The sequence below is a fragment of the Rhodoligotrophos defluvii genome (genome assembly GCF_005281615.1).
GTDB lineage: Bacteria > Pseudomonadota > Alphaproteobacteria > Rhizobiales > Im1 > Rhodoligotrophos > Rhodoligotrophos defluvii.
In genome coordinates, this window is sequence record NZ_SZZM01000001.1 from 1,533,376 (window position 1) to 1,759,489 (window position 226,114).

At 64.7% G+C, this 226,114-nt stretch carries 211 protein-coding genes, 1 tRNA gene and 1 pseudogene (1 of these 213 cut by a window edge); 94 read left to right on the forward strand and 119 right to left on the reverse strand.

Translation table 11 applies throughout. The annotated features are described in order from the left end of the window. Together dapE and dapD are read right to left on the reverse strand one after the other, a co-directional pair. On the reverse strand, positions 1-735 hold the 5' portion of the coding sequence (gene dapE, locus E4P09_RS07310) for a succinyl-diaminopimelate desuccinylase (protein WP_137388843.1). Its footprint begins 429 nt before the window's first position; the window shows 735 of its 1,164 coding nt (coding positions 1-735); the start codon lies at positions 733-735; its stop codon lies beyond the left edge, outside the window. After that, on the reverse strand, positions 735-1,577 hold the full coding sequence (dapD, locus tag E4P09_RS07315) for a 2,3,4,5-tetrahydropyridine-2,6-dicarboxylate N-succinyltransferase (protein WP_137388844.1): 843 nt from the start codon (positions 1,575-1,577) through the stop codon (positions 735-737). Before dapD ends, dapE begins: the two co-directional genes overlap by 1 nt. Before the next feature lie 336 nt (positions 1,578-1,913). Here dapD and E4P09_RS07320 point away from each other — a divergent pair, with 336 nt between their 5' ends. Beyond that, positions 1,914-2,558 (forward strand): calcium-binding protein, encoded by a 645-nt coding sequence (locus E4P09_RS07320; RefSeq protein ID WP_137388845.1) that lies wholly within the window; start codon positions 1,914-1,916, stop codon positions 2,556-2,558. Here E4P09_RS07320 and E4P09_RS07325 read toward each other — a convergent pair. The 7 genes from E4P09_RS07325 to E4P09_RS07355 form a co-directional block, all read right to left on the reverse strand. Then, positions 2,532-3,266 (reverse strand): pyrimidine 5'-nucleotidase, encoded by a 735-nt coding sequence (locus E4P09_RS07325; protein WP_137388846.1) that lies wholly within the window; start codon positions 3,264-3,266, stop codon positions 2,532-2,534. The genes E4P09_RS07320 and E4P09_RS07325 overlap by 27 nt on opposite strands. Positions 3,267-3,274: 8 nt before the next feature. Next, positions 3,275-4,189 carry an acetylglutamate kinase gene (argB, locus tag E4P09_RS07330; protein WP_137388847.1) on the reverse strand — a complete coding sequence of 305 codons (915 nt, stop codon included), beginning with the start codon at positions 4,187-4,189 and terminating at the stop codon, positions 3,275-3,277. A 52-nt stretch (positions 4,190-4,241) separates the two neighbouring features. After that, complete coding sequence (locus E4P09_RS07335) at positions 4,242-5,003, reverse strand: ABC transporter permease (RefSeq protein ID WP_137388848.1); 762 nt, start codon at positions 5,001-5,003, stop codon at positions 4,242-4,244. After that, positions 5,000-5,923, reverse strand: coding sequence for an ABC transporter ATP-binding protein (locus E4P09_RS07340; RefSeq protein ID WP_137388849.1), 924 nt, complete (start codon positions 5,921-5,923; stop codon positions 5,000-5,002). The genes E4P09_RS07335 and E4P09_RS07340 overlap by 4 nt, the downstream gene beginning before the upstream one ends. A gap of 139 nt (positions 5,924-6,062) precedes the next feature. Continuing rightward, positions 6,063-6,839, reverse strand: coding sequence for an SDR family NAD(P)-dependent oxidoreductase (locus E4P09_RS07345; RefSeq protein ID WP_137388850.1), 777 nt, complete (start codon positions 6,837-6,839; stop codon positions 6,063-6,065). 15 nt (positions 6,840-6,854) lie between these two features. Then, entirely contained in the window at positions 6,855-8,096 is a 1,242-nt protein-coding gene (locus tag E4P09_RS07350) for a thiolase family protein (RefSeq protein ID WP_137388851.1), read from the reverse strand. 4 nt (positions 8,097-8,100) lie between these two features. Continuing rightward, positions 8,101-9,225 (reverse strand): CaiB/BaiF CoA transferase family protein, encoded by a 1,125-nt coding sequence (locus E4P09_RS07355; RefSeq protein ID WP_137388852.1) that lies wholly within the window; start codon positions 9,223-9,225, stop codon positions 8,101-8,103. Positions 9,226-9,367: 142 nt separating this feature from the next. Between E4P09_RS07355 and E4P09_RS07360 the strand changes: the two genes are divergently transcribed. The 3 genes from E4P09_RS07360 (at position 9,368) to E4P09_RS07370 (ending at position 12,107) form a co-directional block, all read left to right on the forward strand. Then, on the forward strand, positions 9,368-10,174 hold the full coding sequence (locus E4P09_RS07360; protein WP_239025046.1) for an enoyl-CoA hydratase/isomerase family protein: 807 nt from the start codon (positions 9,368-9,370) through the stop codon (positions 10,172-10,174). 28 nt (positions 10,175-10,202) lie between these two features. After that, positions 10,203-11,369 (forward strand): acyl-CoA dehydrogenase family protein, encoded by a 1,167-nt coding sequence (locus tag E4P09_RS07365; RefSeq protein WP_137388853.1) that lies wholly within the window; start codon positions 10,203-10,205, stop codon positions 11,367-11,369. 108 nt (positions 11,370-11,477) lie between these two features. Continuing rightward, entirely contained in the window at positions 11,478-12,107 is a 630-nt protein-coding gene (locus tag E4P09_RS07370) for a TetR/AcrR family transcriptional regulator (protein WP_170984270.1), read from the forward strand. On the opposite strand, the gene E4P09_RS07375 is transcribed toward E4P09_RS07370, so the two are convergent. Further along, complete coding sequence (locus E4P09_RS07375) at positions 12,108-12,914, reverse strand: MBL fold metallo-hydrolase (protein ID WP_137388855.1); 807 nt, start codon at positions 12,912-12,914, stop codon at positions 12,108-12,110. It lies immediately after the preceding gene. 240 nt (positions 12,915-13,154) lie between these two features. Here E4P09_RS07375 and E4P09_RS07380 point away from each other — a divergent pair, with 240 nt between their 5' ends. The 7 genes from E4P09_RS07380 (at position 13,155) to E4P09_RS07410 (ending at position 21,383) form a co-directional block, all read left to right on the forward strand. Continuing rightward, positions 13,155-14,024, forward strand: coding sequence for an ABC transporter ATP-binding protein (locus tag E4P09_RS07380; RefSeq protein ID WP_137388856.1), 870 nt, complete (start codon positions 13,155-13,157; stop codon positions 14,022-14,024). Then, on the forward strand, positions 14,024-15,991 hold the full coding sequence (locus E4P09_RS07385) for an AMP-dependent synthetase/ligase (RefSeq protein ID WP_137388857.1): 1,968 nt from the start codon (positions 14,024-14,026) through the stop codon (positions 15,989-15,991). The genes E4P09_RS07380 and E4P09_RS07385 overlap by 1 nt, the downstream gene beginning before the upstream one ends. After that, complete coding sequence (locus tag E4P09_RS07390) at positions 15,988-16,875, forward strand: branched-chain amino acid ABC transporter permease (protein WP_205042033.1); 888 nt, start codon at positions 15,988-15,990, stop codon at positions 16,873-16,875. Before E4P09_RS07385 ends, E4P09_RS07390 begins: the two co-directional genes overlap by 4 nt. Before the next feature lie 4 nt (positions 16,876-16,879). Continuing rightward, positions 16,880-17,932, forward strand: coding sequence for a branched-chain amino acid ABC transporter permease (locus tag E4P09_RS07395; protein WP_137388858.1), 1,053 nt, complete (start codon positions 16,880-16,882; stop codon positions 17,930-17,932). Positions 17,933-17,984: 52 nt separating this feature from the next. Continuing rightward, a complete protein-coding gene (locus E4P09_RS07400; RefSeq protein WP_137388859.1) occupies positions 17,985-19,214 on the forward strand; it encodes an ABC transporter substrate-binding protein in 1,230 nt (409 codons plus the stop codon). A gap of 59 nt (positions 19,215-19,273) precedes the next feature. Beyond that, positions 19,274-20,065 carry an ABC transporter ATP-binding protein gene (locus tag E4P09_RS07405; RefSeq protein WP_338048990.1) on the forward strand — a complete coding sequence of 264 codons (792 nt, stop codon included), beginning with the start codon at positions 19,274-19,276 and terminating at the stop codon, positions 20,063-20,065. Between the two features lie 85 nt (positions 20,066-20,150). After that, positions 20,151-21,383, forward strand: a complete 1,233-nt coding sequence (locus E4P09_RS07410; protein WP_137388861.1) for an NAD(P)/FAD-dependent oxidoreductase — start codon at positions 20,151-20,153, stop codon at positions 21,381-21,383. On the opposite strand, the gene E4P09_RS07415 is transcribed toward E4P09_RS07410, so the two are convergent. From E4P09_RS07415 to E4P09_RS07500, 18 genes are all read right to left on the reverse strand, one after another. Continuing rightward, positions 21,346-23,058, reverse strand: a complete 1,713-nt coding sequence (locus E4P09_RS07415; RefSeq protein ID WP_170984271.1) for a monovalent cation:proton antiporter-2 (CPA2) family protein — start codon at positions 23,056-23,058, stop codon at positions 21,346-21,348. The two genes, E4P09_RS07410 and E4P09_RS07415, sit on opposite strands and share 38 nt — an antisense overlap. Positions 23,059-23,210: 152 nt before the next feature. Continuing rightward, entirely contained in the window at positions 23,211-23,846 is a 636-nt protein-coding gene (locus E4P09_RS07420; RefSeq protein WP_137388863.1) for a LysE family translocator, read from the reverse strand. 63 nt (positions 23,847-23,909) lie between these two features. After that, on the reverse strand, positions 23,910-24,737 hold the full coding sequence (locus E4P09_RS07425; RefSeq protein ID WP_137388864.1) for an ABC transporter ATP-binding protein: 828 nt from the start codon (positions 24,735-24,737) through the stop codon (positions 23,910-23,912). Positions 24,738-24,762: 25 nt separating this feature from the next. Continuing rightward, positions 24,763-26,037, reverse strand: a complete 1,275-nt coding sequence (locus E4P09_RS07430; RefSeq protein ID WP_137388865.1) for an ABC transporter substrate-binding protein — start codon at positions 26,035-26,037, stop codon at positions 24,763-24,765. Between the two features lie 36 nt (positions 26,038-26,073). Beyond that, positions 26,074-27,138, reverse strand: a complete 1,065-nt coding sequence (locus E4P09_RS07435; RefSeq protein ID WP_137388866.1) for a branched-chain amino acid ABC transporter permease — start codon at positions 27,136-27,138, stop codon at positions 26,074-26,076. Positions 27,139-27,146: 8 nt separating this feature from the next. Continuing rightward, the gene (locus tag E4P09_RS07440; RefSeq protein ID WP_137388867.1) at positions 27,147-28,040 is read right to left on the reverse strand and encodes a branched-chain amino acid ABC transporter permease; all 894 of its coding nucleotides are present in this window, start codon (positions 28,038-28,040) and stop codon (positions 27,147-27,149) included. Continuing rightward, positions 28,033-29,994 carry a long-chain fatty acid--CoA ligase gene (locus E4P09_RS07445; RefSeq protein ID WP_137388868.1) on the reverse strand — a complete coding sequence of 654 codons (1,962 nt, stop codon included), beginning with the start codon at positions 29,992-29,994 and terminating at the stop codon, positions 28,033-28,035. Before E4P09_RS07445 ends, E4P09_RS07440 begins: the two co-directional genes overlap by 8 nt. Continuing rightward, the gene (locus tag E4P09_RS07450) at positions 29,991-30,821 is read right to left on the reverse strand and encodes an ABC transporter ATP-binding protein (protein ID WP_137388869.1); all 831 of its coding nucleotides are present in this window, start codon (positions 30,819-30,821) and stop codon (positions 29,991-29,993) included. Before E4P09_RS07450 ends, E4P09_RS07445 begins: the two co-directional genes overlap by 4 nt. Before the next feature lie 129 nt (positions 30,822-30,950). After that, a complete protein-coding gene (locus E4P09_RS07455; protein WP_137388870.1) occupies positions 30,951-32,489 on the reverse strand; it encodes a 4-hydroxyphenylacetate 3-hydroxylase family protein in 1,539 nt (512 codons plus the stop codon). 33 nt (positions 32,490-32,522) lie between these two features. Next, positions 32,523-34,193, reverse strand: coding sequence for an acyl-CoA dehydrogenase family protein (locus E4P09_RS07460; protein ID WP_239025047.1), 1,671 nt, complete (start codon positions 34,191-34,193; stop codon positions 32,523-32,525). Positions 34,194-34,409: 216 nt separating this feature from the next. Beyond that, on the reverse strand, positions 34,410-35,078 hold the full coding sequence (locus tag E4P09_RS07465; RefSeq protein WP_137388871.1) for a TetR/AcrR family transcriptional regulator: 669 nt from the start codon (positions 35,076-35,078) through the stop codon (positions 34,410-34,412). Between the two features lie 38 nt (positions 35,079-35,116). Further along, positions 35,117-36,301: a M20 family metallopeptidase gene (locus E4P09_RS07470; protein ID WP_170984272.1), complete on the reverse strand. Its 1,185-nt coding sequence runs from the start codon at positions 36,299-36,301 to the stop codon at positions 35,117-35,119. Continuing rightward, entirely contained in the window at positions 36,291-37,046 is a 756-nt protein-coding gene (locus E4P09_RS07475) for an ABC transporter ATP-binding protein (protein ID WP_137388873.1), read from the reverse strand. Before E4P09_RS07475 ends, E4P09_RS07470 begins: the two co-directional genes overlap by 11 nt. Continuing rightward, positions 37,043-38,014: a branched-chain amino acid ABC transporter permease gene (locus tag E4P09_RS07480; RefSeq protein ID WP_137388874.1), complete on the reverse strand. Its 972-nt coding sequence runs from the start codon at positions 38,012-38,014 to the stop codon at positions 37,043-37,045. Before E4P09_RS07480 ends, E4P09_RS07475 begins: the two co-directional genes overlap by 4 nt. Continuing rightward, positions 38,011-38,889 carry a branched-chain amino acid ABC transporter permease gene (locus E4P09_RS07485; protein ID WP_137388875.1) on the reverse strand — a complete coding sequence of 293 codons (879 nt, stop codon included), beginning with the start codon at positions 38,887-38,889 and terminating at the stop codon, positions 38,011-38,013. Before E4P09_RS07485 ends, E4P09_RS07480 begins: the two co-directional genes overlap by 4 nt. 17 nt (positions 38,890-38,906) lie before the next feature. Next, positions 38,907-39,740 (reverse strand): polysaccharide deacetylase family protein, encoded by an 834-nt coding sequence (locus E4P09_RS07490; protein ID WP_137388876.1) that lies wholly within the window; start codon positions 39,738-39,740, stop codon positions 38,907-38,909. A gap of 140 nt (positions 39,741-39,880) precedes the next feature. After that, positions 39,881-41,104 (reverse strand): amino acid ABC transporter substrate-binding protein, encoded by a 1,224-nt coding sequence (locus tag E4P09_RS07495; protein WP_137388877.1) that lies wholly within the window; start codon positions 41,102-41,104, stop codon positions 39,881-39,883. 34 nt (positions 41,105-41,138) lie between these two features. After that, a complete protein-coding gene (locus E4P09_RS07500; protein WP_170984321.1) occupies positions 41,139-41,807 on the reverse strand; it encodes an ABC transporter ATP-binding protein in 669 nt (222 codons plus the stop codon). 288 nt (positions 41,808-42,095) lie between these two features. On the opposite strand from E4P09_RS07500, the gene E4P09_RS07505 reads away from it, so the two are divergent. After that, positions 42,096-43,247 (forward strand): M20/M25/M40 family metallo-hydrolase, encoded by a 1,152-nt coding sequence (locus E4P09_RS07505; RefSeq protein ID WP_137388879.1) that lies wholly within the window; start codon positions 42,096-42,098, stop codon positions 43,245-43,247. A gap of 60 nt (positions 43,248-43,307) precedes the next feature. After that, positions 43,308-44,906: a serine hydrolase gene (locus E4P09_RS07510; protein WP_137388880.1), complete on the forward strand. Its 1,599-nt coding sequence runs from the start codon at positions 43,308-43,310 to the stop codon at positions 44,904-44,906. A gap of 15 nt (positions 44,907-44,921) precedes the next feature. Here the strand turns inward: E4P09_RS07510 and E4P09_RS07515 are convergent, their stop codons facing one another. Beyond that, entirely contained in the window at positions 44,922-45,335 is a 414-nt protein-coding gene (locus E4P09_RS07515; RefSeq protein ID WP_170984273.1) for a cupin domain-containing protein, read from the reverse strand. 104 nt (positions 45,336-45,439) lie between these two features. Here E4P09_RS07515 and E4P09_RS07520 point away from each other — a divergent pair, with 104 nt between their 5' ends. Continuing rightward, positions 45,440-45,724 (forward strand): GNAT family N-acetyltransferase, encoded by a 285-nt coding sequence (locus E4P09_RS07520; protein WP_239025049.1) that lies wholly within the window; start codon positions 45,440-45,442, stop codon positions 45,722-45,724. A gap of 3 nt (positions 45,725-45,727) precedes the next feature. On the opposite strand, the gene E4P09_RS07525 is transcribed toward E4P09_RS07520, so the two are convergent. Then, positions 45,728-46,420: a glutathione S-transferase C-terminal domain-containing protein gene (locus tag E4P09_RS07525; RefSeq protein ID WP_137388883.1), complete on the reverse strand. Its 693-nt coding sequence runs from the start codon at positions 46,418-46,420 to the stop codon at positions 45,728-45,730. Positions 46,421-46,512: 92 nt separating this feature from the next. Between E4P09_RS07525 and E4P09_RS07530 the strand changes: the two genes are divergently transcribed. Beyond that, complete coding sequence (locus E4P09_RS07530) at positions 46,513-46,845, forward strand: DHCW motif cupin fold protein (RefSeq protein ID WP_137388884.1); 333 nt, start codon at positions 46,513-46,515, stop codon at positions 46,843-46,845. Positions 46,846-46,850: 5 nt separating this feature from the next. Here E4P09_RS07530 and speB (E4P09_RS07535) read toward each other — a convergent pair whose 3' ends face one another. The 8 genes from speB (E4P09_RS07535) to E4P09_RS07570 form a co-directional block, all read right to left on the reverse strand. Continuing rightward, the gene (gene speB, locus E4P09_RS07535; RefSeq protein WP_137388885.1) at positions 46,851-47,813 is read right to left on the reverse strand and encodes an agmatinase; all 963 of its coding nucleotides are present in this window, start codon (positions 47,811-47,813) and stop codon (positions 46,851-46,853) included. A 24-nt stretch (positions 47,814-47,837) separates the two neighbouring features. Continuing rightward, a complete protein-coding gene (locus tag E4P09_RS07540) occupies positions 47,838-48,533 on the reverse strand; it encodes an amino acid ABC transporter permease (RefSeq protein ID WP_137388886.1) in 696 nt (231 codons plus the stop codon). Next, complete coding sequence (locus tag E4P09_RS07545; protein WP_137388887.1) at positions 48,530-49,195, reverse strand: amino acid ABC transporter permease; 666 nt, start codon at positions 49,193-49,195, stop codon at positions 48,530-48,532. The genes E4P09_RS07540 and E4P09_RS07545 overlap by 4 nt, the downstream gene beginning before the upstream one ends. 55 nt (positions 49,196-49,250) lie before the next feature. Then, positions 49,251-50,099: a transporter substrate-binding domain-containing protein gene (locus E4P09_RS07550; RefSeq protein ID WP_137388888.1), complete on the reverse strand. Its 849-nt coding sequence runs from the start codon at positions 50,097-50,099 to the stop codon at positions 49,251-49,253. After that, positions 50,096-50,629, reverse strand: a complete 534-nt coding sequence (locus tag E4P09_RS07555; RefSeq protein ID WP_137388889.1) for an Lrp/AsnC family transcriptional regulator — start codon at positions 50,627-50,629, stop codon at positions 50,096-50,098. The genes E4P09_RS07550 and E4P09_RS07555 overlap by 4 nt, the downstream gene beginning before the upstream one ends. A 71-nt stretch (positions 50,630-50,700) precedes the next feature. Then, positions 50,701-51,936 (reverse strand): M20 family metallo-hydrolase, encoded by a 1,236-nt coding sequence (locus tag E4P09_RS07560; protein WP_137388890.1) that lies wholly within the window; start codon positions 51,934-51,936, stop codon positions 50,701-50,703. A 12-nt stretch (positions 51,937-51,948) separates the two neighbouring features. Then, the gene (locus tag E4P09_RS07565) at positions 51,949-52,941 is read right to left on the reverse strand and encodes a dimethylarginine dimethylaminohydrolase family protein (protein ID WP_137388891.1); all 993 of its coding nucleotides are present in this window, start codon (positions 52,939-52,941) and stop codon (positions 51,949-51,951) included. Between the two features lie 17 nt (positions 52,942-52,958). Further along, the gene (locus tag E4P09_RS07570) at positions 52,959-53,894 is read right to left on the reverse strand and encodes a LysR family transcriptional regulator (protein WP_137388892.1); all 936 of its coding nucleotides are present in this window, start codon (positions 53,892-53,894) and stop codon (positions 52,959-52,961) included. A gap of 104 nt (positions 53,895-53,998) precedes the next feature. On the opposite strand from E4P09_RS07570, the gene E4P09_RS07575 reads away from it, so the two are divergent. Next, the gene (locus E4P09_RS07575) at positions 53,999-54,604 is read left to right on the forward strand and encodes a DUF1989 domain-containing protein (RefSeq protein WP_137388893.1); all 606 of its coding nucleotides are present in this window, start codon (positions 53,999-54,001) and stop codon (positions 54,602-54,604) included. Between the two features lie 32 nt (positions 54,605-54,636). Here the strand turns inward: E4P09_RS07575 and E4P09_RS07580 are convergent, their stop codons facing one another. The 7 genes from E4P09_RS07580 to speB (E4P09_RS07610) are packed head-to-tail and all read right to left on the reverse strand — an operon-like array spanning position 54,637 to position 62,206. Continuing rightward, positions 54,637-55,623 (reverse strand): quinone oxidoreductase family protein, encoded by a 987-nt coding sequence (locus E4P09_RS07580; protein WP_170984274.1) that lies wholly within the window; start codon positions 55,621-55,623, stop codon positions 54,637-54,639. Between the two features lies 1 nt (position 55,624). Continuing rightward, positions 55,625-56,569 carry an ABC transporter permease gene (locus E4P09_RS07585; protein WP_205042034.1) on the reverse strand — a complete coding sequence of 315 codons (945 nt, stop codon included), beginning with the start codon at positions 56,567-56,569 and terminating at the stop codon, positions 55,625-55,627. 5 nt (positions 56,570-56,574) lie between these two features. Continuing rightward, entirely contained in the window at positions 56,575-57,666 is a 1,092-nt protein-coding gene (locus E4P09_RS07590) for an ABC transporter permease (protein WP_205042035.1), read from the reverse strand. After that, entirely contained in the window at positions 57,663-59,216 is a 1,554-nt protein-coding gene (locus E4P09_RS07595; protein ID WP_137388895.1) for an ABC transporter ATP-binding protein, read from the reverse strand. The genes E4P09_RS07590 and E4P09_RS07595 overlap by 4 nt, the downstream gene beginning before the upstream one ends. Positions 59,217-59,270: 54 nt before the next feature. Then, positions 59,271-60,221 carry a BMP family protein gene (locus tag E4P09_RS07600; RefSeq protein WP_170984275.1) on the reverse strand — a complete coding sequence of 317 codons (951 nt, stop codon included), beginning with the start codon at positions 60,219-60,221 and terminating at the stop codon, positions 59,271-59,273. 50 nt (positions 60,222-60,271) lie between these two features. Beyond that, a complete protein-coding gene (locus tag E4P09_RS07605; protein WP_137388897.1) occupies positions 60,272-61,168 on the reverse strand; it encodes a polysaccharide deacetylase family protein in 897 nt (298 codons plus the stop codon). Positions 61,169-61,210: 42 nt separating this feature from the next. Further along, positions 61,211-62,206, reverse strand: coding sequence for an agmatinase (gene speB / locus E4P09_RS07610; protein WP_170984276.1), 996 nt, complete (start codon positions 62,204-62,206; stop codon positions 61,211-61,213). Between the two features lie 294 nt (positions 62,207-62,500). Between speB (E4P09_RS07610) and E4P09_RS07615 the strand changes: the two genes are divergently transcribed. The 3 genes from E4P09_RS07615 to E4P09_RS07625 all read left to right on the forward strand — a co-directional run bounded on the left by E4P09_RS07615 (position 62,501) and on the right by E4P09_RS07625 (position 65,779). Further along, entirely contained in the window at positions 62,501-63,286 is a 786-nt protein-coding gene (locus E4P09_RS07615) for a creatininase (RefSeq protein WP_137388899.1), read from the forward strand. Between the two features lie 24 nt (positions 63,287-63,310). Next, on the forward strand, positions 63,311-64,270 hold the full coding sequence (gene speB / locus E4P09_RS07620; protein ID WP_137388900.1) for an agmatinase: 960 nt from the start codon (positions 63,311-63,313) through the stop codon (positions 64,268-64,270). 420 nt (positions 64,271-64,690) lie between these two features. Then, positions 64,691-65,779: an ABC transporter ATP-binding protein gene (locus E4P09_RS07625; protein WP_239025050.1), complete on the forward strand. Its 1,089-nt coding sequence runs from the start codon at positions 64,691-64,693 to the stop codon at positions 65,777-65,779. 8 nt (positions 65,780-65,787) lie between these two features. Here E4P09_RS07625 and E4P09_RS07630 read toward each other — a convergent pair whose 3' ends face one another. The 6 genes from E4P09_RS07630 to E4P09_RS07655 form a co-directional block, all read right to left on the reverse strand. Next, the gene (locus E4P09_RS07630; RefSeq protein WP_170984277.1) at positions 65,788-66,501 is read right to left on the reverse strand and encodes a GntR family transcriptional regulator; all 714 of its coding nucleotides are present in this window, start codon (positions 66,499-66,501) and stop codon (positions 65,788-65,790) included. A 59-nt stretch (positions 66,502-66,560) separates the two neighbouring features. Then, on the reverse strand, positions 66,561-67,385 hold the full coding sequence (locus E4P09_RS07635; protein ID WP_239025051.1) for an ABC transporter permease: 825 nt from the start codon (positions 67,383-67,385) through the stop codon (positions 66,561-66,563). Continuing rightward, entirely contained in the window at positions 67,382-68,566 is a 1,185-nt protein-coding gene (locus E4P09_RS07640; RefSeq protein ID WP_137388902.1) for an ABC transporter permease, read from the reverse strand. The genes E4P09_RS07635 and E4P09_RS07640 overlap by 4 nt, the downstream gene beginning before the upstream one ends. A 26-nt stretch (positions 68,567-68,592) precedes the next feature. Beyond that, a complete protein-coding gene (locus E4P09_RS07645; RefSeq protein ID WP_137388903.1) occupies positions 68,593-69,633 on the reverse strand; it encodes an ABC transporter substrate-binding protein in 1,041 nt (346 codons plus the stop codon). Positions 69,634-69,755: 122 nt separating this feature from the next. Continuing rightward, positions 69,756-71,135, reverse strand: coding sequence for an amidase (locus E4P09_RS07650; protein WP_137388904.1), 1,380 nt, complete (start codon positions 71,133-71,135; stop codon positions 69,756-69,758). Next, positions 71,135-71,341, reverse strand: coding sequence for a hypothetical protein (locus E4P09_RS07655; protein WP_137388905.1), 207 nt, complete (start codon positions 71,339-71,341; stop codon positions 71,135-71,137). The genes E4P09_RS07650 and E4P09_RS07655 overlap by 1 nt, the downstream gene beginning before the upstream one ends. Before the next feature lie 235 nt (positions 71,342-71,576). Between E4P09_RS07655 and E4P09_RS07660 the strand changes: the two genes are divergently transcribed. After that, positions 71,577-72,737 carry a M24 family metallopeptidase gene (locus E4P09_RS07660; RefSeq protein ID WP_137388906.1) on the forward strand — a complete coding sequence of 387 codons (1,161 nt, stop codon included), beginning with the start codon at positions 71,577-71,579 and terminating at the stop codon, positions 72,735-72,737. 38 nt (positions 72,738-72,775) lie between these two features. Here E4P09_RS07660 and E4P09_RS07665 read toward each other — a convergent pair whose 3' ends face one another. The 3 genes from E4P09_RS07665 to folE all read right to left on the reverse strand — a co-directional run bounded on the left by E4P09_RS07665 (position 72,776) and on the right by folE (position 75,040). Continuing rightward, positions 72,776-73,756: a patatin-like phospholipase family protein gene (locus tag E4P09_RS07665; protein WP_239025052.1), complete on the reverse strand. Its 981-nt coding sequence runs from the start codon at positions 73,754-73,756 to the stop codon at positions 72,776-72,778. A gap of 139 nt (positions 73,757-73,895) precedes the next feature. Then, positions 73,896-74,375: a phosphoribosyl-AMP cyclohydrolase gene (gene hisI, locus E4P09_RS07670; protein WP_137388907.1), complete on the reverse strand. Its 480-nt coding sequence runs from the start codon at positions 74,373-74,375 to the stop codon at positions 73,896-73,898. Between the two features lie 32 nt (positions 74,376-74,407). After that, complete coding sequence (gene folE / locus E4P09_RS07675; protein ID WP_137388908.1) at positions 74,408-75,040, reverse strand: GTP cyclohydrolase I FolE; 633 nt, start codon at positions 75,038-75,040, stop codon at positions 74,408-74,410. Positions 75,041-75,215: 175 nt separating this feature from the next. Between folE and E4P09_RS07680 the strand changes: the two genes are divergently transcribed. Beyond that, on the forward strand, positions 75,216-75,677 hold the full coding sequence (locus E4P09_RS07680) for an iron-sulfur cluster assembly scaffold protein (protein WP_137388909.1): 462 nt from the start codon (positions 75,216-75,218) through the stop codon (positions 75,675-75,677). Between the two features lies 1 nt (position 75,678). After that, on the forward strand, positions 75,679-76,020 hold the full coding sequence (gene yidD, locus E4P09_RS07685) for a membrane protein insertion efficiency factor YidD (RefSeq protein WP_205042036.1): 342 nt from the start codon (positions 75,679-75,681) through the stop codon (positions 76,018-76,020). 133 nt (positions 76,021-76,153) lie between these two features. Here yidD and E4P09_RS07690 read toward each other — a convergent pair whose 3' ends face one another. Continuing rightward, complete coding sequence (locus E4P09_RS07690; protein WP_170984278.1) at positions 76,154-76,801, reverse strand: outer membrane protein; 648 nt, start codon at positions 76,799-76,801, stop codon at positions 76,154-76,156. A gap of 443 nt (positions 76,802-77,244) precedes the next feature. Here E4P09_RS07690 and thrS point away from each other — a divergent pair, with 443 nt between their 5' ends. Continuing rightward, complete coding sequence (gene thrS, locus E4P09_RS07695) at positions 77,245-79,194, forward strand: threonine--tRNA ligase (protein WP_137388912.1); 1,950 nt, start codon at positions 77,245-77,247, stop codon at positions 79,192-79,194. A 58-nt stretch (positions 79,195-79,252) separates the two neighbouring features. Here thrS and E4P09_RS07700 read toward each other — a convergent pair whose 3' ends face one another. The 3 genes from E4P09_RS07700 to E4P09_RS07710 all read right to left on the reverse strand — a co-directional run bounded on the left by E4P09_RS07700 (position 79,253) and on the right by E4P09_RS07710 (position 82,710). Further along, on the reverse strand, positions 79,253-80,167 hold the full coding sequence (locus tag E4P09_RS07700; RefSeq protein WP_137388913.1) for an outer membrane protein: 915 nt from the start codon (positions 80,165-80,167) through the stop codon (positions 79,253-79,255). A gap of 356 nt (positions 80,168-80,523) precedes the next feature. After that, positions 80,524-81,372 carry an outer membrane protein gene (locus tag E4P09_RS07705; RefSeq protein WP_170984279.1) on the reverse strand — a complete coding sequence of 283 codons (849 nt, stop codon included), beginning with the start codon at positions 81,370-81,372 and terminating at the stop codon, positions 80,524-80,526. A gap of 342 nt (positions 81,373-81,714) precedes the next feature. Next, positions 81,715-82,710, reverse strand: coding sequence for an outer membrane protein (locus E4P09_RS07710; protein ID WP_170984280.1), 996 nt, complete (start codon positions 82,708-82,710; stop codon positions 81,715-81,717). Between the two features lie 241 nt (positions 82,711-82,951). Here E4P09_RS07710 and E4P09_RS07715 point away from each other — a divergent pair, with 241 nt between their 5' ends. From E4P09_RS07715 to E4P09_RS07730, 4 genes are all read left to right on the forward strand, one after another. After that, positions 82,952-85,120 (forward strand): mechanosensitive ion channel family protein, encoded by a 2,169-nt coding sequence (locus E4P09_RS07715; RefSeq protein ID WP_170984281.1) that lies wholly within the window; start codon positions 82,952-82,954, stop codon positions 85,118-85,120. A gap of 109 nt (positions 85,121-85,229) precedes the next feature. After that, a complete protein-coding gene (locus E4P09_RS07720; protein ID WP_137388917.1) occupies positions 85,230-85,844 on the forward strand; it encodes a nitroreductase family protein in 615 nt (204 codons plus the stop codon). Positions 85,845-85,852: 8 nt separating this feature from the next. After that, the gene (locus E4P09_RS07725; RefSeq protein WP_137388918.1) at positions 85,853-86,611 is read left to right on the forward strand and encodes an HAD family hydrolase; all 759 of its coding nucleotides are present in this window, start codon (positions 85,853-85,855) and stop codon (positions 86,609-86,611) included. Positions 86,612-86,623: 12 nt separating this feature from the next. Further along, entirely contained in the window at positions 86,624-87,271 is a 648-nt protein-coding gene (locus E4P09_RS07730; protein ID WP_137388919.1) for a flavin reductase family protein, read from the forward strand. A 120-nt stretch (positions 87,272-87,391) separates the two neighbouring features. Here the strand turns inward: E4P09_RS07730 and panC are convergent, their stop codons facing one another. Further along, positions 87,392-88,240, reverse strand: a complete 849-nt coding sequence (panC, locus tag E4P09_RS07735; RefSeq protein WP_137388920.1) for a pantoate--beta-alanine ligase — start codon at positions 88,238-88,240, stop codon at positions 87,392-87,394. Between the two features lie 161 nt (positions 88,241-88,401). Between panC and putA the strand changes: the two genes are divergently transcribed. Next, the gene (putA, locus tag E4P09_RS07740) at positions 88,402-91,566 is read left to right on the forward strand and encodes a bifunctional proline dehydrogenase/L-glutamate gamma-semialdehyde dehydrogenase PutA (protein WP_137389290.1); all 3,165 of its coding nucleotides are present in this window, start codon (positions 88,402-88,404) and stop codon (positions 91,564-91,566) included. A 27-nt stretch (positions 91,567-91,593) separates the two neighbouring features. After that, the gene (locus tag E4P09_RS07745; RefSeq protein WP_137388921.1) at positions 91,594-92,799 is read left to right on the forward strand and encodes an acyl-CoA dehydrogenase family protein; all 1,206 of its coding nucleotides are present in this window, start codon (positions 91,594-91,596) and stop codon (positions 92,797-92,799) included. A gap of 97 nt (positions 92,800-92,896) precedes the next feature. Here the strand turns inward: E4P09_RS07745 and E4P09_RS07750 are convergent, their stop codons facing one another. Then, on the reverse strand, positions 92,897-93,325 hold the full coding sequence (locus E4P09_RS07750) for a CBS domain-containing protein (RefSeq protein ID WP_137388922.1): 429 nt from the start codon (positions 93,323-93,325) through the stop codon (positions 92,897-92,899). A gap of 77 nt (positions 93,326-93,402) precedes the next feature. Then, on the reverse strand, positions 93,403-94,125 hold the full coding sequence (locus E4P09_RS07755; RefSeq protein WP_137388923.1) for a rhomboid family intramembrane serine protease: 723 nt from the start codon (positions 94,123-94,125) through the stop codon (positions 93,403-93,405). A 199-nt stretch (positions 94,126-94,324) separates the two neighbouring features. Between E4P09_RS07755 and E4P09_RS07760 the strand changes: the two genes are divergently transcribed. After that, entirely contained in the window at positions 94,325-95,065 is a 741-nt protein-coding gene (locus tag E4P09_RS07760; RefSeq protein WP_170984282.1) for a PAS domain-containing protein, read from the forward strand. Positions 95,066-95,238: 173 nt separating this feature from the next. Next, a complete protein-coding gene (locus E4P09_RS07765) occupies positions 95,239-95,874 on the forward strand; it encodes a transglutaminase-like cysteine peptidase (protein WP_170984283.1) in 636 nt (211 codons plus the stop codon). Between the two features lie 14 nt (positions 95,875-95,888). Here E4P09_RS07765 and E4P09_RS07770 read toward each other — a convergent pair whose 3' ends face one another. Further along, positions 95,889-96,422 carry a GNAT family N-acetyltransferase gene (locus E4P09_RS07770; protein ID WP_137388926.1) on the reverse strand — a complete coding sequence of 178 codons (534 nt, stop codon included), beginning with the start codon at positions 96,420-96,422 and terminating at the stop codon, positions 95,889-95,891. Further along, positions 96,409-96,657, reverse strand: coding sequence for a zinc-finger domain-containing protein (locus E4P09_RS07775; protein WP_137388927.1), 249 nt, complete (start codon positions 96,655-96,657; stop codon positions 96,409-96,411). Before E4P09_RS07775 ends, E4P09_RS07770 begins: the two co-directional genes overlap by 14 nt. A 184-nt stretch (positions 96,658-96,841) precedes the next feature. On the opposite strand from E4P09_RS07775, the gene E4P09_RS07780 reads away from it, so the two are divergent. Then, positions 96,842-97,588, forward strand: a complete 747-nt coding sequence (locus tag E4P09_RS07780) for an alpha/beta fold hydrolase (RefSeq protein ID WP_137388928.1) — start codon at positions 96,842-96,844, stop codon at positions 97,586-97,588. Between the two features lie 89 nt (positions 97,589-97,677). On the opposite strand, the gene E4P09_RS07785 is transcribed toward E4P09_RS07780, so the two are convergent. Continuing rightward, a complete protein-coding gene (locus E4P09_RS07785) occupies positions 97,678-98,427 on the reverse strand; it encodes a PRC-barrel domain-containing protein (protein WP_137388929.1) in 750 nt (249 codons plus the stop codon). 236 nt (positions 98,428-98,663) lie between these two features. Further along, complete coding sequence (locus E4P09_RS07790) at positions 98,664-99,485, reverse strand: enoyl-CoA hydratase (protein WP_239025053.1); 822 nt, start codon at positions 99,483-99,485, stop codon at positions 98,664-98,666. A 166-nt stretch (positions 99,486-99,651) separates the two neighbouring features. Here E4P09_RS07790 and cysE point away from each other — a divergent pair, with 166 nt between their 5' ends. Then, positions 99,652-100,488, forward strand: coding sequence for a serine O-acetyltransferase (gene cysE / locus E4P09_RS07795; protein WP_137388930.1), 837 nt, complete (start codon positions 99,652-99,654; stop codon positions 100,486-100,488). A gap of 117 nt (positions 100,489-100,605) precedes the next feature. Beyond that, complete coding sequence (locus E4P09_RS07800) at positions 100,606-100,818, forward strand: DUF3126 family protein (protein WP_137388931.1); 213 nt, start codon at positions 100,606-100,608, stop codon at positions 100,816-100,818. Here E4P09_RS07800 and E4P09_RS07805 read toward each other — a convergent pair whose 3' ends face one another. Continuing rightward, complete coding sequence (locus E4P09_RS07805) at positions 100,819-101,484, reverse strand: hypothetical protein (RefSeq protein WP_137388932.1); 666 nt, start codon at positions 101,482-101,484, stop codon at positions 100,819-100,821. 215 nt (positions 101,485-101,699) lie between these two features. Here E4P09_RS07805 and E4P09_RS07810 point away from each other — a divergent pair, with 215 nt between their 5' ends. Then, complete coding sequence (locus E4P09_RS07810; protein WP_137388933.1) at positions 101,700-102,227, forward strand: gamma carbonic anhydrase family protein; 528 nt, start codon at positions 101,700-101,702, stop codon at positions 102,225-102,227. Here the strand turns inward: E4P09_RS07810 and E4P09_RS07815 are convergent. Together E4P09_RS07815 and ehuR are read right to left on the reverse strand one after the other, a co-directional pair. After that, positions 102,224-102,550, reverse strand: coding sequence for an NIPSNAP family protein (locus tag E4P09_RS07815; protein ID WP_137388934.1), 327 nt, complete (start codon positions 102,548-102,550; stop codon positions 102,224-102,226). The genes E4P09_RS07810 and E4P09_RS07815 overlap by 4 nt on opposite strands. 24 nt (positions 102,551-102,574) lie before the next feature. After that, entirely contained in the window at positions 102,575-103,966 is a 1,392-nt protein-coding gene (gene ehuR, locus E4P09_RS07820; protein WP_137388935.1) for a MocR-like ectoine utilization transcription factor EhuR, read from the reverse strand. A gap of 129 nt (positions 103,967-104,095) precedes the next feature. Between ehuR and E4P09_RS07825 the strand changes: the two genes are divergently transcribed. From E4P09_RS07825 to E4P09_RS07850, 6 genes are all read left to right on the forward strand, one after another. Beyond that, a complete protein-coding gene (locus E4P09_RS07825; RefSeq protein ID WP_137388936.1) occupies positions 104,096-105,133 on the forward strand; it encodes an LLM class flavin-dependent oxidoreductase in 1,038 nt (345 codons plus the stop codon). Further along, positions 105,130-106,155: a dipeptidase gene (locus tag E4P09_RS07830; protein ID WP_137388937.1), complete on the forward strand. Its 1,026-nt coding sequence runs from the start codon at positions 105,130-105,132 to the stop codon at positions 106,153-106,155. Before E4P09_RS07825 ends, E4P09_RS07830 begins: the two co-directional genes overlap by 4 nt. A 133-nt stretch (positions 106,156-106,288) precedes the next feature. Next, entirely contained in the window at positions 106,289-107,338 is a 1,050-nt protein-coding gene (locus E4P09_RS07835; protein ID WP_137388938.1) for an ABC transporter substrate-binding protein, read from the forward strand. Between the two features lie 80 nt (positions 107,339-107,418). Next, positions 107,419-108,522: an ABC transporter ATP-binding protein gene (locus tag E4P09_RS07840; protein WP_137388939.1), complete on the forward strand. Its 1,104-nt coding sequence runs from the start codon at positions 107,419-107,421 to the stop codon at positions 108,520-108,522. Continuing rightward, complete coding sequence (locus E4P09_RS07845; protein WP_137388940.1) at positions 108,519-109,391, forward strand: ABC transporter permease; 873 nt, start codon at positions 108,519-108,521, stop codon at positions 109,389-109,391. Before E4P09_RS07840 ends, E4P09_RS07845 begins: the two co-directional genes overlap by 4 nt. Before the next feature lie 3 nt (positions 109,392-109,394). After that, positions 109,395-110,234 (forward strand): ABC transporter permease, encoded by an 840-nt coding sequence (locus tag E4P09_RS07850; RefSeq protein WP_137388941.1) that lies wholly within the window; start codon positions 109,395-109,397, stop codon positions 110,232-110,234. Between the two features lie 7 nt (positions 110,235-110,241). Here the strand turns inward: E4P09_RS07850 and E4P09_RS07855 are convergent, their stop codons facing one another. After that, positions 110,242-111,405: a M24 family metallopeptidase gene (locus tag E4P09_RS07855; RefSeq protein WP_137388942.1), complete on the reverse strand. Its 1,164-nt coding sequence runs from the start codon at positions 111,403-111,405 to the stop codon at positions 110,242-110,244. A gap of 262 nt (positions 111,406-111,667) precedes the next feature. Between E4P09_RS07855 and E4P09_RS07860 the strand changes: the two genes are divergently transcribed. After that, positions 111,668-112,618 carry a LysR family transcriptional regulator gene (locus tag E4P09_RS07860; RefSeq protein ID WP_170984284.1) on the forward strand — a complete coding sequence of 317 codons (951 nt, stop codon included), beginning with the start codon at positions 111,668-111,670 and terminating at the stop codon, positions 112,616-112,618. Between the two features lie 21 nt (positions 112,619-112,639). Here the strand turns inward: E4P09_RS07860 and E4P09_RS07865 are convergent, their stop codons facing one another. From E4P09_RS07865 to E4P09_RS07910, 10 genes are all read right to left on the reverse strand, one after another. Next, positions 112,640-114,067, reverse strand: a complete 1,428-nt coding sequence (locus E4P09_RS07865; RefSeq protein WP_137388944.1) for an aldehyde dehydrogenase family protein — start codon at positions 114,065-114,067, stop codon at positions 112,640-112,642. Positions 114,068-114,113: 46 nt separating this feature from the next. Further along, entirely contained in the window at positions 114,114-114,773 is a 660-nt protein-coding gene (locus tag E4P09_RS07870; protein ID WP_170984285.1) for a DUF3726 domain-containing protein, read from the reverse strand. Then, positions 114,757-116,442, reverse strand: a complete 1,686-nt coding sequence (locus E4P09_RS07875) for a hypothetical protein (protein WP_137388946.1) — start codon at positions 116,440-116,442, stop codon at positions 114,757-114,759. Before E4P09_RS07875 ends, E4P09_RS07870 begins: the two co-directional genes overlap by 17 nt. 11 nt (positions 116,443-116,453) lie before the next feature. Continuing rightward, positions 116,454-117,599 (reverse strand): ABC transporter ATP-binding protein, encoded by a 1,146-nt coding sequence (locus tag E4P09_RS07880; protein WP_239025054.1) that lies wholly within the window; start codon positions 117,597-117,599, stop codon positions 116,454-116,456. Then, a complete protein-coding gene (locus tag E4P09_RS07885; protein ID WP_137388947.1) occupies positions 117,596-118,390 on the reverse strand; it encodes an ABC transporter permease in 795 nt (264 codons plus the stop codon). The genes E4P09_RS07880 and E4P09_RS07885 overlap by 4 nt, the downstream gene beginning before the upstream one ends. Continuing rightward, complete coding sequence (locus tag E4P09_RS07890; protein WP_170984286.1) at positions 118,387-119,358, reverse strand: ABC transporter permease; 972 nt, start codon at positions 119,356-119,358, stop codon at positions 118,387-118,389. The genes E4P09_RS07885 and E4P09_RS07890 overlap by 4 nt, the downstream gene beginning before the upstream one ends. After that, a complete protein-coding gene (locus tag E4P09_RS07895) occupies positions 119,343-120,428 on the reverse strand; it encodes an ABC transporter substrate-binding protein (RefSeq protein WP_170984322.1) in 1,086 nt (361 codons plus the stop codon). Before E4P09_RS07895 ends, E4P09_RS07890 begins: the two co-directional genes overlap by 16 nt. 88 nt (positions 120,429-120,516) lie before the next feature. Further along, positions 120,517-121,521: a dipeptidase gene (locus tag E4P09_RS07900; protein WP_239025055.1), complete on the reverse strand. Its 1,005-nt coding sequence runs from the start codon at positions 121,519-121,521 to the stop codon at positions 120,517-120,519. 144 nt (positions 121,522-121,665) lie between these two features. Beyond that, positions 121,666-123,000: an NAD(P)/FAD-dependent oxidoreductase gene (locus E4P09_RS07905; protein WP_137388950.1), complete on the reverse strand. Its 1,335-nt coding sequence runs from the start codon at positions 122,998-123,000 to the stop codon at positions 121,666-121,668. A gap of 18 nt (positions 123,001-123,018) precedes the next feature. Then, entirely contained in the window at positions 123,019-124,200 is a 1,182-nt protein-coding gene (locus tag E4P09_RS07910; protein ID WP_137388951.1) for a M24 family metallopeptidase, read from the reverse strand. A gap of 253 nt (positions 124,201-124,453) precedes the next feature. Here E4P09_RS07910 and E4P09_RS07915 point away from each other — a divergent pair, with 253 nt between their 5' ends. Beyond that, entirely contained in the window at positions 124,454-125,146 is a 693-nt protein-coding gene (locus E4P09_RS07915) for a FadR/GntR family transcriptional regulator (protein WP_170984287.1), read from the forward strand. Positions 125,147-125,151: 5 nt separating this feature from the next. Here the strand turns inward: E4P09_RS07915 and E4P09_RS07920 are convergent, their stop codons facing one another. Genes E4P09_RS07920 through E4P09_RS07955 form a run of 8 tightly spaced genes read right to left on the reverse strand, consistent with a single transcriptional unit; the run spans position 125,152 to position 133,273 of the window. Next, positions 125,152-126,765, reverse strand: a complete 1,614-nt coding sequence (locus E4P09_RS07920) for a GMC family oxidoreductase (RefSeq protein ID WP_137388953.1) — start codon at positions 126,763-126,765, stop codon at positions 125,152-125,154. A gap of 18 nt (positions 126,766-126,783) precedes the next feature. After that, positions 126,784-127,545: an SDR family NAD(P)-dependent oxidoreductase gene (locus E4P09_RS07925; RefSeq protein WP_137388954.1), complete on the reverse strand. Its 762-nt coding sequence runs from the start codon at positions 127,543-127,545 to the stop codon at positions 126,784-126,786. A gap of 23 nt (positions 127,546-127,568) precedes the next feature. Further along, positions 127,569-128,351, reverse strand: coding sequence for a 3-oxoadipate enol-lactonase (pcaD, locus tag E4P09_RS07930; RefSeq protein WP_137388955.1), 783 nt, complete (start codon positions 128,349-128,351; stop codon positions 127,569-127,571). 19 nt (positions 128,352-128,370) lie between these two features. After that, on the reverse strand, positions 128,371-129,639 hold the full coding sequence (locus E4P09_RS07935) for a CaiB/BaiF CoA transferase family protein (RefSeq protein WP_205042037.1): 1,269 nt from the start codon (positions 129,637-129,639) through the stop codon (positions 128,371-128,373). Positions 129,640-129,644: 5 nt separating this feature from the next. Continuing rightward, positions 129,645-130,787 (reverse strand): thiolase family protein, encoded by a 1,143-nt coding sequence (locus E4P09_RS07940; protein WP_205042038.1) that lies wholly within the window; start codon positions 130,785-130,787, stop codon positions 129,645-129,647. After that, entirely contained in the window at positions 130,784-131,203 is a 420-nt protein-coding gene (locus tag E4P09_RS07945) for a Zn-ribbon domain-containing OB-fold protein (RefSeq protein ID WP_170984288.1), read from the reverse strand. Before E4P09_RS07945 ends, E4P09_RS07940 begins: the two co-directional genes overlap by 4 nt. A 16-nt stretch (positions 131,204-131,219) precedes the next feature. Further along, positions 131,220-131,993, reverse strand: a complete 774-nt coding sequence (locus E4P09_RS07950; RefSeq protein WP_137388957.1) for an SDR family oxidoreductase — start codon at positions 131,991-131,993, stop codon at positions 131,220-131,222. A 41-nt stretch (positions 131,994-132,034) separates the two neighbouring features. Beyond that, the gene (locus tag E4P09_RS07955) at positions 132,035-133,273 is read right to left on the reverse strand and encodes an ABC transporter substrate-binding protein (RefSeq protein WP_170984289.1); all 1,239 of its coding nucleotides are present in this window, start codon (positions 133,271-133,273) and stop codon (positions 132,035-132,037) included. Positions 133,274-133,545: 272 nt separating this feature from the next. Between E4P09_RS07955 and E4P09_RS07960 the strand changes: the two genes are divergently transcribed. The 12 genes from E4P09_RS07960 (at position 133,546) to E4P09_RS08015 (ending at position 147,479) form a co-directional block, all read left to right on the forward strand. Then, positions 133,546-134,325, forward strand: coding sequence for an ABC transporter ATP-binding protein (locus E4P09_RS07960; RefSeq protein ID WP_137388959.1), 780 nt, complete (start codon positions 133,546-133,548; stop codon positions 134,323-134,325). Then, positions 134,322-135,116 carry an ABC transporter ATP-binding protein gene (locus E4P09_RS07965; protein WP_137388960.1) on the forward strand — a complete coding sequence of 265 codons (795 nt, stop codon included), beginning with the start codon at positions 134,322-134,324 and terminating at the stop codon, positions 135,114-135,116. The genes E4P09_RS07960 and E4P09_RS07965 overlap by 4 nt, the downstream gene beginning before the upstream one ends. Before the next feature lie 2 nt (positions 135,117-135,118). Then, complete coding sequence (locus E4P09_RS07970) at positions 135,119-136,018, forward strand: branched-chain amino acid ABC transporter permease (protein ID WP_137388961.1); 900 nt, start codon at positions 135,119-135,121, stop codon at positions 136,016-136,018. After that, on the forward strand, positions 136,015-137,178 hold the full coding sequence (locus E4P09_RS07975; protein ID WP_137388962.1) for a branched-chain amino acid ABC transporter permease: 1,164 nt from the start codon (positions 136,015-136,017) through the stop codon (positions 137,176-137,178). The genes E4P09_RS07970 and E4P09_RS07975 overlap by 4 nt, the downstream gene beginning before the upstream one ends. Then, a complete protein-coding gene (locus E4P09_RS07980; RefSeq protein ID WP_137388963.1) occupies positions 137,175-137,912 on the forward strand; it encodes an SDR family NAD(P)-dependent oxidoreductase in 738 nt (245 codons plus the stop codon). Before E4P09_RS07975 ends, E4P09_RS07980 begins: the two co-directional genes overlap by 4 nt. 24 nt (positions 137,913-137,936) lie before the next feature. Then, positions 137,937-138,812, forward strand: coding sequence for an FAD binding domain-containing protein (locus E4P09_RS07985; protein WP_137388964.1), 876 nt, complete (start codon positions 137,937-137,939; stop codon positions 138,810-138,812). Positions 138,813-138,815: 3 nt separating this feature from the next. After that, positions 138,816-139,334: a (2Fe-2S)-binding protein gene (locus E4P09_RS07990; protein WP_137388965.1), complete on the forward strand. Its 519-nt coding sequence runs from the start codon at positions 138,816-138,818 to the stop codon at positions 139,332-139,334. Continuing rightward, positions 139,331-141,637 (forward strand): xanthine dehydrogenase family protein molybdopterin-binding subunit, encoded by a 2,307-nt coding sequence (locus E4P09_RS07995; protein ID WP_170984290.1) that lies wholly within the window; start codon positions 139,331-139,333, stop codon positions 141,635-141,637. The genes E4P09_RS07990 and E4P09_RS07995 overlap by 4 nt, the downstream gene beginning before the upstream one ends. Before the next feature lie 97 nt (positions 141,638-141,734). Beyond that, positions 141,735-142,526: an IclR family transcriptional regulator gene (locus tag E4P09_RS08000; protein WP_170984291.1), complete on the forward strand. Its 792-nt coding sequence runs from the start codon at positions 141,735-141,737 to the stop codon at positions 142,524-142,526. Positions 142,527-142,697: 171 nt separating this feature from the next. Continuing rightward, positions 142,698-145,103 (forward strand): transketolase, encoded by a 2,406-nt coding sequence (locus E4P09_RS08005; protein ID WP_137388968.1) that lies wholly within the window; start codon positions 142,698-142,700, stop codon positions 145,101-145,103. Between the two features lie 237 nt (positions 145,104-145,340). Continuing rightward, positions 145,341-146,372: an ATP-grasp domain-containing protein gene (locus E4P09_RS08010; protein WP_239025056.1), complete on the forward strand. Its 1,032-nt coding sequence runs from the start codon at positions 145,341-145,343 to the stop codon at positions 146,370-146,372. 99 nt (positions 146,373-146,471) lie between these two features. Then, positions 146,472-147,479, forward strand: coding sequence for an NAD-dependent epimerase/dehydratase family protein (locus tag E4P09_RS08015; protein WP_239025057.1), 1,008 nt, complete (start codon positions 146,472-146,474; stop codon positions 147,477-147,479). Here E4P09_RS08015 and E4P09_RS08020 read toward each other — a convergent pair. After that, on the reverse strand, positions 147,465-148,736 hold the full coding sequence (locus tag E4P09_RS08020) for an MATE family efflux transporter (RefSeq protein ID WP_137389296.1): 1,272 nt from the start codon (positions 148,734-148,736) through the stop codon (positions 147,465-147,467). The two genes, E4P09_RS08015 and E4P09_RS08020, sit on opposite strands and share 15 nt — an antisense overlap. Positions 148,737-148,932: 196 nt before the next feature. On the opposite strand from E4P09_RS08020, the gene E4P09_RS08025 reads away from it, so the two are divergent. The 8 genes from E4P09_RS08025 to E4P09_RS08060 all read left to right on the forward strand — a co-directional run bounded on the left by E4P09_RS08025 (position 148,933) and on the right by E4P09_RS08060 (position 157,280). Next, a complete protein-coding gene (locus E4P09_RS08025) occupies positions 148,933-149,754 on the forward strand; it encodes a MurR/RpiR family transcriptional regulator (protein WP_170984292.1) in 822 nt (273 codons plus the stop codon). A gap of 90 nt (positions 149,755-149,844) precedes the next feature. Beyond that, positions 149,845-151,035 (forward strand): ABC transporter ATP-binding protein, encoded by a 1,191-nt coding sequence (locus E4P09_RS08030; protein ID WP_137388972.1) that lies wholly within the window; start codon positions 149,845-149,847, stop codon positions 151,033-151,035. Continuing rightward, positions 151,035-151,967, forward strand: a complete 933-nt coding sequence (locus E4P09_RS08035; RefSeq protein WP_137388973.1) for a carbohydrate ABC transporter permease — start codon at positions 151,035-151,037, stop codon at positions 151,965-151,967. The genes E4P09_RS08030 and E4P09_RS08035 overlap by 1 nt, the downstream gene beginning before the upstream one ends. Further along, entirely contained in the window at positions 151,967-152,821 is an 855-nt protein-coding gene (locus E4P09_RS08040) for a carbohydrate ABC transporter permease (RefSeq protein ID WP_137388974.1), read from the forward strand. The genes E4P09_RS08035 and E4P09_RS08040 overlap by 1 nt, the downstream gene beginning before the upstream one ends. A gap of 32 nt (positions 152,822-152,853) precedes the next feature. Further along, the gene (locus E4P09_RS08045; protein ID WP_137388975.1) at positions 152,854-154,134 is read left to right on the forward strand and encodes an ABC transporter substrate-binding protein; all 1,281 of its coding nucleotides are present in this window, start codon (positions 152,854-152,856) and stop codon (positions 154,132-154,134) included. Positions 154,135-154,403: 269 nt separating this feature from the next. Further along, positions 154,404-155,090: an HAD family hydrolase gene (locus E4P09_RS08050; protein WP_239025058.1), complete on the forward strand. Its 687-nt coding sequence runs from the start codon at positions 154,404-154,406 to the stop codon at positions 155,088-155,090. A gap of 23 nt (positions 155,091-155,113) precedes the next feature. Next, positions 155,114-156,022, forward strand: coding sequence for a CehA/McbA family metallohydrolase (locus tag E4P09_RS08055; RefSeq protein ID WP_137388977.1), 909 nt, complete (start codon positions 155,114-155,116; stop codon positions 156,020-156,022). Positions 156,023-156,113: 91 nt separating this feature from the next. Then, the gene (locus E4P09_RS08060; RefSeq protein ID WP_137388978.1) at positions 156,114-157,280 is read left to right on the forward strand and encodes a M24 family metallopeptidase; all 1,167 of its coding nucleotides are present in this window, start codon (positions 156,114-156,116) and stop codon (positions 157,278-157,280) included. 14 nt (positions 157,281-157,294) lie between these two features. Here the strand turns inward: E4P09_RS08060 and E4P09_RS08065 are convergent, their stop codons facing one another. Further along, the gene (locus tag E4P09_RS08065; protein WP_137388979.1) at positions 157,295-158,902 is read right to left on the reverse strand and encodes a sulfatase-like hydrolase/transferase; all 1,608 of its coding nucleotides are present in this window, start codon (positions 158,900-158,902) and stop codon (positions 157,295-157,297) included. Beyond that, on the reverse strand, positions 158,902-159,645 hold the full coding sequence (locus E4P09_RS08070) for a CDP-alcohol phosphatidyltransferase family protein (protein ID WP_137388980.1): 744 nt from the start codon (positions 159,643-159,645) through the stop codon (positions 158,902-158,904). The genes E4P09_RS08065 and E4P09_RS08070 overlap by 1 nt, the downstream gene beginning before the upstream one ends. Positions 159,646-159,826: 181 nt before the next feature. Here E4P09_RS08070 and E4P09_RS08075 point away from each other — a divergent pair, with 181 nt between their 5' ends. Continuing rightward, positions 159,827-160,345, forward strand: a complete 519-nt coding sequence (locus E4P09_RS08075) for a ferritin-like domain-containing protein (RefSeq protein WP_239025059.1) — start codon at positions 159,827-159,829, stop codon at positions 160,343-160,345. Positions 160,346-160,450: 105 nt separating this feature from the next. On the opposite strand, the gene E4P09_RS08080 is transcribed toward E4P09_RS08075, so the two are convergent. Continuing rightward, on the reverse strand, positions 160,451-161,176 hold the full coding sequence (locus tag E4P09_RS08080; protein ID WP_170984293.1) for a GntR family transcriptional regulator: 726 nt from the start codon (positions 161,174-161,176) through the stop codon (positions 160,451-160,453). A gap of 262 nt (positions 161,177-161,438) precedes the next feature. On the opposite strand from E4P09_RS08080, the gene E4P09_RS08085 reads away from it, so the two are divergent. The 5 genes from E4P09_RS08085 to E4P09_RS08105 all read left to right on the forward strand — a co-directional run bounded on the left by E4P09_RS08085 (position 161,439) and on the right by E4P09_RS08105 (position 165,829). Then, complete coding sequence (locus E4P09_RS08085; RefSeq protein WP_205042072.1) at positions 161,439-161,936, forward strand: YciE/YciF ferroxidase family protein; 498 nt, start codon at positions 161,439-161,441, stop codon at positions 161,934-161,936. Positions 161,937-162,009: 73 nt separating this feature from the next. Next, a complete protein-coding gene (locus tag E4P09_RS08090) occupies positions 162,010-162,459 on the forward strand; it encodes a VOC family protein (protein WP_239025060.1) in 450 nt (149 codons plus the stop codon). Positions 162,460-162,534: 75 nt separating this feature from the next. Beyond that, positions 162,535-163,413: an SIR2 family NAD-dependent protein deacylase gene (locus E4P09_RS08095; protein WP_137389299.1), complete on the forward strand. Its 879-nt coding sequence runs from the start codon at positions 162,535-162,537 to the stop codon at positions 163,411-163,413. Between the two features lie 133 nt (positions 163,414-163,546). Further along, positions 163,547-164,647 (forward strand): YihY/virulence factor BrkB family protein, encoded by a 1,101-nt coding sequence (locus tag E4P09_RS08100; protein WP_137388983.1) that lies wholly within the window; start codon positions 163,547-163,549, stop codon positions 164,645-164,647. A gap of 78 nt (positions 164,648-164,725) precedes the next feature. Then, complete coding sequence (locus E4P09_RS08105; RefSeq protein ID WP_137388984.1) at positions 164,726-165,829, forward strand: mechanosensitive ion channel family protein; 1,104 nt, start codon at positions 164,726-164,728, stop codon at positions 165,827-165,829. A gap of 17 nt (positions 165,830-165,846) precedes the next feature. Here the strand turns inward: E4P09_RS08105 and E4P09_RS08110 are convergent, their stop codons facing one another. The 4 genes from E4P09_RS08110 to E4P09_RS08125 all read right to left on the reverse strand — a co-directional run bounded on the left by E4P09_RS08110 (position 165,847) and on the right by E4P09_RS08125 (position 169,150). Beyond that, positions 165,847-166,602: an ABC transporter permease gene (locus E4P09_RS08110; protein WP_239025099.1), complete on the reverse strand. Its 756-nt coding sequence runs from the start codon at positions 166,600-166,602 to the stop codon at positions 165,847-165,849. A 93-nt stretch (positions 166,603-166,695) separates the two neighbouring features. After that, the gene (locus E4P09_RS08115) at positions 166,696-167,406 is read right to left on the reverse strand and encodes an ABC transporter permease (RefSeq protein ID WP_137388986.1); all 711 of its coding nucleotides are present in this window, start codon (positions 167,404-167,406) and stop codon (positions 166,696-166,698) included. A gap of 110 nt (positions 167,407-167,516) precedes the next feature. Then, on the reverse strand, positions 167,517-168,299 hold the full coding sequence (locus E4P09_RS08120; RefSeq protein ID WP_137388987.1) for a transporter substrate-binding domain-containing protein: 783 nt from the start codon (positions 168,297-168,299) through the stop codon (positions 167,517-167,519). A 59-nt stretch (positions 168,300-168,358) separates the two neighbouring features. Further along, the gene (locus E4P09_RS08125) at positions 168,359-169,150 is read right to left on the reverse strand and encodes an ABC transporter ATP-binding protein (protein ID WP_137389300.1); all 792 of its coding nucleotides are present in this window, start codon (positions 169,148-169,150) and stop codon (positions 168,359-168,361) included. 192 nt (positions 169,151-169,342) lie between these two features. Here E4P09_RS08125 and E4P09_RS08130 point away from each other — a divergent pair, with 192 nt between their 5' ends. Then, the gene (locus tag E4P09_RS08130; protein WP_137388988.1) at positions 169,343-170,038 is read left to right on the forward strand and encodes a TetR family transcriptional regulator C-terminal domain-containing protein; all 696 of its coding nucleotides are present in this window, start codon (positions 169,343-169,345) and stop codon (positions 170,036-170,038) included. Positions 170,039-170,737: 699 nt separating this feature from the next. Here E4P09_RS08130 and E4P09_RS08135 read toward each other — a convergent pair. Further along, positions 170,738-170,956, reverse strand: coding sequence for a hypothetical protein (locus tag E4P09_RS08135; protein WP_137388989.1), 219 nt, complete (start codon positions 170,954-170,956; stop codon positions 170,738-170,740). Positions 170,957-171,331: 375 nt separating this feature from the next. Here E4P09_RS08135 and E4P09_RS08140 point away from each other — a divergent pair, with 375 nt between their 5' ends. Continuing rightward, positions 171,332-172,006 (forward strand): JAB domain-containing protein, encoded by a 675-nt coding sequence (locus E4P09_RS08140; protein WP_170984295.1) that lies wholly within the window; start codon positions 171,332-171,334, stop codon positions 172,004-172,006. A gap of 253 nt (positions 172,007-172,259) precedes the next feature. Next, the gene (locus E4P09_RS08145) at positions 172,260-173,474 is read left to right on the forward strand and encodes an ABC transporter substrate-binding protein (protein WP_137388991.1); all 1,215 of its coding nucleotides are present in this window, start codon (positions 172,260-172,262) and stop codon (positions 173,472-173,474) included. Positions 173,475-173,492: 18 nt separating this feature from the next. Here the strand turns inward: E4P09_RS08145 and E4P09_RS08150 are convergent, their stop codons facing one another. After that, positions 173,493-174,044 carry a MarR family winged helix-turn-helix transcriptional regulator gene (locus E4P09_RS08150; protein WP_137388992.1) on the reverse strand — a complete coding sequence of 184 codons (552 nt, stop codon included), beginning with the start codon at positions 174,042-174,044 and terminating at the stop codon, positions 173,493-173,495. Between the two features lie 142 nt (positions 174,045-174,186). Between E4P09_RS08150 and E4P09_RS08155 the strand changes: the two genes are divergently transcribed. The 4 genes from E4P09_RS08155 (at position 174,187) to E4P09_RS08170 (ending at position 183,080) form a co-directional block, all read left to right on the forward strand. Continuing rightward, on the forward strand, positions 174,187-177,540 hold the full coding sequence (locus E4P09_RS08155) for an acetyl-CoA carboxylase family protein (RefSeq protein ID WP_137388993.1): 3,354 nt from the start codon (positions 174,187-174,189) through the stop codon (positions 177,538-177,540). Positions 177,541-177,595: 55 nt separating this feature from the next. Further along, a complete protein-coding gene (locus E4P09_RS08160) occupies positions 177,596-179,326 on the forward strand; it encodes an AMP-binding protein (protein WP_137388994.1) in 1,731 nt (576 codons plus the stop codon). Next, a complete protein-coding gene (locus E4P09_RS08165) occupies positions 179,326-180,930 on the forward strand; it encodes an AMP-binding protein (protein ID WP_137388995.1) in 1,605 nt (534 codons plus the stop codon). The genes E4P09_RS08160 and E4P09_RS08165 overlap by 1 nt, the downstream gene beginning before the upstream one ends. Positions 180,931-181,034: 104 nt before the next feature. After that, entirely contained in the window at positions 181,035-183,080 is a 2,046-nt protein-coding gene (locus E4P09_RS08170) for an NAD(+) synthase (RefSeq protein WP_137388996.1), read from the forward strand. Positions 183,081-183,093: 13 nt separating this feature from the next. On the opposite strand, the gene E4P09_RS08175 is transcribed toward E4P09_RS08170, so the two are convergent. The 3 genes from E4P09_RS08175 to E4P09_RS08185 form a co-directional block, all read right to left on the reverse strand. Beyond that, positions 183,094-183,534, reverse strand: coding sequence for a DUF3775 domain-containing protein (locus E4P09_RS08175; protein ID WP_137388997.1), 441 nt, complete (start codon positions 183,532-183,534; stop codon positions 183,094-183,096). Between the two features lie 66 nt (positions 183,535-183,600). Then, positions 183,601-184,242 (reverse strand): phosphoribosyltransferase, encoded by a 642-nt coding sequence (locus E4P09_RS08180; protein ID WP_137388998.1) that lies wholly within the window; start codon positions 184,240-184,242, stop codon positions 183,601-183,603. A 56-nt stretch (positions 184,243-184,298) separates the two neighbouring features. Continuing rightward, positions 184,299-185,210, reverse strand: a complete 912-nt coding sequence (locus E4P09_RS08185; protein ID WP_137388999.1) for a LysR substrate-binding domain-containing protein — start codon at positions 185,208-185,210, stop codon at positions 184,299-184,301. Positions 185,211-185,303: 93 nt separating this feature from the next. On the opposite strand from E4P09_RS08185, the gene E4P09_RS08190 reads away from it, so the two are divergent. Then, the gene (locus tag E4P09_RS08190) at positions 185,304-186,293 is read left to right on the forward strand and encodes an ornithine cyclodeaminase family protein (RefSeq protein WP_137389000.1); all 990 of its coding nucleotides are present in this window, start codon (positions 185,304-185,306) and stop codon (positions 186,291-186,293) included. A 41-nt stretch (positions 186,294-186,334) separates the two neighbouring features. Here the strand turns inward: E4P09_RS08190 and E4P09_RS08195 are convergent, their stop codons facing one another. Further along, positions 186,335-188,473: a glycoside hydrolase family 3 N-terminal domain-containing protein gene (locus tag E4P09_RS08195; protein WP_137389001.1), complete on the reverse strand. Its 2,139-nt coding sequence runs from the start codon at positions 188,471-188,473 to the stop codon at positions 186,335-186,337. A 160-nt stretch (positions 188,474-188,633) separates the two neighbouring features. Between E4P09_RS08195 and E4P09_RS08200 the strand changes: the two genes are divergently transcribed. From E4P09_RS08200 to E4P09_RS08210, 3 genes are read left to right on the forward strand one after another with little or no spacing between them, the layout of a single operon-like run. Beyond that, positions 188,634-190,382 (forward strand): ABC transporter ATP-binding protein/permease, encoded by a 1,749-nt coding sequence (locus E4P09_RS08200; RefSeq protein ID WP_170984297.1) that lies wholly within the window; start codon positions 188,634-188,636, stop codon positions 190,380-190,382. Positions 190,383-190,400: 18 nt separating this feature from the next. Continuing rightward, positions 190,401-191,702: a glucoamylase family protein gene (locus tag E4P09_RS08205; protein ID WP_137389003.1), complete on the forward strand. Its 1,302-nt coding sequence runs from the start codon at positions 190,401-190,403 to the stop codon at positions 191,700-191,702. Continuing rightward, a complete protein-coding gene (locus tag E4P09_RS08210; RefSeq protein ID WP_205042039.1) occupies positions 191,703-193,151 on the forward strand; it encodes a glycoside hydrolase family 15 protein in 1,449 nt (482 codons plus the stop codon). Between the two features lie 35 nt (positions 193,152-193,186). On the opposite strand, the gene E4P09_RS08215 is transcribed toward E4P09_RS08210, so the two are convergent. From E4P09_RS08215 to E4P09_RS08225, 3 genes are all read right to left on the reverse strand, one after another. Further along, on the reverse strand, positions 193,187-193,849 hold the full coding sequence (locus E4P09_RS08215) for a TetR/AcrR family transcriptional regulator (RefSeq protein ID WP_170984298.1): 663 nt from the start codon (positions 193,847-193,849) through the stop codon (positions 193,187-193,189). Positions 193,850-193,933: 84 nt separating this feature from the next. After that, entirely contained in the window at positions 193,934-194,776 is an 843-nt protein-coding gene (locus E4P09_RS08220; protein ID WP_137389005.1) for an SDR family NAD(P)-dependent oxidoreductase, read from the reverse strand. 1 nt (position 194,777) lies between these two features. After that, a complete protein-coding gene (locus tag E4P09_RS08225) occupies positions 194,778-195,572 on the reverse strand; it encodes an enoyl-CoA hydratase/isomerase family protein (RefSeq protein ID WP_137389006.1) in 795 nt (264 codons plus the stop codon). 155 nt (positions 195,573-195,727) lie between these two features. Here E4P09_RS08225 and E4P09_RS08230 point away from each other — a divergent pair, with 155 nt between their 5' ends. Beyond that, a complete protein-coding gene (locus E4P09_RS08230) occupies positions 195,728-196,867 on the forward strand; it encodes an acyl-CoA dehydrogenase family protein (protein WP_275406451.1) in 1,140 nt (379 codons plus the stop codon). Positions 196,868-196,895: 28 nt separating this feature from the next. Here the strand turns inward: E4P09_RS08230 and E4P09_RS08235 are convergent, their stop codons facing one another. The 4 genes from E4P09_RS08235 to msrA form a co-directional block, all read right to left on the reverse strand. Further along, the gene (locus tag E4P09_RS08235) at positions 196,896-198,479 is read right to left on the reverse strand and encodes a class I adenylate-forming enzyme family protein (protein WP_137389007.1); all 1,584 of its coding nucleotides are present in this window, start codon (positions 198,477-198,479) and stop codon (positions 196,896-196,898) included. Positions 198,480-198,513: 34 nt separating this feature from the next. Next, positions 198,514-199,716 (reverse strand): ABC transporter substrate-binding protein, encoded by a 1,203-nt coding sequence (locus E4P09_RS08240; protein WP_137389008.1) that lies wholly within the window; start codon positions 199,714-199,716, stop codon positions 198,514-198,516. Between the two features lie 295 nt (positions 199,717-200,011). Beyond that, positions 200,012-200,491 (reverse strand): DUF3429 domain-containing protein, encoded by a 480-nt coding sequence (locus E4P09_RS08245; protein WP_170984299.1) that lies wholly within the window; start codon positions 200,489-200,491, stop codon positions 200,012-200,014. A 44-nt stretch (positions 200,492-200,535) separates the two neighbouring features. Beyond that, on the reverse strand, positions 200,536-201,180 hold the full coding sequence (gene msrA / locus E4P09_RS08250; RefSeq protein ID WP_137389303.1) for a peptide-methionine (S)-S-oxide reductase MsrA: 645 nt from the start codon (positions 201,178-201,180) through the stop codon (positions 200,536-200,538). Between the two features lie 147 nt (positions 201,181-201,327). On the opposite strand from msrA, the gene E4P09_RS08255 reads away from it, so the two are divergent. After that, a tRNA-Ser gene (locus tag E4P09_RS08255) sits at positions 201,328-201,417 on the forward strand. Positions 201,418-201,649: 232 nt separating this feature from the next. Here the strand turns inward: E4P09_RS08255 and E4P09_RS08260 are convergent. The 3 genes from E4P09_RS08260 to E4P09_RS08270 all read right to left on the reverse strand — a co-directional run bounded on the left by E4P09_RS08260 (position 201,650) and on the right by E4P09_RS08270 (position 203,198). Further along, positions 201,650-201,919, reverse strand: coding sequence for an Atu4866 domain-containing protein (locus tag E4P09_RS08260; RefSeq protein ID WP_239025061.1), 270 nt, complete (start codon positions 201,917-201,919; stop codon positions 201,650-201,652). A gap of 68 nt (positions 201,920-201,987) precedes the next feature. Continuing rightward, positions 201,988-202,467 carry a carboxymuconolactone decarboxylase family protein gene (locus tag E4P09_RS08265; protein WP_137389011.1) on the reverse strand — a complete coding sequence of 160 codons (480 nt, stop codon included), beginning with the start codon at positions 202,465-202,467 and terminating at the stop codon, positions 201,988-201,990. An 11-nt stretch (positions 202,468-202,478) separates the two neighbouring features. Then, the gene (locus tag E4P09_RS08270; RefSeq protein WP_137389012.1) at positions 202,479-203,198 is read right to left on the reverse strand and encodes an SDR family oxidoreductase; all 720 of its coding nucleotides are present in this window, start codon (positions 203,196-203,198) and stop codon (positions 202,479-202,481) included. Between the two features lie 111 nt (positions 203,199-203,309). Here E4P09_RS08270 and E4P09_RS08275 point away from each other — a divergent pair, with 111 nt between their 5' ends. After that, on the forward strand, positions 203,310-204,200 hold the full coding sequence (locus tag E4P09_RS08275) for a LysR family transcriptional regulator (RefSeq protein ID WP_137389013.1): 891 nt from the start codon (positions 203,310-203,312) through the stop codon (positions 204,198-204,200). A gap of 254 nt (positions 204,201-204,454) precedes the next feature. Here the strand turns inward: E4P09_RS08275 and E4P09_RS08280 are convergent, their stop codons facing one another. The 3 genes from E4P09_RS08280 to E4P09_RS08285 form a co-directional block, all read right to left on the reverse strand. Beyond that, the gene (locus tag E4P09_RS08280; protein ID WP_137389014.1) at positions 204,455-204,655 is read right to left on the reverse strand and encodes an ATP-binding cassette domain-containing protein; all 201 of its coding nucleotides are present in this window, start codon (positions 204,653-204,655) and stop codon (positions 204,455-204,457) included. A 1,040-nt stretch (positions 204,656-205,695) separates the two neighbouring features. Next, entirely contained in the window at positions 205,696-205,827 is a 132-nt protein-coding gene (locus tag E4P09_RS26685) for a hypothetical protein (protein ID WP_275406452.1), read from the reverse strand. Further along, positions 205,824-206,498: a phosphoribosyltransferase family protein gene (locus E4P09_RS08285; RefSeq protein ID WP_137389015.1), complete on the reverse strand. Its 675-nt coding sequence runs from the start codon at positions 206,496-206,498 to the stop codon at positions 205,824-205,826. Before E4P09_RS08285 ends, E4P09_RS26685 begins: the two co-directional genes overlap by 4 nt. Before the next feature lie 285 nt (positions 206,499-206,783). On the opposite strand from E4P09_RS08285, the gene E4P09_RS08290 reads away from it, so the two are divergent. From E4P09_RS08290 to E4P09_RS08300, 3 genes are read left to right on the forward strand one after another with little or no spacing between them, the layout of a single operon-like run. Continuing rightward, on the forward strand, positions 206,784-207,785 hold the full coding sequence (locus E4P09_RS08290) for a TRAP transporter substrate-binding protein (RefSeq protein WP_137389016.1): 1,002 nt from the start codon (positions 206,784-206,786) through the stop codon (positions 207,783-207,785). A gap of 6 nt (positions 207,786-207,791) precedes the next feature. Further along, on the forward strand, positions 207,792-208,319 hold the full coding sequence (locus E4P09_RS08295) for a TRAP transporter small permease subunit (protein ID WP_137389017.1): 528 nt from the start codon (positions 207,792-207,794) through the stop codon (positions 208,317-208,319). A gap of 10 nt (positions 208,320-208,329) precedes the next feature. Further along, entirely contained in the window at positions 208,330-209,637 is a 1,308-nt protein-coding gene (locus E4P09_RS08300) for a TRAP transporter large permease (RefSeq protein WP_205042040.1), read from the forward strand. A 21-nt stretch (positions 209,638-209,658) separates the two neighbouring features. Here the strand turns inward: E4P09_RS08300 and E4P09_RS08305 are convergent, their stop codons facing one another. Next, on the reverse strand, positions 209,659-210,582 hold the full coding sequence (locus E4P09_RS08305; RefSeq protein ID WP_137389019.1) for a LysR substrate-binding domain-containing protein: 924 nt from the start codon (positions 210,580-210,582) through the stop codon (positions 209,659-209,661). A gap of 181 nt (positions 210,583-210,763) precedes the next feature. On the opposite strand from E4P09_RS08305, the gene E4P09_RS08310 reads away from it, so the two are divergent. Genes E4P09_RS08310 through E4P09_RS08335 form a run of 6 tightly spaced genes read left to right on the forward strand, consistent with a single transcriptional unit; the run spans position 210,764 to position 216,963 of the window. Then, entirely contained in the window at positions 210,764-211,939 is a 1,176-nt protein-coding gene (locus E4P09_RS08310; RefSeq protein ID WP_137389020.1) for an aromatic ring-hydroxylating oxygenase subunit alpha, read from the forward strand. A 23-nt stretch (positions 211,940-211,962) separates the two neighbouring features. After that, entirely contained in the window at positions 211,963-212,940 is a 978-nt protein-coding gene (locus E4P09_RS08315) for a PDR/VanB family oxidoreductase (protein WP_137389021.1), read from the forward strand. 15 nt (positions 212,941-212,955) lie between these two features. After that, positions 212,956-213,852: an NAD-dependent epimerase/dehydratase family protein gene (locus E4P09_RS08320; protein ID WP_205042041.1), complete on the forward strand. Its 897-nt coding sequence runs from the start codon at positions 212,956-212,958 to the stop codon at positions 213,850-213,852. Continuing rightward, positions 213,849-214,454 carry an NAD-dependent dehydratase gene (locus E4P09_RS08325; RefSeq protein ID WP_137389022.1) on the forward strand — a complete coding sequence of 202 codons (606 nt, stop codon included), beginning with the start codon at positions 213,849-213,851 and terminating at the stop codon, positions 214,452-214,454. The genes E4P09_RS08320 and E4P09_RS08325 overlap by 4 nt, the downstream gene beginning before the upstream one ends. Before the next feature lie 35 nt (positions 214,455-214,489). Next, the gene (locus tag E4P09_RS08330) at positions 214,490-215,668 is read left to right on the forward strand and encodes an oxamate carbamoyltransferase subunit AllG family protein (protein ID WP_137389023.1); all 1,179 of its coding nucleotides are present in this window, start codon (positions 214,490-214,492) and stop codon (positions 215,666-215,668) included. Further along, positions 215,668-216,963, forward strand: a complete 1,296-nt coding sequence (locus tag E4P09_RS08335; RefSeq protein WP_137389024.1) for an amidase — start codon at positions 215,668-215,670, stop codon at positions 216,961-216,963. The genes E4P09_RS08330 and E4P09_RS08335 overlap by 1 nt, the downstream gene beginning before the upstream one ends. Here the strand turns inward: E4P09_RS08335 and E4P09_RS08340 are convergent. Next, a pseudogene (locus E4P09_RS08340) lies at positions 216,960-217,632 on the reverse strand (IS5 family transposase); the annotation flags it as partial. The gene E4P09_RS08335 and the pseudogene E4P09_RS08340 sit on opposite strands and share 4 nt — an antisense overlap. Positions 217,633-217,778: 146 nt before the next feature. Next, positions 217,779-218,243, reverse strand: a complete 465-nt coding sequence (locus E4P09_RS08345; RefSeq protein ID WP_137389025.1) for an L-2-amino-thiazoline-4-carboxylic acid hydrolase — start codon at positions 218,241-218,243, stop codon at positions 217,779-217,781. Positions 218,244-219,979: 1,736 nt separating this feature from the next. On the opposite strand from E4P09_RS08345, the gene E4P09_RS08355 reads away from it, so the two are divergent. Together E4P09_RS08355 and E4P09_RS08360 are read left to right on the forward strand one after the other, a co-directional pair. Next, complete coding sequence (locus E4P09_RS08355) at positions 219,980-220,198, forward strand: hypothetical protein (protein ID WP_137389026.1); 219 nt, start codon at positions 219,980-219,982, stop codon at positions 220,196-220,198. Next, positions 220,195-223,947, forward strand: a complete 3,753-nt coding sequence (locus E4P09_RS08360) for an autotransporter family protein (RefSeq protein WP_137389027.1) — start codon at positions 220,195-220,197, stop codon at positions 223,945-223,947. The genes E4P09_RS08355 and E4P09_RS08360 overlap by 4 nt, the downstream gene beginning before the upstream one ends. Before the next feature lie 209 nt (positions 223,948-224,156). Here E4P09_RS08360 and E4P09_RS08365 read toward each other — a convergent pair whose 3' ends face one another. Both E4P09_RS08365 and E4P09_RS08370 read right to left on the reverse strand, forming a co-directional pair. Next, on the reverse strand, positions 224,157-224,615 hold the full coding sequence (locus E4P09_RS08365; RefSeq protein ID WP_428977689.1) for an MgtC/SapB family protein: 459 nt from the start codon (positions 224,613-224,615) through the stop codon (positions 224,157-224,159). After that, positions 224,596-225,957: a DUF2254 domain-containing protein gene (locus E4P09_RS08370; RefSeq protein WP_137389028.1), complete on the reverse strand. Its 1,362-nt coding sequence runs from the start codon at positions 225,955-225,957 to the stop codon at positions 224,596-224,598. Before E4P09_RS08370 ends, E4P09_RS08365 begins: the two co-directional genes overlap by 20 nt. Positions 225,958-226,114 lie beyond the last annotated feature (157 nt).

Sequence of the window (226,114 nt, forward strand, 5' to 3'; positions counted from 1 at the left end):
GTCCACCGAGGTGATGGCCAGGGTCGACGGCTCGAAATAGGCGTTGCCGTCATCAAGGCGATGGCTGGCCAGCCGGTCCAGCATGCGCACGAGCTTGGGGATGGGGTTGTCGGCCTTGTGAGGGTAGGCGACATGGCCTTGCCGGCCGAATACCGTCAACCGCGCGTGGAGGCTGCCCCGGCGGCCGATCCGCAGCGTGTCGCCCAGTGCCTCGCTGCAACTCGGCTCCCCGACGAGGCAAGCATCGGGCCTGTGGCCATGAGCTGCCATCCATTCCAGCACTTTCACGGTGCCGTCGACGGCGGGCCCCTCCTCGTCGCCGGTGATCAACAGGCTGATCGAGCCGCCGAAATCGGCGCCCTGCTTGCCGATGAACGAGGATACCGCCGCGCAGAAGGCCGCGACCGAGCCCTTCATGTCCACAGCGCCGCGCCCATAGATCACGCCGTCATCGATCATCCCGGCGAAGGGCGGGTGGGTCCAGCGGCTTTCATCTCCTGGCGGCACCACGTCCACATGGCCGGCGAAGCAGAAATGGGGCGAGGCCTCGCCCAGCCGGGCGAACAGGTTGTCCACCTCAGCCATGTCTGGCGACTGGAACGGCAGCCGCCAGCAGCGGAAGCCGAGTGAACTCAAGACGTCCTCGACCCGGTCCAGGGCTCCCGCGCTGTCGGGCGTGACCGACCGCTCGCGGATCAGCGCCTGGAGCAAGGCAACCGGATCGAGCGCGGGCATCAGGTTCTCAGAAGCTCGTTGATGGAGGTCTTGGAGCGGGTGCGCTCGTCCACCCGCTTGACGATCACGGCGCAGTAGAGGCTCGGTCCCGGGCTGCCGTCGGGAAGCGACTTGCCGCCTGTGCTGCCGGGCACCACCACCGAATAGGGCGGCACCCTGCCCATGAAGACCTCACCCGTCTCCCGGTCGATGATCTTGGTGGAGGCGCCGAGATAGACGCCCATGGAAAGCACCGAGCCCTCGCCGACGACCACGCCTTCGGCGACTTCGGAACGGGCGCCGATGAAGCAGTTGTCTTCGATGATCACGGGTGCGGCCTGCAGCGGCTCGAGCACCCCGCCAATGCCCACGCCGCCCGAGATGTGGCAGTTCTTGCCGATCTGCGCACAGGAGCCGACGGTCGCCCAGGTGTCGATCATGGTGCCGCTATCCACATAGGCGCCCAAATTCACGAAGCAGGGCATCAGCACCACGTTCGGCGCGATGAAGGCCGACCGCCGGACCACGCAGTTCGGCACGGCGCGGAACCCGGCGGTGCGGAATTCCGCCTCGCTCCAGCCGTTGAACTTGGAGGGCACCTTGTCCCACCAGCTTGCCCCGCCCGGACCGCCCGCAATCGGGCTCATATCATAGAGGCGGAACGACAGGAGCACCGCCTTCTTGAGCCATTCATGCACGGTCCAGCCCCCCGGGCCGGGCGTTGCCACGCGCAGCACGCCCGCGTCCATGAGATCGAGGGCCGAGTCGACCGCGGCGCGAATGTCGCCGGTCGTGCCGGCATTCACCGTATCGCGCTGCTCGAAGGCGTCTTCAACGATGGTCTTGATGCGGTCGTGGTACATGACGGCTCTACGGAATCGAGGACGATGCGGGCGCACAGTACTAGGCCAAGGCGGAGTGTCAACTGGCAGCAAAGCTGCCGTGCCGGTGCAATCGGCTGCAATCCGATCGTGCAAGATGGTGGGGACGCCGGGTTTGCGGCCCCGGGAAGGCCACGATTATGCGCTCGAAGCGCCCGGCCCTGCCCAAGATGCGTGCACCCTTTTGCGCTACCGAGTGGGCGGCGCCCGCGCGGCGCCCCTATTTCATCAAAGCCATTCCAGGACATCCATATGTCAGAAGCAAGCTATTGCTACTACCACACTGGGCCTGAAGGGGGCCCCTCGCGGACGATGGCCGTGAGAAGCTCCGTCGATTTCGATCCGTGCGGGTCGGGGGAGCCTGCGCCCGACGCCACCTGGCGCGTCATGGCGCGGCCGCTGGACGGCCAAGCCGAGGTGAGGGCCCCCGAGATCGGCGGCAAGCTCGACCTGCAGCAGCTGGTGCTCGATCTGTCCGGTGCGCAAGGGGTCACGTCGGTCAACCTCTTCACCAGCGAGGTCCAGGTGGATCGGGCCGGCCTTAGCGTCACAGTGGCCATGCCGGTCGTGCCGAATGCCATCGGCAGCCCCGACACCAGGCATATGGTGGGCACCGAGGGCCGCAACATTCTTCATGCCGGCGAGCACGGAACCACCTTCGAGGGCAGGGGCGGCGCGGATGCCCTGGTGGGCGGCAGCAGCGCCGATATCTTCCGCTTCACCAGCCTTGCTCAATCAACCCTGGAGGATTACGCCTCCATATACCAGTTCGGATCCGAAGACCGTATCGAGATCACCAGAAGCGAGGCCATGCGCCAGCACAACTACACGATGCGGGCGGAAGACCGCGGCTGCGGCTGGTGGCAGCTCACGATCGATGAAGGCAAGGATGGTTCGCCCGAGTTCTTCGCCATGGTCGAGACGCAGCGGCTGGATCTAAACAGTGTCCATTTTGTCGACTGAGGAACGCCAGCGCACGATCTCGTCGATGAAGCCCGAGAGGTCATCGGTCACGTAATCGATATGCGGCGCATCCGAGCCGTGCCCGGAGCGGGAGGCGATCGCGGCGCTGTCTTCGTTGTCGGGCGAGGTGACCAGCACCGTTGTCATGCCGAGCTGATGGCACGGCCCTAGATTGCGCGAGATGTCCTCGAACATGGCGGCACGGGTCGGCTCTAGCCCGTGCCGCTTCAGCATCATGCGATAGCTCTCGATATTGGGCTTCGGCAGATATTCCGCGGCTTCGATGTCGAATATGTCGTCGAAGCAGCCGGCGATGCCGATGCGCGCCATCACCTTCTCCGCATGGGCGACCGTGCCGTTGGTGAAGATGTATTTGCGGCCGGGGAGGCCGGTGAGCGCCGCGCACAGCCGCTCGTCCGCGACCACGGCGGAATGGTCGATATCGTGCACGAAGGAGAGGAAGTCCTCCGGCTTCACCCCGTGCTCCAGCATCAGCCCGCGCAGGGTGGTGCCGTGCTCGTAGAAAAACCCCTTCTGGATGCGGCGCGCTTCCGCGTGGTCCACCTGCAGCAGGTCCATGATGAACGCCGCCATCTTGACGTCGATCTGGTCGAAAAGCCGGCAGCTCGCCGGATAGAGGGTGTTGTCCAGATCGAAGATCCAGGTACTCACATGGTGGAAACCGCGGCGTTGGCCTTGCCCGTTCATGGATCGGCTCATCCCTCGCCTGTGCGGCTGATGCGGGTGCCGACCCCGTAGGGCGTGAACAGCTCGAGCAGTACGATGTGCGGCACGCGGCCATCGAGAATGACGGCCCCCTCGACCCCCTTCTCGACCACCGCCACGCAAGTCTCGATCTTCGGGATCATGCCGCCGGAGGCGGTACCGTCCTGAACCAGCCGCTGCGCTTCCTCCAGCGTGAGCTCGCGGATCAGCGTCTTGTCCTTGTCGAGCACGCCTTCCACGTCGGTCAAGAGCAGCAGGCGCTTGGCTTGGGTGGCGACGGCGATGGCGCCGGCGAAGGTATCGGCGTTGATGTTGAACGTCCCGCCCGAGCGCGAGGTGCCGATCGGCGCGATAACCGGGATGGCGTCGCTCGCGGTGATGACATTCAGGATCTCGGGATTGACGGTCTCGGGCTCGCCGACAAAGCCCAGGTCCACGATCCGTTCGATATTGGAATCCGGGTCCCGCTTCGTACGGGTCAGGCGGCGTGCCATCATCAGGTTGCCGTCCTTGCCGGAAATACCGATCGCACGGCCGCCTTCCTGCTGGATGCTGGCCACCACCTGCTTGTTGATGGAGCCGGCCAGCACCATCTCGACGATCTCGACCGTAGCCTGATCGGTTATTCGCAAGCCGTCCTGAAAGGTCGACTTGATCTGCAGCCGGTCCAGCATCTTCCCGATCTGCGGCCCGCCGCCATGGACGACAATGGGGTGGATGCCGCTGAGCTTGAGCTGCACCATGTCGCGCGCGAACTGCCGCGCCAAGGTCTCGTCGCCCATGGCATGGCCGCCATATTTTACCACGACCGTCTGGCCATCATAGCGCTGCATGAAGGGCAGCGCCTCTGAAAGGATGTGGGCCTGGATTTCGCGGGAGACGTGCTCCGTGTCGGGTATGCTCATGGCGCTGCTTTCTCGGACATCTACGGCCGGTCGATCCAATCGCTTTAGCCCATCACGATCGCAACCGGTAGCCTGTCTTGAATATCCACCAGATGATCGCCAGGCATATGATGAGGAACAGCAGGGTCATGGCGAGGCTGATGCCGACCTGCACGTCGGCCACCTCGAAGAAGCTCCAGCGGAAGCCGCTGACCAGGTAGACCACGGGGTTCAACAGGGCCACCGTCCGCCAGCTCTCAGGCAGCATGTCGATGGAATAGAAGCTGCCGCCTAAAAAGGTGAGCGGGGTGATCACCAGCAGCGGGATGAGCTGAAGCTTCTCGAAATTGTCGGCCCAGATGCCGATGATAAAGCCGAACAGGCTGAAGGTCACGGCGGTCAGCACGAGGAAGGCGAGCATCCATACGGGATGAGCGATGTGGAGCGGCACGAACAGATTGGCCGTTGCGAGGATGATCAGCCCGATCATGATCGACTTGGTGGCCGCCGCGCCCACATAGCCGAGCACCGCCTCGAAATAGGAGACCGGCGCCGACAGCAGCTCGAAGATCGTGCCGGTGAACTTCGGGAAGTAGATGCCGAAGGAGGCGTTGGAGACGCTTTGGGTTAGAAGCGACAGCATGATCAGCCCGGGGACGATGAAGGCGCCGTAGGTCACGCCTTCAACCCGCGGAATATGCGAGCCGATGGCTGCGCCGAACACCACGAAATAGAGCGAGGTTGAGATCACCGGCGAGACGACGCTCTGGAGCAGAGTGCGGAAGGTCCGCGCCATCTCGAAACGGTAGATCGCTGCGACTGCGGTCAGGTTCATTTGGCCGAATGCACCAGGTTGACGAAGATCTCTTCGAGGGAGCTTTGCGTGGTTTCGAGGTCCTTGAAGGTGATGCCGGCTGCACTCAGCGCCTGCAGCAGTGTGGTGATGCCGGTGCGGGTGCCCTGGGAATCGTAGGTATAGACCAGGTCCCGTCCTTCGTTTGCCAGGTCGAGGTCGTAGCCTGCAAGCGCGGGAGGTATCGCATCGAGCGGCCCATTCAGGTGCAGGGTCAGCTGCTTGCGGCCCAGCTTGCGCATGAGCTCGGCCTTGTCCTCCACCAGGATGAGCTCGCCGCGGTTGATCACGCCGATGCGGTCGGCCATGTCCTCCGCTTCCTCGATATAATGGGTGGTGAGGATGATGGTGACGCCGCTCTGGCGCAGGTGCCGGATCAGCTGCCACATGTCCTGGCGCAGCTCCACGTCGACACCGGCGGTGGGCTCGTCGAGGAACAGGATCTTCGGCTCGTGCGACAGCGCCTTGGCAATCATCACCCGCCGCTTCATGCCGCCCGAGAGGGTGAGGATTTTGCTGTTGCGCTTCTCCCAGAGCGAAAGGTCCTTGAGGATCTGCTCGATGAGCGCGGGGTTGCGCTTGCGCCCGAACAAGGCGCGGCTGAAGCTGACGGTCGCCCATACCGTCTCGAACGCATCCGTGGTCAGCTCCTGGGGCACCAGGCCGATCATCGACCGGGTGATCCGATAGTTGGAGATGTCGTGGCCGCCCACGGTGACGGTGCCACCGCTTGGCTGCACCAGGCCGCAGATGATGCTGATCAGCGTGGTCTTGCCGGCGCCATTGGGCCCGAGCAGCGCGAAGATCTCCCCGCGGCGGATTTCCAGACTGATGTCCTTGAGCGCCTGGAACCCGCTGGCATAGGTCTTCGACAGGTGCGAAATCTCGATGATCGGCGACATGGGCTCGCGGCGTCAGGGCGTATCGATAGCGGACCGGGACAGGGCCCGGTCGAGGAAGGCGGTAGATCTACCCCATCCTTTACGGCACGTCATGCCCTTTGGATCACTCGCGACGTGCCCGCGCCGCACGCCCGCACATTCATCTTGGATGCATGCGCGCCCCCGCGTCGACATTGAGGGTCGTGGCGTTGATATAGCTGTTTTCAGCGATGTGGCGGACGAGGCTTGCGAACTCCTCCGGCCGCCCCATGCGGTCGGGGAACAGGATCATGCGGTCGATGATGGATTGGGAGACGGTGTCCGGCATGCCCGCCACCATGGCCGTATCGAACAGGCCGGGCGCGATGGACACGACCCGGATGCGGTGCTGGGCGAGGTCGCGGGCCACCGGCAGGGTCAGGCCCATGACGCCCGCCTTGCTGGCGCTGTAGGCGGCCTGCCCGATCTGCCCCTGCCAGGCCGCGCCCGAAGCGGTGTTGATGATGACGCCGCGCTCACCCTTTTCGCCACCGTCCGGCTCGTTGTGCGTCATGGCCAGCGCCGCCCAGCGAATCACGTTGAAGGTGCCGGTGAGGTTGATGCCGATCACCTTGCTCCAGGTGGCAAGCGGGAAAGGCTCGCCGCGCGAAACCGTCTTGGCGGCATCCGCCACGCCGGCACAGTTCACCGCCAGGTGAATGGCGCCGAACGCGTTCAGAGCCCCGTCGATACCGGCTTTGACGCTGCCATCGTCCGCCACGTCCACCACCGCCGTGTGGGCGGCGCTGCCCAGTTCGTCCTTGAGCGCATCGAGGCGCTCGCCGCTGAGATCGAAGGCGGCGATTCGGCAGCCGGCCTCCGCGAGCGTTCGTGCCGAAGCGCGGCCAAGACCGGAACCCGCGCCGGTAACCACCGCGACCTTGTCCTTGAGGTTCATCAGCGAGCCTTTCGTTCAGTTCCTGGCGAGAATGGTGATGCAGGCAACCGCCTCTTCGATGCCGTGCAGCCCGCCGCCGTTCTCGGCCAATGCGATACGGGCGCCCTCCACCTGGCGGGGACCCGCCACACCGCGCAGCTGGCCAACGAGTTCATAGATCTGGCCGATGCCGGTGGCGCCGACCGGATGGCCTTTCGATTCGAGACCACCCGATGGATTCACAGGAATGCGGCCGCCGATCCTCGTCTCGCCGCGCTCGGAGGTGGGGCCGCCCTCACCGAACGGGCAGAAGCCAAGATTCTCGATCTGGATGATCTCGCCCATGGCGGTGGCGTCGTGCACTTCCGCCACCGATACATCCTCGGGGCCGATGCCGGCCTTCTCATAGGCCCGCCGTGCGGCCAGAGCAGTGATGTGCCGGTCGACCTCCGAGGGGTCGCGGTCGCTGCCGGTCTGAAGCACCGAGGCCAGCACCTTCACGGCGCGCGACTTGTCCACGCCATGCCGATCCATGCCCTGTTCGGTCATGAGCACGGCGGCCGCGGCGCCATCCGAGATCGGCGAGCACATGGGCAAGGTGAGCGGATAGGTGATGGGCGGTGCCGCCAGCACATCGTCGACCGTATAGGGGTCGCGGAACTGGGAAAGCGGATTGTGCACGGAGTGCTGGTGGTTCTTGGCGGCGACCGCCGCGATCTGCCGCTGGGTGGTGCCGAAGGTCTTCATATGAAACCGGGCAAAGGCGGCATAGACGTCCATGAACACGCTGTAGGGCTTGTCTGACGTGGTGCCCGCGGGCGGCTCGATGCCTTCGCCCAGCTTCATGAGGCGAGCCTGGATGGCGCCCGTATCGCTCACGTCCCAGGCCCCATCAAAGGCGCCGAACATCAGCGCCCGGTCGTTCGAGAACAGCTTCTCGGCACCCACCGCCAGCACGACATCGTTCTCGCCGGCCTTGAGCTGGGTGACCGCCAGGTTCAGCGCGGTGGCGCCGCTGGCGCAGGCATTCTCCACATTCACCACCGGAATACCGCTCAGCCCCATGGCCCTGAGCGCTATCTCGCCCCGCACCATGTGCTGCTTCTCCATATGCCCCTGCGCCGCATTGGCAAAGAACGCCGCCTCGATGGCGTCCGCATTGACGCCGGCATCTTCCAGGGCGGCGGTGACGGCCTGGCGGGTCATGGTCTTGATGTCCACATCCAGCATGCGCCCGAACGGGGTCATGCCGACGCCGACGATATAGACGGGTTCCATTGAGTCAGCTCCTTGCTGAAATCGGCTTGTGCTGGGCGAGGCTGTCCAGCACCTCGCTCGTATGGGCACCGAGCGCCGGCACGCCGCGCGCAGGGCCCGGGTGGTGCGCATTGACGGTCAACGGCTGCGCTACATAACGACGCCGCGAGCCATCATCCTCCACCACCGTGGCGAACATGCCCCGTTCGATGAAATGCGGGTCGCGCACCACCTCGTCGAGGTCATGGACCGGGCTCCAGGCGATGCCAGCGCGGTCGAACGCCGCAGCCCATTCCTCGCGCGGCCGGGTCGCCAGCCGCTCGGCAATCGCACGGGCCAGCTCAACCCTTTCGGCCACCCGCTGCGGCCGCTTGTAGCCGACAGCGTGATCGAGCCCGACCAACCGGCAGAACGGCTGCCAGAACCAGTCCTCATGGGCGATGGACAGGGAGATGAGCTTGCCGTCGGCGCAGGTGAAGGTGCCGTAGGCGGGCTCCTCGCCGATCTCCTCGGCCTGGGCGCCGTTCAGCACAGGGGCGAGGAACACCGACATCCACGAGACCAGGCCATCGGTCATGGACACATCGATATAGGTGCCCTTTCCCGTGCTGGACCGGCTGACGATGCCGGCCAGCGCCGCCAGGGCAGCGAACATACCGGACGACAAGTCGCCGATGGCGATCTCGCCGCCTGCGGATGTGCGGCCCGCCCGCGCGTCGCGGAACATGAAGCCGCTGATCGCCTGGTAAGACAGGTCATGGGCCGGGCGTTCGCGGTAAGGGCCGGTCTGGCCGAAGCCCGAGATCGAGATATAGACTGTACGCGGATTGATCTTGGCCACCTCGTCCGGCCCGAAGCCCAGGCGCTGCATGGTGCCCGGGCGGAAGCCCTCGAGCAGCACATCCGCCGTGGTGATCAGGTCGCGCAGGGCCTGCTTGCCTGTTTCCGTCTTGAGGTCGAGACAGACGGAGCGTTTGCCGCGGTTGATGGCGGCGAAGAATTCGGGAAACTGCCGTGCCGGATCACCGCCTCCGGGCCGCTCGACCTGGATGACATCGGCGCCGAGATCGCCCAACAGCAGGGTGGCGTAGGGCCCGGGATATTGCTCCGCCAGGCTGACGACACGGATCCCGTCCAGAAGTGCCCGCATGGTTCCTCTCCTAGCAGCCGCGCAGTTGACCGCCTTGCGTATTTTATCATTGGGTCTACAGTGTAACCTAATAAACAGTGATTTGACCCGTTAGTCAATTTCTCGGAGGCGCTATGCGTTCCGAGCCAGGGAGGAGAGACTTATGTCGGAAGCGATGGTTGCGGCAGAGCCGGTCGTCGTCTCGGAAATCCGTGACGGCGCTCTATGGCTGAGGTTGAACAGGCCCGAAGCCATGAATTCGCTCATACCCGCGGTGTTGGACGGTATCGAGGAGGGCCTTGACCGTGTCGAGCATGATCCGGACGTCAAGGCGGTGGTCCTGACCGGAACCGGCCGCGCCTTCTGCGCCGGCGCCGACCTCAAGTTCGTGCGCAGCCAGGTGGGCGAAGACCCCGCGAACATGCGCGGCTTTCTCGACCAGGTGATCGGCACGCTGAACCGGCTGGAGGCGTTTCCACGGCCGGTGATCGCCGCCGTGAACGGCATGGCGCTGGCCGGCGGCTTGGAGCTGGTGCTGTGTTGTGACCTGGTGATTGCCGCACGCTCGGCCAAGCTGGGGGATGCGCATGCCAATTACGGCCTGCTGCCCGGCGGCGGCAGCTCCGTGCGGCTGCCGCGCAAGATCGGCCCGACCCGCGCCAAATACATGCTCTATACGGGCGAATTCATTCCGGCGGAGCAGCTGGTGGATTGCGGCCTGGTCAACGAGGTGGTGGACGACGACGACCTTATCCCGGCGGCCGAACGGCTGATCGCGAAGCTGGCGGTGAAGAGCTCGCTGGTGTTGCGGCGGATGAAAGCCCTTGTGGATGACGGGTTGGAGCAGCCGAGCGATACGGCCTTGCGGCTCGAGCTTCTCGCCAGCGAGCTTCACGCCACCAGTCATGACATGAGCGAGGGCCTCACGGCATTCCAGGAGAAGCGGAAGCCGCGGTTCATCGGGCGGTGAGGGCGTCGGCAGAACTGGGAGGGACCCTATGAATCTCCAATTGACAGCCGCGGGATCAGCCGACGATTTCGGCCTCACCGAACCACAGGTGCTCATTCGGCAATCGGCGCGACAGGTGGCGCAGGAGGTGATCGCGCCGACCGCCGCGGCCCGGGACAAATCCTCCGCCTGGCCGCATGCCGAGCTCAAGGCGGTGGCGGATCTCGGCTTCATGGGCATGCTGGTGCCCGAGGCCTATGGCGGGTCCGACATCGGCTTCGTCGGCTATTGCCTCGTCATCGAGGAACTGTCGCGCGCCGATGGCGGCCTGGGCACCATCGTGCATGTGCACAATCTCGGCGCGAGCTATCCGCTCGCCCAGAACGGCACCGAGGAGCAGAGGCAGCGCTTCCTTCCGCCGATGGCGCGCGGCGAGCATGTCGGCGCAGTGATGCTGACGGAGCCGCATGCGGGCTCGGACACCGCCTCCTTCCGTACCAGCGCCCGGCGCGAGGGCGGCCACTTCGTCCTCAACGGCACCAAGCAGTTCGTGTCCAACGGGTCGGAAGCGGGTATGACGCTGGTTCTCGCCGTCACCGACAGAGAGGCCGGAAAACAGGGCTTCACCACATTCATCGTGGACCCGAAGACACCGGGGGTCGAAGTGGCGCGGGTCGAGGACAAGCTGGGCCAGCACACGGCTCATACGGCCCAGATCGTGCTGCGCGACGTGCGTGTGCCGGTCGAGAATGTGCTCGGCGGCGTCGGCAACGGCTACAGGGTCGCCCTGGGCCTGCTGTCCGACGGACGGGTGGCGATCGCCGCCCAGGCGGTCGGTATTGCGCAGGCGGCGCTGGATGCGGCGGTGGCCTATGCACGCGAGCGCCAAGCTTATGGCGCACCGCTCACCAAACTGCAGGCTGTGAGCTTCCGCCTGGCGGAGATGGCAGCCCAGGTCGACATCGCCCGCCAATACTATCTCCACGCTGCCCGGTTGATCGAAGCGGGCATCCCTTGCGCCAAGCAGGCCGCTGCGGCCAAGCTGTTCGCGGGAGAAATGGCCGAGCGTGTCTGTTCAGACGCATTGCAGATTCATGGCGGTTATGGTTACACCTCAGATTTCCCGGTCGAGCGATTCTATCGGGACGTGCGCGTGTGCAAGATCTATGAGGGAACGAGCGATATCCAGAAGCTGATCATCTCGCGCAATCTTTAGGGGGATCGCGCCGGCAGCTTGCGGGCTTGGAGGTGAAATGCGACATAGTCTTGGCGCGGGATGACCACGAGAACAAAGATCGCTCGCCCCAGGGGAGGAGGCCAGCCGTTGTCGAGACGCGGCCGCCATAGCGGCGCCTGGAAGAACGTTGTGCTGAGCAGGGACGAGCAATTCGCCCTGAAGCGGACTGCCCTGCTCAGGGAAGCTGCCCGCGCCTTCAGCGCGCGCGGCTATCACCAGACCTCGCTGGTAGACGTGGCGCAGACCCTGGGGGTTACCAAGGCTGCCCTCTACTATTACGTCTCCAACAAGCAGGAAATCCTCTACGAATGCCACATGATGGCGCTTGACTTCGGTGAACAGGCGCTGGCGCATGCTCTGCAGCATGGTCGCAACGGGCGCGAAAAGGTGGTGCTGCTGACCCAGCGCTATCTCGAGCTTCTCACCAGCGAGATCGGCTCCTGCGCAGTGCTCGCCGAGGTCAACGCGCTCGAGCCGGAAAACCGCGACCGGGTTGTGAAGCGCCGCGACGATTTCGATCGGCGCTTTCGCCAGCTGATCAATGAGGGCATCGCCGATGGGAGCCTGCGGAACGTCGATCCCAAGCTCACTGTATTCTTCTTCATGGGCGCGGCCAACTGGCTGACGCGCTGGTTCACTCCGGATGGAGAGAAATCGGGTGCCGCCATTGCCGCGGCATTCTCCGATCTGCTGGATAGGGGCATCCGCGCCGGCTGATCAGTGGCCAGGCAGCACCAGCACGGTGGGCCGCTCCGGCAAGGTCGAGGCCGAGACCACCACATGGGGATCGGCACGGGTCTCCACCGCGAAGTCGGCTTGCATCTGATCCAGGAACCGGGCCAGGGTATCCGGGCCGAAATAGTGCATGGGGATGACCAGCTGGGCGCGCAGCTCCTTGAGCACCTCGACCATTGAGGCCTGATTCATGGTGAAGGAGCCGTCCACCGGCACCATCACGATGTCGAGCCTGCCGATCTGGCCGAGCCGGTCAGGTCCGAGGGTGTGATGGAGGTGGCCGAGATGGCCGATGCACAACCCGGCCACTTCGAAGATGAAGATGGAGTTGCCGTCCGGTATGCGCCCGCCCGACCAATCGCGTATGTCGGTGGTGACGTTGCGAACGGTCATGTCGCCCACGGTGAGATGGTGCCGGGCCGGCGTCCCCTCCGTGCCCCAGCCGCGCAGCACGTGCTGGATGAGCGGTGATGGATTGTCCGTATAGTGGGTCCGGTGGGCGCGGTTCATGGTGACCACCGTCGGGATCAGTCCGTCGGGAAGATAGCCGGCATAATCGGTGGCGACCGTGACGCCGCCCGCGCTCTCGATCAGGAAGGTGGCATGCCCGACGAAGGTGATGCTCACCTCGTTCTGGGCCAGCGCGACCGGTTGGAGAGCCGCCGTCTGCACGGGCGTGGATGTGTCGGCCACCGCCAGGCAACTGCTGACGGGCTGCGCATTTGCGGCCGCAACCGCACTCCCGAACCAGAACGCCGCGACCAGGGCAAGTGCACTCGATATCCGCATTACAGACCTCCGCTCGTCGCCACCTCTCCATTTTTGGCGCGGAACATGCCGGATGTAGCATCACGTTTCGTTCAATCGGGCTGGCCGCTCCATGCGCATTGACGTCGCGTCAATTTTTGCCAACAATGGATTTGACTACCGAGTAAAAATTGCATCTAATAGGTCAAACAACACACACCGACGCGATGGGCGACAAGAGAGCCTCGCGCCCGCGAAGGCTCCAGTCAGGTGGGAGGGTACATGGGAAGTGCTGCGATCAGCGGCCGCGAAGCCGTGGCCGATGCTGCTGTCGGTCATATCCCCGAACGGCTCGGCGGTTCCGCCCAGACGAGTGCCGGCCGCAGGCCTTTGCTGGAGGCCAGCGGCATTACGCTTCGGTTCGGCGGCATCGTAGCGCTCGACAATGTCTCCCTCACGATCCGCGATGATGAACTGGTAGCCGTAATCGGCCCGAACGGGGCGGGCAAGACGTCGCTAATGAATTGCCTGAGCGGCTTTTACCGGCCGCAGCAGGGCGCCATCAGCTTCGCCGGCGAATCATTCACCGGCAAGAGCGTGCATGCCATCGCCCGCTCCGGCGTCGCCCGCACCTTCCAGGGCACGCACATCTTCTCCGGCATGTCGGTGATCGACAACATCAAGGTCGGCCGGCACATCCACATGAAGACGTCGGTGCTGCAGGCTTTCCTGCATGTGGGCTGGGCCAAGGACGAGGAGATGCGCCACCGCGAGGTGGTGGAGGAGATCATCGAGTTCCTCGAGATCGAGCCCATCCGGCACCAGCCGGTGGGCAGCCTCGGCTATGGCCTGCGCAAGCGCGTCGACCTCGGGAGGGCTTTGGCGCAGGAGCCGAAGATCCTGCTGATGGATGAGCCCATGGCCGGCATGAATACGGAGGAGAAGGAAGACCTCGCCCGGTTCATCCTGGACGTTCGCGAAGCCCGCAAGATCCCCGTGGTGCTGGTCGAGCACGACATGGGGGTGGTGATGGATCTGGCCGACCGGATCGCGGTGCTCGATTTCGGCCGGAAGATCGCCGAGGGCACACCGGAGGAGGTGCAGCGCGACCCCGCGGTTCTCAAGGCCTATCTCGGCGAGGAGAGCCGCTGATGCTGCCCATGCGCACCTTGCCGCAGCTGTTGGTGGAGCGGGCGACCGCGGAGCCTGGCCGCCTCGTCGAGCGCCACAAGTACCGCGGCATCTGGCGCGAATACACCTTCGCCGATGTCCTGGGGCACGTGCGCAACGTCGCACTCGGGTTGCACGCGTTGGGGCTGCAGCGCGGCGACACGGTGGCCATTCTCGGGGAAAACGAGCCGGAGGCATTCTGGACCGAATATGCCGCCCATGCGGCGGGCGGCAAGGTGGTCTGCCTCTATCCCGACCTCACCGCCGACGAGATCGATTACCTGCTGAATGACAGCGAGGCGGTCTATCTGGTGGCGCAGGACCAGGAACAGGTGGACAAGGCCCTGGCGGTGAAGTCGCGGGCGCCCAAGCTGCGTCGGGTCATCTATTGGGATGACACGGGCATGTGGTCCTATCGCGACGACTGGCTGATGACCTTCGAGGCCCTGGAGGCGGAAGGCAAGGCGGCCCATGCGACGAGGCCCGATCTGTTCCGGTCGCTGGTGGATGCGGGCAAGCCCGACGACATCGCCGTGCTGTCCTATACATCGGGCACGACCGGCCGCCCAAAGGGCGTGATCCTCACCCACCGCTATCTCATCGACAATGCCTACCGGGTGATGAACGGCACAGGCATAAAGCCGGGTATGGAATATCTCACCTATATCGCGCCGGCCTGGGCGACCGAGCAGGTGTTCGGCATCGCCCTGGGGCTGGTGCTGCCCATGGTGGTGAATTTCCCGGAATCGCCCGAGGAGGTTTTGAACAACATCCGCGAGCTTGCGGTGGAGGCCCTGGTTTTCGCGCCCAGGCAGTGGGAGAGCCTGGCAGCGACGGTTCAGGCGCGCATGCTGGATGCGGGGCGGGTGCGCCGGAAGCTCTACGATTGGGGCGTCGACATCGGCCGGAAGGTCAACGTGGCGCGTCTCGAAGGAAGGCCCGTGGCGCTGGGGGCGCGTATGGCGTTCCCGCTGGCCGAGGCGCTGGTCCTGCGGCCCTTGCGCGACAAGCTGGGCCTGACCCGTGCCAAAGTCGCGCTCAGCGGCGGCTCCACCATGGCACCTGACGTGTTCCGGCTCTTCCATGCCATCGGCGTTCCCCTGCGCAATCTCTATGGCACGACCGAGATGGGCATCGTCACCATCCACCAGGGCGAGCGCTACAACCTCGAGACGGTCGGCCATTGGCTTGCCTCCCATCCGGAGGCCGGCGAGCCGCTGAGCTGGAAGGTGACGGAAAAGGGCGAGCTGCTGCTGCGCGGCGGATCGTTCTTCCAGGGCTATTACCGGCTGCCGGAGAAGTCGGCGGAACGGCTCACGGACGGCGGCTGGTATCAGACGGGAGACGCCGTCTCCCAGACCGACAGCGGCGAGCTGGTGTTCCTGGAGCGGGTGGATGATCTGCGCACCCTGCGCTCGGGCGTGCGGTTCCCGCCGCAATTCATCGAGACGCGGCTGCGCTTCAGCCCGTTCATCAAGGACATCATGACCTTGGGCGATGAGACCCGCGACTTCATCGCCGCGCTGATCAACATCGACATGGGCGTGGTCTCCCGCTGGGCGGAAGACCGCAACATCGGCTTTTCCACCTTCACCGACCTGTCGCAGAAGCCGGAGGTGGCGGCGCTCATCCGCGACGAAATTCAGCGGGTCAACAGCTTCCTGCCGGATACCTCGCGGGTCCGGCGCTTCGCCAATTTCCCGAAGGAGCTGGACCCGGACGAGGGAGAGCTGACCCGCACCCGCAAGCTGCGGCGCGAGTTCCTGGAGCAGCGCTATGGGATGCTGATCGATGCCATCTACAGCGGCGCGCCTTCGGTGCGCGTCGAAGTACCCGTGACCTATCAGGACGGACGGCGCAGCACTCTGGTGGCCAGCGTCGCCATTCACGAAGTCGACCCGGGCAAGTCGCCCGCCCGCGCGCCTCTAGCCACGGAAGCCGCCGAATGATGATCGATTTCCTCACCTATCTGATCACCGGCACCCTTGTCGGGCTGCTTTATGCGCTCATCGCCATGGGTTTCGTGGTGATCTACCGCGCGTCCAAGGTGTTCAACCTGGCCCAGGGCGAGCTGGTGGTGTTCGGCGGCTTCATCGTCTGGTGGATGGTGGTCAATACCGGCCTGCCGCTCTGGATCGGCATTCCACTGGCCTTCGCCGCCGCGGCCGTGTTCGGCTTCCTCATCGAGCGGATCTTCTTCTCCAAGCTGGTGGGCGAATCGGTCTTTGCCATGGTGATGGTCACCATCGGCCTGCTCATCCTCTTGCGCGGTCTGATCCTGGTGCTGTTCGGCCCGCAGGTGCGGCCGTTCCCGATCGTTTTCCCGCTGCAGCCCATCTTCATCGGCGACATCCTCATTCCGCGCGCCCTGCTCTATGGCGGGATCATCACCATCGTGGTCGGCCTCGCTCTCTCCTATTTCTTCAACAGGACGCGGCCGGGCCTGCGCATGACCGCGGTGGCGGAAGACCATCAAGTCGCTGTCTCCCTCGGCATCTCGGTGAAGCGCTCCATCGCCTTCGCCTGGGTCCTCGGCGCGCTGCTGTCCACCCTGGGCGCGATCATCTATCTCAGCGGGAAATCGCTGAACTTCCTTGCGTCCGAGATCGGCATGGCGGCGCTGCCTGTCGCGCTGCTCGCCGGCTTCGAGTCGATCGGCGGCGTGCTGCTGGCCGGGGTCATCGTCGGCATCATCCAAGGCCTCGTCACCGCCTATGTCGACCCGGCCGTAGGCGCCGCCTTCGGCACGGTGGTGCCGTTCGTCATCATGCTCGCCATCCTGTTCATCCGGCCGACCGGCATGTTCGGCTGGAAGACGATCGAGAGGGTTTGACCCCATGGATCCCGCTGGCGTCTTTGCCGTAAGTTTCGCGCGCGACGAGGCGCTGATCCGCACGCGCGGCCAGTGGATCGCGCTTGCCCTGTTCATCCTGCTGCTGTTCTTGCTGCCCTATCTGGTCGGCGCGCGGGTGATGGCCGTGGCCAATGTGATGCTGATCACCGCGGTGGTGGTGATCGGTCTGCAGATCAATACGGGCTATGCCGGCCAGATCAATCTCGGCCAGGCGGCGTTCATGGGGGTCGGCGCCTACACCACCGGCATTCTGGCGTCCAAGCTCGGCCTGCCGTTCTGGCTCACCATACCCCTGGGTGGCGCCGCATCGGCCCTGTTCGGCTTCATCTTCGGGCTCTCGGCCCTGCGCATCAAAGGCTTCTATCTGGCGCTCACCACCATTGCCGCGCAAAGCCTTTTCCATTTCCTCGTGCTGAACCTGCCGACGAGCTGGGTCGGCGGGTCGAACGGCATCTCGCTGGAGCCGGCGCAGCTGTTCGGCATCGTCTTCGATACGGACCGGTCGCTTTACTATCTCTGCCTGGTGGTGGCGATCATCATGACCTATGGCGCCTTCGGGATCGTGCGCGGTCGCCACGGCCGCGCCTTCATCGCGGTGCGCGATGACGACGTGGCCTCGGGCATGATGGGCATCAACGTGGTGAAGACCAAGGCGGTGGCCTTCCTGATCGGCGCCTTCTATGCGGGCGTCGGCGGCGCGCTATGGGCCTATTACGTGCGCTTCGTGGCGGTGGACCAGTTCACCCTGTTCCACTCCATCTGGTTCATCGCCATGATCATCGTGGGCGGCATGGGCTCGATCGTCGGGGCGCTGGTCGGCGTCGTCATCATCAAGGCGGCGCAGGAGACGCTGGTCACGCTCGGTCCCGGCCTGGTGCAGATGTTCCCGGCGCTCGGCGGCGAGCTGGTGTTCGCCACCATGAACATCTTCCTGGGCGGGGTGATCGCCGCCTTCCTGATCTTCGAACCGCGCGGGCTGATGCACCGCTGGTCGATCATCAAGCGCTCCTACCGGCTCTGGCCTTTCCCCTATTGAGACGGTTTCAACAACCACGATCCGCAACGGTGATACGGGAGGAAGAAATCTGATGAAGCACAGCATGCGCATGACGGTGGCGGGCGCCATTGCCGCGGCCGGCATTCTTGCCTCGGTATGGTCGGCCCAGGCGCAGACTACCTACAATGTCGCCGGAATGGCCGATTTCACCGGGCCCTATGCCGACATCATGAAGGACTGGACGGAAACGCGTCACGCGACCGTCCGCTGGTGGAACGAGGAGGTCGGCAAGGGCCTCGGCGTTCAGGTGAACCTGAAGGACTACGACAACCGCTACGACGTGGCCCAGGTGGCGAGCCTGTGGCCGGGCATCAAGGCGGAGATCAATCCGGTGGTGGTGCTCGGCGTGGGCGGCCCGGACGTGGCGGCGCTGCAGAACCGGCTGCCCAGCGACAAGGTGCCCATGGTCATGGCAACGGCGAGCTATGGCTATGTCTGGAAGCCGGACCCGTGGGTGTTCAACCCGCGGCCGACCTATAGCCACGAGTCGGCGGCGTTCTGCAACTGGCTGCGTGAGAAACGCGGCGGCGAGGGGCCGCTCAAGGTCGGCATCATCTCGTCGGAAGCCTCGCCCGCCTACGTGGATATCCACAACGGGCTGGTGAAATATGCCAAGGACAACCCGGACAAGGTGGAAGTGGTCGAGGTGGTGTTCACCGAGGTGCAGCCGACCGATCTGACCACCCAGGTCAACCGCCTGCTGCGCAACGGGGTCGAGGCCATCGTCATCCAGACCAACACGGCGGCGGTGGTGGCCACCAAGCGCGCCCTGCAGACACTCGGCAAGGACGTGCCGATCATGATGAGCTCGCATAACGGCATCCTGACCTCGGCCCGCGCCGCCGGGGACATGTCGCAGCTCAATGGCGACTACGAGGTCTATGGCATGGCGGTGCCAACCGACGCCGAGACCGAGCCGCACAAGTTCTTCAACATGCTCTCGGAGAAATATGGGCTGAAGGCCAACTGGAACGTGCCGTCGGTCATGGGCCTGGCGCAGATGCTGGTGGCGCTGCGCTCGATCGAGGCCGCGGCGAAAAAGGTCGGTCCCGACAAGGTCACCGGTGAGGCGGTGCGTGAGGCCATCCTCAGCACGCCGATCCCGTCGAGCGAAACCTTCGGCGTGCTGCCGGATCTCAAGTTCACCAATGAGGCGCCCTTCCCGCCCTCAGGCCTCACCGCCACCATCGCGACGGTCGAGGACGGCAAATATGTGATCGCTGCCGAGAACGTGCCGGTGCCTGATCTCAACAAGTGGTGATGCGTCACGGGGCTGGCTGCTCTGGCGGCCGCCCCGCTTGCTTCGGGTGGAGAACGCAAGTGCTCGAACTCACCAATGTCGAAGTCATCTACAGCGACGTCATCCTGGCGGTGAAAGGCATCTCCATGGTTGTCGGGAAGGGCCAGTGCGTGACGCTGCTCGGCGGCAATGGCGCCGGCAAGAGCACCACGCTGAAGGCCATTTCCCGGGTCATCACCATGGAAGATGGCGATGTCACGGGCGGCACCATCACCTTCGAGGGCGACCGCATCGATCGGGCGGACCCGGAGGAGATCGTCTCTCGCGGTCTCGTCCACATCATGGAGGGCCGGCGGGTGCTGCGCCACCTCACCACCGAGCAGAACCTGCTGGTGGGCGGCCATATGGAGCCCTCCGGCCGGGCGGTGCGGCAGCGGCTGGAAGAGGTATACGACCGTATCGGCCGGCTGGCGGCGCTGAAGAGCCGCACGGCGGGCTATCTCTCCGGCGGCGAGCAGCAGATGGTGGTGATCGGTCGGGCCATGATGGCCAACCCGAAGATGATCATGATCGACGAGCCGTCGCTGGGCCTGGCCCCACTGATGGTGGAGGAAGTTTTCGCTCTGCTCCACAGCCTGAAGCGGTCCGGCATCACCCTGCTCATCGTGGAGCAGAACACCCGTGTCGCCCTCGACATAGCGGACTATGGCTATGTGATGGAGAACGGACGCATCGTTCTCGAGGGGGCGGCGAGCGACCTCAAGTCGAACGAGGACGTACGCGAGTTCTATCTCGGCCTGACCATGGAGGGCGAGCGCAAGAGCTATCGGGACGTGAAGCACTACCGCCGCCGCAAGCGCTGGCTGGGCTAGGCATGGCGCGTGAATAGACTTCGGCAGCAATACCGCTCTGAATACACCAAGTCGGCGTTATGCTTGCGCCAAGGGAAGGCGCGTGATGGCACACAGAATTGCAGTTGTCGGCGGCGGCTTCGCGGGGCTCTGGGGCGCGGCCAGCGCAGCCCGGGCGCGCGCTCGCTTCGCGGTGCCGGAGGCCGAGCTGGAGATTGTGCTCGTTTCTCCGGGGCCGTTTCATGTTATTCGCGTACGGTGCTATGAGGCCGATCTCGAGCCCGTCCGCGTACCGCTCGACGACGTGCTCTCGCCCATCGGCGTGCGGCGAGTTCAGGCTCGCGTCACGGGGATAGACGCAACCGCCCGCTCCCTGACGCTGGAAGGCGGCGCCGGCGCCATCACCGGCCTCGAATATGATCGTCTTCTCCTCGCATCGGGAAGCGAGCTCGTGCGCCCGGCCATTCCTATGGGCCAGCAGACTTTCGACGTGGACAGCTACGAAGGTGCTCGGCGCCTCGCCGGCCACCTCGCGGCTCTCGCCGAGAAACCGCGGAATGAAGCAGCGTGCACGGCGGTGGTGATCGGCGGCGGCCTCGTGGGAATCGAGATCGCCTGCGAGCTGCCAGGCCGGCTTCGGTCCGCGCTTGGCGCCGATGCTGCGGTCCGGGTGGTGCTCGTCGACCGTGGCGACATCGGCGCGGATATGGGCGAGGGGCGCGGCATCATCCTCGACGCGCTCGCGGCGCTTCGCATCGAGTCACGGCCAAGCGCCCGCGTCACCGCCATTGACCAGACCGGCGTGGCCCTGGACAGCGGCGAGCACATCGCCACCGCGACCGTGGTCTTCGCCACGGGCATGAGAGCAAGCCCCCTGACGGAGGGCTTCGGCGTCACACGCGACCGGCTTGGCCGCCTGCCGGTCGACCGTTTCCTGATGGTGGAAGGCGTGGAGAGCGTCTATGCGGCTGGCGATTGCGCGCAGGTGCAAACCGACGACCTCGGCCACGTTTCTGTCATGTCCTGCCAGCACGCACGTCCCATGGGCCGGCTTGCCGGGCATAACATGGTATGCGACCTGACGGGCCGTCTCGCCGAGCGGGTGCCCTTCACCGCCCCCGACTATGTGACGGTGCTCGACCTCGGCCCTTACGGCGCCCTCTACACGTCCGGCTGGGAACGCGGCACAGTGGTCGCAAAGGGCGCCGAGGCCAAAGCCACGAAACAGACAATCAACGGCATGCGCATCTATCCGCCGCGGCCTGCAACGCGGGGTGCCATATTCGCTGCCGCAGCGCCCGTTATCCAGTCCCGCCCGTCTGTGAAGACTTCGGGTTAGCTCGTGCCCTCGCCGGGGCTTGCATGACTTGCCGCACGGCCTCTATCGCCTGCTGGATCTGAGCTTCCTCTTCTCCCAATGCGTCAAGGACTGCCTTGCCGAGAAGGAGACTGGATTCCGTGGTTTCCGGCAGAACACGCGTGGCGCCCTCGGCGAGCAGGGCTTGCATCTCGACGTGATCCCGCGCGCGGACGATGATCGGCGTGTCCGGTAAATTGCGGCGCAGATTTCGAAGCACGACACGCGCCGCAGCCGGGTCATCCAGGGTAATGACGACCGCGCGGGCCTCCTGAGCCCTCGCCGCCTTCGTTATCGCTTCCCGGCATGCATCTCCGAAGAAGACGTGCAGCCCCTTCGCACGCGAGGCCTCCACACGGGCAACGTCGAGATCGACCGCTATCCATCGATGCCCTCGTTCTCCGAGCAGCTGCGCAATGGTTTGGCCGACCCGTCCGAAGCCGGCGATCACGACGTGATCGAAATACGATTTCGCCTCCGCCTCCAGGGCGGCCCGGCCATCCAGGCCGCGACTGTCCAACCAGCGCTGCGCATGGCGGCCCGCCCAGGCCAGAGCCGGCGTCGCCGCCATGCTCAGAGCAACGACGGCCAGAAGGAACTGGCCCGTTTCGACTGGCAGCACCGCGGTGCCCATGGCAAGGGAAAATAGCACGAAGGCAAACTCACCACCCTGCGCAAGGTGCAGCCCCGCATTGACGGCGAGGCCCGGTGAAAGCCCAAACAGGCGCCCCAATCCTGCAATGAGCAATGCCTTCACGAAGAGGAGCGCGATCGTCGCAGCCAGGATGAGGTGAAATTGTGGGACGATCACGCGGAGGTCCACCAGCATGCCGACCGAGATAAAGAAAAGCCCGAGCAGGATCCCGCGCACTGGACGAATGTCGGCTTCGACTTGGTGGCGATATTCGGTTCCCGCCAGCATGAGCCCCGCGAGGAACGCGCCGAGCGACATCGAAAGCCCCGCCGCCGCTGTTCCCCAGGCGGTCGCCAGCACGACCAGCAGGGTTGCTGCCATGAACAGCTCGGGGCTGCGCGTCGATGCGATGAAGCGGTAGAGGGGCCGCAACACGAGCCGCCCCGCCGCCAGGAGCAGGGCCAGAGCGGCCGTTGCCTTTGCAGCGGCCAAGATGAGAGCCTGCCCGACCGCCTCGGGCTCCTGTCCCAGGGCGGTGACCACGGCCAGGCCGGGCACGACCGCCAGGTCCTGAAGCAGGAGAATGGATAGGACGACCCGACCGAGTTGGGTCGACAGTTCGCCCCGTTCCGCAAGCATCTGCAGGACGAAGGCGGTCGAGGACAAGGCAAGCGCGCCGCCGACGACTGCGGCCTGGCTCCAGCCCCGGTCAAGCAGCAGCGCACCGGCTCCGATCGCCAGTCCGGTCACGGCCACCTGCGCCAGACCGAGGCCGAACACATAACGCGCCATGACCTTCAGCCGATCGAGCGATAGCTCGAGGCCTATGGCGAAGAGCATGAAAACAACGCCGAGCTCGGCGAGGCGATGTGTGCCTTCGACTTCACCGATCAGAGCCAGCCCGTGAGGGCCTATGACGAGCCCGGCGATGAGATACCCGATGACCGCATGCACACCCACTCTTCGGACAAGGGGCACGACCAGCACCGATGCCAGCAGGAAGATGGTGGCGTCGCGGAGCATCGAGTAATCGTGGGAATGAATATCGGGCATCTCTGGTTTAGCTGGTTCGCCGCCGGAGCAGGCACAGGAGCCCGCAGCGGTGTGTCAGGCATACCACGCTTCGAAGCCCAGGATGCAACGGCGCATGGCACCGCCGCCCAGGCGAGGGATTTCTATCTCCCTTCGAGGGCAATGCGAATGCCGAACGCGACCAGCAGGCCTCCCATGAGCCCTTCGATCCAGCGCCGCACCGCGCTCCGGCGAAGGAAATCGCCGGCTGTCGCGACCAGAACGGCATAAAGGGTGAGCCAGCCGAAGGTCATTCCAGAGAATATGAGCCCCAGCAGGAGAAAGCTGAAGAAGCTCGCTTCCCCGGCCGGCACGAATTGCGGCAGCAAGCTTGCGAAGAATATCGCCATTTTGGGATTGCCGAGGTCGCTGACGAGGCCTTGCCGGAAGGCAGCGAGCGGCCGCAATCTCGAGGAAGGATTAATTGGTTGCGCTATGTGAGCTTTCACCCCGGAAGAACCGAACGCGTCCCGCAGCGCCTGAATGCCCAAGAAAACGAGGTAGGCCGCACCGGCATAGGTGAGAGCGAGAAAAAGCGGCTTGGAGGCGACGAGGATTGCGACTATTCCCGCGCTGGTGGCCAGCGCCCAGATGACTTGGCCGCTCGCCACGCCGAGCGCCGTCATGACCCCTCCCGGCCGGCTGCCGAGAAGCGTGTTTCTTATGGTGACCGCGGTATCGGGTCCGGGCGTGACGATGACGACGGCCGCGAGGCCCAGGAAGGCCAGAAACCCGGTCATAGGTCCTCTCCAGCGACAACATGCCGGGCGCGCAGGCCCTTGGTTCTGTGTGGCACGGATATCTTAAAGCCAGCGCTTGCGCCGGTGGAAGCTCTTGAGGTTCTTGAAGCTTTTGCGAGCCGCGCTGGTGCCGAGATAGAACTCTTTCACATCCTCGTTTTCGCGCAGCTCGGCCGCGGAGCCGTCCAGCACGATCTTGCCCTGCTCCATGATATAGCCGTAGGACGCAAGGCCGAGGGCCATCTTCGCATTCTGCTCGACGATCAGGATTGTCGTCTTCAGTTCGCGATTGATGCGCTTGATGATTTCAAACACCTCCTGCACCAGAAGCGGCGATAGGCCCATGGACGGCTCGTCCAGGAGGATGAGCTTCGGACGGGCCATGAGCGCCCGCCCGAGGGCGAGCATCTGCTGCTCGCCCCCGGACAGGTAGCCGGCCAGCCCCTTTCGTTCGCGCAGCCGCGGGAAATAGCTGAAGACCGTTTCCAGGTCGTTCTCGATCTCGCGGTCCCGCCTGACATAGGCGCCGAGACGCAGGTTCTCGACGCAAGTCATGTCACCGATGATGCGCCGGCCTTCCAGCACCTGAAAGACGCCGCGACGCACCACCGTGTCCGGCTCGAGCGTGCTGATCTCCTCGCCGCCGAAGGCGATGTTGCCCCGCGTGATCTTTCCGTTCTCGCTCTTGAGAAGCCCCGAGATCGCCTTCAGGGTGGTCGACTTGCCGGCGCCGTTGGCGCCGAGCAGCGCCACGATCTCGCCGGCATGCACCGCAAAGCTCAGGCCGCGCAGGACCAGGATGACCTCGTCATAGACGACCTCCACATTGCTGACATTGAGCATTGGAGGGCCGGTACGCTCCCGTCCGACTGCTCCTTCAAGCCTGATCATGGCGGTGTTCACCTTGTCGAATAGCCTACCAGCCGAGCCATTCGGGCCGGCGCTCGACCTCGATCGTCTCCAGCGGCTCGAATCGGATGGTGCCGGCCTTCACAAGCTCGGCCACGGGCGCATCGGTCGGCCCAGTGACATGGGCGCGCACGATGTTGACGCCCGCGGTTCCGCGATGGTCTTCCGGCGTCCAGGTCGAGGGGAAGCAAACGCCTTCCAGGCCGGCGGGCACCCAGTCGGCCTTCTGATAGAAGCCCTGTTTGATGTTTTCGCCGCTGATTCCGCCATTCGCCGCCGCCCATTCCATGGCTTCCTTCAGATAATAGACGGCGCAGACGGAGGCCATGTAATGGCCTAGCCGGAACGCCCGGCCCGACGGGTCGGAAATGGCCGAGATGGCGCGCAGAGTGGCCATGCCCGGGGCATCTCCATTCCACAGCACCGGCGTGCGCACCGCGAAGACCACCCCGTCCGCTCCCGCGCCGATCGCCTTGGCGGAGCTCTCGTCGAGCCCCCAGACATTGCCCAGGAACTGCGGCTTGGCGCCCACAGTGTGGCACGACTTCAGTAGCGAGATGGTGGAGCCGGCCGTGTTGCCGAGATAGGCGTAATCAGCACCGCTCTCTTTGAGGGTCAGGCATTGCGCGGTGTAGTCGCCGGGTGTCAGCGCATATTGGATGGCCGGCAGCACTTCGAAGCCCAGCTCGCGCGCCAGAGCTTCGCCCGCCTCCTTCGGTGCATTCGGATAGGGATGATTGGCGCCCATGTGCACGTATTTGGGCTTGTCGGTTCTCCCCTTCGCCTCGTAATCCTTCTTTGCCCAGATGAGCAGGCCCCGGAGCGCATCGGAATAGGTTGGTCCGTAGAAGAAGTTGTAGGGGGCCGGCTTGCTTCCCCGCGGGCCCTTGCCCTGGGGATCGCTGATCTGCGCGGCATAGGAGCCGGACACGTACGGAATCTGATCCTTGGCGACGAAACCGCTGAGCGCCTCGGTGTCAGCCGTTCCCCAGCCCAGGATCGCGGTCACCTTGTCGCTGCCCGTCCACTTCTTGTATTGGCTGATGGCGCGGGGCGCCTGGTAGGCATAGTCGAACATGTCGATCGAGATCTGCTGCCCCGCAATGCCACCGTTCTTGTTGATGTAGGCGATGGCGTCCTGCTGGCCCTGGCCGAAAGGCTGGCTGATGTCGGATGTGGGCCCGGTGTAATCGACGAGCTGCCCGATGCGGATCGTCTCCTGCGCCAGGGCCGGTCCGCATAATCCGATCAATGCTGCCCCAAGAACTGCGATTGCTTTCATTGTACTTGCTCCTCCCAGATGTTTTCTTTGGTTGGCTCAGTGCGAGAAGGGAAACAGCTTCCAATAGGCCTTGATCTGGCGCCATCGATGCGCAAGCCCGTCCGGCTCGAAGACGAGGAAGAGGATGATGGCGAGGCCGATGGTGATCTCGCGCAGATAGGCCAGCGAGTCGCGCAGCCCCAGTGCGCTGTCGATGGGTGTCCCCGCGAGCGCGTCGGTGAAGGCCTGCATCACCTCCGGCAGCAGGACCATGAACGCGGTGCCCAGCAGGGTGCCGAGCAGCGATCCCAGCCCGCCGATGATGATCATCCCGAGAAACTGGATCGAGAACAGAAGGGTGAAGCCCTCGACGGAAACGAACTGCAGGTAGTGCGCATAAAGCGCGCCGCCGATGCCGGCGTAGAACGCGGAGATGCCGAAAGAGAGCGTCCGGTACTTGGTGAGATTGATGCCCATCATCTCCGCCGAGAGGTAATGGTCGCGCACGGCGACGAGCGCGCGGCCGTCGCGGGTCCGCAACAGATTCGCGGCAAGAACAAAGGCCAGGATGACGGCGACGAGCACCACATAGGCATAGCGCTCGTCGGTGTCGAAGGTCATGCCGAGCAGGCTGAAGGGCGGCGCTATGGTCCCGGCGACGCCGCCGGTGAACCAGTCCGCCCGGTTGAGGAAGTCCTCGATGATGAATTGCGCGGCAAGGGTGGCAATGGCCAGGTAGAGCCCTTTCAGGCGTGCCGCCGGCAGGCCGAAGACCATTCCCACGGCTGTTGTGGCGAAACCTGCGAGCGGTATGGACAGCACCACCGGAATGCCGGCATTGGCGAAGTAGGCCGAGGCGAAGGCTCCGAAGCCGAAGAATGCGGCATGCCCGATCGAGATCTGGCCGGTGAAGCCCACGAGAATATTGAGACCGAGCGCCGCGATGCTGAGATAGCCGATCTGAATGAGCAGCGACAAAAGGTGCTTGTCCAGCACTGCCGGTGCAGCCGCGAGCACGGCGATGAAGACGATCACGCCCAGCCGGCTTCCCCTGGTCGGGAAAATGGTCGTGTCGGCTCGATAGGTTGTGCGGTAGTCGCCTGCCGGGAGAAGAAGGGTCATGGAGCACCTCACACCCGCTCGATGTCGCGCGTGCCGAAGAAGCCGTAGGGCCTGAGCATCAGAATGCCGACCAGCACGTAGAACGGGGCGACATGGTAGAGATTGCCCCAGTGCAGCCAGCGGCTATCCACGTAGTGCATGAGGTTTTCGAGCAGGCCGATGGCCACGCCGCCGAGGACGGCGCCGAACACGCTGTCGAGCCCGCCCAGGATCACCGCCGGGAACACCTTGATGCCGAAGCTCGACAGCGCCGAAGAGACACCGTTCACGATGCCGACCACCACGCCGGCGACGGCGGACACCACCGCGGAGATCGCCCAGCTTGCGGCGAACACGGACCGTACGGAAATGCCGAGGGACTGGGCGACCTGCTGGTCGAAGGCGGTGGCGCGCATGGCAAGGCCGTAACGGGAGAATTTGAAGAACCATGCGAAGCCGGCCATGATCACCAGGCATACGCCGAGGCTCATGACGTAAACGGTTTGAATCCGCAGCCCGAGAAACGCGATGCTCGGCACCGCAAACACCTGCGGAAACGGTTGCGCGGTGACGCCGAACATCCACTTCATCGCGGCATCGATCACGATCGACAGTCCGATCGTCACCATGATCACCGAGATGATCGGTTCCCCGATCAGCGGCCGGAGCAGCACCACCTGCAAGAGCAGGCCGAACGCCACCATGAAGGCGAGCGTCATGGGGAAGCCGAGCACGAAGGGCAGCTGCCATTTGGCCACCAGCCACCAGCACACCCAGGCGCCGACGAGTAGGAATTCGCCCTGCGCGAAATTGACGACGCGGCTGGCCTTGTAGATCAGCACGAAGGCCATGCCGACCACGCCATAGAGCGCGCCGATGACGATGCCGTTGACGATGAGCTGAATCAGCAGGGCATCAGGCACGATACCTCTCCCTGGCCGGTTTGAGCGGATAGACCGCCGCGGGTTCTGCAGCTTGCGGGTGCAGGTCGACGATACGCAGCCGGGTCCGCACCCGCTGGCGCGTGCCGTCCTGAAGCGCGATGGTGGTGTCGACGTCGATGGCCGGCTCGCCCCGATAGATCGCCTCAATGATCGATCCGTATTTGTCGGCGATCACGCCGCGGCGCACCTTGCGGGTGCGCGTGAGCTCGCCGTCATCGGCATCGAGCTCCTTGTAAAGAAGCAGAAATTTGCGGATCTGCTGGTGGGCCGGCAGCGAGCGGTTGACCTCTTCGACCTCGCGCCGGAGCAGGTCGTAGACTTCGGGCTTGGCCGACAGGTCCGCGTAAGTTGTGAAGCTGATGCGCCCCTTCTCGGCCCATTTGGACACGATCGAGCCGCGGATGCACAGCATGGCCGCGAGGTAGTCGCGCCCTGCGCCGACGATCACCGCTTCGGCGATATAGGGGCTGAACTTCAGTTTGTTTTCGATATATTGCGGGCTGAACCGATGGCCACCGGCGGTCTCCGCCATGTCCTGCAGCCGGTCGATCACGATGAGGTGGCCCTTGTCGTCGAAATAGCCGGCATCGCCCGTATGCATCCAGCCGCCGCGCACCGCCTCGCGTGTCGCGCCTTCATTGCGGAAATAGCTGGCGAACATGTGCGCATGCCGCGCGATGATCTCGCCCACCCCGTGCTGATCGGGGTTGACGATCTTCACCTCGACGCCCGGGAACGGCACACCCACCGTATCGAGATCGACAGCTTGGGGCGGATGAATGCAATAGGCGCCGAGCATCTCGGTCTGGCCGTAAAGCTGGCGGAGCGGCACGCCCATGGCCTGAAAGAACCGGAAGGTCTCCGGCCCCAGTGCAGCCCCGCCCGTGGCTGCCGATTTCAGGCGCGAAAAGCCGAGACGGTCCCTGAGCGCCCGGAACAGAAGAATGTCGGCGAGTTGTGAGCGGCCGCCTTGTGCCCGCGCGGCGAGGCCCAAGCGCAGGCCAGCCTCGTAGATCGCGCGCTTCTCGGGCGAGGTGTCCATGATGCGGGCGCGTATGTCGGCCGCGATCTGCTCCCAGATGCGCGGCGCAAACAGCACGAAATGGGGCGCGATCTCGCGAAAGTCGTGCATCGAGGTTTCCGGCTCCTCGACGAAATTCACCACCATTCGCGCGACCAGCCCCCAGCCCAGCGCATAGATCTGCTCCATGATCCATGGAAGCGGCAGTACCGAGACGTAGTCCTCGCCCGGTGCGCGCGGATCGACCTCGAGATACACCGCCGCATGGGCGAGAAGTGCCCGCGACTGCAGGACCGCCAGCTTCGGCTGCGAGGTTGTGCCCGACGTGGTGCACAGGATGGCGACGTCCTCGCCGCGGCCCGCGGCAACGTGTGTTTCATAAGCGGAGGGCTGTGCAGCACCATAGGCATCGCCCACCCTGACGAGGTCCGACATGAACATCAGGCGCGGATCGGAATATTTCCGCATGCCGCGCGGATCGCAGTAGATGATGTGGGTCAGGCGGGGCAGCCGCTCGCCCAAATTGAGGAGCTTGTCCACCTGCTCTTCGTCCTCGGCAACGACGGCCACGGCGCCCGCATGATCGATGAGATAGGCCATCTCCTCATCGAGTGCGTCGCGGTAGATGCCTATGCTCACGGCGCCGATCGCATGGGCGGCAATTTCGCTGCACACCCAGTCCGGCCGGTTGTCGCCCACGATGGCGACGACGTCGCCGCGGCTTATGCCGAGCGCGAGAAAGCCCAGCCCGATCGAACGGACACGGGCCTGATATTCGCGCCAGGTGATGGGACGCCAAATGCCCAGCTTCTTCTCGCGCAGCGCCACATCCTCCGGAAACGCCGCGGCGTTGTGGGCGAGAAGCTTCGGCAGCGTGTCGAGGTTCGACAGATCCGGGTGCAAAGTCGTCACGCTCTGCCCTCCAGGACCGGCGCCGCACTCCCGTCCTCAGCTTGGGAACTGCCCGGCTCGCCGAGATAGGCCTGGCGGACACGCTCGTCCTGCAGGACGGCAGCGGGAGGGCCCTCGGCGATCTTGCGGCCGAAGTCGAGCACCATCACCCGATGGGAAATGTCGGCAACCACGCCCATGTCATGCTCGATCATGACCACCGTCGTGCCGCGTTCCTCGTTGAGATCGACCACGTAGCGCGCCATGTCCTCCTTCTCTTCGAGATTCATGCCGGCCATCGGCTCGTCCAGCAGGATCAGCTTGGGTTCGATGGCGAGCGCCCGGGCAAGTTCGACGCGCTTGCGCATGCCGTAGGGGAGCGTTCCCGCGATGGCCTTGCGCACGGGTTCGAGCTCGAGAAAATCGATGATGTCCTCGACGATCTCCCGGTTCGCCAGCTCCTCCCGTTCGGCGCCGCCGATCCAATAGAGCGAGCCCCGCAGGAAACCGGCGCGCAGATGGGCGTGACGGCCCACCATGATGTTGTCCAGCACGCTCATGTGCCCGAACAGCGCGAGGTTCTGGAAGGTCCGGCCGATGCCGATCCGGGCCCGCCGGTGCGGCGGCAGGTGGGTGATGTCGCGCCCCTCGTAGAGGACGCGTCCGGACGTCGGCCGATATCGCCCGGAGATGCAGTTGACCATGGAGGTCTTGCCGGCGCCGTTCGGCCCGATGATCGAGAACACTTCGCCGGCGCGCACGGCAAAGCTCACATCGGAGAGCGCCGCGACGCCTCCGAACCGCAAGGACACCTGCTGTGCCTCGAACAGAGGCGCATAGGACCCCATTTCTTGCATCCTCCCCCGGCTTGTTCTCTTTGCCTCGGGCCGTCGCGCTTCCGGCCCGGAACTCAGCGGATGTGACGTTTTGTTGTTGTGTCCATCCGAGCGATACGTTCGGGACCGACCCTCTCCGGATCACACCCGGCTTGGCACGGCATCGGTCCCGATCACTTCCGGCACTTCGCACCCCGTCGCGCAGCAGCGGCCGGGCTGCTTCGATACCCGGCGGCCTTCGGCGAGCACCCCGCGATCGAGCAGGCGCTCCACCAGCGCGGTCTTGTCCGCGATGGGGTAGTTGCGCCAGATTTCCCGCTTCATCGCCTCGGGCGAGCCGCCGCCGTGCAGCGAGATCACGGAGTACCAGCCGGCCTGGTAGGACGCGGTCAGGTCCTCGATGAAACGGGAGACTTCCAGCCGCTGTGTGGCGGGGATGTCCTCGCGCCCCGCGAGCACGGCGGATAGCGAAGCCTCGGTATGGGGATTGTGGTCCTCGTCCGGGCCGGGAAGGCTGACCACCAGCCCGCCGGACACGTAATGGGCCAGCCGGTGCATGTCGTAGATCTGCGTGGCGAGCAGCAGCTTGCCTATGTTGGAGAACACCACGTCCGGCATGACCGACCCGGCCGGGTCCTTCAGGGCATAGACCGATGCGGCGACCCCGCAGGCATAGAAGCCTTCCACGATCTTGATCAGCTCGACCATGGCCTCGCGGATATGGGCATGGCGGCTGGGATCGAGACCGTTCGCCTCGATCATCAGCGCGCCGGCACCGATGAGCAGGTCACCGAAGCCGGCCCGCGCGCCGATGCACGAATGGCGGTGATGCGTGGCATAGGAGGTGGTGGCGACGCCAGCCTCCTCGTGTTCCCCGGCCAGGAAGACGCGCTCCCACGGCACGAACACGTCATCGAACAGCACCACCGCGGTCGATTGGCCATACTTGCCGGAGAACTTGGCCGCAGCCTCGCCGGGGCGCCCGGCCGGACGCGCCACCATGGTGATGCCGGGCGCATCCACGGGAACGGCGCAGCAGACGGCGAAATCTGCATCTTCCTTCGTCATCGTGCGGCACGGCATGACCAGGAACTCGTGCATGTAGGGCGCGCCGGTGACGATCGCCTTGGTGCCACGGATGACGATGCCGTCCCTGCGCCGCTCGCGGATATGGACATAGACGTCCCGCTGCGACTGTGCGCCCGGCCGCTTGGAGCGATCGCCTTTGGCATCGGTCATCGCGCCGCCGACCGCGAGGTCGTTGTCCTGCACGTGGTGCAGATACTCGACGAGGCGGCCGTGGTACTCGGTGCCGAAACGGTCATCCGCCAGCTTGGTGGCCTGATAGAGGCCGTTCAGCATGTCATGGGTCACGTAGCGCTGAGCGCAGCCGGATTCCTGGCAGACCAGCCGCACCGCTTCCAGCTTGTACAGGAGGTCGGTCGAGGACTCGTTGATGTGAAGCATCCGGTTGACGGTCTTGCCCGACGTGCCCTGGCGCGCGGTCATGAGCATCTGATGTTCCGGCCGGAGCGCGAAGTCGTAGGTGATCCCGACGGCATTCACGCCCGGGACGAATGCGGGGTCATCGGCCACGCTCTCGACCGCCCGGCCATCGACGAAGATGCGCGGCGAAAGGCGGCGCAACGACTCCCGGTATTCCTCCGAAGACATCAACATGGAATTGCTCCGCTGCTTTGTATCGTTCGGTGCTCAGCTCTCCAGCCTGGCCCGCTCGATGATCGGGCGAACGTCAACCCCGCGGGGCAGGGTGCCGAACATGCGTCCCCATTCCCTCGTCAGGCGGGTCGCGCAGAAGGCGTCGGCAACAGCCGGAATGGAATGCTGGACGAGCAGGGCGCCCTGGAACGCATAGACCATCATCTCGACGAGGTAGCGCCCGCGCAGTTCGAAGTCCGCGGTGTCGCCCAGCTCGTCCTCGAGCCGGTCCATATAGGTATCGAGCCGGCGGTCGGCACCGCGTGCCTTGCGGATCTCGGCCAGCAGTACCGGAATGGTGTCCGGTTCCCGCTGTATGGCGCGCATCACGTCGAGCACGATCACGTTGCCCGAGCCTTCCCAGATGCTGTTCAGCGGGGCCTCGCGATAGAGTCGCGGCATGATGTGTTCCTCGACGAAGCCGTTGCCGCCGTGGCACTCGAGCGCCTCGTGGATGAACGCGGAGGCGCGCTTGCAATTCCAGTATTTGGCGAAGGCTGCCGTGATGCGCTCCAAGGTGCGGGCGGTCGCATCGCCTCGCAGCGCGTCGTCGCACGCCCGGGCGACCCGGAACGCCATCACCGTGTTCGCCTCGCAGTCGATCGCCAGATCCGCGAGCACCCGGTTCATCAGGGGCTGATCGAGGAGCAGCTTCTGGAAGGCCCGCCGATAGGACGTATGGTGCAGCGCCTGGGTGAGCGCCTGCCGCATCATGCCGGCCGAGCCTATGGTGAAGTCGAGCCGCGTCAGGTGGATCATGCCGATCGCCGCGCGGATTCCTCTGCCTTCCTCGCTCAGGGCATAGGCAAGGGTCCCGCGGAATTCCACTTCGGATGACGCATTGGACCGGTTGCCGAGCTTCTCCTTGAGCCTCTGGATGAAGAAGTTGTTCCGCGAGCCGTCCGGCAGGATGCGCGGAATGATGAAGCAGGTCGGGCCGGCTTCCGTATAGGCAAGCGAATAGAACCCGTCGCACATGGGCGCCGAGCAGAACCACTTGTGCCCGTTCAGCTCGTAGAGTGTTCCGGGGCCGCCGCCCTCCAGGGCAATCGCCTGGGTGGTGTTGGCACGCAGATCCGAGCCGCCCTGCTTTTCCGTCAGGGTCATGCCGATCGTCGCGCCGGTTTTCTGCGATATGTGCAGCGGCCGCTCGTCGTATTTGGTGGAATTCAGGGCCGGCACCCAGGTCTCACCGATGCCCGGGGTTTTGGCGAGCACCGGCACAGCCGAATAGTTCATGCCGGTTGGGCAGGCCGTGCCGTTTTCCGCCTGGTTCCACAGATAGCTGAGCGCGGCCCTGGCCACGTGGGCGCCGGGCCGGTCGTTGATCCAGGCATAGGAATGCACCCCGGCACCGAAGGCGATGCGCATGAGCTCGTGGTAGGAGGGGTGGTACTCGACGAAGTCGATACGCTCGCCGATGCGGTTATGGGTCTTGAGCTCCGGCAGATACTTGTTCGCCTTGTGCGCCAGATCCTGCACGTGCCGGCTGCCGCAGACCGCGCCAAAGGCCCGCACGTCGCCCTCCGCCCAGGCGGCTCCCTCGCGCCGCAGCGTTTCGGCCAGCACCTTGTCGCCATCATAGAGGTTCTGATCTTCCGGGATCGGGACCTGGTTCAGCACCTCGTGGGTGGCCACGTCCTTCTTCATGATGGCAAGCGTCATTGGGCGTCTCCTGGTCTGCAGCCGCTGCGGGCCGTCGTTCTGCATAAAATGAACCAGATTCATTTCTTGAGTCAAGCAGAACGACGAAGGCCGCCGCCCGGTGCGGCCCAGCAAGAGCATTTTCGAGCGACGTGGATACCGGTTCGCGTGAAGAAAATGCGACCAAGCAAGAACTTGAGACGCGGTTTCGCGATTCTGAGAAGAGCGGAAACGCTTCTAGCGCGCGACGGCGGCGAGACAGAAGGTGGTCAATGAATCGACGAGGCTATCGAGACTGCGCTCCGGATCGGGCCCATCGGGCGAGAGCACGGCGATGAGGTTCTCGTTCATGGCGCCGACGACGGCCGCCGCAACGATCTCGGCGTCTTGCTCGCGGAACGTGCCGTCCGCGATCGCCTCCCGGATCAGGTCCGCCAATACGGCCGCCAGCGCGCGCCGGTAGCCGATCCTGGCCTGCCAAACCGTCGCATCGATCGGCTCGATGAGGAGCAGATAGGCAAGCCGGTAGCCGCGGATGGCCCGCGACAGGAAGGTCCGCATGGCCCGTTCGAAACGCTCGTCGGGCGCAGCCCGCGTGCGCGCGATGGCGATGATGACGTCGAGCTCGTGCTGCGATGTCTGGCGCACGACTTCGGCGAGAAGATCGGCCTTGGAGGGAAAGTAGCGATAGACGGTGCCGGTCGCCACGCCGGCGAGCTTCGCAACCGCCGCAATGGGCGCTTCGCCGAATCCCCCTTTCAAAATCAGCGCCCGGGCCGCGGCGACGATGCCTTCCCGTTTTCCTTCGAGCTGCTTCAGAACGCGCTCGCTCTTGCGATAGACCATCCCCTCCACCGTGACGCTGCCGTACTCAGCGGAGCCGCCGCTGCGCCGATTGCGGCGCACTTCTATGATGCGCGCCCGGTCTTGCCAATGCCTGCCGGCTATCCGTCGCTCAAGGCTTGCTCTTGGAATCGCCGCGACATCAGCATGCCGTGCAGCAGGGCGGCGCGCGGGGCGATGGTCGAGACCAGGATATGCTCGTGCTCCGCATGCGCGCCGGCACCGTTGCAGCCTAATCCGTCCAGCACCGGCAAGCCCAGGGCGGCGGCGAAATTGCCGTCGGAGACGCCGCCGCGCGAGGTCTCGGCCATGGGCAGGCCCAGCGCAAGCGCCGAGGTCGCCTCGTAGAGGCGGACCACCGCGGAGCTGCGCTCGAAGGGAGGCCGGTTCATCCCACCCTCGACGGTGAGGCGGATATCCGGATCATAGGCCTTACGCGAGAGCATCCGCTTGAGCATGCGCTCGGCGGTGGCCATGTCGTCCACCCGCATGTCGATCTCGATGGTCGCTTCCGCCGGCACCACGTTCACGCGGGTGCCCCCCTGAATCGTGCCCACATTGAACGTCGCCGCCGTCTCGCTGTCGTTCATCGCCTCGATGTCGAGAACCTGGCGAGCGATCTCCCGGATGGCGCTGCGGCCGTCGCGCAGATTGCCGCCGGCATGGGAGGAACGGCCATGCGCCGTCATCTTGAAGAAGCCCCAGCCCTTGCGCTTGGTGATGACCGTTCCCGGCGCCTCGAAGGCCGGCTCCGGCACCAGCACGAATGCGGCGCCCGAGGCGAGGTCCTCGATAAGCGCGCGCGAGGTGGGGCTGCCGATTTCCTCGTCGCTGTTGAGGAACACGGTGATCGGCCGCGGCGGCCGCAGCCCCGCTCTGGCGATCTGTCTCAGGGTTTCGGTGATGAGATAGGAGCCGGCCTTCATGTCGAAGATGCCCGGTCCGAACAGCTGGTCGCCCTCGCGCCGCACCGGGCGGGCGGCCAGCGTGCCCGCCGCCCAGACCGTATCGATATGCCCCATCAGCAGGGCAGGCCTGCCGCTCACGCCCTCGGGCGCGTAGGTCAGCACCAGCTGTCCGCCGCAACCATCGCGGCCCGGGATGCGCCGCACGGCCACAGCCAGCCCGGCGAAGGAGGCCTCGATATGGTCGAGAAGACGGTCAATCAGATCAGGCCGTTCCGACGGGGTTTCGAACGCGACCCACTCGATGATCCCTTGCGCCAGCGCTTCCGCATCGAACGAAGCGGGCCGCGGAAGGCCTTCGCCGGTCATTTCAATTTCCATGTCGAGCCTCCTCCGGCGCCGCATCTTCCGGCGTGCCGAGATAGGCGGCGATCACGGCCGGATCGCTCACCACCTCCTGCGGCGTGCCCTCGGCGATCTTGCGGCCGGCATCGATGACCAGAATGCGGTCGCAGATGCTGGTCACCGCCTTCATGTCGTGCTCCACCAGCCAGATGGTGGTGCCGCGCTCGCGCACATTGCGCAGGCAAGCAAGCATCTGTTCCGTTTCGGTCGGGTTGAGCCCGGCACAGGGCTCGTCCGCGAGCAGCAGGCTCGGCCGCGTGGCGAGCGCACGTGCGATTTCGAGCTTGCGCAGATTGCCCACGGTCAGCCCCTCCGCGGTGCGGTCGGCGAGGTCTTCTATGCCGGCCACCCGCAGCGCCTCCCGGGTCACCGCGTCCACATCCGCCCGGTCGGGCCTGCCGAACATGGCACCGACCGCCACATTCTCGCGAACCGTGAGCGCGGGGAACGGCTTGGCGATCTGAAAGGCCCGCGCGATGCCGCGCTGATTGAGCTTGTAGGTCGCCACGTTGACGATCGACTGGCCGCGGAACCGGATCTCTCCGGCGGTCAGCGGGTAATAGCCCGTGATCAGGTTGAACAGGGTCGACTTGCCGGCCCCGTTCGGTCCGATCAGCCCATAGATCACACCGGCCGGAATGTCGAAGTCGATGTTCTCTATGGCCGTCAGCCCGCGAAACTGCTTCGTCACGCCGCGTCCGGAGAGAATGGTCTCCGTCATGCCTGCGCCTCCGCCTTTCGCGCCAGCGCCGCGCGCCGCGAGCGGGTGAGCGCGCCGAGGATGCCGCCCGGCATCAGCAGAACGATGGCCACCACGATCAAGCCGGTGATCAGGAGGTGGATGTCCAGGAAGCGCGACAGCAGCACCTGGGTGATGAATAGCATCACCGCCGTCCCGATGATCGGGCCGAACAGCGTGCCGATCCCGCCGATCAGGCAGAACACGATCATGTTGAGGCTGAAGTCGAGGCGAAACACGGTGTAGGTGGTGAAATAGCCCACACTGTAGCCGTAAACCGCCCCGAGCAGCCCGACCAGGACCGCGGAGAGCACGAAGGCCAGAACCTTGTACTTCTCGGTGGCGACGCCGAGCATCATCGCCGTGTCCTCGTCTTCGCGGATGGCCAGCAGCGCATAGCCGAAGCGGGTGCGCTTTATCAGCAGCGTCAGGAGGAAGGCCAGGAGCAGCAGCGCGCCGAAGATGTAGTAGTAGAAGTCCTCCGGCGTGACGCCGCTCGGCACCGGCGGGCTGAGGAACACGCCGACCCCGCCCTGGAACCAGCCGATATTGTTGACGAGCTCGCTGACCACCTGGCTCACGCCCAGCATGACGATGGCGAAGTAGATGCCGCGCAGGCGCAGGATGGGATAGGCGATCAGTGCGGCAAACAGGCCGCAGACCAACCCCGCCACGAGCAGCGGTACGACCATCGACATGGGCCCGGTTCCGAAGGTGCCCACATGCATGCCGAACAGGGCGGCGCTGAAGGCTCCTATGCCGATGAACACCGTATGGCCGAAGCTCCAATAGCCGGCAAAGCCGCCCAGGATGTTCCAGGCGAGCGCCAGGGCTGCCGAGAAGAAGAAGAACTGGACCACACGGGTATAGAACGGCCCGAGCCAGAGCGGCAGCAGCGCCAGCACGACGACCGCGGCAAGTCCGGCAAAAATGGCGAGCGGCTGCTTCATCTGGACTCCCCGAAGCTGTGTCCCAGCAGCCCTTGCGGCCGCACCAGCAGCATGAGCACCAGCACCAGGAACATCATCGCCGTGGTCAGGGACGGCCCGATATATTGCGCCGTATAGGCGTTGATCAGGCCGAGCAGCAGTCCGCCGACCAGGGCGCCGGCGGGGCTGCCGATGCCGCCGAGCACCACCACGATGAACGCGTTCAAGGTCCACGCCACCTCGCTTGCCGCGGAAAACGGCTGGACGATGCCGATGATGGCGCCCGATGCACCCGCCATGGCCGCGCTGAGCCCGAAGGTGAGCCCGTGCAGGCGCCCGACGCTCAGGCCCGACAGCTCCGCCGCGAGTGGCTGCTGGGCGGTGGCGCGCACCGCCCGGCCGAACTGGGTGCGCGCCAGCACCAGCGCCAGGATGAGGAGCAGCACGAGGCTTGCGCCCAATGCAATCAGGCGGACGAGGTCGATCCGCAACGGGCCGAGGCCCACGCTGGTGAAGCTGTAGCTCGGCGTGATGGTCTGCACGTCCGGCCCGAAGGTCAGTTGCAGCAGGTTGCGCGCGATCATGGCGACACCAAAGGTGACCACCAGCGAGGCGACCAGTGATGCCCGCGAGATCGCCCAGTGAATGATCGTGCGCTGATAGGCATAGCCGACGGCGAACAGCACGAGGCCTATGGGGATGATCGCGAAGAAAGGATCGATGCCGAGATGCCTGAACAGAAGCAGAGCGCCATAGGCTCCGGCGACCACGAAGATGCCATGGGTCAGGTTCACGATCCCCATGACGCCGAAGACCAGGGAAAAGCCGACCGCCGCCAGCGAATACAATCCGCCCAGCACCAGGCCGTTCAGGGTCGTCTGCAGGAAGAGCAGCATCGCGTGCTACCGCCCGGTCACGCGGCTTCCGCCACCGCGGACCAGGCTTCGGCGATCTCGCGCCCGGTGGCGAACCACACGCCCGGCGCGCGCCTCATGAAGGCGATATAGTCCCGCAGCATGGCCAGCCTGGACGGCCTGCCGATGATCTGCGGATGGGTGACGATATTGACCAAGCCGCCCCAGCGATAGATTTCGGTGAACTCCTGCTTCCAGATGCTCAGGATGTGCTCGTTGGTCATGATGGCGCGCGGCAGCTTGATGGCGAACAGCGCATAAGGCGCATCATCGAGGCTCCAATGCCAGGGCAGCTCGATGGGGCCGCGCGAGCCATCCTGCAGCACATGGCGGTATGGGCTCACCTGGTCCATCAGCGAGCTGTCGTAGAGGAAACCGTATTCCTGCAGCAGCCCTATCATGTTGGTGGAGGTCTCGCCCGCGGGCGAGCGATACCCGAGGGGCCTCACGCCCACCGTCTTCTTCAGGGACTCGAGGCCCTTCTCCAGCGCCTCGCGCTCCTTGTCCGGATAATCCGGATCGATCCACTCGTGGAGATAGCCGTGATGCCCGACCTCGTGCCCACCGGCGACGATCGCTTCCATCCGGTCCAGATATTTCTCGGCCGTCCATCCCGGCACGAAGAAGGTGGCCTTCAGATCCTCCTCCTTCAGCAGCTCCAGGATCTTGGGAACGCCGGTCTTGCCGCCATAGGCGCCTTGCGAAAGCACCCCGGGCCTGCGCACATTGTCCGGATCACGCGAAAGCCACAGGGTCTCCGCGTCGAAATCGAAGGTCAGCATGACGGCGCAGCGCGCTCCGTTCGGCCAGGGTATCGGCGTCATGTCGTTCATGGTCGGCTCCTATCGCTGCATTGCTCATCGAGGTTCGGCCTAAAGCGGAAGCGGGCGAAATGGGTCCCGGCTTTTCGTGGATTGCCGCTTGAGCCTTGCGCCGTAATCCTGTGGTGCTCCCACCGCCGGTGCCGGGCGGACTATGCCCGCTCCGCCCAGGTCGGCGCGGGATAGATCGGCTTGGCCGATGCGCTCTCCGCCGGCGAGATCACCTCGATTTCGCCGTTCTGCCGCTGGATCAGCAGCGGTCCGAGCAGGTCGGCCTGACCATCGCCCTGGGGCGTGAACTTGATGTGCCCGTAGAAACACTCGAAGTCCAGGGCCGCGAGCGCGTCACGCACCGGGTCCAGCTCGAGCGTTCCCGCATTTCGCGCTGCCTGCAGGTAGCAGATGATGCAAGCGGCCCCGCTTGCCATGTGATAGGTCAGCTCGCGGTCGAAATTCGCCCTGTAATATTTCGCGAAGTTCTCGGCAGAACCGAAATATTCGCCCTTGAACGGCGCGCGCTCGGACCAGTATGCCTGCGTGACAACCGCGTTCGCGTAATTGCCGAGCGCTTCCTTGTAGGCCGCCGTTTGCGGCCCGAGCGTCTGGTACAGCATCTTGACGTTGGTGTTGGTCGAGATCATCTGCCGCGCGATCAGGATCGACGTCTCGTCATGAGTGGTGCAAACCAGCACGTCCGGCGTGTTCTGGCGTATCGAGGTCAGCACATTGGTCACGTCGCTGACCTGGGCCGGCAGGGCGATGAAGTCGAGCACTTGGATGCCGGCCTCCTCGATCAGCGCCCGCGCGCCGTCGGCTTGAAATTTGGAGAACGGATCGTTGGTGTAGATGATGCTGATCGTCTTCACCGCCGGCTCCAGTTCCTTGAACATGTTGACCGACGAGACGAACTGCCGGGAGGCCCGTGGGAACAGGCCGAAGACGCGGTTGCGGCCTTGGGTGAAGATCAGGTCGGAACCGCCCCCCGCCTGCACCATGATGCGGCCGGCTGCCTCGGTGATCGCGCAGGTGGGCAGGACGATGTTGCTGCCGAACGAGCCCAGGAAGAAGCCGATACCCTCATCCACCTGCCGCTGGATCAGGGTGGACGCGCGAGCAGGATCGCTCGCGTCGTCGAACAGGTTCAGCGCCAGCGTATATTTCTGGCCGCCGATGTCGACCCCGCCCATCTCCTCGTTGACGAATTTGACGGCGCATTCATAGCCGCGCATCACATTGAGCCCGGTCTCGGCCGCTGACCCCGTCATCGGCACCGAGCCGCCGAAGACGATCCTGTTTTCTTGCGCGACGGCGGCGTGCGGCATCACACCCGCTAAGGCGAGTGCACTGCCGGCTTTCAGGAAATCGCGTCTGTCCATCTCAAAGCCTCCCACTTGTCTCTTAGGCGTTCGCTCACGCCAGCCCCAGGTAAGCCTGCTTCACCTTAGGATCGTTCAGCAGCTCATTCCCCTCCCCGCTCTGCACCACGCGGCCCTTTTCGAGCACATAGGCGTAATCGGCGATGGCAAGCGTCTGATGCACGTTCTGCTCGACCAGAAGAACGCTGATGCCTTCTTCGTTCAGTTTCCGAACAAGCGAAAATATCGTCGAAACCAGGATCGGGCTGAGTCCGAGGGAAGGCTCGTCCAGGATGATGAGCCGCGGCATGGTCATCAGTCCGCGGCCGATGGCCAGCATCTGCTGCTCGCCGCCCGAGAGTGATCCCGCATTCTGGGATTTCCGTTCGCCAAGCCGCGGGAAGAGCGCAAACACGCGGTCGAGATTCGCCTGCATTCGGTCCCGCGCGCGCCCGACATGGCCGCTGACCAGCAGGTTCTCGTAAACCGTGAGGTGCTGAAAAACCAGGCGGCCTTCGGGGACCAGGCAAAGGCCGAGATCCACGACCCGATGGGCCGGCATCCCGGTGATGTCGTTGCCTTCGAACAGGATGGTGCCGCGCCGCGGCCGCAAGGCGCCGGCGATCATTTTCACGCTCGTGGTCTTGCCGGCACCATTCCCGCCGATCAATGCCACGATTTGGCCTTTCGGCACCTCCAGGCTGCAATCGGCCACGGCGCCCATTCCCGCATAATCATAGGCAAGGCGGGAAACCGTAAGGAGCGGATCTCGACGGGACCCCTTCGCAGCAGCTGTGGGTAACGACGTCATATGCCGCTCCGGCAAGTATTGCGGTGCGATACGATCAAACTGTAGCTTTGCATCGCCGTTTGGGCTTGTCAAGAAAGAGGGGAGTGGCTCCACGCGGCGCCCGAGTAGCGGGAGTGGGGCACGCCGCGCTGTTTGACGCTGCCGTTTGGCTTGCCCTATGATGATGCGATTTTATCATATTGCTTTACGATACGGAAAACGATGCCCAAGTCCAGCAGCCTTCCGGACTTCGCCAGCTTGCCATTCGACGCCCAGGCCATGGCGGCCGGCCTCGCGCCTTGGGTGGAACAGGAGAGTCCGACCTTCGACCGTGACGCGGTGAACCGGATGATGGACCTCGCCGCTCGCGAAATGAGCGTCATGGGCGCCGAGATCCAGCGCATTCCCGGCCACATGGGCTTCGGGGATTGCGTGAGGGGCCGCTTTGCGCATGGGGCCGATCCTGGTCCCGGTATTCTCATTTTGGGCCATCTCGACACGGTCCACCCGGTCGGCACGCTCGCAGCATTGCCTTGGCGGATGGACGGTGGTCGGTGCTACGGGCCCGGCGTGCTGGACATGAAATCCGGCAACTATCTCGCGCTCGAGGCCATTCGCCAGTTGCAGCGTGCAGGCTTCAGGCCACCCCTGCCGGTCACGGTCCTGTTCACCAGCGACGAGGAGGTGGGCAGTCCGAGCACGCGGCCACTGATCGAGGCCGAGGCGGCGCGCCACAAATATGTGCTGGTGCCGGAGCCGGCCCGCCGCAATGGCGGCGTGGTGACCGGCCGTTATGCCATTGCGCGCTTCACGGTGACGGTTCACGGCCGGCCGAGCCACGCGGGACTCAGGCTGAGCGAAGGCGCATCGGCCATCCGGGAAATGGCTCACCAGATCCTGGCTATAGAGGCCATGACGGACGAGGAGATCGGCTTCAACGTGGGCGTGATCCGCGGCGGCCAGTGGGCCAATTGCGTGGCGACCGCCTGCCATGCCGAGGTGCTGGCTTCCGCAACCACGAACGAGAAGCTGGACGAAGCCATTCGGCGGATCCACACGCTTTCGCCGGTCGGCACGGATGTGAGCGTCAGGGTCGAAACCGGCGTGATCCGGCCGGTGTGGACCCGGAATGATGCGTCATGGCAGCTTTACGAGCATGCCAGCGCCCTCGCCAGTAGCCTTGGCTTCGAGATTCCCTACCAGAATTCCGGCGGTGGTTCCGATGGAAACTTCACGGGTGCCATGGGCATTCCGACCCTCGACGGCTTGGGTGCGCGGGGAGACGGGCCCCACACCCTCGAAGAGCACATCATCACGGAAAGTCTGGCTGAACGCGGGCGCCTCATGGCCGCGCTGCTTGCCACATTGCGGTAGAGGCAAAATCGATGCATGGCCTAGCCGTGCTCCGGCCCACACCCAAATGGGAGAGATTGAATGTTGCGCGATTTCACGGGGCGCAGCACCAGGCCATCCTTGGCCCGGATCACGGCCATAGTGCTTTTCGGGCTCTCGCTCCCGTGGGCACCGACACCTGGACATGCAGACAGCTCGCCTGCCCAGACATCGGGCGTGGAAATCCCGCCTGGCCAGATTGAAAAGGCCATCGGTCGATTGGACGAGCTCGCCGCAGATATGATGAAGCGAAGCGGCGTGCCGGGCATGGCGGTCGCGGTCGTGCAGGGTGATAAAACCGTATATGCGAAAGGCTTCGGCGTCCGAAAAGCGGGCGAGGCCGCGCCCGTCGACGCTGACACCGTGTTCCAGATCGCCTCGCTGTCGAAGCCGCTCACCGGGAGCGTTGTCGCCCACCAGGTCGGCGCTGGCATCGTCAAATGGGACACGCCGGTCATCGCCCACTTGCCCTGGTTTCGGCTCAGCGATCCCTGGATCACAGACCACGTCACGATCGGCGATATGTTCAGCCATCGCTCCGGTCTTCCCGACCATGCGGGCGATGATCTGGAGGACTTGGGACATGGCCGGCGGCATGTGCTCGAGCAGCTCCGCCTGCTGCCTCTCCACGGCTTTCGCCAGATCTACAACTACACGAATTTCGGCATGACAGCCGCCGCGGAAGCGGTGGCGCAGGCATCGGGTAAGCCGTGGGAGATCCTGGCCGAAGAGGTTCTATACGAGCCGCTCGACATGGCCTCGACCAGCTCGCGCTTTGCCGATTTCGAAAAGCAGGCGAACAGGGCCATCGGGCACGTCAAGGTCGGGAACGATTACGAACCGAAATACCAGCGCTTGCCGGACGAACAGTCGCCGGCCGGCGGCGTGAGTTCCTCCGTACGCGATCTCGCCCGCTGGATGACGATGATCCTGCAAAACGGGCGCTTTGAAGGGCGAGAGATCGTCCCCGAAGCGGCACTGCTGCCGGCACTGACCGCCCAAATGATCGCCGCGCCCTCGGCCACGGTCGATGCCCGGCCCGGATTCTACGGATATGGCATGGGCGTTGGCGTTTCGCCCAGTGGACGCATGATCCTCAGCCATTCCGGCGCGTTCGCCCTTGGCGCGAGCACCTATGTCGCGATGATCCCCTCCGCAGATATCGCCATCGTGGTGCTGACGAATGCATCGCCGAGTGGAGCGGCCGAGGCGCTGGGTGCCTCATTCGCTGACCTCGTCGAGTTCGGCAAGATCACGCGTGACTGGTTTCCCGCCTATGCGGCTCGGCTGGCGAGCGTCACGGCGCCGGTGGGTACGCTGATCGGAAAGTCGCCGCCCGCCGATCAGAAGCCGGCTGCGCCCCTCGCTTCATATGCGGGCGCTTACGGCAACGACTATTTTGGCAACGCGGTCATTGCCGTGGTGGGGAACGAGCTGGAGCTGATGATCGGCAAGGCGCCCACCAAGTACAGGCTGACCCACTGGAACGGCGACGTCTTTGCTTTCCACCCATCTAGCGAAAATCAACCTGACGGTTCGGTGGCGGCGCTTACGTTCGAGCGGAATGCCGGCGGCACGGCCACGGCATTCACGATCGATTATCTCGACGAGAATGGCTTGGGCCAGTTCGTACGCCGCTAGGCAATCGTCCGTGTGTCACGTCGGCACGCGCCCGTCCAGATGCGGCAGCAGGACCACGCTTTCCTGCTCGTTGGGGTCGGTGCGGGCGATCACGGCGCTTGCCGGCTCGTCGCTGAGATTGGCCGGAAGGTGCGGCATGCCGGCGGGAATGTAGAAGAGGTCTCCAGCCTTGACGACCACGTGCTGCTCGAGCTCGTCGCCAAACCAAGTGTGGACCTCGCCGCTCAGCACATAGATCGCGGTCTCGTGATTCTCGTGGAGATGCGCCTTGGCGCGGCCGCCGGGCGGCATCGTGAGGAGATGCATGCAGATGCCCGAGGACCCGACCGTTTCCGCGGCGATCCCTTGGAAATAGCTGAGGCCCTGCTTGCCGTCATAGGTATGGGTCGGGCGAACGATGCGGCAGGTGGGTTTCGATGGAGTGGCCAAAAGGATCCTCCATATCCACATAGTGAATCGGAATAGAAGCCTAGAACGGGTCCGGTCTGGCCGCAATGCTGCCGGCCAGATCGCAGTGGAAGAGGAGATCGGTCGTGAGCGGCGAGGTGCGGGACAATCCGGACAGGAGCAGGTTCGAGCTCGAGGTCGATGGGCAGATCGTTCGCGCCGATTACCGCCGGCACGGCTCCAGTGTCATCATCACCCATGTGGAAGCACCGCCGTCGCTTCGTGGCACCGGAGCGGCCGACCGCCTCATGAGAGGTATCGTGGCCATGGCCGAGCAGGAGGACTGGCAGCTCGTGCCGGTCTGCGGCTATGCGGCCGCCTGGCTGCGGCATCACGCCCGCCGGCGCGAGCGCAGGGGCACAAGCCAGTAGGGGCTAATCCTGTACAGCGGCGTGAATGGACTGGCAGTGCTTCACGAGATGGGGCTGGGTGAGCAGGAAGCGCTTCAGCGGCGTGTCGATGTCATAGAAATACACGTTGGCGATGAAACCATAGAGCGCCGCATCGATGCTTCGGGCCTTCGGGCCGAAGAAGAAGCCGGTCTGCGGCAACAGTCGCGCCAGCACCTGCAGGTCCGCCAGGCCCTTTTCATAGACCGCCGGCGGGTCGTAGCGGCCGATGCCCTGATAGTGATAACGCTGAAAATTGTACTGCTGCGCCGCTTCGAGCGCTTCCGGGGTGATCTCCGCATGGGTCCGTAATAGGGCATCCCTGAACAGCGGCCAGAAGGCCGGGTCCTTCCAGCGGGAATAGGACATCACCCAATAGAGATTATCGAGCGTGCGATTAACCAGCAGCCCCATATCCCGTTGCTGCTGCGTAAGCCCGTGATCGATGTCCAGCCCATGGCGAGTGGTCAGATGGGCGATGATGGCGTCGCTGTCGCCGATGGTCTCGCCATCATCCACAATGAAGGGCAGCTGTCCGCGAGGCGCCTTGCGCGTGTCCATCACGTGCTCGTGCCGGAACGGCAGCCGGCACAGTTTCAGGAAGGCAAAGATCTTGAGCCCAAAAGGATTGTTGTCGGCGACCCCGAACAGGCCGGGATAGGAATAGAGGGTCAGCATCTCAGCCCCTTCGCACTGCCATGGACGACCATCCACCTCTGTGATAGCGCAAAATTGCCCGACCGTGTCGCCAGAACCTGGAGAGGTTCCCAATGAAAATACCGGAGACGCCGTTTACCATCGCGAACTGGGCCGAGCTGCCGGCAGCGGTCTATCCCGGCGAGACGGGGCAGGCCGAGTGGCGGGAGATCAATGTCGGTGACCTTAGGATCAGGCAGGTAGATTACTCACCAGACTATGTCGCCGATCACTGGTGCGACCGCGGCCACGTTCTCTACGTGCTGAGCGGCGAACTCGTCGTGGAGCTGAAGGACGGCCGCTCGTTCACGCTTCTGCCGGGCACCAGCTTCCACGTGTCGGATTATGGCGACGCGCCCCACCGGGCCTGTTCCCGGCAGGGCGCGCAGGTGTTCATCGTCGATTGAGTAGGTTATCGCCTGGGCACATCTCCTGCGCGTTCGCGCTCCTTCAAGGCAAAGCCGATGAGGTCGAGGATGATACGGGCAGCCACCTGGCCCGTGAGGCCAGAGGTGTCGTAGCAGGGCGCCACTTCGACAAGGTCGAAGCCGATCACCTTGCCCTTCTTGGCGATGCCTTCGAGCAGCGCATTCACCTCGTCATAATAGAGGCCGCCGGGCGATGGCGTTCCCGTGCCCCAGGCGATCGACGGGTCAATGCCGTCGATATCGATGGTCACATAGTACTTGTCGCATTGGGGAATGCGGTTGACGGTTTCCTCGATGCCGACGGCGCGCATTTCCTTCGGGCTCATGATCACGCTGCCATAAGCGCGCGCCGCATCGAAATCCACACGCCCGCTCGACCCGATGCCGCGGATACCGAGCTGCGCCATGCCGGTGACATGATCCATTTCAGAGGCACGCCGCATGGGGCTGCCATGGCCGAAGCGCTGGCCGGCCCGTTCGTCGACGAAATCGAGATGCGCATCGATCTGGATGATGCCGAAGGGGCCGTGATCGGCCAAGCCCTGCAGGATCGGAATGGTCACCGCGTGATCACCGCCGATGCCCACCACCATGCCGCCGCGATCGGCAATGGCCTTCACCGCCTCGCGGGTGTTCTCGAAACAAGCCTGCAGGTCGCCATGCACCATGTCCACGTCACCGCAATCGACGATGCGCCATGGCGGACCGAGATAGACATCGTCCCGCTCCGGGTCGTAGGAGCCGGCAAGACCGAAGGAATAGATCGAGGATGAATCGCGCACGCCGCGAGGGCCCATCTTGGCGCCCGAGCGATACTGGGTGGTCATGTCGAACGGGATGCCGAGGATGCCCACATCGGCATCGAAGCTCGAAAGATCGGTAACGATGGGGAACTTCCCGAAGGATGTAATGCCCGTATAGGGCAGGTTGAGTTTCGGCCTAGCCATTGTAGAGGGTCCTCCCTGGTTGGATCAGTGAATGGTCGCGATCTGCTCGCGACCGCGTTCGAGACGGCGGAATGTGCTGGTTCGGCGTTCAATGAGGTCGAGAGCTGCGGCAACGGCTGCCGTGAGGGCCCAATAGAGAAGCGCGATGGTCAGGAAAACTTCGGCCGGGGCGAAGGTGCGGCCGATGATCATCTGCGAGACATAGGTGAGTTCGGCCACGGTGATGATCGACAGCACCGCCGATTCCTTGATCAGGGTGATGGTCAGATTGGCCGAGGCGGGAATGAGATAGCCGAGGAACTGCGGGAAGATCACCTTGCGGAAGGCGAGCCAGCGATGCATGCCGAGCGCGGTTGCAGCCTCGCGCTGGCCCGCTGGCACAGACAGGATCGCCCCGCGCACGATCTCCGCGAAATAGCCGCTCGCATAGAGCGCCAGCATCGCCACGCCCACCACCTGCGGGCTCAGGCGGACACCGAGGAAGGGCAGGCCGAAGAACACCAAAAAGATCTGGATCAGAAACGGGATGTTGCGCACCAGCTCGATGAGCGCGATCGCCGGGACAGCAAGCACGCGGCGGCCCGACAGAACGGCCAGGGCGAGCACGACACCGCCGAGGAAGCCCAACGGCAGTGCGGCTGCGCAGATCGCCACCGTGACCAGCAGGCCTTGGGCGAACAGCCCGGCATTGTCCAGGATGACGGACGGATCGAAGGTCATGCGCGCACCGCACGCATGCGGGCGTCCACCCGGCGCGTCAGCATGCTCAGGCTGAACAGCATGACGAAATAGAGCACGGCGGCGAGCGCGAAGGCTTGGATCGGTTGATAGGTGAAATTCATCACGTTCTGGGCCGTGCGGGTGAGCTCGACCACGGTGATGACCGAGAGCAGGGGCGACGCCTTCACCAGCATGGTGAACTCGTTCATCAATGGTGGAATGGTGAGCCGCAGCACTTGCGGCAGGATCACTCGCATCCACATGATGCCGCGCGGCACGGCCAGCGCCTTGGCCGCCTCGTACTGTCCGGCGGGCACGGCGCTCAGGCCCGCCCGAATGATCTCGGTGATGAAGGCGGCGCTGTTGAGGCTCAGCGCCAGCACGCCCGCAACCAGCGGCGGCAGGTCTATGCCGGTGAGTCCCGGCAGGCCGTAATAGACCAGGAAGATCTGCACCAGGATGGGCGTGCCGCGGATGAAGCTCATATAGGTCTTGGCCAGCCAGCGCAGCGGGGCCCATGGCGCCGCGCGCATGACGGTCAGCCCCACGCCGAAGACGATGCCGAACAGGCCCCCCAGGAGGGAAACCAGCAGCGTGACCACCGCCCCTTGCAGGAACAGCGGCCATTCGGCCAGCGTGGCGCTGATCTGGAAGCCAGCCATGAGACCTGCCTCAGGCGCAGCCGCGCCCCGATGGGAAGCGGCTCAACGCCCGCCCTCAGAGCGCGCCTTCCGGCAGATAGCCTTCCTTGGGCGTGGCGAAGGTGAAGCCGAACCACTTCATCTGCCACTCCTTCAGCTTGCCGCTGTCGTTCAGCTCGTCGATCTTGGTGTTCAGGTAATCGCGCACGTCCTGATCCTCCGGGCGGGTCACCCAGGCGAGATACTGAGGCTCGCCGATCGTGCCCACCACGCGGAAGGTGTCCGGCTGCTTCTTCATCAGCACCGCCGCGGTTGGCGAGGCGAGCACGATCGCGTCTACCTGCCCCGAGGCGAGCGCTACATGGGTTTCGGGGAATGCGGTGTAGAGCTTGAGCTCGCCGTAGCCGTCGCCCCCCTTCTCCTTCAGCGACGCGCTGTGCGCCTCGGCCACCGGCTGCGGTGAAGAGGCCATCTGCGTGGCCACCACCTTGCCGTTGAGATCATCGGGGCTCTTGATGCTGTCGTCGTCGGCGCGCACCACGATCACATTATCGAAGCTGCCGATCGGGCGGGTATAGGCGTACTTGGCCGCACGCTCCGCATTGATGCCCACCGACGTGGCAACGAAGTCGAACTTCTTGGCGAGCAGGCCGGGCAGGATGCCCTGGAACGGCAGGTTCAGCTGGTTCAGCTCGACCCCGAGATCCGCGACGATATAGTCGAGGATATCCTTGTTGTAGCCGACGATCTTGCCGTCCTGCACGAACTCGAAGGGCTCCAGCGCCGCCTCGGTGCCGACGGTGAGCTTGCCGCGTTCCTTGATCTCGGCGAGAAGGCCCTCTGCCTGGGCCGCGCCGATCGTGGACAGGGCGACCAATAGACCGGCGACCGCCGCAATTCCGTTTCGAAGTGTTCGCGCGATCATGTCTTCCTCCTCCCGGCAAAACTGGCGACAAATCTTGCCGCCTCTTCTTTCAGCGCGTGCGTATCCTTGATCACGCCGTGATGCTTGTAGACGCGGCCGATCATGAAGCTTTCGGTGTCATTGATGCCTTCCACGGTCTTCAGTTCGTCGAGCAGAAAGCTGTGCAGCTCGGCGGTTGAGCCAAGAGTAAGCTCGATGATGAGGTCATAGGGGCCGGTCATCGAGTAGACCCGCTCGACGAAATCGTAGGAGGCAAGCCGCGCCGCCACCTCGTCCAGGTGCTTGCGCGCGACCTCCAGGCCGATGATGGCCGCCACGCCCTTGCCGCGGCGCAACGGGTCGGTCATCGCCTTCACCGCGATCACCCCATCATCGATCAGCCGGCGCAGCTTCTTGCGCGCGGTCGCTTCCGTGACACCCACGCGCCGCGCCAGCTCCACCGTCGACAGGCGGCCGTCCGTGCTGAGCGCCCGCACGATCGCCTGCTCCACCGCATCGAGCTCGCCGGCTATATCGGTTTCCAGCATCATTCCGGCCAGTAATTACGCCTTTCAGGCAATCAAACTAGCCAATTGTGCCGCAATCCGTCAATCCATCCGCTCTATTTTCCTGCAGCAAACTCCTCGAGAATGGTGCCGGTGGCCTCTGCCATCACCCGCAAGCCGGCGACGATGTCATCGGGAGCGGTGTCTTCCTCGGGCGTGTGGCTGCGGCCGCCTATGCTGGGCACGAACAGCATGCCGGCCGGAATCTGGCTGGCCATGCTCATGGCATCGTGGCCGGCGCCGCTCGGCATCGTTCTGGAGCTGAGCTGCAGGCGTTGCGCCGCCCGGGTCAGATGGCCGATCATGCTCGGTGCCATGGCGGCCGACGGCTCGCCTCCGGCCAGCACCACCGATCCGGTGGCGCGGGCTTGTGCAGCCGCGACTTGAGCGAGCTCGGGCATGGCCGCCTCGATCCGGTCGAGCGCCTCGAGCGACGGGCTACGATACTCGACCAGCAGCTCGGCCCGCTCCGGCACCACGTTGAAGGCCCCCGGCGCGATCTTGGCTCCACCCAGGTTGAACACGGTGTTTGGCCCGCCATGGGTCTGCACGAAGTCGCGGAAGGCGGTGGCGAAGGCAAACATGGCCTGGGCCGCATCGGACCTGGCGGCCATGGGCGTGGTGCCTGCATGGTCCGCGCGCCCGTGAAAGGTTGCCCGCGCCCGACGGATGCCGACGATCTCCGTCACGATGCCAACGGCACGGCCTTCGCTTTCCAGCACCGGCCCCTGCTCGATATGAATCTCGATATAGCCGGCGTGCCGCTGCGGATCGATCCGGGCGATCTCGGCGTCGGCAAGGCCGGCGGCAGCCCGCGCTTCAGCAAGCGTGCGTCCGTCCGCGCCCTTCGCTTGAGCCACCTCATCCCAGGTGAGCGAGCCGCCGAACACGCGGCTGCCGAGCAGCGACACGATCGTGCCTTCCTCATCGCTGAACGACACCACCCCGATGCCGACCGGACCGGGCGCGCCGGCAGCCATGAAGGCGCGGGCGATCTCCAGCCCTGTCATGACGCCGAGGGCGCCATCGAGCCAACCGCCCATGGGCACCGTATCGGTATGGGAGCCGATCAGCAGATAGCGCTCGGCTCCGGGCGTATAGCCGAACACATTGCCGATGCCGTCGATCGAGGCGTCGAGGCCGGCTTGCTCCATGCGGTCACGCAGCCAGCGGCGCGCCGCCATATCCTCTTCGCTCAAGGCGAGGCGGCTGCCGCCCTTGCCCACATTGCCGATGGTGGAAAGCTCTTTCAGGTCGCGCAGCAGCCGTGCGCCGTCGACATTCAGGTTCATGACCAATTCTCTCTACAGTCGGATCAGGGGCTGGTGGGCGCAGCGGAATGAGCCGCCGACGCGATAGACGGCCTCGTAAGGCGTGCGGATCACTTCGAAGCCGCGTGCCTTCAGTTCGCCGGCGACGTAGTCGTGGGGCTCCTCCGAAGGCATCATCACGGTGCGGTCGTCGAGCACCAGGTTGTTGCAGGCGAGGTGCCGCTTGGCGGCCTCCTTGCCGACGACGATGCGGTCCCAGTTCGCAAGATGGCCCGGCAGACCCTCGGGAAAGGCCTCCATGCACACCACGGCTAGCCCCTCGCGCGGGGTCATGAGCACGCAGTCGAGGTGGGGGAACAGCGGGTCGAGCTTCACCATCTCCACATCGTATTCGGGGCCGAGCGCATGCTGCAGCCAGCGGGCACCCTCGGGATTGGAGCAGTTGCCCGAATGCCCCACCAGGATCTTCTTGCCCAGCACGAAGATGTCGCCGCCTTCGAGATAGCCCCAGCCCGGCCCCTCCGCATTGTCATCCGCCCCCCCATCCGGCTGGGCGAAATAACGGGCGCCCCGCTCCATGGTCGAGGCCAGGATGTGCCGCACCGAGAAGCGCTGGCGCCGGTGGAACAGCGAGCGCGGGGCAAGCTCGATGACGTTGTTGCCGATGGTGACGAAGGGGTCACGCAGCCAAGGGGTCATGCAGCCATGGTTCTCGCCGCGCGGGAAGGCGAGATTGCCATCGCTTAACCGTCGCGGCTGGTGGATCTTGATGCCAAGCCCGCGCAGCAAGACCACTGCGCCGTCGAGCTGGGATTTGAAGGCGGCGAAATAGTCCGGATCGGCCTCGGCCACCGGCCGGCCCTGGTTTGTTATCCAGAAGCGCTCGAAGTCCCCGTAAGCGCGCGCTTTGGAGTCCGCCAGGAATTTCGGGATGATGAACTGATCGGCCCAGCCATAGATGCATTCCTTGAGGGTGCCCCATTCGCTGCTGACGCCGATCGGCTCCGTTCCATTCTGCGTTTCCATGTCCCTGTCTTTCGTTGTCAGGCTTCCAACAGCGCAGGTACCAGCCCATGCGCCTTGCGCAGGTCCTCGAGGAAGGCGTTGAGCACACGAAGATCCGCCAAGCCTTTCCTCACCGCGAACTCGAAATCGGAGTAGAAGGCGAATTCCTGCGGCAAAAGCGGCTTCAGCTCGCCCTTTTCGATCCAGGCTTCGGCGTAGTGGCACGGGAGATAGCCGATGAACGCGCCGGACCGGATCAGCGACAAGGTCGCCTCCATGTCATAGGCGGTGGCGGCTGCCTTCAAGCCGGACATGGGCGAGACCTGGCGGTGCACCATGTAGCCGCGCGCCACGAAGTCGGACGCCAAGACGTCTGCTTTGCTCACCGCATCCTCAGGACGGTTGAACAGGCGGTGCCGCCGTCCGCAATAGAGCATGTGCCTTTCCCGGAACAGGTGCTCGTAATGCAGTCCGGGCACGTGGTGATAGAAGGCCGATATCCCCACCTGCAGACGGCCTTCCAGCAGCCGCTTCTCGATGGTGGCGGGCTCGGCGACGTGCAGATTGATGTGCACCGAGTGATCGCGCGAGGTGAACAGGCGGATCGCTTCGTGCAGCCGGCAGTCCTGGTTGCTGGTGGTGGTGTCCACGACGCCCACATGCAGCTCGCCCACCAGCTTGCCGCGCAGCTCGCCGATATCCGCGCGGATGGAATCGAGCGCCTCTTCTAGACGCAAGGCGGCCATATAGATGCGCCGGCCCTTGTCCGTCAGCTTGAAGCCGACCCGTCCGCGGTCGCACAGGCGGATGCCGAGCCGGGACTCCAGGGTCGACATCTGGGTGCTGATGGTCGAGGCGCTGACATTCAGCTCGGCCTGAGCGCCCGCGAACCCGCCATTCTCTACCACCTTCACGAACAGGCGCAGAAGCTTGATGTCCGATGGAGCGAGCTGGGGAACACGACTGAGCGGCATGAACTTACTTTCGCCTATAACGAAGCGAATTTTTCTCGTTTGATCTTTACCGTAAGCGAGCCGCCACGCAAACTCCGGCAAAACCCAGAAGGAGTAGTGAGGCAATGGCCAACGGCGAAATCATGACCATTCCGGCGCGGAAGGGGCGCGCGGCTCGGCTGACCAAGGGCCAAGCCATCAAGATCATCAATACCCACGGCCATCAGGTGGTCGACACCTGGTGCTTCAGCCTGGAAGAGCTCACCGAGTTCATGTCCATGGAGCACATCCGCCCGACCTTGGGAAAGATCTTCCCGACCAAGGGCGACGAGCTCTACACCAACCGCCGCCGGCCGATCCTGTTCTTCGAGGAAGACACCTCGCCGGGCATTCACGACACGCTGATGGCAGCTTGCGACGACTATCGCTATGGCCTGCTCGGCTGCAAGGAATACCACGACAACTGCACGGACAACCTGCATGCCGCCATGCGCCAGATCGGCTTGCGCGCGCCCGAGACGCCGAGCCCGCTCAATCTGTGGATGAATATCCCGGTCGACCAGCAGGGCCGCACCAGCTGGGGTGAGCCGGTCTCCAAGCCGGGCGACTATGTGGTGCTGCGCGCGCATATGGATTGCGTGGTCGCCATGTCGTGCTGCCCGCAGGACATCCTGCCGATCAACGGCAAGGCAGGAAACACGGTGGAAGCCCATTATCAGATCCTCGACTAAGCTGGGCCCGGCGGCGATCGGTGCGGCCGGCATCATGGATTGACGGCGATCAGCACCTTGCCGACCGTGCCGCGGCTTTCGAGGCAGGCCTGCGCCGCCCGGATCTCCGCGAGCGGAAACTCCGCGGCAACCGGAATCGTCAGGCGCCTCGCTTCGATCGCCTCGATCACATGCCGCAGGCCCCTGCGCCATTTCTGCGAGCCGGGCACCGCGTGCAGCAGCTCGAAGCCGGCGAGTGAGGTCGACCGCTCGTAAAGCTTCTTACGTATGTCGAAATGCGGGTCGCCTGCCGCCTCGCCGATATTGATCACGCGCCCATAGGTGCGCAGCGCATCGAAGCTGCGGCGCAGGATGTCGCTGCCAAGCGAATCGATCACCAGATCGACGCCGCGGCCGCCGGTCTCAGCCAGGGCCACCTCGACGAAATCCTCCTTATCGCGCGCGATCACGCGGGCAGCGCCGAATTTGAGGGGTATCTCGGTCTTGGCCGGCGAACCGACCGTGCCGATGACCCGCGCGCCCGCCGCCGTCGCCAACTGGGTCAGGGCCAGACCGACGCCGCCGCCGATGGCGTGCACGAGGATGGTTTCGCCCTTGCGCACCCGGTGGGCGGTGTAGAGCAGGTGATAGGCGGTGAGCGCAACCACGGGAAAGGCGGCCGCCATGCGCCCGTCCATGCCCGGCGGCAGGGGAATGACATATTTCTCCGGCACCACCACCATGTCGGCGAACCCGCCGAGCATGGCGGGGCCGGTGATGGCGCTCACCGCCTGGCCCTCGCGCAATGCGGAGACGCCGCGGCCGCAGGCCCGCACGAAGCCGGTGACCTCGCCCCCGAGAACCGACGGATAGGGTATCGGGTCGGGATAGATGCCTTGGCGCTTCTGTATGTCGCCCCAATTGCAGGCTGCCCGCACCACGTCGATCAGCACCTGGCCTGGCCCGACTGCTGGCTCCGCCACGTCTTCGAGCCGCAGCCGCTCGAGCCCGCCGGGCGTCTCGACTACCGCCGCGCGCATGTCAGTGGCTCTCGCGGTGATAGTATTTGCCGACTGCTTGCGGCGCGACATTGCGGCCCGAGATCAGCACGAGCGCGAGGATCGAGACCACATAGGGCAGGGTCGAGAAGATCTGGTAGGGCACGTCGGGGTTCTCGAACTGCAGGCGCAGCTGGTAGGCATCGAACACGCCGAACAAGAGGCAGGCGAGCAGCGCGCCCACCGGGTTCCAGCGCCCGAGAATGACCGCGGCGAGCGCGATGAAGCCCTTGCCGGCGCTCATGTGCTCGGAGAACACGAACACCTGCGAGAGCACGAGATAGACACCGCCCATGGCCGCGAGGGCGCCGGCCACCAGCACGCAAGCATAGCGCAGGCCGGCGACCGATAGGCCCGCTGCGTCGCAGGCGCGTGGATTATGCCCCACCGCCCGGATGCTGAGGCCCAGCGGTGTCCAGTACATGAGGATGTAGAGCGCAGGCACCGCCAGATACATGAGATAGACCAGCAGGTCCTGGTTGAAGAGCACCGGGCCGATGACTGGAATGCTGGACAGAACCGGGATGGCGATCGGCCGGAACCCGGGCAGCAGCTGGGTGTTGGCGGTGGCGCCTATGGCGATACGGGCGAGGAAGGCGGTGATACCAAGCGAGAACAGGTTGATGGCGACGCCGGCGACGATCTGGTTCACCCCCAGCGAGATCGACATGATGGCCATCGGAAGGGCCAGCAGCACGCCAAGCGCCATGCCGACCAACACGCCAGCGAAGGGAGATCCGGTATGGAAGGTGCCCAGCGCCGCGCCAAAGGCACCCATCAGGATGAGCCCTTCCAGGCCCACATTGAACACGCCCGAACGCTCCGACAGCACGCCGGCAAGGGCGGCAAAGATGAGCGGCATGGACAAGCGCAGGGCCGAGGACAGGAACTGGACCAAGGCCTGCATGTCCGAGAACAGCTCGAGCATGGCACTCATCCTCCCTGTGCGGCCTTGATCGCGGCCGACATGGTGCGCCGGCGCTCGATGAGACGCGCCCAGCGGCTGCGCTGGAAGCTGAAGGCGAGGCCGGTGGCCACGAAGATCACGATCAGGCCCTTGAGCGCCTCCACAAGAGTGACCGGCACGCCGGCCGCGCGCTGCATCATATTGGCGCCGCTTTCGAGCCCGGCCATGAAGGTGGCCGCCACAATGGTGCCGAGCGCGTTGGTGCCGGCCAAAAACGCGATGACGATGCCGTCATAGCCATAGCCGGCACTAAACAGATGGAAGAGGCGGTGCTTGAGGCCCATCACCTCGAAAGCGCCGGCGAGACCCGCAAGCGCGCCGCCCACCAGCATGGATGTCATGATATGCCGGCGAACCGACATGCCGGCATAGCGCGCGGCTTGAGGATTGGCCCCGACGGTCTGCAGGGAATAACCGACGGAGGTGTAGCGCATCACCACCGAAAGCAGCAGAGCGGCGATCACCGCCACGATCACGCCGGCATGGGCGTCCGTGCGGGGCATGATATAGGGCAGCCACAGGCTCTCGCGGATCTCCTCGGAATAGGGATAGGGCGCGCCCTCCGCCATCAGCGGCCCCGAGACCGCATAGCTGACGATGTTGATCGCCACGTAATTGAGCAGCAGGGTGACGATCACCTCGTTGAGATCGCGATAAGCTTTCAGCAAGGCCGGTATGGCCGCCCACACCGCACCGCCGGCGAGCCCGCCCGCCGCGCAGAGCAGGATGCCGAGCAGGCCCGGCAGCTCAGGGCCATAAAGCGCGACGATGGTGGCGAACAGCCCGCCCATATAGATCTGCCCCTCCGCCCCGATATTGAACAGGCCGACCCGCAGCGGCAGCGCCACGGCGAGACCGGCAAGCAGCAAGGGACAGAGCTTGACCAGAGTGGCGGAAAGCCCCCAATAGTCGAAGAAGGCGCCACCGAACAGCTCGCGATAGGCGGCGATCGGGCTGTGCCCGGTGGTGAGGATGAGCAGCGCCCCGATGGCGAGCGCGATGAGCACCGCCCACACGCTCTTGAGCATATAGACCCACCTGAGCAGCTCCAGGGTCACGCCGCTTCCTCCTTGATGCCGGCCATCATCTTGCCGATGCGCTCGGAGGTGATCTGCTTGGGATCGAGGATGCCCATGATCCGGCCCTTGAACATGACCGCGATCCGGTCGCAGACGGCGAGAATGTGCTCGAGCTCGGTCGAGATATAGATGATGCCGACGCCCCTGTTGCGCTGCTCGATGAGCGTGTTCTGCACGAACTCGATGGCGCCGACATCGAGGCCCTTGCAGGGCTGCGACACCACCAGCAGTTTGGGGTCGGCCTCGATCTCCCGCGCCAGGATGAGCTTCTGCTGATTGCCGCCCGAAAGCCTGCGCACATGCTGGTCGATCGAGCTTGTCCGCACCCGGAACTTATCCACGAGCCGGCTGGCGTTCTCGCGAATGGCGGCCTGGTTCAGAAAGAACCCGTGCTGCACGAACGGGGGGCGGTCATAGGCGCGCAGCATGAGGTTGGCGGCCACGCTCTGGTCGAGCACCAGGCCGGTGCGGTGCCGATCTTCCGGCACATAGGCAATGCGCAGCTTGTGCAGCCGATCGCGGATGGAATAAGGGGCGATATCCCGGCCCTCGAGCCGCATGGTGCCGGCGTGATAGGCGCGCATGCCGGCTATGGTCTCCGCGAGCTCGGCTTGGCCGTTCCCGTCCACACCGGCAATCCCGAGGATCTCGCCTGCATGCAGATCGAAGCTGACCCCGGCCAGCGCCTCGTTCCCCCGTTCCCCATAGGCACGTACGTCGCGCACCTCGAACAGCACGCACCCCGCGCGCCCTTCCGGCCGCTCCAGATCGAAAATGACGTCGCGGCCAACCATCAACCGAGCAAGTTCGGACGGATTGGTGTCCTTCGTCTCCAGCTCGTCGGTCACCCGACCCGCCCGCATCACCGTCACCCGGTCGGACAGGTCCATCACCTCTTCCAGCTTGTGGGTGATGAAAAGGATGGTCTTGCCGGCGGCCTTCAGCCGGCGCAGCACGGCAAAGAAGGACTGGGTCTCGCCCGGCGTGAGCACGCTGGTCGGCTCGTCCAGAATCAGGAGATCCGCATCGCGATAGAGCGATTTCAAAATCTCCACCCGCTGCTGCATTCCGATCGGCAGGCGCGAGACCACCTCCGTGGGCTCGATTTCGAAGCCGAAGCTGTCGGAAAGCTCGGCGATCCGCCGCTCATGGGCCTTCAGGTCCAACCGTGGCCCTTGCCCATGCAGGCCGAGGATCACGTTCTCGGTCACGGTCAGCGGATCCACCAGCATGAAGTGCTGGTGCACCATGCCAATGCCGAGCTCCAGCGCATGCCTCGGGCTGTCGATGCGAACGGGCAGGCCGTCCAGCAGGATTTGGCCGCTGTCGGGCTGCAGCAGCCCGTACAGCATGTTCATCAGCGTGGTCTTGCCGGCGCCATTCTCGCCGAGCACCGCATGCACGCTGCCCCGCCGGACGTGGATCGTGACATTGTCGTTGGCCTTGAGGCTACCGAAGCTCTTGCACAGATCCTTGACGACGAGGTGGTCCTCGCCTCGCCGTCCGACGTCCGGCTGGTGTTCAGTCATTGCCGTTCCGACCCATGACTCATGCGAGCGGGAGACCTTGCCGCCAGACACCGGTCAGATCTTCACCTCACCGTTCTTCAGCTTCTGGATCAGCGCTTCCGTCTCCTGCACCACCTCCTGCGGGATCGCTGGGTTATAGGTGCCGAAACGGCCGGCCTCGGTGCCGATGTCGTAGATGTAGACCTTGCCCTCGGCCTTGCCTTCCTTGGCGAGCCTCAGGAAATCGACGAGGGCGATGCGGAAGTCCATCACGGCCGACTGGAGCACCGTGTCCTTCCAGTTCTCGTACACATCCTTCCAGATGCCGAACCCCCAGGCATCCTTCTCCTGCAAGGCTTGCAGCGCGCCGATCTGTGCATTGTCGAGCACGGGGAAGATCACGTCCACGCCCTGGTTCAGCTGGTTGAGGGCCGCCTCCTTGCCTTTGGCGATGTCGTCCCAATCGTTCGTATAGGTCACCGCCACCGGCGCGCCGGGCGTTACGCTGTGGACGCCGGCGGTAAAGCCCTCCAGCAGGTCGGTCGCGACCTTGATCTTCTGGCCGGTGATGTAGCCGAAGTTCTGGTTCTTCGACATCTTGGCCGACAGGAAGCCGATCACATAGCCGAAATGCTTGAAGTCGAAGCTGACGGAGGCAATGTTCTTGGCCGAGATGAAGCCGTTGGTCACCACGAATAGGGTATCGGGGAAGCGTTCGGCCGCGCGCTCCACCGCGTCGACGAACTCGCCGCCATGGCCGATCACCACGTTATAGCCGCGGCGCGCATAGTCGGAGAGCGCTTCCAGCTGGTCGGGCTGAGCCACCTTCTCGATATAGGCCGTCTCGATGCCAAGCTTCTCCTCGGCATCCTTCATCGCCTCGTAGCCGGTCTGGTTCCAGGCCTGGTCCGTGATGTTGCCGGGCATCACGATGGCCGCCTTGAACTCCTGGGCGAAAACCGCTGCCGGCCCCATCGCCGCCAATCCGGCGACCGCCGTCGTGGCTAGGAAACTCCGTCTCGTCATCCGCATGGCTATCCTCCCTTTCCCATGTGTTTTTTGTCCCGTGCCGCCGGTCATTGCGGAACCAGCGCGACCGGTTGCGTATAGAACGGCACCTCGTCGATCCGCGGCTGGTAGGTTCCGGCGCGCTGCAGGGCCAGAAGATGATTGGCAATCTCTTCGAGTGTTGCGAACCACACGTCGCCGCGCGCCTTGATGTCGAGTAGCATCTTCTCCAAGTGGTGCCAGCGGGTCAGGCGGCCGGTCAGGAACGGGTGCCAGACCGTAATCCATAAGCCGCCATGGGCGTAATGAGCCTCGAATTCATCCATGTAGTTGCGGATGGCTTCGGTGGGCGAGCGCACTGGCATGGCATAGCCGAGCTCCGGCGTGTGGGCATATTGCGGGTAGTCGTCCATGCCCCAATGGGCGGGCAGCTCCACCAGCTGGCCGTTCCCCGTCGAGAGCAGATAGGGCACGTCATCGCCCATCAACGAGGCATCGTAGAGGAAGCCTTCCTCCACCAGCAGCTCGCCGGAATGCCTGGAGAAAGAGTACATCGGCGCGCGCCAGCCGCGCGGGCGGCGGCCGGCCACCCGTTCCAGGATGTCTATGCTGCGCCGCAGCCGCTCATGCTCCTCCTCACGTGAGAGGTCGTAGGAGTTCTCGTGGATATAGCTGTGCAGCGCTACCTCGTGACCATCCACCACCATGGCCTCCACCGCGCGCGGATATTGCGCCGCGCACCAGGCGGGCACGAAGAAGGTCTGCCTTATGCCTAGCTTCCGGTAGGTGGCGAGAATACGCGGCACGCCCACCATCGGCCCGTATCGCAGCATGGATGTGGTGGAGACCAGCGTGGGCGCCTTCTCAGCCGAATGGATATGGACGAGACTGTCCGCGTCCATGTCGAAGGTCACGGCCACGGCGCAGCGCGCCCCATTCGGCCAGGGCGGCGGATTGCTGATCATGCGGCGGCCCCGGCTTTTGCTCTGCGCGCCATCAGCGCCTCCTCAACGGGCATGGGCGTTACGCCAAGCATCTTTGCGCCCGCCTCGCGCGGCAGCAAGGCAGCAGAGTGCCTCCGCCACCAGCCGGGCGGCAAGCACGCTCGTCGTACCGCTCGCCGTATCGAAATCGGGTGAGACCTCCACCACGTCGAAACCGGCGAAGCCATCGCGCCCGGCGACCCGTACGCCACGGATGATCTCGCGCGAGGTGAGCCCGCCGGGTTCAAGGCTGTTGGTGCCCGGCGCATAGGCCGGATCGATGCTGTCGATATCGACGCTGATATAGAGCTTCGCGCCCCCGGCGGTGGCGATCGCGCGGGCCTTCTCGGTCACCGCCTCGATGCCCTCCTGCTCGATCTGCTCCATCGGAAACACGGAGATGCCCATCTTCTTGTAGAGCGGCGTCCATTCCGGCAAGTTGCGCGGGCCGCGCGCGCCGATGATTGCCACCCGTTTTGGGTCGATATGCTCAAGCTCGCAGATCCGCAATACGGGGGATGCCCGGGTGAGGCGATCGCCGTCGAGCGCCTCGCTCAAATCGAGATGGGTGTCGAAAACCAGCAGTCCCATGGGCGCGCCATGGTGGTTTGAAACGGCCTTCACGGCCGGATAGGTGATGCCATGGTCACCACCCAGGCTCAGCGGCACCGCGCCCTTGTCGAGAACCTGCTCCAGTCGAGTCTCGAAACGGCGATAGCTCTCCACATTGTTTCCGGGCACCACGTCCACATCGCCGATATCGGCGATGCGCAGATGCTCGACGATGTCCACATCCCAATCGAAATTGTGCCGGCCGAACAGCAGCGAGAACTTGCGGATCTCTTGCGGCGCCCGCCGCGTCGCGCCGCCGCGGAACGTGGCGATGCCGTCATAGGGCATGCCGATGATCACCGCATCGGCATCCAGGCGGGCCAGATCAGGCACATAATCCACGGCCATGAATGGCGGTACGTCGCCATAGATCTTGGGCACGTCCCCGGGACGAAGAGCTTCGCGCATCGGCTCTCCCTGAGCTTTCTTCCCGTGAGGGCGCGTTCGGTCGGCCGCTATCCGGCTCTCTTCCCTCACATCGTGAGGTTCCCACCGGCCATGCCTTGGGTAAATATGAAACATCTGAAGGTCAGTTCGCAATTCATCGAACTGTCGCGTCGCAGCCCACCTTTCCCAACTTGGCCGCTCGCGAAAGATCACTTCGACATTTTTGTATTCTCTCAAGCAATCGCTCCGGGCCATGATTTCCAGGAAGGACGGGCCGCAGGGATCCGATCACCGAACGACACAGGGAGAAACCCCATGACCGTGCGCATGAACGAGCTGAGCTGGACCGACTATGACCGCAAGGTCCGCGAGGAAAATCCTGTGGTCTTCGTAACGGTGGGCTCTCACGAGCAGCATGGGCCCCATCTCCCCATGTGTTGCGACGAGGTCATCCCCACCGCCATTGCCGAGAAGGCGGCGGAGCGGATCGGCGGCCTCGTCGCGCCATCCATTGTGTTCGGCTACAAGTCGCAGCCGCGCTCCGGCGGCGGCAACCACATCCCTGGCACGATTAGCCTCGATGCTGCCAACCTGATCGGCACGGTGAAGGACGTCATCACCGAGCTCGCCCGCCACGGCGTGCGCCGCATCGTGCTGATGGACGGTCATTATGAGAACACCATGATGATCGTGGAGGGCGTTGACCTGGCCCTGCGCGATCTGCACCGTGACGGGATCGACGACGTCAAGATCATGCGCATCGGCTATTACGAGTTCACCACGCCGGAGGTGGAGAAGGCGGTCTGGCCCGATGGCTTCCCAAGCTGGCCGCTGGAGCATGCTGGAGTCATGGAAACCTCCATCATGATGTATCTGCGCCCCGAGCTGGTGCATCTGGACCGGGTGCCCAGCCACGGGCCGGCCGCGTTTCCGCCTTATGACGTCTATCCCGTCACCTGGGAGAACTGGCCGTCGCTGCCCCGGGATGGGGCGCTGGTTGCCAGCACGATCGCCTCCGCCGAAAAGGGCAAGCTGCTGTTCGATTGTTATGTCCGGGGGGTCGCCGACGCTGTGGCGAACGAGTTCGGCCTCAAGCTCTGAGGAGAGCGCCGGAGAAGCCATGTCATGAGCCAGTCACCGTTCCAGCCTGTCGATGCCGCCCTGGTGCCGCGCTTTGCCGGTATCGCGAGCTTCATGCGCCTGCCGGTCGTGGCCTCGCCTGCGGGACTGGACATCGCCCTGTTCGGGATCCCGTGGGATGGCGGCACCACCAACCGGGCGGGCGCGCGCCACGGGCCCCGGGAGATCCGCAGCCAGTCGAGCCTGATGCGCCGCGTGCACCACGTCACCGGCACCGAGCCGTTCTCGATCGCCAAGGTGGCTGATATCGGCGATCTCGCGGTCAACCCGATCGACCTTAGGGATGCCCTGCGGCTGATCGAACAAGGCGTGGCGCGCGTTGTCGAAGCGGGCGCGATCCCGCTCGCCGCAGGCGGCGATCACCTGGTCACGCTGCCCGTCATGCGCGCCGTAGCGCGATCCCGGCCGGTGGGCATGATCCATTTCGACGCCCATTCCGATACCAATGACCGCTATTTCGGCGACAATCCCTATACGCACGGAACCCCGTTCCGCCGCGCCATCGAGGAAGGGCTGCTCGATCCGAAACGGACGGTCCAGATCGGCATCCGCGGCTCGATTTACGAACCCGGCGAGCATGATTGGGCGCGTGGGCAAGGGGTGCGCGTTGTCTACATGGAGGAGTTCGTCCGGCGCGGTGCCGAGGACGTCATGGCGGAAGCGCGCGCGATCGCCGGCGATGGACCGACCTACGTGTCCTTCGACATCGACTGTCTGGATCCGTCCATGGCGCCGGGTACCGGCACGCCCGAAGTCGGCGGCTTCACCACGCGCGAGGCCCAGCAGATGCTGCGGCTTCTGGACGGCGTCCCTATCGTCGGCGCCGACGTGGTGGAAGTCGCGCCGCCCTTCGACGTGGGCGGCATGACGGCGCTCGCCGGCGCCACCATGATGTTCGAGCTGCTCACCGTGATCGCCAGGCAGATTGCGGCGCGCGACCGCTGAAGGCTCGCGGGGGGCGACGGGGCTCGACCATCTCCGTCCGAGGGCATGGCGAAGCAGCAGACGGCGACAGTCAAACGCCCGTCGAGGCCTTTAACTGTGCCGCCGGGATTCCGGTTCCACCGGGCCGTCGACATTGTCCCGAGGTATCGGTGAAAGCTGTGTACTCCTGCCGAAGACGTGAGGTTTACGATTCCAGATTGCAGCGGGAAGTGTGGCCGAAACTGGGGTATCCCATAGCCTGGCATACGCGGAAAGCATCGACAACCTGAAATGCTGTATGCAGCTCATTGACGCGAGGAGGGAATGCTGTAAAGTTGCGGCAAGTCCTGGGGCGCCGCTGCAATGATGGTCATGGCAACCGACAAAAGCGATCAAGAGGAGATGCAGCGGATCGTGGCGAAGAGTAGAGGGGAGAGGGGCTTGCATTCCGAGCCGTTGGTTGAGGCGCGCAAGCTTCAGAAGAGCTATGACGGCAAGCTTGTCATCGAGAATCTGGACCTCACGATCCATAGAGGCGAGTTCCTCACCCTGCTCGGGCCATCCGGATCGGGCAAGACCACGCTGCTGATGATGCTGGCCGGCTTCGAAGCGCCTACCGCCGGCGAGATCTTCTATCAGGGCCGCTCCATCGCCAACCTGCCGCCACATGCGCGCAATTTCGGCGTGGTCTTCCAGAACTATGCGCTGTTTCCGCACATGTCGGTGTTCGACAACGTGGGCTTTCCGCTCAGCGTGCGCAAGCTCTCCAGGGCCGAAATCGCCAGCCGGGTGAGGCAGGCGCTCGCCATGGTGCAGCTCGAGGAATTCGGCGAAAGGCGCCCGCCGCAGCTTTCCGGCGGCCAGCAGCAGCGGGTGGCCCTCGCCCGCGCGCTGGTGTTCGAGCCGGACCTTGTGCTGATGGACGAGCCGCTGGGCGCGCTCGACAAGAACCTGCGCGAGCAGCTGCAGGTGGAGATTAAGCATCTGCACGACCAGCTGGGCATCACCGTGGTCTATGTCACCCACGACCAGACCGAAGCCATGGTCATGTCGGACCGGATCGCCATCTTCAACCGGGGACGGATCCAGCAGCTTGGTGCGCCCAGGCAGGTCCACGAGCACCCGGCCACCGCCTTCGTCGCCCGCTTCATGGGCGAGATGAACGCCTTCACCGGCAAGGTCATTGCGGCGAATGCCCAGGGCCAATGCGAGATCGCGCTAGGCGAGGGCCTGCGCTTCGTCGGCACCAGCGCGGGCGCGCCGATGGTCGGGTCCACCCGGCTGATGGGCGTGCGGCCCGAGCGCATCATGCTCAACCCGCCGCCGGAGAGCTGCGACAATATGGTGCCCGGGCGGGTGGCGGAGTGCATCTATCTCGGCGACCGCATGACCGTGCTGGTCGCGGTGGACGGCGGCCTCAACTTCACGGTCAGCGGCGGGGTGGCGAGCATCGACAATCCGCCTCGGCCCGGAATGCCCGTGCATATCGGCTGGAGCAAGGAGCACTGCCTGATCCTGGAGCCGGACTGAGCCGCGGGTCAGGTCGGGTCGAAATGCCGCGACAGCCGGCTCATGCTGTAGGCGATGTAGTTGCGCGCCGTCCAGCCGATGGCGCGTGTATCGCCCAGCTCGAGCGCGCGCCGAAGCTCCGCCAGCTCCGCGTGGAGGGCCTCCAGTGCCTCGGGCCATACGCTCTCCACGATGTCGTACCAGACCCGCGCCGTTTGCATGTAGAGGCTGTCGTGCAGCTCGCGTAAGGGCTCGTTGCTGATCAGCCGGTTCAGCAGTCTATGGCGGTCGTTCTCGATGATCCAGAAGGTGCGGAGATCAGGCTCCTCGCGGAGCTTCTCCGCCCGTGCGATGAGCGCCTGGATTTCCGCGAGGGCCTGCGGAATATTGGCCTTCTGAATGAAATCCGCCATGATCTCGCTGATGCGCAGGCGCAGCTCGTAGACATCCTTCAGGCGCCGGAAGTCCACCCCCGTCACGATCGTGCCGACCCCATCGCGGATCTCCACCAGCTTTTCCGACTCGAGCCGCTGCAGGATCTGCCGGATCGGCGTGCGACTCACCCCGAACTCCTGGGCCAGCGCCACCTCCTTCAGCACCATCGTCGGGGGATATTCGAAGAAGCAGATGCGATCGCGCATGGTCTGGTAGATCGCGTTGATCCGTGACCGCCCGCCCTTGCGGACCGAGGGTGCCTTTGGCGCGGCCTCCGTGCTCGCATCGGATTTCTGGTGTCTGTCCATCAATGGTCCGGTCGGTTCACGATGCGCGGGCTCGCGAGGCTCGCAACGGTTGGCGATGATTATTGCCATAGAGGCCGGCTGCCCACCAAGCGCTGCGAGCGGCGGCGCAGCATCTCGACCACGGCGAGGAATACTGCGGAGAGCAGCAGCAATATGGTGGCGGCGGCGGTGACATTGGGGCCGGTATTGTCCTTGATGCCGGAGAACATCTGCAAGGGAATGGTCTTCTGGGCCGGCGCGGTGACGAAGGAGGCGATGACGACCTCGTCAAGCGAGGTGGCGAAAGCGAAGACCGCGCCCGTGACGATGCCGGGCAGAATGATCGGCAGCATGACGCGGCGGAAGATGGTCAGCGGCTTGGCGCCCAGCGAGCTTGCGGCGCGCCACAAGTTGCGGTCGAAGCCTTGCAGGGCCGCGAGCACGCTGATGGTGACGAAGGGCAGGCCCAGCATGGCGTGCAGCAGGATCGCGCCCCAATAGGTGTTGTTGAGGCCGACGGAGACGAGGGCCAGATAGCCGCCGAGCGCCGCGATCACGATGGGCACCATCAGCGGAAAGATCGAAAGGAGCAGCGTCGCCGTCTTCATGGTGTTGCGGAGGCGGTCGATGCCGATGGCCGCCATGGTGCCGATCAGCGTGGCGAGCGCCGCGGCGGCGGTGCCGATCAGCGCCGTGTTGCTGACGGCGTTGCGCCAGGCGGGCGAGAACAGAACCTCCTCATACCAGCGCAGCGAGAGGCCGGGCAGCGGAAAGGTCATGATGGTGCCGGCGGAGAAGGAGATGGGAATGACGATGAGCGCCGGCGCCACCAGCAAGACGAGCAGCACGGCCGTGAATGTGCCGAGCAGGCCCTTCGACAGAGGCAGATCGTATTGCTCGCTCACCCTTTGAGCCCTCCGGTGGCCGCCCGCATGGGCCGCAGCCAGGCGAACAGGGCGCCGATGGCCGACAGGAAGATGACCATGAAGATGACGCCCAGGGCGGCGGCGAGCGACTGGTTGCTGTAGCGGATGGCGGCGAGCTCGACGAAGGTGCCGAGCATCTGGTCGGCGCCGCCGCCGACCAGGGCGGGCGTGATATAATATCCGCTGGCGGAGGCGAACACCAGGATGCAGCCGGCCGCGATGCCTGCCCTGCTTTGGGGCAGGTAGACGCGGCGGAACACGACCCACGGGGTGGCGCCCAGCGAGCCGGCGGCGCGCAGCTGGTTGCGCGGGATCACGCGCATGACGTTGTAGATCGGCAGGATCATGAACGGCAGCAGCACATGGGTCATCGCGATGAGAACGCCGATGCGATTGAACACCAGCTGTATGGGCGCGGTGGTGATGTGCAGCCCCATGAGCGCCTGGTTCACCAGGCCATTGTTCTGCAGAAGCAGAATCCAGGCCATGGCGCGCACCAGGACGGAGGTCCACAGCGGCAGCATCAGCAGGAGCAGCAGGGGCATGGCCTTTTGCGGCGGCAGCGAGGCGAGGTAGACCGCGATGGGCAAGCCAAGGGCGAGGCAGAGGGCGGTGACCGTGAGGGCAATGCCAAAGGTACGGATGTAGATGGCCCGGTAGATGCTCTGCTTGTCCTCCGTGATCATGCCGTTTTCGCCGCGCTTCAGGTCGAGGGCGGCAAGCAGGAACCGGTCGGTCCATGGGCCACGGGCCGCCCATATGGCCTGCCAGATCCGCGGTTCTGCCCAGCGCGGGTCCTGGGCGATGAGGCGCGATTGCGGATCGCCGCCGCTGTCCTCCGCCATCGCCAGCGCGCGCAGGGTGGACAGGACCAGGCTGCGTGCGCCGGGAAATTCGATGTTCAGGCGGCTGGCCGCTGGCCCCCATTGCGAGACCGGCGTGGCGGCGAAATCCTGCACCAAGGCTTCATAGGCTGCGGTGGGAACCGGCGCTGCGCCGTTCCAGCCTTCAAGGCTGGCCAGGGTGCGGGGCAGAAGGCGCGCCGCCTCGCTGTCGCGCACGCTTTCGACCACCATGAGGCACACGGGGATGACCAGCGTCACCGCCAGGAACAGCACCAGGGGGATGAGCAGGAGTGCTGTTCCAAGGTGCCGTCGCATGATCTCCGCCCGCAAGACCAGTGCAGCTATTGCGCCGCGAACAAGTTGAACCGTTCGGTCAGAGGCTGGATGTTATCCGCCCAGAAGCCGGCATCCAAGCTGATGGCGCCCTGCATGTTCGGGCCATAGGTGGGCAGCTCTTCGGCCACATCCTCAGGCAGCGCATCGAGCGCCTTCGTGTTGGTGGGGCCGTAGGCGACGAGCTTGGAATGAATTTCCTGCTGCTTGGCGCGCGAGGCAAATTCCAGGAACTTCAGAGCCGCCTCCTTGTTCGGGCTGTTGCGCAGCACCACCCAGGAATCGACCGCATAGATGCTGCCCGGCCAGATGAACTTGAAATTGCGCTTGTCCGTCTCGTTGGCGGCGGTGATGCGCGCATTGAAGGCGAGCACCATGGCCGCCTCACCGGAGGCGAGCAGCTGGATCGACTGGGCGCCGCTTTCGAAATAGAGAAGCTCCGGCTTGATGGTTTCGAGCTTGGCGAAGGCGCGGTCGACCCCTTCGGGGGTGGAAAGCACCTTGTACACCTCGTCGGCCGGAACCCCGTCGCCGATGAGAGCGAGCTCGAGCGCATATTTCGGCCCCTTGCGAATGGCGCGCTTGCCGGGAAAGCGCTCGAGGTCGAAGAAGTCGGCGACGGTCACGGGCCCCGCGCCGAGCTTGTCCGCATCATAGGCGATGCCCGTGGACCAGGTGATGGCGCCGACCCCGCACTTGCTCACCGCCGCGGGGATGAGCTCGTCCTTCTGCGGGATCTTGGACCAGTCGATCGGCTCGAACAGGCCTTCGGCGCAGCCGACCAGCACCTCCTCCGCTTCCGCCTCCACCACGTCCCAGCCGGGGTCGCCCCCGGCTTCCACCCGTGTGCGCAGGACGCCGATGCCGCCATTCCAGGAATCATCGATGACCGGGATGCCGGTCTCGGCCGTGAACGGCTTGAAATAAGCCTCGCGCTGCGCGTTCTGCGGGGCTCCTCCCCACCCGATGATGGTCAGGTCACGCGCGAGTGCGGTGCCGTGAAGCGCCATGGTCGCAGCCAAAGCCGCGGTAATCAGAACAGCCCTCATCGACCCTCTCCTTCTGTTTGTTCGAGAGTTGCTGCACACCTAGTACCGAACATGGAGTATACAGCCGCTTTGCCATGCCGAGTCAACAGCTGCATACAGCAAGCTGCGAGCCTATTGCCTCTTCAGACGATGTTTGGCAGCGGCGGCGGACCGAAGCTTTCCTGCAGAAAGGCCGCGAGCCTCAGGATCAAGGCCTCCTCGCCATAGCGCCCGACCAGCTGCACGCCGATCGGCAGGCCAAGGGAATGGATGGTGGTGGCGAGCGTCACGGCGGGGTGTCCCGTCATGTTGAAGAAGGCGGTGAAGCGGGTCAGCGCGTTGCCGATGGCCTCCTCCATTCCGTCCATGGCAACGGTGACCGTGCCGATCTTCGGAGCCGGTATGGGTGTTGCCGGCGTGAGGATCGCGTCTACATCGGTGAACACCTGCTGCATCCCCTCCCTGAATTGGGTGACGAGCCGCTTGGCCCGCACATAGTGCTCGGCCAGGATGTACTGGCCCAAGGCCAGGCCAGCCCGGAAATCAGGGCTATAGAGCGCCCCGCGCCCATCCAGGTAACGCATGTGGTAGCTGAGCGCCTCCGGCATCTGAATGGTGAGCGATGCGGTGCGGGCATAGGTGGCCTCGGGCATGGCCACTTTCGCGATGCGCGCCCCGGCACGCTCCAGCGCCCTGAGCGCGTTCTCGGCGGCCGTGAGGATTTCAGGGTCGGCGCGCTCGAAATAGAAGCGGTCGGGAATGCCGATGCGCAGGCTTCCCAGGCTGTGCACATCGGGCTCGGCTTCCGGGGGGAGATCGGCGCAAGCCCGAAACAGCGCCATGCAATCGGCCACCGTGCGGGTGATCAGGCCGAGATGGTCGAGCGACCAGCAATAGGGCACCACGCCGTCCATGGGCAGGCGACCGAAGGTCGGTTTCAGGCCCACAAGCCCGTTCAAGACCGCCGGAATGCGAACCGAGCCGCCGGTGTCGGTGCCGAGGGCGAATGCGGCAAGCCCATGGGCGACCGCGGCGGCCGAGCCGCTGGACGAGCCGCAAGCGAGCCGCGCCGGGTCATACGCATTCACCGCCGTGCCGTACAGGGCGTTTTCGCCCGTGGTGCCATAGGCGAATTCATGCAGGTTGGTCTTGCCGAGGCTCACGGCGCCGGATGCGTTCATGCGGTCGATGATCGCCGCGTTGCGGGTGGCGATATTGTCGTGCAGCACAGCCGACCCGCCAGTGGTGAGCACGCCTTCGATATCGATGAGGTCCTTCGTGGCGAAGGGAATGCCGAGCAGCGCCGACGCCGCCTCGCCTCGCGCAAGCCGCTGGTCGCTTGCCGAGGCAGAGCGCCGCGCCAGGTCCGGCGTGACGGTGATATAGGCCTTGGCTGCCGCGTTGAGCCGGGCGATCCGGTTCAGAAAGACTTCAGCCAGCTCCAAGGCGCTGAGCTCGCGGCGTTGCAGCCGCTTCGCCAGCGCGCTGGCCGGCTCGAAGCACAACCGGCTGGGGTTCGACATTACAGCTTGACCGGCAAATCCGCGGCTGGAGGGGTCGTGCCCAGATCCTCGCGCCGCAAGCCCTCGAGCTGCGCCAGCAGATGCGGCAGGCCGGAGATGATGCCCATGGTCGGCGCCACCAGTTCAGCCAGATCCTCATCCCGCCAGGGATGGGCGGCCATCTGCTCGCGCACCAGGCGCAGGGTTTCTCCTTGCAGCGGTTGCATGCGGCGCTCCTTCCTGAGAGCGATGGCCGGCCAGGTCTGGAACGACCGGCCGGCCTGTTGCGAGGCGAGTTTAAGGCACTGAGCAAGCGGCCTGTCAAGCGTTGTCGCCAGTGAAGTATGCACCGCCTCAGGATGTGTATGGTTATTGATTCGCGGTATTGCTTTATATCTCGCCTTGACGGGTGCCGGCAGACCGCTTACGACGAATATGGTGTATGCAGCTTGGGGCATTCAGATGGCCACGATCAGTCAGTCCGAGTACATCGCCCGCACCTCCGCCTTGCAAAGCCGATTGGTAGAGAACGGCATCGACCTCGCCCTTATCGCCGATCCCGATTCGATCATCTATTTCGCCGGCTTCTGGAACTATCTTGGCGTGGAGTTCGGGCGGCCCACCATCTTGCTCGTGCCCCGTGACGGCGAGCCGACCCTGATCACGCCGCTCATGGAATCGGAAATGTGCCGGGAAATGAGCTGGGTGCCGGACGTGCGGCCATGGGCGGACGGTATCGATGGCGAATGGTTCGGCCCGATCGAAGCCGCTCTGGCCGGGAGCGTGCGCACGGTGGCGATCGAGACCACCAAGCTTCACCCGACCATCGGATTGCGCCTGCGGCCGCTCTTCGCCGGCAAGACGCTGGCCGACCTCGACCCGATCATCAGCCGGATGCGGATGGTGAAATCACCTGCGGAGATCGCCATCATGCGCGATGCGGGCAAGGTGGCCGTGGCCATGGTCGAGGGCGGGCGCGCGGCGATCGGCGAGGGCGTGCCGGAATACGAGGTGGCGCTGGCGGTGCTGGAGGCGGGAACGCGCAGGGCCGCCTCGCTGCTCGATGGCCAGATCGACCGTTTCGTGTCGCCCACCATCTATAACCTGCAGGTCATGCAGTCGGGCCATGACACCTGCATGGTGCACCGCCGGTCCTCGGTGCGCAGGATCGAGAAAGGGGATCCGATCTATCTCTGCTTCTGCGGCATCGCCAATTTCAAGAACTACAAGCTCGGCTTCGACCGGGAATTCTTCGTCGGCTCCGCCACCGACGAGCAGCTCAGGATCTACGAGACGGCCGTGCGGGCGCAGCAAGCCGCCTTGGCGGCGATCAAGCCGGGCGTGCCGTGCGAAGAGGTGAACGCCGCCGCGGAAGAGGTCTATCGCGAGGCGGGATTCGGCCCCTCCTACAGGACCGGTCGCTCGATCGGCTGCTCGTTCCTGGAAGCGCCGGAGCTGAAGCGAGGCGACAAGACGCCCCTTGCCGCCGGCATGACCCTGGCAGTGGACGGCGGTATCACCGTCCCGCATGAATTCGGCGGCCGGATCGGCGATTCGGTGGTGGTGACGGAAACCGGCTTCGAATATCTCACGCCCTATCCCCGAGAGGCTGCTATCCTCTAGACTGGGATGAGGTATTGCTGTCCGCCTCAATCGCGGCCCTAAGCGCTGACCAGCTGCGATAAATGGTCGAGAGCCCAGCGGATCTCGGGCAGGGCGCGTTCCGCTGCTTCCCATCCGGCCTCGATGGCAAGGCTCGCCTTTTCGAAATCGAACAGGCCGACATCTCCGGTTCGTGGCGAAATCAGCACATCGGGCGGATCGCCGGCGAGCCGCGAGCGTGCCAGCCGGTCTTGTGCAATGTTGAAGGCCGCCACCAGAACTGCGGAGATGCCGGGCGGGCTCGCGTGCAGATCTCGCGGCGGCGGCACCGGCACCGGCGCGGGCATGGTGTCGGCGCCGACCTGCTCGACGGCCCGCACCACGTCCGGCTGCTGGATCACGGTTCCGCCGAAGGCATCCGCATTGACGTTGACGGCAATGACCAGGCGCGCGCCCGCCGCGCGGCAAGCGGACACCGGAATCGGGTTGACCACCGCGCCGTCGATCAGCCACTGCTGCGCGAAATGGATCGGCTTGAATACCCCGGGCAGCGCGTAGGACGCCCTGATCGCATCGACCAGGCGGCCCTTCTGAAGCCAGATCTCATGCCCGGTCAGCAGCTCCGTTCCGATGCAGATGAACGGGCGGTCGAGATCCTCGATCAGCGTATCGCCCAACTGCTCGTTCAGCATGCGTTGCAGACGGTCGCCGGCGATCAAGCCGCCGCCGCGCCAGGAGAAGTCGAGCAGCGAGAAGATGCGCCTGCGGGTGAGCTTGCGCGCAAAATCCTCCAGCGGGTCGAGCTTGCCCGCCACATAGCATCCGCCCACCAGGGCGCCGATCGATGTTCCGGCGATGATGTCGACGTCGATCCCGGCCTCGGCCAGGCGATGGATGACGCCGATATGGGCCCAGCCACGCGCCGCCCCGGCGCCTAGCGCCAGCCCCACCCGCGGCCGCTGCCTCGCCGGGATCAGGGCCGGTGCCTCACTTGGCCCCGAGCCGTTCTCAGATCCGTCCACCCGACTCCAGAATCTCAAGACTGTCCACTCGTGCGTCTGCTGCCTGCGACCGGCGCGCCCGCCCTTGCGCCATTTGAGATAAATTCACCACGCCTGCGGTTTCAGATCGATTAAGTCGCTCCCGATCCATGCAAGCCCAGCTCGGGTCCTTCAGCCTCTACAGCTGTGTCGGATTGGGAACATCCCCGTAGACCTCCAGGGGGTCGAACGTCTTTTCCGCTTCCCGGTATTCGAGCCTGAGCTCGGGCGACACGCTGCTCTGCAGCGGCACGGACCGGTAGAAGCAGGAGCGGTAGCCTACATGGCAGCTCGCGCCGGACCCCGCGACCTCGACCTTGAGCCAGACTGCATCCTGGTCGTCATCGATGCGAAGATCGACCACCTTCTGCACGAGCCCGCTGGAGGCACCCTTGTGCCACAAGAGCTTGCGCGATCGGCTCCAGTAATGCGCCTCGCCGGTCTCGATCGTGCGCTTGAGGGCCTCGGCATTCATATAGCCGACCATGAGCACGTCCCCGGTGGCCGCATCGGTGGTCACGGCGACGATCAGCCCGTCCGCGTCGAATTTCGGCGCGAGATCGTGTCCCTCCTCGACCTGTTCGATGCTGAGGCGTTTTGCGAAGATTGTATCGGTCATGGCCTGGGTTCTGAACGGAAACAGGACTGGCGTCAACGGGCGTGGCGGATCAGCTCGAAAAAGCGGGCCTGCAGCACCGCATCGGCCTTGAACGCGCCGGTGAACTGGGTGGTGATGGTCGAGACATTGGGCTTCTGCACACCGCGCAGCGACATGCACTGATGGACCGCGTCCACCAGAACCGCGACACCGCGCGGCTTAAGCGCCGTCGCCATGGCATCGGCAATCTGTGCCGTCATCGTCTCCTGGGTCTGCAGGCGGCGGGCGAACACCTCCACGACGCGCGCGATCTTCGATAGGCCGACCACACGGCCGCTCGGGAGATAGGCGACATGGGCTTTGCCGACGAAGGGCACCATATGGTGCTCGCAATGGGAGGCCACCTCGATATCGCGCACCAGCACCATATCGTCATAGCCTGCCGTCTCCTCGAAGGTGCGCGACAGGATCTCCAGCGGATCCTGCCCATATCCCTTGAAGAACTCGCGATAGGCGCGCACCACCCGCTCGGGCGTCTCGGCGAGGCCCTCCCGCTTGGGGTCATCGCCTGCCCAGCGGATCAGGGTGCGCACAGCCGCCTCCGCCTCTTCCCGTGTCGGACGGCCGGCGGCATGCCCTGGCTCGTCCTCCCTGTGCCGCGCGAGAAGGCTCACGATCGCATCCATATGACTTCCTGAACCCCCGCGCTGTGGGCCGCACGACGTCGTGTCGCACGCCGGGCCTTCGTTGCCGATTTTCATACACCATATAGAATTGGCGCGGCAGCCCCGCAAGCCGACGAGCCCCGGCGGGCGATGTCGCGCTGGAGGAGTATCGCCGCTTGCGAACCGATCGGACGAGATGCTGAACGACATTTACAATAGGCAGATCCTGGGCTTCGCTGCCGATATCCCTCTGACCGAGCGGCTGGCGGAGCCCGATGCGACGGCCGTCGCCCACTCCCGCCTGTGCGGGTCCAAGGTGACGGTCGACCTCAAGATGGCGGACGGGGTGGTCACCGCCTTCGGGCACGAGGTGAAGGCCTGTGCTTTGGGGCAGGCCTCATCCTCCATCATGGCTAGGCACGTGATCGGCTCGACCGCCGCGGAACTGCGCGCGCTGCGCGGCAAAATGTACGCCATGCTGAAGGAGGGCGGGCCGCCTCCGGATGGGCGCTGGGCGGATCTCGCCGTCCTGCAGCCGGTCCGCGATTTCAAGGCGCGGCATGCCTCGACTCTGCTCACCTTCGATGCGGTCTGCGACTGTCTCGACCAGATCGAGGCAAAGCAGGCGCGCCCATCGGCCGCCGCCGCGGGGGCTTGAGATGGTGCTGGATCGCCTGCTGGCGCAAATCGGCATAGGCTTGATCACCGCCTATCGATACACCCTTTCCTCCATTTTGGGCCGCACCTGCCGGCATCTGCCCAGCTGTTCGGAATATGGCATTGAAGCCTTGCGGCGGCATGGCGCATGGCGCGGCGGATGGCTGCTGGCTTCTCGCTTGGCCCGATGCCATCCCTGGGGCACCCACGGGCTTGATCCGGTGCCGGAGCATTTGGCCGACCACGGTCTGCGATTTTGGCGATACGGCCGTTGGCGGGGCGATCACATCCGGCACGGCTTCGCGCAACGGCCATCGCTGAACGACAGAGGCCGCCAAGGCTGATGATGCCCTGACGGCCTCTCCGCTCGAAGTGGCCTCTCGATGGCACAGGATTCTGCGGCGCTAGGGTAAATGCCGCGTAAACCTGCGCTGGCGAGGGGGAGGACCGGCCACTTCGCCCGGTGGACACAGTCCGTTAGAAGATCGGTAGCTGATAGCTCACCGCGGCGCGGAACGTGTGCATGCCGTCCGTGCGCAGCCGGCCCGAGCCCTTCGGCATGTTGAAGTCGAACTGCTTCGCATCGAGATCGGTATAGAGATACTCGCCGCGCAAGCTGACATTGTCGGTGAGCTTCGTCTCGATGCCGCCGCCATAGGTCCATCCCTTCACCAGGTCATCCGCCTTGATACAGGTCTGGCAAACCCGGCTCTTCATCGCCACATCGGCAAGTGCCAGGCCGGCCGTTCCATAAAGGAGAACGTCGCCGAGCGCATAGCCCACGCGGCCGCGGAAGGTGGAGAACTGCCGGAGCTCGACGGTCGTACCCAGCCCGGCACCTTTGACGCTGCCGAAGCTCGTGTCGGCCTCGGCACCCAGAACCATGTTGCCGAGCTGCATGTCGAAGCCGGCGAGACCGCCGAGCATCGGCCCCTCGACCCGAGCCTCTTCCGGGCCCCGGAACGCATTGACATTGGCTTTGGATTTGGTGAAGCCACCGAGCACACCCACATGAAAGCCCTGCCACGGCAGCGGGCTGGGCTGCGACACCGCGTGAACCGTCTCGTAGCTCGAGACCGGCGGTGGCGACGGCGGCAGGTCGGCAGCGAGAGCTTGGCTGGTCAAGGCCAAGCACGTGAGCGTCGTCAGCGAAATCGACCTGGAGTAACGCAACAATCTGGAACTACCCATGAAAAACTCTCTCTCAAACAGACCTTGCTTGCCCCCAAAAGGCACAACCTCAAAGCGAGTTTGCTCACGCCTTTTAACAGGGTATTAAGTAATTGCAACCTTAAGATGCAAAGCCCATGTTGACTCGAGCGGAGCCAAAACTGAACGGCCCATCAGCCTGTTAGGAGGCCTCAGTGGTTGCCGCAGCCATGAGCCGGAGCGGTTAACCCAAGCCGCGTGGCCGTTCGGCAACAGGAGTGCTGCGGCAGCGAGCGCCTTGACGCCCGGCCTTAGTGCCGCCAAAACCACACGGGCGCGCGGGCCCCAGGTCCGCCTATCCCATGCAAGCGACGCTTACCTGCGTGGTATGCAGCGAGTGAGCAGGAGACAGAACAGCTATGATCCAAGTGACTTTTCCGGACGGCAGCCAGCGTTCCTTCGAGCGCGGCGTTTCCGGCGCCCAGATCGCTGCCTCAATTTCGAAATCGCTGGAGAAGAAGGCCGTCGCCATGACGGTCGACGGCAAGCTCGCCGACCTTTCCGACCCGATCGAGGCCGATGCCGACGTCCGCATCATCACGCGCGAGGACCCGGAGGCGCTGGAGCTGATCCGGCACGATGCGGCGCATGTGCTGGCGGAAGCGGTGCAGGAGCTCTATCCCGGCACGCAGGTCACCATCGGTCCGGTGATCGAGAACGGCTTCTATTACGACTTTGCCCGCAACGAGCCCTTCCACCCGGAGGATCTTCCGGCGATCGAGCGCAAGATGCGCGAGATCATCGCCAGAGATAAGCCGTTCACGAAGGAGGTGTGGAGCCGCGATCAGGCGAAGGCCTATTTCCGCGACAAGGGCGAGAGCTACAAGGTCGAGCTGATCGACGCGATCCCCGAGGACCAGCAGATCAGAATCTATCGTCAGGGCGAGTGGCTTGATCTCTGCCGCGGGCCGCACATGACCTCCACGGGCAAGGTGGGCAACGCCTTCAAGCTGATGAAGATTGCCGGCGCCTATTGGCGGGGCGATGCCAACAATGCGCAGCTGCAGCGCATCTATGGCACGGCCTGGGCAAGCGAGAAGGACCTGCAGGATTATCTCACCCGGCTGGCGGAGGCCGAAAAGCGTGATCACCGGCGGCTCGGCCGGGAAATGGACCTGTTCCATTTCCAGGAGGAAGGCCCCGGCGTCGTGTTCTGGCATGGCAAGGGCTGGACGCTCTATCAAACGCTGCTGGCCTACATGCGCCGGCGCCAGCAGGAGGCCGGCTATCTCGAGGTCAACACGCCGCAGCTGCTCGACCGCGCCCTGTGGGAGGCATCGGGTCACTGGGAGAAATATCACGAGAACATGTTCGTGACCGAGACGGAGGATGAGCGCAGCTTCGCGCTCAAGCCGATGAACTGCCCCGGCCACGTGCAGATCTTCAAGCACGGCCTCAAGAGCTACCGCGACCTGCCGCTGAAGATCGCCGAGTTCGGCTTCGTTCACCGCTATGAGCCGTCCGGCGCCATCCATGGGCTGATGCGGGTGCGCGCCTTCACCCAGGACGATGCCCATATCTTCGTAACCCCGGAGCAGCTCGCGGAAGAATGCCTGAAGGTCAACGACCTCATCCTCTCGATCTATGAGGACTTCGGCTTTGCCGACGTGTCGATCAAGTTCTCCGACCGGCCGGCGCAGCGGATAGGTTCCGACGAAATCTGGGATCAGGCGGAGGCGGCCTTGCGCGACGTGCTCGAACGCACCGGCCGCCCGTGGACGTTGAACAAGGGCGAGGGCGCGTTCTACGGCCCCAAGCTCGAATATATTCTGAAGGATGCCATCGGCCGCGAATGGCAATGCGGCACGTTGCAGGTCGACCTCAACTTGCCCGGCCGGCTCGGCGCCTTCTACATCTCGCCGGAAGGCGAGAAGCGGGTGCCGATCATGCTGCACCGGGCCATGTTCGGTTCGCTGGAGCGGTTCATCGGCATACTCATCGAGCACTTCGTGGGCCACTTCCCGCTGTGGCTTGCGCCGGTTCAGGTGATGGTCTGCCCGATCGTCTCGGAGATCGACGGCTATGCGGCCGAAGTGGCGCGAGCGCTGGCTGCTGCCGGCTTGCGGGTCGAGACGGACCTGCGCAACGAGAAGATCAATTACAAGGTGCGCGAGCACTCTCTGGCCAAGGTGCCGGTCATTCTCGTGGTCGGCAAGCGCGAGCGGGACGAGCGCTCGGTCAACCTGCGGCGGCTTGGCTCGAAGGATCAGGCGACACTCGGCCTGGACGAAGCGGTGCGGAGCTTGGCGGCAGAGGCGGTCCCGCCGGATCTGGCGCGGCACGGGACCAAGGCAGCCGCTGCCGCTTGAGGCGCAAAAAAGCAGGGGGCGCCCACGGCGCCCCCTGTCATCATCTCACGCGTGCCACTTAGAATGCCGGCAGGTAGTAGGTGATGCCGGCGCGGATCATGTGAGAGCCGTCGAACGAGGCATTCGTCCGGTTCTGCGGCTTCCACTCGGTCAGCTTGGTCTTCATGGCGACGTTGAACGGGAAGGCGTAGAGATATTCCGCCCGCAGGCTCAAGGCATCGGTGAACTTGTACTCGACACCGCCGCCCACCACCGGGGTGACACCGTAGCGCGCATCGCTGTACTCGCCCCAGTAGGGGTGCTCGGTCTTGAGCTTTGCATGGGCCACGCCGACGCCGCCTGTTCCGTAGAGCAGCATGTTGTCGAAGGCATAGCCGAGGCGGGCACGGAACGAGTAGAACTCGTCGATGCTGGCCTTTGCCGGGTAGGTGTAGCGGCCGCTGTCGAAGTCCTGCCGCAACCGGGCCTGTCTCTGCTCCTTCGTCTCGCCCTGCACCTTCACCTCGGCCGGCGCCTTGGTGTCGCCCTTGTCGGTCTTGATAAGCTCGTAGATGGGCTTGCCGTCTTTGTCCTTCACAGGGTCGCCGGAGCTGTCCACCTTGGCCCTGCGCGCCATGCTCGGGTCACGCCTGTTGAGCTCGTTCACCAGCTTGTGCCCGCGGCTGCCGCTGATCGAGCCGAACGACCCGTCGAACTCGGCCCCCAGCACCCAGTTGCCCATCTGGCCATGGATGCCGGCCAGGCCGCCGAACATGGGACCATCCATGTCGAGGTGGCTGAGCTTGTGCTCGTGCTCGCCGAAGCCGTAGGTGCCGAGCAGCCCCAGGCTAAAGCCCTGCCAGGGCTTGTAAGGCGCGGGAATGCTGATGGCGGCCGGCGGCTCGTAGACGGGAAGGTCGGCCGCAAGCGCAGGCACAACCCCCAGCGCCGCCATAGCCGTCGCCAGCCCACTGGTCCAACGCACTAAACGCATACTGTCCTCCAAAATATCCGTTCCAATGAACTCGCTTGTCGCGTGCAGTCCATGCTGCGTTACAACTGTGCATCGGGGCGGGAATGCGGCTGAAAACGAGCAGATATGGGAGGGGAAACGTAACGGTTGAGCTGTGTCTTTTGCGACACGCCGGGTCTCGCCGGGGAAGGGCGCTGGCGAGTTAGGAGCATGTTCGAGCGAAGTGGCTACCGGTCCGCGTGAAGAAATGCGATGCGGTTTCGCGATTCGGAGAAGGCGGACTGCTTCTTAAGTGGTGGGCGGCGCTTCCGTGGGCCGCCAGGGCCTGTTCGACCGCAGGAGCTGCGGCCGAACAGGACATCGTGTCGGAGATCCGCTTAGTTGATCGGCAGGTGGTAGCTGATGCCTGCGCGGATCATGTGGGTGCCGTCGAACGACGCGTTCGTCCGGTTCGGCGCCGACCAGTCCTCCTGCTTCTGCTTCATGGCCACCTTGAACGGCATGGCATAGAGGTATTCCGCCCGCAGGCTGAGGCTGTCGGTGAACTTGTATTCGACACCGCCGCCGACCACCGGCGTAAAGCCGAAGTTCTCGTCGTCATACGCGCCCAGAACGGGATGGTCGCTCTTCAGCTTCACGTGGGCGACAGCGATACCACCGGTACCGTACAGCAGGACATTGTCGAACGCATAGCCGACGCGGCCGCGGAACGAATAGAACTGGTCGATGCTCGTCTTGGCGGGATAGGTGAAGCTCTCCCGGGCAAAGGCTGCTTGTTGGGCGGCGGCTCCGGGCTGTTTTCCGAGCCCTTCGCTCAGCACGGCCAAGGTAAGCGCGCCGTCAACCGGACCCAGAGGGCGGATTGCCTCGAATACGTCGTTGGCGGGAGCGCCGGCCTTCGCCTTCGCCCGGCTGCCGCCGATCGCGCCGAAGGATCCGTCGAACTCCGCGCCGAGCACCCAATTGCCCACCTGGCCGTGGATGCCGGCGAGACCTCCAAACATTGGCCCATTGACGTTCAGGCCGGAGAGCTCGTTGCCCTTGCCGAAGCCGTAGGTGCCGAGCAGGCCCAGGCTGAAGCCCTGCCAGGGCTTCAGCGGGGCGGGCGCGGGAATGCTGACCGCCGCCGGAGGCTCGTAGGCCGGAAGATCAGCCGCAAACGCAGGCACAACGCCCAACACCGCGGCCGCCGCTGTCAATCCGGCGGCCCAACGCACAAAAATCATACTGTCCCTCCAAAAGGAATTACTTGAAATGAACTCGCTAATCGCGTGTAGTATGCACGACGCCTTACAATCACACGTGGTGACAAGAATGGGGCCAAAAACGAGCGGATGTGAGGTTGATGGCGTTGTGTGTCTTTTTGGACACGCTTGAGTTGCGGCCCCAAGCCTCTCGTAAGCCGCTGAGCAGAACGGATTTTTGGCGCAACGGTGCGCCAATCTGCTTGTCCACATGCCCGCAGCGGCCCCGCCAGATTGTGCGGGCGGTATCCACATCGCATGGCTGATCGGCTGCTCGACCGCAACGGCGCTACGGTCGAGCAGGGAACCGCACGAGATTTCTGCTCAGTTGATCGGCAGGTGGTAGCTGATGCCGAACCGGATCAAATGGATCCCGTCTAGGGACGAGTTTGCCCGGCTCGTCACCTCCGCGCCGTCGGCTGTTTTCTGCTTGCCCTTGGTGCTGACTTCGAACGGCAATGCATAGAGGTATTCCGCACGGAAACTTACGTCGTCGGAGACCCGGTAGGCGACGCCTGCGCCGACCACGGGGGTAACGCCATAGGTCTGGCTGCGATAGCTGCCTCCTGCGTGTTCTGCCTGGAGCTTGACATGGGCGATGCCCAGGCCGCCCGTGCCGTACAGCAACAGGTCATCGAAAGCGTAACCGACGCGGCCCCGCAGCGTGTAGAACTCGTCGAGAGAAAGTTTGGCTCGGTCGCTGCCTGGCGCAGCCTGGAGCTTGGTCCGCACCGCCGCGCTTGCGTCTTCCGGTGCTGATTTGCTCACGGCATCAACCCCGCTGGACGATGGCTTATCGTCTTTCGGGAGCTTGACTTCCCTGCTGTGATCCGGGCTGGACAGCGGCGCATCTGGCGCGATGCTGGCCGTGTCGCGCTTGATCCGGGGCGACACCCCTTGGCGAAGGCCAAATGCATTCGTTGGGGTTTTCAGCCGGGCGGACGCCGCGGCCGGATACTTGCTCATGTCGGGGAGATTGCGTTTGACATAGCCTCGGTCCGCGCTCATCCAGCCGAACGAGGCGTCGAACTCCCCACCAAAAACCCAGCTTCCGTGCTGGCCATGCAGGCCCGCAAAGCCGCCGAACAGCGGCCCATCGAGTTCCCGCAGGCGCGTGACCGAGTCATCGACGGAACCGAAGCCGTATGCCCCGAGCAGTCCCACTGAAAGACCCTGCCACGGTCTCTGGGCCTTCGCGCCGAGAAAATTGTCTCGGGCAGATACGGAATGATGGGCGCCGAGATCGGCAGCGATTGCCGACGTTCCCCCCATCATGGCGGCAATGGCGGCAATTCCGGCAGCCCAATGCGCAAGCTTCATAGCTCCCTCCGAAATGCATTTGTGGAAATCAACTTGCTTTTGCAGGCACGTATGACTGGCGGTTACAACCATCGATCGCGGCTGGAATAGGGCTGAAATCAAGCGTCCAAGAGATAGCCGTGCCTGGCGGGGCGCGCGTTTCTTAACGGGCCGTTATGGGAAGCCGTGCTGTTTTCCCGTACAGCGACGATATCGATGCGAGTCTCGGGGCGCTCTGATGGTTCACCTGCGGCGGGACTGGATGTTGGGGACCCTGGCCAGTTGCCGGTCCGTCCTTTGGGCACTCGCGCTCCTGTTCTGCGCCGCCCCCGGCTTGGCCCAATCGCCCGAGGCGGTGGACCAGACGCGTCCCGCCGCGGCCGACCAGTTGCTGAAGCTGCTCGCCGATCCCGCGGTGCAGGCCTGGCTGAAAAACCAAGCAGAGCAGGCTGCCCAGGCCACCCCGCCCCCAGCTGCTCCGGGGGCCGGCCTTACGGTGGCGGCGCTCGATGCGCATCTTGCGGCCATCCGCGCGCACATCGAGAGGCTCGCGGCGGCTGCGCGCGAACTGCCGCAGGAGTTCGAACGGCTGGGAGCAGCGGCGGCGCGAGAGCTCGCGGCGGGGTCGCCATTCCGCATGATCCTCGCCGCGATGCTGGCGCTCGCATGGGGCCTCCTGCTGCAATGGCTGTTCCGGCGCGCCACGGTGGGCCTCGCCGCTTGGCCCGCGACCATGGCGATAAGAGGCCCGCGCGACCGCCTTCTCGGACTTGGCGCCCTGCTGGTGCTCAAGCTGGGCTCGTGGCTCGCGCTTGCCGCCGGCATCGTCATCGCGTTGATCCCCTTTCACCTGTCGCTGCTCAGCCGCAGGCTGGTGCTGGCCGGCATGGTCGTCTGGCTTGCCGCGCTCGCCGCCATGCGCATCAGCGATGTTTTCCTCGCGCCGGTGCACGGCGCCGATGATCCGCTCCGGCGCTTCCGGCTGTTGCCGCTCACCGACACGGCCGCCCGGTTCTGGCGCGAGCGCATCGTGCTCTTCGTCGGCTGGTTCGTGTTCGCCTGGGTCGCCGTTCATCTGGTGGACCTGCTCGGCGTGTCCGCCGCCGGGCGCGACCTCCTTGCCTATACCCTCGGCCTGGGCCTGCTGGTCATCCTGCTCGAAATGATCTGGGCACGTCCGGCCGCGCAGGCTCTTCCCGCAGCGGCCGCCGAAGCCGGTCCACGCCGCCGTGGGCAGGCGCTGTGGCGGTGGGTGCTGTCGGTCTGCGCAGGTTTGGCCTGGGTGCTGTGGGTCGCCGGTGCCATGCGGCTGTTCTGGCTGGTGGTCGTGGCCGCCGCCGTGCCCTTGGCCATCCGCATCACCCGGCACGCCATCCAGCATGTCTCCCGTCCGGGCGAGATCCAGGAGGCGCCCCCCGCGCCCAGCCTGCTGGCGGCCTCGATTGAGCGTGGCGCGCAGGCCGGTCTCATTCTGCTCGCCATCGCGTTTCTGGCCTGGGTTTGGAATATCGATCTGATTGGGGCGGCAGCGGACTCGAGCCCGCTGGCCCGGCTCGTTCGCGGGGTGCTGGATGCCCTGATCATCGTGCTGGCGGCGGACCTATTCTGGCATGTGGCCAAGACGGCAATCGACATGAAGCTGTCGGAGGCGTCAGCGCAGGGCCATAGCGAGGAGGAGGCTGCACGCCGCGCCCGGCTGCGCACGCTGCTGCCCATCCTGCGCAACGTTCTCCTCGCGGCGCTCATCGTCGTGGCCGGAATGATGGCGCTCGCAGCACTCGGGGTGAATATCGGGCCACTGATCGCCGGGGCGGGCGTGATCGGCGTCGCCATCGGCTTCGGCGCCCAAACCCTGGTCAAGGACATCATCTCCGGCATGTTCTATCTGTTCGACGACGCCTTTCGGGTGGGCGACTACATCCAGAGCGGCTCCCACAAGGGCACGGTGGAGGGCTTCAGCCTCCGTTCGATCCGCCTGCGCCACCAACGTGGCCCTATCTACACTGTCCCCTTCGGGGAGCTGGGGGCGGTCGAAAATCTCAGCCGCGACTGGGTCATCGACAAGCAGACCATCAATGTGACCTACGACACCGATCTCGAGCAGGTCCGCAAGATCATCAAGGATATCGGCCAGAAGCTGAAGGCAGATCCGGAACTCGCGCCGCACATCATCGATACGCTCAAGATGCAAGGGGTGCAGGAATTCGGCGACTACGCGATCCAGATCCGCATGAAGCTCACCACCAAGCCGGGCGAGCAGTTCGTGATCCGCCGCAAGGCTTTCGCCATGATAAAAAAGGCCTTCGAGGAGAAGGGCATCAAGTTCGCGCGGCCCGTGGTGCATGTGGCGGGCGGCAGCGAGGCGGAGGCGGCCGCCGCGCAGCAGGCACTTGCCCTGAGACAGGCGGGCGAAGCGGCAGGGCCCGCTTGACGCCGCAGCGGAACCCGATTTCATACGGCGGCAGCGGCCTTGACTTCACAATGGCCGATCGCCAGTTGCCAGTCACGTCACCGACACACCGACACAAGAGTAATCGAGCATGCCCCCAGCTTCTGTCGAGGCCGCCGCCCAGCAGGCGTCAACCAACGATCTCACCGACACGGTCAGCCTGCTTTTGACGCGCCGCTCTCAGGCGATCGCCAATCTCACCGATGCCGGTCCCGACGCGAAGGACCTGCGCATTATCTTGACCGCTGCCGCCCGCGTGCCCGATCACGGCAAGCTCGCGCCCTGGCGCTACATCGTCTTCAAAGGCGACAGGCGGGCCGCTTTCGGGGCCTACCTCGAGCAGCGGCTGCGCGCGAGCCGCCCCGATGCGGGGGAGCTGATGTTCGAGAAGGCCCGCACCACCTTCACCGAAGCGCCGGTGGTGATCGGGGTCGTGTCGCGCGCCGCGCCCCATGTGAAGATCCCGGAATGGGAGCAGTATCTCTCCGCCGGCGCGTCCTGCATGAATATCGTGATCGCGGCGACCGCCCTCGGCTACGGTGTCCAGTGGGTGACGGGCTGGTATGCCTATGATCGGGAGGTTGCATCCCATCTCGGCCTAGCCGATCATGAGCGGATGGCGGGCTTCATCTTCATCGGCGGCATGGGGGAACGGCCGACGGACCGGGCGCGGCCGGACCTCGCAGCCTTGGTCAGTGAGTATTAGGAGCATAGGTGGGAACAGGGCAGGGCACGGCTCTCACAGCCATGCAGATCCCGATCAGGGGCGTCCTCTTCGATAAGGACGGCACGCTGATCGATTTCCAGAAAAGCTGGGGCCCGGTGATGCGCAGCCTGGCCCTGCGCTTTGCCGATGGCGAGGAGGCCGAGGCGCTGCGGCTGATGATCGCCGCCGGATATGACCCTGCCACGGACACCTATCGATCCGGCTCCGTGGCGGCCGCCGGCACCTCCGTTGATCTTTGTGATCTATGGCGACCGGGGCTTGCACCCGACAGGCGCGCCGCCACCATTGCCGAGATCGATGCCCATTTCGCCCGAGGCGCGATTGATCACGCCGCGCCGGTCTGTCCGCTCGATGCGGTGTTCTCGGTCCTTGAGGCGGAAGGCCTGGTGCTGGGCGTTGCCACCAACGATGCCACGCTCTCGGCGGAGCTCTGCCTCGAGGCGCTGGGTGTACGGCATCGGCTGTTCTCGGTGCACGGCTGGGACAGCGTTGCGAGCGCCAAGCCCGCGCCGGACATGGTCCATGCCTTTTGCGCCGCGGCCGATCTGTTGCCGGCCGAGGTGGCGGTGGTCGGCGACAACCTGCATGACCTCCACATGGCCGCCGCCGCGGGAGCAGGTCTCAAGATCGGCGTGCTGTCCGGCAATTCGCGGCGGGAACACCTGGAGCGTCACGCCGATATTGTGATTGAGGACATCTCCTGCTTGCCGGCGGTTCTCAGCGACCGCCGACGGCTTGCCGGTTGAGGAGACATTGCCGTGTTCTATGACGCGATTGCCAATGACCACGGGCTTCGGCACGACCCGTTCAAGGCGCTGGTGGTGCCGCGCCCCATCGGCTGGATCTCCAGCCTCGCTCGCGATGGAACCGTAAATCTGGCGCCCTACAGCTATTTCAATGCGGTGGGCAGCAACCCGCATTACGTCCTGTTCTCGTCCGGCGGCTATAAGCACTCGGCCGCCAATATCGCCGCGACCAAGGAATTCGTGTGCAATCTCGCCACCTGGGACCTGCGCGAGCAGATGAACCTGACCTCGGCGCCGCTGCCGGCCGGGGTGGACGAGATGCGCATCGCCGGTCTCACCCCGGCGCCCTGCCGCCTGGTGCGCCCGCCACGGGTGGCGGAATCGCCGGTGGCGCTGGAATGCGTCTATACCCAGACACTCGAGCTGCCCGCCGACGACCCGGACGAGCCGAATGTGATCATCATCGGCAAGGTGGTCGGTATCCACATCGAGGACGCGTTCATTCGCGATGGCTTGGTGGATGCGGCCGCCATGAAGCCCATCGCTCGCTGTGGCTATATGGACTACGCCGTGGTGACCGAGATGTTCTCCATGCGCCGGCCCAGCGCGGCCGAGGCACAAGCTCTGCTCGCGCGCCAAACTAAGCCGGCTGCTGAGTAGAGCTGGCGGCTGTAGAGAGTCATGCAATGACCATAGGAGATCAGGGGTGCGTATTAAGCGCATCGTCATGCCCCGGCTCGACCGGGGCATCCAGGGCAGCGCGGTCCGCCGGGCCGCTGGCTAGTAGACCGCGATGTTGTCGATGAGGCGGGTCTTGCCGAGGCGGGCCGCCACCAGCAGGCGGCTGCCACGACCCGGGTCGGGCTCGGGCGCCAGGGTCTCCGCGTCGCGCAATTCCAGGTAATCCACGGAAAACCCGGCGGTGATGAGCACCGATATGGCCGCCTCGATTGCCTCGCCTGGCGCCTTCCCCGCGCGCAAAGCCCCTGCCACCGCCTGCAGCTGCTGGTGAAGCATCGGTGCGATCCGCCGCTCCTCGGCGGTGAGATAGGCGTTGCGCGACGACAGGGCGAGACCGTCCGCCTCGCGCACCGTGGGGCAGCCGATGATGCGGCAGGGAAGGTCGAGGTCGCGCACCATCTGCTTCACCACGAGAAGCTGCTGGTAGTCCTTCTCGCCGAAAAGGGCGATGTCGCATTGCGACTGGATCAGCAGCTTGGCCACCACCGTGGCCACGCCGCCGAAGAAATGCGGCCGGAAACGGTCTTCCAGGCCCTGCGTCGCTGGGCCGCCCACGGCGATGGCCGTGGCAAAGCCCGCCGCGTACATCTCCCCGCCGCCCGGAACGAAGGCGAGCGCGGCGCCCGCGCTCTTCAGCTTTGCCAGATCGTCCGCTTCCCGGCGGGGATAGGCGTCGAAATCCTCGGTGGGAGCGAACTGCTTCGGGTTGACGAAGATCGAGGCTGCCACCTGGTCCGCCCGTCGCAGCCCCTCTTCGACCAGCGCCAAATGCCCGCGGTGAAGGGCGCCCATCGTCGGCACCAGGGCGACGGTCTGCCCGGCCTGGTGCCAGGCGCGGACATGCGCACGCAGTTCGGCAATGGTGCGGGCAACGGGAATTTCACTCATGACTCTTCCACGGGTTTCTGGTTGTGTCTTGGCGGGATGGCAGGACTTTGTCGACGGCGCATGTGGCATGATGTTACCGGCAACATGGCAGCATGGCTGTTACCACGTCCTGCGTATAGGCGTGAGGCGGACGGGACAGCAATATGAATATGGGTTTTTCAATGGCGGGCTTGGATGAGACGACGGCGTCGGCGGTGGCCCTGCGCAAGGCGATTTCCGAGCGGCTGCTCGGAGACGAGACACAGATCGTGCGCAGCCTCATGGAAATTGCAGAGCTCGATGAGGCCCAGCGGCGCGAGGTCGAAACCCTGGCGCGCCAGCTGGTGCACGCGGTGCGCGCCGGCCGGCGTCAGGGCGGCGGGGTCGACGCCTTCATGCAGGAATACTCGCTCTCCAGCGAAGAGGGCGTGGTGCTCATGTGTCTCGCCGAAGCCCTGCTGCGCATTCCGGATGCCGCCACCCAGGACAAGCTCATCGCCGACAAGGTCGGCGGCCGCCAGTGGCGCGAGCATCTCGGCCATTCCGACAGCCTCTTCGTCAATGCCTCGACCTGGGGGTTGATGCTCACCGGTCGGGTGCTCGACATGCGCGGCACCAACGATAATGCTCTGATGGGCGTGGCAAAGCGCCTGGTGGCGCGCTCCGGCGAGCCGGTGATTCGCCAGGCGCTGCGCCAGGCGATGCGCATCATGGGCAAGCAGTTCGTGCTGGGCCGCACCATCGGCGAGGCGCTGGAGCTTTCCGAGCCTCAGGAGAAGATCGGCTACCGCTTCTCTTACGACATGTTGGGCGAGGCGGCCATGACCGCCAAGGATGCCCAGCGCTATTTCAAGGCCTATATGGATGCGCTCGATGCGGTGGCCAAGCACGCCGGGCCCCTCAAGCCCGATCAGCGGGTCTATGAGCGACCGTCTCTCTCGGTGAAGCTCTCGGCCCTTCACCCGCGCTATGAGCCGAAGCAGGAAGCCCGGGTGATGGACGAGCTGCTGCCGCGCGTGCTGGAGTTGTGCAAGCGGGCCCGCGATACGGAAATCGGCATCACCATCGATGCGGAAGAGGCTTTCCGGCTCGATCTTTCCCTCCGCCTCTTCGAGCAGCTGGCCGCCTCGCAAGCCCTTGCCCGCTGGGACGGGCTCGGCCTTGCCGTGCAGGCCTATGGCAAGCGCGCTTACCCCGTGCTGCAATGGCTCAACGTCCTGGCCAAGCGCACCGGCCGCCGTATCCCGATCCGGCTGGTCAAAGGCGCCTATTGGGATACGGAGATCAAGCGGGCCCAGGAAGCCGGGCTCGACGGCTATCCCGTGTTCACCCGCAAGCCCAACACCGACGTCTCCTATCTCGCCTGCGCCCGCTACATGCTCGCGCAAGGCCCGACCATCTACCCGCAATTCGCCACCCATAACGCCCATACCGTCGCTGCGATCACGGTCATGGCTAGGCCCGATCAGGATTTCGAGTTCCAGCGCCTGCACGGCATGGGCCAAGCGCTCTATGACGAGGTGGTCGGTGGCAACAAGCTCAACCGGCCGTGCCGCATCTATGCGCCCGTGGGCACTCACGAGGATCTGCTGGCCTATCTGGTGCGCCGTCTCTTGGAAAACGGCGCCAACACCTCCTTCGTCCACCGCCTGGCCAATGATGAAGCGCCGATCCGCGACATCATCGCCGATCCGGTGGAGGAGGTGGCGAGCCTCTCCTCGATTTCCCACCCGCAGATCCCGCTGCCGCGCGACATCTTCAAGCCGCGGCTGAATGCCAGGGGCTACCCGCTGTGGGATGACGACACCCGCGCCACCTTCCTGGAGAAGATGACCGCCGCGACCCAGCGCTCCATCGCTGCCACGCCGCTCATCGGCGGCGCGCCCCGCCAGGGCAAGGCCCGCAACGTCACCTCGCCCCAGGATCGGCGCGTCGTGGTGGGCACCGTGGCCGATGCGGATGCGGCTGCGGTTGACGCAGCGCTCGCCGCTGCCAGCAAGGCGGCATCCGGTTGGGATTCCCGCGGCGGGGCCGAGCGTGCCGCCATCCTGGAGCGGGCGGCCAATCTATATGAAGACAACGTGCATCTGCTGGTCGGCCTCATGGTGAAGGAGGCGGGCAAGACGCTCGAGAACGCGCTTGCGGATCACCGCGAGGCGGTCGATTTCCTCCGCTTTTACGCGAGCGAGGCGCGCGCCAAGTTCTCAGGCGGCACGCTGCTGCCGGGGCCGACCGGCGAGCGCAACGAGCTTTGGCTGCATGGCCGCGGGGTGTTCGCCTGCATCAGCCCGTGGAACTTCCCCCTCGCCATTTTCACCGGCCAGGTCACGGCGGCGCTGGCGGCGGGCAACGCGGTCATTGCCAAGCCGGCCGAGCAGACCCCGCTTGTGGCCTATGAGGCGGTGAAGCTGCTGCATCGGGCCGGCGTACCCGGCGACGTCCTGCATTTCCTGCCCGGCGGCGGGGCCGAGGTGGGCGGCCTGCTCACCGCGGACGAGCGGGTGAACGGCATCGCCTTCACTGGCTCCAACGAGACGGCGGCGATCATCAACCGCGCGCTCGCCGCCCGCAAGGGACCGATCGTGCCTCTCATCGCCGAGACCGGCGGGCTCAACGCCATGATCGTCGACTCGACCGCCCTGCCCGAGCAGGCGGTGCGCGATGCGGTGATGTCCGCCTTCGACAGTGCCGGCCAGCGCTGCTCGGCGGCTCGCCTTCTGCTCGTGCAGCGGGATATTGCCGGCAAGCTCCTGCCCATGCTGAAGGGGGCTGTCGAGGAGCTGTCGGTTGGTGATCCCGCGAACTATTCGACCGATGTCGGCCCGGTCATCGACGAGGACGCGGCCCGCGTCCTTAGTGCCCACAAGCAGCGCATGGGCCGCGAGGCCAAGACTCTGGTGGACCTGCCCCTGCCGGCCGAGGCGAAGCACGGCACGTTCATCGCGCCGGCGGTCTACGAGATCGAGGACATGTCGGTGCTTGACCGGGAGGTGTTCGGGCCGATCCTCCATGTGGTGCAGTTCGACGGCGACAAGCTCGATGCGCTGTGTGACGCCATCAACCGTTCCGGCTATGGCCTGACGCTGGGCCTGCATACCCGCATCGAGACAACCGCCGAGGAGGTGAGCCGGCGGGTGAAGGTGGGCAATGTCTATGTGAACCGCAACCAGATTGGCGCGGTGGTCGGCGCCCAACCCTTCGGCGGCGAGGGCCTGTCCGGCACCGGGCCCAAGGCGGGAGGCCCGCACTATCTCTACCGCTTCGCCACCGAGCGGGTGATCTCCACCGACACCACTGCTTCGGGTGGCAATGCCAGCCTGTTCTCCATGGTGGGCGACGAGGAATAGAAGAAAGACGAGTCGGGGAGCGAAACAATGTTTGCGGAGATCTCGGGGAGAGCGGCCGATCTGAAGGCCAGGCTGGAAGCCTTCATGGATGAGCACGTCTATCCCAATGAACGCGAGCTTCTGGCGGAGCGCCGCGAGAGCGCCGGCCGGTGGTCGACCCATCCGCTCATGGAGGAGCTCAAAGGAAAGGCGCGGGCCCAGGGACTGTGGAACCTGTTCTACACCCACGGGCCCGAAGGCCAGGGCCTCACCAACTACGAATACACCCATCTGTGCGAGATCCTGGGGCGCTCGCTCGCGGCACCCGAGGTCTTCAACTGCAATGCGCCCGACGTGGGCAACATGGAGATCCTCTCCCTCTATGGCACGCCCCAGCAGAAGGACCGCTGGCTGAAGCCGCTGCTCGACGGAGAAATCCGCTCCTGCTTTGCCATGACCGAGCCGCAGGTCGCCTCGTCGGATGCCACCAATATCGAGACCGCGATCCGCCGCGACGGCGACCATTACGTGGTGAGCGGCCGCAAGTGGTGGATCACCGGCGCCATGTCCACCCGCTGCAAGCTGGCGATCGTCATGGGCAAGAGCGACTCATCGGCGCCGAAGCACAAGCAGCAGTCTGTAATCCTTGTGCCCATGGACGCATCGGGGCTGAAGGTCGAGCGGCCCCTGTCCGTCTATGGCTATGAGCACCCGCCGCTGGGGCATGCGGAACTCGTATTCGACAATGTGCGCGTTCCTGCCGAGAACATGCTGCTGGGCGAGGGGCGCGGCTTCGAGGTTGCGCAAGGACGGTTGGGGCCTGGCCGCATCCATCACTGCATGCGCTTCATCGGCCTGGGCGAGCGTGCCATCGAGCTCATGTGTAGGCGCGCCCTGTCGCGCCATGCCTTCGGCACCACCCTTGCCGAGATGGGGGGCGTGCGCCAGGCCATCGGCCAGTCCCGTTGCGAGCTGGAACAGGCGCGGCTGGTAACCCTCAAGGCCGCCTGGAAAATGGACAGGCAAGGCAGTAAGGCGGCGCGCCACGAGATCGCCATCGCCAAGGTCGTGGTGCCGAGCGCGGTGAGCCAGATCATCGACCGCGCCATCCAGGTGCACGGGGCCGGCGGCTTGAGCGGCGACTTCTTCCTCGCCGAAGCCTTTGCCGAGACCCGGTTCTTGCGCATCGGCGATGGCCCGGATGAAGTGCACCGCGAGGCATTGGCGCGCGCGGAGCTGTCACGCTTTTCCTAGAGCATTTTCGAGCGAAGTGGATACCGGTTCGCGTGAAGAAAATGCGACCGACAGGACCTTAGAACGGCCTGGAGCATCTTTGAATCGTCATCCCGCTTCAGGAGACGATGTAACGCTTCATCTCCTCGGCCTCCAGCTCGGCCTCGGCGATTCGCATCTTGACCACATCCCCGATGGAGATGATGCCTTCGAGGCGGCCATTGGTCACGACGGGCAGGTGCCGCACGCGATTCTCCGTCATCACCTCCATCAGCCGGGCGACGCTGTCATCCGGCGAGCAGGTAATGACATTGCTGATCATGATCCTGGCGATCGGCTCCGATAGAATGGCCGCGCCCCGCTCGGCCAGGGCATGAACGATGTCGCGCTCCGACACGATCCCGACAATGTCGCCGCCCTCGTCGAGGATCAGGAGCGCGCCGATGCGCCAATGGGCGAGGCGTTTGGCGACTTCATGCACCGTCGCAGTCACCTCGCTGGTGATCACATCGCGACCCTTCTGCTTGAGGATTGCCGCCACGGTCATGCCGTCCTCCATGCGCTGCTGGGTCCTGACACTGTAACATAGATCGCCGCAGCGCGGCAGCAATCACTTCGCTTCGTTCATGACGAGTAACTGTACCGCCGCGCCCAGCGGTCGATCGGGGCGAAGGCGAGCAGCCCAGCCAGGAATCCGCCGATATGGGCCTGCCACGCGACGGTGCCCCCCTCGTTCGCGCCGAAGCTCAACAGCCCGAAAACGAGATTGATGCCGAACCACACGATGATGAACGTCAGCGGGCCGCGCATCGTGAAGGTTTCTCGGATCGACAGGGGCCGTGTGAAGCGCTGGTCGCGGCGGGCGGCCGCCAGCAAGCCGCCGGGGTCGGAGAACATCAGCCGGATGGCGGCTCCCATCTGGCCGGAGATGCCGGCGGAGGCGCCGATCACCGGGGCAATCGCACCCCAGTAGATGATGAGGTGCAGGAGGGCGCCGGCAATTCCGGAAACGACCGTCAGCACGAGGAAGCCGGCGGTGCCGAGGCGGCGCGCCATGAGCGTGCCGAAAGCCAGCATCCAGAAGCTGTTCACCAGGAGATGCGCCCAGCTGCCATGCAGCAGCATGTGCGTCACGAAAGTCCAGAAATCAGCCCCGAGGCCTCCGGGCAGCGACCCCGCCGGCAGAACATAGCGTGCCGGGATGAAGGCGAAGGCAAGGATCACCCACAGGTCCCACTCGGCGGGAAGGAGAGATCTGATCGCATGGATCACCACGAAGATGCCGATCAGCGCGAGGACGACGGCCGGCGCGTTGAGCACCGGCTCGGAGGAGAAGGCTCGATTCATGCGTGGCAACACCCCGCGCTGGCAGCCCGCGCTCTGCGGGGCCATAGCGGCCCGGTGGGCGAGACCGGGGGATGGTCATGTCTCATGGCGGCCTCTCGCTGTGGTCAGTCGCATCGGCACATGCTGTTTCGCATTTTCCGGGGGGCCGCCGCCAGTGTTTTCGCGACGGCGAAACGCTCGCGTCGTCCCCGTGGAGGAAATGGACGAGACCGCCATTGGTGCCCGCATCCAAAAAGCTGGGTGGGGGCGCCCGGTCTCGGCGCTGCTCCAATATGGCACAGGCCAGGCTTGGCACGGTGCCTGCAGCAGGGGCTGTTCAGAGCGGGCGCAAAAGCCGCCTTATGTCATTGCAGAACAGGGAATGCGGATGACCGTGGTAACCCCGTCAGGGGTTGAGCAGACAGGCATCGTTCATCCGGATGCCCGGCGGCTGCTGCAGCTCTGGAACCGCTGGCGCGGGGCCCAGCCCATCCCTTCCCGCAGCGCGATGAACCTGCAAGAGATGGGGGCGCTGCTGCCATTCATGATGGTGCTCGAGCGCAATCCTGTCCAGCCGCTGTTCAGATTGCGCCTGGCGGGCACCGCGCTCAGGCGCTTCACCGGCCGCGAGCTGACCGGCGTCGAGTTCTCCACCTTGTGGCCGGAGCACGACCGGGACCTGGTCGTGCAAGCCCTCAGCAGCACCATTTCCCACCTCGGCTGCCACATTTTTTTGGTGGCCGGCGCCACGCGATCCGGCCGCCAGGCCGCGTTTCAGTGCGTGTTCCTGCCCGTTCGGGTCGACGGGCGCCAGACGGTCCAGGTGCTTGGCGGCCTGTTTCCCCTTAACGACCCCTATTGGTTTGATAAACACCCGATAACCTCTTTCCGTCTGCTCGGTGGAAAAACCTTGGACACAGAGCCATTCGGCGATGTCGAGAAATTGGTTTCTCGAGCGTGAATGGGTTAAACGGTAAATACCGTCTTAGATTATCGAATTTGCTAAGAACAAGTTATTTTTAAGCATTTAGCCATCTGTCAAACATCAAAAGCAGATCTTCTTCGCATTACCTTTGTTTAAAAGATTGCCGCCCAAGGATGTCTCAACAAAGAAGAGATACGGGCGTCAAACATATGAAAGCACTGTTTACAACTGTCGTCCTTGCCGGAGCCATCGCTGCCGCGGCGCAAGCCAATGCACAGACCAACCAGGGCGAGGGCTATCGCCTGGCCGCCAAGGCCGTTTATGTGAAGGTGCACGAACAGGCCCTGCCACCGATCGGCTTCGTCGATTTCTGCAAGCGTTACCCGAACTCGTGCGATCGCCAGCGTACCGCGCCGGCCCGCATGGCCTTGACGCCCGAGCGGCTCAAGCAGTTGGTTTCCGTGAACGACTATGTGAACAGGAAGGTCAAGCCGGCCACCGATCACGAGCTCTATGGCCTTGAGGAGCACTGGACGCTGCCGGGCAAACAGGGCGATTGTGAAGACTATGCCTTGCTCAAGCAATACTATCTCGAGCAGCATGGCTGGCCGCGCTCCACCCTGCTGGTGACGGTCGTCATCGACCAGCGTGGCGATGGCCATGCGGTGCTGACGGTCAAGACCACCGCCGGCGATCTTATCCTCGACAACCAGAACCCGACCGTGCTCGACTGGTCGGAGACGCCCTACCAGTTCGTGAAGCGTCAGTCTTCCTATGATCCGCAGATCTGGGAAGCGCTGGATGCGACCAGCAGGCCGGCGCCCGCCGCCGTCGCCACCCGGTAGAGAAAGGCCCCGACCTAGCCGTCGAGCGGTTTCTCCAGCATGATCAGATGGTCCGCGAAGCCGGCCCTCCGATAGAGATCGTGGGCGGAGCGATTGCTGGCGAGCACGCCGATGCGGATGAAGGATGCACCCTTGCGCCTGGCGTGGTCCTGTGCGGCTTTGATCAGGAGCCGGCCGATACCGCGCCCACGGAAGGCGCGCGAGACGATGAGATCGTCGACCATGGCGTAAGTGAGCTGGCTGCGATCGCGCGCTTCGTCGGTCACCCGGGCGCGCACGCTGACATAACCGACCACTTCGCCGTCGATGTCCGCCACCAGGATCTCTCCGTCGGTGTCCGCGCAGTCCGCCAGCAGGTCCTCGACATACCACCGGCCCAGACGGCCGGAGACGCGCATGCGGCCATAAAGCCCGGCTTCGAACCGGCGCAGTTCCTCTGCCAACGCGATGACGGCGGGAGTGTCCTCGTCTTCAAACCGGCGGACCAGCGCAGGGCGTCCCCGAGCGGCCGTAGCCGACGCATCCGGGTCCGGATCAGCCCTCGACATATTCCTTGTACAGCGCGTCTGCCGGATTGGAAGCTTCCGGTCCCAGGCTGCCTTTGTAGCGATAGACGGTCGAGCAATAGGGGCAGATGATCTCGCTGTCGTCGCCCATGTCGAGATAGACATGCGGGTGGTCGAACGGAGCCGAGGCGCCGACGCACTCGAATTCCTTGACGCCAATCTCGATGACGTCCACGCCCCTGTCATTGTGGAATTTCGGAATGATCGTGTGCGCCATGATTGATCCATTGTCCTGCCGGCGGGCGGCGCGGCGGCTCCAAACCCGCCAAGCTTTGGTTTCGAGGCCTCCAGCAGGCCGGTGACCGCCTGTTCAGTCCGCCGGGCGATTGCTCTGTGCCGCGAATAGCATATCCTGGCGCCCCCGCAAAGCTTGCCCGTGACGTAGCATCAGGAGCAGAACCTTGCCGCAATTCTCTTCGCAAGGCGTGTGTATCGACTATGAGGTGCGAGGTGAAGGCCCGCCGATCCTGCTGATCCACGGTTTCGCCTCCAATGCGCGTGCGAATTGGATCGATACCGGCTGGGTCGAGACGCTGGCCGACAATGGCCGCCAGGTGATCGTGTTCGATCACCGCGGCCATGGCAACAGCGAGAAGCTCTACCGGTCGGAGCTCTACACGACATCCGCGATGGCGGAGGACGCACGCGCCCTGCTCGACCATCTGCACATCGCCCGCGCCGATGTGATGGGCTATTCCATGGGCGCTCGCGTGGCGGCCCGGCTCGCCATAGACCACCCGGAGCGAGTGGGGAAGCTGATCCTTGCGGGTCTCGCCGAGAACATGATCAACGGGGTCGCCGGCGCCCAGGAAATCGCGGCGGCACTGGAGGCCGAAAATCCCGACGAGGTGCGGGATCCGCACGCCCGGCCCTTCCGCCTGTTCGCCGACGCCACCAAGAGTGACCGGCGCGCCTTGGCGGCCTGCATCAGGACGTCGCGGCAGAAGATCTCGGCCGAAGAGCTCGGACGTATCAGCGCGCCCACTCTGATCGTGGTCGGCGGGAAGGATGAGATCGCCGGACGGCCCGAGCCGCTACAGGCAGTCATTCCCGGCGCGGAGATCCTGGTGGTGCCCGATCGCGATCACATGCGCACGGTCGGCGACCGCCGCTACAAGCAGGGGGTGCTTGCCTTTCTCGAGAAGTGAGCCGCCGATCAATGCTTTGGTCATAAAGAGACGAGGCCGCGCCGGAACAGCGCGACCTCGATCTCAGCCGATCCGACCTTAACGATCGATCACTGCGAGGTGCCGGTGGTCGAGCCGGTGCCGGCCGCACCGCCGGTGCCCGTCGCGCCGGTCATGGGCGTATTGGCCGCATCACCGGTGTTGTTGTTCCGCTCGGAGTTCATCTCGGCAACCGTCCGGAATTCCGGCGCCTGCTCGAGTTCCTCGCGGGTTGCGTTCACCACGAGCTTGGCTGTGTTGTCGCCCTGATCCATCATCTGGACCTTGTCCATCTGGATCGCGACGTCCTTCTGGCCGATGCCGAGGAAGCCGCCGACGCCAACCACGATGCCCTGAACCTGACCATCCGTGGTGATGATCACATCGTTCACGTCACCAATGTCCTCGTCATTGGACGAGTACACGGTCGTGCCGATCAGGTCGGTCCCGAGATAGGTCCCTTCCTGCTGCATGGTGATTTGCCCGTCGATCATATCACCCTCGCCCTGGTTGGTCTGGGCGGTTTGATCGGTCGTGCCGGGTGTCGCAGGTGTCTGCGCGGTCGTGCCGGTATCGGTGCCGGTGCTCGGCGTTTGAGCCGTTGTCCCGGTGTCAGTCCCGGTGCCCGTGCTGGGGGTCTGAGCCGTCGTGCCGGTGTCCGGGCTCGGCGTGGCCGTACCAGGCGTGGCATTCTGGTTCTGCTGCGCCTGATCCGTCGTGGCTGGCGGCGTCGGATTGCTCGTTTGCGCCTGAGCAACGACGACTGGGGCAAGCCCCAGACCCGCCGCAATTGCGATTACACTAACCGTTTTCCTCAGCATATCTGCCTCCTGACCTTGCAATGATACTGCCCGAAGCGAAGTCGAGCCGACTTCGGTCGAAGCATATCTTCCGGTCCCAGCAGACGTCGGCTCTAACGGCGTACCCCAAGCGCCCCCGACTGCCAGACCGAAGGAAACCCAGCTTCTATGTCGGACTAACGCGCAATGCCGGGTTCGGTTCCACAAGCGTCGCGGAAGATCACTGTTATTCAGGGAAGTAGATCCTGCCGCCTGCTTCAACGGCCGTGAAAAACCGGCCGTCGTTTCTCCATGAAAGCGATGCGGCCCTCGCGATAGTCTTCGCTGTCGAAGCAACGCGCGATCGCTGCGCGCGCGGGCTCGTCGAGCGCACCGGGCACCGCCAGGGCATCGATGCAGGCATTGGCCGCGGCTATGCTGAGCGGCGCATTGTCGGCGATCGCGGCGGTGAGGTCGTCCACCCGTGCCTGCAGCGCCGACCTCGGCACCAGCAGGTCGATGAGCCCCATGCCGAGCGCCTCCTCGGCGGTGAAGCGGCGCGCCGTGTGAATGATCAGCTTGGCGCGGGAAGGCCCGACCGCATGCAGCAGCAGGCCCAGGGCGTCAGGCGGATAGGCGAGCCCGAGGCGGGCTGCCGGTATGGCGAAGCTCGCTCCTTCGGCGGCCACGCGCATGTCGCAGGCCAGTGCGATCGCAACGCCCCCGCCGATGCAGAAGCCGTGAATCATGGCGATGACCGACTTGGGGCTGCCGGCGATCGCCCGGTAGGCCGCGCTGTTCTGCTGCTCATATAGGGCCGCGGCGGCCGCGTCGCTGCGCTCGCCTTCGAACTCGCCGATATCCGCCCCGGCGATGAAGGCCTGCTCGCCGGCCCCCGCCAGCACGATCGAACGGATTTGAGGATCCTCGTTGAAGGCCTGCATCAGCGGCGGGATGGCGCGCCACATCTCCACGCTCACCGCATTGCGCCGCTCGGGCCGGTTAAAGATCAGGTAACCAACACTGCCCATGCGGCGTGCCGCTATATGCTGTGTCGGCGATGGCAGTACGTCCCCATTTTCCAGAATCTTTTCGGTCACAGTCTCACCTCGCCCACATGGAACAGTCGGTCTGCGTGCCGCTAGCAGAGCCGCCTGCCGGCTGCAAGCCATCATGCTTCGGCTTGTACATGATCGGCGGAGCGGCTATCTCGTTCTGTGTCGGCCGCAAGGCACAAGGCTCCCGCGGGAGCGGAAGGAGAAGGCAATGGCGCGCATCACTGCATCGAGCGCGGTGCTCCAGCAGCTCGACCCGGTATGGACCCAAATCCGCGAGGAAGCCGAGCAAATCGCAGCCGCCGAGCCGGCCCTGGGCGGCTTTGTCTTTTCCACGGTGCTGTCCCACGACCGCTTCGAGGATGCGCTGTCGCAACGCCTTGCCCAGAAGCTCGGCCATACGGATGTCGGTGCCGATCTCATCGTGAAGGCCTTCGAGGATGCTCTGGAGGCCTATCCGGCGATCGGGGAAGCGGCGCGCGCCGACATCGTCGCCGTTTACGACCGCGACCCGGCCTGCAGCCGCTACGTCGAGCCTCTGCTGTATTTCAAGGGTTTCCATGCGGTTCAGACCTACCGCATGGCGCACGCGTTGTGGATCATGGGGCGCAAGGACTTCGCCCTCTATCTGCAAAGCCGCGCCTCGCAGATCTTTTCGGTGGACATCCATCCGGCTGCCCGAATCGGGCGCGGCATCATGATCGATCACGCCCACGCGGTGGTGATCGGCGAGACCGCCGTGGTTGAGGACGATGTCTCCATGCTCCATGACGTGACGCTCGGCGGAACCGGCAAGGACGTGGGCGATCGGCATCCGAAGGTGCGGCGTGGGGTGCTGATCGGCGCGGGCGCACGGATCCTGGGCAACATCGAAATCGGGCATTGCTCGCGGGTGGCCGCGGGCAGCGTGGTTCTGCACGATGTGCCGCCGAATCGCACGGTGGCCGGGGTGCCCGCGAAGGTGGTCGGCTATGCCGGGTGCGAAGAGCCAGCCCGGCGCATGGACCATGTGCTGCGCGACGAGTCTGGCCCCGACGGAACGGTCTGAGACCGCTGCGGATCGCGGTTGCTGTCCCGCTCCAGGTTGGCGCATCTCCCGCACCACCCGGCTTGCGCGTGGCCCCACAGGTCCGCGCTGACTTATGGATTCAACAAGGAGAAAACAGTGAAGGCAGATGAGATCCGAAAACTAGAGCAATATCTGCGGGAGAAGTTCCAGCGGCCGAACATCGAGGTGCGGCGGCGGCCGCAGAAGACCGACTCTGCCGAAGTCTATCTGGGTGAGGAATTCATCGGAGTCCTGTTCCGCGACGATGAGGATGGCGACCTGTCCTATAACTTCCAGATGGCGATCCTGGACATCGACCTGCCAGAATGATCACGATGCCGGCGCGCCGGTGTCGGTGCGCAGCCGTCTGAGCAGGTCGGCGATCGTCGCTTCGAGCGACTGCCATTGTGTGAGATGGCGCTGATGAAAGCGGTAGACGGCTGTCACCTTGTCCGTAAGGTCCAGCCGTCTTTCGCAAAGTGGGGAAATGGCGGAGCCGTCCTCCACGGCGCAATGGAACAGCACGGGCTCGCCCTGCGGCTCTGCCTGCCCCACGTAGAGGTGCATAGCCCTGTAGGGTGAGCCCGGCTTGAACCGGTACCGGGTGAGTCCTGCCTCGATGGCCTCTCCCGGTCCGTCGAAATAGACGGGATAGATCCGCGTCAGCCGCTCGGTCGCGCTGGCCAGCGGTGTGCGCCCGGCCAGCTCTATCGTGACGAGGTGCTCGAGGTCTGCGCCGTCGCGGCCGTCAGCCGGCACACCCGCCGCGAACGGCCACGGGATCTGCAAGGTCACCCGAGTCACGGAACCGAAAATCCGCCTGCTCACCTGCAGCACATAAGGACGGGGAATGGATAGGCGTGCGTCGTGCAGCGTCAGCACCTCGGTTCGGCCGAAATCCCGTGCCTCGTCGTTTCCGCCGAACAGCAGCTCCGGATGCGGCGCGAAATAGGCCGCCAGCAGGCCGCCCGTGAACAGGGCAAAGAGCCCCGCCATGATCAGCAGAGGCCAGGTGAGCGACTGGCGCGACGTTCGGCGCGCGGATCCGGGCGCGGAGACCGGCCGTGCCGCAGGGCCCGGGCGCCGCGCAGGTTTTCCGCCTGCTCTCTCACGGGTCTCGGCGCGAGGCCGATATGGTGGGCTCTGGCGCATTGGCCGCCATGCTCCTATGAGAGATCATCCGCGTCACCAAGAACCAGGAAAGGCAAGCAATGACGATCTTCCGTCTCGAAAATATCGGCCCGCATCTTCCTCCGACCGGAGAATACTGGGTTGCACCCAGCGCCGCCGTCATCGGTAACATTCTGCTCGACCGCAATGTCAGCGTCTGGTTCGGCGCGGTGCTGCGCGGCGACAACGATCCCATTCATATCGGCGAGAACTCGAACATTCAGGATAATGCTGTGCTCCATTCTGACGAAGGCTGTCCGCTCACGGTGGGCCGCAACGTGACGGTCGGCCACAAGGCCATCCTGCACGGCTGCATCATCGGCGACAACAGTCTGATCGGCATGAATGCGACCGTGCTCAACCGGGCGCAGATCGGCAGGAATTGCCTGATCGGCGCCGGCGCGCTCATCCCCGAAGGCAAGATCATTCCCGACAATTCGCTGGTCATGGGCATGCCGGGCAAGGTGGTGCGCGAGCTCACCGAGGAGGAGCAGCAGGGGCTGATCGAGTCGGCCGAGCACTACGTCGCCAATTGGAAGCGCTTCGCCAAGGGCCTCGCGGAGATCTAGGCCGGCGATTGCGTGAAGAAGTCGACGTCCTTCAGCGGGATCGAGGTGATGGAGGCGGCCAGCGGCCCGTCCGCTTCCGTCTTCGCCTTGAAGGCCGTCCATTCCGGATCGTTCCGGAACGCCTCCCAGCCCGCCTTCATCGCCGCCTCGTCCCGCCACGCGACAACGTACCAGAGCTCGCCGGGCACGGAAGCATGCTCCCAAAAATGGGTGACCTTGATGCCCAGCTTGTCGAACAGCCGCAGCGTGCCGTTGGCGAAGCGGTCGCGCAGCGCGGCCTCCTTCCCGGCCACTGGCATATAGCGTCTCAATTCGTAGATCACGATCCCAACTCCCTCGAACGACGATCAAAGCACAAGGTAGGATGCAGCCGGGCGCTTGCTGCGGAGCAGTTCGGCCACGATCTCCAGCCCCTGCTGGAGCTCGCCGCGCGACGGCGTCGCTCCGCCCAGGCTCAGCCGAACGGCTTGTGGCGCCGGACCATGGCCCACCATGAAGGCTTCCGCCGGCGTTACGGCGACGCCACGGGAATTCGCAGCAGCGACAAACCCCTCCGCGCGCCAGCTTTCCGGGAGGGTCACCCAGACATGCAGACCGGTGGGCAGGGCACTCACCTGATAGCCGCTCAGGAGGTCCGCGGCCATGGCCTGACGCTTCCGTAGCTCTTCACGTTGCTCGTCCACCAGGCGCTGCGCCGCACCGTTCTCGATGAGCCGACTGGCGATCTCGACCGAGAATAGCGACGCCATCCAGGTGGTCGAGGCAAGGCCAGGGATGAGGTCTTTGGCCCGGCCTCGCGGGGCCGCGATGAAGCCAATGCGAAGGCCGGCCGAGATGACCTTGGAGAGGCTGGTGAGGTAGAAGCCGTGCTCCGGCGCAAAACTGGCAATGGGGGGCAGTGGCCTGTCCATCAGGCCGCCGCACACGTCGTTTTCGATGATCGCCACATCGTAGCGGGCGGCGATCTCGGCGAGTGCCTTGCGCCGCTCGACTGGCATGACCGCGAGCGTGGGGCTGTGATGGGTGGGGATGCAGAACAGCGCGCGAATGGTGCCACCCTTGCAGGCCGCCTCGAACGCCTCCGGGATCACGCCGTGCTGATCGATGGCTACGCTTTTCGGCGTCAGGTGCCGATTGGCGACCAGGAAGCGGATGCCTGGGTCGGCCAGCTCTTCCAGCAGAATGGTGTCGCCGGGCTCGGTGATGGCGTTGAGGATGGCAGCAGCGGCCTGCTGCGCCCCGTTCACAATGACGATGTCGTCCGCATGGGCGGGATACCCGAGCGCCGATAGCCATTTGACCGCAGATAGGCGGTGCTCGGGGAAGCCGAGCCATGGACGGTGGTATGGCACCAAGGCTTCGATGCGATCGCCTTCGACCACATCCTGCATGGCCCGGGCGATCGCCGCCTGCTGCGAGGGCAGCACCACCAAGCAGTTGAAGCTCAGATCGATACGGTCGGACTGGGCGCGGTTCGGCTCGAGCCGGGGCAGGTCGGACGGGCGCGAAGTGACGAAGGTACCGCGGCCGACGGAGCCCTCGATGAGATGGCGACGCTCCGCCAGGGCATAGGCCTTGCTTACCGTGCTGACGGAAAGCTTCAGCTGCCACGCCAATTCCCGGTGGGTGGGCAAGCGCGCCCCCGGCGCCAGCCGCCCCTCGGCAATGTCCTCCGCCAGGGCATCAGCGATGGCGACATAGAGCTTGCCTTTGCGGTTCTTGTAGTTCGGTATCCACATATGAAGGGGAGTTGTTGTACGACAATGTTCAAATTGACATGCAAATCTCACTCAACATAATCCAAAACGCAATACAAATCCTCGCGGGCTCCTTCGCCCCCTACCGGCTGCCCGGCCAAAGGAGCGGTCATGAAGTTCGGCTTCTATCTTCCCTGCTATTATCCAGACATGTCCTACCCGGCGGCGCAACTCTATCGGGACACGATCGAGGAAGCCAAGCTGGCTGAGGAGCTCGGCTTCATCTCCCTGACCATCCCGGAGCATCATTTCATCAACTATCTCGTTCACCCGAGCCCGCTGCTCACGGCGGTGCGGGTGGCGGCGGAGACCAAGTCGATCCCGCTCATCAGCGCGGTGCTGGTACTGCCGTTCTACGATATTCGCAGGCTTGCCGGCGAGATTGCCCAGGCGGACTGCCTGACCGATGGACGCATTCAGATCGGCGTCGGGCGTGGCGCCTTCCGCTACGAGTTCGACCGCTTCAATGTGCCGGTGGAGGAAAGCCGCGACCGCTTCGATGACAGTCTCAACCTCTTGATGGCGCTGCTCAGCGAGGAGGAGGTGAGCTGGGACAGCAAGTATTACAAGTTCGATGCGCTCACGATCACCCCGCGGCCCTATCAGAAGCCCTGTCCGAAGATCTGGGTCGCCGCGCTGTCGGAAGGCGCGATCGCCGGCACGGTGCGCCGCGGGTTCAATGTGATGACCACGCCGCTGCGTGACCCGTTCGAGGCGGCGAGCCGGCAGGCCAAGGCGTTCCTTGCGGCCTTGCCGCCCGGCAATCCGCTCAACCAGAAGCACTCCATGCTGCGCATGGGCTTCGTGACCAAGAACGATGCGGACACGACCGAGAAGCTGCAGCTCGCGCTCGAGAACCATCGGCGGTTCGTCAATGTGTTCGAAACGCCCGGCACGGTGAAAGGGGGCGCGATCGTGCCGCTCGACGTGCCCGAGACCCTGGAGGATATCCGCCAGAGCCTGATCATCGGGTCGCCGCAGGAGTGCCTGGACAAGATCGGGCACTATGCCGAGCTCGGGATCGACGACATTCAGGTGAACATGAATTTCGGCGCATCGCACAGGGATGTCATGGGCGCGCTCGAGCGCTTTGCCGTTCACGTCATGCCCCATTTCAAGAGCACAGCCTCGGCCGAGGTAACGGTATGACCACCGAAAGCACGCGCGCCGCCGAGCTGCACAAGCGCGCCCTCATCGTCGACGGCCTGGTCTTCTCCTGCGACACCGACGCGGTGCTGCGGCAGGGCAATGTTGCCGCGGTGAACGTCACCGTGTCGGACTTCAACGCAGATTTCGAAGGCGCTTGCGACGATATCGCCGGCTGGCTGGCCCGGGCGGCCGACCCGGCGGGCCCCTGGCACATCGTCGAGACGGTACAGGACATTCATGCGGCTCGGCAGGCCAACAAGATCGGCCTCATCATGGGCTGGCAGAACATGCGCGCCATCGGCGACCGGCTCGACCGGATCCGCTTTTTTCAGCGGCTCGGCATCCGGGTGATGCAGCTGACCTATAATGAGCGCAACTTCATCGGCGACGGCTGCCTGGAGCCGGCGGATGCAGGCCTGAGCCTGTTCGGCCGGCGCGTCATCACGGAGATGAACCGGTGCGGCGTTGCCATCGACCTGAGCCATGTGGGCCACCGCTCGGCGATGGACGCGGCGAGCTTGAGCGAGCGGCCGGTGCTCCTGACCCATGCTAACGCCAAGGCGGTGTCGGACATGCCGCGCAACAAGCATGACGCGCTGATCAAGGCGGTGGCCGAGACCGGCGGACTGATCGGCGCCAGCGTCTATGGTCCGATGTGCTGGGACGGCAATCCGGAGCGCCGGCCGACGCTGGAGGATTTCTATCGCCATCTCGATCATATCGTCAGCCTGGTGGGCATCGAGCACGTGGCCTTCGGCACCGATTTTCCGGCGGTGACCGATCTCGATACGGTCGGGTCCATCATTCAGATGACGCTCGATCGCTACCCCACGGCGATCACCAAATATGCTGCCGCCTTCGGCAACGAGGTGCGCACGCGCTATCCCGTGGACTGCGGCTCGCCGGCCGAGCTCGGCAAGATCACGGAGCTGCTGGTGACGAAAGGCTGGAAAGAGGCCGACATCCTGGCCTTCCTCGGCGGCAATTACTTGCGCGTGCTGGACGCAATCTGGACCGTCTAGCGCTTCTTGTCGTACGACAATATCGCTGTTGACCGGTTTGTTTGACCGGGTAACGTGAATTGTAGTGCGATCCGGAAAATCCTGGGTGAGGCTGAACGGGTTTCCGGACTCCAATAAATGGGGAGACGACAATATGCTGCGCTCCGGACTCATCTCTCGGACAACCTATCGCGCCGCGCTGCTCGTTGCTTGCGCGACAATGTTCGCCAATACCGCGCTGGCTCAGGACACGATCACCATCGCCTCCTGGGGCGGCAATTATCAGGAGGCTCTGTCGAAGGCCATCTGGCAGCCGACGGCCGAGAAGCTCGGGATCACGATCCTGGAGGACACCACCAACGGTCTGGCCGATGTGCGTGCCCAGGTCTCGGCCAACAGCGTGTTGTGGGATATCACCGAGCTCACCATCGACGGCTGTGCCCAAGGCGAGGCGGAGGGCCTGTTCGAAGACCTGGATTACAGCGTGATCGACAAATCCGGCTTCGACCCGGCCGTGGTGCAGCGGACCTATATCGGCCTCAACTACTATTCCAACGTGATCGGCTGGAATAAGGACAAGTTCAAGGAAGGTCCACAATCCTGGGCCGACTTCTGGGACGTGGAGAAGTTCCCCGGCCGCCGCTCACTCCGCAACGATCCGGCCGAGGTGCTGGAAGCCGCCCTGCTGGCGGACGGCGTGGCCCCGGATCAGCTCTACCCGCTCGATCTCGACCGGGCGTTCAAGAGCCTGGAGAAGATCAAGCCGCATATTTCGGTTTGGTGGTCGTCCGGCGCGCAGTCGGCCCAGCTGGTGGCGGATGGCGAGGTTGACCTGATCGGCGCCTGGAACGGCCGCATCAGCGCCGCCATCAAGTCGGGTGCGCCTTTCGACTTCACCTTCAACCAAGGGCTGCTCATCGCCGATTGCCTGGTGATCCCCAAGGGCGTGAAGAACAAGGATCTCGCCATGAAGGCCCTGGCAACGGCGGTCTCGGCCGAAATGCTGGCCAACCTGCCTCAGTACATCGACTACGGCCCCGCCAACCTGAAGGCCTACGAGACCGGCAAGATCACGCCGGAAATCGCCAAGACCCTGAACACCGCACCCGAGAATGCCGCCAAGCAGGCCGTGGTCCGCGGCGACTGGTGGGGCAAGCACGGGGCCGAGGCGCGTGAGCGCTGGGCGCAGTTCATCAACCAGTAACACGATCCGCCAGGAGAGCCGATGCTGGTGCCCCCCGCGCCGGCTTCGGCTTTTCGGCATGGGAGCGTGACAGGGGTGCAATGACGGTTCGTGAAGGTTCGGCGTCGCGCACGGGGCTGGACATCAGCATCAGGTCCCTGGTCAAGCAATATGGAGACTATAGGGCGCTCGATGGCGTCAGCCTCGATGTCGCCGCCGGCGAATTTCTGACCCTGCTCGGGCCTTCGGGCTCGGGCAAGTCCACCCTGCTGATGGTGATCGCCGGCTTCATCCGACCCACCTCCGGCCTGCTTTGCTTCGGCAGCCGCGACGTGACCAAGCTCGAGCCGCACAAGCGCAATATCGGCGTGGTCTTCCAGAACTATGCGCTGTTCCCGCACATGACCGTGGCCGCCAATGTCGCCTATCCCCTGAAGCTTCGCGGCCTGTCAAAGGCACAGGTTGCCGAGCGGGTCGACTGGGCCCTGTCGCTGGTCAAGCTGGAAGGCTTCGGCGACCGCACTATCGACCAGCTGTCGGGCGGCCAGCGCCAGCGGGTGGCGCTGGCCCGGGCGGTGGTGTTCGAGCCCGACGTGCTGCTCATGGATGAGCCCCTGTCCGCACTCGACAAGAAACTGCGTGAGCACATGCAGATCGAGATCCGCCGGCTGCACGACAAGCTGGGGGTGACCACGATCTATGTGACCCATGATCAGCGCGAGGCCCTCACCATGTCCGACCGCATTGCCGTGATCAATCACGGGCGGTTCGAGCAGGTCGCCGACCCCCGCACGCTTTACGAGAATCCGGCGAGCAGCTTCGTTGCCGATTTCATCGGTGATGCTACGGTGCTTGCCTTGGAGGGTAACGGCGGCCGCTGCACCCTCAACGGCCATCCCGTGCGCAGCCACGGCCGTGCGTTTTCCGGGCGGCAGGCCTTCCTGGTGCTGCGGCCGGAGAAGCTGCGCATCCTCAATGGCAATGACGACGAGCAGTGGAACCGGTTCGCCGGCGTGGTGAACGAGATCGTCTATCAGGGCGACAGCCTGCTGCTCTCGATCGAGCTGGAGCGGGGCGAGGTGGTCTTCCTGCGCCAGCCGACCGACCAGACGACACTCGAAGGGCTGCCCGCCAAGGGCGAGCCGATCGAGATCGGGCTGCATGTGAATGACACACTGATCGTGCCCGGGCTCGCCGCGCAATGATGGTGCACCCGGCAGAAGAACTGGAGGCCGAAGACCGGGGGGAGCGGCTGCGGCTGTTGGCCTTGTCGCTGCCCTCGGTGCTGCTGGTCACCATCATTCTGCTGATCCCGGTGGGATGGCTGTTCTGGCTGTCCTTCTCGGGGCCGGACGGCCTGTCGCTGGTCAATTACATCAGGCTGTATGAGAACACCGCCTATCTCACGATCTTCCAAACCACGTTCCTGATCAGCCTCGTTGTCACGCTGCTCACCGCCGCACTGGGCTATCCTTTTGCCTATCTCCTGTCGCAGCTGCCGCGGACACTCGCCATTCTCGGCCTGTTCGTGGTGTTGCTGCCGTTCTGGACGTCGACCCTGGTCAGGACCTATTCCTGGCTGGTGCTGCTGCAGCGCCGCGGGCTCGTCAACACGCTTCTCCTGAAGCTCGGCCTCGTGGGGGAGCCGCTGGGGCTGGTTTATAACACCACCGGCGTGGTCATCGGCATGGTGCACATCATGCTGCCCTTCATGGTGCTGCCGCTCTATGCCGCCATGACCTCCGTCGACCCGACGCTGGTCAGGGCCGCCGTCAGCCTAGGCGCCACGCGCCGGCACGCCTTCTTCACCATCTTCGCGCCGCTGACCCTGCCTGGCCTCATCGCCGGCTCGCTGCTGGTGTTCATCTATTGCCTCGGCTTCTACATCACGCCGCAGATCCTGGGTGGCGGCCGGGTCAATCTCGTGTCCATGAAGATCCTGGAGAACGCCACCGTCTATTCGGACTGGGGCGCGGCCTCGGCACTGGGCGTCGTGCTCCTGGTCGCGACGCTTCTCATTTTCAAGCTGCTGCAGAAGATCCTGCCGGTCGAGCGGCTGTTGAGAAGGCCCTGACGGATGGATGATCCGACCATCACTCACCGTCAGCGCCTATGGCTATACGCCTATGGCATCGCCGTGAGCATCTTCCTTTTGGCGCCGATCGCGATCGTCATCCCCATCTCGTTCTCGCCGGGCGAATTCCTGGAATTTCCGCCCTCCGAATTCTCCTTGCGCTGGTACCGCACCTTCTTCTCCAGCCCCGAGTGGATGAGCGCGACCTGGGTTTCCCTGAAGGCCGCAACGCTGACCGTCTTGCTGGCAACACCGCTGGGCGTGGCCGCCGCCTACGGACTGCATGTCTCGGAATCGCGCCTGGCCAAGAGCGTACGGCCGCTGCTGATCGTGCCGCTGATCGTTCCGGTGATCATCATCGCCATCGGCGTGTTCTATCTCTATGCGCGGCTGGCGCTCATCAACACGCTGACCGGGCTGGTCCTGGCCCATAGCGTGCTGGCGCTGCCTTTCGTGTTCGTGGTGGTGGGGGCGGGCTTCCAGCGCTACGACATGGCGCAGGAGCTGGTCGCGCGCTCGCTGGGCGCCTCGCGCCTCAAGGCGTTCCTGACGGTGACGCTGCCGCAGATCCGGCCGTCGGTCATCTCGGCGGCCTTGTTCGCCTTCATCACGTCTTTCGACGAAGTGGTGATCGCTCTGTTCGTCTCGCGCGGACCCTCATCCACGCTCACCCGCAAGATGTTCACGTCCCTGCGCGATCAGGTCAGCCCGACCATCGCCGCGATCTCGACCATTCTCATCCTGGTGACGCTGCTGACAGCCGCCCTCATTCTCATCGCCCAGCTGCGGCAGAAGCCGCAAAGGGCCGCAGCGCTGGCGCCGGTCACGGCCCCCGAGGCCTGATCGCGTATCAGACGACATCGAGCGGCACGTCGCCGCCGCCGATCAGCATCTCGACGCCGTTTTCGGTGAGTGCATAGGTGCCGCCCTGAATGATGCCCAGCTGCTCGTCCACCAGCTGCAGATAGGCGTGCAGCACGAAGACCATGCCCTCACGCATGGTCTGGTTCGAGCCGCGGCTGATCTGCAGCGGCTCGAGCCAGATGGGCGGGTAGGCGATGCCGATGCCGTAGCCGAAGCGCATCACCGCCGCCTGTTCGAGGCCAGCGGCGCGAACCGGCTCGAGGGAGGCTTCCTCGATATCGGTGACATTGGCGCCGGGGCGAATGGCAGCGATGCCGGCAGCAAGCGAGTGGCGGCCGATCTCGTAAACCTCGCGAGCGCGCCGGCTCGGCTCGCCCGCGGCCAGGGTGTGGATTGCGGTGGCGTGATAGCGGGCCTCGACGCCGGCGAATTCCAGATGCACGAGGTCGCCCCGCTCGATCACGCGGTTGCGCGCCGTGGCGTGGCCGCCGGCCGTGCGATCGCCGCTGGCGAGCTCCGTGGGAATCGACCAGTAATCGCTGCCGGCCGACCGCATGGCATGTTCGATTGCATCCGCCAGGGCGATCTCGGTGATGCCGGGCTTCAGCGCCTGCCGCGCCGCGTCGAGCCCGGCTTGCGCATAGCGGCTGGCCCGGCGCAGATAGGCCATCTCCGCGGGCGACTTGATCAGCCGCGGCATGCCCATCAGCACGGTCGCGTCCACGATCTGTGCCGGCGCAAGCGCCCGGGCGAGCGCCAGGCCCAGGGCGTGCGGCACGGCATAGGACTGGATCTCGATCGCCACCTTGCCGTCGCGCAGGCCCTTCTCGCGCGCGATCGCTGCGAAGATTGCCGGAATGTCGTCGAACATCAGCCGGTAGCAGCGAACGTCCTCCACCCACGAGCTCTCATAGGCAAGGGAGAGGTCCGTATCGCGCAGGATGATGGTCGGCTCATCCTCGTCGGCGGAGAAGATGAGTGCCTGCGGACTGTTCACACTGACCCAGGAGTCATAACCGCCGTAGTAATAAAGCGACTCCGGCGCCATGCTGATGCAATGGCCGATGCCTTGCTCCTTCAGCAGCCGCCGCGCTTCGGCCAGCCGCGCCCGGTGCTCCTGTTCCGTGAAACTCGCATATTTCGCCCGCATGGCTGCACTCCCCGCACACACTTCCGAGCATCATCCGGAAAGTTTGGGTATTGCGCAATAGCGCGGGCATTTCCGCGGCGGTGACATGCTGGACGGCGGAAGACACCGGGCGGTAAACTCTGCTGGAGCATTTTCGAGCGAAGTGGATACCGGTTCGCGTGAAGAAGATGCGACCAGGCAAAAACCTAGGGTGCTTCCGCGATTCGACGAAGCGCGGAAGCGCTCTAGGCAAGGCACCTGTCCAACTGCTCGGGAAACGGCCATGCTGGAGAGCCGGAACTTGCCTGACCTGAAGGCCTTTCGCGTCTTCGTCGCGGTGGCGGAAGGGGGCGGCATCAAAGCGGCAGCGGAGAAGCTGGGCCGCACGCCGTCGGCCATTTCCATGACGCTCAAGGCCCTCGAGGAGAGCCTGGGCGCCCCGCTGTTCCAGGCCGAGCGCAAGGCGCATCTCACGCCCTTCGGCCGGCTGGTGCTAGATGAAGCGCGCGAGCTGCTGCACCACTTCGCCACCTCCTGCGCCACCATGCAGTCCTATGCGCGTAACCAGATCGGCCGCTGCGACGTGGCGAGCGTGACGTCGGTGTCCATCGCCTTCCTGCCGGCGGCCATCCGGCGGGTGCAGCAGACCCTGCCCGAGTTCGGCGTCCATGTGCGGCAGATGGAATCCAAGTTTTCGGCCGATGCTTTGCTCGACGGTGTGGTGGACATTGCATTCGCGGCCCACCTCCCGCGGCCGGACGAAATCAGCTTCGAGCCGCTGTTCCGCGATGCCTTCGACATCGTTTGCGCCGAGAACGATCCGCTGACGAAGGAGAAGACGCCGTTGTCGTGGTCGGCCATCAGGGATAGGCCGTTCATCTTCAACGACAGCTTCGCGGTCATCCGGACGCCGGAGCTCCTGGAGATCACCGAGCGTGCGGTGATGTGGATCGGCAGCGTGTTCGCCCTGCTTGCCGCACTGCGGCAAGGGCTGGGGGTGAGCGTTCTGCCGCGCCTGTGCCGGGTGCAGGGGGCCGAGGGCCTGCGCTTCCTGCCGGTGGAGGATCCGACCGCGTTCCGGGTCGTCGGCCTGCTGTCGAAGAAAGACAGGCGCCAGCTGCCGGGCACACGGCATTTTGCCAATGCCGTGTACGAGGTCATCCAGGAGCAGGCCGGCATCTATGATTACGAACTGCTCTCGGCCAAGGAGCCGACGCAGTATCTCCCGGCCTGACCAGCCGTCTGGCGGCCGCCTTCAGGCAACCAGTGCGCCGACCACCGCCTTGGTTTCCAGGTATTCCTCGAGGCCATAGACGCCCTGCTCGCGGCCATTGCCCGACTGGCCATAGCCGCCGAAGGGCGCCATGGAGTCATAAGGCGGATAGTTGATCAGCACCTGGCCGGAGCGCAGGCGCGCTGCCACCTTCACCGCGGTTTCGCGATCGCCCTGCACATTCGCGGAGAGGCCATAGACCGTGTCGTTGGCAATCTGCACCGCCTCGTCCAGGTCGCGATAGGGCATGATCGCCAGCACCGGGCCGAAGATCTCGTCGCGAGCGATGGTCATGTCCCGGCGCACATTGGAGAAGACGGTGGGGCGCACATAATAGCCGCGGTTCAGGCCCTCCGGTCGGCCGGGACCTCCGGTCACCAGCTTGGCGCCCTCGGCGATGCCCCGCTCGATATAGTGCTGGATCTTGTCGAACTGCGCCTTGCTGATGGCCGGCCCGAGGTCGACGTCATCCCGGGTGGGATCACCCACCCGCATCGCCTCGGCCGCGCGCTTGGCAATGGCTTCCACCTGCTCCACGGCATCCGCCGGCACCAGCATACGCGCCGGCGAGGTACAGGACTGGCCCGTGTTGCGGAAGCAGTTTTGCACGCCGCGGGTGACCGCCGGCTCCAGGTCGGCGCTCTCCAGCAGGATATTCGCCGTCTTGCCGCCTAGCTCCTGAGCGACGCGCTTGATGGTATCGGCCGCGGCCTTGGCCACCGCCGCGCCGGCCCGGGTCGAGCCGGTGATCGACACCATGGCCACATCGGGGTGAGCGGAGATGGCGTGGCCGACGGTCGGCCCATCGCCGTTCACCAGATTGAACACGCCCTTGGGCACGCCCGCCTCGTGCAGCACGTCGGCGAAGATCATGGCGCCGAAAGGGGCGATCTCGCTGGGCTTGACCACCATGGTGCAGCCCGTGGCCAGCGCCGGCGCCACCTTCAGCACCAGCTGGTTGATCGGCCAGTTCCAGGGTGTGATCAGGCCGACCACGCCGATTGGCTCGCGCACGATCAGGGTCGTGCCTTGCGGCCGCTCGAAGGCGAAGCTTTCCAGGGCTAACATCGTGTGGCGAAGGTGGTTCACCCCCGTCTGCGCCTGGGCTTCCAGCGCAAACCGTTTTGGGGCCCCCATCTCGCGGGTAAGCGCCTCGGCGACCTCCTCTCGGCGGTCCATGTAGCAGTCGAGAATGCGCTGCAGCAGCTTGAGGCGTTCATCCTTCGTGGTCGCGGAGAAGGTGGGAAAGGCCGCCTTGGCCGCCGCAACCGCCCGGTCCACGTCAGCGGCGGTTCCGGCGGCGACCTCGGCGAAGGCCTCTTCGGTCGCGGGATTGGTCACCGCAATCCGCGCGGTGGAGAGCGGGTCGACCCAGGCGCCATCGATATAGAACTTCAGGGCGTGCTTCATGGAATTTCCTCTCGAATCGGGTGCCAGGCTGGCGCCCGCACAGGGGCTAGCCGCCCGGCCGGCCGCCGGCGCCGCGCAGACGGGACTTCTCGCTGGTGGGCACGTAGGTGCGGTAGACCAGCGCCTCCAGCTGCGTGTGGTTCTCTGCCGAGATCAGGCTGCGGGTATGTTGCGGGTCCCAGTGGTGAGGCAGCGCGCTGAGTTCCGGCAGGCCCGCCTGAATGAGCACATAGGCCGATGCGATGGGCGCGACGCGGTCGATCGGCGCGGTGGCCCAGACCTTCTCCCTGTTGATTGCCACCAGCTCGGCGCCGATCACGATCCTCACCGGCATCGAGCCTCCCGTCGCCACGGTAATGAGAGGCACGAGCCAGACCGGCCGCAGCACGTTTGGCCGGCTGATCACCCGACCGACGTCTTCGCCGCCATTGATCTGGTCGGCGACCGCGGTGCCGAGCAGAAACGGGGAGGTCGCCGGCTCACTCATACCCGTGGTGGCCAGCACCGACAGCAGCGCGGTGGACCAGTCGAACCCGGTGCGGGCGAGCCAGCGGGCCGCGCGGCCCACATCTTCCGCGATGCCCCAAGGCAGCCCCGCCCCGCGCGCCGCCTTATAGGCAGTCATCTCGACCTCGTTCATGGAGAGGTCGATCATGCCGGGCGGGCGGGCCAGGGGCGTAGCGCCTTGGCTACCAGGTTCCGTCATCAATGGTCTCATGCAGCTCATCGGGAAAAGGCGCACCCTGGAACAGCCGGATGCGCAGGCTCAGGTTCGAGCGAGGGTCGAAAAAGGCGCCGCCCAGGAAGGAGAGCTTGCAGCGCATCAGGTCGAGCGGCCTGAGGTCGGCGCCGAGAACATTGTCACGGATCTCGCCATAGGGGTGGGCGGGGGCGTTCTGCACCCGGCGGATGACATGGCGGAACTCGGGCCGGTCGAGCGCCAGGCAGCTCACGCGCTCGTCCGCCGATCGCTGTGACAGCTCCTGTTTCAGGCGTGCCACCTCGCGGGCAAAGCCAAGCGGCAGCTCCAGCTCGTCGCCTTCATCGTCACCGCGCCAGCCGAGCCGCGGTTCCAGCTTCTCCTGGGAGGTATACCAGAACCGGGCGGTGGCGTCCGGGTGGTCGAAATCGATGGTCAGAGCCCAGGCATATTGCTCGTCCAGGATGCGCGCCAGCACCTCGCAGCGCATGGCGCCATCGATGCGGCCGAGCTCCTCCTCGTGGTTGGCCATGGCGGCAGATAGATCGTCGACCAGCGCACCGTGGGGCTCGATCAGCAGCGACACCAGGCATTCCTGGCCCTCGAGACTCAGCGCCGCTTCGCCGCGGCGGTAAAGCACATCCCATGGCCGCTCGGTGCCGGCAGTCAGCGCCTCCGTCCAGCTACGCACCAAGGCGAGGTCTTGCCGCAGACGGGCGGTGCGCGCCGCCTGCACCTCGTCATCGGTGCGCCACCAGCTGTATTCCTCGGTTGCGGTGGCAAGGGCCGTCTTGAAATGGTGCAAGGCCGCTGGGTCGAGCCGGTCGATGTCGCGCACCCGGGCAAGCGCTGTTTCCCGCGCCGAGATCCAACGATGCAGCAGGTTGGGATGGCGGACCAGGAAGGGCGCCATGCCGAGCCCGGTGGAATTGCCGATGCCGAGCTGGCGCCTCAGCTTCGGGTCGAGCCGCACCGCCGTGTCCGGCGCGATCATTCTGGCGCAGTGCTCGACGAGATCCACCGTGAAGGCGCGGATCAGCCACACGGTCAGCATCTCGGCCACGAAGGGACCTGAGAATTCGGGCCGGCTGGATACCACCTGCCAATCGGCGATGCCGAACTTGCCGTTGCCATAGACGGCGCTGGTGCGCAGGAGGTAGCCAATCTCGCGGATCGCGGCTTCCTCCGGCTGGCGGCCGGCGGCCAGCGCCTCCAGCACCAGGTCGAACAGCCGCTCGCTCTTGTTGGCCCGGGCCAGCACCAGCTCGCGCTCCGTATAGCGCCGCGCTTCCTGGTAGGGCACGCACTGCTTCAGCCGCTCGAGCTCGGCCTCGTCGGGAATGCCGTCATAGAGCACGTAACAGGTGTCCCAGGCCTGGGCGATGACCCGGTCGATGCGCATCTCCGGCGGGAGATATTGGGAGAAGGCGACCAGGCTGTAGTCGTGTTCTCCGATGCGGACGGCATAGACGGCCCGGCCATAGCCGGATTCATCCATGTCCCATACGACGCGGTTCACGCGCCAACGGTTCTGGCGCGCGCGGCGCACGAGAGTACGGGTGAAGCTCAGGCGGGAGATGTGCATGGAGCCGAGGCGCTCCAGCCGCATCACCAGGTCTGGACTGCGCAAGGGCGTTTTCGTCCGCTGGCCTTCTGTCTCGAGGCGCTGTGCCATGGCTTCCCCGCTCAAGCGTCGAACAGCACCATGTCGTCGCACCGCCAGCCGATGGTGACCGCATCACCCACACCAAGGCCTTCCACCTCGCTATGGTGGAGCCGTGCTTCGAACAGGCCGGCGTCGGTCGCCACCGCAACACGCAGGGCGCCGCCCGGGAATTCGATCGAGCGGATGCTGCCGGCCAGCATGATGTCCGTGGCGGTGCCCGGCTTGACGATGTGGATGTCCTCCGGGCGGATCATTGCCTTGCGCAGGCTTGCGCCATCCGGCTTGTCTTCGGCCACCGGCTTGAGGTCGGCAGTGCAGACGCGCAGGAAGTTGCTGTCGCCCAGGAACGCCGCTACGAACGGATTGCGCGGCGAGCGGTAGATCGCCTGCGGACTGTCGATCTGCTGGATGGCGCCATCGGCCATGATGGCGATACGGTCCGACATGAGCAGCGCCTCTTCCTGGTCATGGGTCACCGAGATGACGGTGAGGCCGAGGCTGCGCTGAATGCGCATGACCTCACGCTGAAGCTGCTCGCGCAGGCGCCGGTCGAGCGCGCCCATGGGCTCGTCCATCAGCAGCACCGGCGGCTCGAACACCAGCGCGCGGGCGAGCGCCACCCGTTGCTGCTGGCCACCGGACAGTTGCGACACCCTGTGGCTGCGCCGGTCGCCCAGCTCGACCAGCTCCAGCACCTTCGAAACCTTCCGTTCGATCTCGGCACGTCCCACGTGCCGCATCTTCAGCGGAAAGGCGATGTTGTCGAACACGTTCATGTGCGGGAACAGGGCGTAGTTCTGGAAGACCACGCCGAGATTGCGCTTCTCCGGTGGCAGCGGGGCAATGTCGCGTCCGCCGAGCAGGATGGTGCCGGCCGTCGGCTCGACGAAGCCGGCAATCATCATCAGCGTGGTGGACTTGCCCGAGCCGCTGGCGCCCAGCAGGGTGAGGAATTCGCCAGCGCTGACGGTGAAGGATATGTCGTCCACCGCCATGGTGTCGCCATAGCGCTTGGAAAGGCCGCGCACCTCGATTTCCGACCCGAGGCGGGTGGTGCCCGGCGCGTTACTCGCAACTCGTGCGGCAGTGCCGCTTGCCGGCCGGTCGGCAGCGGTGGCGAGCGAGGCAGGAGCCCCGGACGAGACGAGTGCCATTTTGCTGCTCATGCGGTTGTTTCTCCCTTCCGGCGCAACATGCCGATCAGCAGCAGCATGATGCAGGACAGGACCACGAAGAGGCTGGAGGCTGCCGCGACGATCGGGTTGATCTCGAAGCGGATGCCGCTCCACATCTGCACCGGCAGCGTGGTGCTGGAGCCGGTGGTGAGGAACAGCGACAGCACGATCTCGCTGAACGAGGTGAGGAAGGCGAACAGCGCTCCGGCCGCCACGCCGGGCCAGATGATCGGCAGGGTCACGTGGTAAAAGGCGCGCCAGGGCGATGCCCCGAGGCTGCGCGCGCTGTGCTCCAGCCGCATGTCCATGCGCTGCAGGGCGGCGACCACATTGATCACCACGAAGGGCAGAGCGATGATCGTGTGGCCCACGACGACGCCGAAAATGCCCTCGCGCAAGCCGGTGCCCGCCAGGAGGCCGTAGAGCGCGACGGCGGTGATGATGGTGGGCACGATGGTGGGCAGCAGAAACACGCTCATCACCAAGCTGCGCATGCGAGGCGCGAGCCGCACGAGGCCGAGCCCGGCCAGCGTGCCGATCACCGTGGCGGAAATCGCCGAGCAGCTCGCCACCAGGAAGCTGTTCACCGTCGCATGCCGCCAGTTCGGCAGGCTGATGAAGGCCTCGTACCACTTGGTGCTCAGCGAGCGCGGCGGGAAGATGATGTAATCCTCGCCGCCAAACGAGGCTGGGATGATGATGATGTTCGGCAGCACCATCATGATCATGACCAGCACCACCAGAACGGTGATGACAATCTGCAGGGGGCGGCGCGGCGTCATGACTGCCCCCAGACCGTGCCGAGCCGGAACCAGCGCACGCCGACCGCATAGAGCACCAGCGTCGCCACCAGCACGATGGTGGAGAGCGCCGCGGCAAAGCCCCAGTTCATGATCCGGTTGATGTTCATCTCGATGAGCTGGGCGATGAAGATGTCGCGGGTGCCGCCGAGAATGGCCGGAATGACGAAGAAGCCGATGCTCATGATGAAGACGAGCAGGGCACCGGCGATCACTCCCGGCAAGGTCATGGGCAGATAGGCCCGCAGGAACACCTGCAGCGGCGGGGCCCCGAGGCTGCGCGCCGCCATGAGCACGCGCTCGTCGATGCGCGCCATGTTGGCGGCCACCGGCAGGATCGCATAGGGCAGCATGGTCTGCACCATGCCGACGAGCACGCCGACGATATTGCCGCTCATCGGGATAGGCGTGCTGACGAGGCCGAGCTTGAGCAGCAGGGCATTCAGCGCCCCTTGCGGGTTGAGCACGATGAGCCAGCCGTAGCAGAGGACCAGCAGGTTGGTCCAGAACGGGATGAGGATCAGCGCGAGCAGCAGAAGCCTAGTCCGGTTGGAGCCCGTCGCCAGCCTATAGGCCACGGGATAGCCAATCAGCGCGCAGAGCACGGCCGTTGCCGCGCTGGTGAGGAAGGTGCGCTGCAGGACCTGCAGATAGACCGGCCGGTCGACGATCCGCATGTAGTGGTCAAACGCGCCGCTGCTTCCCTCAAAGCTCAGGCCGACGAGCCGCAGCACCGGGACCACGAACAGCCCGACCAGCAGGAGGAGGGCGGGCATGAGCAGCAGGGTGGGTGCATGGCGACGGATCAGCACGGCCATGTCGGGAACTCCGATCGGCACGTGCCGGACGCGGCCGGCCGCCGTGGCGGCCGCATCCGGCAGGGCTGCGCGCTCGGGCCGGGCTGGCATATGCGCCCGGTCCTGCCGCAGTGGGCTTACATCAGTCGCCATTCCGTCAAGCGCTCGCTCGCCTTCTCCAGGTTTTCGGCCCACCATTTCTCGTTGGCCATGATGTACTTGCCCTGCTGCTGCGGCCCGCCGGACAGGATCTTGGCCCGCTCAGGCGAAATGAACTTGAAGGCGTCCGGAACCACCGGCCCGTAGGTATATTCGTTGGCGATGGCCGCCTGGCCTTCCGGCGACAAAGCAAAGGCCAGGAACTTCATGGCGTTCTCTCGGTTCTTGGCGCCCTTGGGCACCACCATGGACGACCAGGTCAAAATGCTCTGGTTGTATTGGATCGCCACGGGCGAGCCGTCCTTCACCGCAGCGAGCGCGCGGCCATCGGGCATCATGGACAGTGCCGCCTGGCCATCGGAGATATATTGCTGGGCCTGGGCATTGGTCTCGTAGAAGATGATGTGGTCGCGGATCTCGCTCCACTTGTCCAGCGCGCGGTCGATATCCAAGGGGTAAAGCTTGTCGGGCGCGACGCCGTCGGCCAGCAGTGCCGCTTCCAGGGCGCCCGAATTCGGGTTGGTATAGAAGGCGCGCTTGCCGGGGAACCCTTCCAGGTCGAAGAGCGCCTTATAGTCCTCCGGCACCTTGTTGTTGAGCGCCTTGGTGTTATAGGCCATGAGCCTCGACCACAGCACCTGCGGCACGGAATATTCCGTGACGAAGCCGTCGCCGGACATGATCTTCGACTTGTCGATGATGGAGAAGTCCAGCGGCTCGAGCAGGCCGCGTTCGGCACCGATATACTGGAAGTCCGGATTGGTCTCGACCACGTCCCACTCCGTGGAGCCGCTCTCCACCATGGACTGGAACTTGCCATAGGTGTTGTCCTGAACGGCGACCACCTCGATGCCGGTGGCCTTGGTGAAGGGCGCGAACCACGCCTTCTTGATGGCGGCCTCCCACGAACCGCCCCAGGTCGCATAGACCACCCGGCCCGCTTGCGCGCGCGATGGTCTGATCGCGGGAAGGCCGATCCCGGCCGCGGCAACGCCCGCGCCCGCGGCGCCGAGGAGGAAGTGGCGACGCGAGACGCGGGTTTTGGTGTTCACTCCGTTTGTCATGGTTTTACTCCCCATTTCATCGTTGTGCGGGGCAGCGCCGGCCATGTTCCCGAATGGCCAGACGCCGCACCGTCATGGAGCCGGCTGATCACGCAGCCCGAACGGCAGCCGGCGTGGCTTCCACCACCTCGTCGAACACCTGTCTGTAGAGCCGCAGCCAATTGCCCCCCATGATCGCGGCCGTCTCCGCCTCGGAGAAGCCACGCTTGCGGAGCGCATCGGCAATGACCCCGAAGGTGCGCATCGTCTTGAGCCAGCTCGGCTCCGGCACCTTGCCGGGCCTGGCCGCCGAGCCGGCACCGTAATTGGGGATGCGCGACCAGCGGCCCATGCGCATCCATTCAAGCTCCGGCATGCCGATGTTGCGGCCGTGGTCGGTGCCGATGGCGATGTGGTCGGTGCCGGCCACATCCGCGGCGTAAGCGGCGATTTCCGACCATTTCTCGGCGCTTTCCGTGTAATCGCCACAGATATTGGCATAGGTGGCGAGCCCGATCACCCCGCCCTTCGCCGCGAGCTCCTTGATCAGCACGTTCGATTTGTTGCGCACGTGGGGGATGAGATCCGACGGGTTGGCGTGGGTGACCGCCACCGGCTTTTCGGAAACCGCGATCACGTCGCGGCAGGTGCGCTCGCCCACATGGGACAAGTCGATGAGGATGCCCACGCGGTTCAGCTCGGCCACCATCTCACGGCCGAACCGGCTGATGCCGCTGTCGTTCGGTTCATAGCAGCTGCCGCCATATTCGTTCTGGTTGTTGTAGGTGAGCTGCATGACGCGCACGCCCATGTCGGCGAACAGCTCGGCATAGCGGATGCGGCCGCTGAGCGGTGTGGTGTTCTGGTAGCCGACGAGCAGGGCGCAGCGGCCGGATGCGACGATCGCCTCGATCTCGGCGGCGGTGCGGGCGATCGCCACCAGGTCGGAATTGGCTCGGACGAGATCGCGGAAGCGGCCCAGCGCATCGAGCGATTCCATCGTGTCTTCCCAGAAGCCGAGGCAGGTCGTGATGCAGCTCATCCGGCCGTCGCGCAGTTCTTCGAAGACTGCCCTGTCAAACTTGCTGCAATTCAACCCGTCGATAAGCAACATCGCCTTCTCCGTACCTCGGCCGTTCGAACCATGCTGAGCTTGCCGCCCCGGCTACCCTTGTGAGAGCGAGCGGGAGCCATGGTGACGCGCATGCCGATTAAATCAATCGCGTAATTTTTAATGCTCTTTCAGTTTTTCTGAAATTCACCTCCCGACGAGATCGAGCACGCGGTTCCACTGCATCGCCAGGTTCAGCACCGGCTGGCGAAGCCCATGGAAGGGGATCGGCCGAATTGGGGTTACGGGTATGGCGCCGCTGTCCGGCTGGCCCGTCATGGTGCGCGCGAGCCATGCGCCGGCCCGGTTGGACAGCGCGACGCCGCGCCCGTTGAAGCCCAGCAGCACGTGCAGACCGGGCGCCGGGCGGTGATAATGGGGCAGATAGTCGAAGGTGATGCAGACGAGGCCGGTCCAGCGGTGCACGATCGGCACGCCGGCAAGCTGCGGGAAGATGCCGGTGAGCACCTGCTCCAGCACGGAATAGTCCGCCCGAGCGCCCCCTATGCCACGTTCGGAGGTGAAGGAAGCGCGACCCCCGATCACCACCCGGTTCTCCCAGGTCTTGCGGAAATAAAGGATCAGCCTGCGGCTGTCATAGACGGTGTGATATCCCGGCAGGATCTCGGCATTGAGCGCATCCGGAATTGGGGCTGTAGCGATCTGGAAACTGTTCACCGGCAGCAGGGATTCGGCGAGGCCCGGGATCAGTCCATCCGTATAGCCGTTGGTGGCCACTACCACCTCGCGGGCCTGCACGGCACCGCCGGCCGTCTCCACCCGCCAACCGCCATTTCGCTCCGTAAGCGCGGTGACGCGGCTGTGTGAATGCACCGTGGCGCCCGCCTTTTGCGCCGCCCGTGCCAATTCGCGGGCGAGATCGAGCGGATGCACGCGGCCGCCACGCGGATCTATGGTGCCGCCGATATAGGCACGGGTGCCGACGCGCCGGAACACGGCCTCGCGATCGGGCAGCCGCTCGACGGCTATGCCGCTACGCTCCAGCTGGTCGGTCGCCGCCTGCATGGCGTGGAGCGCCCGCCGATTGTGGGCGAGCCGGACCAGTCCGTTACGGGCAAAGCGGCAGTTCAGTCCGAGGCGCGCGATGAGCGCAGCCAGGAAATCCGGCGCCTCCTGCCCAAGCCTGTAAAAGGCACTGCCCGCGTCGTTCCCGAATTTCAGCTGAAGGGCGGCTTCATCGAGCTTGAGACCGGGATTGACCTGCCCGCCATTACGGCCGCTGGCACCGAAGCCGATGGTTTCGGCTTCGAGCACGACGACCTTGCGGCCGGCCTCGGCCAGGTGCAGGGCTGCCGACAGGCCGGTAAAGCCGCCGCCGATAACGGCGACATCCGCAGAAACTTCACCGGCAAGCGGTACCGTGGCGAGCGGCGGAGTGGCAGCCGACGCGGCCCATAGGCTGTCGACCGTGGCTTCGCCCTCCGACCCGTTCACCGACTGTGCCTGCCATGCCGCGGCCATCGCATTCCGTCCCGGGCGCTACCAGTAACGCTTCACCGCATCGGTGATGAGCTCGGCGCCGTCATCGGTCACCACCACCGTCTCCTCGAAGTCGCCGAGATAGCCGTCGCGAGACAAGGTGCGCTCGAAGCACAGCACCATGCCCGGCACGATGGGCGTTGGTTCGCCGATGGTCAGCCACGGGGAGTCCCAGCCGAGCCCGACCCCATGACCGAGCCCCGAGAACACGCTTTTGAGCTCGAAGCCGAGTGCCTGCTGCCGGCCCAGGCCGGCCTGGGCGAGATCGCCGGCAGTGGCGCCGGGTTTCACCGCCGCGATGCCGGCCTCGATGCAGCCGATAGCCGCTTCGAACAGCTCGACCTGCGTCTTGGTTGCCGGGCCGACCGAGCGCGCGCGGGCGAGATCGAAGACATAGCCGCCATAGACGCCGGAGATGCCGAAGCGGATCCAGTCGCCGGCCTCCAGCCGGTCCGGCGCGCCCCAGGTGGGAAAGCTGCGGCGCACCACCTTGGGGTTTTCGCCGCCGCGGCCGGAGGCCATGAAGGAGTTGTAGAGAATGCCGCCCTCGGGAACGATGGTCTGCAAGCCGGCCGCCACGATCTCGCCGTGGGTAACGCCCGGCGCGACCGCCGCCATCATGGCGTCCATCATGCGCGAGCCCAGCCGGGAGGCATGGCGGAGCATCTCGATCTCGGCAGCCGATTTCACCGCGCGCAGGCCGGCAATGAGGTGGTCGGCGCTCGACACGCTCATGCCCGGCAGCGCCGCCGTGATCCTGCGGAAATAGCTGGTCGGCAGAACGTCCTCGCCGACGAGCCCCACCTTCCCCCTGTCCAGGCCGGCATCCTTCAACGCCTGCATGGCGGCCTCGATGACGAGGTCGGTATAGATGACCTCGCCGTCGTGGAGCCGGATCGAGCCGTCGTCGGGGATGTCGGTGATGAGCCGTGGCCTGCCGCCACAGGGCAGCACCAGGAAGGTATGGGCCCTGCCGCTCCAAGCGCCCTCATGATCAGGGGTGTAGGGAAAGGAGGTGTAGAAATTGGTGAGGTACATCACGTCTGCATAGCGGTCGACGGTACCGCCGCCGCGGGAGCAGACGAGGAGTCCGTCCAGGCCGGCGTCCTTCGCCCGCTCGGTCAGCCGCCGGCGACGCTCAGGGAACTCTTCGGCCGGAATGCTGGGCTTGGCTTTGGACATCCTGTTCCTCCCTGCTCGGCAATGGCGTGACGGCAGCGCCAGGTCGGGCGCGCGGGTGATCGCCTGGCCGGACCAATAAGACCTTTTCTCTGCCTTGGTTCAGCCTCTTTGATCGAAGCACGTCAGACAGCTTGAGTAAAGCGCAATTTTCCGGCACTATGCATAGGACCAAATTGGACTGATTGGTATGGAAGAAGAAAGAGCTGGTGAGCGCGCTTATAAATTCACTATGGAGGGAAGCTCGGCGGCTGCCATGATCACGCCGGTGCTCAATCGTGGTGACTTGATGAGCCAGCTGCGGCAGCTGCTGCAGCAGGGGCGCCTGCGTCCGGGAGACCGCCTGCCCAATGAGCGGGACCTTGCGGAGGCAAGCGGGCTGTCGCGCTCGACCGTGCGGGAAGTGCTTGGCGAGCTGGAGCGTGCGGGGCTGCTGTCGCGCCATGTGGGCCGCGGAACCTATGTCACCGCCATGGCCGCCGCCCGAGAGCAGGCGGGCAACAGCTTGGGCGAGGAGGCGGTGTCGCCTGGCGAGCTCATGGCCTTCCGTGCGGCGGTCGAGCCCACCCTGATCGAGCTGATCGTCTTGCATGCGGCCGACACCCAGCTTGCCGAGCTGCAAGCCTGCGTCGCCTCCGGCCGCGGCGCCTCGAGTTGGCAGGAGGCGGAACAGGCCGATCGCCGCTTCCACGAGCTGCTCTATGAGGCCACCAACAACCGACTGTTTCGGCAGCTCGGCCGGCGCGTCTCGTCGGTCCGCGGGGAACAGGCGTGGATGAAGCTCAAGGAGCGCAGCTACACGCCGGAAAAGTGGGCGGGCTATCAGAGCGAGCACGAGGAGATCGCGGAAGCCCTGATCCATCGCGATCTGGTCGTCGCGCGCAGCCGGCTGCGCGATCACCTGACCGGCGTGCGCAGCCGGACGAGCATCGCGCTTGGCGATGTCTGAGCGCGCTACACCGCGTCCACGAGGGCCGGCCGGCCCCTGATCATGTCCGCGGCCTTCTCCGCGATCATGATGACGGCGGCATTGGTATTGCCGCCGATCAAGTCTGGCATGACCGAGGCATCCACCACCCGCAAGGCCTCGATGCCGAACACCCGCAAGGCGCCATCCACCACGGCCAGGTCATCGGTAGCAGGGCCCATCTTGCAGGTGCCGACAGGGTGGTGGACGGTGATTCCGGTCGCGCGGATATGCTCGTCGAGGGCGCCGTCATCCACGCGATCGCGTGGCGGACCGGCCTGGCAGGCGATGAAAGGCTGGAGCGACCGCTGCCGGCCGATCTCCTCCGCCAGCTGCACGCCCGTGCGCATCACCCGCCAATCCTGATCGGTGGCCAGGAAGTTCTGCACGATGCGCACCGGCACTCTGGGATCGGCTGATGCAAGCTGCAGCCGGCCGCGGCTCTCGGGCCGCAGCAGCGCGGCGCGGATGGCGAAGCCGTCGGTGAATCCGCGGAACAGGTACGGCCGTGCGGTCATCGGCCCGGCGATGAAGATGATCTGCACGTCCGGTATGTCGTGCGCATACCGGCTTTTGAGGAAGGCCATGCCCCCGGCCGGCAGATCCGTGGCGATCCCCTTGCCGCGGAAATAGCAGTTGGCCAGCTCGCGCCCGATCCGGTCGCACCGCATGGCATGGTGCAGCGGCCCCGGCTCCCGCCGCACGAAAATGGCGGGAGCGGACATGTGGTCCTGCAGGTTTCGGCCGACGCCGCGCAGCGGCGCCACGACCTCGATGCCGACGCCGCGCAGCATGTCGGGATCGCCGATGCCCGACAGCATCAGCAAATGCGGCGTGTTGATTACGCCTCCGCACAGGATCACCTCGCGCTCTGCACGAGCCATCTGCTTGCGGCCGCGACACACATATTCGATGCCCTTCGCCCGCCCGCCTTCGATCACGATGCGGGTGGCCAAAGCCCGGGTGACCACGCGCAGATTGGGGCGCGACAGGGTGGGCCGCAGATAGGCCACCGCCGCGCTGCAGCGGCGGCCCTTGCGGATGGTCGATTGCCAGCGGCCGAACCCTTCCTGCTCGGCCCCGTTATAATCCTCCGTCCACGGCTGCCCCATCTCCTGCCCCGCCGCCGCGAAGGCATCGCACAGGGGATCGTCATAGCGGCTGAACCGGGTCGACAGCGGGCCATCGCCGCCGCGATAGCGGTTTGCGCCGCCCTCCCAGGTTTCCTGGCGGCGGAAATAGGGGAGCACGTGGGCGTAGGACCATTCGGGAAGCCCCGAGTCTGCCCATCGGTCGTAGTCGGCGCGGTGGCCGCGCACATAGGCCATGGCGCTGATGGACGACGAGCCGCCGATCACCTTGCCGCGCGCGCATTCGATGGGGCGCCCGCCCATGGCCGGCTCGGGCTCCGAGAAATACATCCAGTCGTGCTTGCGGTTGAGCAGCAGCCGCGGCCAGCCGAGGGGGATGTGGATCCACGGGTCGTAATCCCACCCGCCCGCCTCCAGCAACAGCACCCGCTCGCCGTCCTCCGACAAGCGGTTGGCGAGCGTGCATCCGGCCGAACCGGCGCCGACGATGACGTAGTCGAACTCCGCCATGGCGCCGCCTACCCGTCCTCAGCGGAGCGTCAAGCCGCCGTCGACGACCAGGTTATGGCCGGTGATGTAGAAGGAGTCGTCGGAGGCGAGGAACAGCGCCGCCTTGCCGATGCTGTCCGCTTCGGCGAGGAAGCCGAGCGGTACCATCTTGATGAACTCATCCGCGGTCTCGGCGCTGGTCTGGCGGGCGCGCTGGGTCATTTCGGTGTTGTGGAAGCCCGGCGAGATCGCATTGCTGCGGATGCCGTATTTCCCATATTGCCGGGCCAGGCTGCGGGTGAGCCCGAGCAGCGCCGCCTTGCTGGCGATATAGTCGGCGTTGCCCCGGCCGATGAAGGCGGCAACCGAGGCGATGTTGATGATGTTGCCCTTGTTCTGGGCCGTCATGACATCGAGCGCCGCCTTGCAGCAATTGAAGACGCCGGTGAGGTTGACGCTGATGGTGGCGTCCCAGGTCTCGCGGTCGAGCTCTTCCCAGGTCTTCAGCGGATTGAGCCCGGCATTGTTGACCAGGATGTCGAGGCGGCCGAACCGGTCGCGAATGCCGGCTACCAGAGCCGCCACCTCGTCGGTCTTGGTGACATCGGCCTGCATGGCCACCGCCTCGCGGCCAGCCGCCTTGAGCTCCCTCACCAGGCCCTCCGCCGCTTCCGCCTCGAGCGGCCAGGGATAATTGACCACCGAGATCGCCCCTTCCGCCGCCAGCTCCCGCACGATGGCGGCGCCCAGTCCGCGTTGGCCGCCGGTGACCAGCGCTACCCTGCCGTCGAGCTTTCCCATGGCCGTCCCTTGCTCCCTACACCTCAGCCGGACAGAAAACTCCGCACCGCGTCGGAGAACATGTCCGGCTGATCGAGATTGGAAATGTGCCCGGCGCCTGGCAGCGTGATGAAGCGGGCGTTCCTGAGCTCCGACTGCATCGGGCGCATGGCCTCGGGCACGACCCCGTCCTTCTCGCCCACGATAAGCAGCACCGGGTGCGGCACACTGCCGGCCTGAGCGCGGAAATCATGCTGGGCGAGGGCGGCCGCGCAGCCAATGAAGCCGTTGACCGGCGTCGCCAGGATCATCTGGCGGACCTTCTGCAGCTGCGGCGGATTGGCGGCGATCGCCTCCGGCGGGTACCAGCGCGCGAGTGTCGAATCGACGAGGCCCGCCATTCCCTGCGCCTTGGCGATGGCAATCCGCTCCTCCCATTGCTGGGCCGCGGCCGCATTGGAAATGCAAGGGGTGTCGCAGATGATCACCCGGTCCAGCCGCTCCGGATGGCGCTGCGCCAGCCCCATGGCCGTGACGCCGCCCATGGAGATGCCGCAGACATGGGCGCGGGCGATGCCGAGTTCGTCCATCAGCGCCACTACGTCTGCGATCAGCAGGTCGAAATCGTAGCGGCCTTCCGGCGCGTCGGTCTTGCCATGGCCGCGCTGGTCATAGCGCAGCACCCGAAACTGCTGGCCGAGCGCTTCGGCCTGCGGGTCCCACATGGAGAGATCCGTGGCGAGCGAGTTGCTGAGGATCAGCCATGGTGCCCCTTCGGGCCCATCGATGCGACAATTGAAGGTGATGCCATTCGCCTTGACCTGCATGCATTCCGCCCCTGCTCGGCTAGCCAGCGTGCTTTGCCTCCTCGGCCGGCCGGGAGACCGCGATGGCCCCGGCGCTCACCAGATCGGCAAGCTCGCTGTCGGTTAATCCCAGCGTGTGGCGTAGCACATCCATGGTGTTCTCGCCCAGGGCGGGCGGATAGAGATCTTGGGTCCGCCGCGCTTCGGCAAAGACCATGGGATTGCCCATGACCCGCGCGCTCCGCCCATCATCCGCCTGCAGGCTCATGACCATGGCCCGATGCTGGATTTGTGGATCCACCATCACCCGGTCGAGGGTATTGACCACCCCCACCGGGATCGACTCCGCTTCCAGCAGCGGCACCCATTCCGCGGCCGTGTGCTTGAGGAAGGCTTTCTCGAGCATTGGCCACAGCGCGAACCGGTTCTGGTAGCGCTCGCGGTTCGTCTTGAACTTCGGGTCGTCGGCCAGGTGAGCCAGATCCAGCGCGCGGCACAAGCCCTGCCACATCCGCTCGGTATTGGCGGTGATGACGATTTCCGAGCCGTCGGCTGTGACGAAGCCGCGATAGGTTGGGATGGAATCGTGCGCGCTGCCCTGGCGCGCCGGTACCTGGCCGGAGTGCAGGTAATAGGCCCCCTGGTAGCACAGCATCGCCGCCTGGCAGTCGAGCATGGAAATATCGATGGTGTCGCCCTTGCCGGTCGCCATGCGCCGATAGAGCGCCGCCAGGATGGCGCTGGCCGCATACATGCCCGCAGCAAGGTCCCCGATCGGTATGCCGGCGCGCACGGCGGGGCGGCCCGGCTCGCCGGTGAGGCTCATGCCGCCGGACAGGGCCTGCACGATCATGTCATAGGCCGGCTTGTCGCGATACGGTCCATCCTGGCCGAAGCCGGAAATGGAGCACCAGATCAGGCTCGGGCGCTCGGCCCTCAGCTCGCTGCCTTTTAGGCCCAGCCGGTCGAGCACGCCGGGGCGGAAGTTCTCCACCACCACGTCGCTGGCGAGCGCGAGCTTCCGCACGAGGTCCAGCCCGGCCGGCGTCTTGATATCGATCGCGACGCTCTGCTTATTCCTGTTGATGGAGACGTAATAGACGCTGTCCTCGCCGATGAAATGGGGCGGAATATGTCGCGAGGAATCACCGTGGGGCGGCTCCAGCTTGATGACCTCCGCGCCGAGATCCGCCAGCATCTGCGTGCCATAGGGCCCCGACAGGAACTGGGTGAGGTCGAGCACGCGCAACCCGGCGAGGGGCGGGGATGGACGATCGCTTATGGCCGTCATCTCCTGCTGCGTCTCCATCGCCTTCACCGGGCCAGAATGTGGATGGCGCAGGCCCCGTGGTCGAAGCCGGAGATGCCGCCGCCCGTAGCGTGCGTCAGCCCGAGCCGTGCCCCGTCCACCTGGCGCTCGCCGGCCTCCCCGCGCAGCTGGCGCACGATCTCCACCACCTGCGCCGCCCCGGTTGCGCCGACCGGGTGACCTTTGGCGAGCAGCCCGCCCGAGGGATTGACCACGATCTTGCCGCCGAAAGTGGTCGCGCCGCTCTCGATGAAGGCGCCCGCCTCGCCGCGGCCGCAGAGGCCGAAGGCCTCGTAATAGAGCAGCTCGGCGATGCTGAAGGCGTCATGCACCTCGGCCACGTCGAGATCCTCTGGCCCGACGCCGGCATGCTCATAGGCTTTCTTGGCGCCGCGCACGGTGATCTCCGGAATGGTCATGTCGCGAAAGCCGGTCATGAATTTGCCCGACGTGAGGTCGGATGCGAGCACGTGGATAGGGTCGCTGCGGAACTCCCGGGCAATGGCGGTTGCGCACAAGACGATTGCGGCCGCGCCGTCGCCGGTCGGGCAGCACTGCAGCAGGGTGAAGGGATCGGCGATGGGGCGCGAGTCTAGCACCTCGCCCAGGGTGACAGGCTTGCGCATCTGCGCGTCCGGGTTCATGGCGCCGTGCTTGCGGTTCTTCACCGAGACGAGCGCCAGCTGCTCCCGTGTCAGGCCGAAATCGTGCATGTAGCGCTGGGCGCGCATGGCATAAAGCGCCGGCATGGAGAGACCGAGGCGAACCTCCCAATCCTCCTCCTCCAGCGGCAGCGTGCCGCCGCCGAATTTGGTGAGCTTCTCGACCCCGATCACGAGAACCACGTCATATTGGCCCGCCTCGATGGCCATCACCCCCTGCCGGAACGCGCTGGAGCTGGACGAGCAGGCATTCTCCACATTGGTGATGGGCAGGCCGGTGAGCCCCAAGCGGCCGAGCACCCGTTGCCCCGACATCATCCCGCCCAGCGCGGTGCCGCAATAGGCCCCCTCGAGGCGCCGCGGCTCCAGCCCCGCATCGGCAATCGCCGCCTTCACCGCGGGCCAGCCCAGATCCGCCAGCTTGCGCTCGGGATATTTGCCGAACGGGATCATGCCGACCCCAATGACGGAGACGCCCCGCATCATGCTCGCTCCACCGGCTGGAAAACGAAGCTCATGATCGGCATGCCGTCCGCGTCGCGGCCGAGCTCGCCGGAGGCCAGCTGAACCGTGTCGCCGATCCTGAGCCCTTCGCCGCGCAAATGGCTGAACACGCGCACCCCGTTCGGCAGGTCGACATAGCCGACCATGAACGGCTTGTGCCAATGGGCCGGCCCCACATGGGCCGTGGTGAAGGCATAGACAATGCCCTCGCGCGGCAGCTCCAGGGGCCGCATGTCCTCGCTCATGCAGGCCGGGCAGACGGGCGCGCGCGGGAACATCTGACCGCCGCAATGGCCGCACTCGCCGCCGATGAGCACCGGTCGCCCGTCGCTGCCCCGGGCGATGGCATCCCCGGCCAGCGACTGGATTGCGGTTTCCTCGGCGGTTTGCACATTCATGGCGGGCACTGCAAAGCTAGATGGAGCGGTTGACGCCGCCATCGACCACGATGGCCTGGCCGGTGATGTAACCGGCCTGAGCCGAGCAGAGATAGGCGCAGAGATCGCCGATCTCCTTGGGCTCGCCCAGACGCTTCACCGGGATGGTCTCGGCGAAGCGCTTGAACTGCTCGTCGACGCTGATGCCGAGGCCCCGGGCGCGCGCCGCGTGCACCTCGATCAGCCGGTCGGTCATGATCGGACCCGGGGCAATGCAGTTCACAGTAATGCCGAACGGCGCGAGGTCTGTGGCGATCGTCTTGGCCATCACCGTCACGCCCGCCCGCACCGAATCCGAGACCACCAGGTCGCTCATCGGCTCCTTCACCCCATAGCCGGTGAGATGGATGATGCGGCCGCGGCCTGAAGCCTTAAGGGCGGGCAGCGCCTCACGGGTGAGCCTGACCGCGCTCATCAGCGTCAGCTGGTTGGCAATGTCCCAGTCCTCGTCAGGCACCTTGTCGAACGGGCCGGTGGGCGGCCCGCCGGCATTGGCGACCAGGATGTCGAGGCCGCCGAGCCGCTCGGTCGCCTCGCGCACCAGCCGCCGCACCTCATCGGCCTTCGAGACGTCGGCCGCGGCCCAGGCCACCGCCCCGATCTCCTTCGCGGTCCGCTCGGTGTCGGCGGCGTTGCGCGCACAGATGAACACCTGCGCGCCTTCATCCGCCAGAGACTTGGCGCACGCTTTGCCGAGGCCCTTGCTTGCGCCGGTCACCAGTGCCCTGCAGCCGCGAAGATTGAGATCCATGAACGTCCTCTGTCGCTACAACCGACGAAATCCGGCGAGACTCAGGCTTCCGGCATGGGATAGGTCGCCGCCGATTCACCGGAGATGTAGTCGGTGACCGGCGCCTGGAAGCTCGGGTCGGATTCCGAAACCTCCCAGATCTGCACCGCGCGCGGGAAGCGCTTCTGCGGCGGCTCGGCGAAGTTCACCGGGTTGGTGAGCAGCCCGTTCAGGTCCGTGGTGCCGACATTCTTCACCGCCGCGTTGATTCCGGCCCGGCTGAGATCGCCGCTCTTGATGGCCGCCTCCAGCACCGCATTGGTCATGGCGCCGTGGATATAGCCGAAGGTGAAGTAGGGATCCGGCACCTGGTCGGGATAGTACTTGTCGCGCACCTCGCGCACCTTCGCCATTTCCGGCGCCTGGGTCGACCAGGCAGGGAGGCACGAGCCGATATAGAACTTGTCCTGAGCGACGATGGACATGAAGTCCTTGTTCTTGGCCAGGCCCGGGTCGAACGAGGGCTGCCAGCCCAGCCAGATCGCATGCACGCCGAGCCGTGTCAGGCCGACCACGAACTGGGCGGTCACCGCCGACGTGTTGGCCAGCACGATCGCATTGGCGCCGGCATCCTTCAGCGCCTGGATCTGGGCGGTGAAATCGGTGTCGGTCGGCTCGTAGGTCTGCTTGGTGACGACGTCCAGGTCGTAGTGCTTGGTGGCGTAATCAAAGGCTGCCACCCCGTCGGCACCGAGATTGTCGTGCCGGGAGACGACTGCCCATTTGAGCGACTTCCCGTTCTTCTCCTTCACGATGTAATCGATGCCGTTGCAGATCTGGATCGTGTAGGGCGCAAACGGAATGATCAGCTGCGGGTCGGCATAGAACTGCGAGCCGAAGGTGCTGGGGATGACCAGCACGCCCGCCTGCTTGATGCGGCGCTGCAGTGCAGCGATGATTGGGGTGCCGAACAGATCCGCATAGATCGCCACGCGCGGCGTCATTTCCGCGAAGATCTGGTTGGCTGTCTGGCCGTTGTACTGATGATCCTGCTTGAGGATCTCAACCTTGCGGCCCTCGATGCCGCCAGCGTCGTTACGAGCCTTGAAATAGGCGTCGATGCCGTTGGCGATCGGCACGCCTTGCAGCGCGACCGGCCCCGTTAGCACCGACAGAACCCCCGCAGTGATCGCCTGATCGGTCACGCCCGGCGTGTCCTGTGCCCAGGCTCCGGCGGATCCGGTCGTCGAAAGCGCCAGCGCGCCAACGGATCCCGCAAGCACGTCCCGTCTGCTGATCATCGTTTCCTCCCATCCTTCCCATCGCATTTTGGTCATCTCGGTGGCGAGCCCAACCGAGTGTTCCGTTCAATAGAACATGCGTTTCGTTCACATCGTGACGCGAGGCTTTGACTTTGTCAACCGGTGGGGCGATCGCTAGCCCGTGCAATGCATGATAAGCCGTTCGGGGTTTGACAAAGTGGCGAGAGACTCATACGCTCCTCGAAAGAACAAATGTTCTCTCTAAGAGAACGCTGTTGGGTGGATTCCAGGAAGAGGCTGAAGTCAGCCCCATGGCTGCGCTCCTTCAGGTCGAAGATCTTGCGGTCACCTATGGCTCGGGCGTGCATGCGGTCCGGGACGCATCGCTGACCGTGGCGGAAGGCGAGTTCGTTGCGCTGCTCGGCGCCAACGGGGCCGGGAAGACGACCTTGCTCAGGGCGCTGTCCGGCCTTCTGGCCCACCATGGAGGCCGGGTGACCCGCGGCCGCATTATCGCCATGGGCCACGACCTGGTGAAGGCACCCGGTCACCTCCGTTCCCGCATCGGCATCACCCAGACCTTCGAGGGCCGGCGCATCCTGCGCGACTTCACGGTCGAGGAGAACCTTGAGGCCGGCGGCATCAGCGCGGCCGGGCCGGCAGTTCGCGCGCGCATCGGTGATCTCTATGACCAGTTCCCGATCCTGCGGGAGCGGCGGCGGCAGCCTGCGGGGCTGCTGTCGGGGGGCGAGCAGCAGATCCTGGCCATCGCCCGCGCGCTGATGAGCGACCCCAAGCTGTTGCTGCTGGACGAGCCGAGCCTGGGGCTCGCGCCGGTGATGATCACGCAGATCGCCAAGACCATCCGAGCCGTGCGCGCCCTGGGAAAGACGGTCCTGCTGGTGGAGCAGAATGCGCATCTGGCGCTGGAGCTCGCCGACCGCGCCTACATCATGCAGAACGGCGCCATCGTCGGCGAGGGCCGCGCCGACGACCTGAAGCGCCAGGAGATGATCCAGCACTTCTATGTTGGTTTCGGCGAGGGATCGCTGCCGCTGCGCCGGCGCACCGAGGCGAGGCCCGCGCCATGACCGAACCTCTGCTTGCCGTCCGCGATGTCACCCTGCGCTTCGGCGGGGTTACCGCCCTCAGCGACGTGTCCTTCGACCTCTACCCCGGCCACATCCTCGGCCTGATCGGGCCGAACGGCGCCGGCAAGAGCTCGCTGGTGAATGTCATCACCGGCACTTATCGGGCCAATGCGGGCTCGATCCACCTGTCGGGCCAGGATCTGCTGGCTCTGCCTCCCTACAAGCGCGCCGCTTTGGGCTTGAGCCGCACCTTCCAGAACCTCGCCCTGTTCGGCGGCATGTCGGTCTATGACAACGTCATGGTGGGGCGCCACCTCCACATTCGCGAAGGCATCGTCTCGAGCATGCTGCCGCTGCCGTTCAGGGCACCATCGCGTGACGAGCGGTCGAGCGCCGCGGTGGTGGAGGATCTGCTCGGCAAGCTTGGGCTCAGCGGGGTGCGCGACGCGGAGGTGGGCTCGCTGCCCTATGGCTATCAGAAGCGCGTGGAACTGGCGCGGGCGCTGGCCTCCGAGCCGCGGGTTCTGCTGCTGGACGAGCCCTTCGCCGGCATGACCCCGGACGAGAGCCGCGAGCTTGCCAAGACCATCCTCGCCCTGTGGGAGGAGCATCGGCTCACCATACTGATGATCGAGCACAATATGGGGCTGATCATGGATGTGGCCGACATCGTCGTGGTGCTCGATTTTGGGCGGGTGGTGACGATTGGCGAGCCGGACGAAGTGCGCAACAACCCCGACGTCATCCGCGCCTATATCGGCGACGAAGTTCCATCGCTGGCCGAGGCGTGATCATGGTGAAATTCATCCAGCTCCTCGTCTTCGGCCTGTCGCTGGGCTCGCTCTACGGCCTGGTGGCGCTGGGCTTCGTGGTGATCTTCAAGTCCACCGGCGTCATCAACTTCGCCCATGGGGCGATGGTGCTCATCGCCGGCTATCTGCTCTACGTGGCCGGCCTTGGCGGCCTGAACGCGCCTTTTGCCCTGGCCTTCATCCTGGCGTTGATCGCCATCGCGGCCCTTTCGGTCGGGCTCGAGCGGCTGGTGCTTGGCCATGCGGCCAATTCCTCGGCCGACACCAAGCTGATGATCACCCTCGGGCTCTATATCGTGCTGGTGACGACCGCCGAGGCCATGTTCGGCGTGAACCAGGTATCGATCGGCGTGCCGATCAACGGCCAGCTGGTGATCGGCGGCGTTCACATCGACTATATCCGCATCGCCGCGATCATCGGGTCGCTGGTCTGCGTGGCCGCCCTGGCCCTCTTCTTCAACCGCACCAAGCTCGGCCTCTCCATGCGCATCGTGGCGACCGACCCGGAAGTCGCGACCGTGCTCGGCATCAATGTGCAGTGGGTGCATGCTGTCGCCTGGGCGATTGCGGGCCTGCTCGGCCTGGTGGCCGTGACCTTCCTCGGCAGCCTGCCGGGCTACGGCTTGCAGCCTGCCACGGCGCATGTGGCGTTCCGCGCTTTTCCGGCGGCCGTGCTCGGCGGCATGACCTCGCTGCCCGGCGCGGTGGTCGGCGGCCTCATCATCGGCGTGGTCGAGGTGATGATGGCGGGCTATCAGCCGAGCCTGCTGCCGGCGCTCGGCAGCGGATTCTACATCGTCAGCGGCTATATCGTGATGATCGTCATCCTGCTGTTCCGGCCGCAGGGCATTTTCGGCAAAGCGGGAGGGCAGCGCGTATGACGGCGGCCCATCCTCTCCGCCTGCTTGGCTGGACTATCCTTGCAGCGCTGGTGCTGGCCTGGCCGTACATTGCCGACGAGCAATGGATCACGGTGGGTTCCTTTGCGGCCATCGCGGTGATCGGGGCTCTGTCGCTGCAGATCCTCACCGGCTTCACCGGCCTGGTGTCCCTCGGACAAGCCGCATTCTTCGGCATCGGCGCTTATGCCGCCAGCATGCTCGGCCCGGCGATGCACCCCGAGATCGACGCCGTGTTGGGCGATCTGCCGTTCCCGCTCGACCTGGTTGCCGGCAATCAGCAGGGCTGGCCGCTGGTCCTGGGCCTGCTGGTGGCGGGACTGGCATCCGGCCTGGTTGGGCTGCTGCTGGCGCCGGCCGCCATCAGGCTGAGCGGCATCTATCTCGCCATCGTCACCATGGGCATGATCTTCGCCGCGCAGTACCTGTTCATCCACTGGGAATGGCTCACCGGCGGTGCCATGGGCCTTGCCCTGTCCGCACCCGCAATCGGCGGCTTCTCCTTCGAGGAGCCGACGGAGATCGGCGGGCTGGTGCTCAGCCGCTCGCTCAAGCTCTATTACCTCGCCGTGTTCATTGCCGTGCTCGCCGCCCTGTCGGTGATCAGGCTGCAAAGCTCGAAGACCGGACGCGCCCTCCAGGCCATCCGCGACAACGAGACCGCCGCCGCGATGAACGGCATCGACACGACCTATTACAAGATCGCCGCTTTCGTTGCGGCCGACTTCATGGCCGGCATCGCCGGCGCGCTCTATGGCACGCAGTTCGGCTATGCCCTGCCGGAGACCTGGGACCTCAACCTCTCCGTCATGTTCCTGGCCATGATCATCATCGGCGGGCTCGGCCTGGTGCGGGGCGCCGTGCTGGGCGCCCTGTTCGTGACCGGCCTGCCGCCTTTCCTGCGCGAGGTGCTGGGTGATGACGTGCACGTGCTCGGTTTCAACGCGCCCCAGCTGAACCAGGTGGTGTTCGGGCTGGCCATCGTCCTGTTCCTGGTGGCGGCGCCCGGCGGGCTGGCCCGGTTCAGTTTCGCCCGCCTGCGCAGGCTCGTGCTGTTAGGGCGGCGAGATAAGCCCGAACCGGCAGCGCCTGCCACATCCGGAGCGGCACTTAGCCAAGTCAGGGAAATGGAGAAGGCATGAATCTCGGACTTGAGGGCAAGACCTTCCTGGTGACCGGCGCCGCCAGCGGCATGGGGGCCTCGGCCACTGAAATCCTGCTCGCTGCCGGCGCCAATGTGGCCGCGTGCGACCGCGACAAGGAACGCCTCGCAGCGATGAGCAACGGCAGTGCCATGCTGCCCATCCCTGTGGACATCGCCGAGCAGGACCAGGTGATGGCGGCGGCGGCAGCCTGCCGCGACCGTTTCGGGTGCATCGACGCGGTGCTGCATTTCGCGGCGATCCTCGACCGTCATACGATCGACGAGCTGACGCCTGAGATCTGGGACCGGGTGATGAACGTCAACCTGCGCGGCACCTATCTCGTGGTGCAGGCGGTGCTTCCCCATATGCGCGAGCAGGGTGGCGGCCGCATCGTGCTGACCGCTTCGGATTCGGCGCGCATGGGCTCCCTGGTCAGCGGCCCCGCCTATGCCGCATCGAAGGGCGGCGTGATCGCGCTGACCCATACGCTCGCGCTCTATCTCGGCCCCTCGAATATCACGGTGAACGCGGTCTGCCCGGGGCTCACCATGACCGGCATGTCCGAAGGCTGGTCGCAGGATTTCATCGCCAAGATTGCGAGCCGCACGCCGCTGGGCCGGCTCGCGCAGCCCGACGAGGTGGCGCGGGTGGCGATCTTTCTCGGCAGCGATGCGGCGAATTTCGTGACCGGCGAGGTGGTCGAGGTGAATGGCGGCATTCACTTCGACTGAGGCTTGAAGGCAAGAGGTCCGATCATGTCGGAAACTGGCATACAGCCCTTCGACTACAAGCGTCCCAAGGATTGGGCCGAAGCCATCGCGCTTCTCTCCGAACCCGGCGCGGTGGCGAAAATGGGCGGCCTCGATGTGATGACGCGCTACCGCCGCGGTAAGCTGACTGCGCGAACGGTGGTAGGCCTCAACGATCTGCCCGGCGTCCGCGAGCTGCGTTTCGGCCCGGACGGTGCCCGCATCGGTGCTGCCGTGACCATCGCGCAACTCACTCGGTCCGCCGAGTTTGCCCGCCGCTGGCCAGTGCTTGCGAAGGTCATGGGGGAGATCGCCTCGCCCGCGATCCGCAACGCGGCCACCGTGGTCGGCAATGTCGCCCAAGGCTGGTCCACCGGCGACCTGGTGCCCTTGTTCCAGGTCTGTGGCGCTGTGCTCGAAATACGAGGCCCGCAGGGCGAGCGTGCCCTGCCTGTTACAGATTACGCGCAAACCCCCGGCGCTGCGGCCTTGCAGCCGGGCGAGATCATCACTGCGCTCGAGCTGCCGGCGCCGCCGCCCGATCACCGGCTCGTCTATGAGCGCTTTGCGCTGCGCAACGCCTTCGAACTGCCGGTGGTGGCGGTGGCGGTCAGTGCTGTCCTGCGCGGCGCGACTTACCACGATTTCCGCGTTGCCGCCGTCGGCGGCCGGCCGATGCCCGCCCGCTGCCAGCCGGTTGAAACGCTGCTCGAGGGCTGCCGCGACCTGAGAGGGCAGGTCGAGGCAGCCGCGACGGCGATCGCCGATTGGTCACAGCCCCCGAGCGACTGGCGGGCATCGGCCGCATACCGACGGCATGTCCTGACCGTGATGCTGAACAAGGCCCTGGCCCGGCTGGTCCAGTCCAAGGCCGTGGAGTGAGCGATGACACGAGCAGCCAAGCAAATGATCGAACTGAACGTGGACGGCGAGCTCGTCGAGGTGCCCGTGCGCCCACATCACCTGCTGGTGGATGTGATCCGCGACGGCTGCGGCCGGATGAGCGTCAAGGAGGGCTGCGAGTCCGCAAGCTGCGGCGCTTGCACGGTGCTGATCGACGGCGAGCCGGCCCTGTCCTGCATCACGCTGGCGGTGGACGCCGTGGGGCACGAGATCCGCACGGCGGAGAGCCTGAGCACCTCCGACCGCAAGCTGCATCCGCTGCAGCAGGCCTTCATCGACCATCACGCCGTGCAATGCGGCTTCTGCACGCCCGGCATGCTGCTGACCGGTTTGGCATTGCTTCAAGCGAACCCCCATCCAGATGAAGCGGAGATCCGCTCCGCCATCAGCGGCAACATATGCCGCTGCACGGGCTATGTGCGCATCGTCCGCGCCATCGCCGATGCCGCCCAGAAGATGAACCATGGCGCCGCGAGCCGTGCCAAGGAGCTGGCGTCATGAATGAGCGCATATCGGTTGTCGGGCAGCGGGTGCGCCAGGCGGACATCCTGGAAAAGGTGATGGGCCGGGCGGTGTTCACCGCCGACCTGGCCTTCCCGAGAATGCTGACCGCGCAGGTCGTCCGCTCGCCCATCGCCCATGGCAAGATCCGCCATATCGATGTCAGCCGTGCCGAGCGGGTGAAGGGTGTGCGTGCCATCGTGCGCGGCAGCGATGCGCCCTATCGCTATAACCTGCCGCTGCGTGACCAGCCGTTCCTGGCCATCGACCGGGTGCGCTATGTGGGCGAGCCGGTGGTTGGCATCGCCGCGGAGGACGAAGACGCGGCGCGGGAGGCCGCAAGCCTCATCCATGTGGATTACGAGCCGCTGCCGGCGGTGTTCGATCCGGAGCAAGCGCGCGCGCCCGGCGCGCCGCTGATCCATCCGGAGTTTGAGAGCTATTGGCGCGATTCCAAGCTGTTCACCTCGGTGCCGAACAGCAATGTCTTGAGCCATTTCAAGCTGCGCAAAGGCGACTGCGAGGCCGGCTTCGCGCAAGCGGAGGCGATCTTCGAAGGCACCTATAAGAGCCAGGCCTTCAATCACGGCGCCCTGGAGCCGCATGCCTGCATTGCCCAGGTGGAGCGGCACGGCCAGCTCACCTTGTGGTCAACCCAGCAGTCGCCGTGGTTTGCGGCCGACGACCTCGCCATCGCCCTGGGCTGGCCGGTGCACCGGGTTCGGGTGATTGCGCCTTATCTGGGCGGTGGGTTCGGTGCCAAACACGGGCTCAAGGCCGAGCCGCCGCTGGTTGCCATCGCGCTCAAGACCGACGGCCGCCCGGTGAAGCTGGTGCTGACCCGCGAGGAGGTGTTCTCCGCCGCCGGGGTGCGCGGCGCCGTGACGGTGAAGATCCGCACAGGCGTCAAGCGCGATGGCACGATTGTCGCCCGCGAGGCGGAAGTAGTCTGGGACACCGGCGCCTATGCGGATGTAGGGCCTCTGCTCTGCCGCAACGGCAGCTACTCCGTCACTGGCCCCTACCGCATCCCGAACCAGAAGATCGATGGCTATTGTGTCTACACCAACAAGGTGGTGACCAGCGCCTTCCGCAGCTACGGCATCATGGAGATGTCGTTCGCCTACGAGTCGCATATGGACGAGATTGCGCGCGGGCTCGGAATCGACCCGGTGGAGATCCGCCGCCGCAACCTCATCGAGGATGGAGACGAGACCGCGACCGGCGAGCGCCTCAAGGCCATCGGCCTCAAGCCGACCCTGGACGCCTGCGCCGCCGCCATGGGTTGGGACGAGCCGAAACCGCCGGGCCGCGGCCGCGCCATCGTCACCACGGCGAAGTCCAGCGTGGCGCCGTCCGGCTCCAGCGCCTTCATCCAGATGAACGACGACGGCACGTTGAACGTGATGTGCGCGACGACCGACATGGGCCAGGGGGCGCGCACGGTGATGAGCCAGCTTGCGGCCGAGGCGGTCGGGGCGCGGTATGAGGACGTGCACCTCATCGCCAGCGACACGGCCGTCACCCCGCCGGACCGGTCGACCTCGTCCAGCCGCTCCACCTTCAACATGGGCAATGCCGTCATCCGCGCCGGCACGGATGCGAAGAAGCAGGTTCTGGAGAAGGCGGCCGAGCTGCTGGATGCGCCCATCGAGGAGCTGGAGGTACGCGACAGCACGGTGCGGGTGCGCAACTCGAACCGGTTCTGCACCTTCAAGGAGATTGCCGGGGTGCGGCCGGGCAGCCCCTATGGGCCCATCGTCGGCCGCGGCTCCTACGTGCCGGAAGGCACCACGCCCTTCGACCTCGAAACCGGGCAGGGCCGACGCATCACCGGCTTCTGGCTGTATAGCAGCCAGGGGGTCGAACTCTCCGTGGATACGGATACCGGCAAGGTCACACTGCACAATATCGTCTCGGCGCATGATACCGGCCGCACCCTCAACCCCGCTGCCTGCGAGGGCCAGGTGGATGGCGGCGTGGCGATCGGCTGCAGCGCGGCCTTGATGGAGGAGCTGGTTCTCGACGAGAGCGGGCGCGTGGCCAATGCTGCCTTCGGTGACGACTATCCCACCATCACCAGCGCCGACCTGCCGCCAATCACGCCGGTATTCGTCGAGATCCCTCATCCCGATGGTCCCTATGGCGCCAAGGGCATTGGCGAGGGTCCGACCACCGGCATTGCCGCCGCGGTGGCCAATGCAGTGGAAGATGCGATCGGCGTGCGCATCCGCGACCTGCCGATCACGCCGGAGAAGATCCTGCGCGCCCTGGGCAAGCTTCCCGCCGAGGATCGGCCGTAAGCGCGTCGAATCTGCTATTGACCTGCGGCGGGCTCGCGGTACAGGGACGCCAAATCAATGCCCGGAAGGCGAAAAGAAAGACATCAGGCCAAGCGCCGTGAAGACCAGTAGTAGAAATCCCATCTCGAAGGCACTGAAGGCGCTCACCTGGATGGTGCAGGAGAACGCGAAGGACGTGGGCGTGCGCGAGATGGCCGCGGGCCTCAATGTCTCGCCCAGCACCGCCCACCGCCTGCTGTCGGAGCTGGTCCAGGCCGATCTGGTCAACCACAATCCGCAGACCGGCCGCTATTCGCTCAGTCTGGAATTCCTGCGCCTGGCCTATCTGGCCATCGCCCAGATGCCGATCCGGCAGATCGCCCTTGCCCATATGCGCCAGCTGACGGATGCCTGCAACGAGACCTCGCTGCTCGGCCTCTATGACAGCATGCGGCAGGAGATGATCTTCGCCGCCATGGTCGAATCTTCCCACCCCCTGCGCTATCAGATCGAGCTCAACAAGTGGCTGCCCGTCTATGTGGGCGCATCGGGACTGGCCATCATGTCCTTCCTGAGCGACACGGAGATTGCCTCGATCATCGACCGCACGCGGCTCGCCCCTGCCACGTCGCGCTCGATCACCGAACGCTACCGCCTGGAAGCGGAGATCCAGCGCATCCGCGAGCGGGGCTACGCGATCACCCATGGGCAGCGCACGGTCGATGCAGTGGGCATCGCCGCGCCGGTGTTCGGCAGCAGTGGCGAAGCGATCGGCGATATCTGCCTCACCATCCCGGAAAGCCGCTTCGATCCGAGCACCGAACGGCGGATCGCCGAGCTCCTGATGGACTGTGCCGACAAGGTCACCAAGTCGATTGGCGGTAAGCGGCGCGTGTTCCACCCCGCCTGACCTGACCTCCTGCCCTGACCAGCGCCCGATCGCCGGCGCTTGCCGTAAGGCTTCGCTCGTGATCTTTTACAGGACCGCCGGCGCGCCCCGTTAACGGTGCAGCAAGCCGGACCTGGTTCAACGCGTGGATTGCCAAGAGGCCAGCGTATGCCGAGAGAGCGCGAAACAGCCATGACCGACCCTCGCCTGCCGTTTCTCGCCGAGCTGGAGAAAAAGGTCCTGTGGCTTTCCACATGGACCATCCACAATGCCAACCACATCCGCCCCAGTGACGACGGGCTGAAGGTCGGCGGGCATCAGGCGTCCTCGGCCTCGCTCGCCACCATCATGACGGCGCTCTATTTCGCGGTGCTGAAGCCGGAGGATCGCGTCGCAGTCAAGCCGCATGCCAGTCCGATATTTCATGCGATCCAGTATCTGCTTGGCCACCAGACCCAGGAAAAGCTCGAGAATTTCCGCGGCTACAAGGGCGCGCAATCCTATCCCTCCCGCACCAAGGACGGCGACGACGTCGACTTCTCCACCGGCTCCGTCGGCTTGGGTGTGGCGCAGACACTGTTTGCCTCTCTCGTGCAGGATTACGTCAAGGCCCATGGCTGGGCCGACGGGCGGCGCGAGGGGCGCATGGTCGCGCTGGTCGGCGACGCGGAGATGGACGAGGGCAATATCTTCGAGGCCCTGCTCGAAGGCTGGAAGCAGGGCGTGCGCAACTGCTGGTGGATCATCGACTACAACCGCCAGAGCCTGGATGCGGTGATCCGCGAAGGGCTCTATGAACGGTTCCAAGCGATCTTCACGGCCTTCGGCTGGGACGTGGTGATCCTCAAATATGGCTCGCTGCTCGAAGCCGCCTTCCGCGAGCCCGGCGGCGACAAGCTGCGGGAGTGGATCGACAACGCGCCCAACCAGCTTTATTCCGCTCTGACCTTTCAGGGGGGTGCGGCCTGGCGCAAGCGACTGCTCGACGATATCGGCGACCAGGGCCCGGTCACCCGGCTCATCGAGAGCCGCAGCGACGACGAGCTCGCCCGGCTCATGACCAATCTCGCCGGACACGACCTGCCGAGCCTGTTGGCCGCGTTCGAGGCCATCGACCATGACCGGCCGACGGTGTTCATCGCCTATACCATCAAGGGCTTCGGCCTGCCGCTCGCCGGCCATAAGGATAACCATGCCGGCCTGCTCACGCCCACGCAGCTCGGGCAGTACCAGGCGAGCATCGGCGTGCGCCCCGGCCATGAATGGGACCGGCTCGAGGGGCTGTCGCTGCCTGCCTCCGAACTGGAACGGTTCCTGGCAACCGTTCCGTTCAACGCGGAAGGCCGGCGCCGGCTTGCCGCTCCGCGCCTGCCAGTTCCCGACACGTTCCCCATGCCGCACCAGGGTGCTATGTCGACCCAGCAGGGCTTCGGGCTTATTCTCAACGAGCTTGCCCGCTCGTCGGACCCGCTCGTGGAGCGCATCGTCACCACCTCGCCTGACGTCACCGTGTCCACCAATCTCGGGCCGTGGGTCAATCGCCGCGGTCTGTTCGCCCGCCAGGCGATGAAGGACCTGTTCAAGGCCGAGCGCATCCCCTCGACCTTCAGCTGGGAGTTCAGCCCCAAGGGCCAGCACCTCGAGCTCGGCATTGCCGAGATGAACCTGTTCATCCTGCTGTCTGCCCTCGGGCTGTCGCATTCGCTTTTCGGCGAGCGGCTCATTCCGATCGGCACGCTCTATGATCCGTTCATCGCCCGCGGCCTCGATGCTCTCAACTATGCCTGCTATCAGGATGCGCGCTTCATTCTCGCCGCGACGCCGTCGGGTGTGACGCTGGCGCCGGAAGGCGGCGCGCACCAGTCGATCGGCACGCCGCTCATCGGCATGGCGCAGGACGGGCTGGCCGCCTTCGAGCCGGCCTTCGTGGACGAGCTTGCCACCATTCTCCACTGGTCGTTCGACTATGTGCAGCGCTCCGGCGAGAGCGATGCCCCCGAGCGCGATGTCGAAGAGCGGTCATGGCTGCGCGACGAGACGGGCGGGTCGGTCTACTTACGGCTGTCGACGCGAACCATCGAGCAGCCGCAGCGCGAGATTTCGCCGGAGCTTGAGCGCGACATCATCGATGGCGCCTACTGGCTGCGCCGTCCCGGCCCCAATGCCGAGGTGGTGGTCGCCTATACCGGCGTGGTCGCGCCCGAGGCGATCCAGGCCGTGGGTCTGATGGCCGAGGACCGGCGTGATGTCGGCCTCTTGGCCGTCACCTCCGCCGACCGCCTCAATGCCGGCTGGACGGCGGCGCAGCGGGCGCGCGAGCGCGGGCTTATCAAGGCGCGCAGCCATATCGAGCGGCTGCTGAGCGGACTGCCGCCCCATTGCGCGCTGGTCACCGTCCTCGATGGGCACCCCGCGACCCTGGCATGGCTAGGGTCGGTCGCCGGCCACCGCACCCGCTCGCTCGGGGTTGAGCATTTCGGGCAGACCGGCAGCATAGCCGATCTCTACCGCCACTATGGGATCGATGCGCAGGGCATCATCTCCGCTGCGGCCATGATCGCCCCGGGCCGTCCGATCAAGCATCTGCACGTCGCGTGAACCGTTCCTAGTCGACTGGCCAAGATCGGCACGATATGGGACTGCATGCGCATCCTTCTGACCGAGGGCTCCAGCACCTCCGCCCGTGAGGCGGTCACCATCCTGGGCCTCCAGGGCCATGACGTCGAGATCTGCGATCCGGACCCGCACTGCATCGCGCGGTTCTCGCGTTTCGTGCGCCGATACCATCGCTGCCCGGGCCTGGGGGTTGACCCGGAAGGCTTTGTCGCCTTCGTCATGGACCTGCTGGCGCGAGAGCCATTCGACATCCTGCTGCCCATTCACGAGCAGGGCCTCGCATTCTGCAGGCTGCGGGACAAGCTGCCGGGCGGCGCGGCCGTGGCGCTGCCCAGCTTGGAGGCCTATCGACAGGTGCACAGCAAGGCGGGCTTCAGCCGCGTGCTGTCCGAGCTCGGCCTCCCCCAGCCTCCCACACAATTCATCGAGACGCGCCAGCAGGCGCTCTCTTTGAACAAATTTCCCGTTGTTCTTAAGACTTCGATAGGCACGGCCAGCCGCGGCGTGTGGCTTGTTAAAGATCGCGAAAGTCTTCGCTGTGCAGTTGAGGAACTAGACAAGATTTCCGGCTTCACGGATGCCGTTCTTGCTCAGGATTTCATTGAGGGAACGGTCGAGCACGCACAGGCGGTATTCAGCAATGGAAAGCTTATCGGACTGCATGCCTATCGGCAGATCGTCCGCGGCGCCGGTGGTGGCGATGCGGTCAAGGAAAGCATTGACCGGCCGGAGTTGCACGACCATTTGGCTCTGCTCGGCGAGCATCTGCATTGGCACGGCGCCCTCTCGGTCGATTACCTCGCCTCGGAGGCGTCCGGCGCCATCCATTACATCGACTGCAATCCGCGACTGGTGGAGCCGATGAACGCTTGGCTCGCCGGTCATGACCTCCTCGATCGGCTGCTGCAGGTCACCTGCGCAGATCAGACGGCGCCTTTGCCGCCCGGCCGGACCGGCATCCGCTCCCATCTCGCGATGCAGGCCCTGCTCGGCTGTGCCTTGCGCAGCCGTTCGCGTTGGGAACTTCTGCGCGAGATTGTGCGTTTAGTCCGCGGGAGCGGGATCTATCGTACGAGTGAGGAGGAGTTGACACCCCTGAGATGGGATTGGCCGAGTGTAGCACCCACCGTCGCGGTCGCTCTCCTGTTGCTCATCACCCCCAAGGCCGCCGAGCAGATGCCCAAGCGCGGCTGGGGAACTCACCTTCTGACACCGCAAAGCATCCGCATCATCTGTGATCGGGTCGGATAGGCGGCCCCCGGCCCTGACGCGGCGGCGAAATCTGGAGTTGCCCAATTGGATAGAAACGGTTCCACGCCTGCGAGAAACGGGGAGGATGCAAAGCGCCGCGTGCTGATAACGGGCGGAAGTGGGTTCATTGGCCAGCACTTGGTCGCGGCGGCCACGGCGCGCGGCGATGCGGTGCGGGTGCTGGACTTGCAGCCCCCACGGCTTCACCTCCCGCGGGAGTTCATACAGGGCTCCATCCTCGACCCCGCATGCGTCCGCCGTGCCATGGAAGGTGTCGACACGGTGTACCATCTCGCCGGCATCGCCCATTTCTGGACACCGGACCCCGAGGATTTCGACCGCGCAAACCATCAGGGCACCGAGACTGTTCTCTCGGTCGCCGCGGAGCTGGGCGTGCGGCGCTTCGTGCACTGCTCGTCGGAGACGGTCATGTTTCCAGCAAATGGCCACGGGCCGGGCAGCCCGACCCTGGTGGAGGACATGGCGGGCCCATATACGCGGTCGAAGTTCCTGGCCGAGCTCGCGGCGCTGGACGCAGCGCGCAATGGCTTGCCCGTAGTCGTCGTCAATCCGACGGTTCCCATCGGTCCCGGCGATCACAACAGGACGGCGCCGACGGCCATGGTGTCGCTGTTCCTGAATCATCCGCCGCTGTTCGTCATGGACTGCATCCTGAACGTGGTGGATGTGCGCGACGTGGTCACCGGCATCATGCTGGCGGCGGACCATGGCCGGGTCGGCGAGCGCTACATTCTCGGCGGCGAAATCCTGACCGTGCGCGAGCTCATCCGCCGGATCGATGCGATATGCGGCCGCCGCACCACGACCTTCAACATTCCCGGCTTTGCGGCTCTGGCCGCGGGGTTCGCCGCGGAATGGTATTCGAATCATATCAGCCAGCGCATGCCGCTCGCCACACCCGAGGCTGTGCGGGTGGCACTCAGGTCCATCCCGCTGGAGATCGACAAGGCACGGGAAGACCTGGGCTATCGGCCCCGTGCCATAGACGGCGCGCTCGCCGAGACCGTTGCCTGGCTCTCGCGCGCGGATGCGACGGTGCGCGATGCGATGAAACGTCTGCCGGAGAGCTACTCAAGCCCCCGATGAAAAGGCCGCCTTCCGACGCGACGGCAGGATAGCGAGCAGCGTCACGCCCCGAGCCAGAAGAAACCCGTGCAGCGCCGCCCACAACCCGGCATTGCCGAACAGGTGCCCGAGGCCGAGCAGCAGCGCCACGTAGACGGCGAACGACAGCAGCATCATGTTGCGCATGTCGCGCGACCAGGTGGCGCCGATGAAAACGCCGTCCATCTGAAAGGCAAGCACGCCCGTGAGCGTCGTCAAGGCGCCCCACACCAGCAGCCGCTTGGCCTCGAGCTGAACGCCGGCCGACGTGGTCATGAGCTCGATGAAAGTCGAGCCGAAGGCCAGAAACACAATGTTTGCGACGGCTGCCAGGGCCAGTCCCCAGGCCATGGTCATGCGCACGCCCTGGTCGAACGCCGGTCGATAGCGCGAGCCGATCGCCCGGCCGGTGATCTGCTCCGCGGCTGTGGCAAAGCCGTCGAGGAAGTAACTGCCGATCAGGAAGAAGTTCAGCAGCACCGCGTTGGCCGCCAGGCCCACCGTGCCGAACTGCGCGCCCTGCCGGGTGAACAGGGCGAAGGCGGCCAGCAGCACGAAGGAGCGGATCATGATGTCGCGGTTCAGCGCAACCATGCGCAGCAATGCCGCCTTGTCCAGCAGCCGGCCGCGGGAGACGGGCGGCATGCGGGCAAAACGGACTAGAATGACGACAAGACCTAAGACAGCGGCTGCCGCTTCGCCGCCGACGCTGGCCCAGGCGACCCCGGCGATGCCCCATTCCAGCGCAAGTCCGAGCTGAATGCAGAGCAGGACGTTGGTCACATTCAGCACGATCTGCAGCATGAGCCCGAACAGGGCCTCGCCCCGCCCCAGCACGTAGCCGAGAATGGCGTAGTTGAGGAGCGCCACCGGCGCGCTCAGCATGCGGACCTCGATATAGGTGGCCATCGCCCGGGATACGGCCGGATCGGCGCCCATGAACCATTGGCCGGCCAGCGCAATGGCCGGCCCGAGAAGCGCCAGGGCCGTTCCGCAGCAAGCGGCAATTGCGGCCGCGTGCCAGAACGCCGCCTGCTCGCCCTCCGCGTCCCTGCGGCCGAGCGCCTGCGCCGTGAGCCCCGTGGTGCCCGCGCGCAGGAAGTTGAACGTGGTGAACACCACGTCGAACACCACGGCGCCGGCCGCGAGCCCGCCGATCAGGGCTGCATCGCCAAGCCGCCCCACCACGGCCGTGCCGACGATGCCGAGCAGCGGCGTGGTGACGAAGGCGAGCGTCATCGGCACCGCGATCGACAGCACGAGCCGGTTCGTCACCTGAAAAGGATGGACGGTGGTGACGCTCAACTGAATGGCATCCGCAGATCTGACCGCAACTTCGTCCGGATGGATAACCGAATTGCCCCATCATCTGTTTGACTTTTTATGGCTTGGTAGCACACATGCGGCAGCACATTGGTCCTCCTTTACCTCTGCCATGGCCTCCGATCGTCTGTCGCCCACCGCTGAAGCCTATGAGGATGCGCCGTTCGGCGCGCCCATCTTGCCGCGCATTCGCCAGGCCATCGACCACATGGCGGATGGGCAGTCGCGCATCGGCAAATATGTGCTCGACAATCCGGAGAAGGTGATCCGCGCTTCGCTGGCCGAACTGGCCGTGCTGGTGCAGAGCGGCGAGGCGAGCATCGTGCGCTTCTGCCAGCAGCTGGGCTATGCGGGGTTCCGCGAGTTCAAGCTGGCGCTCGCGACCGAGATTGCCACCCTGCGCGCGCAGCCGTCCGCCGAAGGCAGCGGCCGGGAAAGCATCCAGCTGCTGGCCAGGCGCCTGGCGGACGCCATCTACGACACCGCTGCCAGCCATCAGCGCTCGTCCCTCCGCCATCCCGCGCGCCGCCTCAAGGCCAGCCGGCGGATCGATATTTTCGGCGCGGGCGTCTCCGGGCTCATCGGCCAGCTCCTCGCCTATCGCTTGATGCGCGTCGGGTTGGTTGCCCAGGCGTTCCAGGATGCGACCCTGGTGCACGAGGTGATGAACGGGCTCGACCATTCCTGCGTCGCCATCGGCGTTTCGGAAACCGGCCTGACGGCGGACACCGTGCGTTTCCTGACTGGAGCGCGAGCCGTGGGTGCCTATACGATCGCCCTCACGGCGCGCGCGAACAGCCCTGTCGCCCGCGCGGCCGAATGCGTGCTGAATGTCAGCCCCGTGCAGCCACCACCCATTGGTGGAGAAACGGTCGCGGTGCCGGCCAAGATCCTGCTCATCGAAGCCTTGGCCGAAGCGATCGCCGCCTTGTAAGGCTCCTTCCGGAGCTTTGCTCCGTCGATTGTCATGTCGGTGAAATAAAACTCCCTCATGGTCCCGGCCTGTAATCAGGCAGGGCGACTCATGACGGCGACCGTTTCCATTGCGGCCATCGAGAAGCGCTTCGGCGCCAACCGCACGCTCAAGGGCGTATCCTTGGACATAGCGGCCGGCGAGTTTCTGACCCTGGTCGGGCCGTCCGGCTGCGGGAAGTCCACGCTGTTGCGAATCATTGCCGGCCTCATCCCGCAGGATGGCGGGTCGGTGGGTATCGACGGCGAGCCGGTCGATCATCTGCCGCCGAAGGCGCGCGACGTGGCCATGGTGTTCCAGAGCTATGCGCTCTACCCGCATATGAGTGTGTTCGACAACATCGCCACGCCGCTGAAGACCCAGCTGCTGCCGGCCGCCGCCCGGCTGCCCCTGATCGGCCGCCTCGTGCCGGGCCAGGCCGCGCCGCGTGAGCAGATTGCCGCGGCCGTCCGCCGGGTCGCCAAGCAAGTGGAGATCGCCGCTTTGCTCGACCGCCGGCCGGCACAGCTCTCCGGCGGGCAGCGGCAACGGGTTGCGCTCGCCCGCGCCATGGTGCGCCAGCCGCGCGTGTTCCTCATGGACGAGCCGCTCTCGAACCTCGATGCGCGGCTGCGCGTGCATATGCGCGGTGAGTTGGCCGAACTGCACCGCCGGCTCGGCGCGACCTTCATCTACGTGACCCATGATCAGGTCGAGGCCATGACCATGTCGAGCCGCGTCGCCCTGATGATGGACGGGGAGATCGTGCAGGTGGCCCCGCCGCACCAGCTCTATGCCGATCCCAGCGATATCCGGGTGGCGCGGTTCATCGGCAGCCCCGAGATCAACCTGTTGCCCGCGGTCGCCGCCAAGAACGGACGCGTCGTTCTCGATGGCATGCCCACGCCGCTGGTCGCAGCCGAACCCGGCAAGGTCACCGTGGGCCTGCGCCCCGAAGCGCTGTTCTTTTCAGACGAGCCGGCGGAGCTGGCGCTGCACGCGCGGCTACAGCGGGTGGAGAATCTCGGGCACGACGTGCTCGTGCACCTCGGTCACGATCTCGGTGGCGATGGCCGGGTGGTCATGCGCCTTGCCCCGGCCGAGTTCGAACGCATCCGCCAGACGGCGCCGCTCGATGAGCCGCTCTCGCTGGGCGCGAGGGCTGCCCATGCCCTGCTGTTCCGCTCTGACGGCAAGCGGGTTGCGGCGCGCGAAGAGCATGATCAGAGCACGGCCGCCATGGGTCTGCGGAGAGTCGGCTGATGGCGCTGAGCCTCGTCACACCGCAGCCAAGGCCCGCGGACGCGGCCGAAAAGCGGCTCGGTGCGCGCATTGCGCCCTCCATCGCCTATTGGTTTGCGGCCCCTTCCATTCTTCTGCTGGTGGCAACCTTGCTGCTGCCCATCCTGGTCGTGGTGGCCTTGAGCTTCACCGACTACGAGCTTGGGGCGCTCGGCCTGTCCTTCCTCGGCTTCGAAAACTATGCGGCGCTGGCCGATGACGCCACCTTCTGGCGCAGCCTGAAGAACACCGCCTATTACACCGTGCTGGTGGTGCCGGGCTCGGTGCTGCTGGCGCTCCTGCTCGCGGTGCTGATCAGTGGCCTCAGCCGCGGCCGCCGGTTCTACCAGATCGCCTTCTTCCTGCCGGTGACCTCCACGCTGATCGCCATGGCGACGGTCTGGAAATACCTGCTGCATGGCGCGATCGGCCCCGTGAACCACCTGCTGGTCTTCCTCGGCTTTCCCGCACTCGAATTCTTCGGCAATCCGGACCTGGTCATGCCGGCGCTGGCCATCATCGGCATTTGGCAGCTGGTCGGCTTCAACATGGTGCTGTTCATTGCCGGCCTGACCGCGATTCCGGCCGATCTCTATGAGGCCGCGGCGGTCGACGGCATGGACCGGCCATGGGAACGGTTCTTCACGGTGACCCTGCCGCTGCTGGGGCCGACAACCATGTTCGTCGTGGTCACCTCGTCCATCACCGCCTTCAAGGTGTTCGACACCGTCGCCGTGCTCACCCGCGGCGCACCGCAAGGGGCGAGCGACGTTCTGCTCTATGTCACCTATCTCGAAGGCTTCCAATATTTCCGCATCGGGCCGGCGGCCGCCATGACCGTGATCTTCCTCGGGATCATCATGGTGCTGTCGCTGCTGCAAGCCAGGATCATCGAGCGGAGGGTGCATTACTGATGCCGCCGCTGACCCTCGCGCTCCGCCGCCTTGGCCTCACCCCGCGTGAGCTCGCCACCCATGCCGTCCTGCTGCTCGCGGCCTTCGCCGTCCTGTTCCCGTTCTACTGGATGGTGCTGACGGCCGTGCGGCCTTCGCAAGAGGTGTTCTCGGCAGGCTTTTCGTGGCTGCCGGAAACCTTCGTGGGGCTCGACAATCTCCGTACCGCGCTCGACCAGGCGCCGCTGCTGCGCTTCATGCTCAATGGCGCAATCGTTTGTGCCGGCATTCTCGTCGTCCAGCTGCTCACCGCCATCCCCTGCGCCTACGCGCTGGCCAAATACGAATTCCGCGGCCGCGACCTGCTCTTCGCGCTGACCTTGTTCGGCCTGTGCGTGCCCATCCAGGTGCCGGCGCTGCCGCTCTATATCGCGCTCGCCTTCACCGGCCTCCTCGACAGCTATTTCGCGCTGATGCTGCCGTTCTTCCTTTCGGTATTCGCCATCTTCCTGTTCCGGCAGGTGTTCAAGTCGTTCCCGGATGAGATCATCCATGCGGCGCGGCTGGATGGTCTGAGCGAGATGGAGATCCTCTGGCGCATCGTGGTGCCAAGCGCCGGCCCGGCGATTGCCGCTTTCGCCGTCTTCTCGATCACCGCCCATTGGAACGACCTCTATTGGCCGCTCATCGTGGTGACCAGCAAGGAGCTCGCGCCGCCGCCGCTGGGCATGATGTATTTCGCCGACAACGAGACCGGTGCCAATTTCGGCGCGCTGATGGCCGCGGCCACCCTGCTGACCGCGCCTCTCATGATCATCTTCCTCTTCGCCCAACGCCATTTCATCCGCGGTGTGACCATGACCGGGGTGAAGTGAACGTGCCTTCCTGAAGCAAACGGAGCTTTACGATGAGAAACCTGCTCAAGGCCGCAGTTGTGGGGGCGGCCATGACCCTCGGTGCGGCCGCCGCCACCGCGGACACCGTTGTCCTCGACGTGGTCCATGCCTGGCCGGCCCATAACAGCTTCCATGAGGCCGTGGCCGCGGCCTTCATGAAGCAGAACCCTGATATCGAGATCAAATTCCGCAGCTCGCCGCCGACCTATGACGAGGGGCATCAGGCCTTGCTGCGCGGGGCGATCACCAACCAGCTGCCCGACATCTACTTCTCAGGCTACCACCTGCTGCCCGAGGTGGTTGCAGCGCTGAACAAGCGCGGGCAGGTCGTAGCTCTGGACGAGTTCCTGGCTGAGGAAGGTGAGGGCTGGGTTGAGAAGAACTACGAGCCGGCCATGCTCAAGCTCGGCCAGGCGGATGGCAAGCAATATGGCATGCCCTTCAACGCCTCGACGCCGGTGATCTTCTTCAATGGCGACCTGGTCAAGCAGGCCGGTGGCGACCCCGAGAACTTTCCGACCAACTGGAACGACCTGGTGGCGCTCGGCGCCAAGATCAAGGCGCTGGGCAATGGCGTCGACGGCATGGCCTATGACGTGCATGCCTGGCCGGACGACTGGCTGTGGCGCGCGCTCATCATGCAGCAGGGAGAGCCGATCATGAATGGCGACGGCAAGACCGTGGCCTTCGGCGCCCAGTCAGGCCTCGAGGCGCTCAAGCTGGCGCGCCGCTTCGTCACCGAAGGCGGCATGCAGCTGCGCGACTTTGAGCAGTCGCGCCAGCAGTTCGCCGCGGGCAAGATCGGCATCCTGTTCTCGTCCACCAACGGCGCCCGTGCCTTTTCGGACCTGGTGGGCGATCGTTTCGACCTACGTTCCGCCGTCTACCCCGTGGCCGACACCACGAAGGGCACGGTGCCCACGGGCGGCAATGCGGCCATGATCCTCGCCAAGGACCCCGCCAAGCAGAAGGCCGCCTGGGAATACATCAAGTTCGCCGCGGGGCCGGAGGGCCAGACAATCGCGGTGCTGGGCTCGGGCTATATGCCCACCAACAAAGCAGCCCTGGCTCCGGAATATCTGGGGGAGTTCTACAAGAAGCACCCGAATTGGCAGACCAGCATGAACCAGGTCTCCCGTGCGGCGCCATGGGGCGGCTATCCCGGCCATAACGGGGTGAAGATCTGGCGCATGCAGCGCGACCTCATCGGCGCGGTGATGCGCGGCGACATGGCGCCGGAGGAGGCGCTCGAGAAGATGACCGCCGAGACCGACACGCTCATCACGCAGTGACGGCGTCCAGCATCAGCAACCGAGACTAGAGCAGGGTGCCTTATTGTTGAATAGCCATCCCGCTCTATTCCTTTGCTTGAGCGTGATCCTTTCCGAAAACCGGTTCCCACTCTTCGGGCTCACGCCTTAGTCTGTCATGCTCGGCCTCGAGCCGAGCATCCAGGGCCAAGGGGCAGTCGTTCTGCCGTGAAGCCCTGGATCACCAGGTCAAGCCCGGTGATGACCAAGGGAAGTGCTTACCTTTCGAGATTCTAACACTGGTGATCCGATTGACTGATCTTGTTATTTTCGATTGCGACGGCGTGCTGGTGGACAGCGAGGTGATCGCGGCGCGGGTGATTGCGGAAAACCTGGCAGACCTCGGCATCGTCGTGGATCCGGAATATGTGCTCACCGGCTTCATCGGCCTTGATGCCGCAGGCACGCGGCGGCGGATCGAGGCCGATCATGGGATCGTGCTGGCGCCGGAGTTCGATGTGGAGGGCGGCGAGCGGCTGGCCCACGCGTTTCGGACGGAGCTTCAGCCCGTGGCCGGCATTCTCGCTCTGCTGCAGAACCTGGATCGCCCGTTCTGCGTCGCCTCCAACAGCGGCCACGAAAGGCTGGCGCAGAGCTTCGCAGCGACGGGCTTGAGCGAATTTCTCCGCGGCCGGGTGTTCAGCGCTGATGATGTTGCGCGCGGCAAGCCGGCGCCGGACCTGTTCCTCCACGCCGCACGGCAAATGGGCAACGTGGCGCCGAGCCGGTGCCTGGTGATCGAGGACAGCAGCACGGGCGTGCAAGCCGCCAGGGCGGCGGGCATGCGGGTGATCGGCTTCTGCGGTGGCGGCCATATCCGGCCTGGTCATGCCGAACGGCTTCTCGCCGGAGGGGCCGAGCAGATCGTCGCCAGCCACGCAGAGCTAGCCATAGTGCTTGCCTCGCTTCACGACGAGCCCGCGCGGGCCGTTGGGTGAGCCTTGCAGTTCAGGATAAAACGATGAGCAGCTTCGAATTCTTTTCCGATGCCGGCCGGTTTCTTCGCGGCAATCTGCACACCCATACCACCCGGTCCGATGGCGCCTTGCCGGTCGAGGCCGTGATCGCGGCCTATCGCGACGCGGGCTATGACTTCCTGGCCATCACCGACCACTTCCTCGCCCGCTACGAGTGGCCGGTGACCGATACGCGCGGCTTCCGCGACCAGCGCTTCACCACCCTGATCGGCGCGGAGCTCCATGCCCCGCGCACGGCGCTGAGCCCGCTCTGGCACATTGTGGCGGTGGGCCTGCCGCTCGATTTCGCACCGGCGACAGAAGACGAGGACGGGCCTGCCCTGGCACGCCGGGCGCGCGAGGCCGGTGCCTTCATCGGCATTGCCCACCCGGCCTGGTACAGCCTATCGCTCGAAGATGCCGAGACCATCGATGCGGCCCACGCGGTCGAGATCTACAACCACGGCTGCCAGCTGATGCATGACAAGGGCGATGGCGCCTATCTGCTGGACGGCCTCTCGGACAAAGGCCGCCGGCTGCTGACCTATGCCTGCGACGACGCTCACTTCAAGGCGCCCGATTTCGCCGGTGGCTGGGTGGAGGTGAAGGCCGCGCACAACGAACCCGATGCAATCCTCGATGCGTTGAAAGCCGGGCGGTTTTATTCCAGCCAAGGCCCGCGCATCCATGACATCGCTGTCACCGATTCGGTGGTCGAGGTCGCCTGCTTGCCGGCCATGGGCGTGGTGGTGGTCGGCGAGGGCTATCTGATGAGCTACCGGTTCGGCACCGGCCTCACCCGCGCGACATTGCCGCTGGAGCCGCTCGCCGTCAGCCCGTGGCTGCGCGTGGTCGTGATCGGTGGCGATGGCCGCCGCGCCTGGTCAAATCCCATCTGGAAGGACCAGCTCTGAAGAACGCACTGGCCGAGACGCCCGGGCCCTGGCAAAGTCCCATGTCCGGGTGGGCAGGATCATGGCCCAGCCCATGGATAATGGAGTGGGCATGAAACTCGACGGTCTTCACCTCCACTTCTCACGGGAGGAGTTCGCGGCGCGGCAGAACGCTGCCGTCGCCGCCATGGAGGCGCGCGGGCTCTCCGCGCTGCTGATGTTCCGCCAGGAGAGCATGTATTACCTGACGGGCTACGACACCTTTGGCTATGTGTATTTCCAATGCATGGTGCTGACGGCGGACGGGCGGCTCGTGCTGCTCACCCGCTCGCCCGACAAGCTGCAGGCGAAGTTCACCTCCGTGCTGACCGACGTGCGGATCTGGGTCGACCGGGTGGATGCGAACCCGGTTCAGGATCTGAAGGCCATCCTTGCCGAGCTGGGCCTCTCTGGCAAAAGGCTGGGCGTGGAATGGGGTTCATACGGGCTGAACGCGCTCAATGGCCAGCGGCTGCAGGCCGGGCTCGACGGTTTCGCGACCCTGGAGGACGCGACGGACCTGGTCAGCCGCCTTCGAGTGCGGAAAAGCCCGGCCGAGCTGGCCTATGTACGTAAGGCTGCCGAGCTGGCGGACGCTGCGCTGAAGGCCGCCGAGGACGCCACCGCGCCGGGCGCTTTCGAGGGCGACATCATCGCCGACATGCAGGCGGCGATCTATCGCGGCGGCGGCGATGATCCGGCCAACGAGCACATCATCGGCTCCGGCCCCGGCGCGCTGATGTGCCGATACTTCACCGGCCGGCGGCATCTCGATGCCAATGACATGCTGACCCTGGAGCTCGCAGGCGTCTATCGGCATTACCATGCCTGCCTCATGCGCACCGTGGGGATCGGCACGGTCGATCCGCGCCTTGTGTCGATGCATGGCGCCGCGCTCGATGCGCTTTATGCAGCGGAAGAGGCGCTCCGGCCCGGACGGCCGATCGGCGAGGTGTTCGATGCCCATGCCCGCGTGCTCGACCGGGCGGGACACGCCGCGCACAGAATGAACGCCTGCGGCTATAGCCTCGGCACCACCTATGCGCCGAACTGGATGGACTGGCCGATGTTCTACCACGGCAACCCTTACGTGGCGGAGCCGGGGAACGTCTTCTTCATCCATATCATCGTGTTCGACGAGGCCAATGGCCTTGCCATGACCCATGGCCGGACCTCGCTGGTGACGGAGAAGGGCAGCGAGACCTTGTCCGCGGCGCCGGTTCACTTCGTCAGAAAGTAGCTGGAGCAGGGCGGTTATCGCACTTGAGCCGTGGTGGAGGCTGCGGAGAACGCTTTGACGAGGCGCTCCCGGAACGAAGCCATGGGCCAGAAGGGCGCGTCGGGGGCAGGGATGACGCCGTGCGCCCATGCCCACGGATCCAGGGTGTCCGATATGGCGGGGTCGCCCGCCAGGATATGGACGGGCACCTCGCGCGCCGCGCTGCCGGCGATCCACGGCACCGGGGGGTGATCCCCCAGCACGATCAGCACGAGGTCCTCGTCGCCGAACTGCCTGACATAGGCAGCGATGGTCGCCAGTGTGTATTCGATCGACCGACCGTACTGAACCCGCACCCGCTGCGGATCTCGCCACAGGACGTCAGGCGGCTCGCCCGCCGTGGCCATGGCATCGAAAATCTGGCCGTCGCCAATCTCGTCCCAAGGCACGAGCTCTGGCAGCGGCGTCCATGGAGCATGGCTGGAGATCAGGGCAATGTGCGCCATGACCGGCGGCCGCGCCGGGGCCGCGCGCACCAGCCTTTCGAACGCCGCCAGGGTAAACTGATCCGGCATGGTCACCCAGTTGAACGGCTGGCCCTTGTAGCCGAGGTCGGCCGCGGTGAGTACTCTGTCGAACCCGTAGGCTTGCACCTCGGGCCAAGGCTGGGTGATGGCCGGTGCCACGGCGACCGTTTCCCACCCGCCTTGCGCGAAGTCGCTGACCAGGCTGCGCCTGGGCTTTCCCACGAAGCTTTCATACCGGGCTTGGCTGTCGACCCGCAGGCCGCCGAGCAGGCTTGCGTGGGCAAGCCAGCTCTGTCCGCCCGTGGTGGTGGATGTGAGAAACGCACTGCGCGCCCCGAAGCCTTTCGCGGCAAGGGTCTCCTCGAGCTCCTGCAGCGCCTTGCCGACAGGACCCTTGAAGGCCGGGTCCGTCAGCGCGCTCGCGCCGTAGGATTCGATAAAGACGACGAGAACGTCCTTCCCTTTGAGCAAAGCCAGGCGCTGGTTGGCTGGAATGGCGTCGGTCGGGTCGGCCGCGGCTTCGGCCCGGAAGGCTGTAAGGTCTCGTGCGCTATGCACTGCCTGGGCAACATGAGCCGACAGGGCCGCCGTGCTTTGCGCGGCCCCGCCGACTGGCACTACAGTCCCTAGCACGCCGGCCGCAAGCAGTAGCGCGGCCATTTTCATCCGGTTCGACTCAAGCCTGCCGGCAGCCTTTGCAATCTCCCGTGTGGCCCAATGGAGCATCATGCCAGCGAGCGCGAGACCCAGCCCGGCGCCAACGCCGATGAGTAGAAGGCGCAACGGCCCAATGCTGCCGACCATCAGCTGGGCCGCCTTGGGCACGAGGTGCCAATCCAGATAGAGATCGAACGGCCGGCCGAGGGCGGCGATGGTGCCGATATCGGCAAGCCGCAGCAGCAGCACGAGCAGCAGCATGCCAGTCACACCGTCCCGGATGATGGTCGACCACCGTCCCGCCGGAATGAGCAGCATCCCTGCGATCAGCAGGATTTCGAGCTGCGGGACGAGGGCTGCACGCCAGTCGCCCTGGGCCGCCACGGCGGGCCAGACGAGGGCGCCCTGCAGAATCAGCGCAGCAAGGGCCAGGCGGAGGATCCTGGCAGCGGCCGGCATCACGGCGCCATGGCCTGCATCGGTCTGTGCCGGACCAGCCAGACGATGTCGATGGCGAAGGACAGCACGAGGGCAAGCAAGGCTGCGGCGGCGACCATATGGCCCAACCACGGATCCACCACCAGCACGACCATGAGGCCCACCGTCTGGACGACGCAGACCACCTTGCGGCGGAGCGACGGCGGCAGCGGTGCCGCGAGCACCGGCCATAGCCAGCCTGCGGCGCGGAAAAGGTAATAGATGAGGCCCGCGCCGATGATCCATGCGCCGGCCTGGCCAAAGCTCCACGCCAGAATGGCCAGGATGAGAATGAGCAGCGCATCCATCTCCATGTCGAAACGGGCGCCGAAGCGGCTGCTCGTTCCCGAATGGCGCGCGGCCCAGCCGTCGAGCGCGTCCGTAGCCAAGGCAGCGATGGCAATCAGCAGTACGAGGAGCAGCAGCGCACCGTCCGCGCCGGGCGCAAGCAGGCTCTCACAGGCGAGGCCGGCCAGAACGCTGACCAGCACCGCCCGCATCAAGGTGATGGCGTTGGCAATGCCGAAGACATTGATGCCGTTCCGCCGCACGCCGAGGGTGATCACGGTAACGATCAAGCCGAACAGGCCGAACGAAACCGCAAGGCTCGGCATCTGCGCAAGCTGGGCCTGGCGGAGAAGGGCGAGGCTGATCGTTACCAAACCGGAGCCAATGAAGAGCCACGTGGCCGTCGAAGGGGAGCGAAGAACACCGACGCTGAACATGAGCGGTATCCTGCACGTAGGGCCAAGGCGAAAGTCCTCGGCCCGCTACAGCTTACTCCGCCCGCACCGCTCTGCAAACGGCTTGGTGCGGCTCCGCCGCAATCCGCCCCGCGCCGGCCAATGCTGGAACATTGATGTCGCCTCTGCGTTTCGCCGGCTGGAGCAGTTTATGGAGAAGGCGATGATGAACCAAGACGGAGCCATTAAGGACGTCTTCCTGGCCGGCCTGCGCAATGCGCATGCGGTGGAGAACGAGGCCGTTTCCCTGATCAACAGGCAGCTGGAGCGCCTCGAGAACTATCCCGAGGCCACCGAGCGCCTCCAGCAGCACCTCTCGGAAACCCATGCGCAGATCGATCGCCTCGAGGCCATTCTCGACAGCATAGGCGACAGTCCGTCGATGGCGAAGGATACGGTCGCGAAATTGATGGCGAACATGGCCGCCCTCGGCCATACGATGGCAGGTGATGAAATCCTGAAGAACACCTTCGCCAACTACGCATTCGAAAATTACGAGATCGCCGCTTACAAGTCGCTGATCACCATTGCCGAGGCGGGCGGCTTCACCAGCGCCGTGCCGGCGCTTCAGCAGACGCTGCAGGAGGAAGAGGCGATGGCGGACTGGATAAACAAGCACATCGCCGGAACCACCACCCGGTTCCTGACGCTCAAGCAGTCGGGGGCGCAAGCGCATCGCTGAGCCGGCCGCAGCCGCCGCGGCCCCCGCAATACCACGCAAGGTGTAGAAAGCCGAGCTGCGCAAGCAGCACGGCCACCTGTTCATGGGGATGAGGCCTGAACAGGATCATCCTGCCGTTTCCGGGGTGGCCACAGCATCGCCAGCCTCGCTTTCCCGCAGCAATACGGCCTCCACCTGCGGCCAAATGCCAGCCACGTGGCTGGTCACCCGTGCCCGTGCCTTATCCGCATCTCGCGCTTCGAGAGCGCGCAAGATCTCCTCGTGCTCCTGCACCGAGCCGCGCCACTGCTCCGGCGTGGGCGTGCCGAGATAGCGCACACGCCGCAGGCGGCTGGTATAGCCGCGATGCGTCTCGCGCAGATATTCGTTGCGCGCGCAGGCGACCATCTTCAGATGAATGTTCTGGTTCAGGTTGAAGTATTCGAGCTTGTTCTTCTTCTTGAACGCGGCCACCATGTCTTCGTGAAGCCTGCGCAGCACGATGAGATCGGCCTCGGTGAGCCGCTGGCAGGCGAGATAGGCCGAAAAGCCCTCGAGCTCCGCCAGCACCTCGATCAGCGCTCTCGCATCCTCCGGCGCCAGCCGCGCCACGTAGCTGCCCCGGTTGGGAAAGATCGTGACCAGCCCCTCGAAGGCGAGCACCTTCAGCGCCTCACGGATCGGCGTGCGCGAGACGCCCAGGGACTGGACCAGCTCGGCTTCGTCGACGAACGAGCCCGGCGGCATCTTGCCTTCCACGATCCGGTCGCGCAGCAGGTCGGCGATGTCGTCATGGAGCGACCGGCGCAAGAGCTGTGCAACGGGCGCGGCCCCCGGCTTGGCGGCAGGCAATGAGCGCCGCCGCTGCTTTTTGCCGGCGCGCTGCGTCGGCGATGGCTGTTTGATTGGCATGCCTTTGAACATGTCGCTGGATGATGTTCGCCTATTTTGTCACGGACAGCGCCAAAGCGCGATCAGCAAAGTGCGCCGGGGCCAGCGAGGGAAATGCGTGCCGGCCGGCTTCTGCCTGCCCGCAGAATCGGAACGAATTCACCCGCTCGCGATTTTTCGGCCAGTACGTCTTCCCGTCATCACCTTACACAAGGGGAACACCATCATGGCTGAAAAGAACCTGGATAGCCTATTCTACGATACGCTGAAGGACATCTATTACGCCGAGCGGAAAATTGCCAAGGCGCTGCCGAAGATGGCGCGCGGCGCCCAGTCATCCGAGCTGAAGTCGGCGCTCGAGAAGCACAAGGAGGAGACCGAGATGCAGATCGAACGCCTGCAGCAGGTGTTCGAGATCTTCGGCAAGCGTGCCCAGGGCAAGAACTGCCCGGCCATTGAAGGCATCATAGAAGAGGGCGAGGAAATCCTCGACGAGTTCAAGGGCACGCCCGCCCTGGACGCCGGTCTGGTTTCGGCGGCCCAGGCGGTCGAGCACTACGAGATCGCCCGTTACGGTACCTTGAAGCGCTGGGCGGAGATGCTCGGCCTGAAGGATGCCGCGCAGCTGCTCGACAAGACCTTGTCGGAGGAATATGCGACCGACGAGAAGCTGACCAAGCTTGCCGATCAGATCGCCAATCAGAAGGCGAAGGCGGCCTGACGCAAGCCATGCATGGAGACGGCTCCGGCCCTGCCGGGGCCGTCCCCTTCGGCCATTGACCAAGGTTGCAGCGATGGACGTCAGATCAGAGACAGATGAAGACGGTGTTGCCCAGGGCCACCAGGGCAAGTCGTTGATTATGTACACCACTTTGGGCGTGCGGGACGTGCGCCGCGCCATACCCTTTTACGATGCTGTTCTTGGCGTGCTCGGCCACCGCCGCCGCTCCACCTCCGATGAATGGGTGGCGTGGGGGCCGGACTACGACCATGGCGTGAGCTTCTGCATCTGCCCGCCCTTCGACGGCAATCCGCCGAGCGTCGGCAATGGCACGATGATCGCGCTGAGGGCCCAGTCCGACAAAGAGGTGGACGCCTTCTACGAGGCTGCGCTGCGCCACGGTGGCAGCAGCGAAGGCCCGCCCGGAACCCGCGAAGCCTATGATCCGAATTTCTATGTCTGCTACGTCCGTGATCTCGACGGTAACAAGCTGGCCTGTGCCTTCCCCCATTACGGCGAGTGAGCGCAAGCGCTCGCGAGCGCTTGCGAGTGCTCAGCCATGAATGACCCCCCGCTCCAGCCCGCAGCGACACCCGGCATGCGCTCGCCGGACGTGGGCTCGGCTGTCGAGGAGCTGGCCGAGCGTATCAGGCAGCGCAAGGTGATCCTGTTCGCCGGGGCGGGCGTATCGATGAACGTGGGGCTGCCCTCGTGGGGCACGCTCATCGAGCATATGGTCGAGGATCTCGGGCTCGATATGAGTTCCCAGGAGGTGCAGGAGTGCACCTACCAGATGCTGGCGGAATACTACCGGCTGAAGCAGGGCAGCATCGGCCCGCTCCGCAGCTGGATGGATCGCAATTGGAAGGTCTCGCCCGAGCACGTCAAGCAGTCGCGGCTGCACAAGCTCATAGTTGAGCTGGACTTTCCGATCATCTACACGACCAATTACGACCGCAACCTGGAGGTCGCCTTTAATCTCTACGACAAGCCCTTCGTGAAGATCGCCAATGCCAAGGACATCGCCAAGGCGACCGAGGGCGTCACCCAGATCATCAAGTATCACGGCGATTTCGATGAAGACGCGTCTCTGGTGCTGGCCGAGACCGACTATTTCAACCGCTTGTCTTTCGAGTCGCCGCTGGACCTGAAATTCCGTTCCGATGCCCTCGGCAAGACCGTGCTGTTCATCGGCTACAGCATGTCCGACATGAATATCCGGCTGTTGCTGCACCGGCTGTGGGAGACATGGAACCGCTCCGGATACGAGAAGGACCGGCCGCGGTCATTCGTGTTCATGCCAAACCCCAATCTGGTTCAGGAGGCGATCCTCGCGCGGTGGGGCATCTCCATGGTCACGGAGGAAGCCGAAAGCGCCGAGGATGGCCTCTACGCATTCCTGTCGCGCATTCGCGATCTCATCGGCAGCGACGCGGATGGCCTTGGTGCAGCCGAGAAGGAAAGGAACGGCCGGTAAGGGCCTGGAGCATTTTCGAGCGAAGTGGATGCCGGTTCGCGTGAAGAAAAAATGCGACCAAGCAGGAACTTGGAGCGGTTCCGCGCTTCGAAGAGAAGCGGAACAGCTCTAGACCGCCGCGAGGAGCCTGCTCATGGATCAAGGACAGCACGGCGGGGCCAAAGCTCCGTTCGCCCATGTCGCAGCATTTGCCGTGGGGCTCATGGTCGGCTGGCGCCTTCTGGCTTCGCGGGGCGGCACGGCGCGCGGCCTCGCCGAGCCCACTCGGCCGTCCCGACCCGCCACGCGGGAGAACCGCGGCCGCACGGCTCTGTCGCCTGCCGGCATACCGCCGCGCGGATGGTGGGATGTCATCACCCGTGTCTACCACGAAATGACCAATGACCGGATTATGGCGGTCGCCGCTGGGGTCACCTTCTACACCATGCTGGCCCTGTTCCCGGGCATCGCCGCCTTCATCTCGCTCTATGGCCTGCTGGCCGACACGGCAGCCATCACCGAACACTTGCGCATGCTCGAAACACTGCTCCCCGCCGGGGCCGTGGACATCATCCGCGGCCAGCTGGAAGCGATAACCGCCGAAGGCCGCGGCTCGCTGGGCGTGACGTTCTTCATTGGCTTGGGCGTGGCCCTGTGGAGCGCGAGCGCCGGCGTGCGGGCGCTGATGGATGCGCTGAACGTGGTCTATGAGGAACAGGAGAAGCGCAGCTTCATCATCGTTTATGGGCTTGCGCTGTTGTTCACCATCGGGGCGGTCGTTCTCGGCATGGTCACCATCGGCGGGGTGGTCGCCGTGCCGATCCTCCTCCGCTATATCGGCCTGGGCTCGACTGCCGAGGCCATCCTCGCTTGGCTTCGCTGGCCCATACTCTATGGGTTCTTCGTGATCGCGATCGGCTCAATTTACCGCTACGGACCGAGCCGCGACCAGGCGAAATGGCGCTGGGTGATCTGGGGCGCCGCGCTGGCTGGCTTGCTCTGGCTTGCGGCATCCGGCCTGTTCTCCTGGTACGTGGCCAATTTCGGCTCCTATAACGAGACCTATGGCTCGTTGGGCGCCGTCATCGCCTTCATGACCTGGATCTGGCTCTCCATGGTGGTGATCCTGGTCTGTGCCGAGCTCAACGCCGAGATGGAGCATCAGACCGCCCGCGACACGACCCGCGGGCCGGCGCAGCCATTGGGCCAGCGCAACGCCTACATGGCCGACAGGGTTGCTCCTGCCAGCGACTAAGTCGCCAGCGACTGAGTGTGGCTCACGCCTCGCGGAACCGACGCGCATCCCGCGTTTTGACGGACAGCGGAGGTGTGCATGAACGACATTTCGCCGATCATCGAGACCATTCAGCGGCAGCTGACCTGGCTGCCGCCGTGGTTCGCCAGCGTTGTGCTGCTCGTGCTCGGAGCGCTGGTCGCCTGGTGGGTGCACGAACTGGTCTTCCGGCTGGTGATGCGCCACCTGCGGAACGCGAGCCTGTTCAAGCGGTCGGTGGTGTCGCGGACGCGAGGGCCCACCCGTCTCGCCTTTCTCATGATCGGCATCGTCCTGGCGGCAAGCGTCGCGCCCTTGTCCAGGGACGGCGCAGGTGTGCTTCAGCAGATCATGCTGGTGGGCATCATCGTGCTGCTCGGCTGGATCGCGCTGACCGCGCTCCACATCTGGACGGTCCTCCACCTGCGCCGCTTCAAGCTCGATTCGACCGACAACCTGTTGGCGCGGAAACATGTCACCCAGACGCGTATTCTGCAGCGGGTGGCGGCGATGCTGATCGTGCTCGTCACCATCTCAGCCGCCCTCATGACCTTCGAGGGCGTTCGGCAATATGGGGTGAGCCTGCTCGCCTCCGCGGGGGCGGCCGGTATCGTGGTCGGCCTCGCCTTGCAGCCGATCCTCAAGAACCTGGTGGCGGGCGTGCAGCTGGCCCTCACCCAGCCCATCCGCATCGACGATGCGCTGCTGGTGGAGAACGAATGGGGCAACGTGGAGGAGATCCGCTCGACCTATGTGGTCGTCCGCCTATGGGACTGGCGCCGGCTGATCGTGCCCCTGAGCTATTTCATGGAAAAGCCTTTCCAGAACTGGACGCACGAGGGCTCTGAGATCATCGGTAGCGCCTTCCTCTACACCGATTTCACCGTGCCCGTGCCGGAGCTCAGGCAGGAGCTGGAGCGGATCGTGCGGGAGACCCCGCTCTGGGATGGACGGGTGGTCAACCTGCAGGTCACCGATCTCAAGGAGAACACCATGGAGATTCGCATCCTGGTGAGCGCGGAGAATGCCGGCAAGGCGTTCGAGCTCCGGTGCTACGTCCGGGAGAAGATGATCGGCTTCCTGCAGAAGCAATACCCCAACGCCCTGCCGCGGGTCAGGATGGATCTCGTCAGCGACCGGCCGCCTGCTCCTGACCTTCACTGACCTCGCACCGGGTGATCTCAGGCACTCCGCGTGGGAATGCGGCGCTCGAAATAGCGGAACGCCACCACCAGGATCCCGGTCAGGCACATATAGACGAGGGCGAGGAACAGCAGCGGCTCGTAGACCAGGAACGTGTCCTGGCGGATGCGGGCCACCACCGCGTAGACGTCGATCACTGTGATGGTGGCAACCAGCGGGGTCGATTTGAGTTGCAGCACCATTTCGCCGTTCAGGGTCGGCAAGGCGCGCTGCACGGCCCGCGGTAGCCAGATGCGCCGCAGCATCGTGAACCGGCCCATGCCGAACGCCCGCGCCGCTTCCAATTCGCCCCGGGGTACGCCGGCAAAGGCCCCGCGCATCACCTCGCCCTCATAGCCGGCGAAGGAGAGGGTCAGGGCAAAGAGCCCATAGGGCCAGGCCTGACGCAGGTAGGGCCAGAGGAACGACTCGCGGATCTCCGGAATCTGGGGAAACAGCGAGCCCACGCCGTAATAGATGAGCCAAATCTGCAGGAGCAGTGGCGTCCCGCGGATCACCGTGCAGAAGCCCCGGGCGAGCCAGGACAAGGGCGCAGGGCCGGTGACCTGAACGAGCCCGAGCGGCACCGCCAGGAGGAAGCCGAGCAGCGCGCTCGAGAACAGCAGCAACAGGGTGTGCCAGACGCCGACGAGCAAAGCGGAGGAATACTCCGGCAGCCAGTCCCACCGCATGGTGAGCGCGAGATAAGCCACCAAGGCCGCCGCCAGCAGGATCAGCAGGATGCGGTGCGGCATCAGGAGCGCGCGCAACCCGGTTGCCGGCTGGCCCGGCCGGGTGAGTGCTTTTGCAGCGGCAGCGTTGTCGAGCGTCTCGAAGGACATGGCACCCTAGCGAAAGCTCGGCAGGCCGCGGCGGGCGCGCCGCTCGGCCAGTCCGAAGATCACGTTCGAGATGAGCGTTATGAGCAGATAGAGCACGCCCGCCGCACAGAAGAACAGGAAATAGGCCTTGGTCGTGCCGCCGGCCTGGCGGGTCGCCAGTGTGAGCTCGGTGAAGCCGATGACGGCGAGCAGGGCGGTATCCTTGGTGGCGATGAGCCAAAGGTTGGAGAGCCCGGGAATGGCGTGGGGCAGCATGGCCGGCAAGGTCACCCGTCGCAGCGTCAGCAGGGGCGACATGCCGAAGGCGCGCGCCGCCTCGATCTCGCCGTGGGGTATGGCCTTGATCGCCCCGCGCAGCACTTCTGTCGAATAGGCGCCCTGCACGATCCCGATCACCATGATGCCGGCGGCGAGGCCGTTGATGTCCATGGCGCCGAGGCCGATGCTTGTCAGCAGCCGGTTCAGCAGGTCGGTTCCCGCGTAATAGATGATCAGGATCAACACCAGCTCCGGCACCGCCCGGACGATGGTGGTGTAGCACTCCATGAGGTCGCGTGTGATCGGCCCGCCATAGAGCTTGCCGAACGCGCCCCCTATGCCGAGCAGCAAGCCGAGAAGATAGCCGCCGCCGGCGATCTTCATCGAGGTCAGCAGGCCCTGCAGCAGCAGGCCGCCCCATCCGGGCGGTGAGAGCGCCAGCAGCTCCCATTGGATCATGAGCGTTCTCCGGTCCGGCGCGCCCGGCTTGCCCGCCTGTCAGCCAGAAGGCCGGGGGGCGGCCGCATCATAGCTGACGCGGCGCCCCAGCCCTATACGTCTCGTGAGCCTCAGCCACCATAGATGTCGAAATCAAAATACTTCTTCGAGAACTCGTCATACTTGCCGTTCTTGCGGATCTCGGCGATCGCCGCGTTCACCTTGGCCTTCAGCTCGTCGTCGCCCTTGCGCAGACCCACGCCAACACCCGGGCCGAGCACCTCCAGATCCTGGGCGACCTGCCCCTTCGACTCGCAGCAGGCCTGGGCCTCAGGCGTCTCCAAGAACGCTTCCACCGCGATGCTGTCGGCCTGGATGGCATCGATGCGGCCGGCGACCAGGTCCTGATTGGCTTCATCCTGAGTCTGGTAAATCTTGATTTCCGCGTCCTTGAAGTGCTTCTTGGCATAGTTCTCGTGAATGGTCGAGACCTGGACCCCCAGCACCTTGCCCTTCAGCCCCTCCGGTGTGGCGTCGAATTTCTCCGACTTCGCGCCGGCGACCATGGGCAGCGTGTTATAATACTTGTCGGAGAAGTCGATCGTCTTCATCCGCTCGGGCGTGATCGACATGGACGAGATGATCATGTCGATGCGCTTCGAGGTCAACGCGGGAATGATGCCGTCCCATGCCACCGGTGTCAGCTCGCATTTGAGCTCGGCCGCCTCGCACATCGCGTTCATGAAGTCGATCTCCCAGCCCTTCCAGTTACCGGCCGCATCCGGCTCGGAGAACGGCGGATACGGCTCGGCCGCAACGCCCACTTTCACCGTCTGCGTCTGCGCGGCAGCGGCGCCCGCGCCCAGGGTGATGGCCAAGGCCGCAACAGCAAGTTTCGCAAGCAATCCCTTCATTTTTTGAGCCCTCTTGTTCTGCTTAACGTGACAGGATTTCCATCCCAACTCTCGACACTTCACCGGACGGAACTCAGGAATCTGACCAGCCGCTCGGACTTCGGCGCGGTGAACACTGTCTCGGGATCACCGTCTTCTTCCACGATGCCGTTGTGCAGGAACACGATGCGGCTCGCGACCTCGCGGGCGAACTTCATCTCGTGCGTCACCAGGATCATGGTGCGCCCCTCACGCACCAGGTCGCCGATTACCGTGAGCACTTCGCCCACCAGCTCCGGGTCGAGCGCCGAAGTCGGCTCGTCGAACAGCATGACATCCGGCTTGATGGCCAGCGCGCGCGCAATGGCCGCGCGCTGCTGCTGGCCGCCCGACAGGAAGGCCGGATAGACGTCGCGCTTGTCATAGAGGCCAACCCGCTCCAGCAGCGCGTTGGCGGTTTCGATGGCCTCTGCCTTGGGCACGCCCAGCACGTGCACGGGGACCTCGATGACATTCTCGCGCAGCGTACGGTGCTGCCACAAGTTGAAGTTCTGGAACACCATGCCGAGGCGCGTGCGCATGCGCTGGACCTGCCGGCGGTCGGCGATCGTTTGCCCCCCATGCCCATCGGGCTTGGTCGCGATCTCTTCGCCGCGGATCTTCACGATCCCGGAGGTTGGCACCTCCAGCATGTTGATGCAGCGGAGCAGGGTCGACTTGCCGGAGCCGCTTGCACCGATGATGGCGATCACATCACCGTCATGCGCGGCCAAGGATACGCCCTTGAGGACTTCCAAGGGGCCGAAATACTTGTGGACATCGATGATCTCGACGGCAGGAACGCTCTTGGTTGCAAGCGGGTCCGCGCGCAATATTCCCTCGGCTCGTCGGCTCAACAACTATCCGCCACGCGGTTGTGGCGCTCCTTGTCTTCCCCGGCGGGCCTTGTTTCTTGTCAATGCTCGCACCCCAGGCGCCGCCAGGCTCGATCTATAATGCACTTGAGAATGGGTTATTCAACTGCATAATTAGGCGAACCATCCGGCGGCCGGTGGAGAACCGCAATGCCTAAGCCAGATCCCGCAGGCTCCCACACCACGCGGCGGCGGTTTCGCCGGGTGGAGCAGCACGTCCGCAAGCAGGATCTGATTCGCGCAACATTGGATTGCGTGGCGGAAAAGGGGCTCCAGGCGGCAACCGTGCGCGAAGTGGCGGTGCGGGCCGGCGTGACCAACGGGCTGATCCGCCATTACTTCGCCTGCAAGGATCAGATGATCTACGAAGCCTACCGCGTGACGATGCAGGAGATGATCGTCATGGCGCGGTCGGCAGCAAGCGCCGCCCAGAGCCCGCGCGACCGGCTGCGGATCTTCATCGAAGCCAATCTCACCGAGCCGGTTCTGGACATCAGGCGGCTGACCTTGTGGGCGAGCTTCATCAGCCGCATCCACGTGGATGTGACCATGGCCGAGATCCACCGGGAGGGCTATCTCGGCTATTGCCGGGAATTCGAGGCGATGCTGGGCGACGTGCTGCGGGAGGCGGGCAGGGCAAGCAGCCCGGACTTGTGCCGCCGCTACGCGATCAAGCTCAATGCCATCATCGATGGCCTGTGGCTCGAAGGGTGTCTGGCGAGCGAGCTGTTCCAGGGCGATGCGCTCGCCGCGATCGGCATCGAGGCGGCGGAAGCGGTGCTCGGCCTATCGCTGCGCGAGAAGCTGGTTGAGCCGCAGCGGCTGCGGGCGGTGGCGGGCGAGTAGATGGACGATGTCCAGCCCGTCAATGTGCCTGGGACCTGAAGGTCGCTTTCATGTGTCGAAAATACCGGACCGCCTCGAGTAGCTGGTGGTGGCCGTTCGGTGGCAGGCGCACTCTCAGTCGGGCATTGCCGCGCAGCTGGAATTCCAGAGCCAGTCGGGAAACATCCTCGATTGCAGGCTCTACACGGACGACCTCTGAATAGGGAGGCTCGGCATACTTCTCGCCTGCGAGATGTGCATCATCGACCAGCGCCAGCAGGCGGGGAATTGCCGCCTCGAGCACAGGGGGTCGGCATGGCGAGCACGAGTTCTGGTCCTTTCTGGACCCGCGCGGAGACGAGGCACGTCTCGCCGGAATCTCGAATATCTGTTCCCGTGATTTCGGCAAGGTCGATCTCGAGTTTGTCTTTCCGAGCCATTGTGTGTCCTTTCCATAAGCGTCCCTCGACGTCTGGAATGTGGAACCGACCCGTGAGATCCCGATATGTCTATGATGCTGCTAAAGCTTGCTCCCGAACCGGAAGTCCACGAAGCGAAAGGTGGAGACCGGCTTTCGGAAAAGACTATGCTCAAACAACGGATTAAAGGAAAAACAACTCGCTGCGGCCTTCGGTTCGACAGCGAGTTCTTGAGGAGTTGGATCGATCTTCAAAACCGCGGCTTGGAACAACCGATGCCGAGTCCCTGACAGCCTTCAGCTCAAGTCTCGAGCGCGCGTTGTTCCGCATAGGCCAGCACACGGCCAAGATCCGTGAACAAGCGGAATGCTTCGTCTGTGTCGCAAGACAAAATTTTTTCAGCGCCGTTCAGGTCGGAGAAGGCGAAAAAAACCACCTGATCGCCGTTCTCCCCTTCAACGCAAGACACCTGGTGATGCTGAAAATGCCGACTAGCTTGGCTCGTGCGTTCGAGGCCCATTACCCCTTTTCCCTTTAAAATTATACACTGTCAGTTAACATAGTAAGGTTTCGGCCGTCCAGGAGAAATGGGTTCTCTCGCGATGCTTTTCATTGCGGTTGATTCAAGAAGTTTGAGTTTTCCACAACATGTGAGTCGGCCCGCGGGCGGACTGATCTATATTGTCAGTGTGGATACAAATTCATCGTGCTCGTGAATTTAGAATTATTTTTATCCGTATGCGCATAATTCTGCTGACTGGCGGAAACATTCTAAGATTTTTTCGCTAAGTGGCTATTCTCTTCAGGTGTATAATTGACACCGCATGATGACATGCGCTCAAATAATCGGGATAAAGCACAAACACTGATCTTGTGTCTCGGGGGAGCGCAAATCATGCAAGCTGAGAGAGTGGGAGCCCTCAAGAAGAGGGCTTGTTCGCTGCCGTCTGAAATCGCCACGGAAGGCATATCTGACAAGGAATTGTGGGAATATATTGTGGCGCGCGCCGTTCCGGAGGGCGATGCCTTTGCGGCGGCGGAATGGATTTTGGAGAAGCACAAGCGCCTCGGCATAGCGCTTTGGGATTGTGAGAAACTCCCGATTTCTTCGCCGGTGGTGGAGGCGGTCTGTCGTGAAATTCGGTTCATGCTGGAGGTGTGCTGCCGCGTCTCGCGCGCCAAGCTCGAAAACGGCAGGGCGATAAAGCGCCATAGCGAGATTATCGAATATTGCAGAACAAGGCTGGCTTCGGAACAGCAGGAGCGATTTCATCTTCTCTGCTTCAACACGCGATTCACGCTTATGGCTGATGAAGCGCTTCCAACCCGGCAAGAACACGACATTGGCGATTACCATAAGACGATCGCGCATCGCTCGCTTCATTTCGGCTCGTCGGCGATCGTTCTCGCCCAAAATCGCCCCTGTGGCGATCCTGCGCCATCACAACGCGACGTTCAGCTCACGCAGGACGTGGTGAAGTGCCTCAAGCCTCTGGGCATTAGCGTCCTCGATCACGTGATTGTCGCACGCGGTCTTGTGACCAGCTTTCAGCAACTCGGCGTGCTCTAGGGGCTGCCTCCAGCCCAAGTCCCTGACAGTCCCAAAGCGTGGGTACGACGCGGGTGCTTATGTTCCCAGGGTGTCGCTCCGTTGGCATCGGGGCAGGCTCTTGATGAGCATGGCGCCCGCCAATCGTGGGAAAATACGTCAATCCATTGACAAAAAATCGCGCTGATGGAATGCTCCGCCCGAATGACGCGGCCGCTGCGGTGGTCGCCAGGTCTCAAAGAACAGCAGACGTTATCGATCGAGGGAGGATCGCATGAGCCGTATTGCGCGGTTTGCAGGCGCGTGTGCGTTGGCGCTCGGCCTTGTGGCTGGTGTCGGCCAGCCGGCCTTTGCCCAAGAGGGCGTGAAGATCGGCATTCTCAACGACCAGTCGAGCGTGTACTCGGACATTACCGGGGCCGGGTCGGTCGCCGCCGCACAGATGGCGATCGAGGATTTCGGTGGCGAGGTCTTGGGCAAGCCCATCGAGCTGGTCTTTGCCGACCATCAGCATAAGCCGGATAACGGCTCCGCGATCGCCCGCCGCTGGTTCGACAATGAGCATGTGGATGCGATCTTCGACATCTACAGCTCGGGCGTGGCGCTCGCCGTGCAATCGGTGGCCGAGGAGAAGGACAAGATCCTGGTCGTTTCCATGGCCAGCAGCCGGGACATCAGCGGCAAGAACTGCTCCAGCCATGGCATGCAATGGGCCAATGACGGCTATGCGGTTGCGAACCTTACGGTGAAGGGCGCATCGACCGCGGAGGCTTCCACCTGGTACTTCATCACTGTGGATTACACGGCCGGCCACAGCATCGAGCGCGACGCCAGCAAGGCGGTGGAAGCGGCCGGCGGCAAGGTGCTGGGCAGCGCCCGCTTCCCGCTGGGCACCAAGGATTTCAGCTCCTTCCTGCTGCAGGCGCAGGCCTCGGGCGCCAAGAATATCGGGTTCATCGGCGGCGGTGCCGACATGATCAACTCGATCAAGCAGGCCAATGAGTTTCAGATCGCCGCGGCCGGCCAGCGGTTCGTGCCCTTTTCCCTCACGCCTCAGGATGTCTATGTGCTTGGCAATGACGTCACCAAGGGCATGCCGGTGGTGCTGAGCTTCCACTGGACCGCCAGCGACGAGACCAAGGCCTGGAAGGATCGCTTTCTCGAGAAGACCGGGCGCATGCCCAGCGACCCGCAGGCCAACATCTACAGCGCGGTCACCCATTATCTGAAGGCGGTCAAGGCTGCGGGAACGAAGGATACGGCCGCGGTGCTGGCCAAGATGAAGTCCATGCCGGTTGAGGACTTCTTCACGAAGGGCGCCATGATCCGCGAGGATGGCCGCCTGATGCGCCAGCTCTATTATGCCGAGGTGAAGGCGCCGGAAGAGATGGCCGACAAGGACGATCTCCTCAAGCTGGTGCGCAGCGTGCCTGGTGAAGAGGTGTTCGTGCCCGTGGCTGAGAGCGATTGCAAGCTGCTGAAGAAGTAATCCGACCCGTTTGAGCCCTCAAGCGCCGGATGCCTTGGGGCTCCGGCGCTTCCGTGGCGAGGGCGGATACACCGGGTTGAACGACGACAGGTCGACCGAGCGAAGGCCGCGCGCGATCCGGCTGATCAGGTCGAGGAACAGCATCTTCTCCTGGTGGGTAAGGCCGCTGGCTGCCTGCTCGTAGAAGATGAGCGCGTACTTGAACAGGTCGTTCCAATAGTGCAGGCCGGCGGGCGTCAGTCGGACCAGGCGGACCCGGCGGTCCTCCGGCTTCTCCACCCGCTCCACCAGGTCCATGCGCTCGAGCCGCTTCAGCACCGCATCGAGGTTCTGCCGGCTCACGCCCATATAGTCCGCGAGCTTCGAAAACGGCATGCCGTGTTCGAGATCCTGCGAGAGCGCGCCGAGCACCGCGCCCTGCACGCCGGTAATGCGCAGCTCCCGCATGGCTTGACGGTGATAGATGTTGCCGGCCTGGATCAGCCGGAAGAACAGCCTGTTGTTCAGCTCGTTGGCCGAATGACGGTCGACCGGTTCGGCGCTTGGCGCCACCTTCGCTTTCTTGTTCATCAAGGCCTTGCTCGTGGCTCCATATTCAATCAACCTATTTACATAATTTTGCCGGCGGTGGTAGGGTCTACCGGTTCGAATGGCATGTCGTGTCACCTCATGCCTCAGATCCTCTCTCTGAAAAGGCCCATGGCCAGCGGCAATGATCTCGAAGCTATTCATAGCAAATCGTGGTGAAATCGCATTGCGGATTGCGCGGGCGGCCGCCGATCTTGGCATCCCGTACGTTGCCGCCCATCCTGCTGATGATGCGGCCTCCCTGCATGTGCGCAATGCCGAGCTGGCGATGCAGCTTCCCGGCCGCGGGGCCTCCGCCTATCTCGATATCGACGCGCTCGTGGCGGCGGCCGTCTCCAGCGGCTGCGATGCGGTGCATCCTGGCTATGGCTTCCTGAGTGAAAATCCCGCCTTCGCCCGCAAAGTGCGGGAGAGCGGCCTCGTCTTCGTCGGGCCGCGGCCCCAGGTGCTGGAGCTGTTCGGCGATAAGGCGGCGGCGCGGCAGCTCGCCCGCTCCTGCGGCATCCCGATGCTGGATGGCACCGAAGGACCGACCAGCCTGGAAGACGCGCGCCGCTTCTTCGCCAGCCTTCAGCCGGGCGAGATGGCCATCATCAAGGCGGTGGCCGGCGGCGGCGGCCGTGGCATCCGCATCGTGCGCTCGGCCGAGGCGCTGGACGAAGCTTATGAGCAGTGCCGGTCGGAAGCGCTGATGTCCTTCGGGCAGGACGGCGTCTATATCGAGCGCTATCTGTCGCGCGCCCGCCATATCGAAGTGCAGATCGCCGGTGATGGCCGCGAAATCGTTCATTTCGGCGAGCGCGAATGCACCGTGCAGCGGCGGCATCAGAAGGTGGTGGAGATCGCACCGAGCCCTACCTTGCGCCCCGAAATGCGGGAGCGGCTGTGCCAGGCCGCCATCGCCCTCGGCAAGGCCGTCTCGTACGAAGGGCTGGGCACGGTCGAATTCCTCGTCTCGGACGATGGCGCCCGTTTCGCCTTCACCGAGGTCAATCCGCGCCTGCAGGTCGAGCATACGGTGACCGAGGAGGTGTTCGGCATCGACCTGGTCGCAACCCAGATCAGGCTGGCCGAGGGGCGCTCCCTGGCGGAGCTGGGCTTCGCGCCCGGCGAGAGCCTCGCGCCGCGCGGTCATGCCATCCAGCTGCGCATCAACATGGAGCGGCTCGACAGCCAGGGTCGCACCGCGCCTTCGAGCGGCACGATCAAGGCCTATGAGCTGCCCACCGGTCCGGGCATCCGCATCGACGGCTTCGGCTATGCCGGCTACCGCACCTCCACCCTTTACGATTCACTGCTGGCCAAGCTCATCGTCCATTCGCCCAGCAGCGCCTATGCCGATGCGGTGCGCCGGGCGCAGCGGGCGCTGAAGGAATTCCGCGTGACCGGCGTCGGCACCAATATCCCGCTGCTGCAGGCTCTGCTCGACCATCCCGATTTCCGCAGCAACAACCTGCACACCACCTTCCTCGAAGAGCGCATCGGCGAGCTCGTCGCGGCCATGCCGGCTGCGGCCGAGGCGCCCGCCAAGAGCCATCGCAGCGCAACGGCGGAGCGCAGGAACCTGCGCGACGAGGTGGACCCCCTCGCCCTGTTCAGCGCCACCAGCAATGGCACCGCGGTCGCGGCCCTGGTCTCCGCGGTTGCCGACGATCACGGCTATCTCCAGGCCGCCCCCCTGCAGGGCACCATCATCAAGCTGGCCGTGGAACCGGGCAGTGCCGTGGCCAAGGGCCAGACGGTGGCCGTGATGGAAGCCATGAAGATGGAGCATCTCGTCACCGCCGAAGTGGCGGGCACGGTGCGCTGGCTCCATGTCACGGAAGGCGACACGGTGTTCGAAGGCGAGCCGCTCCTGTCCATCGAAGAGGGCGAAGCGGGTGGGGCGGACGGCCCGGACGAGCAGTCCGTGGATCTGGATGAGATCCGTGGCGACCTGGCCCAGGTGCTCGCGCGGCAAGCCATGCTCATGGACGCGGCTCGCCCCGATGCGGTGGCGCGGCGGCGCAAGACCGGCCAGCGGACCGTGCGCGAGAACATCGCCGATCTGTGCGACGAGGGTAGCTTCATCGAATATGGCGGGCTCGCGATAGCCGCCCAGAGCTCGCGCCGCAGCTTCGAGCAGCTTCTGGCCATGAGCCCGGCCGACGGGATGGTGACTGGGCTCGGCACCGTCAACGGCAAGCTGTTCGATGACGAGCGGGCCCGCTGCGCTGTCATGGGCTATGACTACACCGTGTTTGCGGGCACCCAGGGGATCATGAACCACCACAAGACCGACCGCATCCTGGAGCTCGCCGACCGCTGGTCCATGCCGGTCGTGCTGTTTGCGGAAGGGGGCGGCGGCCGGCCGGGCGATGATTGGCCATCGCCAGCGGTGCTCCATACCCCCACCTTCCGCGATTTCGGCGCGCTGAGCGGCAAGGTGCCGACCATCGGCATCGTGTCCGGCCGCTGCTTTGCCGGTAATGCCGCGCTGCTCGGCGCCTGCAACGTCATCATCGCCACCAGGAACACCACTCTGGGCATGGGCGGCCCCGCCATGATCGAAGGCGGCGGCCTCGGCGTGTTCCCGCCCGAAGTTGTCGGCCCCATGAGCGTGCAGGTGCCGAACGGGGTCGTCGATATTCCCGTCGAGGACGAGGCGGAGGCGGTGAAGGCCGCCAAGGCCTACCTCTCCTATTTCCAGGGCCCGGTTTCCGAATGGGATTGCGCGGACCAGCGCCTGCTGCGCCACGCCGTACCGGAGAACCGACTGCGCGCCTATGATATCCGCGCGCTGATCGCCACCCTGGCCGACCGGGACAGCGTGCTGGAGCTGCGCCGCGGCTTCGGCCGGGCCATGGTCACCGCGCTCACCCGCATCGAAGGCCGGCCGATCGGCATCATCGCCAACAATTCCCAGCATCTGGGCGGAGCCATCGATGCGGACGCGGCCGACAAGGCTGCCCGCTTCATCCAGCTGTGCGATGCCTTCGACATCCCCGTTCTCGCCCTCTGCGACACGCCGGGGATGATGGTGGGGCCGGAGGTGGAGAAAACCGCCCATGTGCGCCACTGCTCGCGCATGTTCGTGGCCGGCGCGCGGGTCAAGGTTCCCTATTTCACCGTGGTGCTGCGCAAGGGCTATGGCCTGGGCGCCCTGGCCATGGCGGCGGGCTCGACCCATGCCTCCGTATTCACCCTGGCCTGGCCCACGGCGGAATTCGGCGCCATGGGCATCGAAGGCAGCGTCAAGCTCGGCTATCGGCGCGAGCTCGAAGCCATTGCCGACCCCGCCGAGCGGCGGGCCTGGTTCGAACGGAAGGTTGCCGAGGAATACGAGAAGAACAAGGCGCTGAACGCCGCGACCATGCTGGAAGTGGACAATGTGATCGACCCGGCCGAGACGCGCCGCTGGCTCGTGCGCGGCCTGAAAGCCCTGCCGCCGCGCCGCGGCAAGCCGCTCGGCAACGGCCAATTGCTGGATACGTGGTGAACAAAGCTGCCCAAGAAGAAAAGCGGGAAGGACACGCATTCGGGAGGACGAGACAATGGCACAGACCGCCGGCAGCCCTGTGACCTTTGCGGGTGAAGAAGACTACTTGCGGCACCTGCGGGCGCTGTGGCAGCAGCGCTGGCCGGCCGAGGTGCCGCGGGAGCCGCGCTATCCCCTGGGCGAGATTCCGCTCACGGAATATCTGCGCGCATGGGCCGCCCGCACGCCGGACAAGCCCGTGGTCGTCTTCTACGGCCGCGAGCTGAGCTATGGGGAGCTCGACCGGCTGAGCGACCGCTTCGCCGCCATGCTGCGCAACCGTGGCCTCGAGCCGGGCGACCGGGTGGCCGTGTTCCTCCCCAATTGCCCGCAATTCTACATCGTGTTCTTCGGCATCCTGAAGGCGGGCTGTGTGCATGTGCCAGTCAGCCCGATGTTCACGGCCCCGGAGCTGGCCTATGAGCTGAAGGACTCGCAAGCCTCCTTCCTCGTCACCCACGATCAACTGTTGGCCACCGTGAACAAGCTGGCGGAGAACGAGCGGCCCGAGCACATCCTGGTCACCGCATCGCAGGACTTTCTGCCCGAGGAACCGGTGGCGCCGCTGCCGGCGAGCCTCACCCAGCCGCGCGTGCCCTACCCGGAAGCCCAGGACCTGATGAGGGTGATTGAGGCGGAAGGCGATGGCGCGCCGTTGCCACCGGCCGACCTCGATGTGCTGGCCGCGCTCAATTATACCGGCGGCACCACCGGCTTTCCCAAGGGCTGCATGCATACGCAGCGCAACATGCTCTATACCGCCGCGGTCATCACTTCGATCAGCGCCGATATCACGGCCGATGATGTGCTGATCAATTTCTGGCCGCTGTTCTGGGTGGCGGGCGAGGATGTCGGCATCCTCGCCACCGTGATGACCGGGTCCACCTGCGTGCTGCTCGCCCGCTGGGACCCGGACGCGTTCTTCGTGGCGCTGGAGCGTCACAAGGTCTCCTGCGTGTTCATGCTGGTCGACAATGCGGTCGAGCTGATGGCGCACCCGCGCGCCAGGCAGGGGAGCTTGCGCGCCCTCAAGACGGTGCTGGTCGTCTCGTTCGTGAAGAAGCTGAACGTAACCTTCCGCCGGCAATGGGAGGAGATTGCCGGCACGGTGCTGCGCGAAGCCGCCTGGGGCATGACCGAGACCCATTCCTTCGACGCCACCACCCGCGGGCTGCAGGACGGCGACTTCGACCTCAACGGGCGGCAGATCTTCATCGGCCTGCCGGTGCCCGGCACCGAGTTCAAGATCCTGGAATTCGGCAGCGACCGGCTGGTGCGGCTCGGGGAAGAGGGCGAGCTGTGCGTGAAGACGCCCTCGCGCCTGCTCGCCTATCTCAACAAGCCGGAAGAGACCGCGAACAGCATCGTCGATGGGTGGTTGCGCACCGGCGACATCGGCATGATCAGCGAGGAAGGCTTCATCTACTTCCTCGGCCGTCGCAAGGAGATGCTGAAGCTCAAGGGCATGAGCATCTTCCCCGCCGAGATCGAGGCCGTGCTGGGCCAGCACCCGGCGGTGCTGGGCAGCGGCGTCATCGGGCGCGAGGATCCCGAGCGCGGCGAGGTGCCCGTGGCCTTCATCGTCGTGAGCCCGGACAAGGCGCATGAGGTCACGCCGGACGACATCGCCGCCTTCTGCCGCGAGCGGCTCTCCGCCTACAAGGTGCCGGAGGTGCGGATCATCGGCCAGCTGCCGATGACGCCCACCGGCAAGGTGAAGAAGCACGAGCTCAAGGATCTCTTGTGATGGAGCACCGCGACCCCCGTATCCCGCGGCGCGAGGACTGCGTCTTGCGCTATGTGCTGGAGCGCCGCGCCGCCGAGCACCCGCACCGGGTATTCATCAAGATGCCGGACGGGCGGGAATTCACCTATGGCGCCCTGCTCGATGATGCCCGGCGCATGGCTTCGGGCCTGGCGCAGCTGGGCGTGACCCAGGGCGACACGGTGGTGGTGTGGATGCCCAATGGCGTAGACATCGTGCGGGTGTGGTTCGCCATCAACCTCCTGGGCGCCGTCTATGTGCCCATCAATATTGCCTATCGCGGCAACCTGCTCGCTCACGTCATCCGCAATGCCGCTGCCAAGGTGCTGATCGCGCGCGGCGACTATATCGGCCGGCTGAATGATATCGACACCAGTGCGCTGGAGACGGTGGTGTGCTTCGGCGAGGCCGCCCCGCTGAACAAGCCGCTCGCGGTCAAGCCCGCCAGCGTGCTGGATGGCGACCCGGCCGCCCTCCCGCCGCTGCAGCGCCCGATCGAGCCGTGGGACCTGCAGTCCATCATCTACACCTCGGGCACCACCGGCCCCTCGAAGGGCGTGATGAGCACCTATGCGCATCTCTATCATATGAGCGGTACCCAGGGCTTCTACATGGTTACCGGGGAGGACCGGTTCATGTGCAACCTGCCGCTGTTCCATGTAGGCGGTACCGTGCCCATTGCCGGCATGATGAACCGCGGCGGTTCCGTGGCTCTGGTGGAGGCTTTCTCCACGAACGATTTCTGGCCGGCGGTGGATGCGACCGAAACGACGGTGGTGATCCTGCTCGGCGTGATGGCCCGCTTCGTCATGACCCTGCCGCCCTCGCCGGACGACCGGTCGCACCCGCTCAAGAAGGTGATCATGATCCCTCTGGCGGATGACTGGAAGGACTTTGCCGACCGCTTCGGCGTCACGGTCTGGACGCTGTTCAACATGACCGAGATCAGCGTGCCTATCGTGTCGGAGCCGAACCCGAACGTGCTCGGCAGCTGCGGCAAGATCCGTCGGGGCGTCGACATCCGCCTGGTGGACGAGAACGATGCCGAGGTGCCGGTGGGCCAGGTGGGCGAGCTGATCCTCAGGACCGATGCCCCCTGGGCCCTCAATTCCGGCTATTTTCGCGAACCGGAAGCCACGGCCCAGGCCTGGCGCAACGGCTGGTTCCACACCGGCGACGGCTTCCGCAACGATGAGGATGGCAACTATTTCTTCGTCGACCGCATGAAGGATGCGATCCGCCGCCGCGGCGAGAACATCTCGTCCTTCGAGGTGGAGGCGGAGATCGTCGCCCATCCCGATATCCGGGAATGCGCCGTGGTGCCGGTGCCCAGCACCTTCTCCGAAGACGAGGTGCTCGCCGTCGTGGCGCCGGTGCCGGGCCGCACGCTCGATCCGCTGGAGCTGCTCCGGTTCCTGCAGCCGCGCATGCCCCATTTCATGCTGCCACGCTACATCCGCATCCTGGATGAGCTGCCGAAGACCCCCACCCAGAAAGTGCAGAAGCACCTCCTGCGCGAGGCCGGGCTGACATCCGATACTTGGGATAGGGAAGCGGCCGGCATCAAGATCAAGCGGCAGGCCTGACTTTGCCGGTTTGGTAAGCCTCGCCCTTGCCGGCACTTGACCCGGCCCGCAGCCGGCCGCATGTCTGAGGCCGTTGTGCTGCGGCACGCTTGGCAGGTCACGCGATGGCAGATTTCTTTTCCCTCTACAGCCACGAGTTCATGCGCATCGCCTCCTGCGTGCCGCGCGCGGAGGTGGCCGACCCGCAATTTGCGGCCGACGAGACCCTGGCGCTCGCCAAAGATGGGGACGCGGACGGAACCGCGCTCATGCTATTTCCGGAGCTCGGCATCTCGTCCTATGCCATTGACGAGCTGTTCTTCCAGGACGCGCTGTTGGATGCGGTCGAGGCGAGCCTTGTGCGGATCGCCGAGGCCTCGCGCACGCTCTACCCCGTGCTGGTGTTGGGCGCGCCGCTGCGCCGCCAGGGGCGCCTCTACAACGCAGCCGTGGTCATTCACCGCGGGCAGATGCTGGGGGCGGTGCCGAAGACCTACCTGCCGAACTACCGCGAGTTCTACGAGCGGCGCTACTTCACCTCCGGGGCGGGCGTCACGGGCACGCAGATTGCGATTGGCGGCCGCGAGATTCCCTTCGGGGTCGATCTCCTGTTCCGGTCCACCGGCGGTCTGCCCTTCACCTTCCACGTGGAGATCTGCGAAGACATCTGGGTGCCGCTGCCGCCCTCGACCCGCGCCGCCATGGCGGGCGCGGAGGTGCTGCTGAACCTTTCCGCCAGCAACATCACCATCGGCAAGGCTGACACGCGCCGCCTGCTCTGCGCCAGCCATTCCGCCCGCACGATCGCCGCTTACGCCTATTCGGCAGCCGGCCCGGGTGAATCGACCACGGACCTCGCCTGGGATGGTCATGCGGCCATATTCGAATATGGCGACCTGCTGGCCGAGACGCAGCGGTTCCCGCGCGGCTCCGTGCGTGCGACCGCCGATATCGACCTCGGCCGCCTGCGCCAGGAGCGGATGCGCATGAACAGCTTCGGCGACTGCGCGCAGGCCGAAGCAGCTCATGGGCCCGACTTCCGTACCGTGCCCTTCACGCTGGATGTTCCGAGCAAGTCGGTGCCGCTGCAGCGCGTCGTCGAGCGGTTCCCCTTCGTGCCGGCCAACCCCGCCCGGCTGCGCGAGGACTGCTACGAGGCCTACAACATCCAGGTGCAGGGCCTGGCCAAGCGCCTCGCCGCCACCGGCTTGGCTCATCCCGTCATCGGCGTGTCGGGCGGGCTCGATTCGACCCAGGCGCTGATCGTCGCCGTGCGGGCCATGGAGCAGCTGGGCCGCAGCCCCAAGGACGTGTTCGCCTATACCCTGCCGGGCTTTGCCACCTCCGACGAGACCAAGGCCAATGCCTGGGCGCTGATCCGCGCGCTGGGCGTCACCGGCGAGGAGATCGACATCCGGCCTGCCGCGCGGCAGATGCTGGCCGATCTGGGCCACCCCTTCGCCAGGGGCGAGCCGGTCTACGACGTGACCTTCGAGAATGTGCAGGCTGGCCTGCGCACGGACTACCTGTTCCGGCTCGCCAACAAGGTGGGCGGGCTGGTGGTGGGCACCGGTGATCTCTCAGAGCTGGCGCTGGGCTGGTGCACCTTCGGGGTAGGCGATCACATGGCCCATTACAACGTGAACGCCACGGTGGCCAAGACCCTGATCCAGCACCTGATCCGCTTCGTCGCCGGCTCGGGTGACGTGAGCAAGGAAACGGCGCAGGTGCTCCATGCCATTCTCGCCACGGAGATCTCGCCGGAGCTGGTGCCGGCCACCCCCGGCCAGACCATCCAGTCGACCCAGCAGGTGGTCGGGCCCTACGCGTTGCAGGACTTCAACCTGTTTTACCTCACCCGCTACGGCTACCGCCCCTCGAAGATCGCGTTCCTGTCGCACCATGCTTGGAGCGATGCGGAGCGGGGCGTCTGGCCGGCGGATCTGCCGAAGGCGGATCGGCGCGCCTATTCGCTCGCCGAGATCAAGCACTGGCTCGACGTATTCATCCGCCGCTTCTTCGCCAACCAGTTCAAGCGCTCCACCTTGCCCAACGGGCCGAAGATCACCTCCGGCGGCTCCCTCTCGCCGCGGGGCGATTGGCGCGCGCCGTCCGACGGGCAGGCCAAGGTGTGGCTGGAGGAGCTCGCCGCCAACGTGCCCGACGGGTGAGCTCGCGCAAGCCTCACAGGTGGTCGGCCTCGTAGTCGGCGCAGGAATAGCCGAGCATGGACAGGCCGTCGGCCAGGTAATCCGCCAGCAGGGGCGTGCCGCAGAGATAGCGGGCGGTTGTGGGGCCATGCTCATCGGCCGCCTGCTGCCGGATCGACGGCCAGTCAGCGGCCGAGGCACCGTCGCGGCCCAGCCACATGAGCGCGACCAGATCGATCCGTTCGTCCTCGGAAAGGCTCTGCACCAGGCCGACCATCTCCTCCAGAACTGGATCATTCCCGTGATCCTCGAGCACCATGGCATAGCGGTCGTCGGACGGGTTCGAGGCGCGGTCCGACACCGTTACCACGTCTTTGGCGTCGAACTGCCTGGCCTTCACGATGAAAAAGCAAACCTTCTCCACCGGAATTGTGAGCTGGGTGTCGCCCTCTTCGATATTGCGGATCTTCGTCATCCTCGCGCTCCACATTTCGCCTGTCACGACAACGTCGCTGTGGGCATTGGGCTCCCGAATCACGGGTTATAGGCGAAACCGCGCGAGTGCCGCCGTGACCTCTTCGTCCGAAACCTGGCGGAAATCCCGGTAAAACCGGCCAACCGCGTCGAACAGGTGCGGCATTTCCAGGCACAGCACCTCATCCGCCTCGCCGCGCAGCTCGTCGATGGCCTCGGCCGGGGCGACCGGCACGGCAAGCACCAGGGTCTGCGGCTTTCGCTTGCGTGTCGCGCGCAAGGCGGCCTTGACGGTGGCGCCGGTGGCGATCCCGTCGTCCACCACGATGGCGACGCGCCCGGCGATGTCGGGGCGCGCTGCCCCGCCGAAATAGCGCTGGCGCCGCCGTTCGATCTCGGCCATCTCGCGCTGGCAGGCGGCTTCGAAGGCATCCGGCTGGATGCCGGTCAGCCCGATCACCTCCTCGTTGCGCACGACCGTGAGCGCCGCCCCATCGACCACCGCGCCCATGGCGAGTTCCGGCTGTCCCGGCGTGCCGATCTTGCGCACCAGGATCAGGTCCAGCGGCGCATCGAGCGCGGCCGCGATTTCGGCCGCAACTGGCACGCCGCCGCGCGGCAGGGCAAGAACCACCGGCCGGGCATCGCGGTAGTTCTGCAAAGCAACGGAAAGCCGGCGGCCCGCCTCCGACCTGTCGTGAAAGATCATCGCCGCTTCCTCTCCTGCCAGCGCCACAGCCTGACTGAGGTCAAACGCGCTGGCGGTCACTGGCGTTCCGTGCGCCCCGCGCCGGCCAGCTCGAGCTCGGTGAGGATCCACCGGCGGAACATCTTCGCCTTGCGGCTCAACTCCGCGTCTTCCGCATAATTGAGGAAATAGTCGTAGCCCACATGAACCGAAACCGGGAATGGCTGCACCAGCCGCCCGGCCGCAATATCGTCCTGCGCCAGTGCGGTGAAGAACAGGGCAACGCCGTGCCCGTCCAGCGCCGCGCGCCGCAATGCGTGCGAATCGTTGAGCCTCAGGCTACGGACGTCGGGCGCCCAGGCGATCCCGGCCGCCTCGCACCAGGCCTTCCAATGGGCAATATCGAATTCGTAGAGCAGCAGCTGTGACATGAGTTGCGCCGGATGGGTGAGCGGCGCCAATCTTCGCGCCAGTTCTGGGCTGAGGACGACGGTGAGCGCTCCATCCAGCACCTTTTCCTTCACCACCCCGGCCCAGTTGCCGGCGCCCCAGTTGATGCCGATTTCGATCCCCTCCCGCTTGTGATCGGCCGGGTGGTAGGAATGGTGCAAGCGCAGCTCGATGCCGGGGTGTTGACCATAGAACGACATGAGCCGCGGCGTGAGCCAATGGGCAGAAAAGAAGGGGGCCACGCTGACATTCAGGATCTCGCGAGAGCCGCTGCCGGTGATGCGGCCCACGGAATCCTCGATGGTCTCGAAGGCGCGATAGAGGCCGGCGAACAGGATCTCGCCGGCATCTGTCAGCCGGTTGCGGGTGCCGCGGGCCACGAGCGTCACCGACAGTGCTTGCTCCAAGGCCTTGATCTGTCGGCTGACCGCTGCCTGGGTCACGCCCAGTTCCTGCGCCGCCTTGGTGAAGCTCAACGTCCGGCCGAGCGCTTCGAAGGCGCGTAGCGCGGTCAGCGATGGCATGGGGCGCCCACTCATGACTTCAGCTCATGCAATGCAATAAAAACTCATTTGTATGAGCAATGCATCATAATCATTCTGCGGCTCGCTCGAAACGGAGGAGAGTCGCTCATGACGCAAAGACCTGGCGCAGCAGAAATTGGCAAGGGCAGTTTGCCGGTGCTCATGCTGAACGAAGCGGAGGTCGAGCGGCTGATCGATCTGCGGGCCTTGCTCGACGGCCTGGCCGAGGGGTTCCGTGCCATGGCGCAAGGCCGGGTGCAGGCGCCGCCACGGCCTGAGCTCAGCGTGCCGGGCAAGGGCTTCTCGCTGGCCATGCCGGCCTGGATGCAGGGCTGCAATCTCACGGTGAAGATCGTCAACGTGTTCGAGCATAACCTCGCGGTGGGGCTGCCCAATCATCTCGCCCTGATCGCCCTGTTCGACCCGCAGACAGGCGCGCCGCTTTGTGTGCTCGATGGCACCTATATCACCGGCGTGCGCACGGCCGCGTCCGCCGTGCTGTCGGTTGCGTCTCTCGCGCGGCCGGATGCGCGGGTCGCGACCGTGGTCGGAGCCGGCGTGCAGGGGCGGGAACACCTGCGGCTGCTGCCGCTGGTGCGTGACTTCGCGGAAATCCGCCTCGCATCGCTCTACCCCGAAGATGCCGAGGCTCTGGCACGGCGCTTTCCGGGCGTGCGGGCCGTCACCGACATCGAGGCTGCGGTTCGCAGCGCGGATGTGGTCTGCCTCGCCAGCCATGCCTATGAGCCGGTCATCCGGTCGGACTGGGTAAGGCCGGGCACCCATGTCACATCGGTCGGCTATGCGCCGCCGCGCGGCGAGCTGCCGACGGATCTGCTCGAGCGCGCCACCCTGTATGTGGAGACGGAAGCGGCCTTCGAGCCGCCGCCGGTGGGCTGTGCCGAACTGGCGGGGCTGGCGCCCTCCGCCGGGATCAGGCTCGGCGACATGCTCACCGGCACCGCGCCCGGCCGTGTATCCGACCAGCAGGTGACCGTCTACAAGGCCATGGGCATCGCCATGGAGGACATGGTCGCGGCCCATATTGCCTATACGGCAGCGTTGCGCGACAGGGTGGGGCAGCACGTGGCGCTTTGAGCCTCACGTCCCAAACCGCCGGGCGTGGCGCTGACGCAAAGTCAGTCGGCGAACACCTTCACCGTGGCACGCAGCAGCTTCTGCCGATCGGCGCTGGTGCCGACCAGCACCTCGAACACACCGGGCTCGACCACCGGCTTCAGGTCGAGCCCGGGGAAGGCCAGCTCTGCCACGGGCAGGGAAAACCGCACGGTTTTCGTGGCGCCCGGCTTCGGCCGCGCCTTCGCGAAGCGCTTCAGCTCCATAAGTGGCCGGGCCACGCTTGCCACCGGGTCGTGAATGAACAGAAACACCGTTTCCTCGCCATCGGTGGTGCCCTCGTTTACCACGTCGACCTCTACGAGAATCTCACCATCGCGGGGCAGCGCCGGGGGCGTCGCCCGCAGGTTCTGCAGGGTGAAGCGGCCATAGGACAGGCCATGCCCAAAGGGAAACAGCGGCTCGACCGGCACATCGAGATATTTGCTGGTGTAGTGGTCGGCCGGGTTGGCCGGTCGGCCGGATGGGCGCTCGCCATAGAAGATCGGCACCTGGCCGACTTCGCGCGGCCAGGTCACCGATAGGCGGCCGCTCGGATTGTGCTTGCCCGTCAGCACGTCGGCGATGGCATGGCCCGCTTCCGTGCCCAGCCACCAGGTGGCGAGCACCGCATCCGCCCGTTCGACGATCGAAGAGACCATGAGCGGCCGGCCCGAGGAGAGCAGCACGACCACAGGCTTGCCCAGGCCGAGCACCGCCTCAACCAGGTCAGCTTGGCAGCCCGGCAGGCCGGGATGGGCGCGGCTGGTAGCCTCGCCGCTCATATTGGCCGCTTCGCCCACGGCCAGCACGACGAGATCAGCCGAACGGCCTGCGTCGAGTGCATCAGGAATGCCGCTCGCATCGCCGCCCGCGATGTCGACCCCGGGCACATGGAGGATCTCCACACCCGGCAGGCCGGCCATGAGGCCTTCGAGGATGGTGACAGGGTCCTTCTCGTAGCCTGCCCCATACCAGGGGCCGCGCATATCGCCGCGCGCATCGGCCAGCGGCCCCAGAAGAGCGACGCGCCGCACCTTGCCACTGACGGGCAGGACCCCGTTATTGGTGAGAAGCACCACTGCCCGGTGGGCGACGTCGCGGGCAAGGGCCCGCTGCTCGACACCCGTCCGCGCGTCGGGCGGAACGGGCACGCCGCGGCCATAAGGGTCGTCGAACAGGCCCAATCGCTCCTTGAGCCTCAGCACGCGGCGTACCGACCTGTCGATGTCTTCCATGCTCACGAGGCCGCGTTCCAATGCGACCGGCAGCCCGTTGGTATAGGCATTGGCCATCATGTCGATGTCGACACCGGCCTTGAGCGCGAGGGCTGCGGCCTCCGCAATGTCGCCGGCGATCCCGTGGTTCATCAGTTCGGCAATGGCGTTGTAATCGCTGACGACCACCCCTTCGAAGCCGAGCTCGCCGCGCAGCCAATCGCGAAGAAGCGCCACATGCGCGGTCATAGGCACGCCGGCGATGTCGTTGAAGGCTGGCATGATGGCAGCTGCCCCGGCTTTCACGGCCGCTTCGAACGGCGGCAGATAGACCTCGCGCAGGGTGCGTTCGGAGATGTCGACGGAGGCATAATCGCGCCCGGCCAGCGCCGCCCCATAGGCGCAGAAATGCTTGGCCGTGGCTGCCACGGCATTGGACGCCGCCAGATCGGCACCCTGAAAGCCGCGCACTTTCGCGACAGCCATGCGGCTAGCCACGTAGGGATCTTCGCCGGGCCCCTCCGCCATGCGGCCCCAGCGCGGATCGCGCGCCACGTCGATCATGGGAGCGAATGCCATGGAAAGGCCGTCGCGGGCCGCCTCGACCGCTGCCATGCGCGCGGTGCTTTCCCAAACGCGCTCGTCGAAAATCCCTGCCTCGGCGGGACCGATAGGGAAAATGGTCCTTTGGCCGTGCACCGTGTCGAAGCCGAGCAGCAGGGGAATGCCCAGGCGCGATTCCTCGACCGCAAGCCGTTGCGCCCGACGAGCAGGCTCCGCGCCCCACAAATTCAACATATTGCCGATGTGGCCAGCCCGAATGCCCTCTGTCGAATCGCCAGCAACGATCGGTCCGGTCACCGCATAATTGGCCGTGATCATGTTGAGCTGACCGATCTTCTCTTCGAGCGTCATCGCCGTGAGAAGATTTTCGATACGACTCACAGGGCATCCTCCATATTGCGGGTCTCCGCCCCTCGTTCTACAGCATGGGAGTTAAATCCCCCTATCGGGCCAAGCCATGGTCGTGTCCCCAACTAGCGCTGTTCGGAACGCTCCGGCGGAATACCAGCCGTCGGAAGAGGGTGCCGCATCGCAGCTTTGGATGCTCGCGGGGACCTTCCTCGCCTCGCCGCTGTTCTCCCGCATCGTGCTCCTCGCGGTCGGCATCGTGATCGTGGTGGGGGCAACCGCCTATGGCCAGGTGAAGCTGAATGCCTGGAACGAGCCTTTCTACAACGCCCTCTCCCGCAAGAACCTTGGTGAGTTCCTGCACCAGCTCGTGGTTTTCGCCGTCATTGCCGGCGGGCTCCTGGTGCTCAACGTCGCCCAGACCTGGCTCAACCAGATGATGCAGCTGAAGCTACGGGAGGGCCTGGTCCGCGATCTGATCGGCGAATGGATGCAGCCAGGCCGTGCTTTCCGCCTGAGCAATGCCGGACCCATCGGTGCCAATCCCGACATGCGCATTCACGAGGATGCGCAGATGCTCACCCAGCTTTCCACCAATCTCGGCATCGGGCTGCTGCAGTCGTCGCTCCTGCTCGGCAGCTTCATCGGCGTGCTGTGGGCGCTCTCGGACGGGGTGATCTTCAACGTGGCGGGCCACAGGTTCGGCATACCCGGCTATATGGTGTGGTGCGCGCTGCTCTATGCGGGCGTGGCGTCCTGGATCAGCTGGCTGGTGGGACGCCCGCTCATCGGGCTCAACGCCGACCTCTATGCGCGCGAGGCCGAGCTCCGCTTCTCCCTGGTGCAGGTCAACGAGAATGCTGACGGCATTGCGCTCAATGGCGGCGAGGTGGACGAACGGAATCGGCTCCAGGGCGTGCTCGACGCCGTGCTCCACCAGATGCGCCGCATCGTGTTCGCGGTGACGGGGCTGACCTGGGTCACGGCGGGCTATGGCTGGTTCACGATCGTGGCCCCCATTCTGGTGGCGGCGCCAGGCTATTTCACCGGGGATCTGTCCTTTGGCGGACTGATGATGGTGGTTGGCGCCTTCAATCAGGTGCAAAGCGCCTTGCGGTGGTTCGTCGACAATTTCTCCATCATCGCGAACTGGCGCGCCCTGCTCCTGCGCATTGCGAGCTTCCGCCGCGCCGTGATCGCGATGGACAGCTTCTCGCATGGTCCAGCCTCGCTCTCGGTGGTCAGGACTGATGCGGAGGAGCTTCGTCTGGAAGACGTTATCCTCGCTCTTCCAAGCGACAGCGCCCGGCTCCAGGAAGGTACGGTCGCCATCGGTCCAGGCGAACGGGTGTTGGTCATGGGCGATTCGGGCTCCGGCAAAACCGTGCTGTTCCGCGCAATAGGCGGCTTGTGGCCGTGGGGGTCCGGCCGGATCCTGCTGCCGGCGCAAGGGGTGATGTTCGTGCCGCGCCGGCCCTACATTCCGTCCGGCTCGCTGCGCGCCGCACTTGCCTATCCTGCGCCGCAGGTGGCCTATACCGACCAGGAGCTCGCCGCCGCTCTCAAGGCGACACATCTCGCCCATCTCGCAGGCGACTTGGACCGCAGTGCCCGCTGGGACCGGGAACTGGCCGACGACGAGCAGCAGTGTCTCGCTTTCGCCCGCATCTATCTGCGCAAGCCGCGGTGGATCGTCATCGACGAGGCGATGGACAGCCTGGATGACGACAGGCGTAAGGCAATCTTCGCCCGTCTGGCTGAAGATATTCCCGGCGCGGCCATCATCTATATCGGGCGCGGCAGCGCTGCCGATGGACTGTTCTCGCGCGTGCTCCACCTGGTCAAGGACCCGGGCATGGCCGGAACGGTAACGGCCCAGCCGGCAGCCACCGGTCCCACCCCACCTTCTGCCTCGCTTCAGACGGCGGCCGTCACCCCCTAGCGCCAAGGAATTCATCGAATGCAAGAGCCCTCGCATTTGGCACCTGTCACCACGCGCCCGACTGCCCTCTCGGACGAGGCACTGGTCGATCTTGTCCAGCGGCAGAGCTTCCGTTTCTTTTGGGAAGGTGCCCATCCGGTGAGCGGTCTCGCCCGCGACCGGACCACGACCACGGGAGATCCGGATGACGACATCGTCTGCAGCGGCGGCTCAGGCTTTGCCGCAATGGCCCTCGTCGTTGGTGCCGAGCGGGGCTGGATCACGCGGCAACAGGCGGTTGCCAGGCTCTCCACCATGCTCGACTGCCTGGAGCGGGCGACCTGCTACCACGGCGCCTTCCCCCACTTCCTGAACGGCCGCACCGGCGCCACCATTCCCTTCTCGCGCAAGGACGACGGCGGAGACATTGTCGAGACGGCGTTCCTGATGGAAGGGCTGCTCTGCGCCCGGCAGTATTTCGACGCCGATATCCCGGCTGAAACGCGCTTGCGCCAGCGGATCGACCTGCTGTGGCGGGAAACGGAGTGGAACTGGTACACCCAAGGCGGGCGCGAGGTGCTTTATTGGCACTGGAGCCCCAATAATGGCTTTGCCATGAACCATGAGGTGCGCGGCTGGAACGAGTGCCTGGTGGCCTATGTACTGGCCGCCGGCGCGCCGCGATATGCGATCGATCCCGGCGTGTATCACAACGGTTGGGCGCTCAACCGCGAGTTTCTCAATGGCCATAGCTATTATGATATCGAGCTGCCGTTGGGACCTCCCATGGGCGGGCCGTTGTTCTTCTGCCACTACAGCTTTTCCGGGCTCGATCCGCGCGGACTCAAGGATCGCTATGCTGATTACTGGCAGCAGAACCTCAGCCACACCCTGATCAACTACGCTCACTGCGTGCGCAACCCCTATGGCCACAAAGGCTATGGGCCGGACTGCTGGGGGCTCACCGCGAGCGATGACCCGAACGGCTATGCGGCACATGCGCCCAGCAACGACAACGGCGTGATCTCGCCGACCGCCGCCCTGTCGAGCTTTCCCTATGCGCCGGACAAGGCCATGCGCGCGCTGCGCCACTTCTATCACACGCTGGGCGACCGCATCTGGGGCCGCTTCGGCTTCGTGGACGCCTTCTCCCTGAACGACGACTGGTATGCGCAAACCTTCCTGGCGATCGACCAGGGGCCGGTGGTCACCATGATCGAGAACCACCGGAGCGGCCTGCTGTGGCGGCTGTTCATGAGCGCGCCGGAAGTGCAGACCGGGCTGCGGCGGCTCGGGTTCACCAGCCCTCACCTGGGTAATGACGGCACACCGGTGGCATAGATGATGACCCTGCCGGAGCCGATCTCTGCCGATCGGGATGCGCTTGTCTCGTGGATGGAGACCGCCTGCCGGTTTGCGGTGGGGGAGATGCTGAACAGCATCTCGGCGACCGGTATCACGAAGGAGCGGCCCGGCTTCGGCCAGACCATCGTACCGAAGGCGGGCTCGGTGCTGGCCTCTCCTGTGCTCGCCTCATATGATCCGGATCCTGACTATTTCTTCCATTGGCTGCGGGATTCGGCCATCGTGATGGATGCGCTGCGGGTGCTCATTGCCGATGGCGTCCTGCCGCGGCAACATCTGCAGCACTTCGCTGCCTTCGTTGATTTTAGCCTGGCCCTCGGCCAGCTGGATGGACGCGCGCTACCGCGCGAGCGCATCGAGGCAAGCACCGCGCCCGATGACCGCAAGTTCCTGCGCCCAGCCGAAGAGCTGGCGCAACTCCATGGCGACCGGGTGCTCGGGGACGTGCGCTTCAATCCCGACGGCACGCTGGACATCACCCGCTGGGAACGGCCGCAGAACGACGGCCCCGCGCTGCGTGCCCTCACGCTGCTGCGCTACCGGCCCCTCCTCGGGGCCGAGCACACAGCTCTACATCAAAAGCTGCTGGACCTGCTGCGGACGGATCTCGACTACACCTGCCGGCATTGGCGCTCACCTTCGGTGGACTTCTGGGAGGAGGAGGCCAATGACCATTACGCTACACGCGTCGTCCAGCTCGCCGCACTGGAGGATGGGACCTCGGCCATGCAAGAGATCGGCGCCGTCGCCCTTGCCCAGGGGTGCCGCACCGCGGCGAGCGAATTGAGGAAAGCCCTTACCGACCATTGGTCGCCGCAGCACGGCTTCTATCTCAGCAGGCTGGAAATGAGGACCGAGCATAGCCGCCGCAAAGCGCGCGACATCGCCACCATTCTCGCGGTTCTCCACGCCGAACGCCATACGGGGCCGCACAGTGTGCTCGACCCAAAGGTGCAGGCGACGCTTGTTTGCCTCGAAGACCTGTTCGCGGCGGAATACCCGATCAATCATGGCCGCAACGACCGCGGTCCGGCTATGGGCCGCTACCTTGGCGACGTCTATTACAGCGGCGGCGCCTATTATTTCTCCACCCTCGCCGCGGCTGAATTCTATTACCGCCTGTCAGCCGCCGTGCGCGCCGGGAGGGCCCTCGCGATCACACCGGAGAACCGCACCTTTATCGCGCGGTGCCTCGGCGGCGCGGCGTCAGGCGCGCCTTTGGCCGAGGCACTGCTTGCGCGCGGCGACCAGTTCATGGCGACCGTGCGGGACTATACGCCAGCCTCGCTCGAATTGTCGGAGCAATTCGATCAGACAACCGGCGTGCAGACATCGGCGAAACGGCTGACCTGGAGCTATGCGGCGCTGATCACCGCGGTGGCCGCTCGCCGACGTGCTCAGCCCGACGACCACGGCCAGGGCTGACGCCCCTGCGGATCACCAGACTGGACATTCCTTGCTCAATCGGCGCTCGGGGCGACCGATGCACGAGATGGTTCCGGTGCACCCCGTTCCTGGAGCGGATTGCCGAGGCCGTACAGCAGGAACTTGCGATAGGTTTCGGCGACCTTCGGCAGAACCTCGGTGATGGGGCCGCCGCTGCGGGCCACGTATTGGGAATAGACGTAGTCGCGCGCTGATATGAGCAGATAGGCAAGCGTGTCGAGCTCGCTCTCGTCATAGGCCGCAAGCTCGCCCTTCTCCCAGCTCCGCCGCAGCGCCCGGCGGAAGCGCACCATGATGTTGTTGATATGCGCTTCATAGGCGGCCGGGGCGCTCACCTGCGCTTCATGCAGCAGCCGGAAGAACCACGGGTTTTCGTTGGCATATTCGAAGAAGGCGATGAAGCCGCGCTGCTCCATTTCGATCAGGCTCTTGGCGCCGCGCACCTTCTCCTGAAGATAGTCGAGCACCTCGATGCCCTTGGCCGGCAGCAGAATGTCGAACAGTTCCTGCCGGCTTTCGAAATGCCGGTAGAACGTGCCCTGACCCAGGCCCGCCCGCTCGGTGATCCTGGTGATGGAGGCTTCCGCATAGCCGTATTCGCCGATCACCTCGGCCGCGGCCTGCAGCAGGGCCTTGCGGTTCTCCGCCACTTGCTCGGCGCGCGTGCGCTTCCGCACGCCCTTCCGTGTCCGGGCGCTCGCCCCTGCGTCTGCTTCCGGGGGTCGAAGCCTGCGTTTCGTGGCGCGCGCGGCACTGCTCATCTATTCGCTCGAGGCCTCGCCTGTTTGCGACCCGACAGCCCTGGATGCGTCGCCCGCGCCGCCGAAAGCGCACCAACCGCCATCCACAGGCAGCACGACCCCTGTAATATAGCTTGCCCAGTCGGATGCCAAGAACACCGCCGCCCGGGCAACCTCTTCCGGCTGGCCGAGCCGCGCCATCGGAATGCGGCGCTGAAACGCTGCGGCCGGCAGGCCCGTCTCGGCGAACATGGCCACGGCCATGCGGGTCTCGATGATGCCGGGCGCAACCGCGTTCACCCTGATGCCGCGCGAAGCGAGGTCGGCAGCCAAGGTCTGGGTCAGCATGACCACCGCCGCCTTGGACACCCCATAGGCGTTGGACGCCCGCATGGCCAGGAGCCCGGCTACCGAGGCGACATTGACGATCGCTCCGCCGCGCCGCCCGACTGTCATGGCCCGTGCCGCAGTGCGGGCCATCAGAAAGCTGCCCTGCAGGTTCACGTCGATGACGCGCCGCCAGTCGGCGAGGCTCTGGTCGGTGGTCCGCCGCACCGGCTCGGCGATGCCCGCGCTGTTCACCAGCACGTCGAGTCCGCCGAGGCGCTCGATGACGGTGGAGATCGCGTTTTCGCAGTCTGCTTCCTGCGAGACGTCGCCCGCGAGCGAAATGACACCGCCGCCGATCGAGCACGCCGCGGCCTCAGCCGCATGCCCATCGAGATCCATGATCGCCACTTCGGCGCCACAGGCTTGCGCCAGCCGGGCGATGGCCAGCCCGAGGCCCCAGGCGCCGCCGGTCACCAGCACCCTGCGTGCGGTGAGCGTGAGGGCGCCGTCCCGGCACGCATCGTGTCCGGCCATGTCAGCGGCCCTGAAAAACCGGCTGGCGGCGCTCCTTGAACGCTTGCACGGCCTCGCGATGGTCGGATGACAGGTTGGTCATGGCCTCGTAGGCGAGCGACGCATCCATGATGCTGTGGGCCAGCTGCTTCAGCCCGATATTGATGCTGGCCTTGGTCCAGCGGATCGCCATGGTGGCGCCGGCCGCCAGCCGGTCGGCAAAGGCATCCACTGTCGCATCGAGCTCCGTCCGCGGCACGGCGCGGTTGATAAGCCCGATGCGCTCCGCCTCGCGCGCGGAGAGCCTGTCACCGGTCATCAGGAATTCCTTGGCACGCGCATAGCCTACCAGCTGCGGCCAGATCACCGCCCCGCCATCGCCCGCCACCATGCCCACGCTCACATGGGGGTCCGAGATCACCGCATCCTCTGCCGCGAAGATTACGTCGCAAAACAGGGCCAGGGTGCAGCCGAGCCCCACCGCCGGACCATTCACCTTGGCGATGATCGGCTTCTCGCAATCGAGCATGGAGAAAATGATCTGCTTGGCTTCCACCACCGTTCGCGCGAAAGCCTGCGGATCATCGAGGGCACCCTCCTGCCACTCTATGTCGCCGCCCGCGCAGAAGCCCCGGCCCGCGCCGGTAAGCACGATCACGTCGCAGGCCTCCTCGTTCGCCGCATCGGTGAACACCCGCGCCAGCTCGGCATGGAGCCGCGCATTCACCGCATTCAGGCGGTCCGGGCGGTTCAGGGTGAGATACAGGATCCGCCCGCGATAGCTCCAAGCGATGGTCTCGTAGTCGTCCCGCGTCATTGCGGCCCCCGGCTGTTGCACATGGCCTCACCCTAGGTCCGGCGACAGGCCGCGTCAACAATGGTGAATTGCGAGTCACGTTTCATCTTGATTGACGGAGGCGACCGGTTACCCTGCGGTCCAGGAACAACGATCCATTGGCCGGAGGGCTTCACGTGTCTTTACCCCGCGCGCTTTTCTCGGACGAGCACCGCATGTTCCGCGAGTCGGTCCAGGCCTTCCTCGAAAGGGAGATCAAGCCGCACTATTCCGCCTGGGAGGAGCGCGGCTGGGTCGATCGGGAAGCCTGGCTGGCCGCCGGCCGCGCCGGCTTCCTCTGCATGACGGTGCCGGAAGCCTATGGCGGCGCGGGTGCGGATTTTCTCTATTCCGCCATCCTCATCGAGGAGCAGTGGCGCGCGGGCTGCCCGGCGCCCGGCTACTACACCCATTCCGACATTGTGGCGCCCTACATCGCCAATTATGCGGGCGAGCCGCTCAAGCAGCGCTGGCTGCCGCCCATGGCGAGCGGAGAGGTGATCGCCGCCATTGCCATGACCGAGCCCGAGGCGGGCAGCGATCTCAAGGCCCTGCGCACCACGGCCGTGAAGGACGGGGAGGATTACCTCATCAATGGCGGCAAGACCTTCATCTCCAACGGCTGGCTCGCCGACATGGTCGTGGTCGCCGCCAAGACCGACCCGGCCAGCGGAGCAAAGGGCATCAGCCTGTTCGTGGTGGAAACGGGCCGGCCAGGCTTCCACAAGGGGAGGCGGCTGGAGAAGCTGGGCCAGAAGGCGCAGGACACCGCCGAGCTGTTCTTCGAGAATGTCCGCGTTCCCGCCGGCAACATGATCGGCGAGCCGAACCGGGGCTTTGCCTATCTCATGAACCAGCTCGCCCAGGAACGTCTTGCCGTGGCGATCGCCGCCTTGGGCGGGGCCAAGGGCGCCTATTCCGGCACCCTCGATTACGTGCGCAGCCGCAACGCGTTTGGCCGGCCGGTCGCCGAGTTCCAGAATACCCAGTTCCAACTCGCTACCTGCAAGACCGAGATCGCCGTCGGCGAGGCCTTCGTCGACCGCTGCCTCGAGCTGCTTGTGCAGGGCGAGCTTCCGGCCGACAGCGCTGCCATGGCCAAGCTGTGGCTGACGGACATGCAGGCCCGCGTCGTCGACACCTGCCTGCAACTGCATGGCGGTTACGGCTACATGCTCGAATATCCCGTCGCCCGCGCCTATGCCGATGCCCGCGCTCAGCGCATCTATGCGGGCACCAACGAGATCATGAAGCTGCTGATCGCGCGAAATCTCTGACCGCGAATTCTCAGCGGGAAGCCGGCGCCTACATCATGTCCCGCGCCATCTCGCGCAGCCGCGTCTTGAGGATCTTGCCCATGGGATTGCGCGGCATTTCGGCAATGAAGCTGATGCGGCGCGGCACCTTGTAGTCGGCCAGCCGCTCGCGGCAGAAGGCCATGAGCTCCTCCGCGCTGGGGCCCATGCCGCTGCGGCACACCACGAACACCTGGATGTCCTCCCCCAGCTTAGGATGCGGCACCGCCACCGCTGCCGCCTCGGCCACGGCCGGATGCTGGAACAGCACGCTCTCGATCTCCATCGAGCCGATATTGTGGCCGCCGCGGATGATCATGTCCTTCTTGCGGTCCACGTGATAGTAGAACCCGTCTTCGTCCATGCGCCCGAGGTCGCCGCTGAGGAACCATTCGCCGCGGAAGGCTGCGGCGGTGTTTTCCGGCTCCTTGTAATATTCGCGCATGACGCAGGGCGCCTTGATGGCGATCTCGCCGGTTTCGCCGACGGCGACATCCTGCCCCTCGTCGTTCAGCAGCCGCACCGCCACACGCGGCATCGGCTGCCCGATCGAGCCGAGCTTCGTCAGCGCATGGTCCGGGTTCAGCACCGTGCCCGACGGTCCCATCTCGGTCGCGCCATAAGTCTGCATCAGGTCGATCCCGGGAAAGACTTGCGCCAGCCGCTCGATGATTTCCCGCGACATCGCTGCACCGCCATAAGTGAACTGGCGGATGCTGGCGATGTCGTGCCTGCCGCGATCGAACGTCTCCAGCAGGAAGATGTAGAAGGACGGCACCGCGTAATACATCGTGGTGCGCTCGCGGCGGATGCGTGCCAGCACGTCCTCGAGCTCCATCGCCGGATCCATCACGGCGGATGCGCCCGCCCACCAGGCCGGCAGCACCACGCAGCGCGGACCGGCCGTAACGAAGCAGGGGAAGAAGCTCTGCACGATGTCGTTTGGCCGCAGCCGTAGCGTTTCCACGAAGATCTGGGCGGAAACAGCTGCGCGCCCGTGGGTCATCACCGCACCCTTGGGATGGGCCGTGGTGCCGGAAGTGAACAGGATATCGCACATGTCATCCGCCGTGACCTCGGGCCAGCCGGCCGCCGCGGGCTCACCCGCCGCGAACACCTCCCCATAGGCCGTGGTGCCCGGCGCGCCGCCCGAGAGCGCAACCACGTGCTTGAGTGCGGAGAGACGCGGCCGCACCCGGGCCAGCTTGTCCAGCTGGTCGCCTGCCGCGATCACGGTGCTGCATTCCGCCTTGTCCAGCACATAGGCGATCTCGTCCGGGGCATAGCGTGCGTTCAACGGCACGAACACGCCGCACAGCCGATGGATGGCGAGCATGCTGACCATGGCCTCGCAGCCGGCCTGGTTGTCCATGAGAATGGCCACCCGGTCCTTGGGCGCAACACCGAGGCGCCGCAAACCGTCAGCCAACCGGTCAACCTCCCGCTTCAGTGCGGCATAGGTGAGGCGGATCTCGCCGCGCGAGCACGATCGGGCGACCAGGGCCTGCCGATCCGGCTGGCGCTCGGCGTGTTTCTCCAGCATTTCCACGGTCGTCCGCGCAAAGAGCCCGTCGGGCATGTTTCCCCAGACCATCGCGTCCTCCCAGCGCTCATGCTTCGCGCAGCCGTCAATGCTTGACCAGCGGACAGTCGGACTCCGCCAGCGGTCGCCAGCTCTCTTCCGCCGGCACCGTCTCGAGGATCTTGTACAGGTCCCACGGGCCTTTGGATTCGGCCGGCGATTTCGCTTCGGCGATGTAGGATTTGCGCATCACGCGGCCATCTTCGCGGATCTCGACGTTATCCGAATAGAAGTCGTTGACCGGCATTGCCTTCATCATGGCGCTCACCTTGTCGGGATCCTTGGTCCCCGCGGCTTTCACCGCTTTGAGGTAGTGGAGCACGGCGCTGTAGGTGCCCGCGTGCGCCTCGGCCGGCATGAAGCCGTTGCGCTTGTAGAAGCGTTCGGCCCAGGCCCGGGTTTTGTCGTCCAGATCCCAGTAGAACACGGTCGGGAAGATCACTCCCTGCGCCGCGTCCAATCCCAGCGCCTTCACGTCGTTCACCAGCAGAACGAGCGGGATCAGTTTCTGCTGGCCGCCCAGCTGGAACTCCTGCCACTGCTTGATGGAGTTGGTGGTGTCGGTGATGGCGTTCATCAGCGCCACCGCCTTGGCGCCCGAGCCCTGGGCCTGGAACAGGAAGGAGGAGAAGTCGGTCGTGCCGGGCGGATGGCGCACGGTGCCGACCACCTTGCCGCCCGCTTGCTCGACCGCCTTGGTGACATCGGCCTGCATGGCATGGCCGAAGGCGAAGTCGGCCACCACCAGGAACCAGGTGTCGTCGCCGGCCTTGGTCAGCCGTTTCGGCAGCACGCTGGAGAACATGTAGGTGTCGTGGCTCCATTGGGTGCCATAGGGCGAGCAGGCCTTGCCGGTGAAGGCCGAGCTGGACGCGCCGGCGAAAAGCACCAGCTTCTTCTTCTCGCGGGCGAGTTCCTGCACGCCCAAGCCGACGGCCGAATTGCCGATATCGGCGATGACGTCGACGCCCTCGTCGTACCATTTGCGCGCGATGCCCAGGCCCACATCCGGCTTGTTGACGTGATCGGCGGAGACGAGCTCGATCTTCTGCCCGAGCACTTCGCCGCCGAAGTCCTCGATCGCCATGCGCGCACCGTCGATGGACCCCTCGCCAAGGGAGCTGGAGAGGAAGCCGCTCAGATCGGTGAGCACGCCGATCTTGACGGCACCTTCCTCCGCCCGGAGCGGTGCCATCGTCCCGCCCGCAAACAGTGCCGCCGCGCAAAGCGCAGCCAAAATCCGCTTCATGGGGACCTCCCTCGCGATCCGTTCACATTTCGTTGCCGGACACGCTTCGCCCGAGAAATCGATCGGGAATGCGGGCCCGGGACACCGGCTACGGCATCGCCCCGAGTCATACCGTCAATAAAGGTGAAAAGCGAGTCGCAAATCACTTTTTGCTCGTTGCGCTCGGCCCAACGCAGAAGTCCAGCCCCCGACCTCTCGTGGGGCGTGCGGAAAACGCCTTAGGTAGGTCGGCGTGAGACCGGCAGCGCAGAAATGCGCCAGGTGCAGGCCGCCACGACCTGAATATCGATACACCTTAGCCGACGGTCAGCATCAGGCGGGCGAGAATGGCGAGCAGGCTCACGATGCTGATGGCTGCAAGCATCAGGCGCGAGACGCTGAAGGGCTTGGGCAGCGTGCCGCGCTGGAGGGTGCCCACATCCCACATCGCCTGCAGGACGAACGCGCCGATCAGCAGGGCAACCGCTGGAATCGGCGGCAAAAGCAGGATAACGACCGCAGCGAGGGCAGGCAGGAAAGAAAGGGAGAGCTGCCGGGCGATCCGCCTGCGCGAATAAGGACCAAACGCTGCCCCGCCGCGCATGCCGGCGGCGAAGGCGAGCGTGGCGGCGCCATAGACCAGCACCAGCACCAGCACGCGCCCGATCGTCTGCGGCTCGCCGGTCAGCCAGACGGCCACAGCGGCGGCGGCGAAGGGTGCGGCGAAAGCAGTCCCGATGAGCGCGGAAACGGTCGGTCCGCGCGCTGGCCGAGGATCGTCGAGTGGCAGTGGCACCGTCATGTCCGGGCAGGGTGGCTAAATCTGGCTCGCCCTGCGCGTCAAGCCACGCCGACCGGGCACGAGGCGCCGGTCCCCGCCAGGCCGCAATAGCCGAAGGGGTTCTTCGCCAGGTATTGCTGGTGATAGTCTTCGGCATAGTAGAACGGGCCGGCGGGCGCGATCTCGGTGGTGATCGGGCCATAGTCCCGCTGGCGCAGCGCCTGCTGGAACTGGTCGCGGGTGCGTTCGGCAGCCGCCTTCTGCTGGTCATCGAAGGTATAGATGGCCGAGCGATAGGTGGTGCCCACGTCGTTGCCCTGGCGCATGCCTTGGGTGGGGTCGTGGTTCTCCCAGAATGTCTTCAGCAACTGCTCGTAGGACACCCGCTTCGGGTCATAGACGACGAGCACCACTTCCGCATGCCCGGTCATGCCCGTGCAGGTCTCCTCATAGGTGGGGTTCGGCGTGTGGCCGCCGGAATAGCCCACGGCGGTGACGATCACGCCGGGGATGGTCCAGAACAGGCGCTCCGCACCCCAGAAGCAGCCCATGCCGAACAGGGCCTGTTTGGCGCCTTCCGGGAACGGCCCCTTCAGGGGCTCGCCGTTGACGAAGTGGTGGGTTGCCGTCGGCAGAGGTGTTGCACGGCCGGGCAAGGCCTCGCTGGCCGAGGGGATGTCTAGCGATTTGCGGCTTTTGAGCATGAACATGGCGATGTCTCCGCTTCCCGTCCCTCCAGATATGGCGCGCTGGCTGCCCGATGCAAGCAAAGCGTTGAGCCCCAGAGCGGCGCTTGCGCCACACGCCGCGATGAGTATATTGCGCGCGACTGCCGCGCCCCGCGCGTGCTTGGAGAGGTGGCCGAGTGGTTGAAGGCGCACGCCTGGAACGCGTGTATACGGGAAACCGTATCGAGGGTTCGAATCCCTCTCTCTCCGCCAGTTCCACTTGCGGCGAATTCCTTACGGTTTCGTAGTTTCTCCTCTGGAATCGGTGCAAATCATGGTACAAGCAGCCATGAATTTGTCCCGCAAAAACACCGCCCTACCTCTGTTGCCGTAGCGGCGTTGAGGTGTTCCGGCGCGTCGCCTTCCTGGACTTCATCAAGGCAGGCAGTGCTAGTACGGAATGAGCCCCCGTGCCCGGCACCGCGACGCGCCTGACGCGAACAGATCAGTTCGCGCGATACAGGATCATCCCGCCGTGATGTAGCACGCCACCGATGAAAGTCCCATCGGCGGTGAACCCGGTATCGTCCCAGTAGAAGATCTCGTCGCCGCGCACCTCGTAGCGGCCCTGATAGGCGCTCTCGCGGTTACCTCGCGCCTCGTCATAGCGGCCGTTGGGGAGCAGGTTGTGGCGCACGTGGCGGTCGGCGGTCACCCACATGCCGACATAGGGGTGCGCTTGCCGCTCGGCGGGCAGGTTCGTCTGACGGGCCATCTCTTCTCCTCTCGAAATGCTGGTGAAAACAACGGCGGCGAGCGCTAAGGCGCAGGGCAGGAGGCGGTTCATGGCGCAGGACTCCTTTGATCGGGCGAAGCACGGCGCTCGGCGAACAGGTCCGAAAGCGCCTGTGACGCCGCGATCGCCCTTGGAAAGCCGGCAGTGACCGTCGTCAGGTAAACGACCTCCTTCAGCTCTTCCTCGGTTGCCCCGAGGTTGAGGGCATAGCCGGCGTGAACTTTCATGAACGCGGGCTCGCCCATTGCCGCGAAGGCCGCCACCGCGGCGAGCTGGCGCGTCCGGCTGTCAAGTCCCGGCCGCGACCAGACCTCACCCAGCGCATAGCCCTGGGTCGCCTCGGCAAGGAACGGGAACTCCTGCCGCATGCGCTCGAGCACTGGTTGCGGCGCGCCGTTGTTCAGTTCCCTGACAACGGCATCGCCCCGCCGCTGCCGCTCTTCGGCCGACTGGGCCCATGCTGTCGCCGGAAGCGCCGCGAGCAGCAGCATGGCCGCAGCGGCACGGTGTCGAAGAGGGGGTGCCATCGCCGCCGCCCTCACATCGTCCCCGTCGGACGCACGACGATCTCGTTGACGTCGACGTCCTCGGGCTGCTCGATCGCATACCGCACCGCCCGGGCAATCGCATCGGGCTTGAGGGCGATGGCGCGATAGGTCCGCATCAGCTCCGCAGCGGCCGGATCGGTGATCGTGTCGGCGAGCTCGCTTTCCACGACGCCCGGATGGATGCAGGTGACGCGGATCTTGTCGTTCTCCTGCCGCAGGCCGTCAGAGATCGCCCGCACCGCAAATTTGGTCGCGCAGTAGACCGCCGCTGTGGGCACGACGGCAAGCGCTCCAATCGAGGCGATGTTGATGATGTGGCCCGATCTGCGCTCGGCCATCTCCGGCAGCACGGCGGCGATGCCGTAGAGCACGCCCTTGATGTTGACGTCGACCATCCGGTCCCACTCGTCGACCTTGAGCGAGGACATCAAGGAGAGCGGCATGACGCCCGCATTGTTGACGATCACGTCGACGCGCCCGAAGGCTTCGCGCGCAGCCTCTGCGAAGGCTGCGACGTCGTTCCGGTCGGTGACATCGAGGCTCCGTGTCAGCACCTCGCCGCCGTCCTTGCGGATCTCTTGCGCCAGCGCCTCCAGCCGACCGGTGCGGCGTGCGCCGAGCATGAGCTTTGCGCCGGCCCTGCCAAGTTCGCGGGCGATGCCGGCGCCGATGCCGCTCGATGCGCCGGTGATGAGGATCACCTTGTCCATGGTTCGTCTCCTTTGCTGAACCGCGTGACGGCGGTTGCGAAGGAGATACACCTGCCCCATTGTAGCGATAAGCCGCTCATTCCTTCATGCGATGGAAAGTATCGCTAACCAATGCAGACGGATTTCAACGCCCTTGCCGTGTTCGCCCTGGTCGCAGAGGAACGGAGCTTTCGCGCCGCGGCAGACCGCCTCGGCGTGACCCGCTCGGCGGTCAGCCAGACGATAAGGCGGCTCGAAGAGACATTGGGCACGGCGCTGGTCCGGCGAACGACGCGCAGCGTCAGCCTTACCGAGGCCGGCGAACATCTCCATGCGCAGGTGGCGCCAGCCATTGCCGAGATGCGGGCAGCGACCGAGACAACCGAGAGCCTCAGCGGGCGCCCGCGCGGGCAATTGCGGCTGGCGGTCTCGTCGATCGCCGAGCGCTTCCTGTCGGGGCCCTTCCTGGCGAGTTTCGCCGAGGCCAACCCCGGGGTTCAGCTCGACATCAACGTGACCGACGAGGCGTTCGACATCGTCGCCGAGGGCTATGACGCCGGCGTCCGCCTCGGCGAGGTGATCGAGCAGGACATGATCGCCGTGCCGATTGCTGGGGATGAACGCCAGCTCGCGGTCTGCTCGCCCGCCTACCGGGACCGCTTCGGCGTGCCTTCGCATCCGCGCGAGCTCGCCGCCCACCGCTGCATCGGCTGGCGTCCGGCGCCCAGGTCCGCGCCCTACCGCTGGGAGTTCGCCGAGGACGGCAAGGAGTTCAGCGTCGCGGTCGAACCGGAGATCACCACCAACGACATGGCGCTGATGATCAAGCTGGCCGTCGCGGGCGCTGGCATCACCTTCGGCATGGAGGAGAGCTTTCGCGCACCGATCGACCGGGGCGAGCTCGTTCCTCTCCTAGAGGACTTCTGCCCGCGCTTCGCCGGCTTCTATCTCTACTATCCGAGCCGCCGGAATATCGCCCCGAAGCTGCGCGCGCTGATCGAGCATGTGCGACGGCGAGAGTAGTAGCTTCGATGACGGGCGTGGAAGGAGGACACACTCATGCCGGCGACATCCGCCAGCTGTTGTACCCCGATCGGCTTGGCGAAGTTCCCGCGAATGAGCGCCACCGCGCGCGCGATGCGATGCGCGCGGCTGTCGGTTACGCCGAGTTTGCGAATGTCTCCGCCGTGCCGACCTGAAAAGCAGCCAGAAATGCAGTTCCCGGATGAATTGCGCCCGGAGAATTCGCACCGACCCCGGCCGGTCGAGAGTGGAATTTACATCGCCCCTCGGCCGGTGATCACGCTGCCGCTGCTTGCTGGAACTCGCCCCGCAATGATGTTGAGAAGCGTCGTCTTGCCTGATCCCGAAGGTCCCAGGAGCGCTGCGACCTCTCCCGCGCGAAAGCCGATATTGATGCCCTCCAGCACCGCATTGCGCCCGAAGTGCTTCGAAACGTCCTTCAAGGTGATATCCATCAGCTGCGTTCCCTGGCGGTGGCAGGCTTATCCAGTGTGGCGGTGCGCTCGGAGGCCATGGCTCAAGCCACGAGCTCGATGGCGATGCAACAGACCGCCAAAATGACACCCATACAATCCGGGCGAATGACACTTGATCGCGTGCACCACATTTTCGAGCATAGGCCACGACTCGCTGAGGCGCTCTGCGAGGGCTCGAGCACTTCAGGCTATGGCCGTATCGGCTTCAGAGAGCTGGTCCGGCTTACGGAGCTCGGGTACCTGATACGGGGGCGATCGCACGTGCTTTTCTATGTGAGGCCGTGATAGAGACAAGCCTGCTGATTTCACCAACCCTTTGTTACCTGTGTGACTTAGTGGGTCACCGATAATGAAACCGCTCGGATGATCTTCCCGTTCTGTGTTGTGCCCGTGGAGGTGACGGGCGTACACAGACAATGGGGGAGAGGACCCATGCGCTGTTCTGACGATCTCGAATATGCCGTTCGGGACACATTGGTCCTGGCCGGAGCGATCAAGGACTGCCCGATCCACCCTGAGGTAACCATCAGAACTGGAGATCACGACGCGGAGTGCCGGGCTTTTGAGCAGATGAGCGCCTGGTCAAAGACGGATGGGTCTATGTGGACGCCCCAAGAAGTTAGGGATGCAATCCACAACGAACTGGTGTTGGCGGCACATCCGAAATGTCCGGTCTGTCAGCACGTCAAGCAGCAAGCGCAATTCACTGGCTGCTCTTCTGTCCCAGAGTGGCCGAGGCGCTCGCCGGTACTCCTACCTTACTGATGACCTGGCGGCTGCTAGCAAGCGTATCCTTGCAGCGCTGCAAACCTTGCGTTCCGACGGGATATCCCTTGTCAATACTCCCGGCAGGGGGCTCCAGCCCCATCGTCGCGCATTCTCCATGCGCTCGCGACATGGCGGTGCTAGGGAAAAGCCCGCTGCGGTCCGGCGGGCTTTCGTGCTTAGTTGCGCAACCTCGTAGTATATGAGCTGATTTAGGCCCCAAGTCGGGTTCGTGTTGCTCAGACGATTTGAGCTCAGCTATGGGTCTGCTGTTGCGGCATGTCATACTCTTCCACATGTGGATCGAGATGCACCACGAACGGCTTGAGCGGGTTCCGCTTGGAATGCCCAAGCGACCTGGTAAGCAGCTTGCTGGGCCCGCTCATCTCCTTCCCTGCGCTTGCCTAGCAACGAAATCCGCACCATGCGCATACTGAACATTTACCGGCACTCCCGCCCTGCAGAGGGGACAGTTCGCCGCGGGCCACGATGGGATTTTGCACTCGAGGAGGTAACGCAAGTCGGTAACGCCACAATCGGCGGGTCTAGCGTTGCCACGGGTAATTATTGCGGCCGCGGCAACGACCGTTCCCCCACACTGCAAAACGGCATCCACAGTCTCGCGCATCGCAAGGCCCGTATTGACCACGTCATCGACCACGACGACCCGCTTGCCATTCACGACCTTGTCATAGCCGCGGCGAAGCACGAATGGCGCTCGGAGTGGCCCTCCCGGGGCTGACGCAGGCCGATCGCTGTGCTCAGCGAAAACAGAAAGCACTCCCAGCGCATGGGCGGTCCATTGCGAGACGATCAGCCCGCCTGTTGCCGGCCCGCATATCACCTCCGCATCGAGGTCCCGTATCAAATCAGCGAGCATTGCGCAAAGACCATCCTCGCGATCTGGGCGCTCGTTGATGACGTCCTTGTCGATCCAGCCACTCCCGTGCTGGCCGGAATCATAGACGAAATGATCGTCCGACAGAATTGCCCCCGATTGATCGAGAATCCGGCGAGTTCGTTCCGCGTATTGTCGCATCTTTTCTGCCGAGAGCATCTCTTCCCTCCTCGTACGAACAGTATAAGTCTTAGATTAGGCGGCATCCAGACGATGCCTTCCAGGCAAGCTTGCAGGTGTGGGCATAGATGCGGGCGCGATCGCGGAAGATCCGGCCATCGGCTCCGCGCGATAGAAAAATCCGAAGGTCACCTTCGTAACATTGTAATTCCCGAACTATTGGAGAGTGGACAGACTTAACCGGTCACACAGAAAAATCTGCCTTGGGCTGGCCCCACCGGAGTTGTGGGCCAAGTCTGGCACAAAAAGGAAGGGGGGACTTCCATGAAACGGTTGCTTCTTATTGCATTGGGCGCCGTTGCGCTGATGGCCGCTGACCAAGCGTTCGCGCAGAACCATGTCTGGGACATGCCGAACGAGTATCCGGCAACATCGATTCAGGGAGAGGGCGACCGCCGTTTCGGCGAACTTCTGCACAAGAAGTCAGACGGGCAGATCAAGATCGTACACCATTTCGGAGGGTCGCTCGGATTTCGCTCGCGGGACCAGCTGGATGCCGTGGCTGACGGCGCCGTGGTGCTCGCCAACACCTTCGTGCCGCCTCTAGGCGGGATCGATCCCATTTTCCTGCTGTCGTCCCTGCCATTCATGGCGGCGAATGCCAAAGAGGCTCGACTTCTCTACGAAGTGGCTAAGCCCTACTATGAGCAAGTCTATGCGGCGCACAATCAGAAGCTTCTTTACGCTTCGCCATGGCCGCAGAGCGGGCTCTGGGGCCGAGCGCCCGCGGACTCGATGCAGGCGTTGCAGGGGCTTAAGTTACGCACCTATGACGTCAACGGCACCCGGGCGTTCCAGGCTGCAGGAGCGGCGCCGATCCAGCTGAGTTGGGCCGACATCATCCCGCAGGTGTCCACCGGCGGCATCGATGCCGTTCTGACCTCGATCGAATCGGGGATCAGCGCGAGTTTCGACGACTACCTCAAGTTTTTCACTCAGCTCAACTACGATTCCACCATCAACATGGTTACGATGAATCTCGATACGTGGAATGGTCTGTCAAAGGAGCATCAAGCGGCAGTCATCGAGGCGGCGAAGGAGACCGAAGACTATCTCTGGACAGAGATCGAGAAAGTTGTCGAGCGGCGATATCAGACGGCCCGCGAACGGGGTGTTACCGTGGTTCAGGACGTCCAAGACGGCTACCGCGAGAAGCTAAGGGAACTCGCCGAGCCGGTTATCCGAGCCTGGGCCGCCTCGGCCGGTGAAAAAGGAGAACGCCTCATCGCCGAATATCGCGCGCGCCTCGGCCAAGCCGGCGAGTAAATGCTCATGAAGGTCGTCTTAGACCTGGTGAGCTGGATCTCGCGCGCGGGCGCGGTGATCGCTGCCATCCTGGTGGTTGCGATGACTGGCCATATTCTCCTAGAGATCCTTTTGCGGGTGGCGTTCTCGCGCTCCACCTATGTGCTGGAGGAGTTCGTCGGCTACGGGATCGCCGGCGCCAGCTTCATGGCCCTGGCCTATACGCTCGAGACCGAGGGGCACATTCGCGTCAATCTCTTGCTGACGCGACTGGGCGATTCCCCGCTGCGCAAGCTGGTCGAGCTGCTTTGCATCGGCACCTCGTTCGCCTTGACACTGTTCCTTTGCCTCTACTTCTGGCGTTCCATCAGCCGCAACTGGGCGCGCGGCGCGGTCAGCGAGACCATTGCCCAGGTACCGCTCTGGATCCCCGAAGGCTTCGTTCTGCTCGGATTGGGCATCTTCGCCCTGCAGCTTGTGGCTCGTGCATTGCGGGTCCTGGTGGGATCGCCCTCGCCGCGGGCGTCCCTGGTCCCCTCGCCGGATGGACAATGAGGAAACGCCGTTGGACGCCTTGTTTCCCGCATTTCTGCTTCTTTCGTTCCTGATCCTTGCGCTGGGAATGGGGCTCTGGGTCTTCGCAGGCCTGCTTCTCGTCACCGTCTTCGGCCTCGGCGTCATAGCGGATTTTTCGCCGGACAGGATTGGCGTCATCGCGCGGTCCGTTCTCTGGAAGAGCGCGACGACATGGGAACTGGCGGCCATCCCGCTATTCATCTGGATGGGCGAGATCATTTTCCGCACGGACATCTCAGAACGACTGTTTCGGGGACTTGCGCCACTGGTGGAAGGCATACCGGGACGCCTGCTGCATACCAACGTGATGGGTTGCACGCTCTTTGCCGCCATGAGCGGGTCGACGGCAGCAACGACCGCAACGATCGGCAAGATCACCACGACGGCCTTGGCTGAACGGAAATATTACGCGCCGCTTGCCGTGGGATCGCTCGCAGGTGCGGGAAGCCTGGGCCTCCTCATCCCGCCCTCTATCGTCATGATCATCTATGGTGTGCTTGCAGAGGTTTCGATCGCGAGGCTTTTTGCCGCCGGGGTTCTACCTGGACTGATGCTGGCGGCGCTCTTCTCCGGCTACATCATGCTCCAATGCGTGCTTCACCCGCAATTCGCACCGAAGGGCGTGACATCCCTCACCTTTGCGCAGCTCGGCCGCTCCTTTGTGGACCTGTTGCCGATTTTCGCACTCATCGTGATCGTGCTGGGCGGCATCTATTCCGGCCTGGCCACGCCATCGGAAGCGGCAGCACTGGGCGTGGGGGCGACAATCCTGCTGACCTACATGATGCGCTGCCTTACGCTGGAGGTGCTCGTGGAATCGCTGATGTCAGCCGTCCGCACCTCGTGCATGGTCGTGGCCATCCTGATGGCTGCTGCCCTCTTGTCATCGACAATGGGCTATCTGCACATTCCGATGAATATTGCTAACGCCATCGCTGAGGCGAACTTCTCGCCACTGGCGCTGCTCTTGATGCTGGCCGCATTCTATATCGTGTTGGGCCTGTTCCTGGACGGCATTTCAATCGTAGTGATGAGTCTGCCTATCACGCTCCCGATCGTCGTTCAGGCAGGGTACGATCCTCTCTGGTTCGGGGTCTTTCTCGTGCTAATGGTCGAGATGGGTATGATCACGCCGCCAGTGGGTTTCAACTTGTTCGTCATTCAGGGGTTAACCGGTCAGCCGCTGGGCGAGGTGTCGTGGGCCGCTTTTCCCTTCTTCCTGGTCATGTGCCTGGCCGTGGCCATCCTCGCCATTGAACCTCGGATAGCCCTGTTCCTGCCAAGCCTGATGCCCTGACGAACGGGAAGCCTCCCTAGGCTAGGCGGCCCGCATTCCCGGAATATGCCCTTCCCTGATCTGTCCACGGATGTGCTGGGCGAAGGCAGATACGATCCGTGTTGGGCGGATTTGCCGCTTTAGCGCATAGCCCAGAGGCAGGCGTGGAACCTCGTCGCTCAGGGGAATGGCAACGACGGGTTTCCCATCCAGCGCCCGTTCGTTGTAGGGCCGCGCGGCGAAAACCGATATGCCATAGCCGTTGGCCACCATCGTGCGGACCACCTCCGGCTGCGAACTGCGCCTGGTGATGTTGGGAGTCACGTTGGCTGCGGTAAACAGAGAAAGGAAGTAATCGCGGCTATAGGGAAGGTCTAGCATAATATAGGGTTCGGACCCGACGTCGTGCAGCGATATCTCGGCGCGGGTCGCAAAACGATGACCGGGCGCCATCAAGATGTAAGGCGGAAGGGCGACGAGCTGGGTGAATTCCAAATCCTCGGGAATATGGATGTCGTAGGTGATTAAGATGTCGATTTCACCGCGCCTTGTCATGCTTATGAGCTGATCCTGGCTGCCTTCGAACGTACTGATCTCCACACCAGGATTGCGTACCGAGAACTCATGGCAGAGGCCCGGCATGATCATTGGCGCCAATGTCAGGAGGCAGCCCACGCTGATCGAACCGTGAAGCTCGCTTCCGTGCTGGTTGGCCACTTCATAGAGCCGCTCGCAAGCATCGAGGATTGCCCGCGCCTCGAGATAGACCCGCTCGCCTGGCCTCGTCAGCGACATACCCTGTGAGAACTGCCGGACGAAGAGCGTGATGCCCAGTTCGGTTTCGAGTTGGCTGATGGCGGCCGATATGGAAGGCTGGGATACACTGATCCGTTCCGACGCCCGTGTAATGCTGCCGGCCTCCGCCGCTGCCACCAAGTATTGCAACTGTCGCAGTGAAAAACGCATCACCCGGTCCCTCCCACGGCTTGCTCTCTTCTGAATATCGCTCGGGGCATCAATAGGCAAATCCGAAGGACTAATTTAGAAGTGCGTAATTCCCAAAAGCCCATGTCATTGGCAAAAGCAGAGCATGACGGGCGCCGTGAGAGCTTGGCGCCGCGACTTAGGGCCGAGGATAAGCAAGCCGATGACGATCCAACGGATTTCGTGCCCCATTCCATTGTCGGAGTTCGATGCCAGCACCGCGCGGAGTCCGAGCCCCGTGTCGCTGCCGCCGGCGACCTTCAAGGACGCGGACTTCTACACGTTCGAGTTCGAGGCCATCTGGGGCAGCGAGTGGTTCTGCATCGGTCGGGCAACCGACATTCCCAATGCGGGCGACTACTACAACGTGACGGTCGGCCATGAGCCGCTCGTCGTGGTCCGCCGCACGGAAAGCGAGATCTCCGTCCTCTCCAATGTCTGCCAGCACCGAGGCATGTTGCTCACCGAAGGCCGCGGAAACCTGCGCCGCCTCCGCTGCCCCATGCATTCGTGGGTTTATGACCTTAGCGGCCGGCTCATTGGCGCGCCGGGTCTTACCGATGATCCAAGCTTCGACCGATCGACCGTCTGCCTTCCGCAAATCCGTTCGGAGATATGGCAGGGCTTTATTTTCGTTACCTTCAACAAGGACTTGCCGCCGATCTCCGGTCGGCTTTCCAGACTTGAGGAACAGCTTGCTAATTTCAGATTGGCGGAGCTGAGGGCCCATACGCCGCTCGAGCTCGAGCAATATGCATGGAACTGGAAGATGTATTCTGATGAGTGCTACCACTGCACTCATCTGCACGCCAAGTCCTTCGGTGCGATGTTCCCGGTCCCCCAGTCCGCCGTGGACGAGGAATCCGAATACAACGATCTCGAAAAGGGTATCATAGCTTACAATCTGGTCGGGACCACGCTGGACGCCGTACCAACGCGCACGGGCAAGGCCCTTCATCCCATCCTGCCCGGCCTGACCGAGGCCGAACGCTCCCGCCTCGGCTACATCACCGTGGCACCCAACCTGCTGATCGTCACCATGCCCGACAAGGTGAAGTATTTTCTTTGGCTTCCCAACGGGCCAATGGCCTCCAGCTTCGGCGTGTCTTGGTTGTTCCCCCAGTCCACCCTCGATATGCCGACTTTCGAGGAAACCTTCAAAATGGAGCGTGAGGATCTCTATCCCGTGATGGTGGAGGACGTAGAGGCCTGGGGCAAATACCAGGCGGGGATGCTTTCGCGCTTCGCACCACGGGGGCATCTGACCTCGCACGAGCAGGTCATGGTCAGGCTTCAGGATTGGCTGATAGGGCGCTACCGGGCGTATGCGGGCCGGTGACCTGTCTCGTCAGCAGCCAAAGCATGATCGCCGCATCGGACAAACCCCCGCGCCTGATGACGGTGCTTCGAAAGGACTACGCCGCGCATGACATCGCTCTGTTCGATCTGGCAGATGCATCCGGTGCCGACTTGCCTGCCTGGGAGCCAGGCAGCCACGTGGAGCTCATTCTCAGCCCGAAGAGGGGCGAAGAGCTCGTCCGCCACTATTCGTTATGTGGCGACGTCAAGGACAGGCACGTGTGGCGTATCGCAGTCCTTCGCGAAGAGCAGGGCCGCGGTGGATCGCAATATCTCTACGATCACGTCCTGGAGGGGGACAGGATCAGGGTTCGCGGACCGCGCAACAACTTCCGGTTCTCCGGCGGGAGAAAACCGCTCTTCATCGCCGGCGGGATCGGCATCACGCCGCTCTTGTCCATGATGCGCAAGGCGGCGGAGGAAAGGCTTGACTGGCAAGCCGTCTACCTAGCGCGGACGGAATCCTCGATGATTTTTCGCCAGGAGCTCGCCGGGCTCGACCGCGATCGCGTCGTGTTTCACGATTCCCAGAAAGCGGGGCGATTCCGCCTATGCGATCTGCTGGCCAAACTGACCCTGGAGCATGAGGTCTATGCCTGTGGCCCGCAGCGCCTACTCGATGATCTGGAGGCGATGAACCAGGCGGGTAGCGGCTGGCAACTCACGCTGGAGCGATTTCAAAACCCGAATAACAGGATAGGGCCTGATGATACCGGGACGTTCGAGGTCGTGCTCGCGAGAACGGGCGTGACGCTGATCGTGGCGCCGGGCCAATCCATTCTCGAAGTGGCCCGAGAGGCCGGTGTGGACGTGGACTGGTCGTGCTGCGACGGGATTTGCGGAACCTGCGAAACGCGTGTGCTTTCCGGCGTGCCCGACCACAGGGACGCCATTCTTACCGCGGCGGAGCGCGAGGCCGGGACTCACATGATGATTTGCGTCTCTCGCGCTCGCAGCGCCCGGCTTGTCCTGGACATCTAGAACGAAACGGGGGTGATGATGACGATACGAAAGGTGGTCGTGACGGGAGGCTCGGGCCGTGTCGGCGCCTACGTTCTGCGCGAGCTGACACCCTATTTCGACGTGCTGAATGCGGATCTCGAACCCGGGAAGCTGGATGTGCCGCATATCCAGACAGACGTGACCGACCTCGATTCGGTGCGCCGTGCCCTCCAAGGCGCGGACGCGGTCGTTCACCTCGCCGCGATCGACTTCGACTGGAAGGCAGCCCCCGAGACATACATCCGCGTCAACACGCTTGGGTCTTGGCACGTGCTTCAGGCGGCAGCCGAGGCAGGGGTGAAGAAGACCGTGCTCTGTTCCAGCATCTCCACCTGCGGCCTCTCCGAAATGAGGCGCGACTGGCGTCCGCAATATCTGCAGGTGGACGAGGCCCACGAGAACCGGCCCGTGCAGGCTTACAGCGTCAGTAAGCAGATCATAGAGCAGATGGGCCTGAGCTTCGTCCATGGGACGTCCATGGACGTCATCTGCCTGCGTCCGATGGCCGTGATCATGCAGGAGTCCTTCGGCGGTTTCCTCGACTTCATCGATGCCCCCGATCGGAGCTGGCTCTTCTACTACGTGACGGCGGAGGATGCCGCGCGGGCGTTCCGGGCGGCGCTGGAGACCGACGGGCCCCGCTACGGTGTCTTCTTCGTCGGCGCCGATGATACGTGCCGCCCCGAGCCGACGCTCGATTGGTACCGGGAGCGCTTCGGCGAGCTTCCGCCGATTGCCGATCCTCATGTCTATCAAACGATGCCGCGCGCGGCGATCTTTTCGAACCGCAGAGCACGGGAGCTTCTGGGCTGGCAGCCAACCTCCGATTTCCCGTCGCTGCGTCGCCAGTGGAACACGGATGTGATTGTTGAAGGGGAGCCGATGACATGACGGACACTGTGCGCAATGGAGTGGTCGACTGGACCGGAGACAACCCGTACATCTATTTGAAGGAAGATCCCGCAGGCGATTGGTCGAGCCTGTGCCTCTTTTTCCGCATCGTGGCCTCTCGCTTCGGCAGGGGCCATGCCATCCTTATCCTGGAGAACCCGTATACCGGGGAGGATCCTGGGGCCATTAGGCTCTGCCTCACTGACAACGAGCCGCTCAGCCGATTTCTGCTCGACGATTTCGTGCGGAAGTTTGGTCTCTTCCGCCAGGCTGTCGCCCTGGACAAGATGGTCCTGGTAACGGACGCGCGCTTCACCACAGAGGCGGAATATCCCACTTTCCTGTGCGAAAAGGCGACGCATGCAGGGGGCGAGGCGATACTCTGCTGGGAAGGTCTCGGCGAGCCTTTTGCGGTCGATGTTCCGCCCGAACGATCGCAGACCGGCCGACACGAAATGTTTAGCGTTTTCCAGCCCGCATCCTCGGCCTGGGCTTCGGTGAACGGAAAACGCGTCCGCGGCAACACGGTCGAGCGCGACTTCTTCGACCGTCGCGTGCAGTCGGCTGCCCTGGCTCATAGCGAGACCTGGGTTCGGTTCTGAGCAGGAACAACCCGGCACCAGGGGAGGACGGCAGCATGCAACTCAGCGCTGCAGATGGGCTCGGCTTTGCAAAAATTGCCGCCGCACGGCCAGCATGGTCGGGGGTGCGCAGGCTTTCGGACGCGGTCCGCGGGCTCCAAGGCCGATATGTGCTTCACGCGGGCCCACCCTTCCGCGATCGGGCGAGCATCCCTGCTCCAGTCCGGAATTCCCTCTGCGCGGCCTGCATCTATGAAGGTTGGGCCGCAAGCTGGAGCGAGGCGGAAGCGCTTCTCGCGGGCGGCGCGATCAATATGGTGCCTGCGCAGGACTGCGCCTGTGTGGTCCCGCTGGCCGGCGTGCTGTCGCCATCCATGCCGGTTCTTGAAGTGATTGATCTTGAGGACCGCTCCGCAACGTTTTTTGCAGCCGTCAACGAGGGCCAGCGACACGCGACCCGCCTCGGGATGCGTGACGAACGGTTGCCCGGTCATCTGCGCTGGCTTGGGGGGACACTGGCCCCTTGGCTAGAAGAGGCTCTTCAGGAACCTATCGAGCTTCTGCCGCTCATGGGTGAAGCGCTCGCCCGGGGCGATGATTGCCATTCGCGAACCGTCCACGGCTCGGCGGCCATAGCGGCGGCCCTTCGCGGGCGAAACGAGCGTTCTCCGCCTGATGTGCACGCGTTCCTGGACACGTCGCCCGCCTTCGCCCTCAACCTCTGGATGGGTGCGGCGGCGCTGATGCTGCGTTCGGCCGAAGGGACAGGGAACTGCACCCTGGTGACGCGTGCTGGCGGCAATGGCGAGAATTTCGGCATCCAGCTCGCCGGCCGGCCTGGCGTTTGGGTCACGATGCCGGCGCCGGTGCCGTTCGGACCCGTTGATGCCACCGCCCGGGATAGAAGCGCGGTGGGTGCTGTGGGTGACAGCGCCCTGGTCGATTTTCTCGGACTCGGCGCGCAGGCACTGGCGACCGCGCCGGAGGTTGCCAGGGCGCTCTCCGGCTACCTCCCGAAGAATGCCGGCGACAGGGCCAGAAGCGTTCTTGCCGGTGAACTGCCTGGACTGGGCCGTCGGGCGGTCACAAGCGCGGCACTTGCGGCGGAAGCTGATGTCGGCCCGCTCGTGCTTCTTGGGATGATCGACCGCGCCGGGGTCGCCGGTCGGATCGGCGGGGGCGTGGTGGACGTACCGCCACAGCTCTTCGCACAAGCGCTCCGGGAGTGCATTTGATGGCGCAGGATCTTGCCGATCTATCGCTCGTGGAGGCCTTAGGGTCGATCGAGGCCGGGACATGTCAGGCCGGCGACATCGTGGAGAGCTGCCTGGACCGGATTGAGGCGCTCGAGCCTCGTGTGCGAGCTTGGCAGCACCGCCCTGACCGGAAAGCGTTCATGGCGGGCTGGCGGTCGCGGCAAGCCTCGCACGGGCAATCGCCGCTCAAGGGACTTCTGGTCGGCGTCAAAGACATTATGGACACCACCGAGTTCCCGACCGAGCGGGGTTCGTCCATTTATCGCGGACGCATGGCAACGGCCGATGCATCCTGTGTGGCTCTGCTCCGCTGGGCCGGTGCCGAGTTTCCTGGAAAGACGGTCACCACCGAGTTTGCCTACTTCCAGCCCGGGCAGACCACGAATCCCCACCGGCAGACGCATACGCCGGGCGGGTCGTCGAGCGGCTCGGCGGCCGCCGTTGCCTGCGGTATGGTGCCAGTCGCGCTCGGCTCCCAGACGGCGGGATCCACCATCCGCCCGGCCTCCTACTGCGGGGTTGTGGGGTTCGTCCCCTCCCATGGTCTGCATGCGCTGCGCGGCGTGATGCCGCTGAGCCCCTCTTTCGACACGCTGGGCATGCTCACGCGGAGCGTCGCCGACGCCGCGCTTATCCACCGCCTGCTGCTCGATGGGCGATCGGACGGGCGTCCCGACACATGCCGGCCAAGGCGCATATTGCTGATGTCTGGCGAGCAGTTTGGCGAGGTGTCGCCTTCCATGACCTCTGCCATGGAGACGGTAGCGGATAGGCTGAAGGAGCATGAGGTCGAGATTGTGCAAACCGACCGGCTCGCGTGTATGGACGATGCCGTTGCGACACATGAGCGTATCATGGCGTTCGAGGCCGCACGCACGCTGGCCTCCGAATACGCGAGCCGTCGCAGCGAGCTTGGCCCGCAACTCCTGCAGCTCTTGGAGGTCGGCCAGGCGATGGGGCTGGAAGAGTACCTGCACCTGCTGGAGCGGCGTGACGGCATGATCCGCACCTATGCGGAAGCGGTCGCCGGTTTCGATGGCATTGCCGCACCCGCGGCTCCGGATGCTGCACCACGCGGCACGGACTTCACTGGATCCGCCCATATGAGCCGGCCCTGGCAGTTGATCGGTGTACCCCAAATCGCCCTCCCCGGGCTGCGGGATCCGAACGAGATGCCTCTAGGTGTGCAATTGATCGGCTTGACGCGCCAGGACGAGCGGTTGCTTGGGTTGGCAGCCTGGTTCGAATTGAAGGTATTCAGTGTGAAAGCTTAGGACGTGGACTCATAAGAGCGTAGCCACAGTCTGATGGACGCAAGCTGTACGAAGGCAAGGTAATTGGCAGCCAGCCTGTCGTTGCGCGTTGCAACGCGACGGCATTGCTTGATCCTGTTGAAGAAGCGCTCGATCCGGTTGCGGTCGCGGTAGAGATAGGGGCTGAAGTTGATCGGATCACTGCGATTGCGTTTTGGCGGGATGTTAGCCCATGCGCCACGCCGCATGGCGAGCCCTCTGATCGGCGTCATAGCCACGGTCGGCAAGCAACATTGATCCGGACTTCAACCAAGACAAGAGTTTTCCGGCAAGCCGATTGTCGTGTGCCTCGCCCCGTGTCAGTGCGAGGCGGACCGGCAAGCCGTTGGCATCTACGACCGCATGAATCTTGCTGGTCAATCCACCCCGTGATCGCCCCATCAACTGCCGTTGATTCCTTTTGATGCATGCTCCATGCTGATGCACGCGGACGATCGAAGTGTAGATCATCTGGACAGCCGGATCGTGGGCAGCGGCGAGCGCGTCTATGATACGGCTCCAGACGCCCGCCCGGCGCCAACGGACGAAGCGATTGTAGCAGGTCGTGTAGGGGCCAAAGCCAGCAGGTAAATCGCGCCAAGGCGCTCCAGAGCGCAGAACCCAGAAAATGCCATTAAGGACACGACGGTCCCTTGGCTTGCGGGCTTGAATCACGAACTGGGAAGCGGTCTCAACTGGCTCTGCCACGGTGCTTTTCGGGAGCTATCCTCCCAGAAGAGGACTCGTTGTGCTCACCCTCACCCTGAGTTATTCCGCCACTGACCCGAATGCGACTATCAGTCTTTCTGTCGCCTGTAGCGAAAATCGCAGTGGCTCGCGCCCTGCATGATGGTTTGTGTGCGCGTGAGCTTTATGTCGGAGCCAAAACCCTCGGCGAACGGGAAGTCCGAGCTGCAGACCAGCAAGAATCCAAGCTCAGGCTCACCCAACTCCTTGTAGAACTGTGCGTACCGGCATCCAGTGACATCGATCTCATAGGTATCTTGCGATTGCGCGCGAACACTGTATTCAACGGCGTCACCTTTGGCGAACGAGGCAAACGCCAACGCCATGTTCTCTCCCACGTGCGTGGATTCTTTCGCCCGCCACCACTGTTCGCCGAGGCGGCGATAAACGTCGCCTAGAGTCTTGCGGACAAGCGCGTTCGCGCGTTCCTTGCCCAATTCCGCCTGAAGGGCCTTGACGAGAGGAACTAAGACCTGAGCCTGTATCTTGGCTTGTTCTATGACGGGGATGCCCATACGTCGCCTCCTCTAGCGTGCCGGTTGTCAGGGCGCGGACCGGCCTGTCTCCGAGTCGAACTTATCATCCGACGGGCACGATGTTGAGCTTTCACCATCAAGAAGGGTCAGCTCCTGGCCCTTCTCGGACCTCCTACGATGTCCGCTTTTGTGCCGCTGTTGGGGAACAAGCGGACATCAAACGCGCCGTAAACAAGCTTCCTAATCTTATCAGTACGCGGCCTAGTTGCACCTTTAGCACTTCGCGCTCTCGTCATTCGATAGCGCTGTGCTGTTCCCGATACAGCGTTTGCGAGATCGTGGTCCCGGGTCACGCACGACCACCGCCTATCTATGACACCGTGGAAGGCTGAAGCGGCACGAGCTGGAAGCCGCTCTCACCACCGGACGGCTCGACAATCAGAACCCGGTCGGGTCCAGAGTTGCCGATGAAGTACTGTAGTCCCGTGCCGCCGATGAGCGTGGAGGAACTGCCTTCAGGCAACTCACCGTCGAACCACTGGGCGATATTGCCTTGCAGCTCAACGAAATGCGCCGGCTTTGCGCCGGTCGGTTCGACCCCTGTCGAATATGGCGCCTCAACGTCGATATCGCCGTGATCGCCATGACCGTGGGGTGGCTAGTGGCTCTTAAGCGGAAAGCAGTTGCCGGCCGACCTTGCTAGGATGGCTGAGCGCCGTCTTGTGCTCGCCTAACGCACGTATTCAGCAACCGTGCCAAGGGAGCAGGCGCCCCGGCCGAAGGAACCAGGGCGCCGTCCAACTTCCCAGCTTTTCTAGCGATTGGGTGGGGGAATATTCGCCTCTTAAGCTGACAAATACATTTATGCTGATTCTCATCATCTTCGTCAAATCTATTGCTAGCCATTATATATATAACAGAACAGCATGAATATATCTAACTGTAATCACGAATTATAACCGGCTGAGCATCCGCATAATGGTTGCGTTCTGCAGATTTATCGAAATAGATTTCAAGAAATTGGCAAAATGTATCGCCCGCTAGGTGCTATAGAGAGATCAGGTCGTGCACCAAAAAAATGATATATGAATTATTTTGATACAGTATAAAATCCACATAAGAGAAAATCTATTAGAGATCCTCTTTGTTAACGATAATGGTTCTTGCTTTACCTTGGATTCAAGAGTCCGTACAAAGATAGATTGCTCAAGTGTCGCACTGCGGCAACACCGCTGGCGCAACCACGGCTCTGTTGCGGCGAAAGAAATTCCGTTCTCGTTGACAGAATAGGCAAATCACTCAACCGTATAGTGAGAACATTTCACGGCGAATCAGTGGCGCCACTGAGGCGATCACCCGTTGCGCATGCGTGCAGCGGTCGGTTCCGCGCGTCTCAATGACTGTGGTCGGGTGTTGCGAGGTAAACAGAATGCGAGGGTTCCATTTAGCAAACGAAACCGATTGTCAGATCACCAAGGCTGAACACGACGCACTGACCGCTGTACGGATTGGAGCCAGGAGCGGTACATGTCTGCAGCCTACTCCTCAAAGCGGTTCAGATGGACGGCTGAAGCGACCCCGTCTGCTGTCGGGTACGGCTCATGCGATCCTTCTTGCATTTGCTCCCATCACCATAATGGCGGCATTACCTGATTGTCCCGCGGCGGCCGAGCCCATGGGTGGTGCGGGCGGGAACGGCTACTACGACAATCCACCCATCCCCGTTCCCGGTGGTGCGGGCGGGGGCCTGGGCCAGTCTGGAGCGGATGGCAGCGATGCTCCACAGGACGCGGCAAGCCCAGGTGGCGGCGGCGGTGGGGGTGGCGGCGGCCCGGGGGGAGGAGCTGGTGGTTCGGGCGGTGATGGCACCGGTGGCGTGGCGGGTGGCGCTCCAGGAATGGACGGTGCTGATGCGACCGCGCCGGGCGAAGGCGGCGGTGGCGGCGGTGGCGGTGCAGGAGGCGACCATGGGGCCACGGCAACAGGCAGCATGACCATCGATGATGCGGTCACCGGCACGGCTGGCGGTGCCGGCGGAAGCGGCGGCTGGGCATATGGTCCCGGCACCACCGGCGGTGCTGGCGGGGGCGGCGGCGCAGGCGGCCACGGCCTTCTTGTCACTGGTGCGGGAACGATCAGGAACAACTCGACCATCACGGGCGGCAGTGGCGGCCCGGGTGGCTATGGCCGGTCAGGCGAATCACAGGCGGATGGCGGACGGGGCGGCGATGGTGGTGCTGGGCTCGCAGTTACCGTTCCTGCTGCGGTTATCAACAATGAGGACGGCGGGATCATAACCGGAGGCGATGGCGGTCAAGGCGGATTTACCTTCTCAAACAACGGCAGGAACGGGGATGGAGGTGATGGTGGCGCAGGAATAGACGGTGATGGCGCTGCGATCACCAATCTGGGAACCATTCAGGGCGGCACCGGTGGCTATTCCGGCGAGCAGACGCCTGGCACGGCGCATGGCGGCGCTGGCGGTGATGCGATCGCGGGGAATGATCTGACGATCAGCAATGCCGGAAAATTGACGGGCGGCGAAGGGGGTATGGGCCTTGCAGCGAGCGGAACTGGTGGGCAGGGAGGCTCCGGTGTCAATAGCAGCAATGTAACGCTTGGCAACACGGGAACCATCCAGGGTGGCACTGGAGGGCAGGCCAGCGCCACCGAGGTGGTCGCAGGTGACGGAGGGGCAGGTATCCATGGCAGTGGCGGAACTATAACCAACAGCGGAACGATCGAGGGCGGCGATGGCGGTATTGGAACCGGCTTTCTAAGCAGCCGCGGCGGTCACGGAGGTGCCGGTGTCAACGGCAGCGGTCTTACGGTCATCAACACGGGGACCATTCAGGGTGGCAATGGAGGCGAGGCAACCGGGCCCAATTCTGCGTATGGGGGAAATGGAGGGGCCGGCATTACTGGTGCCGACCTCGTCATCAAGAATGGCGGCACAATCGTTGGCGGCACCGGTGCAGCCGGTCCAACAGCAAATGGCTCCGACGGAAATGCAATCACCTTTACTGGTGGCACCAATGTCCTGGAGCTGTGGCATGGCTCAAATATTGTCGGTGACGTTGCCGCATATAGCACGGCCGACACCTTGAGGCTCGGGGGTGCGACGGACTCCACCTTCGACCTCTCGGAGATTGGACCAGATCAAAAATATCAGGGCTTCGGCGTCTATGAGAAGACCGGGAGCAGCACCTGGACGCTGACCGATACATCGGCGGTGGTGACGCCGTGGACCGTTCAGGAGGGCACGCTGTCGGTCGAAGGCACGCTAAACGGGACGGTGGACGTAGAGTCCGGAGGTGCCCTCGGCGGAACGGGCACCGTGCTCGGCTCCGCCAGCATAGCCTCGGGCGGCACGCTTGTCGGCCAGGCGGGTCAGACCCTCACCTTTGGCAGCGATCTCACGCTCGACAGCGGCGCGAATATCGATGTTTCGCTTGGAGCGCCGAACGCGACCGAGCTCTTCCACGTTGACGGAGACCTCACGCTGGATGGCACGCTCAATGTTGCCGACGCCGGCGGCTTCGGGCCCGGCGTCTATCGGATTTTCCATTATGATGGCGCGCTCACCGACGAGGGCCTCGAGATTGGAAGCACACCGTTCGGCGTCAATGCTGACGAGCTCTCGGTCCAAACCGCGGTCGTCGGCCAGGTGAACCTTGTCAGTGAGGCCGGTCAGTCGCTGAATTTCTGGGATGGCGGCGATCCGAGCAAGCATGGGAACGGGAAAATCGATGGAGGCGATGGCATCTGGAGCACGGTCGCACCCAATTGGACCGACCAGAACGGCATCACTGATGGGCCGATGCGCCCGCAGCCCGGCTTCGCCATCTTCCAAGGTGCCCCAGGCTTGGTCACTGTCGACGACGGGGCCGGCGATGTCGCGGTTACGGGCATGCAATTCGCCGTGGATGGCTATGAGATTCAGGGCGATCCAATCACCCTCGCGCAAGCGGGTACGATTATCCGCGTGGGCGACGGCAGCGCAGCCGGTGCGGGCTTCACAGCTGTCATCGGGGCGGAACTGACCGGCGCCGGCGGGCTTAACAAGACTGATCTTGGGACGCTCGTGCTCACGGCAGCCAACAGCTATACGGGTGGTACCACAATTTCCGGCGGAATATTGTCGGTGATTGGATCGCTCGGCGGCACGGTGACGGTCAACGCCGGAGGCACCCTGAGCGGCACCGGCACGGTCGGCACCACCACGGTTGAGAAGGACGCGACCATAGCTCCAGGCACGGCTGGCACCTCCATAGCCACGTTGCATGTCTCCGGCGACATCACCTTCAAGGATGGCTCGATCTACGCTGTCGATATCGATCCGGACGGCAACAGCGATGAGATCCAGGCAACGGGTATTGCCGCGATTGAAGGCGGCGTTGTTTCGGTGAGCAAAGCGCCCGGCACCTATCTGCCCGGCAGCCATTACACCATTGTCAGTGCCACCGGCGGGGTAGCGGGCACGTTCGACACGCTCGAAGAGGACATGCCCTTTGTGGACCTCACCTTGAGCTATGACCCGAACAACGTCTATCTCGATATCGTCCGCAGCCAGATCGCCTTCTGTGATGTGTCCGAGACCTACAATCAGTGCTCGGCTGGGCACGGCGCGGAAAGCCTCGGGTCGGGCAACGCCCTCTACGATGCCATCGTAAGCTTGCCGACGGAAGCCGACGCCGTGCACGCGTTCGACATGATCTCGGGCGAGATGCATGCTTCGATGCAAGGCATGTTGATCAATGATGCCCGGTTCGTACAGGAAGCTGCCCTCGGCCAGTTGCGGGGCGATCTGCTCGGCGCCTTAGACACCAGGCAGCTGGCGGGGGGACCTGCTCTCGGTGCCAATGGCACAGGCATCACGCCGGCGGCGGATCTGTTCATCCCTGCGCCCCAGCCGCTACCCAGCGCAAGGCTCTGGACCTATGGCTTCGGGTCTTGGGCCAAGCGTGACGGGAACGGCAACGCGGCGAGCCTGAAGCGCGAGATCGCCGGCGTGTTCGGAGGTTTTGACATGGGCTTTGCCGAGGCGTTTCGCGCCGGCGTCATGGGCGGCTACAGCCGCAGCGCCTATAAGGTGAATGCGCGTGCCTCATCGGCCGACAGCGACAACTATCATGTGGCGGTCTATGGCGGCTGGCAGTGGAGCGGCCTTGGCCTGCGCGTCGGCGGGGCTTATAGCTGGCACGATTTCGAAACCGACCGGTCGGCCACGTTCCTCGGATTCTCGGAGGATCTTGAGGCCGATTATTGGGCGCAGACCGCACAGGCATTCGGCGAAATCGGCTATCAGGTCGCGTTCGGCACGATCGGGTTCGAACCGTTCGCAGGAGCGAGCTATGTCAACCTGCACCGCGACCGGTTCACCGAGGATGGTGGGGTGGCGGCCCTTCGCGCCGAGAGCGAGGAGCAGGAGGCGACCTACACCACGGTTGGATTGCGCGGCGCTGCACGGTTTGACCTGGCCTCCTTGCCGGCTGCCGTGCATGGCATGGTAGCCTGGCGGCACCTATTCGGGGATAAGCAGCCGACGGCGACGTTCAATTTCGCGGGCGGCTCGCCGTTCACCATCCAGGGGGTGCCGCTCGCCCGGGATGTACTGGCCGTGGATGGGGGCATTGCCGTGGCGATCAGTCCGCAAGGCAGCTTCGGGGTAAGCTATAGCGGGCAATTCGGCAAGAACACCACCGACCATGGGGTGCACGGCAACATCACCTGGTGGTTCTGACGGACGCCGACTTGGCTGCGGGAGCTCAGCAGCGGGCTCCCGCCTCACCGAGCGACCCTGCTATGGACACATCAATATCACTCCTTCGACGGTTGATCTCACCACTAGCATAACTCGCCAGGCCAGGATGCGGTTGGAGTGAGGTCACTTGCGCGGGGATCATCGGCAACGACCTGGCCGGGAGCTCGACAAGGAAAAACGGAAGCACTCTAATCCTTGCCTTCCCCGTCACCGTCTTCGTCTTGCGTGTTGAGATAAGTCAGCACCGACAGGCTGATCAGGTTGATGAGACTGAGCACCACAGCGATGTTGGTGCGCCCGAAACCGACGGCGACGCCGATGGCGCCGGCATTCCAGATGCTGGCTGCCGTTACCAGGCCTTTGACGTTCCGGCCCTGCTTGAGGATCGCTCCGCCGCCGATGAAGCCGATGCCGGTGATCACGCCCTGCAGGACACGGGCCTGAGCCTCGGCGCTGCCGGGCGCGTTCGCGGCAATGATCAGTGCGAAGCCGCAGGCCGCCATGGCGACGATCGGCAGCGTGCGAAAGCCCACGCTGTGCCGGCCGTGGCCACGCTCCCACCCGATCGGCAAGGCCAGGGCGAAGGCGATCAACACCAGCATGGCGTCATGTATGATGAGGTCCAGATCAAGGCCGAACTCCGGCACCGTCCTTCTCCATATCGATTTGACGGACCCGTTCCGCCGCTCTCATCAGCGCGCCGCGCGCCTGTTCGATGGCATCGGCAATGTCCTTCCGGTCGCGTTGCGCAAACCGCCCGAGCGAGGTGGTCTCTGCCAGCTTCGCAACCTCATCGAGAAGGGCGTCGGCTTGCGCGGGTTCCCTGATAGCTGCGGAGAGATCGGCGGTCACCCGCGCAATCTGGATCAGGATTGCAGGATGAGCGGCCCCTGCCTGCCGGATCGGATCGAACGCGGCATCGAGCAGGCCTGATATATCGCTGCGGTCTGCAAGCAGCCGGAGCGTGCCGTTCCGGTCGCAGAGTGCAGACGGCTGACTGTCGCGCGCCAGGGCTTCCTCGAAGGCTGCGCCCAGCCGATCGATCACCGCCTTGGCGGTGAATGGATCGTTGATACCCGGGGAGAGCGCCCTGGTCGCGATCTCCACCAGCTGCCGCACGCCATGCTCGGGATCTTGAGCAGGCGTGCGCTCGGTGCCGACCGTGAAGGCCGAGCGGATCCGCTTGCGCAGGTCCTCGCTCGGGCAAGTCCCGGCATAGACGGCAACGTGCTCTCCCTCACGCAAAAGATAATGCCCGGCGCGCACCTTGACTGCCAGCTGAACATCCTCTTCGCAGGCCAGCGAAACCAGGCGCGCGTAGTCAACCACCTGCAGATACCCGGCCTGTCCGATGCCGACCGGCCAAGCGCCCCCCCGGAAGGAGCGCTCCGCGCCCTTTTCGCCGTCACCATGGTTCTCGGGCAAGATGTGCCGCAGCGTCTCTTGCAGCTCCTGAGAGACCGCCTCCACCACGTTGTCCGCGATGATCGATCGCGCGATCTTATGGATATAGAACAGCAGGGCGAGCAGGCACAGGATGGTCAGGACGCTTGCGGTGGTAACCGCGAGATGCGGCACGCCCTCCACGCCCAGGGTATCGTCGAGTGTCCTGAGCACCAGGATGATGTAAAGGATGGTGCCGATGAACAGTCCCAATACGGATTGTATCTGCCGGTCCGCCATGAAGATGGAGATCAGCCGGGGCCCGAGCTGGTTGGCCGCCAGGGTGAGGATCACGAAGGTGACGGAAACCACCAGGGACGTCATCGTCATCATCCCGGAGAGCAGGCTGCCGAGAAGATCCCGCGCGGTGCTCGCCTCGCCGCTGTACAGCCACCAGAGCTTGCCGTTGACGGCCGGGCTGAGGCGGTTGCCGAAATTCAGGAGAATATAGGCCAGCCCGACCGCGGCGAGGCTGAATACGGCCGGGATGGGCCAGAGCTGACCGCGCAGCAGCGCGAGGAGATTGCGGACGCGATCCATACCCATCAACGCTGGGCAGGTGAGAACTGATCCAGGCCCGACGGATGGCCGCGCCTAGAGCGGGTCCGCTTCTAAGCTTTTGCCTGGTCGCATTTTCTTCGCGAACCGGCATCTGCTTCGCTCGAAAATGCTCTATGGCGTCGGCACAGCACGCCAATGAAAT

What these genes read in the sequence shown, in the direction of transcription:
- E4P09_RS07810 (WP_137388933.1), top strand. Translation starts at nt 101,700, where the DNA reads ATGACGATCTTCCGTCTCGAAAATATCGGCCCGCATCTTCCTCCGACC.
- E4P09_RS07360 (WP_239025046.1), top strand. Translation starts at nt 9,368, where the DNA reads ATGTCGGAAGCGATGGTTGCGGCAGAGCCGGTCGTCGTCTCGGAAATC.
- E4P09_RS07655 (WP_137388905.1), bottom strand. Translation starts at nt 71,341, where the DNA reads ATGCAACCGCTGCAAGGAGAAACCCTGCGCCTGGTGCGCGAGCAGATG.
- E4P09_RS07490 (WP_137388876.1), bottom strand. Translation starts at nt 39,740, where the DNA reads ATGAACGACATGACGCCGATACCCTGGCCGAACGGAGCGCGCTGCGCC.
- speB (WP_170984276.1), bottom strand. Translation starts at nt 62,206, where the DNA reads ATGCGCGAAGCTCTTCGTCCCGGGGACGTGCCCAAGATCTATGGCGAC.
- E4P09_RS07860 (WP_170984284.1), top strand. Translation starts at nt 111,668, where the DNA reads ATGCTGGAGAGCCGGAACTTGCCTGACCTGAAGGCCTTTCGCGTCTTC.
- E4P09_RS07570 (WP_137388892.1), bottom strand. Translation starts at nt 53,894, where the DNA reads ATGCCGCTCAGTCGTGTTCCCCAGCTCGCTCCATCGGACATCAAGCTT.
- E4P09_RS07920 (WP_137388953.1), bottom strand. Translation starts at nt 126,765, where the DNA reads ATGGCGGAGTTCGACTACGTCATCGTCGGCGCCGGTTCGGCCGGATGC.
- E4P09_RS08320 (WP_205042041.1), top strand. Translation starts at nt 212,956, where the DNA reads ATGATGACGATACGAAAGGTGGTCGTGACGGGAGGCTCGGGCCGTGTC.
- E4P09_RS08045 (WP_137388975.1), top strand. Translation starts at nt 152,854, where the DNA reads ATGAGAAACCTGCTCAAGGCCGCAGTTGTGGGGGCGGCCATGACCCTC.
- E4P09_RS07765 (WP_170984283.1), top strand. Translation starts at nt 95,239, where the DNA reads ATGAAAGCACTGTTTACAACTGTCGTCCTTGCCGGAGCCATCGCTGCC.
- E4P09_RS07970 (WP_137388961.1), top strand. Translation starts at nt 135,119, where the DNA reads ATGGTGAAATTCATCCAGCTCCTCGTCTTCGGCCTGTCGCTGGGCTCG.
- E4P09_RS07960 (WP_137388959.1), top strand. Translation starts at nt 133,546, where the DNA reads ATGGCTGCGCTCCTTCAGGTCGAAGATCTTGCGGTCACCTATGGCTCG.
- E4P09_RS08070 (WP_137388980.1), bottom strand. Translation starts at nt 159,645, where the DNA reads ATGTTCAGCGTCGGTGTTCTTCGCTCCCCTTCGACGGCCACGTGGCTC.
- E4P09_RS07530 (WP_137388884.1), top strand. Translation starts at nt 46,513, where the DNA reads ATGAAAATACCGGAGACGCCGTTTACCATCGCGAACTGGGCCGAGCTG.
- E4P09_RS08205 (WP_137389003.1), top strand. Translation starts at nt 190,401, where the DNA reads ATGCAAGAGCCCTCGCATTTGGCACCTGTCACCACGCGCCCGACTGCC.
- E4P09_RS07470 (WP_170984272.1), bottom strand. Translation starts at nt 36,301, where the DNA reads ATGGAAATTGAAATGACCGGCGAAGGCCTTCCGCGGCCCGCTTCGTTC.
- E4P09_RS08315 (WP_137389021.1), top strand. Translation starts at nt 211,963, where the DNA reads ATGATCGCCGCATCGGACAAACCCCCGCGCCTGATGACGGTGCTTCGA.
- E4P09_RS07495 (WP_137388877.1), bottom strand. Translation starts at nt 41,104, where the DNA reads ATGGACAGACGCGATTTCCTGAAAGCCGGCAGTGCACTCGCCTTAGCG.
- E4P09_RS07755 (WP_137388923.1), bottom strand. Translation starts at nt 94,125, where the DNA reads ATGAATCGAGCCTTCTCCTCCGAGCCGGTGCTCAACGCGCCGGCCGTC.
- E4P09_RS07910 (WP_137388951.1), bottom strand. Translation starts at nt 124,200, where the DNA reads ATGTCCAAAGCCAAGCCCAGCATTCCGGCCGAAGAGTTCCCTGAGCGT.
- E4P09_RS08060 (WP_137388978.1), top strand. Translation starts at nt 156,114, where the DNA reads ATGAAACTCGACGGTCTTCACCTCCACTTCTCACGGGAGGAGTTCGCG.
- E4P09_RS08345 (WP_137389025.1), bottom strand. Translation starts at nt 218,243, where the DNA reads ATGGGCATCCCCGTCATAGAACAAGCCAAGATACAGGCTCAGGTCTTA.
- E4P09_RS07555 (WP_137388889.1), bottom strand. Translation starts at nt 50,629, where the DNA reads ATGATGCTGGAAACCGATATAGCCGGCGAGCTCGATGCGGTGGAGCAG.
- E4P09_RS07340 (WP_137388849.1), bottom strand. Translation starts at nt 5,923, where the DNA reads ATGTCGCCGATCATCGAGATTTCGCACCTGTCGAAGACCTATGCCAGC.
- E4P09_RS07480 (WP_137388874.1), bottom strand. Translation starts at nt 38,014, where the DNA reads ATGAAGCAGCCGCTCGCCATTTTTGCCGGACTTGCCGCGGTCGTCGTG.
- E4P09_RS08165 (WP_137388995.1), top strand. Translation starts at nt 179,326, where the DNA reads ATGGAGCACCGCGACCCCCGTATCCCGCGGCGCGAGGACTGCGTCTTG.
- E4P09_RS07805 (WP_137388932.1), bottom strand. Translation starts at nt 101,484, where the DNA reads ATGGCGGGGCTCTTTGCCCTGTTCACGGGCGGCCTGCTGGCGGCCTAT.
- E4P09_RS07385 (WP_137388857.1), top strand. Translation starts at nt 14,024, where the DNA reads ATGCTGCCCATGCGCACCTTGCCGCAGCTGTTGGTGGAGCGGGCGACC.
- E4P09_RS07680 (WP_137388909.1), top strand. Translation starts at nt 75,216, where the DNA reads ATGCTGAACGACATTTACAATAGGCAGATCCTGGGCTTCGCTGCCGAT.
- E4P09_RS08180 (WP_137388998.1), bottom strand. Translation starts at nt 184,242, where the DNA reads ATGATCTTTCACGACAGGTCGGAGGCGGGCCGCCGGCTTTCCGTTGCT.
- E4P09_RS07595 (WP_137388895.1), bottom strand. Translation starts at nt 59,216, where the DNA reads ATGACTGAACACCAGCCGGACGTCGGACGGCGAGGCGAGGACCACCTC.
- E4P09_RS07945 (WP_170984288.1), bottom strand. Translation starts at nt 131,203, where the DNA reads ATGAATGTGCAAACCGCCGAGGAAACCGCAATCCAGTCGCTGGCCGGG.
- E4P09_RS07825 (WP_137388936.1), top strand. Translation starts at nt 104,096, where the DNA reads ATGAAGTTCGGCTTCTATCTTCCCTGCTATTATCCAGACATGTCCTAC.
- E4P09_RS08040 (WP_137388974.1), top strand. Translation starts at nt 151,967, where the DNA reads ATGCCGCCGCTGACCCTCGCGCTCCGCCGCCTTGGCCTCACCCCGCGT.
- E4P09_RS08225 (WP_137389006.1), bottom strand. Translation starts at nt 195,572, where the DNA reads ATGACGCGGGACGACTACGAGACCATCGCTTGGAGCTATCGCGGGCGG.
- E4P09_RS07560 (WP_137388890.1), bottom strand. Translation starts at nt 51,936, where the DNA reads ATGAACCTGAATGTCGACGGCGCACGGCTGCTGCGCGACCTGAAAGAG.
- E4P09_RS08150 (WP_137388992.1), bottom strand. Translation starts at nt 174,044, where the DNA reads ATGAACAAGAAAGCGAAGGTGGCGCCAAGCGCCGAACCGGTCGACCGT.
- E4P09_RS08030 (WP_137388972.1), top strand. Translation starts at nt 149,845, where the DNA reads ATGACGGCGACCGTTTCCATTGCGGCCATCGAGAAGCGCTTCGGCGCC.
- E4P09_RS07630 (WP_170984277.1), bottom strand. Translation starts at nt 66,501, where the DNA reads ATGGACAGACACCAGAAATCCGATGCGAGCACGGAGGCCGCGCCAAAG.
- E4P09_RS07485 (WP_137388875.1), bottom strand. Translation starts at nt 38,889, where the DNA reads ATGCTGCTCTTCCTGCAGACGACCCTGAACGGCCTGGTGCTGGGCGGA.
- E4P09_RS07580 (WP_170984274.1), bottom strand. Translation starts at nt 55,623, where the DNA reads ATGCGCGCGGCGGTAGTCGAGACGCCCGGCGGGCTCGAGCGGCTGCGG.
- E4P09_RS07965 (WP_137388960.1), top strand. Translation starts at nt 134,322, where the DNA reads ATGACCGAACCTCTGCTTGCCGTCCGCGATGTCACCCTGCGCTTCGGC.
- pcaD (WP_137388955.1), bottom strand. Translation starts at nt 128,351, where the DNA reads ATGCAGGTCAAGGCGAATGGCATCACCTTCAATTGTCGCATCGATGGG.
- E4P09_RS07720 (WP_137388917.1), top strand. Translation starts at nt 85,230, where the DNA reads ATGCCCCCAGCTTCTGTCGAGGCCGCCGCCCAGCAGGCGTCAACCAAC.
- E4P09_RS07990 (WP_137388965.1), top strand. Translation starts at nt 138,816, where the DNA reads ATGACACGAGCAGCCAAGCAAATGATCGAACTGAACGTGGACGGCGAG.
- E4P09_RS08310 (WP_137389020.1), top strand. Translation starts at nt 210,764, where the DNA reads ATGACGATCCAACGGATTTCGTGCCCCATTCCATTGTCGGAGTTCGAT.
- dapD (WP_137388844.1), bottom strand. Translation starts at nt 1,577, where the DNA reads ATGTACCACGACCGCATCAAGACCATCGTTGAAGACGCCTTCGAGCAG.
- E4P09_RS07350 (WP_137388851.1), bottom strand. Translation starts at nt 8,096, where the DNA reads ATGGAACCCGTCTATATCGTCGGCGTCGGCATGACCCCGTTCGGGCGC.
- E4P09_RS07400 (WP_137388859.1), top strand. Translation starts at nt 17,985, where the DNA reads ATGAAGCACAGCATGCGCATGACGGTGGCGGGCGCCATTGCCGCGGCC.
- E4P09_RS07365 (WP_137388853.1), top strand. Translation starts at nt 10,203, where the DNA reads ATGAATCTCCAATTGACAGCCGCGGGATCAGCCGACGATTTCGGCCTC.
- E4P09_RS08065 (WP_137388979.1), bottom strand. Translation starts at nt 158,902, where the DNA reads ATGCCGGCCGCTGCCAGGATCCTCCGCCTGGCCCTTGCTGCGCTGATT.
- E4P09_RS08335 (WP_137389024.1), top strand. Translation starts at nt 215,668, where the DNA reads ATGGCGCAGGATCTTGCCGATCTATCGCTCGTGGAGGCCTTAGGGTCG.
- E4P09_RS07435 (WP_137388866.1), bottom strand. Translation starts at nt 27,138, where the DNA reads ATGACCCTTCTTCTCCCGGCAGGCGACTACCGCACAACCTATCGAGCC.
- E4P09_RS07845 (WP_137388940.1), top strand. Translation starts at nt 108,519, where the DNA reads ATGATGGTGCACCCGGCAGAAGAACTGGAGGCCGAAGACCGGGGGGAG.
- putA (WP_137389290.1), top strand. Translation starts at nt 88,402, where the DNA reads ATGGCGGGCTTGGATGAGACGACGGCGTCGGCGGTGGCCCTGCGCAAG.
- E4P09_RS07415 (WP_170984271.1), bottom strand. Translation starts at nt 23,058, where the DNA reads ATGCTCCGCGACGCCACCATCTTCCTGCTGGCATCGGTGCTGGTCGTG.
- E4P09_RS08355 (WP_137389026.1), top strand. Translation starts at nt 219,980, where the DNA reads ATGCTCCACAGGACGCGGCAAGCCCAGGTGGCGGCGGCGGTGGGGGTG.
- E4P09_RS08275 (WP_137389013.1), top strand. Translation starts at nt 203,310, where the DNA reads ATGCAGACGGATTTCAACGCCCTTGCCGTGTTCGCCCTGGTCGCAGAG.
- E4P09_RS08185 (WP_137388999.1), bottom strand. Translation starts at nt 185,210, where the DNA reads ATGAGTGGGCGCCCCATGCCATCGCTGACCGCGCTACGCGCCTTCGAA.
- E4P09_RS08075 (WP_239025059.1), top strand. Translation starts at nt 159,827, where the DNA reads ATGATGAACCAAGACGGAGCCATTAAGGACGTCTTCCTGGCCGGCCTG.
- E4P09_RS07950 (WP_137388957.1), bottom strand. Translation starts at nt 131,993, where the DNA reads ATGGATCTCAATCTTCGCGGCTGCAGGGCACTGGTGACCGGCGCAAGC.
- E4P09_RS08115 (WP_137388986.1), bottom strand. Translation starts at nt 167,406, where the DNA reads ATGATCCAATGGGAGCTGCTGGCGCTCTCACCGCCCGGATGGGGCGGC.
- E4P09_RS07455 (WP_137388870.1), bottom strand. Translation starts at nt 32,489, where the DNA reads ATGTTGATGTCTTCGGAGGAATACCGGGAGTCGTTGCGCCGCCTTTCG.
- E4P09_RS08325 (WP_137389022.1), top strand. Translation starts at nt 213,849, where the DNA reads ATGACGGACACTGTGCGCAATGGAGTGGTCGACTGGACCGGAGACAAC.
- E4P09_RS08170 (WP_137388996.1), top strand. Translation starts at nt 181,035, where the DNA reads ATGGCAGATTTCTTTTCCCTCTACAGCCACGAGTTCATGCGCATCGCC.
- E4P09_RS08280 (WP_137389014.1), bottom strand. Translation starts at nt 204,655, where the DNA reads ATGGATATCACCTTGAAGGACGTTTCGAAGCACTTCGGGCGCAATGCG.
- E4P09_RS08120 (WP_137388987.1), bottom strand. Translation starts at nt 168,299, where the DNA reads ATGAAGGGATTGCTTGCGAAACTTGCTGTTGCGGCCTTGGCCATCACC.
- E4P09_RS07460 (WP_239025047.1), bottom strand. Translation starts at nt 34,193, where the DNA reads ATGACGCTTGCCATCATGAAGAAGGACGTGGCCACCCACGAGGTGCTG.
- E4P09_RS07395 (WP_137388858.1), top strand. Translation starts at nt 16,880, where the DNA reads ATGGATCCCGCTGGCGTCTTTGCCGTAAGTTTCGCGCGCGACGAGGCG.
- E4P09_RS07525 (WP_137388883.1), bottom strand. Translation starts at nt 46,420, where the DNA reads ATGCTGACCCTCTATTCCTATCCCGGCCTGTTCGGGGTCGCCGACAAC.
- E4P09_RS07660 (WP_137388906.1), top strand. Translation starts at nt 71,577, where the DNA reads ATGGCCACGATCAGTCAGTCCGAGTACATCGCCCGCACCTCCGCCTTG.
- E4P09_RS07935 (WP_205042037.1), bottom strand. Translation starts at nt 129,639, where the DNA reads ATGGAGACGCAGCAGGAGATGACGGCCATAAGCGATCGTCCATCCCCG.
- E4P09_RS07880 (WP_239025054.1), bottom strand. Translation starts at nt 117,599, where the DNA reads ATGAGCAGCAAAATGGCACTCGTCTCGTCCGGGGCTCCTGCCTCGCTC.
- E4P09_RS07865 (WP_137388944.1), bottom strand. Translation starts at nt 114,067, where the DNA reads ATGAAGCACGCCCTGAAGTTCTATATCGATGGCGCCTGGGTCGACCCG.
- E4P09_RS07325 (WP_137388846.1), bottom strand. Translation starts at nt 3,266, where the DNA reads ATGAACGGGCAAGGCCAACGCCGCGGTTTCCACCATGTGAGTACCTGG.
- E4P09_RS07510 (WP_137388880.1), top strand. Translation starts at nt 43,308, where the DNA reads ATGTTGCGCGATTTCACGGGGCGCAGCACCAGGCCATCCTTGGCCCGG.
- E4P09_RS07710 (WP_170984280.1), bottom strand. Translation starts at nt 82,710, where the DNA reads ATGAAGCTTGCGCATTGGGCTGCCGGAATTGCCGCCATTGCCGCCATG.
- E4P09_RS08055 (WP_137388977.1), top strand. Translation starts at nt 155,114, where the DNA reads ATGAGCAGCTTCGAATTCTTTTCCGATGCCGGCCGGTTTCTTCGCGGC.
- E4P09_RS08190 (WP_137389000.1), top strand. Translation starts at nt 185,304, where the DNA reads ATGACGCAAAGACCTGGCGCAGCAGAAATTGGCAAGGGCAGTTTGCCG.
- E4P09_RS07575 (WP_137388893.1), top strand. Translation starts at nt 53,999, where the DNA reads ATGGCCAACGGCGAAATCATGACCATTCCGGCGCGGAAGGGGCGCGCG.
- E4P09_RS08175 (WP_137388997.1), bottom strand. Translation starts at nt 183,534, where the DNA reads ATGACGAAGATCCGCAATATCGAAGAGGGCGACACCCAGCTCACAATT.
- E4P09_RS07645 (WP_137388903.1), bottom strand. Translation starts at nt 69,633, where the DNA reads ATGAGGGCTGTTCTGATTACCGCGGCTTTGGCTGCGACCATGGCGCTT.
- E4P09_RS08025 (WP_170984292.1), top strand. Translation starts at nt 148,933, where the DNA reads ATGGCCTCCGATCGTCTGTCGCCCACCGCTGAAGCCTATGAGGATGCG.
- E4P09_RS08295 (WP_137389017.1), top strand. Translation starts at nt 207,792, where the DNA reads ATGAAGGTCGTCTTAGACCTGGTGAGCTGGATCTCGCGCGCGGGCGCG.
- E4P09_RS08100 (WP_137388983.1), top strand. Translation starts at nt 163,547, where the DNA reads ATGGATCAAGGACAGCACGGCGGGGCCAAAGCTCCGTTCGCCCATGTC.
- yidD (WP_205042036.1), top strand. Translation starts at nt 75,679, where the DNA reads ATGGTGCTGGATCGCCTGCTGGCGCAAATCGGCATAGGCTTGATCACC.
- E4P09_RS08090 (WP_239025060.1), top strand. Translation starts at nt 162,010, where the DNA reads ATGGACGTCAGATCAGAGACAGATGAAGACGGTGTTGCCCAGGGCCAC.
- E4P09_RS07640 (WP_137388902.1), bottom strand. Translation starts at nt 68,566, where the DNA reads ATGCGACGGCACCTTGGAACAGCACTCCTGCTCATCCCCCTGGTGCTG.
- E4P09_RS07545 (WP_137388887.1), bottom strand. Translation starts at nt 49,195, where the DNA reads ATGGCTGGCTTCCAGATCAGCGCCACGCTGGCCGAATGGCCGCTGTTC.
- E4P09_RS08020 (WP_137389296.1), bottom strand. Translation starts at nt 148,736, where the DNA reads ATGACGCTCGCCTTCGTCACCACGCCGCTGCTCGGCATCGTCGGCACG.
- E4P09_RS07355 (WP_137388852.1), bottom strand. Translation starts at nt 9,225, where the DNA reads ATGCGGGCACTTCTGGACGGGATCCGTGTCGTCAGCCTGGCGGAGCAA.
- E4P09_RS07600 (WP_170984275.1), bottom strand. Translation starts at nt 60,221, where the DNA reads ATGACGAGACGGAGTTTCCTAGCCACGACGGCGGTCGCCGGATTGGCG.
- E4P09_RS08135 (WP_137388989.1), bottom strand. Translation starts at nt 170,956, where the DNA reads ATGGGCCTCGAACGCACGAGCCAAGCTAGTCGGCATTTTCAGCATCAC.
- E4P09_RS08330 (WP_137389023.1), top strand. Translation starts at nt 214,490, where the DNA reads ATGCAACTCAGCGCTGCAGATGGGCTCGGCTTTGCAAAAATTGCCGCC.
- ehuR (WP_137388935.1), bottom strand. Translation starts at nt 103,966, where the DNA reads ATGTGGATACCGAACTACAAGAACCGCAAAGGCAAGCTCTATGTCGCC.
- speB (WP_137388900.1), top strand. Translation starts at nt 63,311, where the DNA reads ATGAGCCAGTCACCGTTCCAGCCTGTCGATGCCGCCCTGGTGCCGCGC.
- E4P09_RS07760 (WP_170984282.1), top strand. Translation starts at nt 94,325, where the DNA reads ATGGACGAGACCGCCATTGGTGCCCGCATCCAAAAAGCTGGGTGGGGG.
- E4P09_RS08140 (WP_170984295.1), top strand. Translation starts at nt 171,332, where the DNA reads ATGCAAGCTGAGAGAGTGGGAGCCCTCAAGAAGAGGGCTTGTTCGCTG.
- E4P09_RS08145 (WP_137388991.1), top strand. Translation starts at nt 172,260, where the DNA reads ATGAGCCGTATTGCGCGGTTTGCAGGCGCGTGTGCGTTGGCGCTCGGC.
- E4P09_RS07745 (WP_137388921.1), top strand. Translation starts at nt 91,594, where the DNA reads ATGTTTGCGGAGATCTCGGGGAGAGCGGCCGATCTGAAGGCCAGGCTG.
- E4P09_RS08290 (WP_137389016.1), top strand. Translation starts at nt 206,784, where the DNA reads ATGAAACGGTTGCTTCTTATTGCATTGGGCGCCGTTGCGCTGATGGCC.
- E4P09_RS08035 (WP_137388973.1), top strand. Translation starts at nt 151,035, where the DNA reads ATGGCGCTGAGCCTCGTCACACCGCAGCCAAGGCCCGCGGACGCGGCC.
- E4P09_RS07980 (WP_137388963.1), top strand. Translation starts at nt 137,175, where the DNA reads ATGAATCTCGGACTTGAGGGCAAGACCTTCCTGGTGACCGGCGCCGCC.
- E4P09_RS07585 (WP_205042034.1), bottom strand. Translation starts at nt 56,569, where the DNA reads ATGCTCGAGCTGTTCTCGGACATGCAGGCCTTGGTCCAGTTCCTGTCC.
- E4P09_RS07540 (WP_137388886.1), bottom strand. Translation starts at nt 48,533, where the DNA reads ATGACCTTCGATCCGTCCGTCATCCTGGACAATGCCGGGCTGTTCGCC.
- E4P09_RS07940 (WP_205042038.1), bottom strand. Translation starts at nt 130,787, where the DNA reads ATGATGCGGGGCGTCTCCGTCATTGGGGTCGGCATGATCCCGTTCGGC.
- E4P09_RS07915 (WP_170984287.1), top strand. Translation starts at nt 124,454, where the DNA reads ATGATCACGCCGGTGCTCAATCGTGGTGACTTGATGAGCCAGCTGCGG.
- E4P09_RS07850 (WP_137388941.1), top strand. Translation starts at nt 109,395, where the DNA reads ATGGATGATCCGACCATCACTCACCGTCAGCGCCTATGGCTATACGCC.
- E4P09_RS07775 (WP_137388927.1), bottom strand. Translation starts at nt 96,657, where the DNA reads ATGGCGCACACGATCATTCCGAAATTCCACAATGACAGGGGCGTGGAC.
- cysE (WP_137388930.1), top strand. Translation starts at nt 99,652, where the DNA reads ATGGCGCGCATCACTGCATCGAGCGCGGTGCTCCAGCAGCTCGACCCG.
- E4P09_RS07380 (WP_137388856.1), top strand. Translation starts at nt 13,155, where the DNA reads ATGGGAAGTGCTGCGATCAGCGGCCGCGAAGCCGTGGCCGATGCTGCT.
- folE (WP_137388908.1), bottom strand. Translation starts at nt 75,040, where the DNA reads ATGGATGCGATCGTGAGCCTTCTCGCGCGGCACAGGGAGGACGAGCCA.
- E4P09_RS08155 (WP_137388993.1), top strand. Translation starts at nt 174,187, where the DNA reads ATGATCTCGAAGCTATTCATAGCAAATCGTGGTGAAATCGCATTGCGG.
- E4P09_RS07925 (WP_137388954.1), bottom strand. Translation starts at nt 127,545, where the DNA reads ATGGGAAAGCTCGACGGCAGGGTAGCGCTGGTCACCGGCGGCCAACGC.
- E4P09_RS08220 (WP_137389005.1), bottom strand. Translation starts at nt 194,776, where the DNA reads ATGGCCGGACACGATGCGTGCCGGGACGGCGCCCTCACGCTCACCGCA.
- E4P09_RS07705 (WP_170984279.1), bottom strand. Translation starts at nt 81,372, where the DNA reads ATGATTTTTGTGCGTTGGGCCGCCGGATTGACAGCGGCGGCCGCGGTG.
- E4P09_RS07835 (WP_137388938.1), top strand. Translation starts at nt 106,289, where the DNA reads ATGCTGCGCTCCGGACTCATCTCTCGGACAACCTATCGCGCCGCGCTG.
- E4P09_RS07475 (WP_137388873.1), bottom strand. Translation starts at nt 37,046, where the DNA reads ATGACGGAGACCATTCTCTCCGGACGCGGCGTGACGAAGCAGTTTCGC.
- E4P09_RS08105 (WP_137388984.1), top strand. Translation starts at nt 164,726, where the DNA reads ATGAACGACATTTCGCCGATCATCGAGACCATTCAGCGGCAGCTGACC.
- E4P09_RS07430 (WP_137388865.1), bottom strand. Translation starts at nt 26,037, where the DNA reads ATGAAAGCAATCGCAGTTCTTGGGGCAGCATTGATCGGATTATGCGGA.
- E4P09_RS08305 (WP_137389019.1), bottom strand. Translation starts at nt 210,582, where the DNA reads ATGCGTTTTTCACTGCGACAGTTGCAATACTTGGTGGCAGCGGCGGAG.
- E4P09_RS08265 (WP_137389011.1), bottom strand. Translation starts at nt 202,467, where the DNA reads ATGGCACCCCCTCTTCGACACCGTGCCGCTGCGGCCATGCTGCTGCTC.
- E4P09_RS08240 (WP_137389008.1), bottom strand. Translation starts at nt 199,716, where the DNA reads ATGAAGCGGATTTTGGCTGCGCTTTGCGCGGCGGCACTGTTTGCGGGC.
- E4P09_RS08235 (WP_137389007.1), bottom strand. Translation starts at nt 198,479, where the DNA reads ATGGTCTGGGGAAACATGCCCGACGGGCTCTTTGCGCGGACGACCGTG.
- msrA (WP_137389303.1), bottom strand. Translation starts at nt 201,180, where the DNA reads ATGCTCAAAAGCCGCAAATCGCTAGACATCCCCTCGGCCAGCGAGGCC.
- E4P09_RS08270 (WP_137389012.1), bottom strand. Translation starts at nt 203,198, where the DNA reads ATGGACAAGGTGATCCTCATCACCGGCGCATCGAGCGGCATCGGCGCC.
- E4P09_RS08210 (WP_205042039.1), top strand. Translation starts at nt 191,703, where the DNA reads ATGATGACCCTGCCGGAGCCGATCTCTGCCGATCGGGATGCGCTTGTC.
- E4P09_RS07335 (WP_137388848.1), bottom strand. Translation starts at nt 5,003, where the DNA reads ATGAACCTGACCGCAGTCGCAGCGATCTACCGTTTCGAGATGGCGCGG.
- E4P09_RS07840 (WP_137388939.1), top strand. Translation starts at nt 107,419, where the DNA reads ATGACGGTTCGTGAAGGTTCGGCGTCGCGCACGGGGCTGGACATCAGC.
- E4P09_RS07700 (WP_137388913.1), bottom strand. Translation starts at nt 80,167, where the DNA reads ATGCGTTTAGTGCGTTGGACCAGTGGGCTGGCGACGGCTATGGCGGCG.
- E4P09_RS07390 (WP_205042033.1), top strand. Translation starts at nt 15,988, where the DNA reads ATGATGATCGATTTCCTCACCTATCTGATCACCGGCACCCTTGTCGGG.
- E4P09_RS08260 (WP_239025061.1), bottom strand. Translation starts at nt 201,919, where the DNA reads ATGGCCCGTCAGACGAACCTGCCCGCCGAGCGGCAAGCGCACCCCTAT.
- E4P09_RS07870 (WP_170984285.1), bottom strand. Translation starts at nt 114,773, where the DNA reads ATGACGGAACCTGGTAGCCAAGGCGCTACGCCCCTGGCCCGCCCGCCC.
- E4P09_RS07505 (WP_137388879.1), top strand. Translation starts at nt 42,096, where the DNA reads ATGCCCAAGTCCAGCAGCCTTCCGGACTTCGCCAGCTTGCCATTCGAC.
- E4P09_RS07750 (WP_137388922.1), bottom strand. Translation starts at nt 93,325, where the DNA reads ATGACCGTGGCGGCAATCCTCAAGCAGAAGGGTCGCGATGTGATCACC.
- E4P09_RS07420 (WP_137388863.1), bottom strand. Translation starts at nt 23,846, where the DNA reads ATGACCGGGTTTCTGGCCTTCCTGGGCCTCGCGGCCGTCGTCATCGTC.
- E4P09_RS07995 (WP_170984290.1), top strand. Translation starts at nt 139,331, where the DNA reads ATGAATGAGCGCATATCGGTTGTCGGGCAGCGGGTGCGCCAGGCGGAC.
- E4P09_RS07975 (WP_137388962.1), top strand. Translation starts at nt 136,015, where the DNA reads ATGACGGCGGCCCATCCTCTCCGCCTGCTTGGCTGGACTATCCTTGCA.
- E4P09_RS08005 (WP_137388968.1), top strand. Translation starts at nt 142,698, where the DNA reads ATGACCGACCCTCGCCTGCCGTTTCTCGCCGAGCTGGAGAAAAAGGTC.
- E4P09_RS08370 (WP_137389028.1), bottom strand. Translation starts at nt 225,957, where the DNA reads ATGGGTATGGATCGCGTCCGCAATCTCCTCGCGCTGCTGCGCGGTCAG.
- E4P09_RS07985 (WP_137388964.1), top strand. Translation starts at nt 137,937, where the DNA reads ATGTCGGAAACTGGCATACAGCCCTTCGACTACAAGCGTCCCAAGGAT.
- E4P09_RS07830 (WP_137388937.1), top strand. Translation starts at nt 105,130, where the DNA reads ATGACCACCGAAAGCACGCGCGCCGCCGAGCTGCACAAGCGCGCCCTC.
- E4P09_RS26685 (WP_275406452.1), bottom strand. Translation starts at nt 205,827, where the DNA reads ATGAGCGGGCCCAGCAAGCTGCTTACCAGGTCGCTTGGGCATTCCAAG.
- E4P09_RS07375 (WP_137388855.1), bottom strand. Translation starts at nt 12,914, where the DNA reads ATGCGGATATCGAGTGCACTTGCCCTGGTCGCGGCGTTCTGGTTCGGG.
- E4P09_RS07905 (WP_137388950.1), bottom strand. Translation starts at nt 123,000, where the DNA reads ATGGCCGCGGCATGGCAGGCACAGTCGGTGAACGGGTCGGAGGGCGAA.
- E4P09_RS07615 (WP_137388899.1), top strand. Translation starts at nt 62,501, where the DNA reads ATGACCGTGCGCATGAACGAGCTGAGCTGGACCGACTATGACCGCAAG.
- E4P09_RS07900 (WP_239025055.1), bottom strand. Translation starts at nt 121,521, where the DNA reads ATGTTGCTTATCGACGGGTTGAATTGCAGCAAGTTTGACAGGGCAGTC.
- E4P09_RS07605 (WP_137388897.1), bottom strand. Translation starts at nt 61,168, where the DNA reads ATGATCAGCAATCCGCCGCCCTGGCCGAATGGGGCGCGCTGCGCCGTG.
- E4P09_RS07650 (WP_137388904.1), bottom strand. Translation starts at nt 71,135, where the DNA reads ATGTCGAACCCCAGCCGGTTGTGCTTCGAGCCGGCCAGCGCGCTGGCG.
- E4P09_RS08110 (WP_239025099.1), bottom strand. Translation starts at nt 166,602, where the DNA reads ATGCCGCACCGCATCCTGCTGATCCTGCTGGCGGCGGCCTTGGTGGCT.
- E4P09_RS07895 (WP_170984322.1), bottom strand. Translation starts at nt 120,428, where the DNA reads ATGACAAACGGAGTGAACACCAAAACCCGCGTCTCGCGTCGCCACTTC.
- E4P09_RS08285 (WP_137389015.1), bottom strand. Translation starts at nt 206,498, where the DNA reads ATGCTCTCGGCAGAAAAGATGCGACAATACGCGGAACGAACTCGCCGG.
- E4P09_RS08130 (WP_137388988.1), top strand. Translation starts at nt 169,343, where the DNA reads ATGCCTAAGCCAGATCCCGCAGGCTCCCACACCACGCGGCGGCGGTTT.
- argB (WP_137388847.1), bottom strand. Translation starts at nt 4,189, where the DNA reads ATGAGCATACCCGACACGGAGCACGTCTCCCGCGAAATCCAGGCCCAC.
- E4P09_RS08010 (WP_239025056.1), top strand. Translation starts at nt 145,341, where the DNA reads ATGGACCTGCTGGCGCGAGAGCCATTCGACATCCTGCTGCCCATTCAC.
- panC (WP_137388920.1), bottom strand. Translation starts at nt 88,240, where the DNA reads ATGAGTGAAATTCCCGTTGCCCGCACCATTGCCGAACTGCGTGCGCAT.
- E4P09_RS07345 (WP_137388850.1), bottom strand. Translation starts at nt 6,839, where the DNA reads ATGAACCTCAAGGACAAGGTCGCGGTGGTTACCGGCGCGGGTTCCGGT.
- E4P09_RS07770 (WP_137388926.1), bottom strand. Translation starts at nt 96,422, where the DNA reads ATGTCGAGGGCTGATCCGGACCCGGATGCGTCGGCTACGGCCGCTCGG.
- E4P09_RS07450 (WP_137388869.1), bottom strand. Translation starts at nt 30,821, where the DNA reads ATGGGGTCCTATGCGCCTCTGTTCGAGGCACAGCAGGTGTCCTTGCGG.
- E4P09_RS08200 (WP_170984297.1), top strand. Translation starts at nt 188,634, where the DNA reads ATGCTCGCGGGGACCTTCCTCGCCTCGCCGCTGTTCTCCCGCATCGTG.
- E4P09_RS08160 (WP_137388994.1), top strand. Translation starts at nt 177,596, where the DNA reads ATGGCACAGACCGCCGGCAGCCCTGTGACCTTTGCGGGTGAAGAAGAC.
- E4P09_RS08095 (WP_137389299.1), top strand. Translation starts at nt 162,535, where the DNA reads ATGCGCTCGCCGGACGTGGGCTCGGCTGTCGAGGAGCTGGCCGAGCGT.
- E4P09_RS08360 (WP_137389027.1), top strand. Translation starts at nt 220,195, where the DNA reads ATGACCATCGATGATGCGGTCACCGGCACGGCTGGCGGTGCCGGCGGA.
- E4P09_RS07785 (WP_137388929.1), bottom strand. Translation starts at nt 98,427, where the DNA reads ATGCTGAGGAAAACGGTTAGTGTAATCGCAATTGCGGCGGGTCTGGGG.
- hisI (WP_137388907.1), bottom strand. Translation starts at nt 74,375, where the DNA reads ATGACCGATACAATCTTCGCAAAACGCCTCAGCATCGAACAGGTCGAG.
- E4P09_RS07715 (WP_170984281.1), top strand. Translation starts at nt 82,952, where the DNA reads ATGTTGGGGACCCTGGCCAGTTGCCGGTCCGTCCTTTGGGCACTCGCG.
- E4P09_RS07425 (WP_137388864.1), bottom strand. Translation starts at nt 24,737, where the DNA reads ATGATCAGGCTTGAAGGAGCAGTCGGACGGGAGCGTACCGGCCCTCCA.
- E4P09_RS07955 (WP_170984289.1), bottom strand. Translation starts at nt 133,273, where the DNA reads ATGATCAGCAGACGGGACGTGCTTGCGGGATCCGTTGGCGCGCTGGCG.
- E4P09_RS07500 (WP_170984321.1), bottom strand. Translation starts at nt 41,807, where the DNA reads ATGGGCGCCGTGGCCGATTGCAGCCTGGAGGTGCCGAAAGGCCAAATC.
- E4P09_RS07410 (WP_137388861.1), top strand. Translation starts at nt 20,151, where the DNA reads ATGGCACACAGAATTGCAGTTGTCGGCGGCGGCTTCGCGGGGCTCTGG.
- E4P09_RS07550 (WP_137388888.1), bottom strand. Translation starts at nt 50,099, where the DNA reads ATGATCGCGCGAACACTTCGAAACGGAATTGCGGCGGTCGCCGGTCTA.
- E4P09_RS07875 (WP_137388946.1), bottom strand. Translation starts at nt 116,442, where the DNA reads ATGGCACAGCGCCTCGAGACAGAAGGCCAGCGGACGAAAACGCCCTTG.
- thrS (WP_137388912.1), top strand. Translation starts at nt 77,245, where the DNA reads ATGATCCAAGTGACTTTTCCGGACGGCAGCCAGCGTTCCTTCGAGCGC.
- E4P09_RS07890 (WP_170984286.1), bottom strand. Translation starts at nt 119,358, where the DNA reads ATGGCGACTGATGTAAGCCCACTGCGGCAGGACCGGGCGCATATGCCA.
- E4P09_RS07885 (WP_137388947.1), bottom strand. Translation starts at nt 118,390, where the DNA reads ATGACGCCGCGCCGCCCCCTGCAGATTGTCATCACCGTTCTGGTGGTG.
- E4P09_RS07565 (WP_137388891.1), bottom strand. Translation starts at nt 52,941, where the DNA reads ATGGAAACGCAGAATGGAACGGAGCCGATCGGCGTCAGCAGCGAATGG.
- speB (WP_137388885.1), bottom strand. Translation starts at nt 47,813, where the DNA reads ATGGCTAGGCCGAAACTCAACCTGCCCTATACGGGCATTACATCCTTC.
- E4P09_RS07855 (WP_137388942.1), bottom strand. Translation starts at nt 111,405, where the DNA reads ATGCGGGCGAAATATGCGAGTTTCACGGAACAGGAGCACCGGGCGCGG.